Origin of the sequence: Streptomyces sp. NBC_01445 (assembly GCF_035918235.1) — a bacterium.
GTDB lineage: Bacteria > Actinomycetota > Actinomycetes > Streptomycetales > Streptomycetaceae > Streptomyces.
The window spans coordinates 340,596-569,678 of record NZ_CP109485.1; the positions used below are offsets into that span (position 1 = coordinate 340,596).

Here is a 229,083-nt window from a genome sequence, read left to right on the forward strand (position 1 = left end):
ACAGCGTCTCCCCGGCGATGTCCGGCGGGGCGGGAATCAGCTGCGCGGGCAGGTCGTCAGTGAGGGTGACCAGCCCCTTCACGGCCAGTGCCGCGACCGCCTGTTCGAGCTGGGCCCCGGCCAGGCCGGCCCGCTGCTCCAGCCGGCCCACCGGGCAGCGCCCGGACCCCACCAGCAGTTGGTACACCTGCGACTCGGCCGTGCTCAGACCCAGCGCCTCAAGCATGAATGTCCTCTCCTCACGAGCTCCCCGTTCCCACCCCGCGCATGCGGACCGCCCCCGGACCTCGATCAGTCCGGGGGCGGTCAGTCGGCGTCACTGCAGGCGCGAGCGGCGGCTCAGAGCGCGGACCCGGCCGCGCCCAACCGGTTTGCACACTCTCGGTCGTTGCCGCGCGGAGCGCGTCGAGCTCTGGGACCGACCTGGAACCTCGGCCAGCATCTATCTAACCGCTGAAATGATTCACACTAAAGTTTCTGCTTGGCAAGAGGTTTGGCTCCAGCTGATCAGCCACCAGGTCGCGCTCGCCGCAACGTACCTGGAGCTGATGCGGGCCGACTGCACCATCCCGGTGTCGGCCTGGCAGCCGGGGCAGCGGGTCGGGGTGGCCGCCATCGGCACCGTCATCCGATCCGACAGCCCCGACCTCGAGGTCGGCGACCTGGTCCAGTCGATGACCGGCTGGAGCCAGTACTCCGCCGGCCCGGCCGGCTCGTACCTCAAGCTCGACCGTGACCTCTTCGCCGCCCCCGGCTACCACCTCGGCCAGGGACCGACCGCCTACTACGGGAAGGCCGATGTGGCGGCCGTCGGCGAAGGCGACGTGGTCTTCGTCTCCGGCGCCGCGGGCGGGGTCGGCTCGCTGGCCGGCCAGATCGCCAAGTGCCTCGGCGCGGCACGGGTGATCGGCAGCGCCGGCAGCCCGGCGAAGGCCGACTACCTGGTGAACGAGCTCGGCTACGACGCCGCGTTCGACTACCACGACGGCCCGGCAGCACAACGGCTCAAAGAGTTTGCACCCGAGGGGATCTCTGTGTTCTTCGACATCGTGGGCGGTGAGCAGTACGACGCTGCGCTGCAGGCGGCCCGGCCCGGGGCGCGCTTCGCCCTGTGCGGCTCCCTGTCGAGCCAGCTCGGCGACGCGTCGGAGCGCTTCCCGCAGCCCGACCGCACGGCGGCCGAGGCGAAAGGCATCGAGCTGCTGCCCTTCTCCTGCCATCACACGCCCGATCAGATCGCCGCCTGGCGCGAGCACTTCAGCACCTGGCTGAGCCAGGGCCGCTTCGTCTACCCGCAGACAGTCCTCGATGGCCGGATCGAGGACGTGCCGCAGGCGTTCCTCTCCCTGCTGCAAGGTTCCTACCGGGGCAATGTCTCGGTGCGGCTGCCGTGACCACACTCTCCCACCAGGTCCTGAACCGGGCGCTGATGCGCCGCCAGTTCCTGCTGAGGCGCACCGATCGCACCCGGCTGGAGGTGACCGGACGACTGGTTGCCCTGCAGGCGCAGGAACCCAACTGGGCCTATGTCGGCCTGTGGAGCAGAATCCACGGCTTCACACAGTCCGAGCTCACCGCACTGCTGGAGGACCGGCAGGTGGTCCGCTGCGGTCCGCTGCGCAGCACCCAGCACTTCGCCGCGGCCGACGACTTCCGTCGCCTGCGGTCACTGCTGCAGCCCGTGCTCGACCGCACGGCCGGCTCGCCCCACTTCACCCGCAACAGCACCGGCCTGGACGCGGCGTCCTTGGCGGCCGAGGGACTCGCCCTGCTCGCGGGAGGAACACTGCCGCGCAAGGAGCTCACTGGAGTGGCCGAGAAGCTCCTCGACGACGGCAAGCTGCCCGAAGAGCATCGCCAACGCATCATCGAGAACAGGGACTTCGCGCGCTCCAAGCTGCGCTGCCCACGGGAGCGAAGACACGGAAACTCGTCAGCACCTGACCCGCGACGACAGGCGCCGCGGCCAGCGACTCGTCCGTTCAATGTACCCCCTCGGTGCTACTGGCGGTCCGGCTGCGGCAGGTCCTGCTCGGTCCAGATGGTCTTGCCGGTGGACGTGTAGCGCGTGCCCCAGTGGTGGGTCATCTGGGCGATGATGAACAGGCCCCGGCCTCCCTCGTCGTCGCTCGCGGCGTGCCGCAGATTGGGCGCGGTGTGGCCGGTGTCGGACACCTCGCAGGTCAGGGTCCGGTCGCGGATCAGGCGCACCTGGATGGGGCCGCCACCTGCGTAGCGGATGGCGTTGGTGACCAGTTCGCTGACGATGAGCTCCGTGGTGAACGCCGCGTCGTCCAGTCCCCAGTCGCCGAGCTGCTTCCCGACGGCGGAGCGGATGGCGGCCACGGCCGCCGGGTCCGGGGCCAGTGCCCATTGGGCGAACCGATTCCGGGCGAGCAGGCGCGTGCGGACCAGGAGGATCGTCGCGTCCACGTCCACCGCCCCGGGCAGCATGGTGGCCACCGCCCGGTCGCACAGCTCTTCCAGGGATCTTCGGTCGTCGGAGAGGACCTGTGAGAGCTGCGCGAGCCCGGCTTCGCGGTCGTCGGCAGCCTGGAGGAGGCCGTCCGTGAAGAGGGCGACAACAGTGCCCGGCGCGAGCTCCAGTTCCGTGCTCTGGTAGGGCAGGCCGCCGATTCCCAGCGGCGGTCCTGGCGGCAGCTGGGGATAGTCGACGACACCCCTGTGGGGTTCGACGAGCGCCAGCACCGGCTCCCCGGCTCGCGCCATGCTGCACTCCCCCGAGATGGGGTCGTACACCGTGTACAGGCAGCTCACGCCCAGAGCCGCGTCGGCGTGCGCTTTCAGGTGGCCCGGGCCGCGGCCGGTTTCGCCCTCGTGCGTGGTCTGCTCGACCAGGTCGGCCAGGCGGGACAGCAGCTCGTCCGGGCTCAGGTCCAGCCGGGCCAGGACGCGCACCCCCGTGCGCAGGCGTCCCGCGGTGGCCGCGGCGTGCATGCCGTGACCGAGCACATCCCCGACGACCAGGCCGACGCGGGTACCGGAGAGAGGGATGAGGTCGTACCAGTCGCCGCCCACCCCGGAGCCGCTGTCGGCGGGCAGGTAGCGGCTCGCCGAGTCGACGGCGGCGTGCGGCGGCAGGCGGCGTGGAAGCAGGCTCCGCTGGAGTTTGAGGGCCACGCTGTGGCCACGGGTGACCACCGGCATCAGCAGGAAACCGATCAGCAGGGCGCCCAGGCCCAGGACGGTGACCCCGCCCGTCCTGCCGATCAGCGGCAGGTCGACGGCGGTCGTGCCGTACCGGGGATCCGCGTAGACGATGAAGGTGGCGTAGAGGAACAGCAAGAGCATGAACAGCGCGCCGAGCCCCGGTAGCACGCCCTTGAAGACCAGATCCTTGACGCTGCGGGTGAGGATCTTGCGGTGGTACCAGACGCAGGCGAAGCCGGTCAGTCCGTACTGGAACGCGATCGCGAGACCGACCGAGTCGATCGAGTCGGCCAGGACGTTCTGGCTGAGCGAGGTCAGCAGGACGAACAGGGCGATCGAGGCCGTTCCCATGCCGATGGTTCCCCAGGTGGGGGTGAGATACCTGCGGTGGACCCGGGCGAACCGGGAGGGGACGGCCTTGTGGACCGCCATGGAGAAGACGGTCCTGGCCAGGGGCAGGATGGTGGTCTGGGCGGAGGCCAACGCGGAGGTCAGCACCATGAGGATCAGCAGTCTCGACAGGAACAGCCCCGTGCCGTGGCTCCCGAACACGGCCTCACCCAGCCCGGAGAACACATCGTCCGCGTTGTCCGCGTTGCCGAGTCCGATGCCCGAGGTGCCGACTCCCGCGAACGCCTGAGCCGACGTGGACACCAGCCCGTACATGACCAGGAGCAGCACGGTGGACAAGACCGCGGCACGGCCCGGGATGCGCGTGCTGTCGGCGGTTTCCTCGTTGACCGAGAACGCGGTGTCCCAGCCCCAGTAGATGAAGACCCCCGCGAGGATGCCCGAGGTCATGGCCGTCACCGAGGGCACCGCGAAGGGGTTGAACCAGGTCGCGGACACGTGGATCGCCGTCGGCGGAGGGCTGGTGTACACCCTGACCAGCGCGGCGACGGCGAGCAGGATCAGCATCACCACTTCCAGGCACAGCAGCCAGCGCTGTACAGCCGCCGAGAACGAGATGCCGACGTAGCAGATCACTGTCAGCACGGCGATCCAGACGACGCCTGCCGCGGTTGTCCACAGCCGGTCTTCCGCCAGTGCGTCCAGGCCCATCAACCGGAAGCCGTAGGCAGCGGCGATCTGCGCGAGGCTAGCCATGACGATGATGTTGGCGACGATGAGACCCCAGCCGCCCATCCAGCCGGTGCGCGGTCCGAAGGCGCGGGTGGCCCAGGTGAAGGTGGTCCCGCAGTCGGCGTTGCTCGCGTTGAGCTCCCGGAAGGCGTACGCGACCAGCAGCATCGGGACGAAAGCCAGCATGGTGACGATCGGAGCCTGCAATCCGACTCCGGCCACGATGATGCCCAGCGTGGCGGCGAGGCTGTACGCCGGGCCGGTGGAGGCCAGGCCCATGACGACCGAGGAGAACATGCCCAGGGCATCGTTCTTGAGCCCCTTCCGGCCGGACCCTGTGCCCGGAGCGGGAAGACCAGCCGACACGGCACCGCCGAAGAGCCTCACACTTGATTCCAACGCAGGTCCGCTTCCCTTCGCAACAGCGCAGGGACAGCAGGAGTGGCTGCCACCGTGCACGACGGCGATGCGGCCATTGTGTGCCGCTCGCAGAGAAAGCCGCCGATGGCTCTGAGCTGCACTGGCGTCGCACCTCGGGTCTCGCTGCGTCACAGGCGAATGACGACCAGAGCGATGTCGTCGCGGGCCTCGCTGGTGACTCCCAGCCGGGCCGGCAATGCGTCCGCCGACTCGTCGAGGGGAGGGCGGTGTCCTGGGCGGGGGCTGAGATCAGGCGGGCCAGGCCGGCATCGATATCCTCGTCACGGCGTTCGATGAGCCCGTCGGTGCAGAGCACGAGGGTGTCGCCCGGTATGTAGGACAGACCGACCTGGGGCGGGGGACGTGGTACGGGCGGGGGGCTCGGTCATGTCACCGACCAGCCGCGTCCCGGGACGCGAAGCGGTGAAGTCCCGCCGGACGAGGTCCGCGGCGAACACCGCCCGCCGCGCCTGCCGCGTCGGCCCGCGCCGACGGCACCGGGTGGTCCCGCACACGCGGTGCTCGCGCATCAGCCGCTCGATCTCCTTCCGGTTCACCCTCCGTCCGGCCCGCGCCAGGGCCGCCTGGATACGCGGAGCCCCGTAAGCGCCACGCGAGGCGGCGTGCAACACCCGTATTTCCGCGACGAGTTCATCCTCCGCGCGCTCCGCGCCCGCCGTGCCGGCCGAGCGGCCAGCCACGCTTAGTACCCCGAGCGGGACACCTTCAGCACCCGGCACAAGAACGCCACCGGACGGCCGTCCGGCCTGGCCTCGGACGCCTTCTCCGCATCGATGAACGCGTAGCGCCCGGCTACTTCGTCTTCTGCTGCGCGAAGAAGGCGGTCGCTTTTCCCAGGACCTCGATCGTCGCCTCCTGCTCGCCGACGGATTCCTGACGCGGGTCACGGAGCGGCACGACGGAACGGATCAGCTGTTCGAGCTCGACCCGGTGGGGCGTCCGGTCGGCGTCACCGCGGGCGACTGGGCGGAGCGCTACGCCTACGACGACGCCGGGAACCAGACCGACGCCCACTGGCCCGCCGCCCGGTCCACCGGGAGCTGCGGTGAGCGCGCCTACGAGGGCACCCGGCTGCTGGGTGCGGACGGGCTGCGCTACGAGTACGACGACGCCGGACGGGTCGTCCTGCGCCAGAAGCGACGGCCGTCGCGCAAGCCCGACACCTGGCGTTACGTCTGGGACGCGGAGGACCGTCTCGTCTCGTGCACGACGCAGGACGGCACCGAGTGGCACTACACCTACGACGCCGTGGGCCGCCGCACGGCCAAGCACCGCATGGCGGCGGACGGAAGCGGCGTGGTGGCCACGGTCCGCTTCGCCTGGGAGGGCACCCAGCTGGCCGAGGAGACCGACTCGACCACCGGAGTGACCCTGACCTGGGAGTACGAGGGCCTGCAGCCGATGTCGCAGCTGGAGCGGCGGATTCCCGCAGACGCCGTACAGCACGAGGTGGACAGCCGGTTCTTCGCCATCGTCACCGATGTCATCGGTACCCCGACGGAACTCGTCGGCGAGCGGGGCTACATCGCCTGGTACAAGCGGTCCACGGTCTGGGGCATCACCACGCGCAACCGCGACGCCCAGGCACACACACCGTTGCGCTTCCCCGGCCAGTACGCGGACCCGGAGACGGGCCTGCACTACAACCTGAACCGGCACTACGACCCCGAGACGACCCGCTACGTGTCGGCCGACCCGCTCGGCCTGGTGCCCGCGCCCAACCCGGCCGCGTACGTCGTCAATCCCTTTACGTTCATGGACGCCGAGGGCCTGGTCGCGAAGGGCTGCACGCAGGAGAGCGGCTGGTACGGCGGCCTGCTGCCGGCCAACACGATGAAAGACGGGTCGAAGTACCCGCAGCCGATGGAGGTCAACCACATCCCGGCCAAGTCGGCGTACAAGGACGTCATCGAGCCCGGTTTCTACATCGCGAACAAGCCGCACAAGAAGCAGAAGGTCAACAACGGCCCGGCCATCCGCATGCAGCGCGACCACCACGAGCAGCTGTACAGCACCGGGTACTCACTGCAGTCGCAGGCATGGCAGCAGTACCAGCGCGAGCTGATCAACTCGGGGCGGATCACCGACGCCATGCGCATGGACATCGACGACATCAAGCGGCGCTTCCCCGGCACCTACGATCAGCACATCAAGGACATGGTCGCCAGCCTGGATGACAACAAGCCCCTCCAGGACATGCTCGCAAGACGCGAGGATGGGAAATCGACAAGGCCGCTCTTCTCGCATGAGGCCCGCGGCACGTCACTAGGGCATCGAGAAAGGCGAAGGACGGAACATGGAACTGGAACTACTGCCGCTGGTCGGTGTCGGGCCGCTGCGGCTCGGCATGTCGGCGCAGGAGGCGCGCGACGCGGTCCAGGCGTGGGGGCTGCTGCGGGTCGCCTCCAGTGATCCGGAGCCCGGGCAGATCCTGCTCAAGCATGACGCGTCCGGCCTGAACGTGATGCTCGGCTTCACCAAGGGCGCGCTGAGCGGCGTGGAGCTGTTCCGGTTCCTCGACGAGGACGCCGACGTACGAGTGCTCCTCGACGGTCTCGACGTCTTCCGCACCCCGAGTGTGGACCTCTTCGAGCTGTTCGCGGAGCGGGGCCACGAGATCACCGAGAACGACCTCGGTTTCGACGAGCTGCCGGAGCTGAAGATCGTCCTCGCCAACCAGAGCAGCTACGAGTACCCGGTGGACGAGGACGGGGACCCTCTCTACTACGACTACGTGCGCCTCGCGGAGCAGATCTGACGCACGGTGAACCCACGGCAGAGCCCCGCTCGGCGCAGGCTCCGCGAGCCCCGAGCGCGACGTCCGTGCGCCGGTGGTCTCCTGCGGCGGGTGCCGCAGAAGAACTCCGCCCGTACTGGGTGCCACTGACAACCCGGGGCACGATCGGTCTGCCAACGGCCCGACTTCGGTGCGGCAGGAGCGGCGGCGCAGCAGAGAGGCGATCGTGCGATTCCGCTCGACGACCTGCGGCGCCGGCCTCTGTAGGTGTTGCACCGGAGGCCTCGGCAATCTGTCGGGCCAACTGCAGTGCTCAGACGCACCCCCTCTCCGCTCGGTGACCGACGTGGCTGCCGCTGCGAAGGGGATCGACGAGGGAACATGATGAGTGCGGGTTGGCGCCGGCTGTGGCAGACGATGGCCGTGGGCGGGATCGGGTTGAGCCTGTACGCGGGCTTGTTGACCGTCTACGACGTCCGCGACCGGGCTTCCAGCGAGCACGACATCGCCGCGGCCTGCGACCACCCATACCGAGACCGACGGGTTCGCCGATTCCTGAAGGTCATTGAGTGCGAACCCGCAGGTGCGTCCCGCGTGTCAGGGGAAGCATACGACGGGTTCGGAGCATCGCAACGCTATTCAGCGCGACCGGTGCAGTTGTGCCAAGAGTCGTTCTTGTTCGAGCTTCAGCGACTCGAACGAGCTACGCAGGTAGGCGTCCAACCCAATGCGCGGGAAGTTTCCTGCGATCGACACGTGATCCTCGAAGTCGACAGAGTCGAACCCGTCTTCCTGCCATCGAGCGACGAGCGGCTCGTAGCAGGCCACGTGCGCGCACAACTCCTTCAGAGGCTCCGGGATGGTGGTTTCCCTCAGGAGGTCAGCATGGGAGATGACGGTCTCGACCATGCGCCGGTTGAGCGGCATGAAGACCGTCGACATCCACAGGCGCCAGGCGGCTGCTTGCTCCGACGTGACAGGGAATGGCCGGGCCCAGACGTTCCCGCTGACGGCGACGAACTTGTGCCAGGCTCGATCCACTGCCTCTGCCTGTGCATAGAGCGGACCGTAGAGCTCGCTGAGTTGACGATTGACCCTGTCCAGATGCTCCTTGCGGCGCTCCAGACGAAGATTCGTCAGGTAAGTAGCTGCGTAGCCAGTAGCTGCCACGAACACCGTGACCACCAAAGGAAGCACGACGCTTAACTGCATGAGCAAAACCGTACTCAGGGGCGAACTTGAGTGTCTACGAACCAACAGACCTGGTCCTTGGCTCAGTTGTTCAGCGGATTCTTGCGAGGAACCCCGGGCGTTCACGACTCCGTTGGGAAATCCATAAATCGGCTCTCGGGGGCGGGTCATGCCGCGAGGGTGAGGCGTGCGAGGTGGGAGACGCGGGTGGTGCCGAGTGGGGTGCCCCGCAGCCAGGCGTCGATTCGGGTGAGGTTGAGGGCGGTGGCGGAGAGGACGTTGGCGAGGTGGGTCTTGTGCTGGCCTCGGTAGGGAGTGCGGCGCAGATGGGTGCGGCGGACGGCCTGGGAGATGGTGCCCTCCACCCCGGCTCGCACGTCGTAGCGGGCCTTCCACTCGTCGGTCTGCTGCTCGGCACGTCGTTCTTCGAGGATCTGTTGCTGCTCTCGGGGCAGCAGGGTCAGGCTGCGGCCCCATTTGCCGTTGGCTGCTTTGGTGCAGCGCGCTCTCAGCGGGCATGGATCGCAGTCGGCGAGTGCGAAGTGCACCCGGACGAGCACGGTCCCACTGGCCTTGCGCTGTTGGGACCAGCTGACACTGGACGCGCCCTGAGGGCAGATAACCTTCCTGGCGTTCCAGTTGGTGGTGAAGGCGGCCTGAGTCAGGTCCGGTGCCTGCGCGTCCCGTCCGTTGTGGTGGGTATCAGCGCCGACGGGACCGACCAGGTCGATGCCATGGTCTTCGTGGGCGGCCAGGATGTGGGCGGCGGTGACGTAACCGGCGTCCACCACATGCTCACGCGGCCTCAACCCCCGTTCATCCAGATGCTGGTGGATGGTTGCGGTGACCTCGGTGTCGTTGACGGTGGCGTTGGTGGTCTCCACATTCGTGATCAGGTGGGGTGCGTCCGGCTCGCAGGTCTCGCTCAGGTGGACTTTGAATCCGCACCAGCCCGTCCCGCGTTTGATGCCGTAGTGGGCGTCGGTGTCATAGGGCGAGGACAGCCGGTCTCTGGCCGGCGGGAGGTCCTTGCCCTCCCGCCAGCGCACCCCCTGCCCGTCCCGGTGATACTGCTCTGCCCAGGCCCGGCGCAGGATCCGCACTGCGGGCACCTCGCGCAGCCAGGCCACAGCGGCCGGCCCATCAATGGCGTCAAGCAGAGCGAACCCGTCCCGGCCGACCTGCTCGGCCCATTCCCGACGGACGTTCTCCCCTTTCGGGAAGCGGTAGTTGTCGACCTTGGCCCCGTAGCGCTCCACCCACCCGGGGCTGATCAATCCGCTCAGCCAGTCCGGAGCGGCCGCGGCCAGCGCCTCCAGCGCCGCCCGCAGCGTCTCACCGACGAACTCCATCCGGTTCAGCGTGCGCACCGCGGCCAGCACGTGCGTCGAGTCGGTGCGCTGCCGGCCGCCCGCCCGCAGCAGCCCGGCGTCCGAGAGCCGCGCCAGCACCACCTCCAAGACCCGCTCTTCCAGCCCGTGCGTGATCAGACGGGAGCGGAAATCCCCCAGGACGGTGAAGTCGAAGCCGGGATCATCCAGCTCCAGCCCCAACAGGAACTTCCAGTCCATGCGCGCTCGCACCTGGTCAGCGGCCTGCCGGTCGGAGAGTCCTTCGGCATATTGCAGCACCGACACCAGCGCCAGAGCCCCTGGCGAGATCGCGGGCCGGCCTCGATCAGCAAAGGCCCCGGCGAAATCCTCGTCCGTGAACACCGGACCGAGCACTTCCCTGATCCGGATGGCCAAAGTCCCCTTGGGGAACGAGGCCCGCACCACCCGAGCCGTCAGCTCAGGCACTCCGTCATCCGACCGCGACTCCAACGACATCCCGCTCTCCCCATCCCGCCAACGACCATAGCCATCAGCAAGACGAACGACACAGCACTGCCCGAATCACGACTTTCCCAACGGAGTCGTTCACGCCCGGGAGGAATCGCATCCACGGGGTGCGACGCGGAGCGTCGCCGTGACGTGCCGCAGGCCATGACGGCCGCGGAGCGGCCCGGGGCGTTCCGGCGGAGCCGGGCCACGGCGGTGTGCGCGGGCAGGGCCGGAGCGGGTATCGCTCCTTCGGGTGAGGCGGGGCGAACGTGTGGTGGGTCTTCGTCCAGGTGTATAGGTTCGCTGATCGTGAAGCTGGTGGTGAGGGTGAAGCTGCTGCCGACGCCCGTACAGGCGGCGGCACTTGAGGCGACCCTGCATGCTTGCAATCAAGCGGCGACCTGGGCGGCCGGGGTTGCATTCGAGGAAAACGCGCGACGTCCGCTGGAGTTGCGCAAGCACACCTATGCCGAGGTCCGGGTCAGGTGGGGGCTTGGCGCGCAGGCCGCCCAGCACGCCATCAAGAAGACCTGCGATGCCTACACCACCTTGAAGGCGAACCTGCGTAACGGCCGCTACGGGCGGCCCGGTTCCAGGCGGCACACTCGCGCCTCGGGCAAACCGGTGGTCTTCCGGCCCCAGGCGGCGCAGCCTTACGACGACCGGATGCTGTCCTGGCAGCACCAGGCACGCACGGTATCGATCTGGACCACCGCCGGCCGCCTGAAGGGCGTGCGGTTCACCGGGCAGGCCGGGCAGCTGGAGGTCCTGGCTGCGCACCGCAAGGGTGAGTCCGACCTGGTGTGCCAGGGCGGGAAGTGGTTCCTGATCGCGACCTGCGAGATCCCCGAAGCCGCCCCGAACACTCAGCCGGTCGGGTTCCTCGGGGTGGACCTGGGGATCGTGAACATCGCGGCCACTTCCGACGGGGCCCGACACTGCGGTCGCCGCGTCAACCGCAAGCGGGAACGGGATCGTAAGCTGCGGTCCAAGCTGCAGAAGAAGCAGACCAAGTCCGCCAAGCGGCGGGCGAAGAAGTACGCGGGCAAGGAAGCCCGGCGGAACAAGGACATCAACCACAAGATTTCGAAGCGGATCGTGGCGGAGGCTGAACGCACCGGTCGCGGGATCGCCCTGGAGACACTCACGGGCATCCGCGAGCGGGCACGGCTGAGAAAGCCCCAACGCACCACGCTCCACTCCTGGCCATTCGCGCAACTCGGCTCGTTCATCGTCTACAAGGCGAAGCGGGCCGGGGTGCCGGTCGTCTCTGTCGATCCGGCGTACACCAGCCAGGAATGCTCGCAGTGTCATCACATCGAACGCGGAAACCGGCCTGCCCAGGCTGTTTTCTCGTGCCGGGTCTGCGGCTTCGTTGAGCACGCGGACCACAACGCGTCCCACAACATCCGCCAACGCGGCTGGATGGTGTGGGTCTGCGGGGCTCAGTCAACGGCCCCTGAACTCAACCTCATCGCGTGAGAACTGGACGCAGCCGACCCCATCACAGCCAGTGATGACTCGAGCAGCAAGCCCGGTCGTTTCACGACCGGGTAGTTGACGGTTGGATCGGGTCGACCATTCTGTCCGGGTGGGCCGCGACCACGTATCTCGTGGCGGTCACGCTGCAAAGGCCGAAGACGTGCATGAGGCGGACGGGATCGGCGGTCTCGCGGGCCTCGTCGAAGATCCGGTCTTGGCGGAGCTTGCCGCGGGCGACGCCGGCCTTGTCGAACGCTGCCTTGACGACTTCCGGACTGATCTGCGGTTCAGCGTCATCGACGGCGGTCTGTCTGCTGTACGTCAGCGAGCCCGGCGTCCTGCCGGGGGCCGCCCCTGTTCGCCCGTCCCGTCCTTGCCGGTGATGAGCGAGAAGCGACGTGTCCCGGAATTCGCCACGAGCCAGTAAATTACGGGCCGAACTCCAGGAATCCGCCAGTAATCGGGAGAACCTCATACGATCGTGTGGACCCTGCTCATAGGTCCGTGGCCAGCACGAACAGCGGGTACGCACGCGCGGAGGCCGTACGGGAACCCGTCGGATCTCCAGTTGCGTAGGAGGCGGGAAGCGCCGAGGCGAGCCGGCGGGCGCGGGCGGGGCCGGAGTTCGCGCGGAACTGCGCGGCCGCGAAGTCGATGCGGCCCTCGTTGTCGATCACTGCCTCGCCGTCGAGGACCGTGCCGGGGCGCAGCGCGCGCATGCCGGCCACGGCGAGATCCATCCACGCTGAGGTGACCGTCCGGACGAACCGGGCCTGCAGCCGGACGGTTTCGGCGTCACGCCACAGGACGGTGCGGTGCCCGTCGAACTTGATCTCGTACCACCAGCCTGGTCCCTTGGGCAGCGTGGGGACGGCCTCGGCGAGCGCGACAGCCACGGGATACTCCACGCCGCCAGCCTGCGGCGGCCAGGCCGTGACCGCCCGCTGGCCTTCCCCAGAATGCCGAGCTCGGTGTCGGGACGGCAGTCGGGGCAGGCGTCGACGCCCTCGGTCACGGCGCGATACGCGAACTCGCGGCCGAGGTGCGGCAGATCGGCGGGCCAGGGCCCGGCGCATCACCACCGGCGAGAAGCCGCCCGTCCGGGCGCTAGCCGCAGCCGTTGGAGGGGCTGGTCCCGCGCTTAAGGCCCCAGGCGGCAACCAGCTCGTCCCCGTCGGCCCGGCGAGACTCCTTGTCGTCGATCTTGTTCAGGACCGCCCCCGGTTTCATCTGCCACCGACGCCCCGAGCCGTCCCGGAACTGGAGCACGACCATGGCGTCAGTGCGGACCTGTGACTGATGGTCACCAAACGAGAACCAATCCATCGTGCATGAATGCACCTCACCGAACTCAACCTGTTGGACGCTCGCGCCGCCCACCTCAAGCCGAACGGTCACATCCACTATGCGGACCGACTGTTGGTTCTCCACCATCACCCCGGTGGGCGCAGCCGCGGGACCATTCCAGTACACGGCGACCTTCATCGCCTCCCGTTCCTCGTCGCTGGCCCGCTGCGTCTGATCGCGATACAGAGCGAAGAGGGAAAGAGCGACCGCGCACAACACCCCCAACGAGTTGATCCACTCGTGCACAGAGCCCGAACTGCCGTCCTTGCCAGAGGAGTTCATAGCCAGAGGTGTAGCACGGGCCGCGCGGTGCAGCGAGGTGCCAGATCTGCCAAGTCGCCCTGCCCGTCCCGTGGTTCAGGGGCTGGCAGAGCTGTGGGTCGGCGCGGGCTGTCAGTGGTAGGCGGGCGGCGGAGCGAGAACGGCGTAGACGAAGACGCAGCCCAAGGCGACGCAGATCGCGGTCATTCGCCCTCCTTCTCCAGCAGCCAGCGGCGGTCGTCCGCGGCGCAGTCGGCTATCGACGAGCCGCCCTCCGAGCCGGGCTTGTTGGGGCGGCAGCGGTGTCCGCCTCGATGCATCTCTGCGCACTCGGGCCCGCAGGCCCGGTACAGCAACCGTGTGTGCTGGCGGATGCGGGCGGGCGTACTTGCCTTCGGTGCTGTCGCCGTCCCAGCGGGCGCGCGGATCGTCGGCCGGTACGTGTTCTACGGCCTCGAGCAGGTCCGAGTCACGCCGGCTGATGTGCCAGCTCGCTTGCCGGCCACCGATGTTGAGGTGCGCGATCTGCCAGCTGTCCTCGTCATCGATATCGGGCGCGGGCGGGCGCGATGACAGCGCCAGAGGTCATGGCGACGAGGTAGGCGTGCTCCCGGTAGGCGTTGTCCAACTGCTGCTCGAGGGTCGGCTCGTCGGTCAGGGGGCGGGGCTCGGTCATACGGCGTCCCTCTGTGGCTGGTTGGAGATGAGTCCGCGGCGACGGGCTTCGCCGACGGCCGCGGCCCGCCGTTGGCCGCGGGACAGGTCGGTGACGCCAAGTCGGCGGTTGCCTGGGAGGCCCTGGTCGCGCTTCTTGACGCGCCCTTCAAGGAGTCCGGCCTGGACGCCGAGGAGCACGGCGTGCGGGGCGTTGAGGGCGGCGAGACACATCATCATGCGGCTGCCTGTTCCCTTGGCTCCGCCGACATCAATGCCCAGGTGCTCGGCGATCTCCTCGTAGGCTTCTCGCGGTGTCTCACGCTGCTTCATCTGCGGTTGTCTCGGCTCTCGGTGCATCCCCGCCGGGTCTACTGAGGCCGCTCCGGACGGGCAGATCGCTGACCTGCGGTGTCTCACGGCCCGCTATCACCCGGGACGGCGGTGCGGTCGGCTGTGTGGGGGTGCCGAACGACGGGAAACGCGGGGGCCGTTCTGCCGCCGGATGTTCGACCGCAACATCGCGCCGCGCGGGGCATCGCCCCGGTCCGCGCCTGCATTCTCAAACTCCTGCTGGATGTGCTCTCTGGGGCCCGTCTTCGACCGTGCCGTCCCCTTGGCCGAGGTGCCGGACGAATATCGGGCGATGGACGACCGGTCGGCGCTGAAGGTGCGCATCACCTTCTGAGCGCGGGGGGGCCGGCGGCACGGTGTGGTTCTCCCGTTCCGCGCGGCGGCCTCGTGATGTCAGGCGGCGCCCTTCACGTGGCGGACCAGCCACATCAGCAGGGCGTCCAGGTCGGCGGCGGCCGAGAGGACCCGGTCAACCGCCTCGGAGGTGTGCAGCCACTCCTCGCAGCCGAGAGGGCGGGCGGCGATCAGCGAACGGTGGCGCAGCAGCTTCGTACGGGAGTGGTCCGTCGGATAGCCGCGCGGGGGGCGTTTCATCACGTCCCCGGAGATGTCGTAGCCCTTCTTCCGCACGTCCTCGACGATGGCGGACAGTTCGCGGCCGCTCCCCTCGGAGGCCACGGCTTTGCGGAACATGTCCACCTGGCCGGGATCGGGGTACCACCAGGCGCCCTGGATCCGCAGGCCGTCCAGGTCGAACCGGAGACCGATCTCGATCTTGCGGCCGAGCCGGATCACCGCGCCCTGGTGCTGCCACCACCAGGAGTCGGTGCGATAGTGCCAGACGGAGAAGTCCTCGTACTTGGGGTCGGTGTCCGCGACCTCGTTGAGCAGCGCGATCATCGGCTGCCGGATCAGACGTTCGCGGTCCGCGCGGTAGCGCTCGCGGGTCGCGTGGGTGGGTTCGCCCTGGAGCTGCCACAACACGTCCATGGCCTGCTCCGGCCAGCCGGTGAACTGTCCGCGCATGCGCGGAGGATAGCTCACCCATGATCCGCGCGCGGAGAGTGAGCCACACTGTTCCACGGCAGCGGCAAGGTCGGCCATCCAAACTCGACGCCTTCAAGCCCTACCTGGATGACCGCTGGACCCAAGGCTGCACCAACGCATGGACGGCATGGGAGGAGATCGTGCCGCTCGGCTATCAGGGCAACTGCCAGCGCGTTCGTGCCTACTTCCGGGAGAAGCGGTTCTCACCCGGCCTCGTCACAGCTCGCCCACCGTCACCCCGGGTCGTCGCCGGATGGATCCTCCGCCGGCCGGAGAGCCTCACCGAGACGGAGCACCTTCGGCTCAAGGCCGCTCTGGTCCGCTGCCCCGAACTCGATGCCCTCACCGGCCGCGTCCGCTCCTTCGGCTCAGATGCTCACCGAGCGCCAGGGCGAACAGCTGCCGCAGTGGCTCGACGCCGTCCGGCGCAGGCGGCGCAGACGACTTCGGTGCGTGCCTCGGCGACGAGGACGATGGTGTTCTCTGGGGCATTCTCGATCCGGGCGGCCAGGTCGCCGGCGAGCCAACTCCAGTCCTCGCCCCAGACAATGCTCTCCATAGCGGCGATGCGCTGGAGGTCTGATCTGGCGGTGACACGGCGGAGGGTCACGCCGTCGGGCAGGACGGGGTCTGCGGCAAGGTCTGCGGACTGCCCGATGAGCACGCGGATTGCGTACCGGACCCTTCTGTAAAACCGGCGGGGGCGGGGCCGGGTGAATCCCACCCCCGCCCCGCCCCCGCCGCTCTCGGCCTCATCACCCCCCAACCGAAACGGCGGGGCTAGACAGACAGTGATTCGTCACGGATGTTCCAGACAGCCTTCACTCCCAGCTGGTGCTCGCATCCGGCACCTTCCCAGGGCTGTGTGGAGTCCTCAACTCCTTGCACGGAAGTAGTCTGCTCTGTCTGCCTACGTAGGACAGTCGGCTCGATACTTCCGAGCCGTTGCTGAAAGTCGACCTGCAGTCGGTCCAATGTATTGAGAAAGTCCTTCAGATAAGGCAGTTCCTGATGCACCCTTTCTCGTTGCAAGCTGCTCTCCTGGGGAGCGTTCAGGTGGGTACGCGTTGAAGTGGAAGCGCTGGGGTGCGCTGGGGGCACGGTAGGACTGGTAGCGCAGGCACAGCTTCGATGGGTGCTGGACTCGGCGAAAGGAAACGACGTATCTGCTGTCACGCCCTCACAACGATCTTCCTCCGTGCCAGAAACGAGGCATTCGAGTGGATCGCCGCAAATGTCCGCCGCCCTGGCCGCAGCCAGGGCGGCTTCAAGTTCCCGGTAGGGGCGGGCTGCCGGTGATGCCCCAGATCCAGATGGCGTGTTCGGGTGCGTCCCGGATCGCTCCCCCGGTGGTGCGGCGCAGCGAGAACCGGTTCTCGGTGAACCTGATGTCGGTGATCAGCACCAACGGTCGGGTGCACTTCATGGTCTTCGCCGAGAGCTTCACCGCTGCGGTGATGTGCCGCTTCCTGGACCGGCTCGCCAGCCAATTCGACCACAAGGTCCACCTCGTGGTCGATGGGCACCCGGCCCACCGCTCCAGGAAGGTCCATGACTGGCTCGCCGCCCATCTGGATGACGTCGAGCTGCACTTCCTGCCGCCGTACTCGCCCGAGCCGAACCCCGACGAGCTTGTCAACGCGGACCTCGAGCACAGCCTGCCCAGACAGCACCGGGCCCGGAGCCAGGCCGAACTCACCACCGAGACCCGCCGCTTCTTCCGCAGGCGATAACGTCAACCGCCCATCGTCCGCGGCTACTTCGGTGGCCCACACGTCCGCTACGTCCTGGACGAGAACCCCATGAGTTTTTGATCAATACAACATGGTCAACATGTCAGGGGCGGCCAAGCGGGGCACGGTTGCCGTCACCGCGCCCTCAGCGGTGCACTGGTCCTGGCTATTGGGCGCGGTGAGCCGCCGAAGGAAGAGCGGTAAGGCAACCCACAGCATGTCGCCTCCTCAGCATGGAGTGAGTGCGGCACGGTCACCGTCTGGTCCCAGATCCCGGGATCGGGCGGTGGCCGTTTGCGTCACTCCGGCACCCCGAGCGCCGCGTCCGTGCGCCGGTGGTCTCCTGCGGCGGGCGCTGTGGAAGAACTCCCGCTCGGTGATCGAGGACGTTGCGATGAGTCCTGCCGCGGCGGCCTGGGCCCATCCGTACACACGCGCGGCGGTCATCGCCCGTTGGGGCGCGGCGCGCACTCATTCGGGCGCATCACTCGCGCCGTCACTGCCTCTCACTCTCCCAAATGGTTTGAGTGATCTTCCGCACGTCGTCATCCGTCCTGCCGGGGCTGGTCCGCACGGCCTCTTTTCCCGTGCCGCCCCGCCCGGTGACGGCGTCCCAGAGACGATCACCAGGAGTTGTAGTGACATCACCACGACGGTGTGCCGGGCTTGCCGGCGCGGCTGCCCTGCTGGGCTCGCTGTTTCTCGGCACTCCGGCCGCCCAGGCGGCGCCGGTCGCAACGGACGCCAATGACACGCACCGGCCAACCGTCTGCCGGGGCCTGGTACCGGACCCCGTTCCGTACCCCCTGCGCTCGGACTACTTCTGCACCGACTGGCGGCTCGGCCCGAAGAAGCTGCCGACCCACGGGCTGGTGGCGCACACCCTCCACCGCTACCAGCGCCTCGGCCACCTCACCGCGACCCAGTTCCTGAACCGGTGGTGGGACCCGGCTGCCGACACCGGCCAGGGCGACTGGCGCTACCCCGACGCCGACGGTTACGCGAAGAACTCCCAGGGACAGCCGATCGCCGCCGAACTCGAACTCCACAAAGGCCAGAAGGTCGACCGCTTCGGCAATGAGGCAGGCCGCTACTTGGCCCCCGCCGGCACCAAGTACGGGAAGCGGAGCATCCCACCGTCCAGCCTCAACACCGCCGATCCACGCCACCCGTACAACTACTACCTGTACAAGGTGACCCGGGACGTCAAGGTGTGTGCGGGGCCGATCGCCCCGGCGTTCGAGCAGCCCGGCCTGGGTGTCCAGTACGTGACGTCAAGCTCGTACTGCCCGAAGATTCCGCGCACCTCCGTGCTGGACCTGGTGCGCAACGGGACCTTGGTGCGGCTCGCGGCCTCGTAGCTTCCCGGCTGCGACGGCTGGCGCACCCCTCGTACTGATCGCCCCCGATGGGAGACTGGTCCGTGAACCGTTTCCAGCTGTGCGAGGCGCTGCGGGCAGCCGGGGTTCCCGATGCCCACTACGAGATCCCCGGCTGCCCGGGCGGCCACCCACCGCTTGAGGGCTACTACCTGGCTCAGCGCGAGGGCGAGTGGATCGTGGGAGTCCACGAGCGCGGCAGACGCGAGGCGCTGGAGACCTTCGCCGACGAAAGCCGGGCTTGTGCATGGCTCTACGAACGCCTCACCGACGAGAGTTCGCCGCCTGCCCGGCCCACAGCGACGGAGATGGACGAGATGCTGCACGACAGTGAGGGCATCGAACGTCGAGCACAGGAGCAGCTCGAACAGGCGCTCACGGAAAGCCGGCGCGGGACACGCGGCGACCCACCGAACGGTGGCCACTGAGCGGTGCCGACCCAAGGGGCACCCATGCCCCCGGCTCTTCCGGCCGCATCGGGATCGTCCTCCTTCCCAGACGACAATTCGGGTTGGGCGTCGAGCTGACAACCACGAACGTCGAAGGGCCCCGCTGCAAGCAGCGGGGCCCTTCGACAACGTGCCCGGTGAGGCACTGGCGGAGGATACGAGATCAGCGGCATGCTGGCCCCGTGGCCCGAAAGAGCATCGTGAAGGAAAGCGGGTGCACCCGGTCCCCTTGGACCCCGCTTCCCGGACGGCGTTGCAGGGGCGCCTAGCCCACCGTGAGGGGTGGCGGGCGGACAACGCACGTCAAACAAGGCCGGTCGGAGCCCGGCCTCAACTGTCCGTTCCTCCCATGTTCTTAACTCCTGCGGCTTCCCACCCCCCGCATGATCCGCGGCACCCGGCTCGTCGACCTCGTGAACACCATGTACCCCAAACTCGTCGCCGCGGCCTTCAACTTGGACCCGCAAGCCGCCCTTATCTACCTCGTCGGCCGGCATCAGAGAATCCGATGGTCAGCAATCTCGCCACCCCCAGACTCAGACGTGTGCGAGGGACCCTCCGTAATCAGCGGGGAAACCCGTGACGGGAGGAGGGAACGAGGATGGCCCATCTGCGACTCGTCTGGGTCCTGTCCGGACGCGGTTGCGTCGACTGCACCGTCAGCGGCCACAGACAGAAGCCGAAGCCACGGCTTCCTACATATTCGTTGCCCCCGAGGATCTCTTGACGGCTGCAATCCGGCTGATCGTCGGCGAGACCGACGGGGCAGGTCGGCGGGTTCCGCGTCGCCCGTTGCTCACGGCTGCCGGTCTGGGGTCGAAGACGGCGCGTAGGGCCTGGTCGACAGCGCACGGCCTTTTCGAACATCGACTCCGTGGCCGATGCGATCGGGCGCCCCGGGACCGGTCCATCACACAGCGGCTCGACTCGATCGAGGGTGAACTGGGCGACGTGAAGCGGCTGTTGCGGGCGCTCGCGCGGGTTCAGGGCATCGACCCCGACGCCGAATAGTTTCCGGCCGGCGCACGGCCGCTCAGAACAACGGCTCAGAACGACGACCAGGGCTGGCCCGGTCCCGCAAGACAACGTAGGGAACTTTGAAGCGCGTGCCACTGACGTTTGAGCGGTGCAAGAGGGGCCGGGTGATCAGGCCCGGGGCGTGGCGGTGCGCTCTATGACGATCATGGCGGCGTCGTCGTTCAGGTGTCCCCCGACGTGGTGCAGCAGGTCGCGCCGCAAGCGGACGAGGAAGGCGTCGGGGTCGTTCTCGGTCCAGCCTGTGATGCGCTGGGCGAGCGGGTAGAAGGTGCCGGTGGAGTCGCGGGCCTCGGTGACGCCGTAGCGGCCTGTCTCGCCCGGTTTCACGAATTTTGACAGCAGGGGGTGGGGTGTCGGTCTGGCTTACGTGCCGTCGTCGCCGGCGGCGAGGATGGTGTGGCTGGCCTCGAAGAGCCGGGTGCAGCGCTGGGACATGGCTTCGGGTGACTGGTCGGGGTGCTTGATCCACCAACGGACCAGAGCGGTGCACAGGCCGCGCCATGCGTGTTTGAGGGCGTCGGCGTCGAGTGGGTCCCTGGTTTCGGTGGCGTGCACGAGGTCGGCGGTGCCGATCGCGGCGAGGTCGTCGATGGCATCGCGGTAGTACGCCGCGCGGTGGGCGGCGTTGCTGCCGGGCGGCAGCGAGGGGTCGTAGAGGACGAACCACGTTTCGCGCTGCCCGTTCAGGGCGGTGAACAGGGCGTTCAGTACGCGAAGGGGCGTGGGCGGCGCGCCGGTCTCGTGTTTGGCCATCGCGGCGCGGATGGCGCCCAGCAGCCGGTCGCCGACCGGTTCGAGGCAGGCGAGGTAGAGGTCCTGCTTGCTGCCGAAGTATTGATGCACCAGCGGCTTGGTGACGCCCACGCGGGCGGCGACGGCGGCCACGGTGGTGGCCTCGTAGCCGTGGTGGCCAAATTCCTCGGTGGCCGCGGCCAGGACCTGTTGTTCGCGGTCGGCTCTCGGCACGCCCTTGGTGCCGGCCTTAGAGGAGGGCGTTGTCATGATCTCAATCTTACCCTAGGGTAATTTACTGTTGGGTAAATTACTTGGACCCGCTGGAGCGCACTCATGCCTGCCACCGCGACCGACCTTGGCAACTCCCGCACCCGCTCCTGGTGGGGCTGGGGCTATGCCGACGCCCATCCCGACGACGCCGAATGCGCCGCGATGGGAGCCCTGCTGTCGGGCACCCTGGACCGTCCGCTGCCGATACCCCGCATCGCCGACCTGCCCATCGCTCGCCCCGTCGTAATGCCCCCGCCCTCCCTGGCACACCTGGTCACCGCCGACCCGCGGGCGCGCGCCGCCCACGCCATGGGCAAGGCATACCGCGACGTCATCCGGGCCCTGCGCGGTCGGCCCGGCCGGATCCCCGACCTCGTCGCCCACCCGACCGACGACCAGGAGGTGGCCGACCTGCTGGACTGGGCCGGCGGGCACAATGTGGCCGTCATCCCCTTCGGCGGCGGCTCCTCGGTGGTCGGCGGCGTGGAGTACCGCGGCGACGCCCACCGCGCCGTGGTGTCGCTCGACCTGACCTCGATGGACCGCGTCCTGGAGATCGACACCGCCAGCCGCTCAGCCCGCATCCAGGCCGGGGCCCTCGGCCCCGTGCTGGAGGCCCAGTTGCGGCCCCACAGCCTGACCCTGCGCCACTTCCCGCAGAGCTTCGAGTTCTCCACCCTCGGCGGCTGGCTGGCCACCCGCGCCGGCGGCCACTACGCCACCGTCCACACCCACATCGACGACTTCGTGCAGTCCCTGCGCGTGATCACGCCCGCCGGAGCCGGCACGTCCTGGCGCCTGCCCGCATCCGGCGCCGGACCGTCGCCCGACCGGCTCTTCCTTGGATCCGAGGGCACGCTCGGCATCATCACTGAGGCATGGATGCGCCTGCAGGAGCGCCCCCGCCACAAAGCCTCCGCATCCGTGGCCTTCACCGACTTCCACCGCGCGCTGGACGCCGTGCGTGTCATCGCCCAGTCCGATCTCGCCCCGGCCAACTGCCGCCTGCTCGACCCCGGCGAGGCCCTGCTCTCCGGCGCCTCCCACAACGGCTCCACTGTCCTGGTCCTGGGTTTTGAATCCGCCACCAGCCCCGTCGACGACCGCCTCGCGAGCGCCGTGGACCTGGCCCGCACCCATGGCGGACACGGCCAGACGCATACGGCCGACCGCAACGCCCCGGCCGACTCCGCCGTGAGCGCCTGGCGCTCGGCGTTCCTGCGCATGCCCTACCTACGCGACGGCTTGGCCCGCATGGGAGCCGTCGTCGAGACCTTCGAAACCGCAGCCACCTGGGACAAGATCCCCGCTCTGATCGACGAGGTCCGCACCGAGGTCGGCGCCGCCGCCCTCAAGGCCACCGGACATCCGGCCACCATCAACTGCCGCCTGACCCACGTCTACCCGGACGGAGCCGCCCCCTACTTCACCGTGGCCGTCGCCGGCCGACCCAACGACGAGGTCAAGGTCTGGGACGACATCAAAGCCGTCGCCGGTGAAGTCCTGCACCGCCACCGCGCCACCATCACCCACCACCACGCCGTCGGCCGCGACCACCGCCCCGGCTACGACCTCCAGCGCCCGGAGCCCTTCGCGCTGGCCTTGCACGCCGCCAAGGACGCCCTGGATCCCCACCGCATCCTCAACCCCGGCGTCCTGCTCGACTGACAAGACCGGGCAGTCGGACGAGGGCAACTCGGACTGCCGCAGCGGCTTTCACACACCGTGACTCCTCCCCCTCATGAATGACTCCGTTGGGAAAGTCGTGATTCGGGCAGTGCTGTGTCGTTCGTCTTGCTGATGGCTATGGTCGTTGGCGGGATGGGGAGAGCGGGATGTCGTTGGAGTCGCGGTCGGATGACGGAGTGCCTGAGCTGACGGCTCGGGTGGTGCGGGCCTCGTTCCCCAAGGGGACTTTGGCCATCCGGATCAGGGAAGTGCTCGGTCCGGTGTTCACGGACGAGGATTTCGCCGGGGCCTTTGCTGATCGAGGCCGGCCCGCGATCTCGCCAGGGGCTCTGGCGCTGGTGTCGGTGCTGCAATATGCCGAAGGACTCTCCGACCGGCAGGCCGCTGACCAGGTGCGAGCGCGCATGGACTGGAAGTTCCTGTTGGGGCTGGAGCTGGATGATCCCGGCTTCGACTTCACCGTCCTGGGGGATTTCCGCTCCCGTCTGATCACGCACGGGCTGGAAGAGCGGGTCTTGGAGGTGGTGCTGGCGCGGCTCTCGGACGCCGGGCTGCTGCGGGCGGGCGGCCGGCAGCGCACCGACTCGACGCACGTGCTGGCCGCGGTGCGCACGCTGAACCGGATGGAGTTCGTCGGTGAGACGCTGCGGGCGGCGCTGGAGGCGCTGGCCGCGGCCGCTCCGGACTGGCTGAGCGGATTGATCAGCCCCGGGTGGGTGGAGCGCTACGGGGCCAAGGTCGACAACTACCGCTTCCCGAAAGGGGAGAACGTCCGTCGGGAATGGGCCGAGCAGGTCGGCCGGGACGGGTTCGCTCTGCTTGACGCCATTGATGGGCCGGCCGCTGTGGCCTGGCTGCGCGAGGTGCCCGCAGTGCGGATCCTGCGCCGGGCCTGGGCAGAGCAGTATCACCGGGACGGGCAGGGGTGCGCTGGCGGGAGGGCAAGGACCTCCCGCCGGCCAGAGACCGGCTGTCCTCGCCCTATGACACCGACGCCCACTACGGCATCAAACGCGGGACGGGCTGGTGCGGATTCAAAGTCCACCTGAGCGAGACCTGCGAGCCGGACGCACCCCACCTGATCACGAATGTGGAGACCACCAACGCCACCGTCAACGACACCGAGGTCACCGCAACCATCCACCAGCATCTGGATGAACGGGGGTTGAGGCCGCGTGAGCATGTGGTGGACGCCGGTTACGTCACCGCCGCCCACATCCTGGCCGCCCACGAAGACCATGGCATCGACCTGGTCGGTCCCGTCGGCGCTGATACCCACCACAACGGACGGGACGCGCAGGCACCGGACCTGACTCAGGCCGCCTTCACCACCAACTGGAACGCCAGGAAGGTTATCTGCCCTCAGGGCGCGTCCAGTGTCAGCTGGTCCCAACAGCGCAAGGCCAGTGGGACCGTGCTCGTCCGGGTGCACTTCGCACTCGCCGACTGCGATCCATGCCCGCTGAGAGCGCGCTGCACCAAAGCAGCCAACGGCAAATGGGGCCGCAGCCTGACCCTGCTGCCCCGAGAGCAGCAACAGATCCTCGAAGAACGACGTGCCGAGCAGCAGACCGACGAGTGGAAGGCCCGCTACGACGTGCGAGCCGGGGTGGAGGGCACCATCTCCCAGGCCGTCCGCCGCACCCATCTGCGCCGCACTCCCTACCGAGGCCAGCACAAGACCCACCTCGCCAACGTCCTCTCCGCCACCGCCCTCAACCTCACCCGAATCGACGCCTGGCTGCGGGGCACCCCACTCGGCACCACCCGCGTCTCCCACCTCGCACGCCTCACCCTCGCGGCATGACCCGCCCCCGAGAGCCGATTTATGGATTTCCCAACGGAGTCATGAATGAGGGGACTTCTCGCTGCGCCGGTACGGCTTCGCGACGGACCAGCCCGGCCCGTAGAACGTTGGTGGCGCCCACCGTGTCAGCGTGCGCTGTGTGGCCGCACGAGACGCAGTGGAACTTCTCCTGTGTGGGCCGGTTCTCCGCGCCGGTATGCCCGCATTCGGGGCACTGGCGGGAGGTGTTGCGGGGGTCCACGGCGATCACTTCCCGTCCGGCGCTTTCAGCCTTGGCGGCCAGGATCGTCAGGAACACCCCCCATCCGGCATCGGCAATCGAGCGGTTGAGTCCCGTTTTCGCACTGGCCCCGTTGTGCAGGAAGGCGCCCGACGTGTCAGGGTCGGGCTTCGGCGCGGCGCGCCGGACCATGTTGCGGATCTTGAGGTCTTCGTGCGGGATGAAATCGTGTTGGCGTACGAGGTCAAGGGCGGTTTTGTGTGCGTGGTCGAGGCGCTGGCGGCGGATCTTGCGGTGCAGCTTCGCGACCGTCTCGACCGCTCTCCGGTGGTTGGCTGTCCGCTTGTCGCGGCGCACACGCAAAAACCTCGACAGGGCCTGCTGTGCGGCTTCGAGCTTCGCGGCGCTCTTCGCCCCGTGGCGCGGGTTGGGGACGAATCCGCCGTTGGAATCGGCGAGGAAGTTGGCTATACCCAGGTCGATGCCGACGACCAGACCCGTCGCGGGCAGCGGTTCGGGCTGGACCTGTTCGGCACTCAGCACGACGAACCACTTCCGGCCCTCACGCTTGACACTGACCGTCTTGACCCTGCCGGCCACTGCCCGGTGCTGGTGCACCTTGATGTGCCCGACACCTTGCCGTCCCCGTCCTTCGGGAACTCCACCGTGTCGAACCAGTTCACCCCACGAAAGCGCGGATAGCCGGGCCTCTCACCGGACTTGACCCGGCGGAAGAACGCCGCGAACGCCTTGTCCAACCGCCGGAGCGTGGCCTGCTGTGAGCTGAACGACCAACGGCCCTGCCGCTCCGGGTCGAAGGACCGGATGTCCTTCAGCTGCACGGACTGCTGCCCGTACTTGATGCTCGCCTTCGAGGCGTGCAGGTAGGCGTCACGGCGCTCCTGCAACGCACCGTTGTAAAGCGAGCAGTGATCACGCAACATCTCGCCGAGCGCCTGAGTCTGCCGCACCGTGGGCCGCATGACGAACTTGTACACACGAATCACCCGGCCCACCCCCTTCGGCTCTTGTCAGCAACATATCCGAGGCCACTGACAACCCCTCCGCAGACAGAACACCCATGCACACATGACCCGTCACAGCAGCCCCGAGATGCGCTTCCCACCCCGGCTGAAGCCGGGGATACCCACGCAAGAGAAGGGATGGGGTCACACAGCGGTCATTCCCATGTGGTGGAGTCGACCGAGACGTCCCAGTCGATCTCACCCGCCGCATCCGCCGCGGCCTGGACCTGCTGGAGCAGACGCTCCCATGTCCCGTCGGCCGACCACAGCCAGTGCCGTTCATAGACGGTCTTCGACGGCCCGAACCGTTCGGGCAGGTCACGCCACTGAACCCCGGTCCGAACCCGGTCCAGAATCCGTCGATCACCTGTCCGTGATTCCGCCACCGACCGCAACGCCTGTTGCTGACCGGCAGGAACGGCCGAAGCCGTTCCCACTCGGCATCAGTCAGATCACCCCGCCTCATGCCCAGAACAACGTCCTGGCCCAAAGGCGAGTCACATGACTGAGCTCGATAGACCCCAGAAGTGCGCTTGACTGCCAGGATGAACATCAACTCGACGAAAGTAAGTCCGTCTGTGACCGTGCAGGTCAGGCGTTTCCGTAACGGCGATTCGGTCGAGCAGCTCACTCTCCTGCTCCACCGCGCCTACGCAGACCACGCCGCTGCCGGGCGGGTCTTCTTCGCCTCCTACCAAACTCCGCAGGACACACAGCACCGCCTGAGCAAAGGCGAGTGCTGGGTCGCGATGAACGGAAGCGTACTGGTCGGCACCGTCACCGTGTCGGCTCCACACACCACTCCGGCCGGATACCCAGCGCCAGCGGGAGGGGGCTCGTTCTGGCAACTGGCTGTCGAGCCATCGCAAAGAGGCACCGGCCTCGGACAACGACTGCTGGCTCTGGCAGAGTCACGCATTGCTGCCCTTGGATCGACACAGGTCGTCATCGATACCTCCTCGCAGGCAACAGACCTCGTCGACTGGTACCGCCGGCGAGGCTACGCGCCGATCGGCACTTGGCGGTGGGACGTCACCAATTACGACAGCATCGTCCTTATGAAGAACCTGCCGCCGACAACTTCGTGATCGCCCGGACAAGTCCTAGTGATCTGAGTCAGAGATTCGTCGGCAGTAGGTGGCGACGTTGTCAAAGATCTCGTCGGCAGTTTTCGTCCAGACGAAGGGGCGTGGGTGCTCGTTCCAGTCGGCGAGCCAGCTGCGGATGTCGCGTTCGAGGGCTTGGACGGAGCGGTGGACGCCACGCTTGAGTTTCTTCTGTGTGAGCTCGGCGAACCACCGCTCCACCAGGTTCAGCCAGGACGAGCTCGTCGGTGTGAAGTGCAGGTGGAACCGCGGGTGTGCCAGCAGCCACTGCTTGATGACGGGCGTCTTGTGGGTGACATAGTTGCCGAGGATGAGGTGCACTTCGAGGTCGGCGGGCACCTCTTTGTCAGCGGTCTGGAACCGGGCCGGGTCCGTCACATCCTGTCCCCGGCCCGGGGCATGGGTCAGCCGCGGTAGCAGCCTCAAGTCAGGGACACGCCGCGGCCGCCGAAGAACTCGGCGAACTCGGCCGCGGCCAGGCTCGCGGTACGGGCCTGCTCGTTGTGACCGGACGGGTTGCGGAAGTGCACCGTGTCGCCCTGGCGGCCGGTGACGAGTACGAGGTGCCCGCCCTTGCCGGGGGCGGGGTTCTCGGGCCGGCGGATCTCCTTGTGCACGGAGGCCATCACCAGCCGCCCGGCGTCGAGCAGGGCGAGGAGGCCGGGCACGGTCAGGTTCGGGTGCACCTCGGCGCCCAGTGGGTGGACGTCAGTTACGTACTGGACGAAGGGGGCGTAGATCAGGCCGCGGATCGCTCCGGTGTCCACGTCCTCGGTGTACGCCCCGTACTTCCGGGCGCCGTCGAGGAGCTCGAACATGGTGGGTGCGTCGCCGGTACGGGCCAGGAGCGCCATGCGCAGGCAGGCGATGCCGCACATGTGTCCGCACCACCGGCCGTAGGTTTCGAAGTCCGGGGCGCCGGACTCCTCCCAGCGAGGATCATCGTCGTGGGCGCGGCCCCCATAGGCGAAGGCGGCGATCAGGCCCGCGCTGGCGTACTGCGTGATCGTGGGGAACGGGTGGTCATCCGACACGGGCGGGTTCCTTCCGGTGGGCGGCCTGGCTGATCAGCCGGTGGAAGGTGGGCCAGTCCACGCCGCCGCCAGAGATCACCACCCCGATCATCCCCGACTCGTGGGGATAAGACCGGCAAGGACGGCGGCCAGGGCGCAGGCGCCGCTGGGTTCGGCGACGACCTTCAGGTGCCGGAACGCGAACGCCATGGCGGTGGTGATGTCCTGGTCAGTCACGGTCACGACGGCATCGAGAAGACGTGAGTTGACGGCCCAGGTGAGCGGCGAGGGGCTGGTGTGTCCCAGGCCGTCGGCGATGGCGGCGGGGGCCTCGGGCAGGGCGATGCGCTGGCCACAGCGCATCGACAGCAGCGTGTCGGCGCCCTCGTGCGGTTCCACGCCGATGACCTTGATGTCGGGATGGAGGTGCTTGGCGATCGTGGCGGTCCCGGCGGCGAGGCCGCCAGATCGCCCAGGCGTGCCAAGGCCGTGATGGCTTCCTGGTAGGCGCGGCGTAGCAGGGTTTTGGGCGTAGTCCAGACGTCGGGGCCGTGGGCGGTATGGAGGGCTGCGATGTAGGCGGCAAAGCTTCGCGGGCCGGCTCCGCGACGGAAGCCAGACTTCCCAGACTCTCGGCGGCTGACAGCACCGCCGGTTCTGTGAAGCAGAGGACCGTGAAATCCCGTACGAGGAGGTCGGGCGCGGCTGGGAGCTGCCGGACGGGCGACTGGTGCCGTTGACCGATCAGGACCTGGCGCGTCTGCCGCTGGCGACGAGGCACGTCGTGGAGGCACTCGGTTTCGTGCCCGGACAGGCCATCGACCCGATCTCGTACAGCAGGCCGTACTACGTCGGCCCCGGCGGCCCGCAGGCCGACCGGCCGTACGTGCTGCTCGTCGAAGCGCTCGCCCGCAGCTGACAGGTCGGCGTGTGCAAGGTCGCCGTCCGCTCCTGGGAACGGATCACACTGCTGCGGCCACGCAACGGGGTGGTCCCGCCACCGGTCACCGGCTTCGGCATCCGGTCCGGGAGCAACGGCTCAACCCGGGCCCACTGCACGTCAGATAACGGCACACCCGGACGAACGACCAGCTCTTCCAGACGGAACTGCCTAGCCTCGCCCGCCTTCTCGCGATGGCGGTCGTCCCGTGCTCTCCCGCACGACCAGCCGTGTCGGCACCAGCGTGGTACCGGGTTCCGCCTCGCCCTGCCGGACCTGACGCAGCGCGCTCTCCACGCAGCGGCGGCCGACCTCGGCGAAATCCTGGTGGACCGTGGTGAGCGGCGGCTGGAACGAGCCGGAGTCGGGGATGTCGTCGAAGCCGATGACCGAGACGTCGTCGGGGACCTTGCGGCCCCGCTCTTCCAGGGCCCGCAGTAGGCCGAGCGCCATCTGGTCGTTCGCCGCGAACACCGCGGTGCAGTCGTCCTGTTCGGCCAGGCGCAGGCCCGCGCGGTAGCCCGAATCGGCCGACCAGTCGCCGCGTACGAGCGGTGGGACTGCGCGGCCTGCTGCCTCAAGGGCCTTGCGCCACGCGTCTGTTCGGCGCTGTGCGGCGAACGACTTGGAGGGGCCTGCCAGATGCCAGACCGTGCGGTGGCCGAGGTCGAGGAGGTGGCGTACCGCGTCGCGGGTGCCGCCCGCCTGGTCCGTGTCCACCACCGCGTAACGGTCATCGGCGTCCGAGTCCGCGACCACGACCTTCACGTGGGGCGGCAGCGTGAGGCTCGCCGAGTCGAGCAGATGGACCTCCATGATGACGATGACCGCGTCCACCGCCAGTTCGCCGAGGCGTGAGAACGCGCCGCGCACCTCGTCCTGGGTGGGCACCGCGACTGGGAGGAGCGTGACCGCGTAGCCCTCCTGCGCGGCCGAGGTCGCGATGGCCTCCAGCGTGCGCATGTTGCCTGTCGTGGAGAGCGTGAACGTGATCACGCCGATGGTGCGGAAGTCGCCTCGTTTCAGCGCCCGCGCCGCGCTGTTGGGGCGGTAGCCGAGGTCCTTCATGGCGGTGAGGACCCGCTCGCGCGTCTCCTCGTTGACGCCGGGAAAGCCGTTCGAGACGCGGGAGACCGTCTGGGACGAGACACCAGCGACCCGGGCGACGTCGGCCATGGACGCGTTGTGTGTGCGGCGCCGGGCGTGGGTCCTGCCGCGCTCCGGGGCGCTGTCCGTTGCTCCCACCGTTGGCCTCACCAGTCGAGTTGATCGTTCACGGGCGACTCTTGACCGTCCTCTGCGAGGCAGTGTAGACATGCCGCCACCGAATGTTTACGCAAACATAATACCTGGCGGTCGCTTGTGCACCGGAATGTTTACGCAAACATCCGAGCACCATCCGCGAGACACGTACGAGCGAGGGACGCGAGATGACGACGCTTCAGCCGCCGGCCGCCGCAAGGCCGCGACCGGCCGGGCCACCGGTACGCAGGGCGCGCCGCTCCTGGACGGGGTGGGGGTTCATCGGCCCCTTCGTGCTCGTCTTCGCCCTGGTCTTCCTGGCGCCGCTCGCGTACTCCGTCTATCTGAGCCTGTTCCGCACACAACTCATCGGCGGCACCGCCTTCGTGGGCCTGGACAACTATCAACAGGCCTTGCAGGACGGCCAGTTCTGGGACGGAGTCGTCCGCGTCGGACTGTTTCTGCTGATCCAGGTGCCGATCATGCTCGGCATCGCCTTGCTCGTCGCCCTCGCGATCGACAGCGGCCGCCTCTACGGCAAGGACTTCTTCCGGATCACCGTCTTCCTGCCCTACGCGGTACCGGCCGTCGTCGCGACCCTCATGTGGGGCTTCATGTACGGCACCCGCTACGGCTTGGTCGGCGACGTCAACGACGCGTTCGGCGTGAAGCTGCCCGACCCACTGTCCGCCGACCTGGTCCTCGCGTCCATCGGCAATATCGTGACCTGGGAGTTCGTCGGCTACAACATGCTGATCTTCTTCGCCGCGCTGCGCGTCGTACCGCACTCGCTGTACGAGGCGGCCGAGATCGACGGCGCCGGACAGTGGCGCGTCATCACGGCCATCAAGCTTCCCGCGATCCGCGGCGCCCTCGTCATCGCCACGATCTTCTCGATCATCGGCAGCTTCCAGCTCTTCAACGAGCCCGCCATCCTCCAGAAGCTAGCGCCGAACGCGATCACCACCGACTACACCCCGAACTTCTACACGTACTCGCTGTCCTTCTCGGGCCAGCAGCAGAACTACTCCGCGACGGTCGCCATCGTCATGGGCGTGATCACGATGATCGTCGCCTACGTGGTCCAGCTGCGCGGCATGCGCAAGGGAGCGTGAGCGCGATGACCACCACCACCGGCTCCGTGCGGCCGACGGCGCCGCTCAAGTCCGACGCCCCGCGCCTGCGTTCGCCGCGCCGCCGGATACCCGGCCGCCCCCGTCGCAGCGTCCTGCTGACCGTGCTCACCGGAGTCGTCCTCGTCTACAGTCTGCTGCCGCTGGTGTGGCTCCTGATCAGTGCCACCAAGTCCCAGCAGGGCCTGGCCCGTTCGTTCGGCCTGTGGTTCGACGGGAACTTCGACCTCTGGCACAACATCGGCGAGACCTTCACGTACCAGGACGGTGTTTTCGGCCGCTGGCTCCTCAACACCCTCCTGTACGTGGTGGTGGGCGCGGGTGGCGCCACCTTCCTCGCGGTCCTCGGCGGATACGCGCTCGCCAAGTTCGCCTTCCCCGGCAAGCGCGCCGTGTTCGCCGTCGTCATCGGGGCGGTCGCGGTGCCGGGCACGGCCCTTGCCGTCCCCACGTTCCTGATGTTCAGCAAGATGGGGCTCACCGACACCCCGTGGGCCGTCATCATCCCGTCGCTGATCTCGCCGTTCGGCCTGTATCTGATGTGGGTGTTCGCCACCGAGGCGATCCCCACCGAGCTGATGGAGGCCGCCCGCATCGACGGCGCGAGCGAGCTGCGCACCTTCTTCCAGGTCGCTCTGCCGCTGCTCGCGCCCGGCACGGTCACCGTCCTGCTCTTCACCACGGTCGCGACCTGGAACAACTACTTCCTGCCGTTGATCATGCTGAAGGACCCCGACTGGTATCCGCTCACGCTCGGTCTGGACTCCTGGAACAAGCAGGCGCAGACGGCCGGCGGCGAGGCCATACCCCATCTGGTGCTCACCGGCTCACTGCTCACCATCGTGCCGCTGATCGCCGCCTTCCTGCTGCTCCAGAAGTACTGGCAGTCCGGGCTCTCCGCCGGAAGCGTCAAGGAGTAGGCGCAGCACCGCAGTTCACGCCCCGTACACCCTCTGTTGGACCACGAAGAAGTGGAAGCCATGCCCATGCCCAAGAACTCCCGCCGCCTGCTGCGCGGCATAGGTCTCCTCTGCGCCGTCGCCCTCGGGGCCACCGCCTGCGGCGGCTCCGACAACGACGCCTCGAGTGACAAGCAGGTCAGTTCGGCCGACATCCAGTCGGCGCTGAAGAAGGGCGGCACCGTCACGGTGTGGGCGTGGGAGCCCACACTGAAGCGGGTCGCCGCCGACTTCGAGAAGAAGTACCCGAAGGTCGACATCAAGCTGGTCAACGCGGGCACCAACAACGACCAGTACAAGGCTCTGTCGAACGCGATCTCGGCGAAGAAGGGCGTCCCGGACGTCGCGCAGATCGAGTACTACGCGCTCGGCCAGTACGCCCTGACGAAGCAGATCACCGACCTCAAGGCGTACGGTGCCGAGAAGCTGGCGGACTCGTACTCGCCCGGGCCGTGGAACTCGGTGAAGTCCGGCGCCGGCGTCTACGGCCTGCCCATGGACTCCGGCCCGATGGCGCTCTTCTACAACAAGAAGGTCTTCGACAAGTACAAGATCGCCGTCCCGACGACCTGGGACGAGTACGTCGAGGCCGCCCGCAAGCTGCACAAGGCCGACCCGAAGGCGTACATCACCAGCGACGCCGGCGACGCGGGCCTGACCACCAGCCTGCTGTGGCAGGCCGGTTCGCACCCGTACAAGGTCGACGGCACCAAGGTCGGCATCGACTTCACCGACGCGGGCGCGAAGAAGTACACCGACACCTGGCAGAAACTGATCGACGAGAAGCTCGTCGCGCCCGTCACCGGCTGGACTGATGACTGGTACAAGGGCCTCGGCGACGGAACCATCGCCACACTGCCCACCGGCGCCTGGATGCCCGCCAACTTCGCCTCCGGCGTGAAGGGCGCCTTCGGCGACTGGCGCGTCGCCCCCATGCCGCAGTGGGAGAAGGGCGCGCACACCAGCTCCGAGAACGGCGGCAGCTCACTCGCGCTGCCCGAGCTCGGCAAGAACAAGGAACTCGCCTACGCGTTCGTCGAGTACGCCAACTCCGGTGCGGGCGTGCAGACCCGCATCAAGAACGGCGCGTTCCCCGCGACGACGAAGGACCTGAACTCCTCGTCGTTCCAGAACACCGAGTTCCCGTACTTCGGCGGCCAGAAGGCCAACAAGGTCTTCGCCGAGTCCGCGAAGAGTGTGCCCACCGACTGGAAGTACCTGCCGTACCAGGTGTACTCCAACTCGATCTTCAACGACACCGTCGGCAAGGCGTACGTCTCCTCGACCAAGCTCACCGCCGGGCTGAAGTCCTGGCAGGACGCGTCCGTCAAGTACGGCACCGAGCAGGGCTTCACCGTCGAGAAGTAGCCCGCCGCCTCCCGCGACCGCACCTGTGGAAGACCGCTCCCCGAAAGGACGCGCATGACCGCCCCCCTCACCTCCCGTTTCCCGTACGCGAAGGGCTCGGACGGCGCCCGGCGCCTCGGCTACGGAGCCGACTACAACCCCGAGCAGTGGTCACGGGAGGTGTGGGCGGACGACATCCGGCTCATGCGTGAGGCCGGGGTGAACGTCGTCTCCCTCGCCATCTTCTCCTGGGCGCGGCTCCAACCCACCGCCGACACCTGGGACTTCGGCTGGCTCGACGAGATCATGGACCTGCTGCACGCGGGCGGCATCGGCGTCGACCTGGCCACCGCCACCGCGTCGCCGCCGCCGTGGCTCACCACCGCGCACCCGGAGATCCTGCCGGTGACCGCGAGGGGCGAGACACTGTGGCCGGGCGCCCGGCAGCACTGGCGGCCCACCTCGCCCGTCTTCCGCGAGCACGCCCTGAACCTCGTCCGCCGCCTCGCGTCCCGCTACGCCGACCACCCGGCCCTGGTCGCCTGGCACGTCAACAATGAGCTGGGCTGCCACAACGTCTACGACTACTCCGACGACGCCGCCCGCGCCTTCCGGTCCTGGCTGCGCCGCCGCTACACCACGCTCGACGCCCTCAACAACGCCTGGGGGACGGCCTTCTGGTCCCAGCGCTACAGCGACTGGGAGCAGCTACTGCCGCCGCGGCTCGCCGCCTCGCACCCGAACCCGACCCAGCAGCTCGACTTCAAGCGCTTCTCGTCGGACGCGCTCAAGGACCACCTGCTCGCCGAGCGAGGGATCCTGCGCGAGCTCACCCCGGACACGCCGGTCACCACCAACTTCATGGTGATGCCGGGCACCAAGGGCATGGACTACGCGGACTGGGCGGACGAGGTCGACTTCGTAGCCAACGACCACTACGTCACCCCCGGACCGCAGGACCGCGACGAACTCTCCTTCTCCGCCAACCTCAGCAGCGGTATCGCGGGACACCGCCCCTGGTTCCTGATGGAGCACTCCACCAGCGCCGTGAACTGGCAGCCCGTCAACCCACCGAAGACCCCGGGAGAGCTGGCCCGCGACTCGCTGCTGCACGTCGCGCACGGCGCCGACGCCGTCTGCTTCTTCCAGTGGCGCCAGTCGGCGGCCGGAGCCGAGAAATACCACTCGGCGATGGTCCCGCACGCCGGAGCCGACAGTGAACTCTTCCGCTCCGTCGTCGAGCTGGGCCGCACCCTCGACGCACTCGCCCCCGTCGCGGGCAGCGAGCGCGAACCCGCCCGTGTGGCGATCCTCTTCGACTGGGACTCCTGGTGGGCCGGCGAGCAGGACTCCCACCCCACCTCCCGCCTCGACTACCACCGCGAGGCCCTCGACTGGTACTCGGCACTGCTGCGTCTCGGCCACCGCGCCGACGTGGTGCCCGCGCACCGCACCGACCTGTCCGCGTACGACGTCGTCATCGCGCCCGTCCTGCACGTGGTGCCACAGCCGCTCGCCAAGGAACTCACCCGGTACGTCGAGGGCGGCGGCCACCTCGTCACCACGTACTTCTCCGCGATCGTCGACGAGAACGACCACGTCTGGCTCGGCGGCTATCCTGGCGCGCTGCGCGACGTCCTCGGCATCCGCATCGAGGAGTTCGGGCCGCTGCTCGACGGCGACACCGTCGACCTGGACAACGGCACCACCGGCAGCCTGTGGACCGACCGGATCTCCGTCACCGGCACGGACGTCGAGGTCCTGGCGGGCTACCACACCGGCACGTACGCGTCGCGCCCTGCCATCACCCGGCGCGGCACGGGCCGCGGCTCGGCCACGTATGTGTCTACCCGGCTCGGCGCCGACGGGCTGACCGTGCTGCTGCCCGAGCTGCTCGCGCCCGCCGGGGTGACCAGCGAACTCCCCGAACACGCACGGGGGTTGGTGGAGCACGCCGTGCGGCGCGACGCCGAGCACCGCTATCTGTTCCTGGTCAACCGGAGCGACGAGCAGGTGGCGCTGCCGGGTCTGACCGGTGACGTGCTCGTCGCGCCGCGTACCGAGGGCGACGGCCTCGTCCTGGCGCCCCGCCAGGTCGCCGTCCTGCGGCAGTCCGCCTCCTGAATCCACCCGCTCTCGCACCACCGACACTCCACCCACACCACGACATTAGGAGCACACGTTGGCGCGCTTGACCCGCAGACGGTTCATCGGCATCGCCGCGGCCACGGCCGCGGCCGCAGGAACCCAGCTCTCAGCCGCACCGCTCGCCGCCGCGGCCGCCGGCGCGACGGTCACGGTCACCCCCGACCCCTCGTACCGGCAGGAGCGGTTCGAGGGGTGGGGCACCAGCCTGGTCTGGTTCGCGAACGCGACCGGACACTACCCGGACGAGATCCGCGAGCGGATAGCCGACCTCGTCTTCGGCCGTGACGGCCTCGCCCTGAACATCGCCCGCTACAACATAGGCGGCGGCAACGCCCCCGACGTTCCGGCCTACTTGAGGCCGGGCGGCGCCGTCGAGGGCTGGTGGAAGGCGCCCGAGGGCACCACCCGCACCGACACCGACTGGTGGGACCCCGACAACGGGGACCACTGGAACGGGGACGCCGACGCCACCCAGCGCTGGTGGGTGGACCGGATCAAGAAGGACATCACCCACTGGGAGACGTTCTCCAACTCGCCGCCGTACTTCATGACGGTCAGCGGCTACGTCTCCGGCGGCTTCGACGCGTCGAAAGACCAGTTGAAGGAGGCGTCCGTCGACGACTTCGCCACCTATCTGGCCGGGGCGACGCGGCGCCTGGAGAAGGCGCACGGCATCAAGGTGAAGACCGTCGACCCGTGCAACGAGCCCAACACCAGCTACTGGGGTACGAAGTTGGGCGCCGACGGGAATCCGACCGGTGGCCGTCAGGAGGGCTGTCACATCGGCCCCGCCCTCCAGCAGAAGATCGTGCCCGCGCTGCACGCCGCGCTCAAGAAGGCGCGGACGACGGCAGTCGTCTCAGCAATGGACGAGACCAACCCGACGACCTTCACCACGAACTGGACCAGCTACCCGGCCGACGTGAAGGGCCACGTCGCCCAGATGAACGTCCACACGTACGGCACCGGCGGCCGGACCTCCGTCCGCGACCTCGCCAAGGCCGACGGCAAGCCGCTGTGGATGAGCGAGGTCGAGGGCGACTGGGGCGACGGCCAGTCCTTCACCGACATGCGGCCCGGACTCGGGCTCGCCCAGCACATCGTCGACGACCTGCGCGAACTGGAGCCCAGCGCCTGGGTGTTCTGGCAGCCCGTCGAGGACTGGGACAACATGAAGCCCGGCGGGGAATCCGCCAAGGGAGGCAACTGGGGCGAGATCCAGGTCTCCTTCAGCGCCGGCCCCGACGACACCCTGGAGACCTGCCCGGTCCACACGAACACGAAGTTCGACACCGCCCGCAACTTCACCCACTACATCCGCCCCGGCGACCACCTCATCAAGACCGACGACACGAGCAGCACCGCGGCCGTCACCCGTGGCGGCAACGGCGCCACCGTCGTCCACGTCAACAGCACCACGTCCTCCCGCACGGTGACGCTCGACCTGTCGAAGTTCGCGACCGTACGCCAGGGCGCGACCGTCACCCCGGTCGTGACCAGCACGGACGGCAAGCTGGCCGAGCAGACGCCGGTCGCGGTGACGGGCCGTACGGCCACCTTCACGGTACCCGCGCAGTCGGTGACCACGTTCGTGATCAAGGGCGTGTCCGGGGTCACGAAGGACGCCGCGACGCTGCGCAAGGGACGAACGTACGAGCTGACCGGCGTGCAGAGCGGCAAGGACCTCGCTGTCGCCGACGACGGCAGCACACTCGTCATCGAGTCGGAGACGGGCAAGGCCGGTCAGCGGTGGCGGCTCGCGCAGATCAGCGGTGAAGGACCGGCGAACCGCAGGCGGCACGTCTTCACCAGCGCCACCGACGGCAGGAGGCTGGCCGTCCGCGACGGTGCACCGGTCGTCGAACCCGACACTGACGAGCGGGACGCGGCCGCGCAGTGGATCCTGTCGACGACGGGTGACGGCACGTACACGCTCGTCAACGCCGGTACGGGCCGACTCCTCGAGGTCGGCGGACAGGCCACGCACGAGGGCGCGCCCGTCGGGACCTGGCAGCCCAACTCCGGTTCCAATCAACGGTGGAAGGTCACCGACGTGACGTCCTGAGGACCGCGGCGCGCCCCACGGCCTCGTGCCGTGGAGCGCGTCCCTCGCGGGGTCCGCTGTTACCGCCTGCTCCCGAGCGGCGAGTTGAGGCACGAGGCGGAACCGGGCGGTGTAGTACTGGAGCGTGACTGTGGGTAACCGGAGTTAGCAAATGGCCCACTGAAAGTGGATGCAAATGGCCCAGATGTTTGGGCTGCTTCCCTCCTAGGGTTGGAAGCGTGACTACAACGGCGCCTGTCAGCCGTCCTTCGTCCGCCGCTGTGTGCGGTGGCGGACAGGGGCGGACGGCGCTGGGATTGGTCACGGTGGGCGGGCGGCCTCCTGCGGGGCCGATGCCTGCGCCCACCAGGCGCGATGCCCGCTCCCTGAACGTCCCCCTACTCAGAGGAACCCCTCATGCAAGCCATCACCGTCCAGGACCGCGACGCCGGTGTCAGCGGCCTGAGCCTCTCCGAGCTGCCCCACCCGCACGCCGCTGAGAACGACGTGATCGTGGAGGTCCACGCCGCCGGGTTCACCCCGGGCGAGCTGGACTGGCCGGGCACCTGGACCGACCGGGCCGGTCGTGACCGGACCCCGAGCGTGCCCGGCCACGAGCTGTCCGGTGTGGTCACCGAGCTCGGCTACGGCACCACCGGCCTGACGGTCGGGCAGCGTGTGTTCGGTCTGACCGACTGGGCCCGCAACGGCTCGCTGGCCCAGTACACGGCAGTCGAGGCCCGCAACCTCGCCCCGCTTCCGGCCGATGTCGACCACGTCACCGCCGCCGCGCTGCCGATCTCCGGGCTCACCGCCTGGCAGGCCCTGTTCGACCACGCCCACCTGATCACCGGCCAGAGCGTACTCATCCACGGCGCCGCGGGCGGCGTCGGCTCCATCGCCGTGCAGCTGGCCCGCGAGGCCGGCGCCCGGGTGATCGGCACCGGCCGGGCCGGCGACCGGGACACCGCCCTCGGCCTGGGTGCGGACGCCTTCGTCGACCTCCAGGCCGAGAAACTGGAGGACATCGGCGAGGTCGACGTGGTGCTTGACGTGATCGGCGGTGAGATCCTCGAGCGCTCCACCGCACTGGTCCGCCCCGGCGGCACCCTGGTCACCATCGCCGAGCCGGTCACCGTCCACCCCCGCGACGGACGAGCCGTCTTCTTCGTCGTCGAACCCGACCGGGCTCGCCTGGCCCACCTCTCCCAGCGGCTGCGGGACGGCAGCCTCAAGCCGATCGTCGGCGCCGTCCGGCCGCTCGCCGAGGCAGCCTCCGCGTTCACGCCGGACAAGCGCACCCCCGGAAAGACAATCATCCGCGTCGCTGAAGACTGAGCGAGACCCCCCGTGGCCGAGGGGCGGCGGGCGTAACGCTGGTCGGCGCGGCCGGAGCTCAGGAGCCGACGGGGACAGCGTCTGGGGTGCCCTGTGACCGCGCCGTCTTCTGGCCGACTTTTCCGCGTGCGATGGTGCGGGGGTCGATGGCTTCGAGTGGTGAGTCGACCGACCGTGTGGGGGCACTCGGGGTCGTCGGGGCAGTGGGGTCGGTCGTGGGGCAGCAGGTAGAAGGTACGGCGTGCCCGCAGGCGACTGTCAGCGGTGCGCGTGGCCTTGGGGGTGAGGTTGGTGTAGCCGATGAGGCGGCCGTCGCGCTCGTAGCGGGGCTTGCCCTTGCGGGTGCTGACCTTGTCGAGGGCCTGGCGGACGTAGTCGAGATCGGTGGGGTCTTCGAGCCACACGACCTCGGCCTCCAGGGCGAGATCGCCTTCTTGCGGCATCGCGCTCATCGGGCCTCCTGTGTTCGGGCAGTCGGTGGACGGCCTGTCCTGGTCTTTGATCGGCTGTGGCGTGGGCAGCCGCTCCGCTGCTGCTCTTGCCAGCGGTCATTTTTCGTAGGTTCGGGCTGCCGGGCGTCCCAGTGTGCCTGGTGGTGTCACGAGTTCGTGCCTGCCTCGGTGTCGTCGGGCAGCAGGGCCAGGCCGGGTAGAGCTTGGCAGAACGGTGGTTGCCCAGCAGCCAGGGCTTGTGGGCGGGGGTGAAGGTGAAGAAGTCCTGCCGCATGCGGCGGGCTGTGATGGTGTCCCCACCGGTCAGCAGCTTGACGCGGTCCTCGTTGAACTTGTCGTTCGGCTTGAGCTCACTGCTACGACGATGCGCCGGCCGTGCAGCTCGGTGAGCTCTGTGGAGTGTTCGGTGAACTTGCCTTTCTCCATGAGGAATCCGGACGGGGCGGCGTTCGCGCAGTAGCCGTGAATCCGCATCGTCACTTCGAGCAGGACGGACTTGCCGTAGGCACCGGAGCCGTAGAGGAACGGCAGGATCTGTGCGCCGACGTCGCCGGTGATGAAATAGCCGAGCAGCAGGTGCAGGAAGCGGGTGGTCTCGCGTCCCTTGTCGTCGCTGCCGAAGGTGCCGCGCAGGAAGCTGTCCCAGCGCGGGATCGGCATCTTCTGTGGTGCGACGGTGGTGGCACGATGACCACATAGGACCCGGTCTAATACTCCAGTTAGATTTCGTGTCCTGAGCTGCTGTTTGTCGTTGGTCGGGTATGGACGTGATACCTGAAGTCGATTGCTGGAAGGCCGAGTTGGAGTCGGTTTTGGCTCGGGTGGCGGGCCGGTTCGGGCGGGCGGATCTGCGGTGGCGGATGCGTGACTACGTGCGGGGACTCATGGCGCCGGTCGGGCGGAAGAACGGCTGGCAGCTGGCCGAGTGGGCCGGCCACCGTGATCCGGCGGGCCTGCAGCACCTGCTGAACGGTGCCCGCTGGGACGCCGATGCCGTTCGCGACGACGTGCGGGACTACGTCGCCGAGCGGCTCGGCCCGGGCGGGGTACTGATCATCGATGACACCGGGTTCGTCAAGAAGGGCACCACCTCGGCCGGGGTGGGCCGGCAGTACACCGGCACCTCAGGGAAGATCGACAACTGCCAGATCGGCGTGTTCGCCGCCTACGCCACCGCCCGCGGCCGGGCCCTGGTGGACCGGGAGCTCTACCTACCGAAAGCCTGGACCTCCGACCGCGAGCGGTGCCGGGCAGCAAAAATCCCTGATGAACGCGGCTTCGCCACCAAGGGCGAGCTGGCCCGGGAGATCGTGCGCCGCTGCCTGGCCGCGGGCCTCCCGGCCGCCTGGGTGACCGCGGACGAGGCTTATGGGCAGGACTGGAACTTCCGCCGCCTGCTCGAGCAGCTCGGCCTCGGTTACGTGGTTGCAGTGCCCAAGTCCCAGCAGATCAAGTCCCTAGCCGGCTGCTGGCGCATCGACCAGCTCATCGACGAAGCCCCCGCCGATGCCTGGCAGCGGCTGTCCTGCGGTGACGGGGCGAAGGGCCCGCGCGTCTATGACTGGGCCGCGGCGAAACTGCCCGCCAACATCATTTTCGACCCAGATCCGCCGACCCATAATCGCTGGGTGCTGGCCCGTCGCAGCCTGTCCGACCCCACCGAGATTGCCTACTACCTTGCCCACGCACCCGTCGGCATCGAGATCGACGAACTCGCCCGGATCGCCGGTAGCCGGTGGGCAGTCGAGGAATGCTTCCAGGCCGCGAAGAACGAGTGCGGCCTGGACGAGTACGAGGTCCGCCGCTATCCGGGCTGGTATCGGCACATCACCCTGGCCATGCTCGCGCATGCCTTCCTGACCGCCCTGGCTGTCCAAGAGGCCCACCGGGAAACCGCAGAAACGAACCGACCAGCCTCGTCTCCCTCACCGTGGCAGAAATCCGACGGCTCCTGGACACTCTGCTGCCCCACCCCAGACCCGAACTCAACCAGCGTCAGCATGCCCTGAGATGGTCCCACTGGCGCAGACACCACCAAGCCATCGCCCAACGATGCCACTACCGGAAAAGACCCAGCTCAGGACACCAAATCTGACTGGAGTACTAAGGACGGGTTCTTATCCGAAGGACGCCAAGAGTTCACGCTCTCTGTCCGGGGCGAGGCCCGCGCGGCGTGGCCGATGCAGTCCCTGCTCGCGTTCCCATCGCAGTGTGTCGGCAAGGAGGTCGATGCGGGAGCGGTGGCGCAGGCCCGCGGAAGTGGCGGCAGATCCGTCGCGCGCCGCCCAACCCTCCCATCCTGGTTCGACCACCCACATGGGCAGTGAGTCGGGGCCCATGTACTGGCCCACTCCGTGCGCGAGGAGCTGCTGGGACGCCACCGTGATGACCGGTCCGGTGTGTCCGCCGACGCTGCGGGACAGCTCGATCCACTCGGCGAAGGGCATAGTCGGGCCAACCGCGTTGTACGTGCCTGTGACTCGGTGTTCTGCAGCGTCGAGGAGCCAGGCCGCCAGGTCGCGCGCGTCGATGGTCTGCGTCGGGGCTTTCGGGGTGTCGGGGACAAGTAGCGGCGCCTGGGGGGCACGGGCGGCACGGGCGACCCAGTAGCCGGAGCGGTCGCTGTGGTCTCCGGGCCCGCCGATGAGTCCGGCGCGTGCGATCAGGAGGCGGTCGGCCAGGGCCGTCTGGGTGAGCGTTTCGCAGGCGGACTTGGCCTCGCCGTACCGGTCACGGTCGACCTCTTCGTGGTCTGTGGCGGGCAGCAGGGCGGCGGACTCGCCCGCGCCGGGCTCGCCGTGGGAGGCGTATGCGCTGACCGAGGAGACGTAGATCCAGTGACGTGCCCGCGCGCCCAGGGCCGCAACTGCGTTCCGTACGAAGCCGGGCTGCCAGGACACCTCAAGCACAGCGTCCCATTTCCGGCTGGGCAGGGACGCGTACGCGGCGGGGTTGCGCCGATCCGCGGCCACCAGGCGCGCGCCTTCCGCCACGGGCCCGCTGTCGCCACGAGCCAGGCACGTCACGTGGTGGCCGCGGTCGAGGGCCTGCCGGGACACTTCACGCCCCAGCCAGGCCGTACCGCCGAGAACAAGGATCTCCATGCGCTCCATGGCGGAACTCAATCAGCGCGGCCCGATCACGCCAAGAGGCTTCTGCTGTGGGCAGAGCCCACATCTGCCCAAATCATCTTCCTTATACGTCAACCGCTCCACTGGCACCACGAGAGGGGTTCACGGACGGGCTTTCGGCGCTACCGAATAGCGCACGGTCAGAACAACACCTCTTCACCAGTACTGGCGATGGTGCATCACTCCTCGTCTTCGCAATCCGGGTCAACGGGCAGATCGGTGGCGGGCACAGGGCTCTTGCGAGGGCGGGCAGGAGGAGGGCGGCTCGCGGGGCGGAATCAGGTCTGGCAGCGCACGGGCTCGCAGATCGTCGTGTGCACGGTCGATCTCCGCCTGCACCTCCTCTGCGGTCGGCGTGCGCCGGCGGCCCGGAGTGGTGGGACCGGTGGTGGCGGAACAGCTGGTGCGGCGCAGCCGGTCCGCTGCCTTCAGATCAGCTTTCAGGGCCCGGGCCTTGTGCGTGCGGACCGCGGCCAGGGCGCGCTGCTGGCCGGGAGTGGCAGCCTCGGCGAGACAGGCGGTGCCCAGATGCCGCCCATCCCCCACGGCGGCGAACACCTCCACCGTGCCGTCGTAGTACGGCAGATAGCGAACCCGGACCCGCACACCGACATGACTGGCCAGGGCGGCGTTCAGCGGCCCCACCGAGGCGACTCCAACTGGCCCCAGCTTGAGTGGCGTTCGCGAAGATCAGGCGGCGTGAAGTGGCCACGCAGGGCGATTTGAGCTGGGACCACTTGGACGGTGAAAGTGGGAACGTGGTGACGGCTGCGAGGGGTCCCATCGGCGCGGATGAGGACGCCGACGAGATGACAGCGCAATGCGCGGGTGGACAACAACTTCACTATCCGTCCGGCCGAACCTGACGAACTGGACGTCGTTGCCGCGCTTCGACGGCAGTGGGTTCTTGAAACGAAGGTGTCCCCGTCACCGGACGCGAAGAGTTCGTGCGGCACTTCGCCACCTGGGCACGGGAGAACACGTCTTCGCATCGCTGCAAGGTGCTGGCCCGCGGCGAGGTGATCATCGGGATGGCGGGTCACTGCGCACTCCAGCCCCCGAGCGATCCCGGCCTACTCCCGCCACGGTTTTGAGGCTTCGCCGAGCCGGTCCAGCAGGCCACGACCAACGTGTCGCCGGAGCGCAGGTAGTCGAGCGCCTTCCACAGCTCTTCGCGCTCGATGTTCTTGCCGGACTTCCTGTCCGCGAACGCGCGAATGCACCCGGCCGCCGTCAGCGCAGCGATCCGACGGTCGAGCTTCGACAGCCAGGCTGGCCTGCACTTCATTCGCACGGAGGGACCGCCGCCGGTGTCCGCGAATCGTTCGAATCCCGCCGACGGTTGTCACCTCGGGTCGGCCGGTGCCGTCCGGCGATCGGTCGTCCTCAACTGACCTCGCCGAGATCCTCATTGAGCCGTGCCGCGGCTTCAACGTTCGACGGCCGACTCACAACCAGCCGGGCCAGGTGTGCTTCAAGGGCCTCGAGTTGCTCGGGCCCCATCTGCGCCGCCCAGCGCTCGCGCACATCGTCGAAGAGCGAGGCGCCGAGCGTCATCATGTCGTGGCCGCGGTCGGTGACCCGCAGCCGTTTGAGGCGGCCGTCGCCCGGGTCGGGCTCCCGCTCGACGTATCCGAGCTTCTCCAGTGCGGCGATCGTCCTAGCAGCGCCCTGTTTGGAGACCGAGAGCCGGCGGCCGAGCTCCGAGGCCGTGTCCGCTCCGTCGTCGACGGCGCGCAGGGCGAACTCATGCGATGCGCGCACGCCCGGGTGCCCGCGATGCGCCAGTTCGCCGTGCACGTCGTCCACCATCGACTGGAAGCCGCCGAGAAGCAGCAGCGCGAGTTCAGCGCCCGGTGAGCGTGCCATGCCACGAAGCATACGAGAAAAGAAAGTCGACAACCATGTTGTCGACCTGTAGATTGACAACTATGTTGTCGATCGAATCCAGGAGAACGATGGACCCCATTACCGGCGGCGCCACCATCCCGGGCGTCGAACACCACCATGTCAGCCTGAACGGGACCGAACTGCACTACATATCGGCCGGGACCACCGGCTCTCCCGTCATGCTGGTCCACGGCTTCCCTGAGACCTGGTGGGTCTTCCACAAGCTGATCCCCCTACTCAGCGAGCACCACCGCGTATTCGCCCCCGACCTTCGCGGCTTCGGCGACTCCGCCACCGCGACCACAGCGCACGACAGCGTGATCGCGGCCCAGGACCTGAGTGAACTGATCGAGCGGCTCGACGCGGGCCCCGTCCACCTCACGAGCCAGGACATCAGCGGCCCCACCGCGTTCCGCGTCACCGCCACACGCCCCGACCTCGTGCGAAGCCATGCGGCCATCGAGACCGGGCTGCCCGGATTCGGTGTCGAAACACTCGCGGACGTCGCCCACGGCGGCGCCTGGCACATCGGCGTGCTCGCCGCCCGGGGCATCCCCGAAATGCTGCTCACCGGACGAGAACGGGCATTCCTCGCGCAGTACGCGATCCCATCGCTCTGCGTGACCCCCGACGCGTTCACCGACGACGACATCGATGAACTCGCCCGCTCCTACGCACGACCCGACGCGTTCAACGGCGCGGCCGGACTGTACCGATCGATGCTCCGCGAAGGCGACGAAATCCGCCAACTGGCATCCCGGAAACTCACCACGCCCGTGCTCGCCGTCGGCGGCAGATCGGGAGAGTTCACCCCGACGACAATGCGCCAGGTCGCCGAGGACGTCAGCACCCTCTCCCTCGACGGGATCGGCCACTATGCGGCGATGGAAGCCCCCGGCAGGCTCGCAGACGGCCTCCTGTCCTTCTACAGGAAGCTCGACAACCTGGGGTAACGCGGGCCGGTCCACGATCACTGACACCCGACCGAGCAAGGCCCGGGAAACGATCACACAGAGCGCGGGAAGTACATGCCGCGGAAGGCGTCTCCGCCCAGTTCGCTCAACTTTCAACGGTGCACCTTCGCCGCGCTTGTCTCATGCCCACGTCGCCCGCACCACCTCCTATCCCTAACAGTCGGCAATCATCTGCTACTTGGTCGCGATGGTCTTGTTTGCTTTGGTGCGGGCCAGTCGGTAGGACTCGGTGCCGGTCTCGATGAGGGTGGCGTGGAAGGTGAGCTGGTCCACGATCGCTGCGCGGAGCCGCGGATCTGTGAACGTTTTGGACCAGCCGTTGAACGCCTCGTTGGAGGCGATGGCGATGCTGTTCTTCTCGTCCTGCTCGGTCAGCACCTGGAAGAGCACCGCGGCACCGCGGCAGTCGAGTTCGAGATAGCCGAGCTCATCGATTTCGAGAAGGTCGACACGCCCGTAGCGGCCGATGGGCAATGGTCTTGCCAAGCTGCTTGTCGTCGGCGGCTTCGACGAGCTCATTCACCAGGGCGACGGCGGTGGTGGTGCAGCGGACGCGGTAGCCAGCCATGGCGGCCGCAGTTCCCAAGCCGATGAGCAGGTGCGACATTCCGGTGCCAGAGTCCCCGATCAGACACAGCGGGTAGCCCTTGGCAATCCAGTCGCAGGTGGCGAGGTTGTGGATGACGGCCGGATCGACGTTGGGGTTCGCACGGTAGTCGAAGTCGCGCAGGGACTTCTCACGGGGAAAATGCGCGGCACGGATACGGCGTTCGGCCCGACGGCGGTCGCGGTCCTCGCACTCGGCCATCAGCAGCTCAGCGAGGAAATCCGCATCGCCACGCAGGGCCAAGCACCCCTGCCACAGAGTCTGTTGTGCCGGCACGCGCGCACGGTGATGACGGCAGTCTCCTTCCTGACGGCCACCGGCGCAGTCCTCTCCGTCGTGCGACAGACCTCGCGGCGCACCACCTTCGTCGGGGTCCTCAACCGCGCCCGCCTTCGAAATGCAGCCGGGTGGCCCATGCCCGGCCGCCGGTGACAAAGCTGTGACACGGGCGCGGACAACGGGTGGGCAGCGCCGCGGGTCGTATGCGGTGAGGGCGATCGCCCCGCAGACCAGCGAAGACGACGACACGGGGGAACTGACCATGATGATCCGTACACGCACCCGGATGCGCCGGGTACTGCCGGCCCTGGCCGCCCTGGTGGCTGCCGCGTCGGGCGCCGCCGCGCTGACGACACCGGCCGCCGCGGCCGGTACCCCGCGCTTTTTGGCACCGTCCGAGTTGCCGCCGCACCCGGCGTCCGCCTGGTTCGCCGGCCCGGTCACGGCCGGGCAGCCGGACCCGCTGCCCATGTGTGTGGGCGAGGCACTGCCGTCGACCTCGGTGCACCGCACGTACCGCACCGACTACGACACCGGCGCGCTGCAGGTGACGGTCGTCGAGCGCAGTGTCGTGCGTGCCAAGGCATTCGCAGCGCTGCTGCGCAAGGACCTCGCCGGGTGCGCGAAGAAGGTGATGGAGCAGGATCCCGAGACCAGCGCGAAGCAGAAGAACTACGGGCGCCTCGCCGTGGAGGAAGGCGCGTATGTGTACGGGGTGCACACGACGACGACGTGGGGCGCGTCCGACATCAATCTGTTCTCGGTCGGCCGTGACGGGAACGTCGTCACCGTCGTCCAGTGGGGGCAGATGGGCTCCTTCGCCGACGCCCGGGTGGCCGCCTTCAAGAAGACGACGGTCACCGCGGTGAACAAACTGCGCTGACGCAAGAACAGCCGTCCCCGCACCGCTTTGTTCGCGGTGCGGGGACGGCTGTTGTGCGTTGAGATGCTGCGTCCGGAGGAACGTCCGCAGCTGTGTACCTGCTTCTGATCCTGGAGCGCCATGCTCACTCCACGACGCGCAAGGGAGGTGTGGCAGTTGCCACCTGGAGCCTGATCGCCTTGCTGCCTATGGGGGCAACCGCCTGGTCCGGGGCTCAGGGTCTCGTGCGGCTGGGACTGGCCGGAGACGAAGTCCGGGTCCGTCTTTCACAGTGCCAGTCCGAAGGCGGAAGCCGAGGGGGAAGCTACGTCGAGTGCTCCGGCCGACCTGCGGGTGACGAGAGCACGGACACCGTGAAGGTGCGCTACGACAGCAGGTCGGGAGAGGTGGTGTCCGCCGGCACGACACCGTGGGGCAACCTTGAGGTGATCGACACGAGTTTCACGTCGCGGGGCACGGCAGTTCTCTCTTCGCTGCTGGCGCACATGACTGGCTGGCCACGCATGAACCTGGCTCCCCTCATCAGGCCCCTTGGAATCGATCATCTAGGCTGGCGCGGTGACTGATGAGCAGGAGCGGGTGCAGCCGTCAGGTGTGTGGGCCACGGCGGTGGGGGTGGCCAGGGTGCGGGCGCTGGAGAGCGAGCGGGAGAACGCGCTGTTCCGCGACCCACTGGCACAGGCCTTCGCCACCGCCGGCGGCCTGTGGCCCTCCTCGCCGCCGCCCGATGACGAGGCCGCGCGACGCCGCCGGCTGGCCGTGTCGTTCTCCATCGTCATCAGGACGAAGTTCCTCGACGACCTGTTGCAGCAGGCCTCCGCGTCCGGGGTCCGGCAGGTCGTGCTGCTCGGCGCCGGCATGGACAGCCGGGCCTTCCGGATGGACTGGCCCGAGGGCACCCGGCTGTTCGAGGTCGACACCGCCGCGCCACTGGACTTCAAGGCTTCGGTGCTGCGCCAGGAGCGGGCCGTCGCACGTTGCGAGCGGATCACCGTCGCGGTGGATCTGCGTGAGGACTGGCCAGGCGCGCTGGCTGCCGCAGGGCACGACCCGGCGGTGCCGACCGTGTGGATCGCCGAAGGACTACTGATCTATCTGCCCGAGGACGCGGTGGAGCTACTGTTGGCCCGGATCAGCACGCAGTCGGCGGCAGGCAGTCGGATGGGGCTGACATTGGGCTCGCGGGGCGTGATCGAGCGCTTCGGCGCGGACGCCGCGCCGGGATCGGCGGCGTCCATGTGGGTCTCGGAGATGCCCGACGACCCGGTGGGCTGGCTGGTCGGGCACGGCTGGGAGGCAGACAGCCACACCCTTCGCGAGCGCGCTGCCGTCTACGGCCGCCCGATCAGCACCCCGCCGCAGCGCGAGGAGCGGCCCGGCGGACTGATCTCGGCGGTTCGCCGGTAGAGCGCCTCCCGGATGGAAGCTGTGTAGTCGCGCCGCCGGAGGTCGTCCCGGTCTCGTAGCAAGTTAAGGGCGCAGGATCAGTTTCCCCTTCGTGCGGCGGCCGAGCAGGTCCTCGTGCGCGTCGCGGGCTCGCCCCAGGTCGTACTCCGCGCCGACCAGTGGCCGCAGGCGGTGGTGTGCTGTGAGGTCGAGCAGTTCGTTCAGCGCTGTGCCGGCGGCTCCGTGCCGGGCGATGAGGGGGACGAGCCAGAAGCCGGCGACGGTGATGGTGTCCACCGCAAGCCGGCTGGGCGCGATCGCGGTGGCGGGTTGTCCGGACGAGGTGCCGTAGGTCACCAGTCGGCAGAGATATCCGAGTGTGTCCAGTGCGGAGTCGAGGACGGGTCCGCCGATGGCATCCAGGACGATGTCGACCGGGCGTCCCTGATTGGCGTCGAGGACGCGCTCACGGTACCCCTCCGCGTCGCCGTCGATCGCAGCATCCGCCCCCAGTCCAAGGGCAAGGGCGCGCTTGTCCTTCGACGATGCGGTGGCGATGACTCGTCCTGCGCCGAATTGCCGGGCCAACTGGACGAGGAGACTGCCGGTGCCGCCCGCAGCGGCATGGACCACCACGGTCTCACCGGGCCTGATACGTGCGACAGATCGTAGGAGATGCCATGCCGTCACCCCCTGTACGAGGACGGCCAGCGCTTCGCCCGCGCTCACTGCATCGGGCAGGACGATCAGGTCGCGGTCGGCCACGACCGTCTTCGCGGCGTAACCACCCTGCGATACGTAGCCGAGGACTCGTCGGCCTGCTGTGGTCCGTCCGACAACTGCCATGCGCACCGTATCCGTGTCGGAGCACGGAGCACGGACCGGGCCAGGTCCACCAGACCGCCGCAGACAACGGGGCCCGCCAGGCGCTTGGCGAAGCCGGCGCCGGTGAAAGAGACGTCCTCGGTGAACCGGACTCCGAGGAAGAGCGCGTCGCCGCACAATGCCGCGTCCGGGAAAGTGGTCCTCTCTCCGGCCTCCACCGAGGCGTACTGAAAGAGCGCCTTTGGCGATCCGGCACATCAGCTACATGCCGCCGACGTTGCCGGTGATCGTGGAGATCGTGGACTTGGAGATCTCGGTGCCGTACACCCCGGCCTGATGCGTGGAGATCTCCCCCTGTGTGAGCCCATTCCGCCGACAGCGACAGGACCATCTCGTCCACCCCGCCCAGACGCAGCTGCCGCTTGTTGACCAGCTCCGGTTCGAACGTCCCGGCCCGGTCCCGCATCGCCTCAATCTCCACCGGCCCGGCCTCGGTGGTCACCGTCATGGACCGGTGGCCGTTGCGGTAGTTCTCCCGCCCGCCCTCGGCCCGCTCCCCGGGCGCATGGCCCGCGTGATCGGTGACCTCGCCCTCCAGAGCGGACTCCAACACCCGCCGGGTCACCTCGGCCAGCAGACCACCCTCCCCGGTCAGCTGCACCCCCAGCGGCCTGGGCCCGCGTCACCAGCTCGCCGACCACCCCGTCATCCGCAGGGTCCGACGCGTCCACGGCGGCCTCCACGGCCTTGATGTCACTCCCACGTCAGTCATCAACTGCCGCATACGGCTCAAGAGTCACACCACTCACCGCACAGGCCCTCTGCGAAGGAACAGTCTTCTCCCTGCTCGGACCGAACGGCGTCGGCGGACCCTGGTCGCCGTCCCCGCCACCAGTACGCCCTCTCCCTTCGCCGCTTCCACCGGGCGTCCGGCACACCTGCCCGGGTCGCAACGGCCCAACCCGAGCCCTCATTCCAAGCCGTCGCCCGCAACGCCCACGGGGCACCTGCCTGACCTGCACGGCACGGTCCGCGGTCAGCCTTCCCGCCGGGTGACCCGATCACGCTCGCCGGTCACCGGAAGCACCGACGGCGACGGGGAGAAGCTGCGGCGCTCCTGGAAGTAGGCGTATCCCATCAGACCGATCAGGACCGCCAGCAGCACCGCCGACGAACCCGCCGTACCGAGGTCGAGGCCGCCCTTGGTGACCGGCTTGGTGAGGAAGTCACCGGCGGTGGCGCCGAGCGGACGGGTCAGCACGAAGGCGATCCAGAAGAGCAGCACGTTCGGCACCGCGGGCACCCACATCAGGGCCACCAGCACCAGCAGAACACCGGTCACGAGCGCCGCGCCGCCGGCGTAGCCGAGGCCCGAGCTGTCGGAGAGGAAGTCGCCCATCGAGGTACCGAGGGTGTTCGAGACCAGGATCGCCGACCAGAACAGAGCCTCGCCGCGGAAGGTGACGATGTCGCGGATCTGGAAGGTCATGCCGGTCAGCTTCCAGATCGCGAAGATGACCACCAGGATCGAGATCAGGATCGCCGCACCGGTCGGATAGCCCAGGCCCAGGCCCTGCGGGCCCCAGCCCAGTGAAGTGGTGCCGCCCGAGAGGAACTTCGCGCTGGCATCACGGTTCATGAAGTCGGACATGGTGGTGCCGGCCATGCTGGTCGAAAGGATCACGGTCCAGTAGAAGAACGGGTTGTAGCGGCGGGAGCGCAGCTGAACGACCAGGGTCACCACGAAGAGCAGGAACAGGGCGAGCGTGGTGAGGAAGTAACCGATCTTCAAGGTCTGCGCGAAGAGGTCACCTGCCGTCTCGCCCAGAGTCGTCGCGGCCACCTTCATGATCCAGAAGGCCAGGGTGGCCTCGGGCAGCTTCTTCATCACCGACTTGGCCGTGGTCACGGCCGACTGATGCGTGCTCGCAACGTCGAGGTCGGGGATGACTTCCGAATTCTCCACGGACACTCCTGGTTCTGTGAGGGAAGGCAGCCGCTCGACGACGGCTGCCGCAGTGTCCGACGCTCGCAGTGATCGCCTGAACACATCCTGAAACGATGTGTAGCCGTTCAGTGACCTTACGTGTTCGGCTCCGTCGCGTCTTTTCAGGTCACGGCCAGGTAGACGACCAAGCCGAGACGTCAGGAGCTGCGCACTGGTGACGGCCGAGCCCAGGCTGATTCCGCCGTCACCGGTCGGCTGGGTGTGGTCACCTGCGCCGCGCTCACCTCGGTGGTGGCGCCCTGGCTCGCGGGCCTGCTGTAGCGGTGCTGAGGCGCGATCCAGATTTTTCGGAGTTCGGCGGTCTGTGGATGTCGAGAGCGTGCCACCGGCCGCACGAGGAAGAACCAGTGCACCGGACTCGACGGCGTCCGCTGTGACATCGCGATGGTCCGGACCCCGGACGGTCACAACCGGCTCGAGCTGGCGAAGTACCGCAGCCCCGCGGTGATCAGCACCGGGCTGCGCAACGGGCCGCACAACATTCTGGGCACGCACCGCGTCATGTTCGCCGTCGACGACATCAAGGACACCGTTGCCCGCCTGCGCCCTCACGGCTCCGAACTCGTCGGCGAGATCGCCCGGTTCGAGGACAGCTATCTGCTCCGCTACCTCCGCGGCCCGGAGGGCATCATCGTCGGACTGGCCGAGCAACTGCACTGAGAAGGAGAAACCGAACCACGCAGCCGAACGAGATCATCGAGGTTCTGAACCGCCCGATCAGCCAGGAGCTGCTGGCCCGTGACGTGACCCGCCTGGCCTACGTCACCAAGGACAGAACCCCGCGTAACGTACCGTGCGCCTTCACCTGGAGCGGGTCGCACACCGTCATGTGTACGACGAAGAACGCGCCCGAACTCCCGCGGCCACCCTCGCGAGCAAGCTCCTGAAACGACGGCACCAGTAGGTGAGACACATCTGAGTGTCTGGAGAACCGTAGAACTCGATCTCTTACCACCAGCCTGGTCCCTTGGGCCGCTTCGGGACGGCCTCGGCGAGCGCGACAGCCACGGGATACTCCACGCCGCCAGCCTGCGGTGGCCAGGCCACGCAGCCTGAAGGCTTCCGTTCCGGCTGCGACGTGCGCTGGGCCTCCGTGATCCTCATGCTTACGGTGCCACCAGTCGAACAGGCGACACCTCAACATGCGAGCCCACCAGTCCCGAGGGCTGTAGCGCCGGAGCTTTTGACCTGCTGCGATTTAATTTCGGATGCAGTGGTCCCGGCCCCGGCTGTCCGCCTGGCTCGAGGAACCGATACTCGGCGCCACGTCACGACATCGGACGCGTCCTCGCTACCGGCCAGACACACGCCCCCGCCACCCACCACAAGACGGAAACGAAACTGCGCCGAGCTGCATAGCTGACCAGCTCACCGCATCGACGCGGTCGGCGGGCGCTCGCGCAGGGCTCCGTAGGCGAGAAAGTACGCCGGCACCCGGTTCAGCCACCGCGAGGTGGTGAGCAGCTCGGTCACCCGCTGCGCCCGCCTGGGGTCGCCGAAGGGCGGGCGTCCCGCCAGCAGCGGTTCGATGACCCGCGCGTGGGCGATCCGTTGCAGCGCCTGCATCGCGGCCGCGGTCGGCCAACGGCGGCGCTGGACGCTGCGTACGTCCCGCAGGCCGACCACTCCCCTGCTCAGCGGTTCGACGAGATACCGCGCGGCGGCCACGGCGTCCTCGACGGCGAGGTTGATGCCAATGCCGAAGACCGGCGACATCGCGTGCGCCGCGTCGCCGATGCACAGCAGCCCCGGGCGGTGCCAGCGCCTGAGGCGGTCGAGCCGTACGTCGAGCAGCTTCACCTCATCCCACGACCGCAGCGTGCCCACCCGGTCGGCGAGCCACGGGACGGCCGCCGTGAAGTCGGCCATGAACCGCTCGAGACCGGCGGCGCGGCGCTGGGCGTCGGCTCCCTTGGGGATCAGCGCGCCGCACTGCCAGTAGTCTCCACGGTCGATCATGGGGGCGAGGAACCGGTCGCCGACGCCTCCCACGAGCCCGTGCGGGTCGCCTTCCCGCCGCGGCAGCCGGAACCACCAGGCGTCCATCGGGCAGGTGAAGCTCCGCAGTCCCAGTTCGGGCAGCGACCGGGCCAGCGAGCTCCGGCCGTCGCAGGCCACCGTCAGAGTGGCCCGCAGCTCACAGGTACGGCCGTCGGACGTGCGGTACCGCACCCCTGTGACCCTCCCGCGCTCCACCAGGAAGGACGTCACCTCGGTACTCATCCGCAGGGAGAAGGACGGCTCCCGCCGGGCCTCGTCCGCCAGGAGGTTGAGAAAGTCCCACTGCGGCACCATCGCAATGTAGTTGTACGTGCCCCGCAGCGCGCCGATGTCTCCGACGGTAACCAGCGAACGGCCCGGGCCGAACGGCAGTTGGACCGTCGTCACCCGCCGCTGCGGCAGCTGGGCGAACCGCTCGGCCAGGCCCAGGTCGTCCAGCAGCGCCAGGGTGGACGGATGCACGGTGTCGCCGCGGAAGTCGCGCAGGAAGTCGCCGTGCTTCTCCAGGACCGTGACCTCGACGCCGGCCCGGGCCAGCAGCAGGCCGAGGACCATTCCGGCGGGGCCGCCGCCCACCACACAGCACGTGGCCCGCTCCATCGCATCCGCTCCCTTCGGTGAACGCCCAGGATCGACCACACTGGGACATATAACCGCATGAGACGCACTTCGGGAGCATGATGAGCCGGCAGCCGGTCCTTTTGCCCTACGCTGACCCGGCGTTCGTGGCGGACCCCTGCCCGTTGTACCGGCAGCTGCGCGAGGAAGGACCGGTGCGGCGCACCGTCATCGCCGGCGGCCTGGAAGCCTGGCTGGTCACGCGGTACAAGAACGGCCTCTCGGCGAAGAAGGACGGAGAGAGCGTCACTACGATCGCCCACTCGCCGCGGGCCTGAATGTCGTGCAGTACCTCGCGCAGGCCGGTGATCCCTGGGTGTTCGGGGGGCCAGCTCTCAGGAGTAGACCACCAGGCGCCGTCTGGCTAACGACCTGACATCCACCGGCACTTGGGCCAAGGGGCCTCAACCACTCGCTCAGAAGCTGTCGGAAGCATCCTCATACCGAGGGTGTGCTGCCGGAGGCATCATGTCGCTGGATATCGCCCATCGCTCATGGTCCTGCCAGACCCCATCGATGGGCTGGAAGCCGGGAGAGTAGCCCTCACGCCGGAACCCCAGGCGCTCAACCAGCTTCAACGAGGCTGTGTTCGCGGGCTGGATGTTGGCTTCCAGCCGGTGCAACCCCAGTTCGGAGAAGGCAAACCGTACAACGAGATCCAGGCCCTCAGTCATGTAGCCGCGGCCCGTGGTGGAGGCGTAGGCGACGTAGCCCAAAGCGCCGCTCTGCAGCGACCCCTTGACGATGTTGTTGATGTTGACTCCGCCGACGATCTCCTCTGTCTGCCGCAGGCAGACGACGAACCCTTCGTGGGTGGGTTGGTCGAATCGGGCAATGTATGAGGCGAACTCTTGGCGGGTGCTCCCGCGGCTGGGCACCCAGGGATGGTGCAACTTGGTGCTGGCCCGGGTCAGAGCGGTGGTCTCCTCGTAGTCCTGGTCGCAGACGCGCCGAATCGCCACTCGTGGTCCGTGGGAAAGGAAGGACGTAGGCATCCGGCGATCATAGAGAGCCACCTCCGCAGACGCCCCACGACCAGTACGACAGGCCGGCGTCGACGCTGTACTCCTCACCGCCCCTCTCAGCGAAGCGGAGTGCCCCCGTGGGTGACCGCGCTACGCCTCACTCTGACGACGACCGCGGACGGCACCGTTAGGGACGGCCGGTGAGCCGCCTCCGCAACCGGCGCGACCGCGTGCGCGCACCCCGATCTGACCGGGCCCGGGTCGGAGACGGCTACCTGGCGGTCCCGTGTGGGCCGGTGCCGCCGAAGAAGGTGGTCAACGTCGCGGTCACGACCGGGTGCTCCTTCGCGTACGGGCAGGTGCAGGTCAGTGGCTGCTGCGGGTGCGGGTGGCGTGGTACTGGGTGTCGGTGACGTGCTCCAGCCAGGTGGTCTCCGGGCGGTCGTCGGCCGGTGCGGTGCCGTCCCACAGTGCGAGGTGCTGCATGAAGTTCTCCTCGGTGGCGCCGTGCCAGTGGTCTTCGCCGGGCGGGCAGGTGACGGTCTCGCCGGGGTGGGCGGCGTACACGGTGCCGTCGCGGGTGCCGATGAGGGCGATGCCGGCGACGACGTGCAGGGTCTGGCCGACGGCGTGGTGGTGCCAGGCGGTACGGGCGCCGGGGGCGAAGCGCACCATGTTGGCGCGGATGCGGGAGGGCTCGGTGCCGGCGTGGATGACGTCGAACCAGACGTCGCCGTTGAACCAGTCTGCCGGGCCCTTGCCGGTGGGCTGCGGCTTGACGAATTCCATGACGTACTCCTTGGTGCGTAGGGGGCCTGGATCAGGCGGTGTCGGTGTGGGCGAGGTTGCTACCCAGGGCGCGGGAGGCGGTGGCCTGCGTGGAGATCTCCTGGCCCTTGGCCTCGGCGGTGGGGATGGCGTCGTCGCCCGCGACGAACCGCAGCGGTGGCTCGTTGAGGTCGGTGACCTTCAGCAGGGCGTCGGCGAGCTTGGCCGGGTCGCCGGCCTGCTGACCGTTCATCGACTGCCACATCGCCTTGGTGGTCTTGGTGCGCTCGGCGTAGTCGTCGATGGACAGCTCCGCCCAGCTGGTGGAGGCGTTCACGAGCAGCTCGGTGCGGAAGAAGCCGGGCTCGACGATGGTGGTGCGGATGCCGTAGGGCTCGACGTCGTAGCGAAGAGACTCCATCCAGCCCTCGAGGCCGAACTTGGAGGCGGCGTAGGCGACGCAGAATTCCTGGCCGACCAGCCCTGCGATCGAGGAGATGGTGACGATGTGCCCGGAGCGCTGGGCGCGCATGACGGGCAGGACGGCGCGGGTGATGTTCATCGGGCCGAAGAGGTTCGTCTCGATCTGGGCCCGCATCTGGGCGTCGGAGATCTCCTCGAAGTAGCCGGCCTGGAACGTGGCGGCGTTGTTGATGAGTACGTCGATGCGGCCGAACCGGGTCACGGCGGCGTCGACGCCTGCCCGGGCGGCGTCTGTGCTGGTGATGTCCAGGGCGGTGACCAGCAGGTTGTCCTGCTCGCCTCCCAGCGCTTCAAGGACTGTCTCGGGGCGGCGGCCGGTGGCTACGACCTGGTGGCCGGTCGCCAGGGCTCGGCGGGCGATGTCGATGCCCAGGCCGCGGCCGGCACCGGTTACGAAGATGACCTTGCTCATGAGAAAGGGGTTGCTCCTGTGTGAGTAGAAGGTGGGTCAGTGATGCTGCGGGGCGTCGGCGGACGCCAGGACGGCTTTCAACTGGCCGACGGCGCCCATGGCGTTGGGCCAGCCGGCGTAGAACGCCAGGTGAGTGATGGTCTCGGTCAGCTCTTCCTTGCTCAGCCCGTTCTCCAGAGCGAGCTTGAGGTGGAAGCCGAGCTGGTCGGAGCGGTACAGGGCGATCAGCGCGGTGACGGTGACCAGGCTGCGATCCCGCGGGGAGAGCCCCTCGCGCTCCCAGACGTCGCCGAACAGCACCCGGTCGGTGAGGTCGGCGAGCTTGGGGGCGACGTCGCCGATGGCCTTCTGTGCTGCTGATTCCTTTTCCGACACGATGCTCTTTCCTTCCGTTGTCCTGTCCGGCGCAATTCCAGGTTTGCACCCATGCAGGCGGCCATGCAGAGGAGAATTTGTTCCTGGGAGAGAAACATCCTGGGAGGAATCCTTCCCCCTCACGGCGGGCGCTTCCGCTGTCACACTGGGGGCATGAGTCCGACACCGCACCTGAACGAGTTGGGCGAGTTCCTCAAGGCCCGCCGGGCCGAGCTGAGCCCTCGGGCCGTGGGCCTGCCCGACAGCGGCGGGCCGCGCCGGGTCGCCGGGCTGCGCAGGGAAGAAGTTGCCCAACTCGTGTCGATCTCCACGGACTACTACACCCGCCTGGAGCAGGGCCGGCTGCCCCCTTCGGCGCCGGTGCTTGAGGCGGTGGCACAGGCCCTGCATCTGGATGACGACCAGCGACGCTATCTGTTCGGCCTGGCCGGGAAAGAGACCGCGAGGCCGCGCCGCAGGGCCCGGCAGAAGGTCCAGCCGCAACTGCGCAGGGTCTTGGACGACCTCACCGCCACGCCCGCGATCGTGATGGGCCGCCGGATGGATGTCATCGCCTGGAACCCCCTGGCAGCGGCGCTCGTCACCGACTTCGCCGCCGTCCCGGAAAAGCACCGCAATTACGTACGCATTCTGTTCACCGACCCGACGATGCGCACCCTCTATGCCGATTGGAAAGGCGTCGCCCGCACCGCGGTTGCGCAATTGCGCATGGAGGCGGCGAAGTATCCCGACGATCCTCGTCTGACCGCTCTGGTCGGCGAGTTGTCCGTTCAGGACGAGGACTTCCGCCAGTGGTGGGCCGCGCATCATGTCGCCACCCTCAGCGTGGGCACGAAGGTCCTCAACCACCCGGTCGCAGGCGAGCTCTCCCTGGACTGGGACACCCTGACCGCCAGCACCGACCCCGACCAGCAGCTCGTCGTCTGGACGGCCGAAGTCGGTTCCCCCACCCACGACGGGCTGCGCATTCTCGCCTCCTGGGCGGCCGGCCAGCACCGGACCACCGCGGAGCCCGCCGGATGAACCTCGTGTAGTCAGTCCCGGCGGGTCTGCTGCCCGGTGGCTTCCGGAGCGGGCTCAGGGCGTGGCGCCGGCTGTGGTGCGGTCATGTCGAGCAGGAGCAGGGCGTCGTGATCGGGAGTGCCGGGTTCGGCGGTGTAGACGCCGATGCGCTGCCCAGGGGTTCCTTCCACCTGCAGGGACTGCGACGTGAGGGTGACTGTTCCGACCTGCGGGTGCTGGAACGTCTTGTGGGCGGGCTTGCGGCCCGTCACCTCGTAGCGCTCCCAGAGTCCCGCGAAGTCGGGGCTTTTGAGGAGGAGTTCGCCGACGAGGTGAGTGAGGTCGGGGGCGTCGGGGGCGGTGCCGGCGATGGCACGCAGGCGGGCGACGCACGCGGTGATCTGCCGGTCCCAGTCGGCAAACAAATCCCGGGCAACGGGGTGGAGGAAGAGGTAGCGGGCCAGGTTGCGTTGCTTGACGGGCCAGTCGTCCAGGCCCGCGTACAGGGCGAGTCCGCCGGGGTTCCACGCCAGCATGTCCATGCTCCGGCTGATGACGTACGCCGGGTTCGGGCGGAGCGATTCCAGCAGCAGCTTGAGGTGGGGGCGCACGGTACGGCTGGGCGCAGGCGGCGGTTCGGGGACGTAGCGAGCAGCGCGGGCGGCGAGCTCGCGCAGGTGCTGGTGTTCCTGGTCGTCCATGTGCAGGGCGCGGGCGAGCGAGTCGAGGACGGCGGGGCTGGGGCGGGTCTCCTTGCCGCGCTCCATGCGCACGTAATAGTCGATGCTGATGCCGGCGAGGGTGGCCAGCTCCTCGCGGCGCAGGCCCGGGGTGCGCCGGATGCCGGCGCCGACGGTGAGTCCGACGTGTTCGGGGCTGGTCTGGGTGCGGCGGGCACGCAGGTAGCGGCCCAGCTCGGCGCCCTCGCTGTGCGCGCTCTCGGATGCCATGACTCCAGTCTCACTCGCACATGACCTGGTCCGCAGGTGCGAGGGGGGCCCTGTCATTACCCCCGAAGAGCCCGCCCTGCCACACCGGCGCAATCCGGGCGAAGCTCAATGAGCAAGACGCGGACAGCCCGACTACGGCCGGCGCGGGCACGACCAGCCGGGCTGGGCGAGAGCGAAGAGGCCGGGTGGCGCCACGATGAGGAGAGGACGACATGCGTTACATCAACCTGCGTGACCTGGAGGTTTCCCGGATCGGTCTGGGGGCGATGGGGATGTCTCACGGCTACACCGGCTCCGGCACCGACGACGCTGAGTCGATCAGGACGGTGCACCGCGCGCTGGAGCTGGGCGTCACGCTCATCGACACCGCCGAGATCTACGGCCCCTATATCAACGAGGACCTGCTCGGGAAGGCGCTGAAGGGCCGCAGGGACCAGGTGGTGCTGGCCACGAAGTTCGGCCTGGTCTCACACAGTGGCGAGGGTGCCTGGAACCTGGACTCCAGCCCGGCCAACATCCGTACCGCCGTGGAGGGCTCTCTGAAGCGGCTGGGTACCGATCACATCGACCTGTACTACCAGCACCGCGTCGACCCGAACACCCCTATCGAGGAGACCGCGGGCGCCGTCGGTGAGCTGATCGCCGCGGGGAAGGTGCGTGCCTTCGGCCTCTCAGAGGCCGGGCCGGACACCATCCGCCGCGCGCACGCCGTGCAGCCGGTCACCGCGGTGCAGTCGGAATACTCCCTGTGGACGCGGGGCATCGAGGAGCGCGTGCTGCCGGTGCTGCGGGAGCTGAACATCGGCCTGGTGCCGTTCTCCCCGCTGGGCCGCGGCTTCCTGACCGGCACGGTCCGCTCCACCGACCAGTTCGACGAGGATGACTTCCGCCGCGACAACCCGCGCTTCACCGGCGAGAACTTCCGGCGCAACCTCGCCCTCGCCGACGAGGTCAAGGCCCTGGCCGCCGAGGTAGGCGCCACGCCCGCACAGGTGGCCCTGGCCTGGCTGCTCGCCCAGGGCGACGACATCTCCCCGATCCCCGGCACCAAGCGCGTCAGCCGCGTCGAGGAGAACACCGCCGCCGACGCCGTCACCCTGACCGCCGAGCAGCTCCACCAGCTCTCCAGCCTGCCGCCCGCCGCCGGTGACACCCACACCGAGGCCCAGGCGCAGATGCTCGAACGCTGATCACCCCCACCGCCCAGCACGACCCCCGTTTTGGAGCAGCCCCTCTTATGCGTGCAGCAGTGATGTACGGAGCCGGCGACGTGCGCGTCGAGGACCGGCCCGACCCGAAGATCCTTAAGCCCGCCGACGCCGTGGTCCGCGTCCTCGCGGCCTGCGTGTGCGGCAGCGACTTGTGGCCGTACCAGTCGATGCCCGCCACCGAGACGGGCCGGCCCATGGGGCACGAGTTTCTCGGCATCGTCGAGGAGACCGGCGCGGACGTGCCCGGCCTCAAGACCGGCGACCTGGTCGTCGCCCCGTTCACATACAGCGACAACACCTGCGACTACTGCGCCAAGGGCCTGCACATCTCGTGCCGCGACGGTGGCCGGTACGGATTCGACGGTGTCGACGGCGGTCAGGGCGAAGCCGTCCGCGTCCCGCACGCGGGCGGCACCCTGATCAAGCTGCCGGTCGCCGCCGACACCGCACTCCTCCCGTCCCTGCTGGCACTGTCGGACGTGATGACCACCGGCCACCACGGCGCGGTCACCGCCGGCGTCGGCCGAGGCGACGCGGTGCTGGTCGTCGGTGACGGCGCGGTCGGCCTGTGCGCCGTGATCGCCGCGAAGCGGCTCGGGGCCGAGCGGATCGTCCTCGCAGGCCGCCATGAAGCGCGTACCGGCCTGGGCCGGGAGTTCGGCGCCACCGACGTGGTCGCCGAGCGTGGGGAGGAGGGCATCGCCCGCATCCGCGAGCTCACCGGCGGCGTGGACAAGGTGATCGAGGCCGTCGGCACCCGCCAGGCCCTCGACACCGCCCTGGGCGCGGCCCTGGACGGCGGCACCATCAGCCGCCTGGGCGTCCCGCAGTACGAGCAGGGACCGATCGGCCCGGCCGAGTTCATGCGCAACATCACCCTCACAGGCGGCGCCAGCCCCGCCCGCGCCTACATCGAGCAGCTGCTGCCCGACGTCCTGGACGGCACGATCACCCCCGGCCGCGTCTTCGACCAGGAATTCCCCCTCCACCAGGTGCCGGACGCCTACCGGGCCATGGCCGACCGGCAGGTCCTCAAGGCCCTCATCCGCCCCTGACCCCCACCCGCTCCCGCATCGCAAGGGAATACCCCATGCAGTACGTGACCTTGAACAACGGCGTCGAGATGCCGCTCCTCGGCTTCGGCGTCTACCAGATCCCCGCCCAGGACACCGAACGCGCCGTCGCCGACGCCCTCGCCGCCGGCTACCGCCTTCTGGACACCGCCGCCGCCTACGCCAACGAAGAAGCCGTAGGCCGCGCCATCAAGTCCAGCGGCATCCCGCGCGAGGACCTGTTCATCACAACCAAGCTCTGGGTCCAGGACGCCCCCGCCGAGGACAACACCAAGCGCGCCTTCGAGACGTCGCTGACCAAGCTGGGCCTGGACCACCTCGACCTCTATCTGATGCACCAGCCCTTCGGCGACGTCTACGGCCAGTGGCGCGCCATGGAGACGGTGAACCGCGAGGGCCTGGTCAAAGCGATCGGCGTCGCCAACTTCTACCCCGACCGGCTCCTCGACCTGATCGTCAACAACGAGATCACCCCGGCGGTCAACCAGATCGAGACCCACCCCTTCTTCCAACGCGCCGACTACCAGGCACTGATGCGCGAACACGGCGTACAGATCCAGTCCTGGGGCGGCTTCGCCGAAGGCAAGAACGACCTCTTCACCAACCCGTTGCTGGCCGATATCGGCAAGGAGTACGGCAAGTCGGTCGCGCAGGTCGTTCTGCGCTGGCTCACCCAGCGCGGCGTCATCGCCATCCCCAAGTCCGTGCGCGCCGAGCGCATGGCAGAGAACATCGACGTCTTCGACTTCCAGCTCACCGACGAGCAGATGGCCCAGATCACCACCCTCGACACCGGTGCCTCTCTGTTCTTCGATCACCACGACCCCGAGATCGTCGCCTGGCTCGCCAAGCGCCGCCTGGACGCCTGACTCGAGTCTGTCCCGGGGCGAGCGACAAGGCCGCACCGTCGGCCGTCGCTCGCCCCTTCCCGATTCCGGATCCCTCTTGAAGGGCCCAACTGTCAACCAGCCAAACCGCAGTTCAGTCCGCCGCCGCACGTTCCTGCGCGCCGCGCTGCCGACCGGAGTTGCAACCATGACCGCACCCCACCTCACCGGCTGCTCGACAGCGAACAATCAGCCAGACCCCAACCGGCCCAAGACCGCGCCGAGCCCGGCGCCAAGCGATGCGACACGGGCACGGTGCTGCTCGCCTGCTTCTCCCGGCCTGAACGCGCCGCCCTTGACTCGGCCCAGCGGATTGGACGCGGCCGTGTGCATGTCGCTGCCATGACGGGAGACGAGGTTCCGTTCCGCGAGGTCGTAGAACTCCGCGCCAGGCTCCGTGCCGCGGGTGGGGAGCCGATGTGGTCCGCAGGCGTGTGCGGAGGGTCGCGCTTCAGGAGGCGGAGCAAAGGTGTATGCGGACGGTCTTGCCACCGTCCCGGATGAACCTGCCGATGAGGTCGCCGAGTTGGTGCACCAGGAGCAGCCCTCGGCCGCACTCGTTTCGGGGGCCGCTGCGCTACCCGGCGACGATTGCCTCACTGAATTCCCGGAACTCGGCGATCGGGTCGGACACGTCGATCACAGCGAGTCAGCAGCGGGGCAGCTACAGGCCACTTCATAGGGCTGCCACCTCAGTGAGCGAGGCTGAATCTTGTACCGCAATGATCGCGGAGCCGAGTACAGAGCTGCCTGATGGAGTGACGTGCTCAGCCGGTGGCTTGCGGGGTGTCCAGTGGCCGGGCGAAATCTGCGAGCATGTGGAATCTGGTCGGCTATCGGCAAGGTGACCGCGAAAGACGACCGGCCGCCCGGACATGCGGGCGGCCGGACCGGTGTCACACTCCGTCACACTCGGAGCGCCACCCCTGGGCCGCCGTGCCGAGTTGTTGCCATCGTCCATGGCGGGCCAGGGGTTCTTTGCCGCCTGAGAGGCGGGAGCGGGTCAGGAGAGCCAGTCGGTGTAGCGGGTGGGGGCGAGGTGGGCGTTCTTGTCGGTGAGGACGTCACCCTTGACGGCGGCGAACATACCCGCGGTGGGGTCGGTGACGACGGTGCGGTTGTCGCCCTTGTGGGACAGCGTGATGCGGCCCAGCTCGTCCAGGGTGAAGATCTCGGGGCCGCCGATGTTGCGGATGCCGTTCAGCGGGGTGCCGGCGGCGACCTGTGCCACCTCGTTGGCCACGTCCTTGGAGGCGATCGGCTGGATCGGTGTGGCAGGCAACCGTACGGTGTCGCCGTCGGCCGTCCACGACAGAGCAGCATCCATGAACTCCATGAACTGCGTCGCCCGGACGATCGAGTAGGGAACCGACGCGTCCACGAGGAGCTTCTCCTGGAGCACCTTGGCCCGGTAGTAGTCCAGCTCCGGCACCTGGTCCACGCCGACGATTGAGAGGATGACGAAGTGGCCGACGCTGCCCTTCCCGGCAGCGGCGAGAAGGTTGTCCATCGAGGTCTGGAAGAAGGCCGGGGAGGCTTCGTCGAAGGTCGGGGAATTCGTCAGGTTGACGACGACGTCGGCTCCCGCCACCGCCTCTTCCACTCCCTGGCCGCTGATGACGTCGACTCCACTGGACTTCGAGTGCGGTACCGCCTCATGCCCGGCAGCGTTCAGATTCTTGACGACCTGCGATCCGATCAGGCCGGTGCCGCCGATGACTGCGAACTTCATGACATGCCTTTCATGGGGATTACATGCGCAACGTGGCACATGAACAAATATGTGGACGCGGCAAGAAGCGGCGCCTTGACCAGTTGAGGAGGTGGAGGGCGTCACAGACCGTCGACGAATGTGACCGTCTCGTCGAGCGGCGCCCGGCCCGTACGGGCGTCACTCACCGTGACGTCCTCGAATCCGATCGACATGCCGCAGAAGAGCATGAGCTCGTCCGGGGGTGACAGGACCTCCGCGACGGTCCTGTGGAACTTCGCCCATGCCATCTGCGGGCAGCTGTTCAGCCCTTCGGCACGGAGCAGCAGCATGACGGTCTGCAGATACATGCCGACATCGGCCCATTGGGCGGGGCCCATGTCGCGGTCGATGTAGCAGAACAGCGCGGCGGGCGCACCGAAGCAATCCCAGTTCGCGGAAGCGGCCCGCTGGCGTGCCTCCAGGTCCGCGCGCGCAATGCCGAGTGCGCCGTAGCGCTGCTCACCGAAGGCGGACCGGCGCTCCCGGTACGGGGACTTCAGCACGAGGGGGTACTGCTCGTACTCCGGCTCGTCCCAGGGGTCGCCCGCGGCCAGGCGCTCGCCGGCGCGCTTTTTGACCTCGGCCAGCGGCCCGCCGGTCAGCACGTAGGCGTGCCATGGCTGAATGTTCGATCCGGACGGCGACCAGGCCGCGGCGGACAGCACACGGTCCAGCACCTCCCTCGGGACGTGCCGGTCGGTGAACCCGCGCACCGCCCGTCGGCTCGTGACTGCCTCGTAGACATCCATGATCGCCTGTCTCCCCGTCTGCTCGACGCATCAGCTTTCGTCACAACCGAGATAGTATCACTCACGACCATCTCGTGTTTGACTATAGCCGAGCACGAATACTCAGCCCCTGGCTCCCCGCCTCGGGCACTGCACATTGGAGAAGCCCATGGCTACGCTGCTGCACATCGACTCGTCCGTGTTGCCCGGGGAGGTGTCCTCGTCCCGTTCGGTCACGGCCGCCTTCCGTAAGACCTGGGAGGAGCAGCACCCGGAGGGCACGGTGATCTACCGCGATCTCGCGGCCAACCCTGTCCCGCACATCACCGCCGACGCCTGGTCCGCCGGCTACGTGGCCCCGTCCGCGCGCACCCCTGAGCAGTCGGCCGCGTTCGCCGCGCGCGTGAAGCTCATCGAGGAGCTGGAGGAGGCGGACGCCGTCCTGATCGGCGCCCCGATGTACAACTTCTCGATTCCCTCGACCCTCAAGGCGTGGCTGGACAGCGTGCTCCTGCTCGGCCGCACGGCGGGCGAGGCCCCCTCCGCCCAGGGCACCCCGGTTGTGGTCGTCGCCAGCCGCGGCGGCTCCTACGCGCCGGGCACCCCGCGCGAGGGCTTCGAGTTCGTACAGAACTATCTGGAGGCCGTCCTTAAGGGCACCCTCGGTCTGGACCTCGACTTCATCGTCCCGGAACTCACCATGGCCCCACGCAATGCGGCCATGGCAGACCTGATCCCCCTCTACGAGGCTTCCCGCAAGCGCGCCTTCGAGGACGCGACCATCAAGGCCAAGGAACTCGCGGAAAGCATCGCCGCGTAACCCGCCGGGCACCAGTCGCCGTGTGACGCCTCGCCCCAGGACGTCACACGGCGACCTCGGCGTCTGCGCCCTCTCCGATGGTGCCTATGGAGCTGTGCACCTCGGTGGCCCGACGCTGGGCGCGGCCAAGGGTTCGGCTTGTCGGCAGTGCACGCACCGGGACAACGGAGATGCGCAGGGTGAAGAACACGCCGACCAGACATGCGGCGCGGCGGCCGCCCGGACGACTCGACCCCGTCGGCGACGAAGCCCCGAGAACCGCCTCCAGGCAGGCCAATGCACGAAGGTCGCAGCCCTCAAGATCGGGGCCGCCCCACAGAAGCCCTTTGAAACGAAGAGGGCTGTCGTGGCAGGCGACCGGTACGCGCGGGCGCCCTTACACCTCGTCGTCTGCGGGATAGGCGAACCTGGTCAGCAGATCCCTCAGCTGCGCGGACTCGCCGGGCCCCAGTTCGGCAACCAGATGCTCAGACAGCGGCTCCGCTGCCACGTGTGCCGCATCGAAGAGCTCGACGCCCTGAGGGGTGATCTCCACTGCCCGCACCCGCCGGTCCCCCGGAACGGTCTTGCGTACGGCCAGCCCCATGCGCTCCAGATCGTCCACGACCCGCATGATTCCCGCCTTGTCCGACCCCGTCGCCGTCGCCAGGTCCCGCTGCACTGTGGGCCCGTCGTTGACCAGGGCGATCAGCACGGCGAAATGCCGCAACTCGATACCGAGCGGCCGGAGCGCCTCCCCCATTACAGCGGCCGCACGCCAGTGCGCCCGGCGTAGCAGCAAGCCGAGAGCGAAAGGCGATTCATCCCCAGGGCGGTCGGTCGCGCGCGAGGCGGTGGCTTGGTGAGGAACGTCGGCGGCCATAAGGGAACTTTACCAGCCGTCCACTCATTCGATACGGTATCGTTTGAAACTAAATATGGGGTGCCGGGACTGCCCGCGCGAGGGGGTGCCCGAGCCAATCCCGATGGGGCATCGGCCGGCCTTGCCGCATACGAGGGTTCCAGCACCAAAACTGGGATCACCCGGTCAGTCTTTTCCTGACATGCGGCGTACAGCGCATACGCTGCGACCGCGCGCTCCCACCACCCGGCCCTCTCGTCCGCGGTGAAGTCACGGCGCACGAGGTCGTCGTGGACCGGCGGACCGGCCTTCCTAACCCTGCCGCGCTTCTTCTCCAAGACGCTCCACCAGCGATTGTTCCGGCAGATTCGCCATACGGTCCGGTCGGCTATTGCAGTCCTCGAACTGCGGGCTTCATCGGCCAGGAAGCGATAGCCGAACTCCGGAGGCTCACGATGGGCATCGAACAACGCGTTTGCGCGATGAGCCTCCTCGAGCACCGCATCGGCCAACGGCCGGTCGAGCCAGCAGTAGTAGGGCTGTCCGGCGAGTTGGAGGACCCGGCACTGACCGTGACGGGAATCCCGTCCGTGGCCAGCTCATTCACGAGCGGGCAGATCCCTTTCCTGGCAGATTCGCCTGCGGCAGGTAGACCGTGACCTGTCCCCTTCCGGGTGCTGCTCCTGCACCCATAACTACGGGACGCCGTCATCCCCAGTACGCCTCAACTGCGGTGCAGAGAACACCCGCCGCTCGGCCCGAGCCCGAATGCCCAGGGCAGCGCCCAACCCATCTGGCGGGCCAACCGCGACCGCTCAGCCGGGCCAAGTAGGGGGCTCAGTCACAACAGCTGTGACTGAGCCCCCTAAAGCTCGTTCAGCCCGGCGCCGACTGAAGGACGGAGGCCAGATCCGGGAACTCCGGGTGTTCGTTCTCGCTCAGCTCAGCCCAGACCGTCTTGCCGTGCCGGGCGTGGCGGGTTCCCCAGTGCTCGGCGAGCTGGGCGACGAGGAGCAGGCCGCGCCCTCCCTCGTCGAAGTCGCGGGCCCGGCGCAGGTGGGGGGTGGTGCTGCTGTCGTCGGACACCTCGCACAGGAGGGCGCGGTCGCGGATGAGGCGCAACCGGGGGGCCTGCCGTAGCGGATGGCGTTGGTGACCAGTTCGCTGACCACCAGTTCGGCGGTGAAGTCGAGTTCCTCCAGCCCCCAGGCGGTCAGCTGCCGGGCGACGCTCGAACGAGCCCCGGCGACGGCTGCCGGGTCGGCGTCCAGGTCCCAGGCGGCGACCTGGCGGTCCCCAAGGGTGCGCGTGCGAGCGAGCAGCAGGGCAACGTCGTCGTGGGGTCGCTCGGCGGACAGCAGGGCTTCAAGCACGGTGTCGCAGGCAGCCTCCAGGGAGTCGGAGGGTTGCGCGAGAGCGTGGCGCAAGAGCGTAAGGCCCGCCTCGACGTCGCGGTCGCGGGCTTCGATCAGGCCGTCGGTGAACAGGGCCAGCAAGCTGCCTTCGGGAAGGTCGACCTCCGCCGCCTCGAACGGCAGGCCGCCCAAGCCCAGCGGCGGGCCGGGCGGCAGATCGAGGAGGCCGACGGTTCCGTCGCGGGCCACCACGGCGGGCGGCACATGCCCCGCGCGTGCCAAGGAGCAGCGCCCGGCGACGGGGTCGTAGACGGCGTACAGGCACGTGGCACCGGCGTCCCCAGCCGCTTCCGTGTCCGATTCGGCCGAGGCTTCCGCGTACAGCCGCAGGACGACATCGTCCAGGTGTGTCAGCAGCTCGTCGGGAGGCAGGTCGATGTCGGCGAGGGTGCGGACCGCCGTCCGCATGCGACCCATCGTGGCGGCGGCCCGGATGCCGTGGCCGACCACATCGCCCACCACCAGGGCGACCCGGGCACCAGACAGCGGGATGACGTCGTACCAGTCGCCGCCCACGCCGGCCTGGGAACCGGCAGGCAGGTAACGGCAGGCAACCTCGACGGCGGACTGCTCCGGCATACGCCGTGGGAGCAGACTGCGCTGCAGAGTGAGGGCGGTGTCACGGGCGTGGGTATAGCAGCGGGCGTTGTCGACGGCCACCGCGGCCCTCGCCGCGACCTCCTGGGCGAGCAGCAGATCCTCGTTGTCGAAGAAGTCGGCGTTGCCATGACGGGAGAACTGCGCGACACCGAGGGTCGTGCCGCGCGCACTCAGCGGCACGACCAGCGTGGAGCGGATGCGAGGGGCCCCGGCGTCGTCGGTCGGATCCGTCGGCGCCGCCGTGTGCCGGGAGGGCTGCCCGGTGGCCAGGGCGCGCCCCGAAGGCGATCCCTCCGGGCAGATATGGACCTCCCCCGACCGAATCGTCGGCTCCGGCCCGCCTTCCACCACCGCCGCCTGGGCAAACCGGTGCAGCAGGAGCGGGCCCGGCGCCGGAGTGTCGTCCCCGTAGACCACGGAGTCGAGCAGGTCGACGGTGACAAGGTCGGCGAAGTGGTCGGTGGCGAGATCCGCCAGCTCCTGAGTGGTGCGCGCGATGTCCAGGGTGGTCCCGACGCGCATGCCGGCCTCGTTCACCACGGACAGCCGCCACTGCAGTCGACGGTCCCGCTCCTCCTGGAACACCATGACGTCCTGCTCGCAGGTGCGATCCAAGTATCCGGTGGCCGTTGCCAGCAGCTGGCGAGATGCCAAGCTGATCAGCTCGGCATCGTTAGCCAGCAGGGGCACTTCCGCGAGCAGCCTGTCGAGTAAGACGCCCTGCGCAAGCCGGTGCGCCCGCAGCATCGCGCTGGCTGGCGTGCCCCGCCGCGCCAGCCAACGTACCCGTTCCACATCGGAGGCTGGCGGTTCGATCTCGCCCGGCTCGATGCCGTACTCAAGGCCAGCCAGCACACCGATGACGTGTTCGCTGATGTTCTCATACGTCATACGGGCGAGATCCGGATCGTCCCAGAGTTCGGGAACCTCACCGCGCAGGCATCGCTCCACGTCGGCGACCAGCTCGTCCGTTCTCGGGCCGAGCTCACGCCCGACACGGGACACAAGGCTGTCCGCCGTCAAGTCCACACTGTCGACATTACGCCGAACGGGAGGCCCCGCGAGCTGTCAGGCCCGGCCCTGTCGTTCGGCCCCAGACGGGCGTAGTAGTCGATGAGATCCGGGACGTCCACGCGGTGGCGGGGGTTGACGACCTGCTCGACCGGGGCGCCCTGGAGCAAGCGCTTCACCGGCATCTCCAGCTTCTTGCCGGTACGGGTGTGCGGGATGGCCGGAACTTCGAGGTCTCGTCGGCCTCGAGCACCGCATCGGCCACCGGCCGGTCGAGCCAGCGGTAGCAGGGCTGTCTTGCGAGTTGGAGGACCCGGCACGTGACGCGTGACTGAAATCCCGTCCGTGGCCAGATCTTCCACGAGCAGGTAGACCCACGCCGACCGTGTGGTGGAGTCCCTCTGGCCACTGCTGAAGCCCGAAGCGGTAGTGCGGGCCCTGCTGACGGACGCCCGCACCATGGCCACACATCTGCCGTCGCTAACCGGTGGCGAACGGTCCCGGCTACTGCGCTCGCCTGACACCGCGTGGACCGATGCTGATGCAGCGCTGTTGGACGAGGCGGCACACTGGGTGCACGGGCCACCGGAGCGGACGTTTGGGCTGTCGTCGGCGAGGAGGCCCAGGAGCTGACCGCCATACAGTGGCGGTTGGTGATGCGCCGGCACCCGGCCGTCGATGACGCTGGTGGACAACTTCGCCGAGGCGGGCCCCGCGACGCCAGCGAGCGACTGGTCCCAGGCGCCGGGCCCGCATCTCGGCACCGGGTTAACCAAGTGGAGCCGCGAGGCGCAGCCGCCTCAGGGAAACGCTTTCCCTATACGGCGGGGACGACCTGCTATAACGAAGTCCACGAGGACGGCATTACCTCGCCTCTCGGTCCGGCCCCGCCCCTGAGGCCAACATGCGCAGGGCCCTTCCCGCCACCGTCCGCATGACCGTGCCGCGCGGCGGACCCTGGGCGCACCTCACTGTGTCGGGCTCCGCGTAGCGGGATGTGGCGCTCACCAAGGGCATGAGACGAGCGCGCGGTGCCTCATGCCTCACCAGCGGGTCAGGGAGCGCACGCGACATGCGGATTCACCGGCCCTCACGGGTTTCGGCCCCGTTTCGGCCTGGCCCCGTTTCGACCCGGCCGCCGTAGCGATGCCAGCCGCGAGGAGTCTTCCTCACCGGGACACCGTCGTGGGTCCGCCCGACGTCGCGATCTCGACGCTCAGCTCGCGCCTGCCCAACGTGAAGTCCGCGGTGACCATCTCGCCCGCCCGCAGCAGCTTGCGGTGGGCCCGCGGGTGCATCCCGGGTGCCGAGGCGACCACCGTGAGGTGGTCCTCCGGCAAACCCGTGACGGCGTAGCGCCCTTGTTGGTCAGTGACGGTGGAGACCAACTGCCGCCCCCGGCCGTCCAGTACGATCACCGCGGCCCCGCGCACCGGCTCCTGGTCGGGATCGCACACCACCCCGGCCAGGACGGGCACCGGTTCGCCGAAATGGTGCCGCTGGACCGGAAGTGCGGTGGGTACGGGGGTTTCGACGGCCGGATCGTCCACCGGCGGTTCGGCGACCGCGTCCCGTACGGCGGCGCGCCGGTGCCGCAGGAAGTCGAGACCGAGCAAGGCCGCGCCCGCGGCGATCCATGCACACAGGACGAGGACCGGCTCGAGGACCCCGGCGCCGCCGAAGTACAGGACGCCCCGCAGCGCGTCGACGGCGTTCGCCAGCGGCATGACGGCGTGCAGGCCCTGGAAAAACCGCGGCATCAGCGGGGCCGGTACCGCTCCGCCGCTCGTCGGGATCGAGATGACGATGAACAGTGTCATGCCGATGGCGGGCAGGAACTGGCGAGTGAAGGGCGCGAGCCCGGATGTGGCCGTGGCCACGGCGGTGGTGAGCAGGAAGGCGATGCCCATTACGGCGGGTTCGGCGTTCAGGTAGCCGAGCGCGGTTCCCACCGCGTAGCCGACGCTGCTGAAGACCGCGGCGACGACCGCGATGGCCATCAGTTTGCGTCGCCGGTCGAAAGCGACGGCGCGCAGCAGCATGGTGGCGAGGATGTAGGCGGGGATGTTCCAGGCGGTGGCGAAGTAGAGGACGGTCGAGCCCAGCAGGTCCTTGTCTGCGGTCGGCGCGACGTCGCGGATCGCGAGCCGGTCTGCCGACCCCGCGACCTCCCCGAACGCGGTGGTCAGGGTCTGTTCCAGGGACGCTCCGTTCGCCTTCGCGACGTAGAGCACCGGGTGCGCCCCGTCGGGGGCATAGCCCGCGAAGGCATCCCGGTCCAGGACCGCCTGCCGGGCCTGCTCCGGATCGGCGAGGGTGTGGACGTCGAATCCGCCGGGGTACCGCGCCGCCAGGTCCGCGTCGATCCGGGCCGCCGCGGCCTCGCCTCCCGCCACGACCACCTTCACGTGGTGTGGTCCGGGCGCGTGCAGGGCCGGAGCGAAGACAAAGATGATGCCCAGGAACAGGACCGCGGGGAACCAAGCCGCTTCGGCCAGGGCCTTCACCGTCCTTCCAAGTGACCGTTTGCTGCTCTCCACCGTGTCGCGCTCCGTTTCCCGCACCCATTGACGTACCGATCGGCACACAAATGACGGATGGACTATACGTGTACCGTCCGGTACGTTCAAAATGTGGCCCGTCCCGTAAACACCGAGAAACGCGCCGAACTCCTCGCCCAGGTGGTGGAGTACGTGCAGCGCCGGGGCCTCGCGAACCTCTCGCTGAGCCCACTCGCCGAGGACATCGGCACCACGAAGCGCATGCTGCTGTACTACTTCGGCAGCCGCGAGAACCTGCTGGCAATGACCCTCGCGGCAAACCGCCCCGACGCACACGCACTGTTCGACGGCGTCGCGGACAGCGCAGACCTGCGCCGATCGGCCCATACCCTGTGGAACGCGATCACCGTCGGGGAACAGGCTGGGCCGATCCGGATGCTGCTCCAGCTCCTGAGCCTGGCCGCAACCGACCCGGAGGACTACGGAGACCTCGCCGAGGAAACCGTCGAGGTCATGATCGGCCCGATCGCGGACGCCTTCACACGCCTCGGCCATCGGCGGGAACAGGCCCGGGAGCGTGCGACCCTGCTCGTTTCCGGCCTGCGGGGCCTGTGCCAGGACCGCCTGGTGACAGGGGACGCGGCCCGCACCGACGCAGCCGCCTCACACCTCATCGAAGCGGCAGTCGAGGAGTAATAACGATCCGGCCCGCGGGACACCGAGCACCACGCGCCGAGATCCGCAGCCCGCAGCGCAACCGCCAACCAACCCGTCTGGCAGAGAGCCCCTGCGCAGCCGGCCACCCCCAGACGGCCGATCAGAGGCAGCAGCAACCCCATCGGTGAAGCAGCGGTCACCCGCGACCGGAGCGCGACAACCGAGCGACAGGTTCCCCCAGCACCGAAGCGGGCGCACGACGACGCCTATTACCACCGGACAGCCAAGTAGGACGGCAACAACGCCATAGCGCCCGACAAAGACGCCCGGAACAGGCTCGCAGGTATGGCGCTACTCCTGCCGGATATCAGGGGCTGCCGTCGAACGGCCTTCGCCAGGACCAACCGGGTTTGATGCACGCGCGCCGTTTTTGCGCCCCGACCGCCAGCGTCGTTGGTCCTCCGGTCCCCCGGCCTGCCTGATCCCTGTCAACTGCCCGGTCGTGGAACGACCGGGTTTGCTGCTCGAGTCATCACTGGCTGTGATGGGTTCGGCTGCGTCCAGGACTCACGCGATGAGGGTGAGTTCAGGGGCCGTTGACTGAGCCCCGCAGACCCACACGTACCACCCGCGGTGGGCGATGTTGTGGGACGCGTTGTGGTCCGCGTGCTCAACGAAGCCGCAGACCCGGCACGAGAAAACAGCCTGGGCAGGCCGGTTTCCGCGTTCGGTGTGATGACACTTCGAGCATTCCTGGCTGGTGTACGCCGGATCGACATACACGACCGGCACTCCGGCCCGCTTCGCTTTGTAGGCGATGAAGGAGCCGAGTTGGGCGAAGGGCCAGGAGTGGAGCGTGGTGCGTTGGGGCTTTCTCAGCCGTGCCCGCTCGCGGATGCCCTTCAGGTCTTCCAGGGCGATCCCGCGATCGGTGCGTTCAGCCTCCGCCACGATCCGCTTGCTGATCTTGTGGTTGATGTCCTTGTTCCGCCGGGCTTCCTTGCCCGCGTACTTCTTCGCCCGCCGCTTGGCGGACTTGGTGTTCTTCTTCTGCAGCTTGGAACGCAGCTTGCGATCCCGTTCCCGCTTGCGGTTGATCCGGCGACCGCAGTGTCGTGCCCCGTCGGAGGTGGCCGCGATGTTCACGATCCCCAGGTCGACGCCGAGGAACCCGTCCGGATGCGTGTTCAGAACCCCCTCGGGGATCTCGCAGGTCGCGATCAAGAACCACTTCCCGCCCTGGCACACCAGGTCAGACTCACCCTGGCGGTGCGCAGCCAGGACCTCCACCTGCTCGGCCTGCCCGGTGAACCGCACGCCCTTCAGGCGGCCCGCGGTGGTCCAGATCGATACCGTGCGTGCCTGGTGCTGCCAGGACAGCATCCGGTCGTCGTAAGGCTGCGCCGCCTCGGGCCGGAAGACCACCGGCTTGCCCGAGGCGCGAGTGTGCCGCCTGGAACCGGGCCGCCCGTACCGGCCGTTACGCAGGTTCGCCTTCAGGGTGGTGTAGGCGTCGCAGGTCTTCTTGATCGCGTGCTGGGCGGCCTGGGCGCCCAGTTGCCACCTGGCCCGGATCTCGGCGTAGGTGTGCTTGCGGAGCTCCAGCGGACGTCGCGCCTCTTTCTCGAAGGCGACGGACGCGGCCCACGTGGCGGCCTCGTTGCAGGCGTGCAGGGTCGCCTCAAGTGCCGCCGCCTGTACGGGCGTCGGCAGCAGCTTCACCCGCACCACCAGCTTCACGATCAGCGAACCTATACACCTGAACGAAGACCCACCACATGTTCGGCCCCGCCCCACCCGAACGAGCGACACCCACCCCGCCCCTGACCACGCACACCGCCGTAGCCCGGCTCCGCCGGAACGCCCCGGGCCGCTCCGCGGTCGTCATGGACTGCGGCACGTCACGGCGACGCTCCGCGTCGCACCCCGTGGATGCGATTCCTCCCGGGCGCGAACGACCGGGGGTTCCTCGCAAGAATCCGCTGAAGACCGCGCTTACGAGCGTGGCTCGGGTGGACGTGTTCTCCCGGACAATCGTCGGCTGGTCCGCTGCCACCAGCAAGCTGACGAAGCTCGTCCTTGACGCACTGGACACGGCGCTATGGCGCCGCGACCGGTCCGCCCTGCGACCCGGCATCGGAGTGATGCATCAACTCGCCCTTCCGGTAGGAGTGTTGGTCGCGATCACGTTGCCACAGGGCCATCTCGAGAGCGTCCAGGACGAGCCGTGTCTCCTTCGAGGTGGCCGCGGACCAGCCGACGATACGGCGGGAGAAGGTGTCCACGACGAAAGCGACGTAGACGACGCCGGCGAATGTGGCGACGTGGGTGAAGTCGGCGACCCAGCAACGGTTCGGGGCCGGGGCGACGAAGTCGCGGTCCACGAGGTCCGGGGCCCGCTCCACGCTCACGTCGGGAATCGTGGTGATCACCCGCTTGCCGCGGACCGCGTCGGTGATCCCGAGGTCACGCATGAGGCGTTCGACGGTGCAGCGGGCCGCCGCGACATCCTGGCGGTTCAGGTGCCGCCAGATCTTCCGGGCACCGTAGACGCGGTAGTTGGCCTCGTACGCCTGGGTGATCAGGTCCTTCAGCTCGGCGTCGCGGAGGGTGCGGGCCGCAGGCTTGGCCTGGCGTTTGTGGTGGGCGTAGTAGGTGGACGGGGCGATCTTGCAGTCGTGGTCGGTGAGGACCCCAGCAGCACGCTTCTATCAGGCCACATCGCGAAGAACGCGGACGCCGACAGGGCGGCACATCGCCGAGAAGCCCTCAACTGGCGGGGCAGCAAAGAAAAGAGCCAACCCCATCGGCATCTGTCACTGTCGCACCGTCACCGGGTCGACGTCTCCAACGATGGCATTGACGCGAAGAAAGACGCCGCAGCCTTCAAGATCTCGTTCGCCCGCTTGAGTTCGGCGATCTCCTTCTTCATCGCTTTGACCTGCGCGGACTCCTCCGTCGTAGTGCCCGGACGGGCACCTGCATCGATCTGGTCCTGCCGCACCCACTTGCGCAGCGTCTCGGTCGTGCCGATGCCCAGTTTCTGGGCGACCGCTTTCATCGCGGCCCACTCGGTTTCGTACTCGGGCCGCACCTCGGCGACCATCCGCACCGCACGACGGCGCACGCGCACCGGAGCGCGAGGGAGCAGCGATCCTTCACAACGTGAGCGTGCCGTCGCGCTCAAGCCTTATGTCTACGCTTTCGCTGATCCGCGCGAGCGTCGTGCGTAGCCAGGCACGGTCCTGTTCCGGGGCGTATTCCAGCCGCATCCGCCGGGCCCGCAAGGGCACCATGCGCAGTCCCATCAGCTGGCCCGTGTCCGCGGCTACGGAGACGAAGTAGGCAACGCGGAGGTCGTCGCGATACTCCTCGTAGCCTGAGATGCCCTCGTAGTCGTCGATGAAGTCGCCGCAACCGTGCAGGATCAGCCGGTCGCGATATACCTCGATGGGGCGAGGGTGGTGCGAGGAGTGTCCGTGAACGACGTCCACTCCACCGTCCACCAGGGCATGCGCGAAATGCACCTGATCCTTGGGTACGTGGTAGCCCCAATTGGAGCCCCAGTGCACGGACACGACGGCGACGTCGCCCGGTCGTCTCACCTGCCGTACCCGCTGAGCCAGTGCCTCGGCCGCCGCGGCCGTCGGCCCTGGAACATAGGCGACTCCGGCCCGCGCTGCGGTCGCCGCCCAGGTCGGCGGAATGCCACTGGACGGCATACCGACGGCGAACACCAGGACCCGAGCGGCCCGGCCCACCGGGACCACGGCGGGCGCGTATGCCTGCGCGGCGTCACGCCCCGCACCGGCACACCGCAGGCCCGCCCCGGCCAGCGCATCGAGCGTCTCTGCCAGCCCTGGCCGGCCGAAGTCCAGGACATGGTTGTTCGACAGGACACACACATCAGGCTGGGCCACCGCCAGTGCTGCCACATTGGCCGGGTGCATCCGGTAGTGGATCGCCTTGCCGTGCGTGAATTCCCCGTCGCCGGTGATCGCCGTCTCCAGGTTCACGATCCGGGCGTCGGGGGCGGTCCGCTCCAGCAGGACGAGCGCGTCACCCCACGGCCACTCCGGGCCGACCGGCTCGGGGATCGGGCCGCTGGCCTCCTTCGCCAGATCCACGTAGGACCGCGCGTCCCGCACGTAGTCCTCCCGCAGCTCGGGGTCACCGGGGTGCGGGAGTATCTGGTCGACGCCGCGCCCGAGCATCACATCTCCGCACAGGAACAGCGTCACCACGCCGGTGCCCATGTGAACAGCGTAGACCGGTCCCGGGGCCGTCACTCAGTCGCGCGGTGCAGCAACGGGAGGTCTCATATCCCCGGTCCGCAGCGAGGAACCGGTCGAGCACGTCCAGGCGACGAGAGCTCTCCACCTCGCCTTGCCGAATAGGCAAAGTCAGGTCCAGACCCGCACCTCATGGGGGGAAGAGGTGGCTTGAAGTGGCCGGAACGGGGAACCGGATCTGTATGCGGTCCTAGAAGTGAAACCCTCGGCGACTGCTGGGTTGATGAACAGGGCGTTCCGTGCCGGGCGCGGGGACTGCGGCCCGACATCCAAGTCGATGCTGTCATCGCTGAGGGGTTCGGGTGGCTGCGGGCAGCGTACGACCACTCTTCGTGACGTACGGCTGCGTGCCACCTACAACCGCAAGCGGGCCGTGCTTTCCCTGGCCGTGGTCCGCCCGGTGCGCCACACGGTGGCTGTCCGCGTGGTCGCCCGTACTCCGAGGCCGTCGTCGGCCCGATGGGAGCGAAGGGCCTGAAGAGGGTCCAGCCGGGAGTCGGCGGGTCCCGCGGTTTCCGTCAACCGAGGAGGGAATGGAGATGGCACGCTCGGTCGGTATCGACCTCGGCACGACGAACTCGGTGGTCTCGGTCCTCGAGGGCGGTGAGCCCACCGTGATCACCAACACGGAGGGGGCCAGGACCACCCCGTCGGTCGTGGCCTTCACCAAGAGTGGCGAAGTACTCGTCGGCGAGGTCGCCAAAAGGCAGGCCGTGACGAACGTGGAGCGCACCGCGCGCTCGGTGAAACGGCACATGGGAGACCACAGCTGGCGGTTCCCGGAAGCCGGGGATATCGACGGCAAGCAGTACAGCGCACAGGAGATCTCCGCGCGCGTGCTGCAGAAGCTGAAGCGGGATGCGGAGGCGTACCTGGGTGAGGACGTCACCGACGCCGTGGTCACCGTCCCGGCGTACTTCGACGACTCCCAGAGGCAGGCGACGAAGGAAGCCGGCGAGATCGCCGGTCTGAACGTCCTGCGGATCGTGAACGAGCCCACGGCCGCGGCGCTGGCGTACGGATTGGACAAAGAGAACGAACAGACCGTGCTGGTCTTCGACCTGGGTGGTGGCACCTTCGACGTGTCGCTGCTGGAGATGGGCGAGGGCGTCATCGAGGTCAAGGCCACCAACGGCGACACCAACCTCGGTGGTGACGACTGGGACCAGCGCGTCGTCGACTACCTGGTCCAGCAGTTCAAGAATGGCTACGGAGTCGATCTCTCCAAGGACAAGATGGCGGTGCAGCGCCTGCGGGAGACCGCCGAGAAGGCGAAGATCGAGCTCTCGTCCTCGACCGAGACCACGATCAACCTGCCCTACATCACGGCGTCCGCCGAGGGCCCGCTGCACCTGGACGAGAAGCTCACGCGCGCCCAGTTCCAGCAGCTCACGTCCGACCTTCTGGAGCGCTGCAAGACGCCGTTCCACAACGCGATCAAAGACGCGGGCATCAAGGTGTCCGACATCCATCATGTGATCCTCGTGGGCGGCTCCACGCGGATGCCGGCCGTGACCGAACTGGTCCGCGAGCTCACGGGCAAAGATCCGAACAAGGGCGTGAACCCGGACGAGGTCGTCGCCATCGGCGCCGCCCTGCAGGCCGGTGTCCTCAAGGGTGAGGTCAAGGACGTCCTGCTCCTCGACGTGACCCCGCTGTCCCTCGGCATCGAGACCAAGGGAGGGATCATGACGAAGCTCATCGAGCGCAACACCACGATCCCGACCAAGCGTTCCGAGATCTTCACGACGGCCGAGGACAACCAGCCGTCCGTGCAGATCCAGGTCTACCAGGGCGAGCGCGAGATCGCGGCGTACAACAAGAAGCTCGGGATGTTCGAGCTCACCGGTCTGCCGCCGGCCCCGCGTGGTGTCCCGCAGATCGAGGTCGCCTTCGACATCGACGCCAACGGCATCATGCACGTGACCGCGAAGGACCTGGGCACGGGCAGGGAGCAGAAGATGACCGTCACCGGCGGCTCCGCCCTCCCCAAGGACGACATCAACCGCATGGTCCACGAGGCCGAGCAGTACGCCGAGGAAGACCACCGTCGCCGCGAGGCCGCCGAGACCCGTAACCAGGGCGAGCAGCTCGTCTACCAGACGGAGAAGTTCCTCAAGGACAACGAGGACAAGGTCCCCGGCGAGGTCAAGACCGAGGTCGAGGAGTCCATCGCCGAGCTGAAGGAGAAGCTCAAGGGCGAGTCCGCCGAGGGCGACAACACTGCCGAGATCCGCACCGCCACCGAGAAGGTCGCCGCCGTCTCGCAGAAGCTGGGCCAGGCCATGTACGCCCAGGCGCAGGGCGCGCAGGCTGCGGGCGGTCCCGAGGCCGGAGCCCCGGGCGACGAGCACAAGGCCGCTGATGACGACGTCGTCGACGCCGAGATCGTCGACGACGACAAGCCGGAGGCGGGGTGACCATGGAGAAGGAACAGTTGCAGCTCACCGACCCCGAGCTGCGGCGACTACTCGAGGAGCGCACCGCAGACCTGCAGCGAGTGAAGGCCGAGTACGACAACTACCGCAAGCAGGTACGGCGCGACCGCATGGCCGTGCGCGAGATAGCCGTTGCCAACGTACTGCGCACCCTACTGCCCGTGCTGGACACGATGGATCGCGCGTACGAGCACGAGCCGACGACACCGGGCCTCAAGGAAGTCACCGAAACCCTGTGCGCCCAACTCGGCTCACTGGGCCTGCAGTCGTTCGGAGAGGAGGGCGACGAGTTCGACCCCGCGTGCCACGAGGCCGTAGCCCATCACGTCTCCCCGGAGACCCACCGGCTCTGCTGTAGCCAGATCCTCTCCCCCGGATACCTGCTCGGCGGCCGCCTGCTGCGTGCGGCCCACGTGGAAGTCACCGGGCCTCGCCCCGAGCGGAACCATGACGGAGCGGAAGGCCGTGACATCGGCGAGCGGGACAGCGAGCCGCCCAGGCGTCCACGCGCAGGACCAGGCGATCACAGCCGACCGTGGGCGCTCGGGTGATGGTCGGACCTGCGTTGGAGACGCAGGAATTTCACAGGAGGAAGGTGTCGTCATGACCGGCAGGGGCGGCCTGGACAAGATCAAAGGCAAGGCCAAGGAGATGACGGGCAAGATCACTGGCGATCGCCGCAAGGAGGTCGAGGGTAAGGGCGACCAGGTCAAGGGCGAGGCCAAGAAGGTCATGCGCGAGGTCCACGACCGTGCGCGCGGCGCCCGGGACTCCCTAAGGCGCCGGCACAACTGACGCGGCCGTAGCGCGGACAGCCCCGGCGGGGGCTGTCCGCGCGGCCCCTCCATGCTGCTTGCCGATACCGAAACGCACGTCGGTTCAGCACCATCCGCTCTCGCGTGCCAACGGCGCGGGTTGCGCGCCCCGCCATGTCGCCGGGCGAGAGCCACCCTCCGAGCTCGAGCAACTCCGGGGCGGCATTGCTGTTGACCTTCGAATCAGTGAACGCCGCCGTGCTCAGGACGCGGCCGGCCGGAGGAGAGAGGTCTGGACGGCAACCAACGGACCTGCCCGCAACGGGGACCGGCCGAAGCGCACGAAGACGGCATTCATACGCATCGCCGGTGATCAATTGGCCGTCCGCCTGGCCTGGTGGGAACGAATCGCCGCCCGCCGGGGAAGTGTGCGTGTTCCTCTGTCGGCAGTGCACCGGGTCTCGCTCGAACCCGTTGGTGGCGGCCGCTGCGCGGCACCCTCGCCACGGCACTCGCATCCCGCATCCCTGGAACCGTCTGTATCGGCACGCGAAGCCATCACGGCGGGGAGGATTTCGTGGCCATGAGGCTTCCGCGGCACCACACCGAAGATCGACAAATCCATGCCTTGGCGCCAACCGCTCCCAGTGCCTGAGGAAACGGCACGGCACAAGGACAGGCCTACCGCCCACGCTGCAACCACGCCTTCGCAATCAGGAGCGGGTCCGATTCTTGGGCGATGCCAGGCCGACGCCGGCAGCACGACCTGACGCGACAGACGAAGTCCTCGATCATGGAGCGCCTGCCTCCCTGCGTTGCCTCTACCCGCACGACGAGGCCCCGCTCTTCCCGCGGCTCGGTCCGCGGTCGAGGTTGTGGACCGAAGGCCGTTCAGTAGCACTCCGTCGTGAGGGTCGGCGGACTCCCAGCAGGCCGACTGAGCTAAATCCTTCTCTACGGGTTCAAGGCCCGCGCATGGCGTCCCGGGTGGCCGTTGAACCGGACCCCGCAAGGCAGGGTTGCGGAATCCAGACCGCCACCCGCCTCGGGGCGTGCTGGCGGGCTCAGATGAGGCCGAGCTGCCGCATCATTCCGAGTTCGTCACTGCTACCCCAGCGCTCGACGAGCTTGCCGTCCTCGAAACGGCTGATCTGCATACCGCGGAAGCTCACCGACTTGCCGGTCGGTGCGTGCCCCGCGAGTTCGCCGCGGTGGGTGCCCGTGATGGTATACGCGAAGGCCAGCTCGTCCGCGGTCGCCAGCAGGTGCTCGACCTCGACGTGCAGATCGGGGAAGGCGCGCCTGAGGTCCCGGAACATGGCCTGATACCCCTCGGGACCCGGGCCCTGTCCGGGGGCGGCGTCGTGGTCGATCGAGCCGGGAGCGACGATGTCCGCGATGGCGGCGAGATTCCCGCTGTTGACGGCCTCGCCGAAGGCGGTCTGGGCGGCGATGTTGTCCTGCTGGGACATGGCACTCCTCGGTCTGTGAAGGCATCCGCCTGGCCTGCCACTCCGCTGGAACGGCCCACCCTGGCCACCGATCCTCTGCAGCCGGTCCGGAAGCGCCTCCCGACACGCCAGCAACCACCCCGTTACGGGCTGCCCCGTACGCCCGTCCGCCCCAACGCCAGCCCGTACGTGGGACGCTCCTCCCCCACTCGGCCGCCGGCCGCACACCCGCCCAACGCACTGTTGAGCAGCCCGAGAGCTCACCGGCGCGCCGGTGTTGCCGGTGCTGCCGGGCACCCCCGAGCGGCGCAGCTTCGCCTACGTGCGGCACGGCACCATCGACCCGTTCGCCGCGCTGAACACGGCAACCGGAAAGGTGATCAGCCGCCTGTCCGCACAGCATCAGGCGGTGGACTTCAGGGACTTCCTGGCCGAGATCGCCCGCCAGACTGAGCCCGGCCTGGCGGTCCATGTCATCTGCGACAACTCTCCGCCCACAAGGCACCGGTGGTGCACAAGTGGCTGCTCGCACACCCCGGGTTCACCCCACACTTCACCCCGACCTACTCGTCGTGGATCAACCAGGTCGAGCGGTGGTTCACCGAACTGCAACGACGCCGTCTGGAACGTGGCGTCTTCTGCTCACTCGACGATCTCAAGACCGCACTCAGCGAATGGATCAAGATCTGGAACGCGGCCGCCGGGCCTTTCAAGTGGACCAAGACCGCCGACCAGATCTGCCACTACTGCGACAGAATCTCCGGACCGACTCACTACGCGCTGTGCTGCGGCTTCCGTGCCGCCGCCTTCAGGGCGCGGCACCCGGATCCACCGTCGCCGGCCCCCTGCGCAGTCGCGCAGCCTTCGGCCGATGGCCTGACGTTCCCGTGACCGGCGCGGTGACGACTGCCGGACCGGGTAGGGGAATTCGTGCGTTCACCGTCGATGCAACTCGACTACCGGGCGGCCGCGGTTTCACGGGAAGTATGGAGATGATCAGCAGACGAACCTTCGGAAAGGTCGTCGGTACGGGAGTGGTTGCGTCCTCAACGGCTGGCCTTTCCGTGGCGTGCTCAACTGCCACGTCCGGCGAAAACAATCACTTTCCGCAGACGGACGAGCAAGTGGAGGAAAACTCAGGGTTCGGCTCATTGAAGCAGGTCGAGGCTGGCGTCCTGAATGTGGGATACGCAGAATTAGGCCCGGCCCATGGCCCGGTGGTCGTTCTTCTGCACGGCTGGCCTTACGACATTCACAGTTACGTCGCTGTCGCGCCGTTGCTGAGGGAAAAGGGATACCGGGTCATCGTTCCGTATCTGCGGGGCCATGGCACGACGCGCTTCCTTTCGAGCGAGACGTTCCGGAACGCGCAGCAGTCGGTATTTGCTCTCGACATCATCGCCTTGATGGATGCGCTGCGGATCGACAAGGCGATCCTCGCAGGCTACGACTGGGGATCGCGGACAGCGGACATCATTGCGGCGCTCTGGCCAGAACGGGTCAAGGGGCTGGTCTCCGTGACCGGCTATCTGATCACGAACCTGGAAGCCAACAAGAAGCCGTTGCCGCCGAAGCTCGAGTGGGCATGGTGGTATCAGTTCTACTTCGCCACGGAGAGAGGCCGGCTCGGCCTCGAACAGAACCGGCATGATCTGGCGAAGCAGGTCTGGAAGTTCAACTCCCCGACATGGGCTTTTGATGACGCCACGTTCGATCGCACCGCGGAGGCGTTCCGCAATCCGGATTACGTCAGCATCGTGATCGACAATTATCGCTGGCGGCTGAGCCTGGCCAAGGGCGACCCCCGTTACGACGACCTCGAAAAGCGGCTCGCCGCAGGTCCCGTCATCACCGTGCCCACGATCACCCTCGACGGCGAGGCCGATCCCTTCACGCCTGCGGGCGGCGGCTCTTCCTATCGCGACAAGTTCACCGGTCACTATGCGCATCGAACCCTGAAGGGTATCGGTCACAATCTGCCCCAGGAAGCGCCCCGCGAATTCGCGCAGGCCGTCGTGGACGTCGACAATTTTCCCGCAGCCGGGCGGACGTCATCCCCATGACGGCGGGGTCGCGGCCTCGCCGGACCCTCTGCCTCACGTCTCATCGCCACTCCTCGCTGCGGGGAGCGCAGACCACGTGCAGTCAAATGACCGTCCTGACCGGAAGACCGGCGCGACCGGGCACACACCACCAAGAAGCCGCCATGTCTAACCACTTCAGCGCCGAAAAACTCAAGTCTCCCGGACCGATTTGGACGGCGTCCAGACGCCAGCCGACCCTGGCAAGACCGTGCCGATCATGAATGTAAGCCCGTTCATGATCGAGTCGGAATTCCACCCCGCCGGGTTCTACCGGCTCAACATCGACACCGACGGCGACGCGCACGCCGACGCCGCTTTCGCCTTTATGTTCTCCCAGCCCGCCGATGCTACCCAGACCGGGACCGGCCTACTACGTCACCGGCCTTCAGTCTCGCCAGACCGAGCCCGCCGGCGACGTACTCATCCAGGTTCGACTCCTGCCGAGTGCACTCAGCGTCTGCTCCATCACGACGCCTGATCGGAGGCATCGGCACAACTGTCATGCTTCCTGGGCGAGTTCCACTCCTGCGCGACGGCCCCTTCGCACGCGTTGTTCGAGCTGACTGATGCCGTTCTGTGCGGCGATGGGCCCGTGAGCTCGCTGGCCGAGATGTCACTGGTGGGCGAACACTGTCGCGGCCATGGAGGCTCTACGCGGCGGCGGTCCGTGGGCGCATCGATGCCAGCCGACGAGGCGGGCACAGGCCGAAGTGGCCTGGTCTGGTGCTAGGTGTCTGCACGCGGGGCAGTTTCCCTCGCTCGGCCGGCGATGTTCCCGCGGCGCAGGCGAGAGGCCTTTCGCGGCTGCGAGCGAGAGCAGGCCCTGGATCATCACTGGCCAGTGTGGTTTGAGCAGACGCGCATGTGGTGTGGGGCAGACACGAGTGGGTCCTCCGACTGAGACTGAGCTTGCGGATGGCCAATCGAAGTCTGCTGCTCGGAAGCAGAGATGACGAGGCGCAATGTCACCGCGGTCAAGGAGCCAGCCCTGTCTGGCATTGTTCACGAGAACCGGTTCTGTCTCAACTTCTGTGGAGCTGCGCTGTGTGTGTTCGTGACCGCATCGAACCTACGCTCTGACCTGCCGGTTCCCTGCATGCGCCGACCTGATCTACCGAGCATCCGGGCGTCACCACAGACCTTGAGCCGAAACCCGAGAACCGACAGCACATGGACACGAGACCGGGCAGCACCAGAAGCACTGCAGAAATCGAACAGTTCATGTCTTCGGGCAGCGCGGGCCCCTGCCGAGTTGGCAGGGGCCCGCGGCACAGGCAGCAGAGGAGAGCCGGGACCTGCCCTCGACGAGGAGCATCCTGGCGGCCAACACGGCTTACCGTCTGCTGGTCGCCTGACGGCCTGGCCTCACCTCAGGTGCCGGGTGAAGAACTGGGCCGCGGCGTCCCCCGCGAACTGCGGGACGCCGGTGTGCCCGCCCATATTGGCGTTCAGCGTCTTCTCCTTGGAGCCGAAGGCGTCGAACAGGTCCAGGGCCGCCTGCCGGTCGTTCCCTTCATCGTCCCACTGCAGCAGGACATGCAGCGGAATGGTGACCTGGCGGGCCTCCTCGAAGATGGCGCGAGGCACGAAACTCCCGGCGAAGAGACCGGCGGCCACGATGCGCGGCTCGACCACCGCAAGCCGGATTCCGATGGAGATCACTCCCCCCGAGTACCCGACCGGGCCACCGATCTCGGGCAGCGACATGAGGGCGTCCAAGGCGGCCTGCCATTCCGGGACCGCCTTGTCGACCAGCGGGAGGATGAGGGCATCGACGATCTCGTCGCTGACCGGCTCGCCGGCCTCCATGGCCCGGCGCAGGTCAGCGCGGGCCTGCTCGGCGGCGGGCCAACGGGGCCGGTCGCCGCTTCCGGGGAGCTCGATGGTGGCCGTGGCGAAGCCCTCCGCCGCGGAGTGCCGGGCCCGGGCCACCAGTCGGGGGTACATCTTGCGCAGCCCGAGGGGAGGGTGGCCGAGCAGGATCAGCGGCGCCGGTGCGGATGCGGGCGTCCACAGGATGCCGGGGATCTCTCCGAGGGTGAATTCACGCTCGAGAACACCGTCGTCGAGACGCTGTTCAGAAGTGAAGTGCATGGTCGTACCTTTCGGGAGTGCTCAGAACGGCGCTCCCGGACGACCTATCGCCCGACCGTGACCCCGGAGGGGAGCACCCATGTCGATACTGCGTTCACGGGTACCACCTCCTCGTTCTCTAGCACGGCCTCCGGAAACGTAGCAGTGGTCGCGGTGGTCCGCCAAACGGATTCTCGCGAGGGTTCCGTGGCCGGATGCCAAGGAGTCGGAACACTACGCAGAGGTATTTCGGCCTCATCACGGCTTCCCGAGGCGAGGCCCTGCCACGGCGGGGCGCGTTGGGGGCGCTGTCGTTTCTCATGAACGTCGAACACGACGCGCCGCCGACGCCTCCCCATCTCATGTACTGGTGCTGTCGGTTCTCGGGCTCTGGCTCAGCTCTTACGGTGCTGTCGCGCTGAGCGATCCTTCATCGTCGTGGGAACCCCACGAACTGCGCATCATGAGGTGCCGGAACGCCAGACGCGCATCGGTCCCGGACGCGTAAGCGGCGACCGGCGGCAGCCCGTGCCACCGGGACGACTCCCGTACGTTCAGGTGACGCCTGATCACATCCTGTCCACGACGGTGTTCGTTGGTCGGCTGCGAGCTGGTCAGTGACGCCCGTCAATCGGACGGATCCCTGAAGGACGCATCGCGAACCAAGAGGCGTCGAGCACGAGCTCAGGCGGACGGCGTGACCGGGGACCGCAGGCCGAGCCACTGCTCGGCGTCCCAGGCCTGGAACCGCTCTACCTCGGTGAACCCCAGCCTTGCCGCGAGGCGCATCGAGCCGACGTTGGCGGTCTGGGTGGTGAGCACCGCCGGCTCGCCGGGAAGGGCGCCGTCGAACCAGTCGAGTGCCGCCGCGCACGCCTCGGCGGCGTACCCGAATCCCCACGCCCGCGGCAGGAACAGGTAGCCGAGATCGGCCTTCCCCGCAGCAGCCGGGCGACGGTGCTCCGTTGCTCTCCTGAGCAGGATCTGACCGATCATCGCCCCGTCGAGATCAACGACGAAACTCCCGGGCCACCGCGCGGGTACCTCGGGCATCTCGCGCTCAAGCTCGTCACGCGGCCGGGGGCCGCCGAGGTAGGTATGCACCTCTGGCGACGACAGCAGCTCGATGAACGCCGCACGGTCCCGGGCTTCGGGCTCACGGAGCACAAGTCGCTCGGTCTTGATCGGCTCAGGCGGCCAGGCGACGGGTCCAAGTTCAGTCATGCCGACCAACTAATCAGCAGACTAGGCAGCGATCAAGGCTCGCGGACCGATCAACCCAACGGCCCGGGCCCCACACTCACCGAGGGAGCCGTGCAAACCCGATCCGATCCATCCGTCAGTCAGTCAGTCAGTCACCAGGGCGTGGCCAAACCTACATTTTAGTGATCAAGCACCGCTCTCCGCTCCCCGTCTCCCCCAGACAGTTCAAAGACCAAGCATGTGGGGCGAAGAGCGGCCCCAACCGTTTTCAAAGATCCCCACCAATCGCCACCGAGCACCCGCTCGCCGGGGCGGCCTGGGCAAAGTCGAGCCTGGTTCGCGCGAAGGTGACGCTTCCCAACGGCTACTGCGGGCCCCGGTGCAGACTGACTGTGAGTACGCCAACCCAAGCCTGGACTGCCGGTACTTCATCACCACCGGCGACTTCCTCGAGGCAGCACCGCCAGCAGTGGCCGGAGACCAGTGAACTCATCGCCCAGGCCGAGGAAGCCGGGCTCGGCCGGGTCGCAGAGAAGAACCGCCGTACCCTCGGCAAGATCATCAGTTCTCTGGAGGGGCCGCCGAGAACCAGATCGTCGTCGGCGGCCAGGTGGAGGACGCCGATGCCGCCAGCTGACAACACCACCGCACTCGCCGAGGCCACTCGGCGTGGCAGCGAGCGCGCAGGCAGCGACACCGAGAAGGCCGTCTCGGCAGACAACGCATCGGTGGGAACCAGCCTCGCGTCGATCGCGAGGGCTGCCGGTGTTTCGAGGTCGTGGCGATACACGCAGCCCGACCTCGTGACCGCCATCCGGCAGCTACAGGACGGCGGCCCACCACCGAGCGGACCGACTTGCAGCCCGCATCGGTGGCTTCCACATCCGCTATCGATGACGAGGGCAGCCTGGTCGAACAGGGTTCCTGATCGGGTGATCGCGCGGGCGTCGGCGCATGGCACCAGGGCCTCCTGGTAGTTCGGGGCACCTCAGTCCGTATCTCACCGGTGCGCCCGAACAGTTCAAGGCGGTCGGCCAAGGTCCACGGATGGTCGTCGTCGTGGATCCGCACAGGCGCAAGTCAGCCGGAGGTCAGCACCATGCGGAAGCGTGCGGAGCCGGAGAGCATCTTCCGGTAGGCCGCGTCGGCCTCACTCAGTGGCATCGTCTCGACCATGGGACGGATACCGTGCAGGGCGCTGAAGGCCATGGTGTCCTGCACGTCCTGAGCGGTACCGGCCGGGTGTCCTCGAAGGATCCGGCCGCGCAGGATGAGCTGAAGCGGGCTGATGCCGATGGGGTCCGGGGAAACTCCTATGACTACGAGTTCACCGCGGTGCGTCAATCCGTCGACAGTTGCCGCGATGGCCTCAGAGCTGCCGGCGGTAGCCAGTACGACCTTCGCGCCTCCCAGGGACTGCAGGGCTTCCGCGACGGAGGTCGCCCCCGTGCTGTCGACATAGTGATGGGCCCCGAGGTCCTTGGCGGTGCCGGCCTTCTCGGACCCACGGGCGATAGCCACGGTTTCGAAACCCATGGCCACTGCGTACTGCACAGCGAGGTGACCGAGCCCACCAATGCCCAGGACCGCTACCAGGTCTCCGGCGCGGGCGGAGCTGCGTCGCAGCCCGTTGTAGGTCGTGACTCCCGCGCAAGCCATGGGGCCCGCGTCGGTCGCCGAAAGGGCGTCGGGTATGCGCGCCAGGGCATCAATCGGCGCGATCATGCTTTCAGCGTAGCCCCCGTCGTATGCCAAGCCGGGAATCTTGAGGTTGTCGCAGACCATGTAGTCGCCCTGCCTGCAAGGGACACAGTGTCCGCAACTGCCTCCGAACCACCCCACTGTCACGCGGTCCCCCACGTTCCAATTGTTGCTCTGGGCTCCTTCGCCGAGCTCTTCGATACGCCCGGCGACCTCGTGCCCTGGAACCAGCGGGAACCGCACTCCGGGCATGGCACCGCTTACGAACCCATCGTCGCTGTGGCAGATCCCGCATGCTTCGACGGCCAGCCGCACATGCATGGGACCTGGGCGTGGCACCTCGCGGTCGACGATCTCGAAGTGCCCGTTCGGGGTGATGACCTGCGCGGCTCGATAGGTGGTCATACCTGTCTCCGTACTCCGGAGCGGTCGACCCGCGGATCGACCGCAGTCTGCATGAGGGGATGGAGGGGGCCGGCCTCCCTGCCGAACCACTGACACCACCGTCGAGTCCTGACGATTGCGTGCGGGGCAGGCTGTCGCCCGGCAATCGACTCCTCACTCGGTCGACACGAGAGCACATCCATCCGACCACTGCCTGGTCACCCCGGCAACAGATGCCGCCGGTTCCTGGCCTTGCGCCGAAGGGTGAGCCCGCGGGGGCAAAGGATTCGTGGCGTTCGTCGTTTCGGGGCCGGCGGTTCTCCGGGTGTGCAGCGGATCCGGGTGGTTGCCGTCGGAACCGCGCCGTGCGGAATCATGCCGACGTCCCGGCAAGGGCGCACGCCCAGAGGTGAGTGCACTCCGGATGGTGGTGGACAGCCGTGCGAGGTACGTTCGGAAATGTTGGAAACGATGCAGTGGAGCATCGCGACCGAGCGGTCTGCAGCCTTTCAGACGCCCTGCAGGAAAGGTGTCCCATGAAGATTGACGGGTCCGTTGCATTTGTCACGGGCGCCAATCGAGGGCTGGGAGAGCAGTTTGTACGGGCTCTTTTCGAAGCTGGAGCAGCCAAGGTCTATGCCGGAGCCCGCGACCCCGCAAAGGTCACGGTGCCGGAAGCCGTCCCGGTGGCCGTCGACATTACGGACCACGAGTCGGTCCGGGCAGCCAGCGCCCAGGCGCAGGACGTGACACTCCTCATCAACAACGCCGGATCCACCACCCGTGCCGGCATCCTCACGTCCGACCTCGACGCATTCCGGACGGAGTTCGAAACTCATGTGCTCGGCACGCTGGCCATGAGCAGAGCTTTCGCCCCCGTACTCGACCGCAATGGCGGCGGCGCACTGGTCAACGTACTCTCCGTGCTGTCGTGGGTGTCGATCCCGGTCAGCGCCGGGTACGCCGCAGCCAAGTCCGCCGAATGGTCAGTGACCAACGCCCTGCGCGTCGCCCTTGCGGAACAGGGCACGCAGGTGACCGCACTGCATGTGAGTTACTTGGCGACCGACATGGCTGCGAATGTGCGCGGCCCGAAAGCCGATCCCGGCGAAGTTGCCCGGGCGGCGCTCGCCGGCGTGGAGGCCGGACGCCACGAGGTACTCGCCGACGAGGTCAGCAAGCAGGTTCAGGCCGCTCTGCCCGGGGGACCGCACGAACTGTATCCACAACTGCACGGTGGGCAACCGTTGGTCTGACGCACCAGGGGGAGGCACAGCCCTCCCGTACCGTCGTCTCGTTGCCGCCGTCAGATCATCGGAGGCACTGATGAGCGGAAGTGAGCCGAACCAACACCAGGACTTGGTCGACCAGACCGTCATTGTGATAGGCGCAAGCTCGGGAATCGGACTCGAAACCGCGCGTCGAGTCCGCGCTGCCGGTGGCCAGGTGGTCATGGTCGCACGAGATCCGCAGCGGCTGGAGCGAGCCGCTGCGGAAGTCCGGCCGCGGAGCACTACAGCCCTCGACGCCACTGACACGGACCAACTCCAGCAGTTCTTCGGTGACCTGCCCTACCCGGTCGACCACGTCATATCGACAGCCGGCGGCCCGCTGTACGCGCCCCTGGCCGACATGGACCTGGCGGAGACCAGTCGGCACTTCGGCGAGCGCCTCTCCATGACCCTCGCCATAGCCAAGTACAGCCAGGGCAAAGTCCGGGACGCAGGAACGCTGTTGTTCATCGGTGGCACAGGCGGTCGCCGCCCCGGCGTCGGCAGGGCCGTCACCTCAGCGCTCACCGCGGCACTTCCCGCCCTCACCGCGAACCTGGCACTCGAACTCGCGCCGATCCGGGTGAACCTCATCGCTGCCGGATTCGTCGACACGGCGTTGTCGGCCTCACTCCTGGGCAATCAGATCGATGCACGGCGTGAAGAGCTCCGCTCCTCGCTCCCCATCCGACGGGTCGTCGGCCCGGAGGACGTCGCTGCTCTGGCCGTACACATCATGTGCAACGAAGCATTGACGGGCGCAACGTACGACATCGACGGCGGTCAGCAGCTGTTGCCTCAAGGATGAGCAGAACCACCGCTGTACCTCGCACAACTTCTTCGCCACCAGTAGTGGCAGCGTTTGGGGATCCGGTCCACTGCCCTATTTCCCTATTGCCCTCGGGTAGCTTGTCAAATCCGTTCACAAGTGGCGTTTTTGTAGCCGATCAGTATCGTGGAGGGGCATTTCGAGGCTACGACGTGGCCGCCGGACCTTGTCGGTCCGGCACGGTGCGCCCGCGGGGACGGCACAGGCGGACGCGCGAACTGAATGACACGGTCAGACGCACCGTTGCAGAATTAGATCTGCGCTCTGCCACCATCAACGAACAGTTCGATCCCGGTGACGAAGCTGGAGTCATCCGAGGCCAGGAAGAGCGCCGCCTTGGCAACTTCGTCGGGCTCCCCCATGCGGCCCATCGGGATGGTGGATGCAATCTTCGCGATGGCATCTTGAGGTTGCGCCGCCACAAGCGGCGTCTCGATCGGGCCAGGGCTGAGGACGTTGCACCGGATACGACGATCCTTCAGCTCCACCGTCCATCCTCGGACGAAATTTCGGACGGCAGCCTTGCTCGCACCGTAGACCGAGAACGCGGGTGTTCCCTTGACGCTCGCAACGGAGCCCGTGAGAATGACAGAGGCGCCATCATTCAATAGCGGCAGGGCCTTTTGTACCGTGAAGAGCGCCCCCTTCACGTTGATGTTGAAGATTTTGTCGAAATGCTCTTCCGTGACATCTTCCAGTGAAGCGAACTCGCCCATCCCGGCGTTGGCGAAAACGATATCGATTCGCCCCTTCGCCTTGACGGTCTCGTAGAGGCGGTCAAGGTCGGCCAGTTCAGCGACGTCACCCTGAACGCCGGATACGTTGCCGCCGATTTCCTTCACACTTTCATCAAGTTCTTTCTGACGGCGACCCGTGATGAAAACATAGGCACCTTCTCTGACGAAGAGTCTTGCTGTGGCCAGTCCGATCCCCGCGGTGCCGCCGGTGATGACCGCCACCTTTCCCTGCAACTTGCCCATAGTCGCTACTCCCGACATTCTCAATCATGACTGGCGGATGGTTCGAGTTCATCCCGGATTCCCCGCGAAAATCTTAGTTCGGGGAGATCGGATCGAGCAGATATGCCCACACTCAAGGGCGGGATCAAAGCACCATGCGGCGGTCCTGTGTCTAGGCCATGAGAACGCTTCAGGTGGGTCCATGCTCGCGGATCGCGATGGCCGCTGACGCAAAGCTGAAGGAGAACCGATCCATTGCGTGAATTACTGCCGAGGTGAACGGAATTCGGCCAATGGCGCGGTTCTGTGACGCAAAGCCAGTCGAGCCAATGCTCTGCGCACGGCGCTGGACGGTCGTCGGATCACAACCAGTTCACGATGTGGGTTCGGGAAATCTATTGACTCCGGCATTCATCCCCATGGCTTTGGTCGCCGTCGTGAGCGGAAATCATGCGACGGAACCGGTCAGCGGTCGGGCGGGAACCGGTCACCGAACATCGGCAGGCCGCTGACGGACTCGGCCTGGGTCGCCTCATCCTGTAGGACGTCCCAGTGTTCGGCGAGCTTGCCGTTTTCGATGCGCACCACGTCGGCTGCCACCGAGGCGGCGGGGCTGCCATCGCCGCTGAAACGACCGTAGAGCATGACGTGATCGCCGTCGGCGACGACGAGCTGGTGCTCGTAGCGCAGTGCGTCCGGCAACGAGCGGATCAGGTCGAACAGACCCGCGCGTCCCGGTGCGATGTGAGCGCTGTGCTGGATGTAGCGCTCAGACCAGAATTCTTCGGCGGCGACGTAGTCACGCTTGTTGAACAGCGTGTCGAATGCTTCCAGCACCAGTGCCTTGTTCTGTTCCGGAGTAGTCATGGTCAGTCATGTGGTCCTCCACGAGGTAGCCACTGCATCCCTTCGCCCGTCACCATGTCGATTGACTGGCACCCACCCTGCCGCAAAGCGCATGTGGCTGGTCCACGCCTCGCCGACTCCTACTCGGAGTCGAGGAAGAGTTAGCCGTGCTTGCTACCCGCGCCTCGTGGTCCGGACCTGCTTCAACTTGCGGGTAAAGCGGTGCATGTGGGGGTCGAGGAGCTCGTCAGACTCCTCGAGTACCTGCTCATCAGTCAGCCAGCGGATTGCGTCGAACTTGCTCCGGTCGTAAGTGGTGATGGCGTCGGCGTTGAGGAGGTACCAGAGTGAGACGTCGGCGTGTAGGCCATCCCCCGGGTCCGGGTGACGGCGAGCAAGAGGGGGATGCTCGTCGGTGATCGGTGATGCCACAGCCTCGATTCCCAGCTCCTCACGGCACTTGCGGACCACCGTGGCCCACGGGTCCTCACCTGGCTCGACGTGTCCTCCGGCCCACAGCCACAAGCCCTCCCCAAGGGTCTTCAGGTTGGCGTGCTCCAGGTCGTTCCACGGTTCGATGGCACCGACCAACTCCATAAGTTGAGCACGCGGCTGATCGTCAGGAGCGGTGAGCAGGGGTCCCTTTAGGTCATCCGCATGTCCTGACAGAACGCACTGATACGTGGCGTCGGCACCGGCGAGCCTCCGACCAACTCGCCGACGACCCGAGGGCGCGGGAATCACGTGACGCGCCGGTCCCCATACCCGACGCGGGAACCACCCTGCGGACGCACGACGCACCGGAGCAGCTGGGACCACCCGCTAAAACAGCTCCCACACCCCGTCAGGAACCCGACGCTCGACCACCGCCATCACGGCAGTCAGCCCAGCGAGCAAGCCAGTTGAAACGACTCCTCAGCTCTCCGAGGGGATACGGGCAGCGATCTCCCGGGCGAACCACTCCGCCTCCTGCGACAGCTCGTCAAGCCCTTCGCCGACGATGAGCTGCAACAGTCGCAGAAGATCCTGCGCCTCCTCGAACGTGAGGATCTCCAGGCGGCGCGCGGCTGCGTCCTGGTCCGGGATGAGGCTGGTCACGTCTGAGGTCATACGTTCCTCAACGACGCCCGGGCCGTGGCCGCACGGCGGATGTGCAGACGTGTACCCGCATGGACGTACCGTTCGTTGTCCGTCAAAGGGCTGAAGGGCAGCAAAGGTCGAGCAGGCCGGACTGCGCCCGGTCGCCGAACTCCGGCTCCCCGCGGACGAGCAGACCGGGCCGGGTGTGGTCGTCATGGCCAGGTGCCCCGCCTGAGGACCGGGCGCCCAGACAGCACAAGATCCCGTGCTGGGGCGGCCCGCCACCCGGCGCCTGCAGCGGTTTCCCGTCCGGCTGCTCCTCAACGGGCCAAGCTCATCACAGGCCCGTGCGGCAGGCGTATGCCTGCGGACGGTCCGCTTGACCCGCTGCCGCATCGCGGTGGTCTCAGCGGCACCGATCAGCGCGGACAAGCCGCCGGTGACCACAGCCGGCCCGGCTGCGATGCCCACCGAGGCAGCGGTAGCAGGGCGCTCCAGCGAGGTGGTGGACCCGGCATGTGACCGCGCCGGGAAACCCGTCCGACCGTGACGGGAAATCCGTCCCGGCCAGGTCTTTTCACGAGCGGGGAGACCACTTTCTTGCCGGCAGATTCGCCTGGGACAGGCAGGCGCGGCCCGGCGCAGGACCTCACCCTCCTGCTCCACCAACCTGGTCCGCTCACGCGCGTGTCGGAGCGCCGGACGGCGATCCGCGGGGCGGCCGTGCGGGTGAGTCACCGTCAGAGGGTGGCGGCCGTGACCGGCTCCCAGCGGTCGTACTCCGCCATCAGCTCGGTGAAGCGCCCGCGCACCATTTCCAGGGCGGCCGGGGCGACCGCGAGGTGCAGCGGGGGCTTGTCGGTGCCGGCGATGTCGGCGACGGCCGCCATGGACTTGACGAGGTCGCCGCGCACTGCCTGCTTGTCGAACTCGGCCATGGTGGCGTAGGAATCGGCGTAGTCGGCGATGGACGTGGCGGGGAACTTCGAGCTGGCTGTGAAGTTGGTGTTGAAGCCCGCCGGTTCGACCAGGGTGACGTGGATGCCTAGCGGGCCGAGTTCCCAGGCCAGTCCCTCGGTCAGGTTCTGCAGGGCGCTCTTGGACGAGCAGTACACGGCCATGGTGGGCAGGCTGACGTGCCCGCCCATGGAGCCGACGTTGACGATGTGGCCGGTGCCGCGTTCACGCATGTGCGGGAGTACGGCCTGGATCACCTGGACGACGCCGACCACGTTGGTTTCGTACTGGTCGCGCAGCTGGTCGATGCTGACTTCCTCGACCGCGCCGAGCTGGCCGTAGCCGGCGGCGTTGACGACGGCGTCGATGGCGCCGAAGCGCTCGATCGTCGCGTGGACGGCCTTGTCTATGCCGGCGCGGTCGGTGACGTCGAGTGCGGTGACCAGGACGGTGTCGAGGTCGGCGAAGGCCGGGTTGGCCCTGGCGGTGTCGCGCATGGTGGCCGCGACGTTCCAGCCGCGCTCGACGTACTCGAAGGTGAGTGCCTCGCCCATGCCGGTCGAGGCGCCGGTGATCAGAACGGTCTTGCTCATGATGCTCTCTTCTCTCCACGACCCCCATCCACAACTTAACAAACTAGATAATCTCTGTCTAGTGAGAGCACTAGGTATGGTGTGCTTATGTCAACACCTCGAGGGGACGCCCAACGTCGCGAACAGGTGCTTGCGACAGCACTGACCGTGTTCGCCACCTTCGGCTACCGCAAGACGTCGATGGACGCCGTGGCCCAGGCCGCGGACATCTCCCGTCCCGGCCTGTACTTCCTCTTCTCCAGCAAGCAGGAACTGTTCCGCGCGACCATGCGGCAGGAGCTGGACAAGGCCTTGGAAGACGTCCGCGCGGCGCTGGCCGCGCCCGACGTAGACCTCGATGCGCGCCTGGTAGCCGCGCTTGACGCCCATCTGGGCCGTTACGTCGGTACCAACCTCGACGAGGGCGTCGACGCACTGCTGGAGCACGACGCAACAAAGCTCGACAGCATGTACGACGACTACCGGGCCGCCTTTCACGACGCACTCGCCGGCGCCATCAGCACCTCGGGCGGGACTACCGGCGACGTCACGCCGCGGCAGATCGCCGAGGTCCTGGCCGCGGCCGGCGAGGGGTGGAAGCACCGCGTCTCCGACCGCCCGCAATTCCGCGACAAGCTCACTCTGGCCGTGGCCGTCGCGATGCGGCCATAGGTCCCCGATGAACGGGGTCTCAGATGACTCCCCAGTCGGCGCTCACCATGCCACCCCATGAGCATGGGTCATCGACCACATAAGGACGCCGAGAGGATCGGCGTCTGCCGGTCAGCCCAGCAGGCTTGGGTGAGGTTCGGGCGGTCCCCCCAGGACATGACGCATGGACCGGGGTGTGCTGCCGTCGATGTCGGTGACTGAGAACAAAGAGCCCAACTCCGCGCCGATCAGGGCCCTGCCGGAAAGGGCCGCCAGTTCGTCCGAGGAATAGAGGGCTGCGATCACGCGTCCCGTGAACTGGGGTGATTCTCTTTTCTCGGTGGGCCGGTCCTGCGAAGGCAGGGAGGCGATGTAGGCCCGAGCGCGCTCGGTGTCGAGTCCGCCCATCCAGATGGAGACCGCCGCGACGTTGTACGGCCGCAGTTCCTTTGCCATGTCGGCGGCCATCTTGTCGGCGCCTGCCTTCTGCGCGCCGTACGCGGGGCCTTGGTGGTAGGACACGGCGCCGTAGTGGCCGGTGTTGACTATGAGGCCGCGGCCGTTGGCGATCAGCAGCGGCGCTGCGCAGTAGCTCGCCACGTAGTGCGAGCGCAGTCCGACGGTCAGAAGGTCGGCCCCTCTCCAGGGGCATCTCCCAGAAGCCGCCCGGCACGGGTGCGCCTGCGAAATTGGCGGCGTTGTTGACCAGGATGTCCAGCCGCCCGTGCTCCTGCCCGATGGCGGCGAAGAGGTTCTGGACCGCTTGGTCGTCGCCGTGGTCGACGACCACGGGGACGCCTGTCCCGCCGGCCGCGTCGACCAGGGCGGCTGTCTCGGTGACGGTTCCCCCGTACGGCGAGTCGGAGGCCGACCGGCTGCGGCCGGTCACGTAGACGGTCGCCCCTTGGCTGCCCAGTGCTTCAGCGATACCCCGGCCGGCTCCTCTGCTCGCGCCGGTGACGACGGCCACAATTGGGTCGCTGCCCGGTGATGCCATGGTGGTGCTCCCTTGCAGATTCGCGTGGGCAGAGCGGCGCCGGCGCTCGCCGCCACGCGCAGGCTCACCACCGGGGCGCGGCGGGGCTGGCCTCGAGCGATACACATGAAACCGCATCCGGACACTCTGTCCGTTTATTCGGTTCGACGATATGGACACTGTGTCCGGTTGCCAAATAGTCTGATCCCATGAGTGCCTCGATCCCCAGCGCGAAACCGGCGCGCGCGGATGCGCGCCGCAACTACGAAGCGCTCCTCGCCGCGGGCCGGAACGTCTTCATGCGCGACGGCACCGACGCACCCATGGACGACGTCGCAAAAGAGGCGGGTGTCGGGCGCGCCACCCTCTACCGGCACTTCCCCAGCAGGGAGCACCTCTTCGTCGCGATCATGCAGGACCGCGTCGACCTGCTGGACACCCAGGCTCGCGAGCTCCTCGGCGCACCGGACGTGTGGGAGGCGCTGGTGCAGTGGCTGCTCCGGTACGACCGGAGTGCGACCGAGTACCGCGGCATGAGCACGCGCGTCGGAGACGGACTGGCCGACGACGGGTCCCCGATGGCCTCGGCATGCGCCCCGATGAAGGCGAGCTTCGCGCGGCTCTTCGCCCGCGCGCAGGACGAAGGCGCCGTGCGGGGCGACGTCACAGCGGTTCTGCTCCTTGCCCTGATCTCTGCTCTCCCCAAGCACGCGGAACACGACGCATCCGCGGACGCCTACCTCGACATCGTGCTCCGCGGCCTGCGCCCGTAGCGCAGTGCCGTCGACAGCAGCGGCAGCGCCGGAGACGATGTTCCGCGAAACGCGCCCGGGACCGGCAGTACGTCTGGCGCGCGCGTGCAGCAAGCCCCGTGCCAGCCGCCCGAGGGGGCACACGCTGAGCTAGTTGCCGCTCTGCGCTGCCACAAGCGCTGACTCCGCGCACCCGAACCGGACCGTGACGGCGACGGCCGTGCCCCGCGTACCACCTGCGTCGGACCTCCACGCAAGGTTCGCCGATCATTCACCAGGCGGGCCAAGTTACCTGCGAGAAACATGGGATGTGCGATGACGAATACATCCCCCCGCGGCCCGACCTCACCGAGTCCCAGTGGCTGGACCTGGACACGACCATCACCACCACGGGCCGCCCGGCACCCACCGCCGGCGGCCCGTCCGGACTGGTCGGCCGGCGCACCGTGCTGGGCGGCGCCGTGGCCGGGGCCGCCGCCCTGGCCGTGCTGCCGCAGGCAGCCGCCGCCTCACCGAGATCGGCGACCGCCGCCGATGTCCCGGTGGCCAAGTTCCCCTTCCCCACCCGGCCCGGCCGCGGCGGACAGTACGCCGTACTGCTGACCGGAGACGCGGGCACGGGCGATGACGCCCAGTACGCCGTGGCGACGGCCGCCAAGGCGATATGCCGCACCGAAGGCGTCTCGCTCGCCGTCGGCCTTGGCGACAACCTCTACGAGAACGGCCCGGAGTCCGCGCACGACGACGAGTTCGCGACCAAGTTCGAGCAGCCCAACGACGGCATCGACGTCCCGTGGCTGATGGTTCTCGGCAACCACGACTGCTCGGGCCTCATCCCCGGCAGCGGCGGCGACCCCTCGCGAGGCGACCGCGAGGTCGCCTACGCCACGACGTCGCGGCGCTGGCACATGCCGGCCCGCTACTACTCCACCGCGCTGCCGTCGGCCGCGGACCCGGACGTCCCGCTCGTCGAGTTCTTCGCCATCGACACCAACCCCATCGCCTCGACCGTGATCCAACTGGACCCGTACTTCCAGTGGAACGGCCCCTACATGCGCGAACAGCGCCGCTGGCTGGACTCCGCACTCTCCGCCTCGCGCGCCACGTGGAAGATCGTGATCGGCCACCACCCGTACCTGAACAACGGCAAGCACGGCAGCGCCGGTTCCTACGACGGCTTCGTCATCGGGAACTACACCAGCGGCATCCACCTCAAGGAGCTGTACGAGGAAGTGGTCTGCGGACGAGCCGACCTCATCCTCTCCGGCCACGACCACACCCAGCAGATCCTCGAGCCGACCTCACGCAGCCGCGGCACCCGCCAGATCGTGTGCGGCACCGCAGGCAAGTCAGGCGACGGCAAGGCCCACGGCACCCACCCGGCACGCTGGCAGGACTTCTCGCACAACGGCTTCATGGTCCTCAAGGCATCGGCGAAGAGCCTCACCATCGACGCCTACACCGTGGACGCGGCAACGTCGACATCGAGCTTGGCCCACAGCTTCACCACCATGTCCGCCCTGACGGCAGCCCGCTGAGTCCCCCGGACCCGCTATGCCCAGGCGCCGCACCCCGGAAAGGCTTCCGGGGTGCGGCAGGTGCGGGGTACAACAGGCGGAGAATGTACGGCCGGTGGCGAGGGTCACGATTCCCACCGTTCGCTCACGTGCCTCCCGAAGTAGGGATCTGGCTCACTTCCCCGTGGAGGGCTGACTGAATGTGACGTCAGTGGTGTGTGGTGGAGGCCGGACTCTGCTGCCGTGACCTGCTGGGAGACCCCGCGGCACGAGCTGGAGGCCTTCCTGACCGTGGCCGAGGAGCTGCAATTCGGCCGGAACGCCGGCCGACCGCTGTCGGCAGCACAGAATTTCGGCAGTCTGCCGGTGCGATGTCGGCCGCCACGTACAAACTTGCGCGCATGGCTGAGCTTCTCGCATCATCTGATGACGCCCACCCCATCACCGCTCTCGACGACGGATCCGGGCCGAACCTGCTGGTGGTCCACCCGGGTGGCGGAGACGCGACCACCTGGGACAGCGTCACCCGCCACCTGACCGACAGCTTTCGCGTCGTCAGGATCCACCGACGGATCTACTCCCCCGGACCAGACACCGACATTGCGCTACCCCACTCCATGGGCGTCGAAGCGGCCGACATCGTCGCCGTCGCGAAACTCCTCGACTCCCCGGTGCTTCTCGTGGGGCATTCCTCGGGCGCCGTCGCCGCGCTGCAAGCCTCGTTGCTCAACCCCTCGGCGTTCGCCGGACTATGCCTCTACGAACCTCCCATGCCCACCCGGGAGTTGATCGCCGGCGCGGCGGGAGCACATGCGCGTGCCGCACTCGACGCGGGCGACCCGGTCGAGGCGATGCGCATCCACATGCGCGACATCGTCCGCATGCCCGCGAACATGGTCGACGCGATGTTCGCCGACCAGCAAGGACAAGCGGCGTTCGCCGCCTACGCGGCGGCCCAGATCGCAGACGACGAGGCAATCGACGCGCTCGGCGTCGGTGTTGATCGCTTCGCGAACCTCGAAACGCCGACCACCCTGATCGAAGGAGACCTCAGCCCCGCCCACTTGCACGAGCGCCTCGCCGATCTGGCGGCAACCCTGCCGAACGCACGGATCGTCACCCTCCCCGGCCAGGGACACATCGCCCACCTCACCGCTCCTGACACACTGGCCAACGCCATCCGGGACATGGCGGAACAAGTTCTCCACACATGAAGCATCCGAGACGCCCCACCAGCTGAAGGCACTGAGCCGTTTCCAACCTCACGTCGAGGCGTGGTGAAGTACGACGACGGCTCTGACGATGTCGGTGATCCGGTTCGTGCTGCAGCGGAGCTTCCGCAGCAGTCGCCAACCTTTGAGGGTGGCCATGACCTGTTCACCGACGCAGCAGCTTTTGGCGTGAGGAGGGTTGTGGCGTCACTTCCACCGCTTGAGCTTGCGGCCTCGGAACGACACCCGAACGTCGCGGCGCCGACGCCCTGATACGCCTTGTCCGCCCAGCAGTTCAGACCCGTGTCGGCAAGGGCGTCGAAGATCCTGTGGGTGCGTGCGGCGGCGGGCCGAGGGCGGCCAGGGACGTCCTCGCGTGTGTAACGGTAGACGGTCGCGATGCCGATGCGGAACCCGGCAGCGAGCTGACGGCAGGTGTCGCCGTATCGCAGATGGGCCAGGGCGAGCAGGGCCTGCCGGCCCGTTGGGAGCCGCCGCCGGCGTGTGCCGATCTCGCGATGCCTGGTACCAAGTTGCGCGGTCAGAAGCCGAAGGGTGTGGCTGGACAGGTCGATCGACGACGGGTGGACAAGCACGCGAAGCTCCTGGCGGACACGGGAATTCCTGGTCGAGAACCCCTCTACCAGGAGCTCCGTCGTTCCGTGCAGACGCGGGCCGCCAACGCCCCAACCCCGCCCTCAGGTTGGAACAGGCTCAGTACTTTCCCGGCGTGCACAGGGTATTTTCCTTGCCCACGTCCATGCCCCAGTCGGAGGCAGAGACGCCTCCGACGAAGTGCGTGGCCATGCCAGTTGAGCCGTCCTGTGACCGGCCGGCCTGTCGGGTCGTCGCCCGGCGCGCGCCGGTGGGTACGCGGTCGAGCCAGGACCCGAGTTCGGCGATGTCGCAGGAGTCGGATCTGACGTCGCAGGGGGCAGCGGCCAAGTCCACGCTCCGGACACCGCAGGCGACCCGGCTGAGCAGGGTCTGGAAGGTTTGGCGCTCATCCTCATCGAGCGCCTCAAGAAGCTGGTCTTCGGCTTCCCGCACCTGCCGTTGCAGGTCCTGGAGGGTGTTGACGCCCCGGGCCGTGGCGACGATCTTGCGCTGGCGCCGATCGGCGGGGTCGAGCCGGCGCTCGACGAAGCCGGCCGTGACGAGGTCGTCGATCAGGTGGGTCATCAGCGTGCGGTCGATCGCCAGGTACGTGGCCAGGGCGAGCTGATTTTGCTGGTCACCTCGGGCGACGACGGCGAGCGTCTGGTAGGCGCGGGCACCCTTCGGGACGTCATCCAGGGCCGATGCGACGACGGTCCGGTACGCGCGCATCAGAACGAGGAGGGAGAGACAGAAGTCCCCTGCGACGTCGACACCGCCGACCGGCGTGGCCGGTGTCTCGGTGCTCATCACAGGAATGACACCGGCCTACTCATTGTTGGACAGATCATCTGCGCTGCATGCGATCTATCAGACAACGCACCTTCGCGACGAAGTGCCGCAGATGAGAAGGCAAACGTCATGCTCAAGATCGGCATCATCCTCGGCAGCACCCGCCCGAACCGCAACGGCGAACAGGTGGCGAAGTGGGTGCTCGACATCGCCTCGCGCCGCGACGACGCCACCTTTGAGCTCATCGACCTCCGCGACCACCCCTTGCCGCACTTCGACGAGCCTCTGTCGCCGATGTTCGGTCAGTACCAGCACGAGCACACCAAGCAATGGGCGGCCAAGATCGCGTCGTTCGACGGGTTCGTCATCGTGACACCGGAGTACAACCACGGGATCCCCGGCGTGCTCAAGAACGCCATCGACTTCCTCTACGCCGAGTGGAACAACAAGGCGGTCGGCTTCGTGTCCTACGGCGGGGTCGGCGGGGTGCGGGCCGTCGAGCACCTGCGTCTCGTCGTCGCCGAGCTCCAGATGGCTGACGTACGCCAGCAGGTCGCACTGTCGATGATCACCGAATTCGAGAATTTCAGCGTCTTCAAGCCGGGCGCCCACAACCTGCCCGCCCTGAACACGATGCTCGACCAGGTCATCGCCTGGAGCACCGCGCTCGCACCGCTGCGCACGGCCGCGGCCGTCGCCGCCTGAGCTGCCCGCCTGGCCCTGTTGACCCATCCAGCTTCAGATCCCGCCGACCGGCGGTTGGCGGGATCTCGAAGGCGCCATTCGATCCCCGCCGCCCCCACACCACACCTTTGACCAGCTCAACCAACTGGGCCGAGAAGCAGCCCTGGGGATATTCGTCGCTGAATCTCATCAGGGCCACGGCTTCTCGGTCAGGCCGCCACGCTCCGGTGTCCAGACGCAGCCTCTGTCCCCCTACGGTCGGCAGCTGATCGTCGATGGAGACCTGCCGCTCCCCGCGTCCCGATTTCGGTACGCCTGTCAGCCGGCGAGGAAGGCCCTGAGGAAGGTCCTGTCTTAGCCATGGCCACGGGCGAGGCGGATGGCGACGTCGACGAAAACCCTGTGCGCCCCGACCTGGATGATCAAAGGCGTCAACTACCCCGAGCGCGTCCACCACCACCGAGCCGGTCGGCACCGCAGTCGACGAAGCCCTGAACCGTCAATGCGCACGCCTCCAAGGATCAGCAGCAAACTCCACAAAAGCCGCTTAGCATGAAAGATAAGGCTTTATCTCCAGGCCCGCGCCGCAGCGGCAGGGAGGCCGTCATGGCGTTCGACACGACTGGTTTCGAGCAGGCCGACAGCCGCTACATTCCGATCCCCGAACACGGTCTGATCGGCGATCTTCGAACGACCGCCCTGGTCGGCACGAACGGCACCATCGACTGGTACTGCTGCCCGCGCTTCGATGCGCCCAGCGTCTTCGGATCCATCCTCGATGCCGACCGCGGCGGGTCGTTCGAGTTGGCCGCCGAGGTCCCGACCCGCACCAGGCAGTTCTACTTCCCCGACACGAACGTGCTGATCACCCGGTTCTTCGCCGCGGACGGGGTGGCGGAGATACAGGACTTCATGCCCGTGATCGACGAGTCGCGCGAGGCAGCCCGACACCGGCTGATCCGGCGGGTGATCTGCGTCCGCGGAACTCTCCCCTTCAAGGCGCGGATCGCCCCCCGCTTCGGCTACGGCGCCGAAGCGCACACCACGCACCTCGAAGGCCACACGGCGGTGTTCCGCTCCCCGTCACTGACGCTGGCGCTGACCGCCACCGCACCCCTGGAAAGCGACGGCCTGGACGTGTGGTCGCACTTCAAACTCCTTGAGGGCGAGTCCAACGTGTTCGCCCTCGACCAGATCGGCGACGACGTCCCCGCCCGGTCGTGCCCGCGCGCCGAGGCGCAGGAGCAGGCGGAGGCAACCGTCCGGTTCTGGCGCCGCTGGCTGGCCGGTTCGCGCTACCACGGGCGGTGGCGGGAGACGGTGAACCGCTCCGCGCTGGTGCTGAAGCTGCTCACCTACGCACCGACCGGGGCGATCGTCGCCGCACCGACCACCAGCCTGCCCGAGCAGATCGGCGGCGAGCGCAACTGGGACTACCGCTATGTCTGGGTCCGCGACGCCGCCTTCTGCGTCTACGCGATGCTGCGCCTGGGGTTCACCTCGGAGGCCGAGGCGTTCATGGGGTTCATCTCCGAGCGGGGCATCCTGCGGGGCACGGGGGAGGGCGGTCCGTTGCAGATCATGTACGGCATCGACGGGCGCAGCGAGCTGCCCGAGTACGAGCTGCCGCACCTGGAGGGCTACCTCGGCTCCGCACCGGTCCGGGTGGGCAACGCCGCCACCGGCCAGCTCCAGCTGGACATCTACGGTGCGCTGATCGACTCGATCTATCTCTACGACAAGTGGGGACAGCCGATCAGCAGCGACCACTGGGACGAGGTCGGTGCCGTGGTGGACTGGCTCTGCGACCACTGGGACCAGCCCGACGAGGGAATCTGGGAGACCCGCGCGGGCCGGCGGAACTTCGTGTACTCGCGACTGATGTGCTGGGTGGCACTGGAGCGCGCGATACGCATGGCGAACCGCCGGGGACTGCCGGCGGACCTGACCCGCTGGCGGAAGTCCCGGGACGCGATCTACCGGCAGATCATGCAGCGCGGCTGGTCGGCCGAGCGAGAGGCGTTCGTCCAGGGGCTGGACGGCCACGTGCTGGACGCCTCGCTGCTGATGATGCCGATGGCGAAGTTCATCGCGCCCACCGACCCCAAGTGGCTCTCCACCCTGGACGCCCTCACGGCAGACCTGGTCTCCGACTCCCTGGTCCACCGCTACGACTCGGCCGCCAGCCCCGACGGCCTGCACGGCCCCGAGGGCACCTTCTCGATCTGCTCCTTCTGGTACGTCGAGGCACTGACCCGCGCAGGCCGGCTGGAGGAGGCCAGGCTTGCCTTCGAGAAGATGCTCACCTACGCCAACCACCTCGGTCTGTTCGCCGAGGAGATCGGCCCGACCGGAGAGCAACTCGGCAACTTCCCCCAGGCCTTCACCCACCTCTCGCTGATCAGCGCCGCCTTCAACCTCGACCGCGCACTCGGCTGACGCGGCACCGCCGCCGAACGCAGCGCCCGACGCGGGAGTTGTTCCGCCGTTACGGCCGTCTGCGCGTCATCTCGGCCGCCGCTGTGCACCCACCCGAGCCTGATCGGCAGAACCTGCCCCGTCCCCTGCACCCATCGGCGCCGTCAGCCAATGAGGAACTGGCTGCCGCACTGGCCACCGCGGAACTCTCGGCCTCAAGACCCGAACCAATGTGTCGCTCTCCCCCAGTCCTCACGTGGCGACGGGTCACCGACGGCCGGCTCTTGGCCAGAGTGAGTGAGAAGGCGCTCGCAGAATCTGGTGTTGAGCACTCCAGCTGGCCAACTGTGCCACCTGGAAGGCCGACGCCGGAGCACCCAGCCGCAACAACACCGCCCCCCCAGCAGCACGCGGTGGCCACAGCGTGCTGCCAGCCATGGGACCACCAACTCGCCGGCCACCGTGGCCAGTATCAGCGCACCGTTGCCCAGGCCCGCCTTGTCGCTGTCCCCGCCCGGCTGCCGCCGTTGCCGCTCCTCGGAGTGTGGATGCCCGGGAGCGCGGAACGACGACCGCTCACGGACCTTTCGCGATCCTGATGGAAGGTGCCTGGCTCGCAATGCTGAGGGGGCGGGCCCACCGGCGGAATCTGTCTACCTGCGGGTCGCAGCTTCGCGCCTGCGAGGATCCCGCGTTGATGGCGTCGGCCTTCCGTGGAACCCGTCATGGGCGCGAGCGTCAGTGATCATCCGCGGCTGGGCTACAGGTCCTTGCAGATCCGGCGGGCCTCGTCCAGCTCCTTCTTCACCTTCGCGTCAAAGTCGAAGACTCGTGCGTGGCGGTCCTGGGAGCGGCGGATGGCCTGCGCAAGCGGCTTGTATTTGGCGTCCCCCGCGGCGGCGGAGGCGGAGAGGGCTCCCGCTGCGGCATAGCGGTTGACAGCGATGTCGCCGTCCGGTCCCTTCGCCACGTACTTCGACTCGTCGAATCCGTCGAGTGCCTGGCAGGCCGCGCGGACGTCGCCTGCCGGGGCGGATCCCGCGGCCGTGGCGCTGCTGCTGTCGTCGCCGAGTGACCAAGCCACTCCTACTCCCCCGCCGCCGAGCACGAGCCCCAGCAGCAGCGAGACACCCACAGTTGTCGTACGGCTTCGGGACGCCGAGGATGCTATGGGAGTGGTTGCCTGGGCAGGCACGGCGTGAGGCTGCTGTGATTCCATCCGGCCAAAGGTAGTGCGAAGGCCCGTCGGGATCGTCAGCGGGCCGGTGTGCTTGTTCCGCTGCAGGCTGACTCGGTCCTAGGCGGTGCTGGCGTGCACCGGCTGGTGATGGGTTCGATGAGTTCACAAGTTTCGATGCGTTCACACGTACTGCCGTATCAGGGTGACCTGGATGAGCGCCTCGCAGCGGCAGGCGAGCTTGGCGTCCATGTCGCGCCGCCCTGGTCTGCTTCAACAGCCAGATCCGGCACCCGACGCGGCGGCGGGCGCCTTGTAACGCTCCCGGCCGAAGCCCGATGGGCGTCCGCCGGTGGAACTGCGTGCAGCCGGTCCCCGGTCTGGTCGCCCTCTTCCAGATGGTGCGGATCCGGCGGCGCCGCGGGCGTAAAGGACATGTTCGGGGATGAATCCCAACAGACGGGAATCCGGGGCGAGTCGGGAATGAAGGCGCAGCGGCTGCGTGTTGACCAGCGCCCTCCCACTCTCGCACCCCTGGAAGAAGGCAGGCCCATGGTCTCCTCGCCGGCCACGATGCGCGCCGTCCGGCTCTCCGCCCCCGGCACCGTGGACAACCTGCGGCTGACAACGATCCCGCTTCCGCCCGAAAGGGATGGCTGGGTGCTGTACCGCCAACCACACCGGCCCACCACGATCTTCAATCAGCTGAACGTGCGCCGGTAGGCGTGAGGGCTGACTCCGGTGGTGCGCTTGAAGCGGTCGCGGAAGGCGGTGGGTGAGCCGAAGCCGACCTGGGTGCCGATGCGTTCGACGGAGTGGCGTGTGGTCTCGAGGAGGTGCTGGGCCTGACGGATGCGGGCGCGGTGGAGCCACTGGAGCGGCGTGGTGCCGGTCTGTTCCCGGAAGCGGCGGATCAGGGTCCGGGTGCTCGTTCCGGCATGGGCTGCGATGTCGGCGAGCGTGAGGTCGGCGCCCAGATTGTCCTGCAGCCAGTTGAGCAGGGGTTCGAGGACGGAGCCCTGGGGGGTGGGCGCGCGGTCGTGGACGATGAACTGTGCTTGTCCGCCCTCGCGTTCCAGAGGCATGACGGACAGCCGGGCGGCGTCGGCGGCGACGGCCGAGCCGTAGTCCTTGCGGATCATGTGCAGGCATAGGTCCAGGCCGGCGGCAGCGCCGGCGGAGGTGAGGATCTGGCCGTTGTCGACGTACAGGACATCCGGGTCGACCTCGATGTCCGGGTAGGTGGTAGCGAGGAGGTCGGCCGCGATCCAGTGGGTAGTGGCGTGAAGGCCGTCCAGGAGCCCGGTCGCGGCCAGCGGGAAGGTGCCCGAGCAGATGGAGGCGATACGCGTTCCGTCCTCGGCCGCCGCTCGCAACGCGTCGCGAACGGCGGGGGCGAGCGGCGCCGCGGGGGCGTCGGTGCCAGGCACGATGATCGTGTCCGCGCCCTTGAGCCCCTCCAGCCCCCAAGGCGCGCGCAGAGTGAAAGCACCCGCATCGATCTCCGGCGTCTCCGCGCACACACGGATCTGGTAGCCGGGACGGCCGTCCGGGAGACGGGTGCGGGTGAAGACCTCGATCGGGGTGGACAGGTCGAACGGGATCACCCGGTCCAGTGCCAGGACAGCGACAGTGTGCATGGCCAGAAGATACCGCTCCTCCAGGTGCACGGCCTTGGCCCGGGCACCCTGCTATTCATTCTTTCACCAGCTCAGCGGCCTCTTCACCGGTGTTGGCGTTATTCCGTTGAAAGGTGTCACTAATGCCACTGGGGCAGGAATCGGCAGCCGAATAGCGTCGGGAGCGAGCCCGGTGCCGACCGGGCCTGTCGCACTCCGAAGGAACCCTTCATGCACGCCCAGATCGTCCTGTTCGACGGCTTCGATCCACTCGATGCCGTCGGCCCCTATGAAGTGCTGTACGCCGGCGGCACCGCCTCCGGCGGTGCGGTGAGCGTGGAGCTGGTTTCCGCCGAAGGCCCGCGTGAGGTGGTCAGCGGCACCGGGGGCCTGGTGCTGCGTGCCACCGCCGCCCTCGACCCCACACGCGCGGGCCTGATTCTCGTCCCCGGCGCCTCGGGCCGCGTGGGGGAACCCGGCGAAGTCCCTGACCATGACGCGGGGGCCGGGGAGTGGCAGCAGGACGAATTCATCCCCGTGCTACTGGGCCGCACCCTGACCACCGAGCTGCCTGCGCTGCTGAAGGCGGCGATGGACAATCCGGAGGTGACGGTCGGCGCGGTGTGCGGCGGCTCGCTCGTCCTGGCCATGGCAGACCTGCTGGAGGGCCGCCATGCGACCACCCACGACTTGGGCCTGGACATGCTCGATGCCACCGGCGCCCACGCGGTGAGCGCCCGCGTCGTCGATGACGGCGACCTCGTCACCGGCGCCGGTGTCACCTCCGGCCTCGACCTGGGCCTGTACCTGCTGGAGCGCGAGGTGGGACCCCAGATCGCCCACGCCGTCGAGGAGTTGTTCGCTCATGAACGCCGCGGCACCGTCTGGCGTCATCACGGCCCGGCGCCCGCCGGCCTCTGACCACACACCGCACCTGCACTCGTATCACCTCTGCTCACATCGCACCGTGAGGAAGCAACAAGAGCATGTCCGTTGAAGGCACGTGGGACCTGTCCGTCTCCACCCCCATCGGCAAGATCAAGGCCGTCGTCGAACTACTGCGCCAGGACGGTGTCCTGTCCGGGGCCGCCCATGGGACGGGAGAGGAAGTCCCACTCAGCGATATCGCCCTCGACGGCGACCGGCTCACCTGGAAACAGACCGTCACCAAGCCCCTGCGCCTGAACCTTGCCTTCGCCGTGACGATCAGTGGCGACACGTTGACCGGCACCTCCAAGGCCGGACGCCTCCCGGCATCGAAGGTCACCGGCCGGCGCCGTGCCGTCCGAGCGGCGACGGAACACTGACCATGACGAAACTCCTCCTCTCCCTGCACGTCCTGGCCGCCGTGCTGGCCATCGGTCCAGTCACCGTCGCCGCGAGCATGTTCCCCAGAGCACTGCGCCGCATCGACGCCGACCCGGGTGACCACGAGGCGATCCTGACCCTGCGGATGCTGCACCGGATCTGCCGCGCCTACGCGGCCGTCGGCATCGCGGTTCCCGTCTTCGGGTTCGCCACGGCCGGCAGCCTCGGCGTCCTCGGCAGTGGGTGGCTGATCGCCTCGATCCTGCTGACCGCCGCGGCCGCCGCCACCCTGGCGCTGCTGATCCTTCCCGCCCAGGACAACGCTCTCGCTGTCGCGCAGACGCCCGGTCCCGGCTCCCGATCCGCCGGCCGCCTCGCCATGCTCACCGGCGTCTTCAACCTGCTGTGGGCAGCGGTCACCGTCCTGATGATCGTCCGTCCCGGCTCCACCACAGGAGCATGACCGTGCGCTATCGCCCCTTGCGCATCGCCGCACATGTCGAACTCATCTCACTGGTCATCATGTTGGCCAACCTCGCCACCGCGCACCTCAAACCCATCTCCTCCTTGATGGGCCCCACCCACGGCTGCGCCTACCTGTTCGTCGTGATCGCGACCTGGCGCCTCAACCCGGCCACAGCCACGGCCACCACCAAGGCCACTGCCGCCATTCCCGGCATCGGCGGTCTCCTCGCGCTGCGTCAGCTCTCACCCGGCACCATGGATCAACACAGCCGGGACGCCGTTCAGACCTGACGTGCTTGACCTCGGCTCCTATCTCGTACCTAGAGCTCCGTGCCGGCCGGCGACGGCACCGAGAGGCAACAAGGGAGACAAGAAGGGGGCTGTGGTCAGGTCACGAGGGCACGGCGGTGTGCGCTTCGCGGACGATGCGACCAGCAGTTTGGTCGGGGGCGGGGGCCGCGATGTCGAACCACCGGCCGAATCGCCGAAATGGAATGGCGCGCGACCCCTGCTCCCCTTCCCCGTCCGCTGTGCCCACCGAGGTCAGAGCCTCACCCCGCGCACCGCGCGCTCGTTCACCGCCCGACGGTCAGCCGGTACGTCCGGGAAGCGTCCGCGAGGCCCGCCGTGCTGCGTGCCGTGATCGTGAAGCGGTCTGTGCCCGGGGCGGTGGGCGTGCCCGTGATGCCTCCGGTGTCCTGGTTGAGGTGCAGGCCGTCGGGCAGGGCGCCCGCAGATATCTCGTAGCGGACCGTCGCAGGGGTGTTGGTGGTGACGCGAGCCCCGTAGAGACGGTTGTGCTTTGCGGTGGGCAGGGCGTCGGCGGACAGGGCGGGGGTGGGGGTGAGGACGCTTTCGGGCGTGCCGATCGGGGTGCCGTCCGCATCGGTCTGCTGGAGGGACCACTCCTTGCCGGGTGTGACGAGGTCGAGGTGCCAGTTCGTCGTCAGGTCCCGCAGCCGGGCCCGCTGTGCGTCGGTGAACGCGCCGAGGTTGCGGGCCGCTTCCCACTGCTTGATGGCGTCGAGGATGCGCAGGGCCTGGTCGCCGCCCGCGCCCAGGTCGGCGATGCTGCCCTGGAAGCCGACGCCTGCGTTCAGGCCCGCGGCGCGCGCCAGCTTGCCCTCGATGCTGACGAGCGTCTCGGACGACTTGAGGCTGATCCAGCCCAGCATCCCGGGAAGGAAGTTGGCGCGGTAGAAGTCGTTGTTGACGAGGACCTGGTTCCAGGAGGTGACGCCTACCTCGCCCCAGCTGGCCCGGGTCAGCGCGTCCCAGGTGTTGGACGACATCCGGCTGGTCTCGGTGATGAATCCGTCCTTGCGCTGGTTCTTCCTGTAGGTGCCGTTGATGAGGCGCGCCATACCGTAGGTGCCCCAGCCCGACTCTCCCGCCGACTCCACGCCGTCGTAGGAGTTGGCGCGGATGCCCGTGGTGTTCCAGGCGGTGGCGAGGCGGTCGGCGATCTCGTCGATGATGCCGATGCCGCCGATGGGGCTGTTGTAGCTGTTGAGCAGGACGCGCGCGGCGGTGGCGCCGTCGGCGTGGGCGACGGCGGTCGAGCCCCACTGGGCGCGCTTGATGCCCGTCAGCTCCCACGCGTCACCGGCCTGGGTGGCGGACGTGTACTGCACGAACTCGTCGCCGATGCGCAGCATTTGGCCGTACGGGCCGCTGCCGAGGAGCGCGCCGGCGTCGAGGGTGAGGGTGGTGTCCGTCGCGGTGAGCGGGCGGGTGAGCCGGGCGCGGCCGCCGAGCGCGAGGCGTGGGTCGGCGGGGGCGTTGACGTAGGCGTCGTTGGTGGAGATGAAGTCGGAGATGGTGTGCACGCCCAGGTGGACGCCGTCGGCCTCGGCGGCGCGCACGGCGGCCGCGGCGCCGCTGTCGTCGCCGCCGAGCGAGGAGTCGAACTGGTAGTGGCCGGTGGTCTGCCAGGGGCCGACGGCGTTGGGCAGGGAGTAGACGCAGCCGACGCCCGCGGCCTGCGCGAGACGGGCCGCGTCCGGGACGTTCGCGCTCTTGAGGTCGTGGAACACGAGGAAGGACTCGCTGCTGGCCTGGGCCGTCTTCTGCCACTGGCCGTTCTGCGTGGGGTACGGCAGTCCTTCGCCGGCGGCGACGGCCGACAGCACGGTCGGGGTGAGGTCGGGTGCGGCGCCGAACAGGGCGATGCGCGAGCCGGTCACGCGCCCCTGGCCGCCGGGCAGCGGGCCGACGGGGATGCGGTATCCGGCGCGGGTCCCGCGCGGGCGCTCCTTGGTGTAATCGAAGGTGAACGCGCGCAGCACGGAGCCCCATGGGGTGCGCCCGGCCACGCTCCACTCCTCGTGCGGGGCGACCTGGAGGTCGGAGGGGTTGTCGGCGACCTCGCTCTCCCAGCCGAGGTCCTGGTACTCCTGCGGCCAGGCGCCCTCGGTGCGGTCGGTGAGCGGACGCAGCCCGAGCGCGAACGTGTCGTCGCGTACGACGCCGACGCACTCGCCGACCGTCTGCGTCACGTTCGTCGCGAACGGGCCCCACAGCAGCGTCTGTACGTCCGCACCGCGGGGGCCCTGGACCCGTACGGCTTCGAGCGTGGTGTAGGTGCTCTTCGCCCGCACCTCCACGTCGACGGTCACTCCCGCGGTGTCGTGGGTGAACCGAAGCAGTGAGTGGCTGACGCGGGCGACGCGGGTCGGCCGAACCTGCTTCCCGTCGACGACGAGGCTGACGAGCGAGGCCGATCTCCCGTCGGCGGCGTACTCGTGGCCGGTGCGGGTGTCGAGCAGGGACACGACGGTGCCTGCCGCGTCGAGGCCGACAGCGAGGTGTCCTGCGGTGAGGGTGAGCGTGCCCTTGGTGTGCTGCGGCACGGCCTCAGCGGACTGTCCGGCGGCGCCGGCGGGTGCGGTCGTGGTGACGCCGATACCCAGCGCCAGTGCGCCGACGCCGAGGATCGATCTGCGGGACGGGTACGTGCTCATGGCTCTCTCCTTCTTCCACGGTGGTCACAGGTCGGGGTGGCACGGGCTACAGGTGCACGACCTGTCCCGTGCGCCGCGCGTGTTCCGCGGCGAAGACGATGCGGTGGGTGTCGCGGCTCTCCTGGGCCCCGGTCAGGAGCAGTTCGGGGCGCCCTTCGTGCAGGGCCCGCAGGAACGCGGACATCAGCCCTTCGTCGCCGCCGCCGTGGCCCTCGGCGGCCGATGAGGCGCCGTTGTCCGTGTCGACTACGGTGCGTTCGTCGGTGGCGAAGTCGTAGATCTCGATGGTCCGGCCGTCACCGGTGAGCTGGCCGCGCGTACCGAAGATCTTGGTGTGGCGGTTCTCCTGCGGGGTGAACGCGGTCAGCGTGAACGCGGCGGTGATCCCGCCCTCGTACTCCAGGTTCACCACCTGGTGGTCGACGACGTCGTTGTCGCTGCGGTACACGCAGCGTCCGTACGGTCCGGTGCGCAGGGCCTGGTCGACCGCTTCCTCGGTCAGTTCCTCGGCGGCGATCCGGGTGAAGTACTGCTTGACGCCGCCCTCGCGCAGCCCCACCTGGTACAGCCTCTGTGCCGCATAGGGGCAACTGCGCTGTGCCAGTGGGCAGTCGAGGCAGCGCTCGGTCGAGCCGGCGGGCGCGTTCTCCGGCCGGAAGTGGCGCAGCGAACCGAATGAGGAGACGGCGCGCACAGGCCGTCCGACGATGTGGCTGAGCCAGTCGATGTCGTGGCAGGACTTGGACAGCAGCGCGAACGTCGACTCATCCGTGCGGCGCCAGTTGCCGCGGACGAAGGAGTGGGCGTAGTGCCAGTAGCCGATGGGTTCCAGGTGCTGGACGGAGACGATGTCGCCGATGCGTCCCGCGTCCAGGAACTCCTTGAGGCGGCGCGTGTACGGCGCGTACCGCATCACGTGGCAGACGGTCAGCGAGACCCCGCCCTGTTGCGCTGCGGCGGCGATCGCGTCGACGTCCTCGGCGCTGAGCGCCATCGGCTTCTCGAGCAGCAGGTCGTAGCCGAGCGCCGCGAACGCCTGGGCGGCTTCAAGGTGTTGGGCGTCCTGTACGGCGACGACTACGGCGTCGGCGAGCCGTGGCCGGGCGGCCAGTTCGCGCCAGTCGGCGAACCGGGCGTCGTCCGGGACGCCGTGACGCAGGGCCAGTGCGGTACGGCGCGCGGTTCGCGGTTCCGCGATCGCCGTGATGCGCACGGGTGTCTCCGCGCGCTCGGCGAGCTCCAGATATCCGGCGCCGCGTGCCCCGGCCCCGGCGACGGCGAGGGTCAGCGGGCGGTCGAGGGTGCGGCCGTGATGGGCGTGCAGATTGACGAACGGGGTGGTGTGGGTGCGCAGTTGGGTCACGTAGGTCATCCCTTGACGGCTCCTCCGGTGAGGCCCTTGACGAAGTGCCTCTGGAGAGCGAGGTAGAAGATCAGGACGGGCAGCGCGGCAAGGAACATCAGGCCGAAGACCTGGCCGTAGTCGGCCTGGTGCTCGCCGATGGCGCGGTAGACGCCGACGGTGACGGTGGTGCCGCCGGCCGGGCCGAGGATGATCAGCGGGTTGAGGAAGTCGTTCCAGATCCACACGCCGAGGAAGATCAGCACGCTGGCGGTGGCCGGCCGCAGCAGCGGGAAGACGACCTGCCAGAACGTGCGCCACCGGCCGGCGCCGTCGAGCTGCGCGGACTCCTCCAGTTCGAGCGGTACGGTGCGGATGAAGCCGGAGAAGACGAAGACGCCGAAGGGCACGTAGTAGCCGACGTTGAACGCGACGATCCCCTGAAGGGTCGTCATCATCCCGGTCAGGCGGAGTACTTCGGTGACCGGGACGAGGATCACCTGCGGCGGGATCATCAGGCCCGCGAGCAGCACGAGCAGGGTCAGGCGCGCGAGGCGGCTGCGTGAGCGGCAGAGGTAGTGGCCGAGCAGCGCGGACACGACGGTGAGGACGACGATCGAGAAGAGAGTGATCGTCACGGAGTTGATCAGGCCGTTCCAGAACAGCCGGTCGGGCCGGTCCAGGGCGGCACGGAGGTTGTCGAGGGTGGGAGGCCATGGCAGGGACGCCGGATGCCCGGCGATGTCCTTGCCCGGTTTGAAGACATTGGTGAGGACCAGATAGAGGGGCAGGAAGAACGCGGCGGTGACGACGAGGGCGGCCACGGGTCGGACCCACGGTGCCTTTGTTGTACGGGAGTTGACTGCGGGCATCACAAGTCGACCTCTCGGCGCTGCAGGAATCGCAGGGCGACACTGGAGACGGCGGCGACGATCACCAGCATCAGCAGGGCCATGGCGGACGCCTCGCCCGTGCGGTTGGCGGTGAACCCGGTCCGGACCACGCTGAAGGCGAGCGTGGCGGTGGTGCCGGTGCCCGGCCCGCCGGCGGTGAGGACCTGGATGTGGTCGTACGCCTTGAAGCCGGTGATCAGCAGCATGACGGTGTTGATGGTCAGCGCGGGCGCCAGCATCGGCCACGTGACCTTGCGGAACCGCAGCCACGGCCCCGCGCCGTCGAGCTGCGCCGCCTCGCGCAGTTCGGCGGGCACGCCCTGCAGTCCGGCCAGATAGACGACGGCGCAGAAGCCGAGCATCTGCCAGCTGATGATGAACCCGACGGAGTACAGGGCGAGATCGGGGTCGGACAGCCAGCCCGGCGGCGAGGAGACCCCCGCCGAGCGCAGCAGGGTGTTGACGAGCCCGTCGTCGGTGAGCATCGCCTGCCACACAACGGAGACGACCACCGACGACAGGACGACCGGGACGAAGAACACACCGCGCAGCGCGTGGTAGAGGCGGCCGCGCCGGTCGAGCAGGACGGCGACCGCGAGGCCCGCGACATTGGGCACGATCACGATGACCAGCGAGAGGATCGTCGTGACCTTGAGAGCCGTCAGAAAGGTCTCGTCGGTGAGGAGTTCGGTGTAGTTGTCGAGGCCGACGAAGCGGGTGTGCGGGGCGAACTGGTTGGCGTTGGTGAAGCTGTAGCCCACGCTGAGCGCGATCGGGGCGACCACGAAGCAGGCGTAGAAGAGCAGCCCCGGAGCGCCGAAGCCGAGGAAGTGCCGCACCGCGGGCCACGGACTGCGGCGCGCGGGCGAGGCGGCGCGGTCCGCGCGGCGGGACCCCACCGCGGTGGCACGGTCGTCGGTGAGCGTGCTCATTCGGTGTCGGCCTTCGCCCACGCCTCGTCCAGGGCCTTGGTGACCTGGTCGGCATTCTTGCGGCCCGCGATGATGTCCTGCGCGAAGGCGTACGACTGGTCGACGGTGCCGGGCAGCATCGCGTCGTCGCCCGTCTCCACGAGGAAGGCGTTGACGACGCCGTCCGCCGCGACCGCGCTGTCGTAGACCTCGGCCGTGGCCCGGTAGACGGGGCCCATGCCCCGCGGCGGCGTATAGCCCTTCTCAGCGATGATGGCGCCGTCGGACTTCACCACCGCGTCGAGGTTCTGGCGGTCCTCGTTGAAGGCGAGCGCGAACTTCTTGGCCAGGTCGACGTGCGCGGACTTCGCACTGACCGACATGCCGCCGCCGGTGTAGGAGGGGAGCACGGTCGAACCGTCCTCGGTCGGGAACGGGAAGACACCGATGTCGTCCTTGACCGGGCTCTTGTCGGCGGCGGTGGCGAACCAGCCGCCCATCGGGTACATCGCACCCTTGCCGGCCAGGAACGCCTTCTCGGTCGCCGCGTAGTCGCGGGAGAGGCCGGACTTGTCGACGTACTCCTTGTCGACCAGACCGACGAACTTCCCAGTGGCGTTCTTGAACAGCGGATCGGTGAACTTGACCTTGCCCGCCCGGCGTTGGGCCAGCCAGTCCGGTCTCTTCCCGTACACGTCGGTGCCGACGAGCGCGGTCCACAGGTACGAGGCCGCGAAGGAGTCCTTGCCGCCCCCGCCCACGACGAACGGATCGACGCCCGCCTTCTTCAGCGTGGCGGAGTCCTCCAGCAGCTCCCGGTACGTCTTCGGAGGCGCATCGATACCGGCTGTGCGGAATATGGACTTGCGGTAGTAGACGAGCGGCGTCGGCTGGGTGTTGTACGGGAGCTGGTAGATCTTGCCGCCGATGGGGTTGGAGCGCGGGAAGGTGAACGACTTCAACTCCGCGTCGGTGAACGGCGCGAGCTGCCCCGACTCGGCGAACCCCGACGGCGACACCGCGATCATCACGTCCGGGAACTGACCCGAGCCAAGCAGCTGCTTGGCGTACCCGGTGCGGTCGGCGCTGGGCGCGACGAGCTTCTTGATCCGCACCCCCGGCACCTTCTTCTCCGCGCGGGCGATGGCCGCGTCCCAGTACTTCGCGTCCAGGTTCGGCGTCTCGAAGGTCAGAAAGGTCAAGGTGGCCTTGCCGTCCCCGTCGTCGGCGGACGTCGTGCCGGCCGGGCTGCACGCACCGGCGACAAGGCCAAGAAGCAGCAGGGGCATGGTGGTTCGGGCGATACGGTGCACGGATCACGCTCGTTTCAGGCGGAGGTCGATGGCCGCGGCGGACGGGAACGCGCTGCCGCCCGTGCGGTTTTATTTCTGCTACCTTCTGAAATAAAGCGGCTCGATAGTCCACCCGGGCCGCCACCACGTCAAGGGGGTCGATTCACATCGCTGCCACATCGGGGGCCGATTCCTCACTGCTGCGCCGGTTCAACCAGGCCGCAGTGCTGCGTGCCCTGCACGCCGCCGCGGACACCGGGCTGACCCTCACCGAGCTGGTCAAGGCCACCGAAGTCGCCCGCGCCACCGTCGAGAACGCGCTTGCCGGTCTCGTCGAGCAGGGCCTGGCCGCGGAAGTCAACCCCGACCCCGACGCGCCCCGACGCCTGGGCCGCCCCGCCAAGCGCTACCGCTTCCGCGCCGAGTCCGGCTGCGTCCTCGGCCTCGACATAGGCGTCCACAAGGCGCTCGCGATCGTCTGCGACCTGGCCGGCACCGTGCTCGGGGTGCGCCGCACCGCCATGGGGCCCGAGCTGACCCCGGACCAACGCATCGCCACGGCACGGGCGTTGGGCCACCGGGCGCTGCGCGGCGCCGGGCAGCAGACCGACGCCGTACGGGCCGTGGGCGTCGGCACCACCGGGATCGTCGACACCGACCACACCGTCACGATCAGTGCCGTGCTGCCCGAGTGGCAGGGCACGAATCTCGCGTCCGCGTTCGAGACGACCTTCGGCGCGCCCGTCGTCGCCGGAAACGACTCCAAGCTGGCCGCGCTCGGCGAGCGCTGGCGCGGCGGCGCCACCGACGCCCGCGACGTCGTCTACATCCATGTGGGGCGCCGCATCTCGGCCGGCATCCTGCTCGACGGCACCGTCCTGCACGGCCGGCACGGCGCGGCCGGAGAGATCGGCGTCCTGCCCGGCTCCGGCTGGCACAACGCACACCGGCGGCTCCTGGACCGATGGGGCACGCCCGAGCGGCTCTTCGACGCGGCCCGCTGCGACGACCCCGCAGCGATCAAGGCCCTCGACGACTTCGCCGCCGACCTCGTCCAGGGCGTCGCCGCCGTGGTCCTCACCGTCGACCCGGAGGCGGTCGTCATCGGCGGCGGCCTCTCCCGTGCCGGCGAACTCCTCCTCGCTCCCCTGCGCGGCCGCCTCGCCGAGCTCTGCCTCTTCCCCGTGACCGTGGTCGCCTCCCAACTCAGCGACCAGGCAGTGGCCCACGGAGCGCTCCGGCTCGCCCTCGACGGAGTGGAGAACCGTCTGTTCAGCATCGAGCAGTCAACTTGACCCGGCCCTGAAGGGCCGGGCTTGGAGGTAGCGCCCAACTGGCTGCTGGGTGGGCTCCTCCGTCCAGACACCCTTATGGGGTGGCAGGGACGCGTGACTCACGCCCCGCAGTCCACACAGCCTCGCCCTTGCGGGCGATGTTGTAGGAAGCGTTCCGGTCTGCGTGGGCAACGACCCCGCAGTTGAGGCAGGTGAACAGGGCCTGGCTTGCCCGGTTCTTCTTGTCGATGTGGCCGCACTCGCAACACTGCTGCGACGTGTAGGCGGGATCGACGAAGACCACGGGGACGCCGGCCCTGCGGGCCTTGTAGACGATGAAGTCTGCGAGCTGGGCAAAGGCCCAGGAGTGGAGCGCGACCCGTTGGGGCTTGCGGAGCCGTACCCTCTGCCGGATTCCCCTGAGTTCTTCCAGGGAGATCCCGGCCGAGGTGCGTTCAGCCTCGGTCACGATCGTCTTGGCGATGATGTGGTTCTGGTTCTTCGCGTGGCGCTGTTCGCGCCGGTTGCGCTTCTTCAACAGCCGCTTGGCGGACTTGGTGGACTTGGCCTGGAGTTTCCTGCGCAGGTCGAGTTGCCGCTTGCGGTGGCGGTTCAGGCCGCGCCCGGCGGTCTTGTGGCCGGTGGATGTGGTGGCGATGTTGGCGATTCCCAGGTCCACGCCGATGAAGTGGTCGGGCTCGTACTGCTCAGCCTCGGGAACGTCACAGGTCGCGAGCAGGTAGAACACGCCGTCGCGTTCGATCAGGTCCGACTCGCCCTGCCGGTGGTCCCGGAGCGTCTTGAGTGCGTCAGGCGAGCAGGCAAAGCGGACGTTCTTGATGCGCCCAGCGGTTGTCCAGATGGACACGGTCTGCGCGTCGTACTGCCAGCTCAAACACCGGTCGTCATACGATTGCGCGGCCTCGGGCCGAAACGTGATCGGCTTGGACTCCGCCTTGCCGCGACGCTGAGAGCCTTCCTTGCCGAGATTCCCGGCACGGATGTTGGCCCTGAGCGTCGTGTAGGCGTCGCGGGTCTTCTTGATGATGTGCTGGGCGGCCTGCGCCCCCAGTCCCCGCGACCGCAGTTCACCGTAGGTGTGCTTGCGCAGCTCGTACTCACGCGGGACACCGTGCTAGAACGCCACCGCCGACACCCAGTTCGCGGCCTCGTTGACCGTGTGCAGCGTCACCGACAGCGCGGCGGCCTGCTCGGCCTCCGGCATCAACTTCACTTGCACGACGATCTTCACGCGGGCGATCGTATCGACCTATGTCACCACACTGGGAGCCAAACCCCAATATTCGTAAGGGTCCCACGGTCGCTACACCCTCCACGCCCACTTGGTCTTCACACCCAAGTACCGGCGCGGACCGTTCACCGACGAGATCCTTCGACGCTGCGAGGAAGTCATGCGCGCCGTCTGCGCGGACTTCGAAACAGAGTTGGTCGAGTTCAACGGCGAGACCGATCACGTGCACCTGCTGGTGCACTACCCGCCGAAGGTCTCCCTGTCCCGGCTGGTCGGCTCCCTCAAGGGCGTCTCCGGCCGCAGGCTCCGTCAGGAGTTTCCCGGGCATATCCGCACGTACCTGTGGGGTGGCCACTTCTGGTCGCCCTCGTACTTTGCCGCCTCGTGCGGGGACGCCACGCCCCGCTGTCGATCATCAAGGAGTACATCGAGAACCGGAAACGTCCCGGCTGAGGCCAACCGTGCGGACCCGTGGGAACCTGCAGGTCACAGCAGTCCAGAGAAGCGCTTCCTCCCGGGCGTGAACGCCGGGGTTCCGCGCTAGATCCTGCTGAAGCCACCTTCGGCAGCACGCACGGGGACGGTCCCTCAGGCCCGCCCGCGCGCCGCGTGATCGCGGCTGCGCTCGGAGAACAGCAGGTCGGCCGGGGCCGGTGGAAGAGCACTGCAGTTGGCCCGCCTGGCCAAGTGGCGCTCGGTTGCCTCAAGAAGGGACAAGGCCACAGGCGAGAACAGCATTGCGGGACGGCGGCTGCACGAGATGCAGGACTTCTACGACTTCATGCACTGGCTCGGAGCAGTGCTTCTACGCGTCTGCGCCTAGCACCCAAAAGCCCCAACCAGATTTCCCCGGTTGGGGATTTTCGGTGCTAGGCGCAGACAGGTGAGGCATTGGTCTAGGCCAGCCGCTCCTGTCCCAGTATCCTCGCCCGTAGCCAGTGGCACACAATCCCCCCACCCACGTTGCGTGCTGGCGCGGGCGACGCCCGCTCAACTCCGCCCAAAGCAGCCGGGTGAACTCCCCCCACTCGCCGCCTCTAGGAGTCACGGTGAAATTTCGCACCAGAAGCTCGGCGATCATCGGCACCATCTGCCTTGCCACTTCCCTCGCTTTCGCCACGGCGTACGCCGACGAGCCGGCCGCCCCGCCCCGGGCAGCGGCAGGTGTCGCGCTCACGGAAGTGGCCACGGCCCAGAATCCGACCGCAGGTGTCGCCGGGCCCGGCGGCACTGTCTGGATAGCCGAACGCGCGGGCACCGTACGGGTCTTGGACGACCGAGGGCTCGGTGAGCCCGTTCTCGACATATCCAGTGAGACGACCACCGACGGCGAACGCGGCCTGCTGGGCGTGGCGTTCGACAACGAGTTCGAGCACTTCTACATCTCGTACACGGATCTCAAGGGCACTAGCACCATCGACGAGTTCGCCGTGCAGTACGGCGCGATCCAGGCGGACTCCCGGCGTACGGTCCTCACCCAGACGCAGCCGTACGAGAACCACAACGGTGGCGACATCAAGTTCGGCCCCGACGGCTACCTCTACATCGCGTTCGGCGACGGCGGCTCGGGCGGTGACCCGCAAGGCAACGGGCAGAGGCTCGACACGCTGCTCGGCAAGCTCCTGCGGATCGACCCGAGCGGCGGCGAACCGTACGCGATCCCGGCGGACAACCCGTTCGTGGACGACCCGGCCGCGAAGGACGAGATCTGGTCGTACGGGCTGCGCAACCCGTGGCGGTTCTCCTTCGACTCGGGGACCGGCGACCTGCTGATCGGTGACGTCGGCCAGAGCGACTGGGAAGAGATCGACTGGGCCCCGGCGGACAGCGAGGGCGGCGAAAACTACGGCTGGGCCTCGATGGAGGGTACTCATCCCTTCCGGGGTGGCACGGAGCCCGCGAACCACGTGCCGCCGGTCCATGAGTACGACCGCAACGGGCTGGGCTGCTCGGTGACCGGTGGATACGTCTACCGCGGCGACGCGATCCCGGACCTTCAGGGGCAGTACCTGTACAGCGACTACTGCGACGGCACCGTGCGCGGTCTGACGATCGAGAACGGCGAGGTGACCGGCCAGAGCGACCTCGGAGTCAACGGCGGTGAGGTCGTCTCGTTCGTGGAGGACGGCGACGGGGAGCTGTACGTGCTCGCCCTTGGCGGCAGCATCTCCCGCATCGACCCGGCGTAACAGCTTCAGTCGGCTCGTAGGAGCGTAAGCCGCTCGCGACATCCCGTCCGATCGTCTCGATCGGGCGGGATGTCGTCGTTCCCGGGCTCACCGCGCCCCCGTCGCCGCCGACCTGCCGGACCACACACGCCAGGAGACGGCCACCACCAGTGACCACACGGCCTCAAAGACTTCGTCTGTGGCTTCTGCTACGGGATCCTGCTGCCGCTGTGGAACGTGGACGAAACTGGGCGCCAGGCACCCTCGCCCCGGCCCCGGCTGAGACACCGTGACCGCGGGTTGTCGCTGAGGTGCTGGAGCACCGTGATGTCGGCAATCTTGCTTCCCACGACGGTGGTCTTCACTGGGGAGGGGCCGAAGCAGGTCCGCTCTGCCACCCATGCCTCTCCAGCGACCGGGATCGCCTCCGTCCCATGTCTTGTGCCGACGGCGCGCAGCGATCAAGATACTGACCGCATGTGACCGCCGGTAACCGTCGCCCATCAGGGCTAGGACGTGAAGAAGGTCCTGCTGTGACCGTAGTTCGCCACACGCCGAACGCTCTCGGCGCCCTGTCCACAAACGTCCGCCTCACCGTCTTCGGCGCAGTGGTGGCGGCAGCCGCCGCCCTGCTCCCCGTCGCTTCCGCCTCGGCTGCAGAACCAGGCGTCGGCGGTTACACCGACCCCTCGTACGCCTCCGCGTGCACCTTCCACCGCTACGGCGAGGGCGAGACGCCGCCGCTCTCCCTGTTCGCCGCCGACCCGCTGTGCGTCGAGTACGCCAAGCGGGACATCACCGTGGCCAACGGCGGCGCGGCGCGCTTCCTGCTGGCCGAGCCGGCGCGCTTCGCGATCGCCGTACCGGCCTGCCGTTACTGGCAGTTGGACCATTGGAGCGTGCAGGCCGCCGCCGGCGGAACCGAACTGGTCGGCTGGGACGGCAGTTACTGGTTCGACAAGGCGGAAGGCAGCGCCGCAGCGAGGGTACGCAACATCACCGTCGCCGGGCAGCCCGCGCGGGCCGAGGACGCCGCGAAAGTGATACGGCCGTACGACGCCCGGCTCGCCGACGCGCTCGTGCGCGACGCCGCGGGTGTGACGGTGCGGCTGCCAGTGAGCGGGCTGTGTTGAGCGAACCGCCCGCACGTCCCGATCGGCGCCGGCTGCTCGTCGGGCTGACCGCTGCCGTCGCCGCCCTGCGGGCAGGGGAGCTGACCGCCGAGGCCGCGCCGTCGGCGCGGCCTGTGTCCGAGTCGGTCCCGGTGGCTCGGGCCGGGCTGCAGCCGGCTTCCCTCGCGCTGCCCGACCCGACGACCGCCACGCTGGAGGCGTTTGCGGACACCATGGTCCCGGGCGAGAAGCGGTACGGCGGTGACGTGGCGATCGCCGGGGCGGCCCCCGGTCCCGGCGCCGTACAGGCGGGGGCCATCGAGCTGCTCAACCTTCCCGATCTCGGCATCGGCGTACTGCTGCCCGAGCTGGCACTGCTCGTCAACACCCGCGCCCTCGCCTATGCGGCCACCCACGGCCGGTTCCTGCTGCCCACTCAACCTCCCTTCGTCGCCCTGCGGTTCACCGACCGCACCGCGCTCGCCGGAGAGCTGCTCACACCCGGCGCCCCGGACCGGCAGCTGTACGTGCTGCTCGCACTCTTCGCCGCGGCGGCCTTCGACACCGCAGCCCACCTGCACACCGCCGCAGCCATCCGGCAACGCCACCCGGGCCTGGCCTGGATCGGCTTCCCGGCGCCCGACGCCGACGGACTGTGGCGCTTCCCCGACTACTCGTACGGCAGAAGGCTCGCCTCCGAGCACCCGCTCACCACCCCCGGAGGGCACCCCGCATGAGCGTCACCGAACGCACCGACGTGCTGGTCATCGGCAGCGGCTTCGGGGGCGCCATCCCCGCCTACCATCTGGCCGCGGGTGGCGCCAAGGTGGTGATCCTCGAACGCGGACCGCACCTCACCGCCCCCGACTTCACCCATGACCTGCGCCTGGGCAGCTATACCCGGATCGTCGACCTCGTGCAGGGCGACGGCATCACCGTCGTCGCCGGGAACTGCGTCGGCGGGTCCAGCGTGGTCTACTTCGCCGCTTCGCTGCGGGCTCCGGGCTTCGTCTTCGACCGCCGCGGCAGTCTGGGCCACCGCCTGTGGCCTTCGACCCTGACGCGCGCGGCACTCGACCCGTGGTACGACCGGGTCGAGGAGGCTCTGCCCGTCGCCGAGCAGAGCTGGGACCAAGTCCCCTACCCTGGAGGCTTGTTCGCTGCAGCGTGTGCCCGTGCGGGCCGCACCTGCAACCCTGTGCCCGTCGCCGTCGACCTGGCCCGCTGCACCAACTGCAACTGGATGCTGAACGGCTGCCACTTCGACGCCAAGCGCTCCATGCTGCTGAACTACCTCCCCGCAGCGACCGCGCACGGCGCCGAGATCCGCCCACTCCACGAGGCACAGACGATCGCGCCCGCCACCACACCCGGTTACCGCTACCGCGTCTCGTACACGCAGCTCGACGCCGGCGACTACCGGCTGCCGGCCGGCGTGGGGGCGATCGAGGCCAAGACCGTGGTGCTGGCCGCGGGCGCTCTGGCCACCCCCGTGCTGCTGCAGCGCTCGGCTCCCCTGCTCGGCGGTATCCCGCAGGCCGTCGGGCGCTACTTCTCGGGCAACGGCGACCGCGTGTCCATCGCCGACGTCGACGAAGGCAAGGTGCGCGACCTGCTCGGTCTCGAGCGCGCCCAGGGCATCCCGTACCAGGGCTTCCCCATCGGGAAGCCCATCGGCTCCATGTCGTACGACCGGCTCGACCCGGCAACGGCGGAGTTCACCCGTTTCTCCCTTCAGCAGATCTACTTCCCCGGCATCACCGACCTGCTGGCCCAGGCCACCGACACCCCGGCGACGAGCTGGTTCGGCGTCCGGAAGAAGGAGATGCGGGCACGCTGGCCCTCGTGGCTCTCCGTGCTCGCCATGACCGAGGACGACAACGAGGGCGTCTTCGGCCCGCCGCCGCCCACCGGAAGCTCGACGCGCGTGGCCACATCGCTCTGCCTGTCCACCCTCTCGTACCGGCCGACAGCGAACACCCTGCGTGGCTGGGCCGCCGCGGATGCCGAGGCCCGCGCGGTGCTGGAGCGCGACGGTCTAGCGCGGGTGCGGCCCTGGAGCGAGAACGCCGCCGGGTCCGTGAGCGCGCACCCCCTCGCCTCCTGCCGGATGGGTGACGATCCGGCCACCTCGGCGCTCGACGAACGCGGCGAACTGCGAGGCCATCCCGGCCTGTTCGTCACCGACGGCTCGGCAGTACCGACCTCGCTCTGTGTCAACCCCTCACTGACGATCGCGGCACTGGCCGAACGGGCCTGTCCCGGCATCGTGGAGAGCACCGCCGAGGCGGGCGTCCGCGCACGATACGGGGCCCCCGCGCCCCGGTGAAAGGAATCCCTCGTGAGCTCGCTCTACCCGCCGCGGATGACCGGTCGTCCAGGGCGGCTCGAAGTCTGGTACGCGACGCTGACCGATCCCCGGACCGGGACCGGCGTGTGGATCCACCACGAAGTGGTGACGCCCAAGCACGGCGGCCCGGCCCGGGCGCATGGCTGGATATCCGTTTTCCCGCCGGACGGGCCGCCGGTCACCGAGCAGTTCGGGGTCCCGGACTCCCCGCCGCCCCAGGGCGAGGCGTACTTCGAGGTGCCGGGGGTACGGGCAACGCCCCGGCTGCTGGAGGGCACCGCGGGCGCGATCACCTGGCGCCTGTCGGTCACCGGGGGCGGCGATCCCCTCTACACCTTTCCGCGCTGGTCCTGGGAGCGTGAACTGCTGCCCGCCGCCCAGATCCTGCCTGCCCCCGATGCCATCTTCGAGGGGGAACTCGTCGTCGGGGAGCGGCGGTTCACCCTCTCCGGCGCCGTGGGAGGCATCGCCCGGATCGCCGGTCACGGCAATGCCCAGCGATGGGCGTGGCTCCATGCGGGCCTGGGCGGCGGGGACGTACTGGAAGTGGTGGCCGCTGTCGCCCGCCGTCCTACGATGCGGTGGCTGCCACCTCTGCCCATGCTTCAACTGCGGATCGGTGGCACCGACTGGCCGCGCGACCCGTTGCTGACCGCGCCACTGCTGCGCGCACGGATCGGGCTGCCCGACTGGTCGGTCGCAGGCGGCACCGCGCGGCGCAGGGTACGGATCGATGTGACCCAGGACCCGGCCGACTGTGTGTCGCTCTCCTACACCGACCCCGACGGAGCGACCGCCACGTGCACCAACACGGAGCGCGCCACCGTCGACGTGATCGTCGAACGCCGCACCGGGCTGCACCGCTTCGAGGTGGAACACCGCTGGCATCTGGATCGCACGGGTCACGCGGAGGTGGGAACGCGCCCGTGAGGGGTGTACTCACGGCCTGCGGCGGTCCTGCTGCGCTCCTGGGAAGGGGAATACCGGTGAATGCCGGCGTGGGGCACCCGTCCAAGGGCGGCAAGGCCTGTTGCTACTGGCGCTCGGACGCCGACGGCATCGCCACCTGGGACCCGACCAGCAAGGAAGGGAGGATGCCCCCGTCGCCGGCCTGCGGCGACGGGGGCATCCTCCTACGGCCTCCGATCTGACCGGTCAGGACTGTGCCGTCAGCATGAAGCTCTGCGCAGGTGAGCCGTCGCAGGTGCGTTGGGTGAGCTGTGTGCTGTTCGTCGCGGCGCTCGCCGCCGTCAGGCACTTGGCGCTGTGTCGGGCGGTGAAGTGGTAACGCCCAGCACCTTCCTTGACGGGCAGCCATTGCTGGTTCTGCCCTCCGGCGTAACTCCAAAGTTGCAACGGCGCCTTGTCGGCGGCCGAGGCGCCGGTGACGTCGATGACCTGTTGCGGGTTGGCGCGTATGCCGATCTGACGGTATCCGCCCTCGGTCGAGCGGAGCCGGAACTGCTGCGCCTGCGTGCTGTTGCAGGCGTACTGCTGGATCACTGTCCCGTTCGCCGTGGCAGCCGAACGGGCGTCCACGCAGGTGCCGTTGCCACTGTTCTCCAGCGTGTACCAGGAAGTCTCGGAGATCGAATCCTCCGGCGGGGTCGTGGGGTCTGCGCCGCCCAGCCACTTCAGCCCGTCCAGCAGGAACCGGTTCTGGGTCTCACTCGCGAACGTCGACGACAGGCGGGTGTTGGTGTCGTAGTTCATCGCGTTGTGGCCGAAGTTCGCGTACAGCATCTTGTACTTCGTGTTGGTCCACAGGATCGGGTAATAGCCGCTGTACCAGGACTGGTTGGGATCCGTGCCCAGCGGAAAGCTGCTGGGGTCGACGGAGGCCAGGATCTTGATGTCCGGGTTCTGCCGAAGGTCGTTGGACCAGCTGTACCACTCGCTGACCGACGAGGTGAACGTGGCCGGCAGGTTCCTGGTGGACGGGTGGGTGCGGTCCTCGGCCTTCAGAACCGCGGTCGTCGGGCCCCAGGTGTTGGACTTGAAATTGCCGCTGCCGAGGAACTGGTTGTGGTACCACGGCCAGCTCGCCGCGTCGGTGGTGAAGGCCGAGACGTGGAAACCCATCCAGGCGCCACCACCGCGCATGTACTGCTCGAATCCAGTCCGTTGGGCGGAGGTCTGCGGCAAGTCGTCGAGGAACAGCACGACTTGATAGGCATTTACGCCACCGTTGCTGAGCAGGTCCCAGTTGTTGCTGGCGGTGTAGGTGAATCCGTTCGCCGCGGCCTGCTTGGGGAACCAGTCGTTCGCTTCCTTCTCGAAGTCGATATGCGCCGCGTCCCAGGTGCCGCTGTACAGCCCGAGCACCTTGAACGGCGCGGCCGCCGTGCTCGCCCGGGCGGCGGGCGGTGCCGCCAGGGTGAGCAGCGTCGCCAGCAGGAGGAGGACTCGCAGGGTCACGCGCGCCGAGCCGGATCTGAAGGTGTGCATCGTTGGATCGGTCCTTTCCAGGCTGGTCACGCGCTCACGGGTAGCTGACGAGGTTGGCGACGTTGGTGGAGGAGTTGGAGGGGCCGCCCCGGTCGTTGACGACGTGGCGGATCGTGCCGGTGCCGCCCAGTGAGACCGTCACCATGTCCTTGAAGCGCACATTCGCGTTGTTGGGCGCCTCGATGGCGTGCTCGGCGGCGACGCCGGGGTTGACGTTGAAGTAGCAGTAGCTGCCGAAGCCGTACACCTGGTGGCTGGTCACCGAGTTCGCCACCTTGTAGGCGGCGTAGCCCTGCGTGGAGCCGTTCATCCAGGCTGCCTGGCTGGGCGGGTCGTACGGCATCTCGTTCTGGTAGAAGTACGTGCGTCCGCCGTTGCCGTTCCAGATGGTCTGGTGCTTCTGGTAGTGCTCGACGAACAGGCCGTACATCGTCGCGTCATCGCCGTTGACGACGAGCCCGGTGTCGGCGGTGTTGCTGGTCCAGCCCACCCCGCTGCCGTGGTCGGCTCGCCAGAGCCACAGGTGGTCGCCGATGACGTCGTCGCTGTTGATCGTCAGGCTGGTGGTGGCCTTGCCGACTCCCGCCCCGCCGATGCGGAAGAACACGTCGTGCAGCGCGCTGGGGTCGGCGCTGTGGTCGGCGGAGGAGCCGCTGGGGCCCATTTCCATGAGTTGGGCGGAGTTGGTGGTCCCGGCGTCGATCAGCAGACCGGCGAGCTGGACGCCGTCCACGTCGGCGACCGTCATCGCGGTGATGCCGTTGTCGGGGATGAGTGTGGCGAGGCCGAGGCCCAGGACGACGGTGTCGGGTCGGGTCACCTTCAGAGTCTGGCCGAGGTGGTAGACCCCGGGCGTGACGAGAAGGTTCTTACCTGCGGCAAGCGCGTCGTTCATCTGCGCGGCCGTGGCGCCCGGCTTGACGATGAAGAAGTCGTCGAGGGGCAGTGACGCACCCGCAGGTGTGCCTGAACTCCACGTCGTGCCACTCGTGTTGGCGCGCGCGGAGGGGACGAACACCTTCCAGGAACCTGCCGAGTCGACGTACAGGAACGGCTTCTCGCGAGTGACCGGCGCCTGGGCGACGGTGGTGTACGGCGGGCTGGGGAAGCTGTTCGCGGGAGCGTTCTTGGCGCCGACGAAGACCATGTTCCAGTTGGATCCGGTCCAGCTGCCCCACTCGGTGTTCCGCGACAGCCACTGCTGTTGGGAACCCGAGTTGACCTGCCCGTCGATCTTCGTGTCGGCCATGTAGCCGCCGCTGGACCAGCCGCCGTCGTCCAGGGCGAGGTTGCCGCGCAGGTGCATGCGCCGGTACGGGGCGGCCTGCGACACCGCCCAGCGGTCCGTGCCGCCCGTCGGGGTCACCGACAGGTTCTCGGCCGACCGCCAGAAGTTCTGGGTGGCGTTGCCCTGGAACCAGTCGGCCTCGGCGTGCACCGCACCACGGATGGTGACGTCGTCCGGGGACAGACCCAGGCCCGCGACCTGTGTGTAGAAGCCGACGTTGGCGTTGGCGTCGTACGTGCCCGGCTTGAAGAGGAAGGCCTTGCGGGCGGTGCCGAACTGGTTGGTCTCCTGCTGCGCGAAGGCCGCGTTCAGGCTGCTCTGGATCGTGGCGGCGGGCGTCGACGGGTCGAAGACGGTGACGTTCGGGCCGAGATCCGGGGTCCCGGGCGGCGGCGTGACATCGACGGGATTGACATAGAAGGACTGGGCCGCGGTGCCGTTGCACGTGTACTGCGTCAGCTGCACGCTGTCCGAGGTGGAGGCGCTCGGCACGTCGAGGCACTTGCCGCTGTTGCGGTTCACGAAGTGGTACGCGCCGCTCGACTCGGCGACGGCCTGCCACTGCTGGTTGGCGCCGCCGCTGTACGTCCACAGCTGCACCGGCGCGCTGTCCGCCGTCGAGACGTCGGTGACGTCCCATACCTTGCTGGCGTCGGCCCGGTTGTCGACCCGGGAGTACCCACCGGAGGTGGCCTCGATCCGCCACTGCTGGACCTGGGTGCCATTGCAGGTGTACTGCTGGACGGCGGTCCCGTCGGTCGTCCCAGCGGCCCGCGCGTCGACGCACTTGCTGCTGCCCGCGTTGACGACGGTGGCCCAGCCGGTCGGCGGGGCGGCCGCCTGGGCGGTGACCGGCTCCCGGGCGGTCGCGTTGCCCTGTGCGGCGACTGCCACGCCGGACATGCTGCTCGCCATGAGGGCGAGCACGGTGAGCACCTTCGGAATCCGGTGGCGACCGGAGTCTCTTCTCGATCTGGTTGGGGCGACTGTGGATCTGAGCATGGTGGCCCTCCTGCGCTGATGGGGGGTGGGGAAGGTCAGCCGGTGTACTTCGCGAAGACGCGCGTGTAGTCCCAGTTCTGCTGGCTCACGCCGGAGCAGCTGTCGGCGACGCCGCCCGTGCAGGGGCGGTCCCGGTTGACCGACCAGAACGTCAGCCGCGCCAGGTGGTGCTGCTGCGCGTACGTGAGGATGGTCTGGAAGTCGGCGACGGTGACCGTCTCGTTCTGGTCGGTGATCCCGTTCATCGAGGAGATGCCCATGTCCCGGTACGCCTGGTCGTCGCTGTAGCCGTAGGCGTTCTTGAGGGCCGTCTTGAGTCCCTCGGCGGCGCGCTGGGTGAGCGTGCCCATGTTCTGCCCCGCGCCACCGAAGTCGAACGGCATGATCGTCCAACTGTCCACGGTCAGACCCGAGTTGGCGGCACGGTTGATGAGGCTGGCGTCGGGGCCTGACTGGCCGGTGCCGATGGTGACGTACACCTTGATGCCGGGGTTGTCGGCCTTGATGGTCTTGAGTGCGTCCACGGTGCGCTGCTGGACCGTGGGATTGCTGTAGGCGTCGGCCTCGATGTCGATGTCGATCGCCTTGAGCCCGTAGGCGTTGATGACCTTCTGGTACGCGCCTGCCAGCGCGCCGGCGCTGGTGCAGGAACTCTCCAGCTTGTTGCCGCTGTAGCCGCCGAACGAGGGGATGACGTCACCGCCGTTCGTCCGCACGGTGTTCACGGTCTGCTGGTCGACGCCACCGGTCAGCGGGCGGCTGCCGTCCCACTGCGGATTGCAGGTGCCGTTGCTGAGCACGAAGGCGAGGGTGAACCATTTGACGCCGGTGGCGTTCATGACCGTGGTCGGGTTCGGCGGGCTGCCCCAGCCGTTGTAGAGGTACGGGGCGACCGCCATCGGCGCGGTGGGGGTGGTGCCGCCGCCGGTGGGCGCAGTCCACTTCTGGTTGGCGGCGCCGGTGCAGCTCCAGATCTGGATCGGGGTGCCGTTCGTCGAGGTGTTGCCCGTGGCGTCGGCGCACTTGTCGGCCTGCTGGTTGACGATGTCGCCGGCCGCGGAGACCGACCACTTCTGGTTCGAGCCGCCCGTGCAGTCCCACAGCTGGAGCTTGGCCCCGTTGGCGGTCGAATTGCCGGTGACGTCAAGGCACTTGCCGAGGGCTCGTATCGTTCCGTCGGAACCGACCGTCCACTGCTGGGCGGCGGTGCCGTTGCAGTCGTAGAGCTGAACGGCCGCGCCGTTCGCCGAGCTCGCCCCGGCCACGTCGAGGCACTTGCCGGCGAGACCCGTGATCGTGCCGGTAGCGGCAGAAGCGGGTGCAGCACCGAAGGCGCCGGCGGAGAGCGCAAGCAGCGTGGTGGTGAGCGCGCCGCGGATCACGGTGGAGCGCGCGAGGGGTGGTCTGGTCATCGGGGATCACAGCCCTTCATGGGAGGCCGGCGGTGGGGGTCCCCCTGTCCATGTTGATGAACAGGGAGTGCATTCATGAAGCTGTGGCGATCCGGAACCTAAAGGTCTGCACCAAAGACGTCAAGAGGTGAAGCAAGAAGGGCCTGAACCGAGCTGCGCTCGCAAGGAGTTGAACGCGCGAAGGGTCCCCGGAAGATGTCCCAATGGCCTCAACCTCTTCTGACCCAAGGCGCGTTACCTACTCGGCGAACAACTCCGCGCCAGATGTCCGTTTCCGGAGCCCGCACGTCGGGGGCTATGAGAACTTGCTGCTCAACTCGTCCTGCTGATCGCACACGTCGACTGCACGACGCCAGGCCGGTCCCGGCAAGCAGGCCTTGCCGCACACGCCTCTCGAGCTGATCCATCCCGCCTCATCACCGTGCGGGCTGCGGTCACCCCCGTTCTCAGGACTCTCGGCACCAACGGGCCGTCGGCGGGCCCCCCTCCCCGACGGCTCCACGAAGGACGGCAGTTCGCGCATCCGGCGTAGCGGCGACAGGAAGACGGGCAGGAATGTGAGCGACTGGCCGACTGCCCCGGCCAGCAGCTTGCCGCGGACGCCGGTCGTCGAGCCCAACAGGCCGCCAAGCAGCGCCCCGAAGATGATCGCTCCCCCGATCAGGAACCGCATCGTCGCGTTCATCCGGCTGAACAGCCCGGAGGGACACAGCGCCTGGCGGAAGCTGACCTGGTTGACGTTGTGGACCACCAAACCCATCCACAACGCGATCTGCGCGACTGCGAGGAGCCCCAACGCCCAGTCGCGCTGCACGAACACTCAGCCACAGCATGCCGAGTCCGGCAAGGCGGGCGAGGCGAACGGCCGCGTACCGGTCAGCGTGTTGACCATGACGGCGACGCGGGCATGCCGTCGGCGTAGGCCCGTAGGAATGGAGACCGCCGCACGGACGCCGGCGTGCGTCAACTGCGAGTCATGCCATCCACCTACGACCCCCTCGACGTGGTGCGTCGCCTCCGAATCGGTGACGACGAAAAGAGTGCGCATGGGTGCGTGCCCTCCAAGTAACCGATTCTCTCGGCCATCCGGGACGCATTCGTTGACTGACGTTGACCATGGAAAATCTTGCATGGACGTGAGCGTCGGCGTGTTGGCTTCATTCAGCTTGTTCTTTATCTACGGACTCAGGTCGATGTCTTGAGAGCCAAGATGCCTGGGTGGTCGTTAATGATTTGCTGCGTTGTTCGGCGATCGGGAGACTTCCGCTCATGCCTACGACTGCACGTGACCTGACGCTTGAACACTTCCAGTGGATCGGTGGTCACGCGGATGTGTGGGCGATCTTTCGGGATGCCAAGGCACTGGCCGCGGTAGTCGCCGGTCTCGTTGAACCGTTCCGGGATGAGCAGATCACAGCAGTCTGCGGGATCGAGTCGCGGGGCTTCCTTCTTGGCGGTGCCGCGGCCGTCGAGCTCGGCGTCGGTTTCGTTCCCATCCGGAAGGGCGAGGGCCTCTTCCCAGGCGACAAAATCGTGCGTCAGTCGTCTCCCGACTACCGACGCCTTCGTCATACGCTGCGACTCCAGCGATCCTCGCTGGGGCCGGGAGACCGGGTTCTGCTGGTTGATGACTGGATTGAGACCGGAAGCCAGGCTGCGGCCGTCAAGAACATGGTCGAGGAGTGCGGGTCCACTTGGGTGGGCTGCAGCGTCATCGTTGATCAGCTCACCGATGCGCCGAAGAACGCTCTTGGCGCCATGCGAGGGTTGTTGACTGCGCAAGAACTCCCTCCGTGCGAGTCCTGAGTTCAGCCTCCCAACTTCGAACCGATCTCGAACTTGAGGCAGGTTTGCGCAGTTCGCCGGACGTGGGGGCGGCCCTCGTCTGATCATGTGCTCCGACCAAGGTGCATATGACCGAGACGAAGGCCGTGAGGGTGAGTCTGCTGCCAGATGCTGTCCGAGGGGAGGCGTTCGCGGAAGCGTCACGCCTCCGGGGAGAGTTCTACGAGTGTCTGACCGCTCGGCGTGACGAGTTGTTCGAGCTGGTGGACGCGGTGCTGTGTGCGGATGGTGCGGTGATGTCGCCCGTGGACTTGACGCTGTTGCCCGAGCATCGCCGTGGGCACGGGGCGATGGACGGCGGGCTGAACCACGGCCGGATCGACGTCGATCGGCTGCGGACGGTGCTGGCCGGGCTGTCGCTGCCGCGTTTCGACGGCGGCCGCCTGGACTTGGCGGTAGATGTGTCGCCGTGGTTGCGCTCGGACGCGCCGTGCTCAGCGGAGCGGTTGTTCTGCCACGTCTACGGCCGTGCGAAGACGGCATCGCAGTTCATTCCGGGCTGGCCCTATTCCTTCGTTGCCGTGCTGGAGCCGGGCGCCACGTCATGGACCGCGATCCTGGACGTGGTCCGGCTGGGACCGGTGGACGACGCGACCGCAATCACCGCCGGCCAGCTCCGAGGAGTCGTTGATCGGCTTATCACCGCGGGCCAGTGGCAGGCCGGGGACCCGGATATCGTGATCGTCAGCGACGCTGGCTACGACGTCACCCGCCTGGCCTGGGTCCTGCGTGACCTGCCCGTCGAGCTGGTCGGCCGGGTCCGCTCCGACCGCGTGATGCGTCTGCCGAAACCACCCAGGCTGCACGGCGTCAACGGCCGGCCGCCCAAGCACGGACCGGAATTCCACTTGACGAAGCCGGAGACCTGGCCCGAGCCCGCGATCACCACAGCCACCGACACCACCAACTACGGCAAGGCCGAAACCCAGGCATGGGACCGGGTCCATCCCCGACGCCTACACCACCTTGAAGGCGAACCTCCGGGCGGGACGTTACGGGCAGCCCGGCACGAAGCGGCACGCCCGCGCCTCGGGCAAGCCGGTCGTCTTCCGGCCCCAGGCGGCTCAGCCGTATGACGACCGGATGCTGTCCTGGCAGCACCAGGCACGCACGGTATCGATCTGGACCACCGCGGGCCGGCTCAAGGGCGTGGCGTTCACCGGGCAGGCCGGGCAGCTGGAGGTCCTGGCTGCGCACCGCCAGGGTGAGTCCGACCTGGTGTGCCAGGGCGGGAAGTGGTTCCTGATCGCGACCTGCGAGGTCCCCGAGGGGGATCTGAACACTCATCCGGACGGGTTCCTCGGCGTCGACCTGGGGATCGTGAACATCGCGGTCACCTCCGATGGCGAGCGCCACTGCGGCAGGCGGATCAACCGCAAGCGGGAACAGGATCGCAAGCTGCGTTCCAAGCTACAGAAGAAGCACACCAAGTCCGCCAAGCGGCGGGCGAAGAAGTACGCGGGCAAGGAAGCCCGGCGGAACAAGGACATCAACCACAAGATCAGCAAGCGGATCGTGGCGGAGGCTGAACGCACCGGTCGCGGGATCTCCCTGGAGACACTCACGGGCATTCGCGAGCGGGCACGGCTGAGAAAGCCCCAACGCACCACGCTCCACTCCTGGCCCTTCGCCCAGCTCGGCTCGTTCATCGCCTACAAAGCGAAGCGGGCCGGGGTGCCGGTCGTGCACGTCGACCCGGCCTACACCAGCCAGGAATGCTCGCAGTGTCATCACACCGAACGCGGCAACCGGCCCGCCCAGGCCGTCTTCTCGTGCCGGGTCTGCGGCTTCGTTGAGCACGCAGACCACAACGCGTCCCACAACATCCGCCAACGCGGGTGGTACGTGTGGGTCTGCGGGGCCCAGTCAACGGCCCCCGAACTCACCCTCATCGCGTGAGAACTGGACGCAGCCGACCCCATCACATCCAGTGATGACTCGAGCAGCAAGCCCGGTCGTCCACGACCGGGCAGTTGACTGACGGCTGTCGACGCAGTACCCGAAGTGTCGGCCCTCGTTCGTGGGCGCGCCGCATCCCCCACCGTGCAATTCCTTGAGGATGACGTTCAGTCAGTTTCTGGCCCAGGTGTCTGGAGGCCTTGATGGCCGAGAGAGTTCAGGTAACGCGCGCCGACGACGGCAGCGCCCGCCCCAGGATCCAGCCGCTGGCCGAAGAGCAGTGGGACACGAGGACGCGCGCGCTCCTCGCCACCGCGACTCGGGATCCCGGAGGCCAGGTACCCAACATTTTCACCACCCTGGTGCGACATCCCGACCTGTACGAGCGGTTCTTGCCGTTCGGCAGCCAGTTGCTCCATAGCGGCCGGCTGCCGGGCAGGATCCGCGAGCTGCTGATCCTGCGCACCTCGTACAACACTGGCGCCTCGTACGAGTGGGGACACCACGTCCCGCCGGCCAAGGAAGAAGGCGTCACGGACGCCGACATCGAGCGCATTCCGCAGGGTCCGGAAGCCGACGGATGGACGGACCTCGAGCGGCATCTGATCAGGGCGGCGGACGAGTTGCACTGCGCCGCACGGCTGCCCGATGCCACCTGGGACGCCCTCGCCGCACACTTCGACGATGCGGACCTGATCGAGATCACCATGCTCGTGGGCCTTTATCACATGGTGGCGTACTTCTTGAACACCATCGGTGTCCAACTGGACCCGGGCTTCTCGAACACCGGGTTTGTGGACGGAACACAGGAACATGGGTAAAGCGCGGGATGCCGAGCGTGCGGCCCGCCGCCTGACCGGACGCAAAGTACTGGTGATCGGTGCCGGGACCCGTACCGACGACTGCTCCGCCGGCCCGATGCACGGGCCGGCGGCAGCCGCGTCCCCGGCGTCGCGGTCGAGACGCATGGCCGTGATGAGAACGGCTCCGCGCCACCGTCACGCCCGGAGCCTGAAGTCCCGCCCACCCACAGCCGCCCTATCTGACGAAGGCGCCGACCGGGCGCTTTCCCGCCGGACCCCGGGCACGCGGGAGCTCTCTCAGCGCGTCTCCGTCTGCGGATATCCTGGTCGGCGTCGGCCGCCCGGCCGACCCGAGCCCACACCGCAGACCGAGCAGCGCCGCAGAAGGAGCGCCCGCCTTGCCCGAGCAGACCACGGGGTCCCGCCCCACGCTGGAAGCTGTCGCCGCGTATGCCGGCGTGTCCCGGGCCACGGCCTCCCGAGTCGTCAACGGCGGCGCGGGCGTGCGCGCCCCGCTGGTGGACAAGGTGCGCAGGGCGGTCGAGGAGCTCGGTTATGTTCCCAACCACGCGGCCCGCACACTGGTCACCCGGCGCAACGGTGCTGTCGCGGTGATCATCGCGGAGCCCGAACTCCGGATCTTCTCCGACCCGTTCTTCGAGCAACAGGTCCGCGGCATCAGCCGGGAGCTGACGGAGCATGACGCCCAGCTGGTGCTGCTGTGGGTCGAGGGGCCCGGCGACCACGACCGGATCGCCCGCTATCTCGGCGGCGGGCACGTGGACGGGGCACTGGCGTTCTCTCTGCACAACGACGACGAACTGCCCGCCCTCATCGGGCGGACGGGCATACCGACAGTGTTCGGCGGAAGGCCCGCCGCCGGCTCCGGCCTGAACGTGCCGTTCGTGGACTGCGACAACCGGGGTGGCGCCCGGGAGGCCGTCCGGCATCTGGTGTCGCTCGGCCGCCGGCACATCGCGCACATCGCGGGCCCGCGCGACCAGATGTCCGCGCTGGACCGGATCGACGGCTACCACGACGTGCTGCTCAAGGCCGATCCCGCGCTGCTGTGCCAGGGCGACTTCGCCGAGGAGAGCGGCGCCCGCGCCATGGCCGAACTGCTCGACCGGCGGCCGGACGTCGACGGCGTGTTCGTCTCCAACGACCTCATGGCCTCGGGCGCCCTGCGCACCCTCCGCGAACGGGGAGTGCAGGTACCCGAGGACGTGGCCGTGGTCGGCTTCGACGACATGACGTCCGTCGTGCGGACCACGGAGCCTGCGCTGACGACGGTCCGGCAGGACATCGAGGGAATGGGCCGGCTGATGGTCAAGCTTCTGATGCGGCAGCTCGACAACGCGGACGGCGAGGCCCCGGCGTCGGTGATCACCCCGACGACCCTGGTGCGGCGCGCCTCGGCCTGAGAGCTCCCAGGGAACGCGGCACAGGACGCCGCATGCCCCGGCGTGAGCTGCCCCCTGCGGCGGCCTGCCCAGTGATCAGTCCGTCGGAGACGGTGACTTGGAGACGGAATCGGCGTCGATCTCCTCCCTGGGGGTCAACTACTACGCCCACTGGGTAGCCGTCGGCACCTCCCGGGCCCGTCGCCGTCGGCGGGCGCCCAGCACGTCCGCTTCCTGCCGCCACCGGGTCCGCGGACAGCAATCGACGCGGCCAGCCTGTACGAGCTTCTGATCCGGCTGCGCGACGACCTACCGGGCGTGACGCTGGTGATCAACGGGAACGGCGCGGCACGCAACGACTACGCCGGCCCCGTGGGCGAGGTGAAGGAGCGCGGAAGCGGGTGGCCTACCTGCATGCCCACCTGTCAGCGGTGACCGCGTCTTTACGGACGGAGTCGACGTGCAGGGCTGTTTCTGACGCAGGAACGCAGGCTGCGCCGCCCGGGTCGTTCGAGCGAGCAGCCCAGGATTTCCTGGACGACTGTCCATGTATGCTGGACACCTGTCCATGAAATTCAAAGGAGTCGGAAGACCGATGGAGACGACGGCGAATGTCCTGGTCGGACTGGTGGCCGCCCTGCACGCGTACATCCTGGTTCTGGAGATGTTCCTGTGGGAGAGAGGGCCGGGTCGGAAGCTCTCCGGTTTCGACGCCGACATGGCCCGCGCCACCGCGCCACTGGCCGCGAACCAGGGCCTCTACAACGGCTTCCTGGCGGCCGGACTGATCTGGGGTCTGATCGGCGGTGACCCGACCGGATTCCGCGTCAAGGTCTTCTTCCTGGCCTGCGTGCTGGTCGCCGGCGTGTACGGCGGCGCCACCACGAACCGGCGCATCCTGACCGCCCAGGCACTGCCAGGCGCGCTGGCCCTCGCAGCCGTCCTGGTGGCCCGGTGACAGCCCCCAAGGCAGACCCCCGGGCCGCGCGGACCCGAGCCCGGCTGCGCCAGGCCCTGCTCGACGAGTGCGCGCAGCGCCCACTGGCGGACGTCAGCGTCGCCGCGCTGGCACGCAGGGCCGGGGTCGGCCGCGCCACGTTCTACGTCCACTACAGCGACCTGGAGGCGCTGGCCGTCGACGCCTGCGCCGACGTGGTCCGCGAAGCAGTGGACGCCCTCCACGCCTGGCGCGGCACCCCGGACCCCGCGAGCCCGCCGCCCGCGCTGAGCGACTTCTTCGCCGGCGTCGTCCCGCACTCCGGCCTCTATCGGACGCTGCTGTGCCCGGGCGGTGGCGGCCCTCTCGGCCGCGTACTCCATCAGGATCTGCGCGCCCGCAGTCGCACCGAGCGCACCCTGGCCGGGGCACCACAGCCCGACCTGATCGCCTCGGCCGTGTCAGCGACCTTCGCCGGCGTGCTCGCCGACTGGCTGCATGGGCTCATCGAAGCCACCCCCGACCAGATCACCCACCAGATCTGGCACCTGCTCGTCACCCTGCACAGCACCCGCATGCCTTGACACAGACCGACAGCGATCCGGCCTCCCGACCGTCTTCGCTCTCCTGCAGAGCGCCGCGATCAACGCACTGGCCGAGGTGTCGTGCCCGCCCCTTATGCGGGGCGGGCACGGTCATCACCAGCCGATACCGAGTGTGAGTGCGGTCGGCGGGTTGGCATTGCCGAGGATCTGCACGGATGACTGATCGTTGATGTCGTCGTAGGGGAAGCCGTAGGCGCGCTTGTTGAGGCCGACGTCGTGGAAGAAGCCGGCGTAGTCGTTCTTGACGCCCGCGGTGTAATAGGCGGAGGGGGCGTACCAGGTAGCGGTGTCCAGGGCCACGCCCCGGTTGAACGCGGCGCAGAATTCTGCGCCGAGTTGTTTCTCGGTGTCGCTGCCCGAGGCGAGTGCCCCGGCACAGGCCACGGCGTCCGCGGAGGTGGGCTTGTCCAGGCGGAAGGAGCCCGTGCCGTTCTTCGTGAAGGTGAGCGTGGTGCCGCTGACCTGGCCGCTGAATGTCTCGCCCAGCCGGGCCAGTTTGAAGGGATGGGTGGAGTAGTAGCTCCAGGCCTGGTCGATGTACGCCTGCAGATAGTTCGCCTGCGGGCCTCCTGCCAGGAAGAGGTTGGAGGAGCGCGGGGCGATGATGCGGTGGGTGCTCTGCAGCGGCTTGAAGGCCTCGCCTACCGAGGCCGCGTACCGGGACATGACCTGCGCGCGGGTCAGTGTGATGCCCTGGGTGTTGTCATAGCCGCTGGATGCCTGCGTCAGGTGCGCGGTCATGGGGAAGCCGAACTGGTCGACCTGGGTGGTGTTTCCGCCGAACGCCACCTGCCCGTGGACGTAGGTGTACTCGTACCAGTCGTAGTAGACGTCGGTGTTGGGGTCATTGGGGTTGCGCAGGTCAGGGCCGCCCCAGCCCTGGTCGTCGGGAGAGACCGGGATGTACATCGGGGATCCGAGCGAGACGTAGATCCGTCCCCCGCGGATGGATGTGGGTGAGGGGACGGAGCCGCCCGCCTGGGTCAGCGTGAACGACATGTTGGGGTAGTTCACGCCACTCTTGGTGAGATGACCTGGTGCTGTCGCGTCCAGGTGGCTGATGTGGGCCATCGTCCCGTCGGCCTTCATGTACGACCACTGGCCGGGCGTCACCTGCCCCAGCACGGTGATGTAGATCTGTGAACCGGCGTAGACGCCGCGGGTGTTGTTCTGGAAGGTGATCGGGAAGGTGCCCGCGCCACCTCCACCCCCGCCACCGCCTCCTCCGCTGCCCACTGTGTAGGCGAAGTGCGGGGTGTCGTAGAGCGGGCCGTTCTTCTCGTACGTGAACCAGTACTCGAGGGCGAAGCCGCTCGGCAGGCTGCTGACGTTCTGCCGCCACGTGCCCGCATTGTTCGTCATGCGGAAGCTCTGCAGGCCGGCGCCGGGTGAGAGGTAGTGCACGTCGACGAGGGCGGCGGGCGTGGTGGGCTTGAACGAGATCTCGGCTGCGCCGGAGCCGGTTGGGGCGACTCCTTGGGTGTAGTCGACGGCGGCCTGTGCGGGAGCGATGGTGGTGAGGGTGAGGCCTATGAGCGTGAGAAGGACGGTCAGGGCGGTGGCCAGGGGCCGTTTGCGTAATGGATGTCTGATCATGGGCGACGCTTCCTGCCTGTCAGTGGCCGAAGTTGAACCAGTTGATGTTCACGAAGTCGGCAGGCTGGCCGCTGGTGAAGGTGAGGTAGACGTCGTGCTTGCCGGTGACGGCGCTGATGTTGGCCGGGACGTCCTTCCAGGTCTGCCAGCCGCCGGTGTTGGCCACGGCGAAGCTGCCCACGGGTGCGCTGGTGCGGCTGTCGATACGCGCTTCGACCAGTCCGCTGACGCCGCCGGACGCACCGCTGGCGACGCGTGCAGTGAACTGCTTGGCCGGTGTGGTGCCGAAGTCGACGCCCTTGTACAGGGCCCAGTCGTCGTTGGCTGCAGTGGCGAGGTTCTGGCCTCCGCCGGTGTCAGTGGTCGCATCGGTGGTCAATCCGGATTGCTGGTCGGCGGACTCGGCCTGAATGGTGCTGTAGGCGTCGCGGTTCCCGGACGGCGGTGTGGTGGGAGGGTCGGTCGGAGTGCCACCGTCGCCGGTGGACTCCAAGACCTGGACGTAGTCGACGACGAGTGGGTGGCCGGGCTCGGTGCCGCCGTCGGGGCCGCCGCCGAAGGCCGCGGGGAATTCGCCGCCCATGGCGACGTTGAGGATGATGAAATAGCCGTGGTTGGTGGCGTTGGTCCAGGTGGCCGCGTCAACCTGGTTCTGGCGGACGGTGTGGTAGTTGACGCCGTCGAGGTAGAAGCGCATCTCCTGCACGCCGGTCGACTTGTCCCACTCGACCGCGTAGGTGTGAAAGCCTGCCTGGCAGGTGGCACCGGCGCACACCTTCTGGCCGCCGATGCCTGATTTCTCATTGCAGGGTCCGCCCGGGCTGGTGCCGCAGTGCATGGTGGCCCACACGTTGTTGATGCCCTGGACGTTTTCCATGATGTCCAGCTCGCCGATGCCCGGCCAGTTCCACCAGTTGCCGCGGTAGGGAGCCCCAAGCATCCAGAAGGCAGGCCAGTAGCCCTTGGCAGCCGCGCCCGTCACGTTCGGCATCTGCAGCCGCGCCTCGACGCGCAGCTTCCCGCCGGCGGGCGGCTGGAAGTCGGACCGGACGGACTCGACGCGGCCGGAGGTCCAGTTTCCGGCGGCGTCGCGTCGGGGAGTGACGCGGAGGTTGCCCGAGCCGTCGAGCGAGACGTTGTCGGTGCTGGAGGTCATCGTCTCGACCTCGCCGGTACCGAAGCCCGCGGGACCGCCCGGGTAGCTGGTGCCTGTCGTGTACTGCCAGTTGGCCGTGTTGACTCCGGAACCGGCCGGCCCGTTGAAGTCGTCGGCGAAGACTTGTGTCCAACCGGACGGTGGCGGAGGCGCGGAGGCCATCGCCGGCAGGGTGACGCTGACCGCGGCGGCTGCGAGACTCAACACGCTGAGGACTGCGATCAATGCTCGCCGCATGGGCGCGCTGACGTGCACGTTTCGTTTCACGGGCGGGTACCTCTTCCATCGGGACTTGCACGGTCACGACATCTTGAGAGCGCTCTCAACCCATCGCGGACACTGTGCTCTCCGCCACATCAAGCGTCAAGAGTTGAAACACGCAAACCCCAAACACGACCGCATAGTTCAAGTGCCGGAGAAACAAACGCCACCCAGATCACCGCTCCCCACAGAGCCCCCGGGCCGGAAGTCACTCGGCGCTGAGCCTGCGCTCTGGAGCGGATCCGGCGACCGTACGCGCCATCCCACCGAAGGGCTTCAACGCCCCACAGCACGTGGCTCACCGGCTACGCTGATGGCCGTCTTTCGCTGTGGACGACCGTGATGTGCTCTTCGGGGCCAGGGGCTTCGAGTTCGTCGACCACCGCGACGGCCAGGTCCTCGGCGCTGATCCACGATCGGCCCTCGGCGCTGGTGAGCAAGGTGTCGGTGCCCAGGCGATAGTGGCCGGTGCGTTCACCGGGTTCGAGCAGGGCGGGCGGACTCAGGTAGACCCAATCGGCACCGGTATGAGCCTGGCAGGTTCGCAACTGAGCGATCCCGGCAGCGGCGACGGTCTTCAATTCAGGGGACACATAGGCGGGATTGTCGGCGACCAGCAGTTCGTGACGGCCGGGACTGCGCAAGGCGCCGGCGCCGCCGACCACGAGGACACGAATCCCAAGCTGTGCCGCGATGTCCAGCACCGTACGGGTAGCGCCGACCAAGAACTCCTCGTCGACCGGGACGGTCCGCACGGTCAACACCACGGCGTCCACGGTGCCGTTCGGGACGGAGCACGTAAGCGCCTCGCGCACAGCGTGCGCGTGGCTCACCTCGACTGCGAGCGGCGTCACGTTCGGGTTCTTGCCTGCAAGCTTCCGGGACAGGGCAAGCACATGGTGCCCGCGTGCACTGGCCTCGGTGATTACCCGGCTGCCGACCATCCCGGTGGCACCCAGCACGGCGATCGTCATGCCTGCCCTCGTCGATTCTGTCTTCATCGAATCTGTCTTCATCGAATCCGTCCTTCTCGAACGTGGCCTTCTCGAATGTGATGTTCTGTCGACCCGTCGCGCGCGATGCGGCCGGACAGGCTCGGGGCGTTGAACTGCGCGGCGAGCAAGCCGGCCAGGGCAACAACGAAGCCAAGGGTCTGCAGCGGGCTCAGTGACTCGCCCAGCACGATTCCGATGACAGTCGCGACCAGCGGTGACAGCAGTACCAGCGGTGCGGACGCGCCGACCGGCAGCTCTGCGATCCCGCGGAACCAGAGGGCATACGCGATCAGCCCACCCATGCTGCCGAGCCATAGGTAGCCGCCGACAGCTCCGGCGTCGATCCGCTGCGGCACCCCCTCGATCGCGAGGGTGAGTGGGAGCAGCAGCAGGCCGCCGACCGTCAGTTGCCAGCCGGCCAGGGTCAACGGACCGACGCCCGCGGGGCGGCCCCAGCGCTTGGTGAGGACGACCCCGCCGGCCATGAGGGCCGTATGGCCGAGGCCGGCGAGCACCCCGACGGCGTCCAGCCGGGCCTTCGGACCGAGCACGACGAGTCCCACACCGACCACGCCGATCACACCCCAGGTCAGTCGCCAGAGCGTGGGTCGGTCGTGGAGCACCGCGATGGCCAAACCTGCGACCAGCAGCGGCTGGGCAGCACCGAGTGTGGCGGCGACGCCGCCGGGGAGTCGTTCGGCCGCCAAAAACAGCAGAGGCAGCCCTCCGATGTTGAGCACGCCAAGGATGACGGCTTTCCACCACCAGTCCCCGCGCGGGAGCACCCGGGTGATCGCCAGTGCGAGCAACCCGGCCGGCAACGCGCGCATCAGCCCAGCGAAGAGCGGATGCCCTGGCGGTAACAGTTCCGTGGTCACGACGTACGTGGTGCCCCAGGAAGCGGGAGCGAGTGCGGTCAGTGCGACGGTTGCCACCTGCTGCGCGTACGGGGTCCGCTGCAGGCCGGGTGACCGCTTGGTCAAGGAGTGCATGTGACGGAGTCTCAGCACAACGCGTCATGAATCCAACACATGCTTGCGATGGCAGCCATGAACCAGAACGATTGCGGTGTGGACCTCCAGCAGATGCGCTACGTCATCGCCGTCGCCGAAACCCGCAACTTCACCCGCGCCGCGGAACGCTGCTCCGTGGTGCAGTCGTCACTCAGTCACCGGATCGCCGGCCTGGAACGAGAGCTCGGGATCAAGCTGTTCGCCCGATCCAGCCGGCGGGTCGAACTGACCAGCGCCGGTGCGGCGTTCGTCGCCGGCGCGCGTGAGTGTCTGGCCGCTGCCGACCGCGCAGTCGCCGACGCTGCCGCCGCGACCGGCGTGATACGCGGCCGACTCGCCGTCGGCGTGATCGTGACCACGGCCGCCGTCGACGTACCCGATCTGCTGCAGCGGTACCGCGCCCAGCACCCGGACGTCCACGTCGCCCTCCGCTCCGGACGCAGTGACGAACTGGCGACGGCGATCCGGAACGGCGATCTGGACATCGCCTTCCTCGGCCTTCCGGAGGGTGATCGGCCGTCCGGTGTGGAAAGCGTTGTGCTCGATCACGACGAGCACGTACTGGCGGTACCGGCCGGGCACCGTCTTGCGGGCGTATCCCATGTCACCCTGCGGGAGATCGCCGACGAGACGTTCGTGGACTTCGTGGCCGGGACACCGGCCCGAGCCCAGTCCGATCAGGCGTTCGCCGCCGCAGGCCTGGTCCGCGACGTTGCGTACGAGTCCGGCGTCGTCGAGCTGATCACCCGGCTCATTGCGCGCGGGCTCGGCATTGCGCTGCTGCCATCAGCGTTCATCCGACCACTGGCCGCGGACACCCCCGAACTGGCACTGGTCCCAGTGGTCGACGGCCCTCATCGCATCGAGTATCTGGCGTGGAGCCGATTCAACCCCAGCCCCGCCACTCGAGCCATGCTCAGGGTGCTCGGGGTCGGACGACAGGCGCTGGAACAAGAGGTCCTGTAATGCGATGGCCGGTAGGGAGCCTCTCACCGCTCGTCCACTCGAGGGCCTCGTCTCACCAGGCCCGCCATCGCCCGTATCCGTACATGTCGCTCCACTCTTGCCACCCGATCGCGGCGGCACGGATGCGAGGTGGGGCCGCTGCGGGCATGTGGGGCTGCTCCTTCGGCTTTCGTCCAGAGCTGACTGCCGAACCCGGAGAAAGCGCTTTCTGGCTCATGACCTCAGAGCGCTGTACCATGCCGAAACAACCCCCGGCCGAACGGAAGTTGACCTTGTCCGCACCCCATCTCGCGACGCGAAACAAGGTGTTCGGGCGGTCGGACAACAACGAGACGAAGTGCCAAAAACCCGCGGGACAGGGTCCGGCCATGTGACCAACTACCGGGTCACGTCCGGAAGGCTGCGGCCTCAAGCCCCTCACGCCGGCCGTAGGCCCGTTCCACACCAGCCCACCGTCCAGGCCGGCCTGCTGGACGGCCCACTAGGAGACACATGAACGCGTTGGCGTCGGACTGCATCCGCGATCAAATCCCGTGTACCCGGACGGCGTCCGTCCGCCGCATCGCACGGTGACGGCGCAGCCCGTCGCCGTCGTCCTCGTCGGCGGCCGCGGCTTCGGCCGCATCCACCGTGCGAACCTGCGTCGGCTCACCGGACAAGGTCAGGTCCAGGTCGTCGGGGTCTGCGACCAAAGCCCCCTCGACGCGGAAGAGTTGGACGGGCTCGGGCCTTTCGCGTCCATCTCGCAGTCCGCGGATCTCAAGGCACTCCTGGAGCGCACCCGCCCCGCGGTGACCATCATCAGCACACCCCTCCATACGCACGTCCCACTCGCGCTGACCGCCGTCCGGGCCGGATCGCACGTACTGCTCGAGAAGCCGCCCGCGTCCTCCTTGGCCGGCTTCCAGCAGCTCGCCGAGGAACTGGACCGGTCCGGTCGCGTGTGTCAGGTCGGGTTCCAGTCCTTCGGTTCCGCGGCGGTGGCATCCGTACGGCAGTTGATGGCGGACGGCTCAATCGGGCGGCCTGTGGGCATCGGTGCCGCCGGAGCGTGGGTGCGAGAGGCCCGGTACTACGCCCGCTCGCCTTGGGCCGGACGCCGCCGCGTTGCCGTCGGCCCCGGGGCGCGGGACATGGTGGACGTCGTCGACGGCGTGCTGACCAATCCCCTCGCCCACGCCCTGGCCACCGCGTTGCGTGTGGACGGCAGCGATCGCCAGGACGACGTGGCCGGCGTGGAGTTGGAGCTCTACCGGGCCCATGACATCGAGGCCGACGACACCTCATGTGTCCGTGTGACGACTACACACGACACGACCATCACGCTCGCCGCGACCCTGTGCGCCGAGCGGAACGCCGCGCCCTACATCGTCGTGCACGGCGAGCAGGGCCGTATCACTCTGCACTACACCGAGGACCGTGTACTTCTGGAACGGCAGGGTCAGGCACCCCAGGAGTACGAGCACCCACGTACGGACCTCCTGGAGAACCTGATCGCCCATCTCCGTGACGGCGAGGAGCTGTTGAGCCCACTGGAACGCAGCGGCGCCTTCACCCGGGTGCTGGAGGCCGTGCGCATCGCGCCCGAGCCGGTTCGCCTGCCCCCGGGCGTCTGGCACGTGCTCGGCGAGGGTGCCGAGCAGCGTCGGGTGATCCCTGGTATCGACGCCCTGACCGCATCGAGCGCCGGTCGCCTCGCGCTGTTCTCCGAACTGGACGCGCCCTGGGCGAAGGCGACGGAGGGCTGACCTCCGGCCTCCGCCCCACGGCTGCTGCCCTCGGGGCGCAGCTTGTCGGCCGGGGCCGTCAGTGCTTCGTCGTGTGGCGCTCCCCGAACAGGTCCGTCGCGTCCACGGGCCGCCCCGTCGCAAGGGACTCGTTGCCGGCGATGCCCACCGCCAGTGCGAACGCGCCGTCGCGGGCCGTGGCCCCCTTGCCCGCTGCCGGAGCTGCTCCCTCGTCGGAGCCGTCGCCGAGCGGACCGAAGAGTTCCTTGAGCATGCGCAGATCCCCACCGCCGTGCGAGCCCGCCGCCACCTCGAAGGTCACCTCGCGCGGCTCCTCCCACAGGGGGCGCAGCAGGATGCGGGTACGGCCCGGGTTGGCCATCAGCACGCCGCCATGCGCAGCCTCTCCCCCGGGGGCCGCGGTACGCGGGGGCTGCCACGTGTTCTCCTCCACCTCGAGCTCCAGGCGGCCCGCGGTGCCGTTGAACATGACGCGGTAGCCCTCCCAGGGCGAGTACGCCGTCAGGTGGTACGTCATGGTGGCGCCGGTGTCGTAGCGGACAAGGACCGCCAGGTCGTCCTCGATGTCGATGCCGTCACCGAAGACGTTGCGGTCGCGCACATAGGTGTCGCCCGCGGCCTCTGCGTCGAGGTACAGAGCGGTGAGCCCGGGGTCGTCCGCCAGGTGGATCGCGTACGGGTCGTCGGCTGCCGCCGCGTCGCCGTGCGCGCGTTCGTAGTCGCGGCGCAGTCCGGTCGCCTCGCCGTTGCCCCGGCCGTAGAAGACGAGCCCGCCCTCGGCGTGGACGCGTGAGGGGGTGGCGTTCAACCACCAGTTGACGAGGTCGAAGTGGTGGCCCGACTTGTGCACGAGGAGGCCGCCGCTGCGCCGCTTCTCGCGGTGCCAGCGGCGGAAGTAGTCGGCGCCGTGACGGACGTCGAGGAGCCACTCGAAGTGCACCGACCGCACCTCGCCTATCGCGCCGTCGGCGAGCAGCTGCCAGACCTTTTCGTGGGCCGGGTTGTAGCGGTAGTTGAAGCCGACCGACAGGTCGCCGCCGGTGCGCTCCAACGTGTCGAGGATCGCACGGCACTTGGCGGCGTCGGTCGTCAGGGGCTTCTCCGTGACGACGCGGCAGCCCGCCTCCAGGGCGGTGATGATGTAGTGGTCGTGGGTGGCGTCGACGGTGGTGACGACGACCTCGTCGATCCGTTCGCGTCGCAGCAGGTCCGCGAAGTCGTCGGGCGCGGTGGCGGTTGCCTCCGGACGGCCGAGGCCGGTGAGCAGCCGGTTGTGGTGGGCGATTCGGGTCGGGCTGGGGTCGGCGAGCGCCACCACGTCGTAGTGGGCGCGGGCGCCGAGGGCCTGGGTGTACATCTGGGCACGGTGTCCGGTGCCGACGACGGCAGCGCGCCGGGTGGTGAGGGCGGTCATGGTCAGGGTTCCTTCCGTGGGGCGGGGCCGGTGGAACGGCGGACGATCAACTCGCTGTCGAGGACGACCTGCTGGGGATCGGCCGACTGCGGGCCGCCGGCCTCGATGCGGCGCAAAAGGAGATTCACGGACTGCTCCCCCAGCGCATCGAGCGGCAGGCGCACCGAGGTGAGCGCGGGGGTGGAGGTCGCGGCGAGGAGTATGTCGTCCACGCCGACGAGGCTGACGTCGTCGGGGACGCGCACACCGCGCTCGCTCAGCCGGGACAGGATCCCCAAGGCCAGCAGGTCGTTGTGCGCCACGACGGCAGTGGCTCCGGAGGCAAGGGCGAGGTCGGCGACCTGCGCTCCGGTATGGAACTTCGGCTCGTGCGGGCCGAACTCGCTGATCTTCAGGCCCAGTTCCTCGCACGCCGCGCGCACGGCGTGGCCGCGCTGCTCGCTCGACCAGGAGTCGCGGGCGCCCAGGACGAGGGCGAGGTGACGGTGCCCGAGGGCATGCAGATGCGCCACCGCCTGACGCAACCCGTCGGCTGTGGGCATGACGACCGTCGGCACTCCCCGCACGGGCCGGTTGGCAATGACGCTGGGTACCTGCTGGATGATCTCGTCGAGGCGCTCGGTGTCCATGCGTGGCGCGACGAGGAGCAGCCCGTCGACCTGGCGGGCGAGGGTGAGGGCCAACTCGTATTCGTCGTCGGGGTCTTCGTCCGTGTCGGCCAGGAACACCGCATAGTCCTTGCGGCGGGCGCGGGCCTGTACTGCCTTGGCGACCACCGCGAAGAAGGGGTTGGCGATGTCGGGCACGATCAGGCCGAGGGTCCGGGTGCGGCCGAGGGCGAGCGAGCGGGCGACGCGGCTGGGTGTGTAGCCGAGCCGGGCCGCCGCTGCGAGGACCCGCTCACGGGTCTCGGGTCTCACCTGTTCGGGCGACGCGAAGCAGCGGGAGACGGTGGAGGGAGACACTCCTGCCTCCGCTGCCACGTCCTCGGCGCTCGCAGTCATGAACTCGCCCCGTCGGAAGAGCGCGACGGTCCTGTGCGCAGGACCGTCCCACCGTGACGGCGACGCTCTGTCCGTACGGCCTTCTCCTCGCGGCCGCGTCGCTCCACCGCCACAGCCGCGAGGGCGAGGACGCCCGACACCAGCGGGAGGAGGAGCAGTAATTGCCAGGCGCAGACTGCCGTCGCGCATACGGCGGCCGCGAGTATCACCGAGCCCACGAGGTCGTCGCGGGAGCGCGCCAGGGCGACGCGCCGCCACCCGGCGAAGCCGCTGGCGAGGGTCGCAGGGCCGGCATCGCCCGGCTCGCTCCACGCGGCAGCCGCGCGCAGCTGCACGACGACCACGGCGACGCCGGCTGCCGCACACACCACGACGAGCAGGCCGTGGCCGGGCAGATCGCCGGCCACAGCGGCTATCCGCAGGTCGGCCGCGAGGAACGCGAGGGACGCGAGCCCCGCCGCACCGCGCAGGGTTCCACCGCGCAGTGCGCGGCGCCAGTCGGCGGCGAAGCGGCGGGCCGTGCCCACGCTCGGGCCGTCGGGCACGCAGCGGCGCACCGCCGCGCAGCCCGCTGCCATCGCTGCGGGCCAGGTCACCAGTGGCAGGGAAGCCAGCGTCACGAGCACGCCGATCCACAGGACTTCGGCGAAGAGCGTGAAGCGTTCACCGTACGGGGTATCGCGCACCCGGCCGTCTCGGTGACCGGGGTCGCGCCGGGTCGTCATCGCATACGTCATGACCGTGACCGCCCTTCAGCCCTTGAGCCCGGAGGTGGCTGCGCCCTCGATGAGCAGGCGCTGGAACGCGGTGAAGAAGGCGATCACCGGCAGCAGGGAGAGGACCGACATGCCCAGCATCGCTCCGTAGTCGGTGGCGCTTGAGGAGTCGACGAACAGACGCAGGGCCAGCGGCAGCGGATAGTTCTCCGGCGACTGGAGGTAGATCAGCGGGGCGAAGAAGTCGTTCCACGACCAGATGAACGTGAAGATGGCTGTGGTGATCAGTGCGGGTCGCAGCAGTGGCAGCACGATGTGCCAGAAGATCCGGAAGTGGCCGCAGCCGTCGATCAGGGCGGCCTCGTCGAGGCTCTGCGGCAGATTGCGGATGAACTGCACCATCAGGAACACGAAGAACGCGTCGGTGGCGAGGAACTTGCCGAGCAGCAGCGGCACGAAGGTGTCGACCAGGCCGGCCTGCTGGAACATCGTGTACTGCGGGATGAGCAGAAGGTGGTGCGGGAGCAGGATGGTGCCGATCATCGCGGTGAACATGACGCCGCGGCCGCGGAAGCGCAGCCGTGCGAACGCATACGCCGCGATCGAGCACGACAGCACGTTGCCGATCACCGAACCCACCGAGATGATCAGCGAGTTGGAGAAGAACCGCCAGGTCGGCACCTCCGCGATGCCTTCGAGAGCGGTACGGAACCCCTCCCACGTGGGCCGAGAGGGAAGCAGGTCGAAACTGGAGAGGATCTCCTGGGGCGGCTTGACCGATGAGGTGAACACCCACACCACGGGGTAGAGAAGGGCGAGCAGCAGCACGGCGGCGCCGCCGTGCCAGAGCAGGGCGCCCCGGTCGAACGGCCTGCGTCGGACCCCTTGGGTTCGAGGGATGGTCGGGGTCGTCATGGTCACTTCTCCTCGCCCGCGTAGTGGACCCAGCGGCCCGATGTCTTGAACAGGACCGCGGTCACGACACCGATGACGATCAGCAGCACCCAGGTCAGGGCGGCCGCGTAGCCCATCCGGAAGTCGTTGAAGCCGAGTTCGTACAGGTACATCGAGTAGACGTACGTGGAGCCCGCCGGGCCGCCGGTGCCGTTGGAGAGCACGAAGGCCGAATTGAACATCTGGAAGGCGTGCACCATCTCCAGGACCAGATTGAAGAAGATCACCGGAGAGAGCATCGGCACGGTCACGGAGACGAAGCGGCGGATCGGCCCGGCGCCGTCCACCTCGGCCGCCTCGTACAGGTCCCGCGGGATCTGTTGCAGCGCTGCCAGGAAGATGACCATGGGCGCGCCGAACTGCCAGACGGAGAGGGCGACCAGGGACATCATCGACCAGTCGGGGTTGGACACCCAGCCGCCGGTGTCCAGGCCGAAGATGCCGGCGGCGCGGTCGACGACGCTGCCGGTGGAGAAGAGCAACCTCCAGACGATGGCCGCGCCGACGCTGGCGCCGATGAGCGAGGGCAGATAGAAGGCGGCCCGGTAGAAGTTGCGGCCTCTGCGTTTGGTGTGCAGGAGCAGCGCCACGCCGAGGGCCACGGCAAGCTTGAGCGGGGTGGCGATCAGCACGTACTGGAGCGTGACCAGGACCGAGTCGCGCACCTGCGGATCGTCGAAGAGGATGCGCCGGTAGTTCTCGAGGCCGATCCAGTTCGGGGTGTCGAAGAGGTTGTAGTCCGTGAAGGACATGAACAGCGAATAGAACATCGGAGCGAGGGTCAGCAGACCCGCTCCGATCATCCAGGGAGTCAGGAAGACATACGCCGCACGATCGCCGGCCCGGCGGCGCCTGCCCGGGGCGACGCGGCGGGTGTGGGGGTCTCGGCGGGCCGCTGGTATCGCGGCCTCGGTCGTCGTCGTACCGGCCATGGGTTCTCCATAGGTCGTGGGGGTTCTCGGGCCGGCAGTCGTCAGGAGAGGACGACCTTCGCCTGATCGAAGTAGAGGTCGACGGCCTCGTCCACGGAGATGACGCCGTAGCCGAGCTTCTCGGCGATGCGCTCCAGGCGGACGTTCAGGGTGGAGCCGCCGACTCCGGGGGCGGGCGGTGTTGCCGCTGCCACGCCGGCGATCCGCTTCTCGTAGCCCTGGGTCAGGCGCACGAACGGGTCGTCGGTGCTGGCCGCGCCCTCCTGGCGGGTGGTGGGCGCCATGCCGATGTTGGTGCCGAGGATCTTCGCGACGCGCCGGTCGTTGATCATGAAGTTGATGAACTGCGCGGCCTCACTGCGGTACGGCGTCGCGCCCGAAGCGCTGAGCAGCATGCCCGGCTTGGCGTAGAGGCCGCTCGTGCCGGTGTCGGTGGGCGGGGTGGTCAGCTTCAGGCGGGTCCCGCGCGCCTCGCTCCGGCTGCCGACCTGGTTGTCCCACTCGAACATCGAGGCCGCACGGCGCGCGGTGACCGGAGCGCCCGGCTTCGCCTCCAGGATGACCCGGGCACCCGCGATCCCGCCGGCGTCGCGCCAGCGCTCGATGAACGACAGGTAGCCGTGCAAGTCGTCGGGTGTGAAGCCCAGTTGACCGGCCTCGGTCCACGCCGTCTTACCGTGCTGCATCATCCACATCTCGACGCCCATGTAGTTCTGGCCGGGGTTGTCGACACCGACCTGTGCGCCCTTGGTGAACTTGGAGATCCTGGCGGTCTGTTCGACGAACGTCTCCCAACCCGTCTTCAGATCCGGCGGAGTGGCCCCCGCCTCGGCATAGAGCCCGGCGTCGTACATGAGCGCGATGCTGTTGCGCGACAGCGGAACGCCGACGCGGCGACCTTCGATCAGGCCGGCGGTCCGCAGCGCGGGCACGACGGCGCTCGCGTCGATCTCCTTGCCGGCACCGGTGAGTTCGGCAAGGTCGGCGAGGAGGTCGTGACTGGCGAAGGTGCGCAGCCAGGCATAGTCGACGTGCAGCAGGTCGGGCGGATTGCCGCCGGCGAGCGCAGTGGTCACCTTCTGCCAGTACGCGTCGAAGCCTACGAAGCTGGTCTTGATCCGGATACGCCGATGATCGCGTTCGAATACCGCGATGCACTGGTTGATGAGTTCGGCCCGGCCGGCATCACCCCAGAAGAAGTAGCGCAGCGTGGCCGTGCCGCCGGAGGCGACCGAACGCGCGCCGCTGCTGCAGCCCGTGGCGAGTCCCGCGGACAGCAGGGCTGCCAGGGCGGTACGGCGGGAGGGGGCGTCATTGCCCATGCGGCTCCTCCGCGAGGTAGGTCAACTGCGTTGCGTCAATTTCTTGTTGAGGCGCGACTCTTGCAGGCGCTCGCAGAGCCGTCAATGCTTCCAGCAAGCGCTTTCTCACAAGGGTTGCAACGGGACGGGCAGCGGGCATGCAGCCGCGTCCGCTCTGCGGATCGGTACTCTCGACAACTCCTGCGAGCGCTCGCAGAGCAGGGTGGCCGCAAGGTCGCAGGCTTGACATCGCGGCCACCCCGGCACCCAACCCGGGGACAACGCGTTCGAGGGCGGCCGCCTGACCGGCGTCTTCGAACGCTGACCCTTGGCCCAGGCCCCGACACACCCAGCGAGCCCGGGGCTGTCCGTTCTCCGGCACACCCGGAGAACGGACAGCCCCGGGCACAAGCATCTACGGGAGGCGAGAAGGCCCACCGCCCCCAACGCCTGTGCAACGAGGTCTCCCCCGTGCCGCGCGAAGCGCATTCAGCCGGTTCGCCGACTCCCGCGAGAGGCTCAAGCGGCTGACCATGAATACCCCCCGCCGTCCCGGGACACCCGGGGAACGTGACATTCCGCGATCTGCCATGCGTACGTGGTCCCTACACCGGCCGTCGCCGGGCGAGCTGCCCGCGGTAGGAGCTGAGCAATCACGCAGAGGAGCAGCTGTAGCCATGACCCACAACAAGAGAGACAAGGAAGTCATGCGGGAACTGCTCCGCCATCACGGGCAGACCTATGCCGCCGAGGCCCACATCCAATTGAAGAACACCACGCAGCCGCTCTACCGGACGCTCGTCCTGGCGTACCTGCTCAGCGCGCGATCCGTGCTTCTGCGACTCGTCCTGTGCGCGGAGCCTGGGACACGGAGCCGCCAGCATCAGACATCCTTTCCATCCGCCGGGGTACCCGCGTGCCACACCAGCCCACCGAGGAAGGGAGAGATCCGTGAGTGACCGCCGACCCGAGGAGCCGGTACCGGGGCCCATCCCGAGGGACATGCCCGACCAGCAGGCAGGCACCGGCGCTGATCCCTGGGAAGCCGCAGGCGATGTGGCACAGCCGACCAATGGGGAGCGGCACGAGCCCGACCCGGAGATCCCCGACACGGACGAAGCGGGTACCGGCCGACGGGGCACCACCCCGCACTCCGGAAGCCCGAGCCCCGAGCACCCCGTGCCCGACGAACCGTCCGGCTGACGCTCCGCGCCAGGTGACAGCTCCGGCACAGGGGGCTGGACAGAACGGCCGCCACACTCGGTCGGTCGGCTGTCACCCACGGAGGGATGCGAGTCGGCGCACGGCCGGTCCCAGGGTCCGTCCGTGCGTCATCAGCCCCGCCCAGGGGCTGGTGCGACCCTGCTCGGCGGCATCAGCAATCGTCCAGCGCCGCGCGTCCAGCCGTGGATCGTCCAACTGGCTCCGGGAGAGGGGGACGGCGACCGGCGCACCGGGCTTGGCACGGACGGCGAAGGGAACCACAGCGGTCTGCGCGTAGGCGTTGCGCTGCACGTCGAGGTAGAGCCGGTCGCCGCGATCCCTCTTGCGGGGCTCGGTGGTGAGTTCGTCAGGGTGCTCGCCCGCGAGGGTGCCGACGACGTCCGTGGCGAAGTCGCGCACCTCGTCGAAGTCGTGGCACCTGGCGAGGGGGACAACAACATGCAGGCCCCGCGAGCCGGTGGTCATCAGCCCGGACGGGAGTTTCAGCTCGTCGAGCAACTCCCCCAGGAGTCTTGCCGCTTGACGCACGGAGGTGAAATCACCCCCGTCCGCCGGGTCGAGGTCGAGGACCAGGCGGTCGGGCCGGTCGATCCGGTCGGCTCTGGACAGCCAGCGGTGCAGCGTGAGGCATGCATGATCGGCGAGGTGGACGAGTGTCGCGGTGTCCTCGCACACGGGATGGACGACCGTGCCGCCCTCTTTGGGCACCTCGGCGCGTTCGATCCAGTCCGGGTAGTGGTCCGGGGTGTTCTTCTGGACGAACTGGGGCCTGTCGATCCCGTCCGGGTGCCGTTCCAGCATCAGCGGGCGGCCCCGCAGGTGCGGCATCATGAAGGGTGCGACCGCGCGGTAGTACTCGACGAGGTCGCTTTTCGTGTACGCCTCGCCGCGCCTGCTCCCGCTCGCGGGAAGCAGCACCTTGTCCGGGCGGTGGACGTCGACGGTCCGACGGCCCACACGGACCGTCTCGGAGCTGGTCATCTCGGAGTCCTTCGGTCAGCGCACGACGGCCGTCTCGACCAGCAGCCGCGCCGCCGCCGCGATCGACTCGGCATCGATACCGGCTGCGTGCAGTTGCTCCGCGGGACTCGCCGAGCCGGGCATCGTCCGGACAGCCAGGCGCACGAGGCGCGGTACGGGACGGCCGTCGGTAAAGGCGTCGAGCACCGAGTCCCCGATACCGCCCTCCGCGCGGTGGTCCTCCACTGTCAGGAGGCAGCCGGTGCTTTCGGCGGCCTCGCGCAGGGTGCTGCGGTCGACGGGCTTGACGGAGTAGAGGTCGATCACCCGGACCTGGATGCCCTCGCGGTCGAGCAACTCGGCGGCCTTCAGCGCCTCGTGGAGGGTGACGCCCGCCGAGACCACGGTCAGCCGGTCCTCGCCGGATGCGCGCAACACTTTGCTTCCGCCGATCGGGAACTCCTCGGTGGGGCTGTAGATGACGGGGGTGTCGCCGCGGGAGGTGCGCAGATAGCGGATGCCCTCGAGGTCGGCCATCTCCGCGACGAGCTTCGCCGTCTGGTTGCCATCGCACGGGTACAGCACCGTCGAGCCGTAGATCGCCCGGAACATCGCCAGGTCCTCGAGCCCCATCTGCGAGGGCCCGTCCTGACCGATGGCGACGCCCGCGTGCGACCCGACCAGGTTGATCCCGGCCCCGCTGATCGAGGCCATGCGCACGAAGTCGTACGCGCGGGTGAGGAACGCGGCGAAAGTGGAGGCGTACGGCACCCAACCGCGCGTCGCCATCCCGACCGACGTGGCGACCAGTTGCTGCTCGGCGATGTAGCACTCGAAGAAGCGGTCGGGGTGCTCCTTGGCGAAGAACTCGGAGCGCGTGGAGTCGCTCACCTCGCCGTCCAGGGCGACGACGTCGCCACGGGCGGTTCCGACAGCGGCGAGAGTCTTCCCGTAGGCGTCGCGGGTGGCGACCTCGTCACCCGTCTCGTAACGGGGAAGGTCCGCATGGCCCGAGCCCACGGGATGCAGCATCCGTGCGGCGGACGGATGCTGCACCTCTACCCGTAGGTCGCGTACGCCGCCGAGTTCGGCGATCGCTTCCTCGGCGTCCGGCAGCGGCTTGCCGTGCAGGCCCTCGCGGTCCTGGACGGATGCCACGCCCTTGCCCTTGAGGGTGCGGGCGAGGATCGCGGTCGGCTGCCCGATGGTGGACAGGGCCTCGCCGTAGGCGCGGTCGATGGCGTCGACGTCGTGCCCGTCGACCTCGACGGTGTGCCAGCCGAAGGCCTGGAAGCGGCGCGCGTAGGCGTGCAGGTCGTGTCCGTGCCGGGTCGGGCCGCGCTGGCCGAGGCGGTTGACGTCGACGATCGCCGTGAGATTGTCCAGGTGCTCGTAACCCGCGTGCTCGGTGGCCTCCCACACGGAGCCCTCGGCGAGCTCGCTGTCGCCGCACAAGACCCAGACGCGGTATCCGGTTCGGTCGAGCCGCTTGCCGGCCAGCGAGATGCCGACGGCGACGGGCAGCCCCTGTCCGAGCGAGCCTGTCGCCGTCTCGACCCATGGCAGCTGCCGTGGCGTCGGATGTCCTTCGAGCCGGCTGCCGAGCCTGCGGAACGTCAGCAGCTCGGTGTCGTTGATCGCGCCGGCCGCCTTGTACGCGGCGTACAACAGCGGGGAAGCGTGCCCCTTCGAGAGTACGAACCGGTCATTGCCGGGATGTGCGGGGCGGTCGAAGTCGTAGCGCATGTGGTTCGCCAGGAGAACGGCCATCAAGTCGGCAGCAGACATCGAGGAGGTGGGATGCCCGGAGCCCGCGGCGGCGGAGGCGCGGATGCTGTCGACGCGCAACTGCTGGGCGAGTTCTGAAAGTTGACGGGTATTCATGTCACTCCTTCCGAGGGGTTGTCGCACCGGACGGGGCTCCCGCTACGCACGCCGGCGGTTGCTTGCGCACCGGCGCGCAGCTGAACAGATGCCCGTACGCGGCGACCTCCGTCCCCGTGTCCGGCCCCGACAGCCACGAACGTGCAGCGCGAGAAGCAGCGCCCGGGGTCGTCGGCAACGGCGGGAGGGGCTCGACGTGTCTGATCCCGTGGTCGCACAGATGCGGCGCGTCGGGCAGCCCGTGTACGCGGCGACGCCTGGAAAAGGCAACAGTTTGTTGCCGTTCCGGGCGGCCTTGGGCAGGGACGCCCGGGGCGCAGTGCAGGCCGGCTGACACCCGGCGAAGTCGGCGCCGTCGATCACGAAGCGGGGTCGAACCACGGTTCGCCTCCGAGAAGGTCGCTCTTACGCGCTTATCGCGTCCCCCTGACATGAGCGTCCAAACGTGCAGCCGTGGTCCCGCGTGCGTACTTCCAGGGCCACGGACCCCCGGGTTGCGGGACACTCATTCCTGCGCACTGCCCGGCAGTGCCTGCGCGTCGCAGCGCACCCATACGCCCTGAAATCGTGTCCGAGGGGTCGCCGGCGGAGCTCCAAGACGTCATATTCGCTGGTCACAGCATTGGTGTCGTTGCTTACCGCGGATGATCCGAGGGCCGCGCGCTGACGGGGACACGGGCGCCCGTCCGTCACCCCTGACGCCTCACCGACAACGCTGAGGACCGAAGCACCCCGATTCCGTGGTACCGCGGACTGATCCGCGCCCGCCGGGTCGTACCGCGGTGCTACGTGACCGCTGCCGTGCGCACGTCCGTTCAGGTTGCGTACAGGCTCAAAGTGCCATCGTGCGGATCATGACCGCACAGCACGTCCTCGACGACCGCCCCCTCGTCCCCGTACGCCGGATGGCGAACAAGGTGCCAGAGGTGACCATCTATTTCTGGATCATCAAGGTGCTCACCACCGGCATGGGTGAGACGGCGTCGGACATCCTGGCCCGCACCCTCGGCCCGGTGCCGGCGGTCGCGCTCGGCGGCCTCGCTCTGGTGGCCTCCCTGGCCGTCCAGTTCATCCTCCGCCAGTACGTCGCCTGGGCCTACTGGACCGCCGTCGTCATGGTCAGCGTGTTCGGCACCATGGCCGCCGACGTCCTGCACATCGGGCTCGGAGTCCCGTACGCCCTGTCGACGCCGGCCTTCCTCGCCGTACTGGCCGCGGTCTTCATGCTCTGGTACGCGAGTGAGCGGACTCTGTCGATCCACTCCATCCAGACGCGCCGCCGCGAGGCGTTCTACTGGGCGGCCGTCCTCGCCACGTTCGCCCTCGGCACCGCCGCGGGTGACCTCACCGCCACCGTCGGCTTCGGCTACCTGGGGTCGGTCGTCCTCTTCTCGGTCGGCATCTGCGTGCCCGCCCTCGCCCACCGCTTCGGCGCCCTGAGCGCGGTGACCGCGTTCTGGACCGCGTACGTCATCACCCGCCCCCTCGGAGCTTCCCTCGCCGACTGGATGGCCCTCGGCCACGCCCGCGGCGGCCTCGGCCTCGGCCTGGCGCCGGTCACCCTCGCGTGGACCGTCGCGATCATCGGATTCGTCGGCTACATGGCCATGTCACAGCGCGACACGGGCGCCCACACCGCAGCCTGAGGATCAGGGCGCGCAACGCGCGGTGGAGTCTGGCTCCGAGGCTCGCGGCACCGTGCGCAACGGCGGCCGTCCGCCCCAGCACCGAGGTCCGGTACGATCCGCACTTCTTCGTACCGGGGAGGGATCATGGCCGAGAGCGGCGGTGCCGAAGGCACCGACAACAGCGCGGGAACCTATGACGATGTCGTGGACGAACAGACCGCGGTCCGGCTGGTGTACCGGCCCCAGTCTGCCGACGCACTGGTCGGCCTGCGGGTCCGCGAGCGGATCAAGCGGACCGGGCTACTGCTGCGAGGGGTGTTCCTCGCACTGTGGGTGGGGCAGTGGCTGCTCTCCACCGTGGGCCGCGGGAGTATCGACGTGGTCTCGACGGTCCTGTTCTTGTTCGTCGTACTGGTGGTGTGGGGGTATCCGCGGCTGCAAGCCGCACAAGTGCAGCGGGTCGTCGGATGGCAGGGCGAGTACCGCGCCACCGTGTCTCCGGCCGGGATCACCTGCCGCACCGACCACAGCACTTTGATCCAGAAGTGGTCCGTCTTCCGGGGCTACCGGGAGACGGCAGGTCACTTCGTCCTGCTCAGCCGGGACCCCAACATCTCGTGGCTCGGTGTCCTTCCCAAACGGGGCGTGCATGAAGGTGAGGGCCTCGACCGGCTGCGCGCCATTCTGGACGAGCACACCCGTCGCGTGTGACGGACTCGAAACAACGGGCTGGTGAATACGGCGTCGTCGGGGTCGCGGCGTCTGGTGTGTCCCCCGCCCGGCCGCCGGCACACCTCCGAGAACATGTGCTGTGAAAGGGCTGGCACTTGCCTCGGGAGCCCTGGATGATCGCCGGGGCAGTGGCCGCGCGAGACGAAGTGGCATCCGGGTGCTCAGGACGGAGCGGGAGGGGCCCATGGGATGGTTCATCGGAATCGGTGTGCTCGGAGGCTTGGCACTCATCACCGCAGGCGCGGCGTCGATGCGCACAGGCTGGACGCCGCCCCGGAGCCGAGTCACCCGGCCCTCGGTCTACGGACTCGGAGCACTGCTGGTGGGTGTGCCGTGCGTGGTGCAGGGGCTCTTCTACTTCCGAACCCTGCCAAGCCCACCTTGGGAGGTCCGCTTCTTCGGACTCAACGCCCTTGTATTCTCCGGGCTGATCCTCATCGGAGTGAGCCAGATGCAACGCAGAAGGTGAACTTCTCACCAACTTCGAACGACCCCCATGCGCCGGTCGCCTTGAGCTGACCAACTCCCGGTATCGCCACCCGACTTCACGCGAAGTGATCTCCGTCACCCCACTCAATGGCGAGGTGACGTTTGCCGGCTGGGCCGCGCTGTCTGAGTGAGCCATCCCGTGACGGATGTGCCTCACGTGACTTTGGTAAGTGGCCCTTCGCGGCCTTCTATTGGGGTGGATCGTCTTGAGTCGTACCTCGCGTGCATACAGACCGCTGAGCCTGAAACGACGGGCGTGGATCACGCTCGGCGCGGTAGTGCTGGGTGGAGGGGGCCTGGTGACCTACGCCGTGGCCACCCCTTCCCAGGATCCAGGAGCGGCGGGCCGGGCCAAACGGCCCGTGAAGGTCTACGACCTCGCGCTGAAGGGCACCACGAGCGGCAAGCGTGAACTGCCGGGCACGCAGACCAAACAATTCTCGATGCTCGGCGTCTCCTGGACCGGGGCGACCAAGCGGCTGCACGGCAGCGCCCAGGTGCGCACCCGCAGCCTCGAGACCGGAGCGTGGACCGCCTGGAAGTACCTCGAGGCGAACGTCGACCCGTTGGAGGGTCCCGAGGCCGGGGCCGAGATGCGCGGCGCGTCCGAGCCGCTGTGGGTCGGCCCCTCCGACGGCGTCCAGGTCCAGGTCGTCCACAAGAACGGCTCCACCGACTCGGGGCTGCCCAAGGGCCTCGAGGTCAACCTGGTCGACCCCGGCGTGGCGACCAACGCCGAGATGAAGGCCAAGCCCGCCGCCTACGTCGCGCCGGCCGTCAGCGACAGCGCTTCGCCCACCGACTCGGTCACGCCCACCGACTCCGCGTCCCCGAGCGACTCCGCCGTCCCGTCCGCGCCCGCGTCGGCTTCCTCCACCCCGAGCACGCCCGCGAGCCCGTCGGCCACCATCCCCACGGCTCCCCCGTCCACCGTGCCCGAGCCGCCGATCACCTCGCGGGCCGGCTGGGGCGCCGACGAGTCGCTCAGCCCCGACCCGTCGGAGTACAACCCCGATGTGAAGGCCGTCTTCGTCCACCACAGTGACGGGGCGAACGACTACTCCTGCGCCGACTCCGCGGCGATCGTGCGGGGCATCTACGCGTACCACACCCAGACCAACGGCTGGAACGACATCGGCTACAACTTCCTGGTCGACAAGTGCGGCACGATCTTCGAAGGCCGCAAGGGCGGCGTCGACCGACCGGTGCTCGGCGCGCACACCTACGGCTGGAACCGGGAGTCCACGGGCATCGCGGTGCTCGGCGACCACACCTCCACCGGCGCCACCAACGCCGCGCTGACCTCTGTCGCCCGTATCGCGGCCTGGAAGCTCGGCCAGTACAAGGCCGACCCGGTCTCCACCGTGAAACTCACCGCCGGCGCGACGCAGACGAACTACTTCGGCACCAGTTTCACGGCGGGCAGCCAGTACACGTTCAACCGGATCTCCACCCACCGCGACGGCTACAACACCCAGTGCCCCGGTAGCTCCCTCTACGGCCAGTTGCCGACGATCCGCGCCTGGGCGTCCGGCCCGGTGCAGGACCTGAAGGTGACCTCGCTGTCCGGCGCCGGTCAGTCCGGTTCGACGTACTACACCAAGGGCGCCATCACGGCGAAGTGGTCGACGACGACGCCCGGTTCGCTGATCTCCAAGTTCGAGCTGCTGGTGGACGGCAAGGCTGTCGCCACCGCTTCCGGTACCGCCACCTCCGTGGGCACCACCCTCGCCCTGGGCACCCACACCGTCGCCGTGCGGGCCGTGCACCAATCCGGCAGGACCACGACGACCACGGCGCTGAACGTCGTGGCGGAGACGACGGCACCGACCTTCACCACCGCACCGAAGCTCTCCCTGCGCACCGGCACGGTCAACACCAGCTCCGTGCCGGTCACCCTCGGCTGGAAGGCGACCGACAACACCGCGCTGAAGTCCGTGAGCCTGCTGACCCCGACGACGGCCACCTTCGGCCCGACGACGGCCAGCTCCAGCCGCACCGCCGCGTCCGGCACAGCGAGCACCTGGTCGATGAAGGCCGACGACTACGCGGGCAACACCCGTACCTCCTCCGCCTCCTTCACCCCGGTGATCCTTCAGGAGACCTCGGCCACCAAGTCCGGTACCTGGACATCCCGTTCCTCCACGAGCTACCTCGGCGGCAAGTCGTACTCCAGCGGTTCCAAGGCCGCGAGCCTCACCTGGACGTTCACGGGCCGCTCAGCCTCGTGGGTGGCATCGCGGGCGTCCAGCTCCGGGCAGGTGTACGTATACGTCGACGGCGTCAAGGTCAGTACCGTCGACCTGAAGTCGTCCAGCACCCTGTACCGCCAGGCCATGTGGACCAAGTCGTGGTCCAGCAGCGCCAAGCACACCGTGAAGGTCGTGGTGGTGGGCACGAGCGGTCGTCCGACGATCACGACGGACGGACTCGTCTACATCAAGTAGCTCCCCGCCCTGCGACACGGCAGCGGCCTTCACGATCCGACCAGGTCCCCTTGATCGTGAAGGCCGCTGTCGATTGCGCCCTGCGCTCTGATGCCCGCGACGAGCACGGTCGCTGGACAACGCAGAACTCGTTGCCTTCCGGGTCCTGCAGCACGACGGCGTAGTGCCCCATGTCCGGGTCATCCGTGGTCCGAAGCACGCCGGCGCCGGCTGCGATCAGTCTTGCCACTGTCGTGGTGACCCCCTGCGTGCGGACCGCCAGCCCTCCGTACAGGTCCGACTCGCCCACTGAGGCCCCCCTCACCGCGGCCGCCGACCACCTTCCAGATCTTCCTGGACGCTCGGCATCCCTCGGTCGAAGTCCTGGCGAACCCTCGGCAGTTGACCTCACCCCCAAGATCCCCGGCAGAGTCAAGCCAGGGTGTCCGGGTCAGCCGCCCTGGCCGGCGTTTCCGACCGGGCCGGCCTCTACCAGGGTGCCCGGCCGCCGCCCGCTGGGACAGACCCGTCACCCGACCGATCTCGACCCCGACCGGTGGCATGGCTTCCTCAACCCGCAACGCCCGCGCCCCGGGGCAGCCGCCTGGCCACACCGCGTAGTCCGTGAGCGCCCCCGGAATGCCACCCGGTGCACGGCCGCGCGGAGCGCCGCCACAGACGCGAGGTCACGTCGTCCACCGCGGCACCGGTCGCGTCCACGAGCGCCAGGTCCCAGCTGCCGTGCGAAGCCTCAGGTGCTCCGTCATAGCTGTGACGGAGCGCTGGTGGGCCACTCCGAGCATCGCAGTTGGCCGCAGAACAGTGAGGGCGCGCAAGTCCTCGGACGCAGATCTCGTGTGTTCCATACGTGAGCCGACTGCGGTTCCAACGGCCGTGCCGGTGCTCCGCTTCGCGTGGCCTGCTGGTCAACGTCGTAGCCGCGGATCGGGGTGCTTGGAGGCCACGGGTCGGAGGCATGGTTCCGTCATCTGCATCAGTCGACGGCCTTCAACTCGCCCAGCGCGTCACCGAGGTCGAGCTCGGTACGGCCACGGGTCTGGAAGCCCTGCTGGAAAAGCTCTGCCGTGCGCTGCTGTGCTGCCTCACCCCGAACGAGTTGCTGGAACAGGGCCGCATCTGCGCGTACATCGGCAGGAGTTGCCAGGCTGATGGCGTTGATGGCTGATTTGGCCGCAATCAGTGCATCACGCGGGAAGCCCCCCATTCGCGCGGCAATGCCGGCTACGAACTCGTCCAGCTCGGCGTCGGGTACCGCGCGGTTGATCCATCCGTAGCGTTCGGCGAGTTCGGCATCGAAGTCGGCCGACGTCAGCACGGCCTCGAGCGCTCGGCCCCGGCCCAGCAGACGGGTCAGGTGCTGGATCGCTCCCGCGCCGGGCGGGGTTCCGATGCCGACTTCGGGCTGGCACAGGACAGCGTTCTCCCGGGAGGCGAAGCGCATGTCGCAGGCGAGGAGGAACTCGCTTCCCGCCCCCCGTGCCCGGCCGCGCAGCTTGGCAATGGTGACGGCCGGGATCTCGCTGAGCCTGCGGAACAGCATCCCCAGGGAGGCGTCGCCCGGACCTCCGGCTTTAGCGGCTTCAGCGGTGTACTCGGGCACTTTGGTCAGGTCTACGTGCGGGAAGAAGAAGTCCGGGTCCGCGCTGTCGAAGACCACCACTCGTGCAGCCGCCGGCTGGGAAAGCTCCTCGAGCAGTCCGACGAGATCGCGCACGAGCTCGGGACCGATGAGGTTGATCGGCGGGGCGTTGAAGGTGGCGGACAGGACGTTGCCGTCCAACCTGGTGCTGATGGTTTCGTACGAGGCTGTCATGTCCCATTCCTCTCGGCGCTCATCACGGCCCGGTGGCGATCCCGGCCGTCAGGGCTCGTACTCCTCGAATCGCAGCACGGCCGATGCGGCAATCTCCTTCCCAGCCGCTGTACACGGTCAGGCAGTGGTCTCGACGACCCGACGCAGACACCCTTCCACTCTCTCCCCGATCACCCACTCGCACAGCCCTGGAGCGTGATTCCCGCACGCTGAACGCACTCCAGGCACGTGACTCACCCTGTTCGATTTTCGCTCGATACGTTGGGGGCGGAAACAGCCATCTGGCGTGGATAGCCTCTCGTGTGGTCGGAGGCGAGTCTGTGTGCTGCACACCTGGCCGCGGAGCGTGGCACCGGCACGCTTGCACCCCCGCCGATGCCCCCGACCGGCCCGGACAGCGGCGCCGACCGCACGCACGCGGCAGCGCGCACGCGGTGGAGGCCCGATGGCAGGCGACCTTGCTGGAGCATCGAACGGCACGCCAACCGGGCCACCGAAGCCTGAACGCCGCCTCAGGGACGACAAGAGTGCACAAGCAGCTGACACGCGCGGCACCCGCGGCCACACTGTTGACCAGTTCAGCGTGCCCGCCTGAGGAGACCGGATGACCGCGAAGGACGACGCACCACGCCGCCCGTTCCTGATACCCAAGGCGCGGCTCGCGATCGGCTCGGTCACAGCTGCGCTCGTAGTCTTCGCGGCCGGCTACGGCGTAGCCACAGCCACAGCGACCAGTGGTCACAGCAAGGGCACCCAGCGCGAGAGCCGGGCCGACGTCTACCGGGACGGATATTTGGCGGGGCAAAAGATTTCGGGCGCCGGTGAGGAGATCACTGCCGATGCCGCCCGGGAAACCTGCGGTGAACTCTTTTACCAAGCCCCGTACCTGGACGAATGGCAGAGTGGCTGCCTCGCAGGAGCACAGCACCTGGCACCGTATCCACCCTCGAAGTGAACTGCGCGACTGCCCCGCCCGACCTCGAACAGCCGGCCCAACGAGCCGCCCACACAAGGGTCCTGCGGACAGCAGGACGGCTCCCACACGATCGCGGCGCCTCACCTCGGACCTCGGAACAGGGCGGTCTGCACGCGGGGACAGCCTCTTGTTCTCGAGTTCGGGTTGCGAGGGGCGGTCACCGAGTTCGCCACGAACGTCGACCTCGCCACCGCACCGAACCGTGCAGTGACTTTACGTGAAGACGTATCGCCGGACAGTGCATCCACACTCATGACGATCCTGGGTCGATCCTGTGCATCTTTGCAGGCCGCGACAGAGATATCGGACGAGGCCACCCATCTCCCCGCCCACCCCCTCCCCACACCGTGATAACACGGAGTAACTAAAATCGAGGAGGGCTACGACCGCATGGGTATCTTCAGCCGTCGCCAGAGCACGACCATCGAGCCGACGCCTGCCGCCGGCCCCCGTACGCCCTTCCCCGACGACACCGCCGGCGCCACGCTCGACCCCGCCCTTCGCGCACTCACCGGGCAATGGACCATCGACCGCCCCCACAGCCGCATCGGCTTCTCCGTACGCCACGCCATGGTCACCACCGTCCGCGGCGCCTTCGCCGACTACGACAGCACCCTGTACTTCGACGGAGCCCGCCCCTCCCAGTCCCGGGCCGAGATCACCATCCGGGTCGCCAGCGTCGACACCGGCGTCGAACAACGCGACGCCCACCTCATCGGCACCGACTTCTTCGACGCCCGCCGCCACCCGGAGATGACCTTCCGCAGCACCTCCACCACCCACGAAGGCAAAGAGACCTTCCGCATGACGGGCGACCTGACCATCCGCGGCGTCACCCGGCCCGTCGAACTCCAACTCGACTACCTCGGCTCCGTCCTCGACCCCTTCGGCTACGAGCGGGCCGGCTTCGACGCCACCACCACCATCGACCGCACCCAATGGGGCCTCGTCTACAACCAACGCCTCGAAGCAGGCGGCACCATGGTCAGCGAAAAAGTCCGCCTGCAGTTCGACATCTCCGCCATCCGCTCCACACCCATCGCCTAGCCGCACCACCCCGCACAAAAACCCCCACTCCCCCACCACGACAGGTGGGAGCACCGGTCCCTTGTGACAGGCCAGGAAGAACCAGAGGCCGCCGCGTCCTCCGCGGCCGTCGCACCTCCACGGCCTTCACCTCGTCCACCATCCTGGCGAACTCGGCCCCGGCGAGGCGCTCGTAATCGGCTTCATCGAAGGTGGCCTGCACGGCCACGGGACCGCTGGCACGGGACCGCTGATCCGAGTCCGACGACGAGATCATCGACCGCACCTTGGCCGTTCCGGCAGTGGCGGGCAGGCGGGTGAAGTCCCTGAGCCACGACACCGGACAGCCGACGCGTGCTCGGCCGGCAGGCCTGCCCGTCATCAGGTTCCGCCACGTTTTCGAGAAGGAACCGGACTGGGCGGCTCAGGAACCGCGCCGGGACGACGGGATGCGGCTCATCGGCGCGAGTAGCTGTTCGCCCAACGGAGAGAGGCGCGGTAAGCGACCTGCCCCACCTCAAAGGCCGAGTCCGGGAGTGCCGACGCTCGAGGCTTTGGCGCTCGGCTCTGGCGCGTGATTCCAAGCGGCGTATGTACAGCCCGTCCTGCCCCGCGTACGCATCACGCAACGGGCGGCGTGCCAGTTCACAACGCGGCACAGTGGCTCGCCGCGAGCGCCTTCACGGTCAGCATCGGCAGCGAGCTCACCAAGGCGCCATTCGGGCGAAGATGGCACGGCTCCGGGGCTGAGTCGGCTGACGGGCGCGGCGGAGAGAACAACGGAGACACTCGGTCAGGCGCGGGTCAGGGTTCTTCCGGGCCCTCCTCGTCGAGTTCGAACCAGACCGTCTTCCCCTCCGGTTCGGGGCGGATGTTCCACCGGTGGGCCAGCAGGTCGAGGAGGACGAGGCCGCGTCCGGAGGAGGAGAGTTCGCCGGGGGCGCGCCGGTGCGGGACCTCGTCGCTGCGGTCGGTGACCTCCACGCGCAGTCGTCGCCGGCCTGGGGCAACGCCGCTGATTTCGGCCCGAAGGACAGCGGCATGATCGGTGTGGATCAGTACGTTCCCGAGGAGTTCGGAGACGAGCAGGAGGACCGTGTCAACCTGCTCCGGCCGTGCCCAGTCGTGGAGCAGGCCCTGGAATTCGATCCGCGCGTCGGCGAGTCCCTGGGCCTGATCCTGTTCGAGAGTGAAGCGCAGATGCCGCCCGGCCCGGTTCGCATGCACATCCGACGGGTCTCGGCGCAGGAGCAGCAGCGCGATGTCGTCCTCCGTGAAGGAGGCGCCGGGTTGGTCGCCCGCCTCTGCGGGGGACGGGGCCACGACCGCGTTCAGAAGCCGGTCCGCCAGGCCGTCGAGGTCTTCAGGACCGCCCGGGGTCAGCGCATCGCGCACACGGAGCCAACCGGAGTACATGTCGTGTCCGCCGGACTCGATCAGACCGTCGGTGCAGAGCATGAGGATCTCGTTCTCGCGCAGGGAGACGACGCTGACCGGGTAGTCGTCCTCCCCTAGGTCGAGCCCGAGGGGCAGCCCACCCCGCACGTGCTTGAGCAGACAGGTTCCGTCCGGCAGACGCAGCACGGGATGCGGGTGCCCGGCCCGGGCGATGCGCAGGACGCCGCTGGCGGGATCGGCCTCCAGGTAGATACAGGTGGCGAAGCGACCTTCGCCCAGTGACGTCAGGAAGCGGGACGCGCGCACCAGGACGGCGTCGGGGCCGTGGCCCTCGGCGGCGTAGGCGTGGATGGCGGTACGCAGTTGCGACATCAGCCCGGCGGCCTGCACATCGTGGCCCTGGACATCGCCGATCACCACGCCGAGGCGCCCGCCGGGCAGGAGGATGCTGTCGAACCAGTCACCGCCGACCATGAGGCCCCCGCCGGTGGGCACGTACCGGCCTGCGACGGTGAGGCCGTCGACACCGGGGGCGATCCGGCTCATGCTGCTGCGCAGGCCCTGGGAGAGTGCGCGGTCCGCCTGACCGTCGTACGACTGCTCGATGCTCTGGCCGAGCAAGCGGGCCACGGTCAACAGGAACGTGCCCAGACCGCCGGTCATCGGTACCGGGGCGTCGAAGGCCGCCATCCATACGCTGGTGAGCTGGCTGTACGTCGTCAGGGGCAGGAAGGCCCATGCCTCGTAGCCCTGCTTTCCTGCGGGTTCCCAGGCGGACGGGAAGCGGTCTCGATACTCCTGCGGGGAGGCCAGGAAGACGGGGCGCCCGGTCCGGGCCACCTGCGCCGCCGGATGAATCGTGCCGAGAGGCAGTCGAAGCGCGTCGACCTCGCCGTCGCGGAAGCCGACCTGACCCACGCACTTCAGGACTTCGCGGTCGGACCGGAACACCGCCTGACCGCACAACGGCAGGGTGGCGTCAGCCAGCTGGGAGATCAGGGTGAGCGCCTCCCCGAGCGATGCGGACCGCGCCAGGGCGTGCCCCGTCACGAGCAGGTCGGCTCCGCGGTGGCGCGTCCACTCGGACGCCTTGGCGGATCCGGCGGCGGTCGGGCCCGCCAACCGATTGAGTGTCGCGAGCTGGCGCACCTCGGCGTCGTACTCCTCCGAATCGCCGCTCTCGCGCCCGCCACCCACCTGCGGCACTCCCGTCTGCTCGGCGCACTCTGCCTTTCGCTCCTCCCATGTTCCGTCGATCCGCCCCACCTCGCCTGCTCACTCACGCCCCGGCGCCCTTCGACCTCCCGATCCGGATCGAACGCGTTGACGGATGCGGACCGGCGGGACGGAGATCGACAGGCGCCGCTTTGACGACGTTGTCGAGGTTCAGTCGCGGCTGAGGTGAGTCGGCCCTCGAATGCGATCCAAGACGCCGGGGAAGGCGAGGCGCCGGGGACACCGCCCTCTGCTGCCAGCCCACCGTTCATCGATGTCGTCTGCGCCTGCATCCCTAGCTCCCTCCGAAGCCCGCTCGCACGACAGCGTCACCGCACCGGTCCTGCGCACCGACGTCCTCACCGCGTTAGCCGTCCGGGGTGCCATAGGGATTTCCTATACCGCCTGCTGACATTTCGTCTTTGCCTCTCACTATTTTCCGTACGTACCGTGAAACAGCTCGACGAGGTGCTCACCGTGATTTCTCCGAGGAATCGCGGTCTGCGCAAGTCGATCCTTTTCCGTCGAGCGGACTGACACACGAATTGAGAGGACCGGTGGCATGACCACGATCGAGAACGGATCGGGAATGCGAGAACTCGCGGGAAAGCGGGCCCTGGTCACGGGTGGTTCTCGCGGAATCGGAGCGGCCGTCGTGCGCCAACTCCTGGACGCGGGTGCCGAGGTGCTCACGACTGCCAGGTCGGCGACAAGCACGGTGCCGGAAGGGGCCACCTTCGTGGCGGCCGATGTGCGGACAGTGGCTGGAGCACAGGCGCTCGCCGTAGCCGCACAGGAGGTGCTCGGCGGGGTGGACATCCTGGTCCACAACGCGGGTGGGGCGCGACCTCACGAGGGCAGCGCGGCCATCCCCGACGAGGAGTGGCAGAACGCGCTGGACCTGAACTTCCTGGCGTCGGTGCGGCTGGACTCGCTGCTGCTGCCGGGGATGCGGGAACGGCGTTCGGGGGTCATCGTGCACATCTCATCGGCCGCGGTCCTCACCCCAGTAGGACCGTTCCTGCACTACACGGCGGCGAAGGCGGCACTGGAGAACTACAGCCGGGGACTGGCCGTGGAACAGGCCCCGTTCGGAGTCCGGGTCAACTCTGTGTCTCCCGGCAGAGTCGCCACTCCCGGTGGCGAAGAGACGCGGGAGCAGTGGGCGCGCCTGGATCTGGCGCCGGGCCAGAACGACTCCACCACCGCGCCGCTGGGGCGCGATGGCCGGCCCGACGACATCGCCCAGGCGGTGCTGTTCCTCGCGTCCGGCCGGGCGAGCTGGCTGACCGGGAGCAGTCTCGTCGTGGACGGCGGCGAATTCCCCAGGGGCTGACGCCGGCATAATTCCGGAACGCCAGTTTCGACAAAAGAAATTCAGCGGCGCCCGCTTCCTTCTCGGCCGTCAGGACGCGGGCGAGAAAGAAGCGGACTCGGACCAGGTCTCATGACGCAGGAGTTCGAGGAGGGCCCTCTCCGCCGGGCCCGCGCCGGGCCGGACCACGGCGATGACGGGCTGGGACACGACCGGGAAAACCGGGCGCACGAGGTGCTCGTAACCGTGGGGCACCGCGGAGGCCGGGACGAGCGTCACCCCAAGGCCGTGGGCGGCCCAGCGCACGGCCGTCGCCGTCTGGGACACGCGGGCGGCCGTGGTCGGGGCCAGATCGTTGTCCCGCAGTACGTTCAGCAGTACGCCGTCGAGCGCGCTGTCGCGGTCGAACCTCACCCACGGCTCACTCTCCAGTTCGCGCAGCTCGACCCGGTCCGCGGCAAGTTGCCGGTGCCCGGCGGCAAGGGCCACGACGAACTCCTCGTCGCCGAGGTGGTGGGCGTCGGCGGGGCTCTGCTCGCACGCCGCCATCAGGGCCAGGTCAAGCACGCCCCGTCGCCCCAGCCGCTCCAGCTCGGCGGAGCTCGGCTCCTCGAAGACGGTGACCTCCAGCCGCGGGAAGCGGCGACGCAGCGAGCCCAGTGCACCCGGCAACTGCCGCGTGCCAAAGCCCATTTGCACCGCTACCACCAGCTCACCGACCAGCTCATCGGCACCGGCCCGCGCCGTGGCCCTCGCCCGTCGCGCCGCGCTCACCGCGGCCTCCGCCTCCCTCAGGAACGCGCGGCCGACCACGGTGGGCACCAGTCCGGTCGGCGTGCGGGCGAACAGTTCCACGCCGAGTTCCCGCTCCAGGCCGCGGATCTGCTGGGACACCGACGGTTGAGCGACGTGCAGCCGCTCCGCGGCCGCCGTCACCGAGCCCTCCTCGGCGATGGCCAGGGCGTACTCGAACTGACGAAGACTCATCGACTCCCGTTCCCTCGCTGCGGCGGACCGGGGCCCACCCGTTGTCATCGTTGTGACAGTGAGTAACTCCGTTCCGCCGGCGGGCATTCCCGTAGACACGGCCGGAGCCGATCAGCTCTTGGTAGCCGCTCTTGGTAGCAGGTGCCGGCAACTGGCGGGCGGCATGGAGACACCTGCCTCGTCCGAGGGCGCGCGGCCCCTGCTCCCCGCCCGCCGCGTCGGCTGATCGCTGTCCGACGGTCGGAGCACGGCGATAGACACTCAGCGTGGAAAAGACTCTGGAGTTCGCCGTCCTGCTGCGGCTGATCGACGAACGCTCAACCGCCTTCCGGGCCGCCGTCGCCTCCGCGCCAAGCCTCGACCTGCAGGTACCGCCCTGCCCCGAGTGGACGCTGCTCGATCTGGTGCAACACCTGGGCGAGAGGCGCCCCTTCTGGGCCGCCACCGTCGCCGCGGGGCCTGCCGACGCTCCCCCTGCCGAGACCGCTTCGGAGGGCGCCCCGGCCGCGCCTCAGGACCGCGAGGCCCTGCCGTCCTGGTTGACCACATCGACCCAGTAGCTTCTGGACGCACTGCAGCAGGCCGGCCCGGATCGCGGGTGCTGGACGTGGTGGAGTACGTCGCAGTCGCCGCAGACGTCCGGTGCCGTCGCTCGGCACCAGGTCCAGGAGATCGCGCTCCACACCTACGACGCCCAGATCACCGTGGGTGCCCCGCAGCCGCTGCCACCTCGCCCAGCCCGGCCGCACGTCCTCTCAATCCTCATGGACCCGCGACATAGACGCAGCGCCGAGGCGGGACGCCCTGGGAATCAGCCACATCGCAGGGTGGCCGTGCCGCCCACCCTGCTCACGGCTACGGGATGCGCCACAGGGCTCCGACGGCACGGGAGAAGGACCGATTCGTGCGCTCGGCGTCAGGTGAGGTCTTCGTGGTCGGCGATGATTTCGGTCTCGTACTGGTCGATGATCTGTTGAGGGGTACGGCCGGTGTGGTGGGCGAGGTCGTTGATGGCGGTGGTGGCCCAGTTCGCCACCGACAGCGCCAGGGCCATCAACTGGTCGTCGCCGAACGTACTTTTGACGCCCAGCAGGTACGCAAAGTTGAGATACGGAACCAGCTGGGGGTCGCCGGCCTGGCCGATGCCGGCGCGGAGCATCTCGATGGTGGTCCGGGTGGCTTCCTCGTGTTCCGGCAGCAGTCGCTGTCGCTCGACCTGCACATGGGCGATCATCTGGCGGCGTGCGAGCGGGTCCACCCTGCGCCCCTTTCCGCGGGAGATTCGCTGCTGTGGTCATGGGGGGTGCGCGCAGCAGGACAAGGGTTCCGTTGTAGGTCGGGCGGCTGAGCAGGTGGCCGAACCCTTCGTCCCAGGCGCCCGAGCCGAGGGCGCGGCGCAGGGATGTGTCGAAGTCCTGGCGGGCGCGGTCGTCGACGACGCTCCAGGCCGAGCAGGCTTGGCGGGCGGCGGGGTCGAGGAGGAGTTCGGGTCGTAGTACGCCTCATTGAAGCCGTCCGTGCAGTCCAGCGGGATGGGAACGGGCTGGATGGTGGTGGTGCCGCCGAGCGTGGCCGTGAGTCGGTCCATGGGTGGGTAGCGGCGCGCTTCGGTCTCCAGGACGTCGGGGGCGTGCTCGTAGAGCCAGAAGTCGCGAACGCGCGCGGGGTCGCAGGTCAGGACCACGACGGGGCCGTGGGTGACGCGTCGCATCTCACGCAGCCCAGCTTCGCCGTCGGACCACTGATGGACGGTCAACTTGACCAGGCCCTGAAGGACCGGGCTTGGAGGTAGCGTCCAACTGGCTGCTGGGTGGGCTCCTCCGTCCAGTCACCCTTATGGGGTGGCAGGGACGCGTGACTCACGCCCCGCAGTCCACACAGCCTCGCCTTTGCGGGCGATGTTGTGGGAAGCGTTCCGGTCTGCGTGGGCAACGACCCCGCAGTTCCGGCAGGTGAAGAGGGCCTGGCTTGCCCGGTTCTTCTTGTCGATGTGGCCGCACTCGCAGCACTGCTGCGAGGTGTAGGCGGGATCGACGAAGACCAAGGGGACGCCGGCCCTGCGGGCCTTGTAGACGATGAAGTCTGCCAGCTGGGCAAAGGCCCAGGAGTGGAGCGCGACCCGTTGGGGCTTGCGGAGCCGTACCCTCTGCCGGATTCCCCTGAGTTCTTCCAGGGAGATCCCGGCCGAGGTGCGTTCAGCCTCGGTCACGATCGTCTTGGCGATGATGTGGTTCTGGTTCTTCGCGTGGCGCTGTTCGCGCCGGTTGCGCTTCTTCAACAGCCGCTTGGCGGACTTGGTGCCCTTAGCCTGGAGTTTCCTGCGCAGGTCGAGTTGCCGCTTGCGGTGGCGGTTCAGGCCGCGCCCGGCGGTTTTGTGGCCGGTGGATGTGGTGGCGATGTTGGCGATTCCAAGGTCTACGCCGATGAAGTGACCGGGCTCGTACTGCTCAGCCTCGGGAACGTCACACGTCGCGAGCAGGTAGAACACGCCGTCGCGTTCAATCAGGTCCGACTCGCCCTGCCGGTGGTCCCGGAGCGTCTTGAGTGCGTCAGGCGAACAGGCGAAGCGGACGTTCTTGGCCCGGCCGTCCACCGTCCAGATGGACACGGTCTGCGCGTCGTACTGCCAGCTCAAACACCGGTCGTCATACGGTTGCGCGGCCTCGGGCCTAAAAGCGATGGGCTTGGACTCGGCCTTGGTACGGCGCTTCGATCCAGACTTGCCGAGGTTCCCGGCACGGATGTTGGCCCTGAGGGTCGTGTAGGCATCGCGGGTCTTCTTGATGATGTGCTGGGCGGCCTGCGCCCCCAGTCCCCGCGACCGCAGTTCACCGTAGGTGTGCTTGCGCAGCTCGTACTCACGCGGAACACCGTGCTCGAACGCCACCTCCGACACCCAGTTCGCGGCCTCGTTGACCGTGTGCAGCGTCACCGACAGCGCGGCGGCCTGCTCGGCCTCCGGCATCAACTTCACTTGCACGACGATCTTCACACGGGCGATCGTATCGACCCATGTCACCATGCTGGGAGCCAAACCCCAATATTCGTAAGGGTCCCACGGTCGTCTACACCCTCCACGCCCATTTGGTCTTCACACCCAAGTACCGGCGCGGACCGTTCACCGACGAGATCCTTCGACGCTGCGAGGAAGTCATGCGCGCCGTCTGCACCGACTTCGGCGCCCAGCTGCGGGAGTAGAAGTGCTTCCTCCCGGGCGTGAACGCCGGGGTTCCGCGCCAGATCCTGCTGAAGAGGGTCATCGCCGCGTCGAACTGCCCATCGGCGAAGGGGAGGGCTTCGGCGACCGCGTCGATCGCGGTGGCGAGTTGGGCCGGGCGCTGGACGCGCATGGCCAGGGAGGGCTCAACCGCCGTGATCGTGCGCGCCGCGGTCTCATATGACCCGGTTCCCGCCCCGACGTTGAGGACGGTGCGCGCATCGCCGAGGGCCTCAGCGATGACGCGGGCGATGCGCTCGTCAGGGCGGCGGTAGGCGGCGTATCCGGAGCCGATGGTGCTGTGGTCGACGTCGCCGGCGCTGCCGTGGTAGGTGCGCATGACCATGGAGGGACCTCGCGTTGTGGGCCGGGCCGGGGCCGTGACGTCCGCGCCCGGACAGCAATACCTATCTTGCATCTGCCGCAAGGAATCCCCTAGAGAACTTGCTCACGCTTGGCAGATCGGCCAATAAGCGTGGCATGTGCGCCACTCGACTTGGAGGTTGTGTCGGCGAATCGGCCCGTTACGGGCTGTCGTCCTCCTGGTACGAATGACGCTGGCCGGCCCAGGGGTCGGCGATGTTGTGGTAGCCGCGCTCCTCCCAGAAGCCTCGCCGGTCCTGCGTCATGTACTCGATGCCGCGCAGCCACTTGGGTCCCTTGTAGCCGAACAGGTGCGGGACCACCAGGCGCAGCGGGAAGCCGTGTTCGGCAGTGAGCAGCTCATCGTTGTGGTGGGTGGCCATGACGGTGGAGTCGGCGATGAAGTCCTCGAGGCGTAGGTTCGCGCTGTATCCGTATTCGGCCCAGGCCATCACATGGGACACGCCCTCGGCGGGTGGGACGAGTTCCAGCAGGACGCGTGCCGGGATCCCGAAGAAGGTGTGGCCGGTGGTGCTGGTGCCGGACGCGCAGTGCAGGTCCGCGACCACGGTGACTTTGGGCAGGGTGGTGAGTTCTTCGAAGGTCCAGGAGTGGGTCGCTTTGTTCGCGGTGGCGCCGAAGACCTGGAGGGTCCATCGCTCCGGGCGGAAGCGGGGTACCGGTCCGTAGTGCGATACGGGCCAGCCTTTGGCCAGGCGCTGCCCCGGCGGCAGCATGCCTTTCTCCATGCCACGGCCCCTTGCTTTCCTTGTCCGCAGATGCAAGGCGAAAGCCTAGTCCAGAGTCGGACAAGCGATTCAAAAGGGGGCTAGAGCCTCGCGTGTGCTGCTCGTGAAGGGATGTGTCGGCGGTGGTGCGTGGCGCACTCCACGAGCGCCACGCACCACCTCTCCGTATTCACCGGCCGGGTCCGCGAGAGCCGGTGCGGGCCGTCGGCGTGGATGGCACCAGTGCATCAGTGAGCGGTCGCAAGATCTACCGGGCGCTGACCCGAAGGATGCGGGGACGCTGAGTGCTGTCCTGGTCGATCACCCAGGTGGTGCGTACCGCGTCGGCGACGACCGGGGGTGGGAAATGGCGGGCTTTTCGCCGTCTCTCAGTGGCCGCGGAAGGCCTCCTCCAGCCACCAGGCCCCGTGCTCCGAGGTGACCTTGGCATCGATGAGCAGGGGTGTGGAGCGGGGCCCGGCGACCCAGTCCCGGACAGGTTCGAGGTCGGCGCGGGTGCGTACGGTGACCGCTTCGAAGCCGTAGCCCCGGGCGATGGCGGCGATGTCGGTGGGCGGGAACTCGACCGTGTCCAGGGGGAATTGGCCGGGGGCGAAGTGATGGACCTCTGCCCCATATGCGTCGTCGTTGTAGACGACGACCACCATCGGCAGACCCAGCCGGCGGACGGTGTCCAGTTCGACGGCGCTCATCAGCGCGCCGCCGTCGCCGAGGGCGGCGACGGGCAGCCGGTCGGGCCGGGCCAGCGCCGCACCGATCGCCGTCGAAAGGCCCAGCCCGATGGATTGGAAGGCCTGGGTGAAGCACAGGCTGTTGTGGTCGGGCACGGACAGGAACATGGAGGGGTAGCCCATGAAGTTCCCGGAGTCCACGCCGATCACGCGCTCGTCGGGCAGCAGGTCGTCCAGCGCGATGCTCAGCGTGCGCGGGTCGATGCGCTCGTGGCTGCTCTCGTCCTCGTAGGACACGTCGCGCCAGCGCACGCGCGCGGCAATGGACTCTGCGATGGTGGGGGTGCGGTAGCCGGTTCGTCGCCCTCCGCTCGCTTCGAGGGTACGCCGTGCGGTGCGTTCCACGTCGCCGATGATGCCGAGGTGGACAGTGCGGTGCCTGCCGAGAGCGGACGGGTCGTCGTCGACCTGAACGACGGTGGCCTCCGGGCCGATCAGCCGGCCTTGCCGCATCGTCCACATGTTCAGTGCGCAGCCCCAGCCCACGATCAGATCCGCGCCCTTCACGAGTTCCGCGGTCAGGGGCGAGGAGAATCCGCCGGACACGTCGAGCGACCACGGGTTGTCGTGGAACAGCCCGCGGGCGACGGCAGAGGTGGCCAGGAGCGCACCGTGCCGCTCGGCGAGCGCGGCCAGGGCGTCGCGGGCGTCGGGTGTCCGCGCTCCCCGGCCGGCGACGAAGACCGGGCGCTGCGCGCGTTCGAGGGTCTGCACCAGCTGGGCGACAGCGTCCGACTCGGGCTCGACCGGGGTCCGTTCAGGAGGCGGCGTGACCGATGTGCCCTCGGAAACGTCCAAGGCCTGGATCTCCAGCGGGAGATTGAGCACTACGGTACGGCGCTCATGCAGGGCTCGGCGCACGGCGGCGCATGCCTGCTCGACCGCGTCCTCCGCCGAGGTCACACGCGCGCTGACGGCGCCCACCGATCGCGCCAGCGCGTCCTGGTCGACGTAGAAGTTCGAGGTGGTCTCGGCGGTCTCCGCCGCCAGGACGAGCAGCGGGGTGCGACTCTTGGCCGCCTCGGCGATGCCGGTCAGCGCATTGGTCAGCCCGCACCCCTGGTGCACCGACAGCGCCGCCACCTTGCCGCTCATGCGGGCGTAGGCATCGGCCATGGTGGCCGCCCCGCCCTCATGGCGGGCCGCGACGTACCGGGAGCCGGCCGCGACCAAGGCGTTGGTCAGATGGAAGTTCCCCGAACCGACCACACCGAAGACGTGGTCGACGCCGGCCGCCGCCAGGGCCCGGCCGACCGCTTCTGCGACCTTCACGCGCGCTCCACCAGTGCGAGCACGCGGGCGGGCGCGCCGGATCCGGTGACGATGGGCAGCGGTCCGGCCAGGACGACGGCGCCGGTCGGCGGCAGCGCGGCGAGGTTCTGCAGCTGGGTCAGGCCGTACTTGCCGCTGCCCATCAGGAAGGAATGGCACGGGAAGGCCGGATCGAAGCCCGGGGCCTGGCCGGCGTCGGTGCCCACCGTCTCGACCCCGAGACCGATCACGGGCGCCTCTTCGGCGACCCAGCGGGCGCACTCCGCCGAAAGCCCTGGGGTGTGCGGGCCGTTCTCATCAGCGTTGAGGAACTCCTGCTGAGCGTGCGAGCGGTCGTCCCATCCTGTGCGCAGCAGCAGCCAGCCCCCGTCGGGCAGCGGCCCGTGCTGCGCTTCCCACGCCTTGATGTGCTCGACCTCGACCAGGAAGTCCGGGTTCGCGGCCGCCTCGACGGAGAAGTCCAACATGGCTGCCGGGGCAACCAGCTGCTGTGCCGGCACGGATGCCACGTCGGCGAGGCCCTTGCCGGTGATCCAGTGGTTGGGCGCGTCGAAGTGCGTGCCGGTGTGCTCGCCGCTGCGGAAGTTGTTCCAGTACCAGGCCGGCCCCCGGTCGTCGTAGCGGCTGATCTCCTCGAGTTCGAAGACCGCGGTCTGGCCGAACTGGGCGGGCAGTTGGAGCACCGGTGTGGACGACGACAACGGCGCCGTGAGGTCGACGACTTCGATGGAGCCACTGCGCAACGCGGACGTCAGCGCGGCGAGGACGGAGGGGTGGGACATGCAGGCCTCCTGCAGATGAGGGCTGATCCGCCGAGGATCATAGTGCTCGCGCGGGCGTTACAGAGGGCGGCACCAGTAGGTGGCCCGACCCGCTTCGGGGCCGCGAAGTTGCCGGCGGCAGTGGCAGAGGTGCACACATCACGGCGGAGCTTGGGCCATCCCCGGGGGCCGGGGCAATCGGAGAGCCCGGCGTTCGACCGGGCAGCCCTGGACTGGCAGCGCGACGGGACCTGGATGACGACGGGGGCGCCCGCGTCGCCTGGATCAGACAGCGCGATCCGGCGGGCGTCGACCGTGCGGGACGGCCGCCGACCTTCCTCGTCGATGACGTCGATGCCCTACGGGAACAGGTCGCCCACACTGTCTGCGGTGGCGCTTGGCCACCGCCCGGAAGGTCAACGCACACGCGGACTCTGTCGCCCGGCCCGCTGAGCGGTCTCGCATTCGGCCGCCTCCCGGACGGCAGGTACGCGGGTCCGCACGAACGGTTCCGTCTCGGCTGCCCCATGCGCCGATGTCGGCCTGGTCCCGGGCCGAGCACTACTCCTCATCGACCGCAGCCCGACCCGGGTGCCCGCCCGTCTTGAAAGCTGAGCCGGGTGGACGGCCTCTGCCTCACGAACCGACCCGCGCAATACATCCGAGAGTTGATGCGTACGACGCTTCGTTCGGTGGCCGGCGACGCGTCACCGAGGCTCCGGTGACGGTCGCAGGCGTCGCAGCCACGCCTCGGTCTGTGAGAGATGGGCTGAGGCCGCGGCAGCCGCGGCCGTGGGGTCGCCGGCCGCAAGAGCGGTGATGAGCGCCTCGTGGCCGAGGTCGCTGGCCAGTCGCACGGTCGCCGCTTCCCGGGTGCCGTAGACGCTGTAGTGGGCACCGCGGGCACGCAGCAGGCCGGCGAGCGCGGCGAGCGTCTCGTTGCCCGCCGCCGCGCAGACCGTGGCGTGGAACTCGTGGTCCAGCAACTGGAGTTGCTCCTGGTCCTGTGTGCGGGACAGGCGCTCCTGAAGTTCGCGCAGGTGCGCCACGACCGTCTCGTCCGCGCGCGCCGCGGCGAGTGCGGCGGCATGTGACTCGATGGCGCGGCGCACGTCGAAGAGTTCGAGGAGACCGTCCAGCGGAAGGACGTCGACCGTCGCACTGAAACCGGCCAGCATCTGCGCCGGGCGCAGCGCCGAGACGAACGTGCCCGCGCCGTGCCGGGACTCCAGCATGCCGAGGGCCGCAAGCGACCGGACCGCCTCGCGCAGTGAACCGCGGGAGACGCCGAGGCGGGCGCACAGGTCGGGTTCGGGCGGGAGCCTGCTGCCCGGCCCCAGCTCGCCGCTCGCGATCATCGCACGCAAGCCCGCAGCCGCGGTCTCGGTGGCCGCCATCCTCGTACCCCCTTCGGTTGCCGCGGGACGCCCCCGCCGCCGTGTCCGCAACGATGCCACGGTACGGCCGTCCCTCGAGTCATCTAATGACTGCGCTTGTGGCTGGACGTGAAGATCTCTCCATCCCCCTGTTCAACGGGTAGGTTACCGCCTACGGTCCTCCGGGAGAGCGACAGTCATCGGATGACTCGGAAAGCTGATATGTCTTCGCACCCCCTGGACCACTGGGCACTCGACCCTGACATACGCCACCTCAACCACGGTTCGTTCGGTGCGGTGCCGCGCACCGTCATCGAGGAACTGCACGCCCTGCGCGCCGAGATGGAGGCGAACCCGGACCGCTGGTTCCGCGGGCTCCCCGAGCGGGTGGCGCAGGCCCGCACCGACATCGCCGCCTATCTGCACACCCCTGCGCAGACCCTCGCCCTCGTCCCGAACGCGAGCGCCGGCGTCAGCACCGTCCTCGCCTCGCTCGAACTCCCGCGCGGCAGCGAGGTGGTGATCACCGACCACGCCTACGGCGCCGTCGCCATGGGCGTGGCCCGCGCCGCCGCACGTGCGGGGGCGCGCGTGCGGACCCTGCACGTGCCGCTCGACGCGACGCCCGAGCAGATCACCGCCCGGTTCGCCGACGCCCTCGCCGACGCGCAGGCCCCGACCTCGCTCGTCGTCGTCGACCAGATCACCTCGGCGACGGCCCGTCTCCTCCCCGTCGCCGACATCACCCGCCACGCCCACGCGGCCGGCGCGCTCGTCCTCGTCGACGGCGCCCACGCACCGGGCATGCTCGCCGACCCTCTCGCGCAGACCGGCGATGCCGACTTCTGGGTCGGCAACCTGCACAAGTGGGCCTGCACACCACGGGGTACGGCCGCCCTGGTGGCGCGCGGAGATCTGGCGCAGGAGCTGTACCCGCTGACTGACTCGTGGGGCTCGCCCAACCCGTTCCCGCTGCGCTTCGACCAGCAGGGCACAGTGGACCTCACTTCCTGGCTCGCGGCGCCGCGTTCCCTGGAGTTCGTGGAGAAGCAGTTCGGCTGGGAGGCCGCGCGGGGCCGCATCACCGAACTGGCGGGCGAGGCACAGCGGATGCTCGCCGACGCACTCGGCACGGACACCGCCGCGGTCGGCGGCAGCGAGGCCCCGGCGATGCGCCTGGTGCCGCTGCCCGACGGCACGGTCACCGACCAGGCGGCCGCGCACGCCCTGCAACGCCACCTCTCCGTCACCATCGGCTGCGAGACCGCCGTGACCACCTGGCACGGGCGCGGCTACCTGAGGCTGTCCGCGCATCTCTACAACGACCGAGCCGACTACGCGCACTTGGCCGACCACCTTCCCGCAGCCCTGACCGAGACGGCCGCGTAGCGGGCACGGCTCGACGGCCTGCCATCCACCGCTCCCAGAAAGGGCAGTCAGCGTGCGCACCAAATCCATCGAGGCGACCCTGCGGGACGCCGAACGCCCCACGACCCGGCTCGCCCGCTCGCTGGGGCCGCTCCAGCTCACGATGATGGGCATCGGCGTCACCATCGGTGGCGGCATCTTCGTCCTCACCGGCACGGCCGCCGCGAATTACGCGGGACCCGCCATCGCGATCTCGTTCGCGCTGGGTGCCCTCGCCTCCGGCCTGGTGGCCCTGTGCTACATGGAGTTCGCGTCGACGGTGCCGGTCGCGGGCAGCGCGTACACCTTCGCGTACGTCTCGCTCGGCGAACTGGCGGCGTGGCTCATCGGCTGGGACCTGATCCTCGACATGACGATGGGCGCGGGGGCCGTGGCCAGCGGCTGGTCGCAGTACGTGGTCGACTTCCTCGCCACGTTCGGACTGCACCTGCCCTCCGCCGTCGCGGGCCCTGACGCCGTGGTGAACGTGCCCGCTGTGCTGGTCATCCTCGTCCTGACGGCCGTCCTGGCCGCCGGCGTCCGTACGACGGCACGCATCAACACGATCATGACGCTGGTGAAGCTCGCGGCCATCGTCCTCTTCCTGTGCGTCGGCGTCTTCCACATCGACCCTGCCAACTGGACCCCGTTCATCCCGGATTCGCGTCCGCCGGGCGGCGACGGCGACGTGTGGCAGCAGCCGCTTCTCGGCTGGGCGGGCATCAGCACGAACGCCACCTTCGGCCTCGCGGGCATCCTCACCGGCGGCGCCATCGTCTTCGGCGCGTTCTCCGGCTTCGACATCATGGCCAGCAACGCCGAGGAGGCCAAACGCCCCCAACGCACCCTGCCCATCGCCCTGATGGCGACCGTCGTCGTCTGCGCCGTTCTCTATGTCGGCGTGTCACTCGTCATCACCGGAATGCGTCCGTACACACAGCTGGACACCGCGGCGCCCGTGACCGGCGCGCTGGCCGCGGTCGGCTCGGACTGGGCCGTACGGATCGTCGGCCTCGGCGCGATCTGCGGGCTCACCACCGTCGTCATGATCATGCTGCTCGGGCAGAGTCGCGTCTTCCTCGCCATGAGCCGCGACCGCCTGCTGCCCGAGTGGTTCTCCCACGTCCACCCGATCACGCGCAGCCCACGTCGGATCACCTGGACCCTGGGCCTGGCGGTGGCGTTCATGACGGCCGTCCTGCCGATCCAGGACCTCGCCGAACTCGGCAACATCGGCATGCTGACATCATTTGTCGTCGTATGCGTCGGAGTGATGTACCTGCGCCGCACCCGCCCCGACCTGCCTCGCGGCTTCCGTACGCCGTGGGTGCCCTTCGTGCCCGTCGTGGCGCTGCTCCTGTGCCTGCTCCTGGTGGGCAGCCTGCCTCTGATCACCTGGGTCCGCTTCCTCATCTGGATGGCGGTCGGTCTGGTGATCTACGCACTGTGGGGGCGACGCAACAGCCGCGTCGCGACGGGCGAGCTGGCTGCCGAGGAGCTCGACGCGGACCCGGTACCGTCCGGTCGCCCGTGAGAGGTCGACCCGGAGACCCGGTCAGGTACGGATCGAACGGCGGCCTCGATCAGCGTTCCGGTGGCCACTCACACCGACAGTACTGTCCACCACACGGCCGCCTTCTCCGGCTGATCCCGTCAGTCTCCCCCATCGCGCATGGTCACGGCTTCCCCGGCGTGCCGTGGTGGACGAGGGTGGTGGGCACGACGACGCGACGGGCGGTGTCACGGGAACGCGCCTCACCGAGCCGGGCCACGAGCAACCGGCCTGCCTCCCTGCCGAGTTCGTCGCTGTCGTAGGCCGCGATGATCAGCGGCAGTCCGAGCGCGTCGGCCAGTTCGAAGTCGTCGAAGCCCGCGAGTGCGGTGGTGGTACCGGCGGCGCGGATCGCGCGGAAGGCTCCGATGGTGTTGCGGTTGTTGGAGCAGAACAGTGCCGTCGGCGGCTCAGGCAGTGCCAGCAGTTCGGCTGCGGCACGCGAAGCCTCAGCGGTCTGCTGCTGCCCGAGCCGTACGTAGTCGGGTTCGCGTTTGATGCCCGCGTCGACGAGTGCGTCGGTGAAGCCGCGCAATCGCTCGGCGCCCGTATAGACAGCCGGCGGGGAACCGAGAAAACCGATCCTGTGGTGTCCCGCGTCGAGCAGCTCTCGGGTCGCTGTGCGCGAGCCGCCGTAGTCGTCGACCAGGACGCAGTCGGCGGTGAAACCATTCGGCGGTCGGCTGGCCACCACGACGGGTACGCCGTTGTCCGCCGCGGCGGACAGGTGGCGCTGGTCGTCATCGGCGGGGACGACGATGATGCCGTCGACCCGCCGGGCGACCAGGTCCGCCACGAGGCCGCGCTCGCTGTCGAGGTCGTGTCCTGTGTTGCCGATGACGGTCTTCAGACCGTGCTCGGCGACGACGGCGTCGACGCCGAGAGCGAGCCGGGAGTAGAAGGGGTTGGCGAGGTTGGTGACCACGAGCCCGACGAGCCCTGTGCCACTGCCCAGGCGCAGGCTGCGGGCCATCTCGTTGCGGTGGTAGCCGAGTTCGGCGACGGCGGCTCGCACCCGTTCAGCCGTGTCGGGCAGCACCTTGGGGTCGTCGCGCAGGACACGCGAGACCGTCATGGCGCTCACGTGCGCCCGCTGCGCGACGTCGCGCAGTGTCGGTTGCGGGTCCTTCGCCCCGCGGGTGTCGGCCATGGTCGCGGTCTCCCCCGTCGTCAGTCGCGTACGGCAACGGCACGGGCCGCGCCGATCAGCGCGGCGTCCCCGGCGAGGCCGGCGGGTTGCACCGAACGAGTATGCCGCCTGGGGCATTCCGGACCGTCATCCGGGCCTATGGCGTCCGGCGTCCACCCTCCGTCCGCGAGTCCCCCGTGCAGCGCGGGGGCGACCAGGTCCCAGGAGCCGGCCATCGAACCGCCGACGATCAGAGCGGTCGCCCCGAAGGCGGTGAGTCGTGGTCCGAGGACGGCGCCGAGTGTCATGAAGGCGTCGTCCAGGACGCGTCGGGCCCGCCGCTGCCCCGCCCTGGCCAGGTCGGCGATGTCGCGCACGTCGGCGGACGGGTCGCCGAACCGGGCGAGGATGGCCCGGCGGGACACGGACTCCTCCAGTGGTGCGCCGTCGGCCTCCGTCAGGTCCATGCGCCCCTCGGGCGGCACCCCCGACCCGCGCGCGACGATCCCGCCGTCGACGAGGAAGGCCGAGCCGACACCGGTGCCGAGGGTGATGCCGACGGCACGGGAGTGTCCGCGCGCGGCACCTGCGGACCACTCGCCCATCATGAAGGCGTGGGCGTCGTTGAGGAAGACGACGTCATCCGGCCGTTGTCGCAGCTCGCGCAGCAGTGCCGTGCGGACGTCAACCCCGTACAGGGCCTCGAACTTGCCGACGCCGGCGAAGAGCGCGATGCCTTGCGCGTAGTCGAAGGGACCCGGCACCGCCATGCCCCATCGCGTGCCCGTGGGGACGTCGAGGTGGTCGGCGCAGCGCCGTATGGCGCCGAGGATGTCCTCGGCGCCGGCGTGCGGGTCGAGCGGCCGGTGGGTGCGCCGCCCGACCCGGCCGTCGGGCAGGTCGACGACGGCCGCCGTGACATGGGTGCCGCCGATTTCGAGGACCGGGATCAACGGACGAGGGCCTTCACGACCCGGACCGGTCCCCCGTTCGCCGCGCGCACGGAGTACCGGCCCACGGCAGCCGGAACGGTGAGCGTCTCCGCGTACGCCAGCTCGTGCCGGTCGCCCGCCGCGGTGTGCACGCTCACGCCCTCGCCCTCGACCACGTTCAGGATGTGGAACCGTCCCGCGGTGTCGTCATCGGCTTCGGCCCCGGCGTCGAGCACATACCTCCTGACCTCGTAGAACATCTCCTCCAGTGCGCCGATGACCTCTTCTCGCCAGCCCGCTCCGGTGCGCAGGGTGCGCGGCTGCTGGACCAGGTCGCGGGCGACCGCGTCGCCGCGTCGCCCGGTCTCCAGGTTGGCGAAGCCGTGCTCGTAGGGCAGCGGGCGCGGGTTGCCGTCGGCGTCGGGTCGCAGCCAGTCGTAGAACCGCAGGCTGTACAGGTAGGGCGTGGCGCTGATCTCCAGGACGAGGTTGCCGGCCCCGCTGGCGTGCGGGGTGCCGGCGGGGATCATGAACAGTTGGCCCTGTTCGGCGGGGAACGTCAGGACGTGGTCCTCCACCTCGAGGGGTGTGCCGTCCGTGGCGGCCTGCCGCACCTGCCCGCGGAAGGCCTCGACGTCGGCGTCCTCGCGCAGGCCGAGGAACACCTTGGTGTCGGGGCTGCCGAGCGTCATGTAGTACGTCTCGTGCTGGGTGTACGGCCAGCCGAACCGTTCGCGCATGTACGGCTCTTTGGGGTGACAGTGCAGCGAGAGGTTGCCGCCGCCGACGGTGTCGAGGTAGTCGAACCGCAGGGGGAACGATGTGCCGAAGCGGGCGTGGACCTCCTGGCCGAGGACGCGGTCCGGCTCCAGGGCGCACATGAGCTGGAACGGCACCTCGGCCTGGGCCAGCGGCCCGGTGCCGACGAGGATGCCCGCCTCGGGCGCGATCAGCTCGTAGCCGAGGGCTGTGTTGCGCGCGTCGAGGTTGATGCCGAGCGTGCGCTGGGCCCAATGCCCGCCCCATGGAGTGGAGTTGAAATAAGGTCGGGTTCGCACCGGCCTGCTCGCGAGAGCGGCGTACGTGGCCCGGAGACCGGCACCGTCGAGCGACACCGGGTGTTCGGGGTTCTGCACGTCGAGCCAGCCGTCGAGCCGGTGGGCCAGCGCGTCGCGCTGCCGGTCGAGCATCGGCCAGTCGCTGTAGAACAGCCGCTGGAGGTCGGGCTTCTCGCCCGGAAGGCCGAGGTTCACTCCACCGGCGCCCGCGACCGCGGCCGCCTCCGCGTACCGCTTGGGCACGTCGGCGTACCAGAGCAGGTCGTGGTCGACGAGTGCGGCGCCGGGCCCGTGGACGATGAGGAGTCCCTCGTCCGGCAGGGTCGGTGTGGGGAGTGTGTCGAAGAGATCGTCGAGAGGGTTGTCGGCGAGCTTGCGGAAGTAGGGGTCTTCCTCGTCCTCCGGCCGCTCGGTGCGCTTGCGGATCTCGGCGGGTGGTGCGTAGTGGGCGCGCACGTCGAGCAGGGCCACCGGAATGCCGCGGGCGGCGAGTTCACGGCGCAGCTGTTCACCGAGCGCGTCCCAGTCGACGGACGGCGATCCCTCCACGGCCAAGACCGCCGGGCCTGTGGGGAGTTGAGCGGCCACCGCCTGCCAGCCGGTGCTCAGAACGGCCTGCGGAGCGGGGGCGTATCGCGGGTCGAGCCGGTACACAAAGTCTCCTTCGGGCATGGGTGTCAGCGGCGGAAGAGCACCGCGGTCGTACCGAGGGCGGGCAGGTCGACGGTGACCTCGCCGTCCCGGACGGTCAGTTCGTCTGCGGCCCGGCCGTGGTAGTCGGCGCTTCGGGCCCCGGAGACCGGGAAGAGTGCGCGCACCGGGCACGCGACGGGTTCCTCGGCGAAGGACTGCAGGCGCAGCAGCACGGCTCCGTCCGCGTCGGGGGTGGTGGCTCCGACGAGACGTACACGCGGGTCGCCCACCGTCACGAAACCCAGCCGGTCCGCCGCCTCGTCGGACACCGGTCCACGGGCCCGTACGGCGTGCAGCGGACGCGAGAGGCCGGCCGCGGCGCGCGGGCCGAGCCCGGCGGCATCGGCACTGCGCGTGCTGGAGAGGCTGTAGCGGAAAGTGAACTCGAAGGCCTGCTCACTGGGGAAGTTGGTGTCCCAGAGGTTGTTGTGGATCCAGGAGTAGACGGTCGCCGGCTCGTCGTGGCCCATGGTCTTGGGGAACGGCGCGTACGGCAGGGCGATGTTGCCGAACTGCACGAGGGGCGCGTCCTGCGTGGCCCAGGCGACGGCGAGATCGCCCTCCTGCAGAGTGATCCAGCGGCGCACGGCCCGCATGTGCAGCGCCGAGCCGGGGATGACCGGCAGTCCGGTGCCGGTCGCGCCGCCGGAGGCCTCCATGCGCACCGTGGGCGTCTCGAAGGCGAAGGGAAAGGCGAAGTAGGCGCTCTCCTTGCCGAGGGTGGAGTCCTTGTCGACCTGGTTCTCGATGTCGAGGCGGCCGACACCGTGCGGCAGGGTGAGGGTGGTGCGCACCCGGTTGGCGCCCGGCGGGCGCGTCTCGTAGGTGAGTGTCTCGGCGGTGGCCGTGGAGTGGCGGGCGATGAGCGCGGCGGGCGGGGCGACGGAACGGCTGCCCAGGTGTTCGAGGCGGTCGGAGGCGGTGGTGCGGCTGGAGTTGTGGTTGAAGCCGCCCGCGGTGGTGTAGCTGTCGTGGATGTAGGCGTTGAAGCCGGTGATGGCGTCCGCGCGGACCAGTTCGCGCCCGCTCGCCTTGTCCACGACGGAGGCGATACACGCACCTGCCAGGTCGACCCGAACAGCCAGGTGTTCGTTCTCCAGGAGCAGCGGATCGGGATGCGCGTGGGCCGCGGCGGCGCTGCGGGCCGGGTCCTCACGCTCGGAACCACCGGTGGGGTTCCAGCCGGTGGCGGCCTTGACCGAACTGTCCTCCCCCCCGCTCGCACCCTCGTCGTCGACGGTGCGCACATCCAGGCGGACGGAACCGGCGGGCGGCACGTCGTCGACGCGGACCAGCAGGAAGCGGCCGGCGTCGCGGTGGGTGTCGTTGATCTGCGGGCGCTCCTCGTGCCGCAGGCGCTCGCCGGTACGGGCGTCGTGCACGGCCACGGACCGTTCCAGCGGGACACTGGATTCCGGGAGGAAGATCTGCGCGACGTCGGTGCGCGGCCAGGAGCAGGTGTTGACCACGTGGTACGAGGCCGGGGCGTCGGCGGGACGGGAGAGGCGCTGGCCCAGGCGGGCGCCCGCCCGGTTCAGGAGCGACTGTCCGTCGTCGTGGGCGCGCAGGGCCTGCCCGTACTTCCAGTGCCACTGCTGCTCTCCGGAGTGGCCGTGGTCGTGGCCGTGCGTCCAGGGGTCTCCGGCGCCCCAGGTGTGCTCGTCGAACAGCGACACGGCTTCGTACACGCCGGCCGCGTCGCGGGTGTCATCGGCTGCACCTGAGGCGTCGAGGACGCCCGCGAAGGTGCCGAGGGTCTGTGCGTCGGCGACGACGGCCTGTGCGGTACGGGCCAGGGACAACGGGTGGGCTCCGGAGCCCACGCCGTCCACCCACCAGTCGGTCCAGTCGCCCTCGAAGGTGCGGATCCGGTCGCCGAGCCGGGACTCGGCGTCGGTGAAGAAGTCCTCGTTGCGCGAGAGCCGCAGCTGCGGGTAGGCCCAGGTCTCGTTCCAGCGGCGTACCGTGTCGGCGATGATCCGTCGCGGCGGGGCGTTGTCACCGAACTTGCCCTGCACGCGCAGGTGCAGCACGTCCCACGGGTAGGGCTCGCGCTTGATCTCCTCCTGGTCCATGGTCCAGCCGAAGACCCCGCCGCGGTAGGGGTAGGGGTTCGTGGCGAGTGAGGTCAGGTAGGCCGGGAGCAGGTCGTCGACGCTGGAGTAGTCGGTGTCGAAGCCGAGCAGCGGGCCCTCCATGTAGGCCAGGCCGTGCGGCGTGTCGGTGACCCAGACGAGCAGGCTGTTCCCGCTGGGCGCACGCCAGCGGAAGAGGCGCGGCAGCTTCTCCCCGCCCACCAGGTGCGGTACCGACCGTCCGGCCCAATTGTGCGCCACGGACAGGTACTTGACGCCTGCCGAGCTGAGCGCGTCGACGAGACCCACGACGGAACCGGGCACATCGGTCTGCATGGCAGAGGTGAAGGGGATGCCGTACCGCTCGCGCACGTCGTGGGCCAGGCGCATCAGTTCGTGCAGCTCGTCGGTGGAACAGGTCTCGGTGTGGAGGTTGAACGGCATCGCGGTGAGTTCGATCCGGCCCTCGCGCACCCGCTGGACGAACTCCTCCACCTGTTCCGCCGGGCGTGCGTCCGCCCACTGCTTGAAGGACCACAGGGACTCGACGCACCAGCGGAACTGGGACTCAGGTGCCCAGTCGTCGGTGGCCTGGGTGAGCTCCAGGCACGAGTCGAGGAACGAGAGGTGTTCGGCGAGCACCCGGCCCTGCGGGTCGGTGTAGCCGATGTCCAGGTGCGAGTGGTGCACCAGGTGGATGGTCCACTGGCGCTGCGGAGTGAGCGTCACGTCGATCCCGTCGCCGCCCGCCCCTTCCGGCAGGGTCAGCGTGACCCGCTGCGCCGTGTCGACGGCGGGCAGCAGCAGCCGGACGGAGCCGCTCGGCCCGGGGATGCGCTCGGCGGGCAGCAGCGCCCCGGAGGTGGTGCGCACAGCGAGGTCGGCCGGTATCGAGGAGCCGTTCACCGCCTCCACCCGGAGGGACTGCAGCAGGCCACCCCCTTCCGCCCGGCGCATCAGCGGCTCGGTGGTCAGCCGCAGCGCGCTCCCGCCCAGGCTTCCTTCCGCGCTGACGACGGAGCCGCGCAGGCTCTCGCGAATCCGGTCGTTGTCCCAGTCGGTGGTACGGACGAGGGCCCGTGTGGTCATGCGGACATCTCCAAGTCAGGTGAGAGCAGGTCGGGTTGGGGGGCTTGGACTCAGCGTGCGCTCGCGGTGACACCGCGCAGGAACAGGCCCCGGAACGTCAGGAAGACGACGAGCGTGGGCAGCGAGACGATCAGCGCGCCGGCCAGGATGACGGGCGGGCCCGAGGAGGCGTAGGCGTTGTTGAGCGAGGTGAGGGCCGCCATCACCGGCTGGATGTCGGGGCTGCGGCTCAGCGTGATACCGAACAGCAGGTCGTTCCAGACGGCGGTGAACTGGAAGATGAACGCGGCCCCCAGGCTGGAGCCCATCAACGGCACGTGGATGCGCCAGAAGATGCGCCGGAACGAGGCACCGTCGATCATTGCTGCCTCGGTGATCTCCGGCGGCATCGTGGTCATCTGGTTGCGGACGAGGAAGAAGGCGAACGGAACGGCCCAGGCCGCGTACACGAGCATCAGGCCGAGCCGGGTGTCGTAGAGATTGCCGTCGGCGTACATGCCGAACAGCGGCGCGAGGAACATCTGCAGCGGGAAGAGAGTCCCGGAGTAGATGAGCCAGAACCAGAACGCGGGCTTGGGGATGGGCAGCACGACCACGGCGAAGGCGGCCATGGCGGCGACGATCACGGCGGCGGCGCCGCACACCACGGCGTACGCCAGTGAGTTGAGGAAGCTGTCGCCGATGCCCGCCTGACTCCAGGCGGTCGAGAGGTTGTCCCACAGGGCGAAGCCCTGCGGGGCCCAGTCGGGTTGGCCGGCGTACTCGGCGACCGGCGTCAGCGCGTTGACGACCAGCAGGTAGACGGGGATCAGCCAGAGCACCACGCAGCCGGCGACGAAGAGATTGCGGAAGGTCCTTCCCACGGGATGTCACTCCTTGTCGAGCGGCTCGGATCAGCGCGGGGACGTCTCGGGCATCTGCCGGCGCAGATACATCCATGAGGACGCGACGACGATGACGGACAGGACGAGGGCGACGGCGGAGCCGTAACCGACGTGGAAGAGCCGGAAGGACTCGCGGTACATGGTCAGGGCCAGGGTCTCGGAGGAGCGGGCGGGGCCGCCCTGGGTGAGAACCCAGATCATGTCGAAGGCCTTGAGGCTGTTGACGATGGCCATGCCGATCACCACCACGCTCACGGACCGCAGTTGAGGCAGCGTGATGTAGCGGAACATCCGCCATCCGGTCGCGCCGTCCAGCTCGGCCGCCTCGACGGTCTCCCGCGGGATGGCACTGAGACCGATGGCGAACAGGACGACGTTCAGTCCGGTGGCCTGCCAGGTGCCGGCAACGATCATCGAGAGGGTGTTCTGCGGCCATTCGAGCAGCCAGGGCCGCACGAGCGAGTCCAGGCCGAGGCCCTGCAGCACCTGATTGAGGGAACCCTCGGAGGTGAGGATGAACTTCCACAACACGGCGGTCGCGGCACCCGAGATCGCACACGGCAGCACGACGACCAGCTGCGCGATCCGTCCGAAGCGCATCCGGTGCGTCGCCACGGCGATGGCGAGACCGGCCGCGACGGGCAGCAGGAGCGTGCCCGCCACCCACATCACCGTGTTCAGCAGCGACCGGCCGAAGATCGGATCCTCGGCGAGCTGTACGTAGTTGTCGAGGCCCGTGTAGTGGCGGGTGAAGCCGTTGTCCTCGAAGAGGCTGCCGTAGACGCTGCGGAAGAACGGGTACACGAGCAGCACCCCGACGAGGAGCAGTGCGGGCATCGCCCAGGGAAGACCGGTGAGGGGTCCCCCCATCCGGCCCGCACCCCGCGCCCGGTCCGCCGCCTGATGGGGCGTCCGCGTGGGAATGCGGCGACGCACCTGAACGGTCGTGTCCGACTCGGTCGTGGTGACCGTGCTCATGGCGTCCGTCATGACTCCTCCGCCTCCTTCCACACCTTCCACGCCTCGTCGGCCCGGTCCTGCATGGTCCCCAGCACCTTCCGGTACGAGGACGGATTGATCAGGAATCCGGCCAGATCGTCGACCGTGGACTCGACCAGCTCGGGCGGGCCGAGCTCCCAGAAGCGGTTGAGCAGACGCGCCTTGTTCGCCCGCACCGTCGTGGCCACGCCGTCGATGATCGTGTTGGCGGGCGTCACCGTCGGGTTGGGGCAGCCGTCCTGCAGCGTGTGCGAGAACGCCTTCATCACCTGCGGGTGCGGCCAGGCTCCGGCCGCCCGGTAGGCCTCGTCGCGGTCGGGCCCCTTGACCGTGCAGACCAGGGCGCTGGTCTCGAAGACGGCGGCGGGGCGGACCCGGGTGTTCTGCATCGGCAGGACGAACGCGTCGACGTTCTTGCCGGGCTTGCCGCCGACTCCCACGAAGGTGCCGCCCAGCCAGCTCCCGCAGGGCAGCATCCCGACCTTGCCGTGCACAACGCCCGCGGCGGCCGCGGCGTGTTCCATGTCCATCGACGTGAACCAGTCCTTGTCGAAGAAGGACGCGATGGTGCGCAGAGCCCGTTCGGCGCGCGGATCGGTGTAGCGGGCCCGCCCGTTGAGGAGGTCCTCGTAGAACTGCGGGTCCTGGCGGCTGAGGATCTCCTGGAACCAGATGAACGCGGGCCACCGCCCTGCAGTGGTGCCGTGCAGCGGCGTGATGCCGGCACGCTTGAGCCGGCCGGCGACGTGCAGGAAGTCGTCCCATGTCTCGGGCTTCCTCAGGCCGTTGGCACGGAAGACCTCGGGGTTGTAGAAGAAGACGTAGTAGGCCAGGTTCATCGGAAGGCCGTAGACGCGGCCGCGGTAACTGACCGCAGAGCGCAGCGCCGGGTCGACCCAGCCCTTGCGGGCCGCGCTCGCCCAGTGGTCCGACAGGTCGACGATGCCGCCGGTGCGGGCCAGATCCTGCAGGCGGTACCCGGACCAGTACTTGAGCATGTCCGGTGTCTTGCTGGTGCGCAGCGAGGACTTGACGACCTGTTCGAAGGACTCGAGGGACGGGATGACCTCGGGAACGAGTTCGAGGCCGTCGACCGAGCGCATCGCCTCGCCCGCCGCCTTGAGGGGAGTGGCCCATGACGGGTTGTCCCCGTGCAGGGCCACCTTGCCGGGCGGCTGTCCGGCGGCGGTGCCGCACGCGGTGACCAGTGGGGCCGCAACGGCGGCGGAGGTGCCGGCCACGGCGGCTCGCAGGAGCGTGCGGCGGCTGGGGAAGGTACGTCCGGTGGACGTTCGAGCGGGTCCGATGGGCGGGTGACGGCCTGTCATGGGGCGGCTCCCTCAGGCTGCTGACCAAGATCGTGTTATCGTTAACACTCGTTGCGGGGAGCTTGGCCCCGGCCCGGGCCGATGTCAATGGCCGCGTCACATCGGATCTTTGAGGGGTTCGTCGGCACCGTCACGCCGACCGGCTCACACTCGACGGCATCGACGTCGGATATCGCCTGCTGGTGGCGGACTCCTGACCGGTGCAGGCACTCCGGAGTTCCAGCCCTAAATGGACTTCACCTCCTCGGCCGCGCCGGGCAGGATTCCCCTGTGCAGCAGAACCGAGGCCATCGTGAGCAAGCCCGATACGCACTGATCGATACGGCGAGCGGCCACAGCTGGGGCGTATGCCTCGGAGTTGACGGACTGTTCGGCGAACCCCCTCGGGAGACGTACGAGCTGTTTGGCTGGCAGCCGGAGGAGATCGGGCCAGAGGGCTGGATCGGTGACCGGGTCTGGCTGGTGCCGAGGGACGAGACCCTCGGGCCTTGGCTCCTGGAAGACGTCAACAGCCTTGAGCCGCCCGCTGGTTCGGGCAGCCTTGTCCTCACCGGCCTGGACGACTACGTGGGCCCGCCCGAGGGATACCGGGAAGCCGTTCGTGTACACAACGAGTACAGACCGCTGGGTGTCTGCCGGGAATTCGCCCGCATCCTCCCGGCCGAGCGGGCAGCGGCCCCGCTCATCCTTCGCGGACTCGCACCCAGCGACCGGCTGCGGCGGGCACTGGCGCAGGGCACACGCCGAGCGGCGTCCTTGGAGGAAGCCGCTCTCGAGATACGCGACGCCTCCGGAGAGCCCTTCGCCACACGGCTGTTGTGGACCAGCGTCAGCGCGTGGCGCTCCTCCTCGCACGGCACGGATCTGATCGACCTCGAACTCGACGGGCAACACTACACACCTGTTCCCGAACACGCCCGTCCCCTTTGGCAGCAATGGATGAACGGGCCGCCGCGGACCCCCGGCGCCTGGGCCGAACTGGGCACCCGTCAGCGTCTGGCCTGGTTCGACCTCGTCCGTGAGCGACCCCCGCGGGCACACCCTGACCGGCCTGCCGGCCACTCCTACGAACTCGACGGCCGACATGTCACCGACGCACCAGGCCTCTATCTCGCCCTGGGTGAGGCGATCAACGGTCCGGGAGGGTACTTCGGCACCTGCTTGGCCGCCATCGACGACTGCCTCCGCGGCGCCTTCGGCCACACCTCCCCCGCCACGTTGCTCTGGCACAACTCGACGACTGCCCGCGAGCACCTCTCGCGCATGCTCACACCCGGCGGTCAGCCGTACGACCTTTTCGCCGAGGCCCTCAGCACCCTCGCCGAGGGCGGCATGCACGTCACGTCGGCGTGACACGCGTCGCGCCGAAGCACCCGAGTTGGCAGTGCGCCAGGTCTGGGTACCGAGCGGGTACGCTGCCCGCTCGCCGGGGAATGCTGGGGAATCGCTCCGGGGAGGAGCGAGAAGGGGTGCGATCATGCGCAGAGCGGCAGGAATCAGGCACAGGTGCGGGGTGGCCGTCGCCGTGCTGGGCATGCTGCTCACGGCTGCGGGATGCGGCACCGGCGCCGAGCCGACCGATTCCGGCGCCTCGGGCTCCGCCGACACTGCGGGCTCCAGTGGCAAAGACGCCTCACCGAAGGCCTCTGCGGGCTCCCTCACTTGGGAGTTCGAGCACATCGCGGCCTTCAGCGGAAAGCTCGTCGATGTCGCCGCCCTGGCCAAGGACGACGTCTGGGCGGTCGCGACCGAGAACAACGGCGAGTCCAACGCCCACCTGCTGCACTACGACGGCACGCGGTGGAAGCGCGAGCCCCTGCCCGAAGCGCTCGGCGCCGGTGACTACCCGCCCTTCCTCGAAGAGGTCGGTGAGAAGACGCTGTGGCTCCGGCCGCAAACCGCTGAAGCGGCCCCCGCCGTGAACCGCTGGGCACAGTGGGACGGCACCCGATGGTCCGCGGTGCCGAGCCCCCCGCCAGGCACTGCCGGTGACTTCGAGGCCACGGGCCCGGACGACATCTGGACCCTCGACGCGAGCAAGCAGACCGCCCAGCACTGGAACGGAACCCACTGGGCCACGACCCGCCTGCCCTACGGAGCCTCCGACCTCGCGGTGGTGGGACCGGACGACGTCTGGGCGGTCGGCAGCCGCTCGACCGGGCCGGGCACCGAACTGGGCTCCGGCGAGGGATACAGCCAGCCCGCCTCGATGCACTGGGACGGTACGTCCTGGAAGTCGGTGGACACCCCACAGGCCCGATTCAAGGACCCCATCCCGCCGGAGCCTGGCGCCGACCTCGACCAGGTCTTCGCGCTCGCCAGCGGTGAGGTCCGCGCATATGGGATCAACACCTTCAACCACGGCGAGGTCGACGACGAGCCCGCAGACCAGTTCATCCGGCTGCGCTGGGACGGATCGCAGTGGGTCGATCAGGAGCCCGCGCCCGGTGGCTGCGCGCTGCGGAGACCGGTCGCTCAGGACGACAAGGGCCTGATCCTCGACGGCAATTGGTACCTCACCGACGACGGCAAGTGCGTGAAGGTCAAGCGCCACCGTCTCCCTCTGTCCACCGGCGCCCGCAAGGGATCGAACCAGTCGCTGTGGCTGGAGGAAATCCACCGGGTGCCCGGCACCGACGAATGGCTGGGTGCCGGGCACGTCCAGGTCAACCAGTCCGGCGACCCCTTCGGCGCCCCCGTCGTCGTACGCCTCAAACGCGGCAGCTGACTTCGCCAACCGCCCGGTAACAACCGACGTTTCGGGCTTCCTTCACTGCCGGTCCAAGTCGTGCTGCCTGCCGGGAGGACTCGGCCCAGATGCCGTCCGGGGCCCCTGAAACCGGCGGTTGCCCAGGGCAGCGTCTCGGCCAACTCCCTTTCAGTTCTTCCTTTCTGTGGACAAAGTGTGGACGCTCCGCGACCCCATCCCTACGCTGAGCGTCGCTCGGCCACAGAAGTCTGCGTTACCCACAGCGGAACCACGCAGGAGGAAGAGTGACGCCACGCCCCGTGCACATATCCCGCTCCAGACGTCGCGGCGCCCGAAGAGCCACCGGGCTGCTGCTCACCGCTCTCCTCGGTGCCGGCCTGGTCGCCCCGACGCCGGGCGCGGCCGATGACGGTCCGCGGCCGTTCGCGGATCTGCCCCCGCAGGAACCGGGGGTGACCCTGCGCGTCTTCGACATCCAGTCACCCCTGAGCAAACTCTGCGACCTCAAGCCCGCGCAGACCCCGAACGTCGACAAGCTGATCCCCACCGCCGACTGGACCTCCACCGACGGGTTCGGGTTCGAGAACAACTTCGTGTCGCAGATCCTCGGCAATCTGAACGTGCCGGAGGCCGGCTCGTACGGCTTCCGGCTGATCAGTGACGACGGTTCACGGCTCCTTCTCGGCGGACAGCAGGTCATCGATCACGACGGCCTGCACGGTGCTGAGCCCAAGGACGGCGAGATCACGCTGAACGCCGGCTATCAGTCGCTGCGGATCGACCACTTCGACGCGGGCGGCGGCCAGCAGGTCACCTTGCAGTGGAAGCCGCCGGGAGCAAGCGAGTTCGCCACCGTGCCGAACTCCGCGCTGAGCACGGACGCCGGTGTCGTACGAGTGACGGCGCCAGGTCGCAAGGAGTGCGAGGGGACGTACGACACCCCCGGTGACGGGCTGCCGCTGACCGAGGTCAACCCCGGGTACAAGCTGACCGATCTGCGGCCCAAGGGCTTCGAGCCGCAGGTCTCCGCGATGGACTGGCTGCCCGACGACCGCCTTGCGATCACCACCTGGGGCGGCAGCACCGAGACGAAGGGCGAGGTGTACCTCCTCGACCACGTCACCGGGGACACCGGGCCCGACAAGGTCACGTACAAGAAGATCGCCGACGGGCTCAAGGAGCCGATGGGGATCAAGTACGTGGACGGGAAACTGTATGTCTCCGAGAAGCATCAGCTGACCGAGCTGAACGACACCGACGGCGACGACGTCGTCGACGAGAAGCGGAAGATCGCCGAGTGGCCGTACGGCGGGAACTTCCACGAGTTCGCCTTCGGGCTGCTCTACGACAAGGGCGACTTCTATCTGAATCTTTCGGTCGCGATCAACTACGGTGGGGCGAGTACCGATCCGCAGCCCGCGCCGAACCGTGGTACGACCATCAAGGTCAACAAGGCGACGGGCAAGGTCAGTTACCTCGCCAGCGGCCTGCGGACCCCGAACGGGATCGGGCGCGGCCCGGGCAACGATCTGTTCGTTGCGGACAACCAGGGCGGCTGGTTGCCCGCGTCGAAGCTGGTGCACATCAAGCAGGACCGGTTCTTCAACCACTACATGAACCCGGACGGTCCGTTCGACGACAAGCCCGTCACCAAGCCGGTGCTCTGGCTGCCACAGCACGAGATCGCCAACTCCCCCAGTACGCCGATGCAGTTGAAGAAGGGGCCGTTCGCCGGGCAGATGGTGTTCGGTGACGTCACCTACGGAGGACTCCAGCGGGCCGACCTGGAGAAGGTCGGTGGCGAGTACCAGGGTGCGGTGTTCCGGCACACTCAGGGCCTCGAGTCCGGCATCACCCGGATCAGCACCGGGCCCGACGGCGCGATCTACACCGGCGGGCTCGGCGCAGACGGCAACTGGGGCCAGGAGGGCAAGCTCCGCTTCGGACTGCAGAAGCTGACGCCGACCGGGAAGACCGCGTTCGACATCCAGACGATGCGTGCCACCCGCGACGGCTTCGAACTCACCTACACCAAGCCCCTGTCCGAGGAGACGGCGACCAAGCTGACCACGGGCGCGTACTCCGTCGAGCAGTGGCGCTATGTGCCGACGCCCGCGTACGGCGGACCGAAGGTCGACGAGGAGTCGCTGCCGGTCTCGTCGGCGAAGCTCTCCGACGACCGCCGCAAGGTCCGGCTCACCATCCCTGGCCTGAAGCCGGACCGCGTGGTGCACGTGCGCTCGCCCCGCCCGTTCTCGTCGTCCGAGGGCGAGCAGCTGTGGTCGACCGAGGCTTGGTACACGCTCAACGCCAAGCCAGGTCCCGAGGAGGCGGTCACCACCTACGACGCCGAGTCCGCGAAGCTCTCCGGCAGTGCCGGCATCGACACCGAGCACGCCGGCTACACCGGCGGGGGCTTCGTCGACGGCTTCGGCGAGCAGGGGGCGAAGGCGAGCTTCGACGTCGTGGTCGACAAGAAGGGCGCGTACGACGTGGGCCTGCGGTACGCGAACGGTCCGCACCCCGCACCGGGCACCAAGACGATCAGCGTCACGGTCAACGGCGGCGAACCGAAACGGACGAGCCTGCCGTCCACGGGCGAGTGGAACCGCTGGTCCACCAGGACCGAGCGGCTCGAACTGCGCAAGGGCCGCAACACGATCACGTACGCCGTCGGGGCCGGTGACACCGGTCATGTGAATCTCGACGCGCTCGACGTGCGCCGGCCCGGCGCCCGGATCGATCTGTTCTCCGGCGGGAGCATCTCGACCGCCTGGCAGCACTCCGACGGCCGCAGCGCCGAATGGCCGCACACCTCCGATAAGTCCATGGAGGTCTGCTGCGGCGACCTGCGCACAAAGCAGCACTTCCAGGACTTCAAGCTGCACGTCGAGTTCCGGGTGCCGAAGCTGCCGGACGACGTGACCGGACAGAACCGGGGCAACAGCGGGGTCTATCTCCAGGAGCGTTACGAGGTGCAGATCCTCGACTCGTTCGGTGTGGAGAAGCTCGCGGACAACGAGGCGGGGGCGATCTACCAGAAGAAGGCCGCCGACCTCAACGCGTCTACTGCGCCGGAGACTTGGCAGACGTACGACATCACGTTCCGCGCGGCGCGCTTCGACGCGGACGGCAAGAAGACGTCAGACGCCAGGGTCACGGTGGTGTGGAACGGCAAGAAGGTCCATGACGACGTGGCGGTCGACGGCCCGACGGGCGCGGGCGACCCGGAGTCCGCGGCGGCCGGGGCGATCCGGCTCCAGGACCACGGGAACAAGGTGCGATTCCGGGACGTCTGGGTGGAGCCACTGTCCTGACACGGCTGTTTCCGCAGGGCACCCTGGCGACGGTTCGCTCACCGTCCGTCGGCAGGGTGCCGCGCACCGGCGCAGGGGACGGGCTCAGCCGATCAGAACGTTCACACCGTGGCCGCTCGCGCCCTGACCGCGTCCGCCGGGTCCCAGCCCGCGCTTGGCACCGAGGCGAGCAACAGCCTCGTGTACGGGTCCTGCGGACCGGCCAGGACAACGGCCGTCGGGCCCTGTTCGACCACGGTGCCCCTGCGCATGACCACGACCTCGTCCGTGATGTGCTGGACGACCGCCAGGTCGTGGCTGACGAAGACGAGAGCGACCGCGGTGTCGCGGCGGATCTCTTCGAGCAGGTGCAGGATCTGTGCCTGGATCGACACGTCGAGCGCGGCCACCGCCTCGTCGAGGACCAGCACCTTGGGGTCGACCGCCAGCGCCCGCGCGATGGCGAGCCGCTGGCGCTGGCCGCCGGACAGGCCGTGCGGCCGGGCCCCCGACTCACGTGCGCCGAGGCCTACTTGTTCCAGGAGTCCGTCGGCGAGGGCCTCCTCCCGGCCGTGCAGGCGCAGGGCCGTGGTCAGGCACTGGCGCGACGTGAGCCGGGGGTCCAGGGACACGTACGGGTCCTGGAAGACCATCTGGATCTCGCGGGCCCGCGCGAGGCGTGCCCGGCTGCCGCGTGGGGTGCGTGGTGTGCGGCTCCGGCCCGCGACGGAGACGGTGCCGGCGTCCGGCCGTACGAGGCCGACGAGCAGGCGCGCGACGGTCGTCTTGCCGGATCCGGACTCGCCGACGATGCCGAGCGAGCCGCCCGCCGGGACGGTGAAGGTGACGCTGTCGGCTGCGGTGAGGCGCCCTCCGCCGGGCAGGCCGTACGTCTTGTGCAGTCCTTCCACCGCCAACAGCGGTGCGTCCTGCGGTACTTCTGCGGTCATCGGACGCTCCTCTTCAGCGGGGCGGCCGGGCCCGGGCCGGTGAGTTCGGGCAGTCGGCGGCAGGTCGCGCTGCCCCCGCCGGACAGGGGCGACGGCTCGGGCGTCCACGTCGAACACGCCGGTTCCGCGTCGGCACAGCGGTCCGCGAACTCGCAGCCGCCGAACGTGTCCGCGAGGGACGGCGGGCGCCCGGGGATCGGGCGCAGCTCGCGCCGCCCCTCCCCCAGCGTCGACGAGCAGGCGAGCAGTCCCTTCGTGTAGGGGTGCTGTGGCCGGTCGAAGAGCTGGGTGGCGGGCTGCCGCTCGACAACGCGGCCCGCGTACATGACGTACACGCGGTCGCAGTACGCGGCGGCCAGGTGGAGGTCGTGGGTGATGAACAGCAGGCCCAGGCTCCGGTCGGCGCGCAGGGTGCGCAGGAGCGAGAGGATTTCCGCCTGGGTGGTGACGTCCAGGGCGCTGGTCGCCTCGTCGGCGAGCAGCAGCCGGGGTTCGGCGGCGAGGGCGCCGGCGATGACGACGCGCTGGAGCATGCCTCCGGACAGTTCGTGCGGGCGCTGGCGGGCCCGGCGTTCGGGGTCGGAGAGGCCGACGGTGTCGAGGAGTTCGACGGCGCGGGTGCGGGCCGTCTTCTTGTCGAGGCCGGTTCCCGTCAGCCGTTCGACGAGGAAGTCGCCGACGCGGCGGACCGGGTTGAGGGCGGAGCGCGGGTCCTGGTGGACCATGGCGACCGTACGGGACCGGTGACGGCGCAGGTCGTCGCCGGTCAGCGCGAGGACGTCCGTCCCGTCGACGCGCACGGATCCGGATATGGCTGTTCCGTCGGGAAGCGTGCGCAGGGCCGCCTTGGCGGTGGTCGACTTGCCTGATCCGGACTCGCCCACCAGGCCGACCACTTCGCCGCTCGCCACCTGGAGGGAGACGCCGCTGAGGACGGGCCGGGCGGTGCCGGGCAGTTGGAGGGTGAGGTTGTCGATGTCGAGGAGCATGGCTACTTCCTGTTGCCGAGTCGGTCGGCGGCCCAGACCCCGACGACGTTGAAGGACACCACGACGAGGGCGATGGCGAAGCCCGGGACGAGCGCGGGCAGGAGCGCGCCCTGGACGACGGCGGCCTGCCCTTCCTGGACCATCAGTCCCCAGTCGGAGCTGGGCGGCTGGGCGCCGAAGCCCAGGTAGGAGAGCGTGGCCAGGGACATCAGTGCCTCACCGAAGAGGACCACGAGATAGCCGACGACGGACCGGCCGAGGTTGGGGACGAGGAAGCGGGCGCAGATCCGTGCGCCGCCCATGCCCAGGACCCGGTAGGCGTCGATGTACGGCTTGCGGCGTTCGGCGAGCGCCACTGAGCGGGTGTACTTGGCGACGGTCGGGGTGTACGCGAGGCCGAGCGCCAGCACGGACGTCGTCATGCCGGAGCCGAAGACGGCGATGATGAGGACGGTGAACAGGAGCCCGGGGAAGGCGTACATGACGTCGGTGAGGCGGGAGACGAGGGTGTCCACCCAGCCGCCGCGCCAGGCGGCGAGCGTGCCGAGGGTGACGCCGAGGAGGGCCGCGATGGCCAGCAGCAGGATCGGGGCGATGAGGCTGGTGCGGGCTCCGTACAGCACTCGGGAGAGCAGGTCCTGCCCGGAGGAGTCGGTGCCGAGAAGGTGGTCGCCACTTGTGCCGACGAGGGAGGCCGAGAGGTCGATGGCGTCGGGGGCATACGGGGCGAGCAGGGGTGCGAGGACTGCGGCGAGTACGACGAGGGTCATCACGCCGCCCGCGACGACGACGCCGAAGGGGCGCCGGTTCTTCGTGAGGTGCAGGCCGCCGGGGGCGAGGGTCTGGGTGCTCATGCGGCGGCCTCCTTCACCCGCGGGTCGAGCAGCGGGTGGACCAGGTCGACGAGGGTGGTGACCACGATGTAGCCGGTGACCATGAGGAGGAGTACGGCCTGTGCGACCGGGAAGTCGTGGGTGTTGATCGCGCCGACGAGCAGTGATCCGACGCCGCTGATCCCGAACGCCGTCTCGACGACGACGGTGCCGGCGAGCATGCCCGCCATGACGAGGCCGCACATGGTGACGATCGGGCCGAGTGCGTTGCGCAGGATGTGCCGGCGGACGATCTCGCCCTCGGGGATGCCTGAGGCGCGGGCGGCCTCCACATGGTCGGCGGTGCCCGCGTCGACCATGGACTGCCGGGTCACGCGGCTGATCAGGGCGAGCGCGCCCAGCGCGAGCGAGAGGGCGGGCAGGGTCAGATGGTGCAGGCCGCCGGCGAGGCCCTCTCCGCTGCCGGACACCGGGAACCAGCCCAGTTGGACGCCGAACAGGGCGACCAGCGCGATGGCCGAGACGAACGAGGGCACCGACGCGGCGAGTGTCGTGCCGCCGACGACCGCCGAGTCGATCCATGTGCCGCGGCGTACGGCGGCGAGGATTCCCGCGCCGACGCCGAGGACGACGAAGAGCACGGTCGCGTAGGCGACGAGGGCGAGTGTCGTCGGGAAGCGGGCGGCGACCAGGTCGGCGACCTGGTCGCCGTACTTGAAGGAGCGGCCGAGGTCGAAGTGGAGACAGTCACCGAGCCAGCGCCCGTACTGCACGACGAGCGGCTCGTCGAGGTGGTACTGCGCGCGCACCAGATCGAGCTTTTCGGGGGTGAGTTTGTCGCGGCCGCCGGCCAGGAAGACGGCGGGGTCGCCGGGTGCCGCGTACACGGCGGCGAAGATGACGAAGGAGGCGGCGACGAGGGTGGCGAGCAGTCCGGCGAGGCGCCGGGAGATCCGGGCAAGCATCGGTGGTCAGCCCTTCTTCGCGCCGAGTTCGGCGGCCCACGGGTAGTAGAGGTACGCCATGGAGGCGGGCGGTCCGGTGAGCTTCGTGTTGAGGACGAGGACGGAGGGGACCTGGGCGACGGAGATCCACACGGCGGAGTCGGTGAACTTCTTCTGGACGTCGACCGCGAGCTTGGCCCGTTCGGCGTCGTCGAGAGTGGCGAGTGCCTTCTTCACCTCGGTGTCGTACGCGGCGTTCTTGAAGCCGACCCAGTTGTTCGAGGAGTCCGACAGGGCGTTGTCGTAGAAGCCCATCGGGTCGGCCTTGGAGATGTACCAGTCACCGACCAGGACGTCGATGTCGGCGCGGGCCTGCGGGTCACTGTAGAACTGCTCGAACTGCGAGGTCGCGACCGTCTTGATCTGCCCCTTGAGGCCGATCCGCTGGAGGGCCGCGCGCACTGCGTTGGCGATGACGGTGCGGCCCTGGCTGGCGTCCGTACCGATCACGATCGGGGTGGCGGCATCGGTCCCGGACTCCTTCACCAGCTGCTTGGCGGTGGCGAGATCGTCGGCCGAGGGGCTGGCGGGGGCGTAGTCGACGGCCTTCTGGGCGGCTTCGAACACGGGCTTCTCGTAGCCCCAGGCGCCGGAGCCGACCGGGGTGCCCCAGGGCTGGACCATGCCGCCGTAGCCGGACGCGGCGATGCCCTTGCGGTCGAGCGCGAGGGACAGCGCCCGGCGGACCTTGGCGTCCTTCAGTCCGCCGCGCTCGGTGGGGATGAGGACGAGCGACGCGGTGGAGGGGCCGTAGTGCTGCTCGATGCCCTTCTTGCCCTGGAGGGCAGCGGCGGTGTTGGGCGATTCGGCGTACGCGCCGTCGGCCGCGCCGGTCGTCAGGGCGTTGACCAGGGCGCTGTCGGCGGCCCAGCGGAAGGTGACCTGCTTCGTCAGCGGCTTCTTGCCCCAGTAGGAGTCGTAGCGGCGGATGGTGATGGAGTCGCCGGACTTCCAACTGCTCAGCTCGTACGGCCCGGTGCAGGCGTCGGGCTGTCCGGGTGTGCCGAAGTCCTTGCCGGCCTTCTCGACCTGCTCCTTGTTCCACACGATGCCCGCGTCGCCCGCGAGTGCCTTGAAGAACATGGCGTCCGGTGCCTTGAAGGTGATCGTGATCTGCCGGGCGCCGGTCTTCTTCATAGCCGCGATATTGCCGAACTCGTCGCCCTGTTCCATGTCGGGGTCGGCGTGCCGCTTCAGACTCCACAGCACGTCGTCGGCAGTCATCGAGGTGCCGTCGTGGAAGGTCACACCGGAGCGCAGGGTGAGGACGAGGGTCTTGTCGTCCGGCGTCCGGGCCTTCTCGGCGAGGAGGGGCTTCGTCGACATGTCCGGCTGAAGTTGGTAGAGGCGTTCGCAGACGTTGGTGAGGACGACGCGGCCCGCGCTGGCGCCCTGGGTGTCCAGGTCGAGCGAGTCCGGCTCGTCCTCCAGGAGCCAGTCGGCGTTGGCCAGTTCACCCTTGGCGGCGTCGGTCGTGGGGGTGAGGGTGAGCTTGGCGGCGTCGGCGGTCGCGGAGCCCCCCGCGGTGTTCCGGGTGGCTCCGCTACAGCCCGCGGCCGCGGCGATCGTCGCGACGACGAGGCCTGCGGCCACGGCCGCCCTTCTTCTGGAACTGGTGTGGGTCATCGGCGTCTTCCTGTCAGTTCTGGCCGTACGGGCCGTCGTGGAGGTTCCAGGGGAGGTGCTGGTACTCGCGGTCGCAGGGCGTTCCGGCGGTCACGTGGTAGTCGCCGGTGGTCAGGTCGGCCAGGGAGGAGACGAGCGTCGTCCAGTGCTTGACGGCCGGCTGCCGGGGGTCCGGATGGGTGCACAGGGACTCGGGGAGACCGAGGTGATCCGACATGGCGTGGCGGATGATCTTGCGGGATTCGTCGGGCCCCGTGGAGCCGCGCAACGCCCTGAGCCCCTGCTCGGCGCGCGGCACGCGGACCAAGGAGTCGGACGACATGGGCCGGTAGCCGGCTGCGGCCAACTGGGCGGGGACGCCAGCCTGGTAGTGGTTGCCGTGCACCAGCAGGCCGTCGGTCGGATACATCCAGCCGTGTCCCGCGGGTGTGGTCTCCAGGTCGATGGCGAAGCCCTCGCGGCAGGTCAGCAGGGCGTTGCTGGCGATGTGGGCGCGGGTGCGGCAGAGCACGTCGAGGGCGTCGGTGATGTTGCTCTGGTCCAGGACGCTGCGGCGCACGACGGTCTGGGGCAGGCCGATCGCGTCGTCGAAGCGGCCGCCGAGCCCGTTGGCATTGAAGGCGATCCCGGCGGAGTTGGCGCCCTGGCGGCCGATCTGGCCGGCCTCGACCTGCATGATCAGGGTCGGCTTTGGTGGCTGGACGATCCGGATCATGACGACGGTGTCCGCGACCCCGGCGCGCCAGTCCCAGTTCTGCCCGGCGTAGACGTGCCCGTCGCCGCTGGCCTCTCCGTAGGCGGCGAAGGAGGTGCAGCCCTCGGCGGGCTCCTCCTCGGGTGTCCTGCCGTCGGCCTCCATCTGCGCGAAGGACTTGTCGTAGATGACCTCGCCCCGCGCGTTCAGGGCGAGGACGTCGAGCAGGTCGACTCCCGCGCCGTCCGCGATGCCCCGCATCTCGTCGACGAGGTGGGGTGCGTAGTCGCGTACGGGGTCCAGCCAGCGGGCGGCGCGGGCGGTGACGCGGTCCCAGGTCAGTCCGGCTGACTGGCCGAAGGCCTCCTCGTAGTAGCCGAGGGCGGCGTGCAGTTGGGGCCGCACGGCCTCGCCGTACTGCCGGCCCCGGTCGAGCGGGCTGCCGGAGATCTCGATGACCGGAAGGACCCGGGTGGGGGCGGTTTCCGTGGGACGGGGTGTCATTGTTCTCCTCGCGACGGAGCGCTCCCGAACGACGGCGGAGGATCGCAGGATCCTGTAACGTCAATTTCAGAAAGAGCTCCACTTGGAACGTTCTGCCCAGGACAGTAACGTCGACCACACGGAAGTCAATGGTTGTAATGGAAATTTCAGAGGACGGGACCGGCGCGACGCGGCTCCGGGCAGCGATTCGCGACCAATGGGACGAACTGTCCACATCGGAACGGGCCGTGGCCCAGCACCTGGCCAGCGCGCCCGTCGAGCAGCTGCTCTTCGCCAGCGCGCAGGAGCTGGGCACGGCGAGCTCCACCAGTAACGCCACCGTCGTCCGGGCACTCCAGCGCCTCGGCTACGCGGGCCTGCCCGCCCTCAAGCGCGAACTGGCCAGCGACTTCACCTCTGCCGTCGCCCCCGAGGTCCGCCTCAAGCAGCGCATCGCGCACGTGGGCCGGGACCTCGCGTCCATCTGGACCGATGTCTTCGACGAGGCCCGCGAGCGCATCGACCACACCCGGCGCCTCACCGAACCGGACGCCCTCAAGCGCGCCGTGACCGCACTCGCCGAAGCCCACGAAGTGTTCTGCTACGGAATCGCCGCCTCGGAACCGGGCGCCCGCCACCTGGCCCTCGCACTCGGCCGCATCGGCCACCGGGCCCGATTCGTCTCCGAGACCGGCTTCGCCCTCGCCGACCAGCTCCTCGCCCTCGGGCAGGGCGACGCGGTGGTCATCTTCCAGCCCGGCCGCCAACTCGTCGAACTCACCGTGACGATGGAGCGGGCCCGCGCGGTCGGCGCCAAGGTCGTCCTGGTGACGGACGAACTGGGCGAGGCTTACGAGGACCAGGTCGAGGCGGTCCTGACCGCGCCGCACACCCCGACCGGCATCACGGCGGAGTCGCTGACCGGCCTCCTCGTCGCCGACGCACTCCTGCTCGCGCTCGCCACGCTCGACGAGTCCCGCGCGGTGGACTCCTCCCACCAGCTCACGGCACTACGGGAACAACTGCTGCGACCGAAACGGCGGGGCTGACCGACGGGGAACGGCCCGGGACCTCCCGGTTATTCGAGGCCTTCGTTGGTTCGGGCACCGACGAGCAGGTCGGACGCGGCGCTCCCCCGTCGCCTCCGGCCCGCTGACGAACATGTCCTTCCGATCTGGCGGCCGTCAATGCCCCCGTCGCGTACGCCGCAACGCAGGGCGGGCCGTTCGACCGCAGCGCCCTCATCCCGGTCGCAGATCAGGCGCGGTAACGGATTTCGAGCATGGTGCAGCCGGCCGGAGTGCGGTAGGGGCCGTGGCGCATGCCGGGCCGGCGACTCGCGTAGTGGCCTGGCCCGAACGTCTGTCCGAGTGTGAGGTCGACCAGCTCGCCTTCCAGCAGGTACACCTCCTCGACGTAGTCGTGGGTGATCACTCCGGCGGCACTGGTGTCCAGACCAGGCAGCCAGCGCACGAGCCGGGTCAGCACAGCGGGGTCATCCGGATCCCGCGACAGCACCTTCTCCTCAGTGCCCGGCTGCGCGGCTTCCCGCCACGGCGCAGCGTCTCCCGCAAAGAACTCGAGTTCCTGTTTCATGGCACCTCTTCCTGATCCCCGACGGCCGCCCGCCGCGGGGATGCGGTTGTTCCGGTTGAAGTTTCGACGGCGTTTGTGGCACCGGGGCGGATCAGGTCGCTTCCGTCAGCCCGGTCTCGCCGGCCAGGTCGGCGCCGACAGAGCGCGCGAGAAGATCCGGCAGTCCGCACAGCATGTGGGCATGCAGGCGCCACAACTCCTCTTGCTGCTCAGCGTCTTCCAGTTCCACCGCCACGGAGTCGCGCAGCGCCTCGAGCGGTGAGAGCCCGCGTGACGCGTCGGTCGCGGCACGCCGGACCCGGGCGCTCGACCCTGCACCGACCATGACGAGGACCTCGTAGCCGGAGAGATGGGGAACCACGTCTCTCTCTGCGTATGGGGATGGACAAGGACACTATTCATGATCATCGGCAGGATTGGGAACAGCCCCTGTCGGATGACTTCAAACCCGGGGCCGTATGGGGTGAGCGTGTGCGTGGTGCCGGGTGGCGGGGCCATGACCAGCAGGGCAGGCTTGGAGGAGGAAGCCCGCGTGGGCCACTTCGTCCGGCGCGGCGGGTCTCTGAAGCAGCCGGGCAGGAGAGGCATGGACACGGCCGCCTTCGAAGATGCCGGCCGGACTCTGCTCGATGAGCATCCCGGTGACGAACGGGGCCGCATGCTGCACTCGCCCGGCCTGAAGACCTAAGGCGCGTTCTATGCCTTCGCCACCAGCAGCGACCTTGTGGTCAAGCTGCCCGCCGGGCGGGTCGCCGAGCTGATCGAGGCCGGCACTGGTCGGCCGTGCGAGCCCCGCCCGGGGAGGCCGATGCGGGAGTGGGTCCGCCTCACCCCGGCCGACGCCGAGCTGTGCCCGGCCTGTCTGGCGGAAGCACGGGAATTCGTGACCGGCCTCGCCACCCCGTGACCACCGCCGGACGACCCGGTGACCACCGCCGGACGACATGGAAGGAATTCCGACGATGCCCCAGATGCCCAGCCCGGCCCTTCAGACCGCGCTCGCCTATCACCGGGCCTGGACCGGAGGCGACTTCGAGCAGGCCATGACTTACATCGCCGAGGACATCGTCTGCCAGGCACCGGCCGGGCGCTTGGAAGGCGCGGAAGCCTTCCGGGGCTTCATGGGCCCCTTCGTTCAGATCCTCACCGGCTCGGATCTGATCGCCTCCTTCGGTGATGAGACGACCGCGCTGCTGATGTACGACACCAGCACCAAGCCGGTCCCCAGCGCACCGGCCGCCGAGTGCCTGACGGTCCGGGACGGCACGATCACCCACCTGCGGATCATCTTCGACCGGACGCCGTTCGACGCCGCGAGGAAGGCTTCAACGGCACCCTGACCGTGACCGGGGAGAGGCAACGGCCACCGACGAGCCATTGATCAGCTGATCGTGTCCGCAGCACGAGCGATGCGGTGTCGGGCCGTTGGACGAGGTCGCCGGGCGCCACATACCCCTGCCGAACTCGGCCGGACGCCCGCCCGGACCGACACGCTCAGCAAGATCGGCGAAGCCCGCCTGCGCGAGTTCGCCAACTGATCCGGAACGAACAACGGCAGGCTGAACAGACCGATGCGGTGTGTGGTGCGGGCCCAGCGCGCCAGGCGCGCCCCGTGGCCCGCGGCGCCGGCCCAGCGGACCATCCGGGCGGGGCTCCGGTCCCGTTCATCATGACGCCCGGGGCGCGACGCCTCGCGGCGCATGCTGATGCCTCCCCCTGCGGTCTTCCTATCGGACCTCAGCGCCGGGCCAGCGCCAGCACACTCAGACCGAACATCAAGACCCCCAGGGGGAGATGGACCGACGGGACGTGTGCGATGCCGAGCACGACCTGGACCGAGGCGAGTACGAGGAAACCTGACGCATGCCAGACGGGCCGGAGCGAGCCGCCGCCCGGCTTCCACGCCAGCACCGCCGCGAGCACGTACAGCATCGACGCCCCGTACATCACACGGGCTCCGATGCTGTGCAGCGTCTCTCCGTAGGACGAGGTCAGCAGCAGTCCGGCGGAGACCGCCTGAAGGAAGATGGTCAGGGTCTGCAGCGCGATCGCGATCTGCAGGAACGAGGAGCTGCGCTGTGCTTTCGCGGTCGCTGTCGCCGTCACCTGAGTGGCCATGTCACAGTCCCCTTGTCCGCCCGTGGGCAGTAGATCGATAAGGTCTCACCAGCCCGACGACACAGGGCTGCGAAAGGTAAGGCGAGGAGGCGGCCGGAAGCATGGGGACTGTCGGGACCAGCACCGATGAGGTAGCCGGCGAGCGGCGCCAACTGATCAACGTCGCTTACCGGTTGCTCGGTTCGGTGACCGAGGCCGAGGACGCCGTACAGGATGCCTACGCACGCTGGTACGGGCTGACACGAAGCCGGCAGGAGGAGATCCTGTCCCCCGGCGCCTGGCTGACGACGGTGACCGGCCGCATCTGCCTGGACCTGCTCGGCTCGGCGCGGGCCCGCCGGGAACGCTATGTCGGCGCGTGGCTGCCCGAGCCGCTGCCCGACCGCACCGAGTGGGACCGCGGGGGTGGCGCCGACCCCACCGGCCCTCAAGACCCCGCCGACCAGATCGTCCTGGACGAGTCGGTGGCCATAGCCTTCCTCGTGGTCCTGGAGTCGATGACGCCCGCGGAGCGGGTGGCGTTCGTCCTGCACGACGTCTTCCGGTACCCGTTCGCCGAGATCGCCGGCGTTCTCGGCCGGACCCCTGCGGCGTGCAAGCAGCTGGCGGCCTCCGCCCGGCGTCGGGTGAGTGTCGCGCGCACTCCGGTGACGGCGACCGGCCAAGCCGACGTGGTGAGGCACGTCAAAGAGGCATGGGAGACCAAGGACATCGCAGCCCTCGTCGGCCTCCTCAACCCGGCGGCCGTGATGACCGCCGACGGCGGCGGCATGGTCGGCACCGTCCTGCGCCCGGTCGAGGGCGGCGCGCGCATCGCCCAGTACATGGTCGCCATTGCCGACAAGGCTCCAGGACTTGAACTCCTTGAGCGGTCGGTCAACGGTGTGCCGGGCCTGGTGGCCCAGCGTGCCGGCGTCGTGATGACCGTAGCCTCGTTCGACGTCTCTGACGGACGCGTCACCCGGATCTGGGTGGTCCGCAACCCGGAGAAGCTGCGGCCGTGGGTGTGGGAGGACTAGGGCCTGTCGTTTGGACCTACGTGCTGCGCAAGGTCTTCCCCCGCACCGTCACCGTCGCCGAGATCGGACTCCGGCTCCGCCCATCATCCGCCGGACAAGCCTGGGGCTTGAAGTAGTCGCCCATTGACTCCGAGACCCACTCGGGCCAAGACGTGGGGTCCATAACTGCACTGCAGCGGCGGCGGCATCGACCCTGGACATGAGCTGTCCGGGCGCCTGCCTGCGGCCAAGCCCAGCGCTGAGTCGCGGGCGGCGCCGCGAGTGGCGCTGTTCGCGGAACGGCCGGCGGCGTCCGAGGCGAGGAGTGCTTCCAAGGAGGCGACATCTCCGGTACGGGGCCTGCGACGAAGGCTTCGAGCAGTTGTCGGTGCTCCGCTGCGTCCACGGTCTCCCGCTGCTCGGCCGCGAGATGCTCGCGGGCCCGGCTTGCGATCTTGTGGACGTTGACCACGCTGAGTTGCAGCATGTCGCAGGTCCCAGAGTTGGCCGAGGGCAGAACTGCCCTGTGGCAGGTGCCCCGTCCGGCTGCGAGCCGGACGGGGCACCTGAACGGGACCTAAGGCGCCAGGAGTTGGCCCGCGGCCAGTGCCGATGCAACCGTGCCGCCGACCACCACTGCCGAGGCCGCGAAGACCGGAACCCTCAGGGTCCAGGTGCGCAGGGCCCGTGAGCGTGAGAGCCGGTCGAGCAGGGCGTCACGACTGCGCAGCACAAGCACTCCGACGCCGGTGAGCGTCACGGCCATACCGACACCGAACGCGGCCACCAATGCCAGGGCAACGGCCACCTTGCCGGTGAGAAGCCCGGCAAGCAGGACGAGGAACGCGGAGGGCGAGGGCAGGAGACCACCGGCCGCGCCGAGCAGGACCAGCCCCCGCCAGGTGAGCAGGGACGGTGGGTCGGGGATGCGGTGACGATGCCCGTGCTCATGACCACCTTCGTGCCGGTGCCCGTGCCCGTGATGCGTCTGTGTCCGCACGTCGACCTGCCTGCGGCGGCGTAGATGCGTGTGCAGCAGGCGCACGCCCACCCCCACCACCACCAGCGCCGCGATCAGTTGCAGCCATCCCGTGAGCGCCGCCATGTCCGGCGCGCTCTTGGCCAGCAGCCACCAGCCGACCGCCAGGACGCCGACCGAGAACGTGTGCATCACGGCGACGACACCGCCGAGCCACACCGCGTCGCGGGGTCGGCCCCGGCCGCCCACGAGATATCCGGCGGCCAGCGACTTGCCGTGCCCGGGCGCACAGGCATGGAGCGCGCCCACGGCCGCAGCCACCAGCAGGGCCGTAGAAAGCGCCGCACGATGGTCCAGCAGGGACACCAGGTTGGTGGTCCACATCCCGCCCGCAGCCGACGAGCCGGTGCCTGCACCGGATTCGCCCGATACGAGGGCAAGCTCCCGCGTGGGCTCCTTCGCCGTGTGCAGCGCGCCGCCACCCTGGTCTGTCACGGAGAGCGTGCGGTAGGCGGGGTTGACGTCCGTCAGCGCGGTGACCGTCAGGCTGATGCGGTCCACCGGATGGGGGCAGACGAAGCGGAGTTTCATACCGTCCGCCTTCGCGACGCGGCACGGGGCTCCGTCCTGACGTACGACGATGTGCGAGCGCAGATACCGAGCCACATCGCCACCGGAATGCTTCTTCACGACGGCGATGTCGTCCTTCTGCGCGGACCAGGCCGTGTCCACGACCGGGCCGTTCGCCTCGATCCTGACGACGGGCGGGGTGCCGAAGGGGTGCGCCTGCGCCGTCCCCGCGCTGCCGAAGAGCAGCACGGGGACGGCGGCCAGCAGGAGCAGCACCCCGGTGCGGAGTCATTGCACGCTGATGCTTCCTCTCAGTCCCGGCGCGCGGCCAGCGCGTGGACCGTACCGTCGTCGGTGAGGGCGAAGACCCAGTCACCGCTGACGGAGAGCGCCGAAGCCACTCCCCCGCCGAGGTTGTACGCGGCCTGCTGCCTGCCGGTGGCGCGGTCGAGCACCAGCAGACGGCCGTCCCATGTCCCCACGTACACCGACGACTTCGTCACCAAGGGGTGCATCGTGGGCGATCCTGCGCCGACCTCGCAGCCCATGGCGACCCGCCCGGGGTCGTCAAGAGGGCTCTTGCCCGGCAGATATCCTGCCTTGGTCTCCCACACGGGCTTCGACGGATCGGACGCACTCGCGTCGTAGGCGCGGACCACACCGTCGCGGCCCGCGACATAGACGATGTCGCCCCACACGGCGGGGCTGGTGAGTGGAGCCCGGCCCGGCTCGCAGACACTGCCGCCGCCGAGCTTGGACTCCCAGGTCACCGCGCCCGTCTGCGGGTCGTGCCCGCGAACGCCGTACGCCGTGAACGTCACCAGCTTCGCCGGACCCGACGCGGGCTGCGTCAGCACCGGCGAGGAGTGGCTGTCGATGTCGCCCGCGGTGTCCTTCGCCCACAGCTGGGTGCACTTCGCGAGGTCCATCGCGATGACGGTGTTGCTCGACATGGAGTGCAGATAGGCAGTGTTGGAGCCGGGCTCGCGAATGGCGGTGCTGTGCGCCTGGCCCCAGGAGAACGCGGCCCCGAAGCCGCCGGGCAACAACACGCCGGTCTTGGCGTCCCGGCAGCGGACCATGTTCGCGTCCTGGTAGACGGCGACCGTACGGTCCTGGCCGGTGAGCGCGAAGACGCTCACCGGTCCGCCCGCGCGTCCATAGCGGCGCACGGTGTCGCCGTGGGTCTCCTCACGGTCGATCGACTCCCAGGCGACATGCCCGTCCTCGGCGTCCAGGGCATAGACCCGTCCGACGCCGGTCGTCAGATAGACCTGTCCACCGTGGAGGGTCGGCGCCGATTCGGCGTCGCCGTCCAGGTAGGTACGCCAGAGTTCCCGGCCGGATGCGATGTCGTACGCGAGCATCATGCTGTACGGCGAGTCGAAGGCGCGGGAGGAGACGATCAGTCTTCCGTCCGCGATCACCGAGCCGTTCAGGTTGAACTGCTCGCCGGTGTGCCGGGTCCACTTGAGGTCGAGCCGGTCGCCAGGGTTGTCGCCGCTCGCGGAACGTCCTGCCTCGTCGCCGCCCTGCCGCAGCCAGTCCTGCCCGCTCTTCGGCTGGGTCAGCCTGGAGTCCGGTACGACGTCGAAGGTGCTCTTCTGCACCGGGAACGCCTTGCCCTTGGTGTCGTACGCCGTTGCCTCGGCGGTGTAGCTACCGGGCCGCAGGCCGCGCAGCGGCGTGCCGCTCGCACGCGTCCATGCCCCGCGTGCGTCGGGACAGGGCTCGGCCTTGCCGCCGGGCGGGGTGTAGCAATTCTGGATGCCTGGCTTGGCGGCTTCCGTGCCGAACCGCGCGTTCGTCCGCTTCACGACATGGCCTCGGCTGTCCCGCACGGTCAGTGTGGCCTTCGCGGGAGTACGGCCGTCGTCCTCCGCGTACACCTCGACGGGCACCCCGGCCCTCGTGCCGTGGACGCTGCCCTGCCCTGGGCCGACCAGGACGGAGTCGTCATCGATGTCGAACTGCCGGTGGATGCCCGTCACATGACCGGTGTCCTCGTTGCGGCTCGTACGCGGATCGTCGGTGATCCCGCTGAAATCGAGCACCTTGTAGTCGGGGTGGGCTCCGTCGATGCCGTACGTGCCCTGATTGTTGATCTCGACCGACCGTTTGAATGCCCCGCGCCGGAATTCCGCCTGCTGGTTGTGCCCGGCCGCGACCATCCGTACGTCGTACTTGGCCAGTTCGTCGATGGTCGGCTGCATGCCCGCGCCGGGGCCCCACTGGGTGAACAGCGAGCGGTGCGCGAAGACCAGCACCTGCTTGCCGATCGCGTGCTGGGCCAGGTCCCTGCGCAGCCACTCCAACTGCGGTCCGAGCCCGCTCGCGTCGTAGTTGTCCTCCAGCACCACGATGTGCCGGCCGTTGCGGTCGAAGCTGTACCACTCGGGAGCGAGGTTGCGGCGGTAGTACTCCATGCTGCCCGCATAGCCCTTGGAGGTGGCCGTGCCGCCGAAGTCGTGGTTGCCCATCACGGGGTAGAAGGGGTGGCCGAGCCGCCCCGTCTCGAGCCCCTTGCTGAACAGGTCGTACGCGCCCTGACGGCGCGGCTCTTCCGCGTAATCGGTGACGGTCAGGTCCCCGGTCGCGATCTGCATCGTCGCACCGTCGACCTCCGACATCGCCCGCACCTGGCCGGTCCACTGGGGCAGTGCCGTGCGGGCCTCGGCGTCAGTACGGTTGCCGACCTCGGGGTCGGAGTTCATCACCCACTTCTCGGTGGGCCGAGAGGCGTTCCGGTCCGCAACGAGCGCGAAGTCGACACCACTGCCACCGGTCTCGGGGACCTTGTGGAAGAACTGCGGGATGTAGTCCTCGCGCAGGGCCGGGGTGTAGCCGTCGGGCGAGACGATGCTGACGAGATCCGTCTCGCGGCGCGTCGGATCGATCTCCAGGGTGTACGAGCCGTCGGCACGCGTGGTCGTCCATGCGGCTCCGTCGGTGACATCGACGCCGGGCATGGCCCGCTCGCCCTTGTCCCGCCGGCCGTTGGCGTTGCCGTCCCTGAAAACGGTGCCCTTGACGGTGACGGTGTCCGGCGCCGCGTCGTCGGCGAACGCCGCCTGGGGCGCGAAGCAGGACAGGACGACGACTCCGGCGGTCGCGACGCGGAGCCGGCGGCCTGTGCGCAAGCCACGGAGCAGAGACGGCAATGATCTGGCGGCGAGGACGAGCACGACGCCGCCGGCCGCCACCAGTGAAACGGTGAGCCAGGGGAACTCCGGTGGCGCGTGTGCGCCCTTGGCGTCCACGAGGGGCGTGGCCGCGGAGGCGTCGACCGCGGTGCCGTCGAACTCGACGACGACCTGGCTCAGTCCGCCCTTCTTCAGCAGCGTGCTCAGGTCGAGCGCGTCGAGGTGGCAACTCCATGCAAGTTCGATCACGACGCCGCCGGGAACCCCGCCGTCGTCACCGGGCACACCCGAGCCGGTGGCCGGGCAGCCGGCCGCCAGCACCCTGGATGCCCAGGCACCGGCATCGACGGCGGACACCACGTCGCGGTGCACGATGAGACGACCACTGGTTACATCAGCACCGGTGGAAACGACGAGCTCGGCGTGCTCGCGCGAGACATGCGCCATGGCGGGCTGGGCACCGGCGCCCAGCGCGAGGAACAGCAGTACGAGACAGAGCCCGCCTGCTGCGCGTATATGTTTCATAGCAGCGGAGACTAGTCATCATCCGTCAGATCAGAGCCAAGATCGATCACGTTTAACCGGGCCGTCCGCAAGAGTTCAGCCGCGAAAAGGAGCGCTGCCACGATCGGCAGCCCGGCCTTGCGACGCGGGGGTTGTACCGACCGGTAGGTAACGTTGACCTCCCGCCTCGGCTCCTACGTCCCCGGCGGGCACCCACAGGCACCACGGCGTGCGCGGGACATACGCGACGCTCGCTCCGGCCAACCACGCAGCTCAAGCGGCAACTGGAGCGCTCAGTCACCCAAGTCGAAGGCACCCGGCGCGGCATGGGCGGGCGGCCCGACACGTGCGCCGGCCCATCACGTCGGCCCGGACGTGCCGGCCCGTCGGACGAAATCCGCACAGGCGGCGTACTGCCCCGCTTCGTCGATCGCCTGGCCACGGGCAAGCTACTGAAGTCGTTGCTTCCTGGAGGTGGGCTGGAGCGCTGACCGGGTGCAGTGTCAGGCGTCGGGGGTCGAGCGGCGTGCCGTGGGGTGGGGAACGCTCCGGCGGTGGATCGCCTTGAAGGTGTCGCTGAGCGCGGTCGAGCTGCGTTCGTAGGAGCGCTGGGCCACGCCGACGAAGAGACAGTCGATGAGGGCGAGTTGGGCGATTCGACTCACCGTCGCCCCTGAGCGCAAGGGCGTCTCCCGGACCGACGTCGTCAGTACGAGGTCGGAGCATTCGGCGAGTGGCGAGCGCGAGAAGTTGGTCAGAGCCACCGTCGTCGCGCCACGTTCAGCGGCCGCCTGCAGGGGGTCGATGGTGTCCGCCGTGGTGCCCGAGTGGGAGATGCCCAGGGCGACATCCCCCGGTCCGAGCAGGGCGGCGGCCGTGAGTGCGGCGTGGACGTCGGTCCAGATGAAGGCCATCAGGCCGATCCGGTGCAGTTTCTGGTGGAGGTCCGCCCCCACGAAGCCGCTCGCCCCGACGCCGAAGATGTCGATGCGCCGGGCTCCGCCGACCGCGTCGACGACTTGTCCGAGCGCACCGATGTCGAGCTGCGCTCGGGTGTCCTCGAGTGCGCGCGCCTCCTGAAAGACGATCTTGTCCGCGATCTCGTCGAGGGTGTCGGTCGCGCTGATGTCGGTGTGGCTGTGCGTCCGGGGGTGGCTGAGCGCGTGCTCCAGAGCCACGGCACCGGCAAGCGCCAGTCGCAACTGCGGATAGCTCTTGAGCCCGTTCGCCCGACAGAACCGCATCACGGTGGTGACCGAGGTCTCAGCCCGCTCGGCGAGGGTTCCGATGCTCCAACGCGAGGACTGTGCGGGGTCCTTGAGCACCACCTGGCCCACTCGCCGCTCGGCCGGAGCGAGCGAGGGAAGCGCCGAGCGGATGCGTATGAGGATGTCGGCGGACGGTTCACCGCTGGACTCACGAGAGTCGGTGCCATTGGTCGGACGAACCATGCGGAGCCTCCTCGGGGTGTGGAGGAACAGGCTATGCGGAGTCGATGACATGTCAAGAAGTAACCAAAACTGAAACGTTGACGGAATTCATTGACATGCCTCGGTGGCCGTTCGGATACTGGCGTGGCTCGCCGGGCTCCGCGTCGGCGGAGCGGGAGCGATCCTGCCCGGTCCGCCCTCCCCCAGCGGCTCGTTGGTCAGTCGCTGTCCGCCGTGGTCGACGGACGGTCTCTCCGCTGCGTTCCCACGCCCCGGCGCCCGAGCCTGTCGCCGCGTCCAATTCCTTTTCCTGTTCCGTGAGGTGAGCTTCCTTGGCTGCTGTGCTGGCCGTAGATGTGGGCAAGACCGGCTGCCGTGCCGCCGTGTGGACGGCCGGCTCCGTCGAACCGCATGAGACCTGTGAAGCCCATGGGGCTCCGGGACTGGCGCAGCCGGATGGCGTGCCGCTCGCCGAGAAGGCCGTTCTCACGGCGGGGCGAGCCGCCCTCGACCGGGCCGGAGTCCGCATACCCGACGCGGTGTGCGTCGGAGCCGCGGGGAGCGGCCACCTCGCCATCGGCGGCCCGTGAGCTGGCACAGCGGCTGCTGACCACGCTCGCCGCAGGTGAGGTCGCGGTCACCAGCGACGCCATCACTTCGCACGCCGGAGCCGTCGGTGGCTCACCAGGCATCGTGCTGGCGGCCGGGACGGGAACGGTGGCCGTGGGCCTGGGCCATGACGGAACGTTCGCCCGGGTGGACGGCTGGGGTCCGTGGCTGGGCGACGAGGGCAGTGGATCGTGGATCGGGCGTGCCGGACTGCGAGCTGTCTTGAGGGCACACGACGGCCGAGGGCCGGCGACTGTCCTGCAGGAATCCGCCGCGCAGCTGCACGGCCCGCTCGACGGGCTCCCCGGCGCGCTGGACCAGGGCGGCAACACCGCCAGAGCAACGGCGGCTTTCGCGCCGATCGTCGCGAAGGCGGCCTCCGCCGGTGACGAGGTGTCCATCGGCATCCTGCGCGAGGCCGCGACCGCCTGGGGAGAGACCGTCGTCGCCGTGGCCCGCCGGATCGGTGGCACGTCGCCCCTGCGCGTGGCCGTGACCGGAGGACTCGTCCACCTGGGAGACGCGCTGCTGTCCGAGTTCGACGCCTTCCTGGCCGGGTCCGGGTACGAACTGCCGCGCGTGCAGCCCTCCGGGGGATCTCTCGACGGTGCTCGGCTGCTCGCCTCCCGACGGGACGCGCCCCAGGAGCCCTTCGTAGTCAGGGCTGGGCCGACCCCCTCCTGACGCTTCGCGCCACCCGGGACCGCCGGAGCCCAACAGGCGGTGCTGCCAAGCAAGCAGGGCAGAAGCACCATCCGAATCACCTGCAACGTCCCGGACGACCTCGTCCGGTGTGCGCCCCACCGTCGCGGCGAAGCATGCCGCCGCGCACGCCCTCGCCCCCGCCTCTCCATGTGTTCCGTCAACCCCACAGGACAGAAAGGCACGTCGTGCGACTCTCTCTGCGCTCGTCCGAGCCAGGCTCACGCCCGAACAGAGCGTCCCGCATGATCGTCGGCAGCGCTGCTGCCGTCGGCGTCATCTACGGCTACGACGTCGGCGCCAGCGCAGGCGCGCTGTTGTTCCTCCCCGGCGATTTCGGTCTCACCACTGCACAGGCCGCGTCCTTCGTCACGATCCTTGGCATGGGCCAGCTGATCGGTGCCCTGCTCGCGGGGCGGCTGATCAACGCGATCGGCCGCCGGGGCGGAATGCTGGTGGTCACGGCCGCCTTCGGAATCTTCGCCCTCACCTGCGCGCTGGCACCGAACCTGCCCGTTCTCGACGCATCGAGACTGCTGCTGGGCGTCGCCATCGGGATATCCACCGTCGCCGCACCGGTCTACGTCGCGGAATGCTCGCCGAGCACGAACCGCGGCGGCCTGGTCGTGATCTACCAGCTCGCCAACTGCATCGGCATCATGCTGGCCTACGCCGCCGCATATCTCCTGGCTCCCACCGAGTCCTGGCGATGGATCCTGGGCGTGGCCGCGATTCCCGCCGTCGGCGTCTTCTGGGTGCTGTGCACCCGGATGGACACCCCGCGCTGGTACGTGATGAAGGGTCGGCACCAGCACGCGGAAGAAGCCCTGCGCAAGCTGGACCCGAGTGCCGACACCGCCCGCGCTCTCGCCGAACTCCAGGCGACCCTCGACACGCAGACGACAGGCCCCCGCCGCCGTGGCGAGTCGCTGCGCGTCCTCGTACGCCGGCCCTACCTGCGGGCCCTCGTCTTCCTGGTGGGTCTGGGCGCCATCATGAAGCTGACCGGCATCAACGCACTGGTCTACTACAAGCCCCTGATCCTGCAGTCCATGGGCTTCAGCGGATACACCTCACTGTTGCTGATTCCCGCGGGCATTCAGGTGGTCACGGCGATCGCCACCACCTTCTCGGCCCTCAAGGTCGACCGCATCGGGCGCCGGCCTCTGATGCTGACCGGACTCACAGTCATGGCGGTCGCCCACGGGCTCATCGCTCTCACGTACTTCACCGGTGTGCGGACCACCTCGATGCAGGTACTGGCGATTCTCGGATTCATGCTCTTCCAGGCCGGATTCGGGCTGGGACTGGGCGCGTTGATCTGGGTATACGCGTCGGAGAGCCTCCCCGGTCCCCTGCGCGCGGCGGGTGCGTCGATCACTCTGACCGTCGACTTCGGCATCAATCTCTTCATCGCGCAGTTCTTCCTCACGATTCTCGACGCGGTAGGCGGAGAATTCGTCTTCCTCGGATTCGTGGTCATCACCCTCGCCTCGTGGGTCTTCATGTGGAAGCTCGCTCCGGAGACCAAGGGACGGTCACTCGACCGCATCAAGGACTACTGGGAGAACGGCGGAAAGTGGCCGGAGACCACCGCCGTCAAGGACGCCACCACCAAGCAGCCCGAAACCATCTGACCCCCGCGACGAGCACCTGAAAGAGACAGCGAAGATGACCGAGAAGATGACTGAAAAGACGACCGAGAAGATGGCTGAGAAGCCCAATATCCTCTTCCTGATGACCGATCAGCATCGGATCGACACCCTCGGCTGCTACGGGAACGACATCGTTCGCACCCCGAATCTCGACCGGATCGCCGGCGACGGCGCGCGGCTCGACCGCTGTTACACCCCGACGGCCATCTGCACACCGGCCCGCGCCAGCCTGCTCACCGGCCTGCACCCGTTCCGGCACCAGCTGTTGGCCAACTACGAGTGGAACAGCGGTGGCCGCGAGGAACTTCCGGACGGTCTGCCCATCCTGTCGCGGGAACTCAGGTCGGCCGGCTACAACGTCGGGCATGTGGGCAAGTGGCACGTCGGACGCGACCGGGGGCCGGAATACTACGGGCACGACGCCGAACATCTTCCCGGCGCCGTCAACGGCACGAACCTTCCGGGCTACCTCAACTGGCTCGACCGCACGGGCCAGGTGAAGCCCCAGGTCCAGGACGCCGCCCACGGTGTCCTCCCCGACGGGTCACCGGGCCATCTCATCGCGGGCCGCCTCGACCAGCCGACCGAGGCGTCGTTCGAGCAGTTCCTGACCGATCGGGCGCTTGACACGTTGCGCGGCTATGTCTCCGACCACCAGGACAGCGGAAAACCGTTCTACCTCGCGTGCCAGTACTTCGGTCCACACCTTCCCTACCTGGTTCCGGACAAGTACTACGACATGTACGACCCCGCCGACGTCATCCTCCCCGCGTCGATGGCGGAGACCTTCGCCGGCAAACCCGAGGTTCAGGAGCGGTACAACGAGTACTGGTCCGCCGACCATTTCAGTGCCGACGAGTGGCGCAAGTTGATCGCCGTGTACTGGGGTTACGTCACGATGATCGACGACCAGATCGGCAGGCTGCTCGACGTCCTGGACGATGCCGGGCTCTATGCGAGCACGGCGATCATGTTCACAGCCGACCACGGCGAATTCACCGGTGCCCACCGTCTCAACGACAAGGGACCCGCGATGTACGAGGACATCTACCGGATTCCCGGCCTCATACGCATACCGGGGGCCCAACCGACCGCGGTCGGGCAGTTCACCTCACTCATCGACTTCACCGCCACGATCCGCGACCTCGCGGGCATCACACCCGACATACCGGGAGACGGCCAGAGCTTGCTCCCGCTGGTGCACGGCGAAGAGCCGACGGATTGGCGTCGGCACATCCTCGCCGAGTTCCACGGCCATCACTTCCCCTACCCGCAGCGGATGATCCGCACCGATCGCTACAAGCTGGTCTGGAACCCGGAGAGCGTCAACGAGCTGTACGACCTCGAAGAAGACCCTCACGAGTTGCTCAACGTCTACCCGTCCCCGAATTACCGTTCCGTGCGGCGGGAGCTGAGCCAATCGCTGTACACGGAACTCCGCGAACGCGGGGACATGTTCTACCGGTGGATGCACTTCATGGCTGATCTCGACCGGACCGACCGAGACCCCGCCGACACAGGCGCACAGCCCCAGCGCCGCCCCGTGGTGTCATAGCCGAGCACGTTGGCGGTCACTGCGTCCCGTCCGAGATCCGCTGAGCCCGGTCGCTGGTTCCGACAATGCCCGGCAAGGCCGCCGGAATGGCACTGCCGTTGTGTGGCTGCCCCGGCGAGTCGGCTTCCAGCGGCCGCACCCGCAGCACCCGAACATCGCTCAGCTGAAGGAAACCTCAGCGACCGCCCCGTCGGCAGTCCACAACGATCGAGTCAATTACCTGGAGAAAGGGACGTAGGCCTGCGCAGCAGCCACTGCCCGAACGTCCGACGCGGGGGCCGCACCACCACGCGGCCGTGGGCCTTCTGACCAGCCAACTCCACTCGCAGAGTGACCGGCGTATCAGGATTCGTCGGCGTGTGACGGTACTTGACCCTGCTGTGCACCAGCTGCAGAGCATCAATATCGACCACGATGCCCGGCCTCGTGACCAGCGTCAGGGTCTTCCCCGTCATACCCACGTCGATCCGCAAGGTGTCGTGCGTGATCACGGCGTCAGTGAAGTCGAGCATCACCTCGCAGTACGTCACCGCGAGCTCGAGCCTCCGCGGCACCACCCAGCGCCCCACGCGCTCGACGGCGCCGCTGTGGACCTGTTCGATCCGAACTACGTCCTTGACCTCTGCTCCAGTCCCGCCGGCCGTAGCCGATGCGGGCGGCAGGTCGGCGGTGACCGCGGCCAGTTCGCTCAAGGTCCGCGCCGACAGGGCGACTTCCAGGCGCTCGTCCAACTCGTCCGCGGTCAGCAGGCCGTCCCCCGCCGCGATACGCAGCACATCCACCACCCGGTCCCGGTCCGCGTGAGAGGCCCGCAGCTCGGGCGGCGAGCCGGGGCCGGAGCGCTTCCCGGTGGGCGAAATCTCTCCCGACATGCTTCCGTCCTGGTCCTGTCGAACGTCTCCGCGCGACGCGGGCTGCGGCGCAATCAGAAGACTAACGCTATATCGCGACAGGGTCTCGGCTAGGCCTCATCACGGGTGAGGATGGTCAGCGCCATTCCACGGCACGCGACACCCATCATGCCGAGGCCCGGTCGCGACAACAACCGTATCCCCGGGGCCAGTTCATACCGTTCCCCGGGGCCTCCGCTTCCTCCCGAAATCCATGAGCCCAGCGCAGGCTGATCGCTGGGCCGGCTCCCGCGGGGCGCCTGACCACACCGTTTTCCAGGCCACGGCACCCCCGGGCCGTAATCGGTTGGATGGGCACCTCTCGGCCTGGCTCAGGTCCACCACGCGGGAGCGCAGGCCAGGGCGGCGTCAACGAGGTCGCCCTTGGCGACAGCATCGTCGGCCATCCACGCCCGGATGGCGCCGGCGAAGCCATGGGCCACGAACTGGGCGATCACCTCGCGGTTCGCCCCCGGGAGCGCCGGATGCGCGCGGCGGTCCATGAAGGCCATGGCATCGTGCGCGAAGTGGCTCACCAGCGCCTTGTAGACGCCGCGGTCCGCCGGATCTCCGAGCGACTGCTCGCCCACCCCCGCGAAGCGCTCCACGTGGTCGACCACCTCATCGACAGCCGTCCGAACCCTCCGCTCGGCCGAGAGGCCACCCTGGGCGTGCCGGCGCTCTTCGAGTTCGCGCCCGCGGTCCAGATCGGCATCGAGCACCTGGATCAACAGCTCCAGAGGGCTGCTGGAGTGCTTGTAGAAGGTGGCCCTGGTCACGCCGGCCCGGTCGGCCAGCTCGGCGACCGCGACGCACCCGAGGGGACGCAGGCGCTCGACGGCTGGCAGCCGGCCGTCGGATTCCCCCCCACGGAGAGCACCCAGACCCCAGCCAAATATTCATGGGCAAGTCTATTTTTAGATGAGTCTACGTTTTGCGCTACAGTGGAATCGGCCCCGGAGGTCAGTTCCGGAAGGCCGGTCCCGAAGGAGACACCATGAGCAAGGTCTGGTTCATCACCGGTACGTCCCGCGGCCTCGGCCGCTCGTTCGCCGAGTCGGCCCTGGAGCGCGGGGACAGGGTTGCCGCGACCGCCAGGAACGTGGCGTCGCTGGACGATCTGGTCACCAAGTACGGCGACGACGCGGTTCTGCCCCTGGCTCTCGACGTGACAGACAAGGCAGGCGTCGCCACCGCGGTGGCCGTCGCGCACGAGAAGTTCGGCCGCCTCGACGTGGTCGTCAACAACGCCGGCTACGGCCTGTTCGGCATGATCGAGGAGGTCACCGAACAGCAGCTGCGCGACCAGATGGAGACGAACCTCTTCGGCGCGTTCTGGGTCACCCAGGCCGTACTGCCGATCATGCGCGCCCAGGGCAGCGGCCACATCGTGCAGATTTCGTCCGTCGGCGGCGTCGCCGCCTTCCCTTCTCTCGGCGGATACCATGCCTCCAAGTGGGCCCTCGAGGGATTCAGCGAAGCTCTCGCCCAGGAGGTCGCCGGCGCGGGGATCAAGGTCACCGTGGTCGAGCCGGGCGGCTTCAGCACCGACTGGGCCGGCTCCTCCGGCGTACACGCAGACCCGAACCCCGCCTATGACCAGGTCCGCGAGGCCATCGGGGCCCGCCTCGGCGACGCCCGGTACGCCGAGGCTTCCGACGCCGGGGCCGCATTGCTTCGGATCGTCGACGCGGAGAACCCGCCGCTGCGGGTGCTGTTCGGCACCGAGCCGATCGAGATCCTCGAGCCCATTTACGCCCAGCGTCTGCAGACGTGGGCCGACTGGCAAGACGTGTCCCGGATCGCGCAGGGCTGAGCGGGCGCGCCGCGCTGCGTCACGTACGACGCCCAGCCCGGCGCCGTTTCAGTTGGCTACGAACAACATCCACCACACGCACACCCGAGGCTCCGGCCACGCACCGCACGCCCCTCGGTTCCCTCACCTGCAGGAGACACCCCCCATGACCGCACCGCAGACGCCCCGCACCTTCGGGGCCACCACTACCGCCGCCGAGATCCTCGACGGCGTCGACCTGCACGGCCGCCGGGCCGTCGTGACCGGAGCCAGTTCCGGAATCGGCGTGGAGACGGTCCGGGCGCTCGCCGCGGCGGGTGCCGACGTCACGCTGGCCGTGCGGAACACCGACGCGGGCGCGCGCGTGACCGAGCGTCTGGAAGCCGAACTACCCTCCGGCTCGGGGAAGTTGACCGTGGGACGGCTCGACCTCGCCGACCGCTCGACGGTCACAAAGTTCGTATCGGCCTGGGACGGCCCGCTGCACATCCTCGTGAACAACGCCGGACTGATGGCCCCGCCGGAGCTCGCCCGCACCCCTGAAGGGCGCGAGATGCAGTTCGGCGTCAACCACCTGGGGCACTTCGCCCTCGCTGTCGGACTCCACCCGGCGCTGGCGGCGGCCGGCGGAGCCCGGGTCGTCTCGGTGAGTTCCATCGGCCATCTCTTCTCGCCGGTGGTCTTCGACGACCTGGACTACCGTTTCCGCCCTTACGACCCGTGGACCTCCTACGGGCAGTCGAAGACGGCCAACGCCCTGTTCGCCGCCGGCGCCGCCGAGCGCTGGGCCGACGACGGCATCACCGCCAACGCGCTGATGCCGGGCAACATCGCCGACACGTCACTGGCCCGGCACATGGACATGCAGCAGGTGGCCGACTTCATCGCCTCGGGCGAACTCGCCCTGCCGCCGGGCAAGACGGTGGAGCAGGGCGCCGCGACCTCGGTCCTGATGGCCGCCTCTCCGACAGTGGAGGGCATCACCGGCCGCTACTTCGAGGACTGCGCGGAGGCGAAGCCGGTAACTCAGCGGGCCGGCACCGTCGCGGGTGTCGCGCCGTACGCACTCGACCCCGACAACGCGGCTCGCCTGTGGGCGGTGTCCGAGGCTTTCGTCCGCTAGCGCTCCACGCTGCCCGCCACGACCACGCCACGAGCAATGGGCCGCCCTGCTGCGCCGTCACGCTTGCCTCCGCCCCCGTGCGGTCCCGGAGACCGAACAGAAAGAGTCAGAGAGCACGCCGCCACCCTGAAGCATGGATGCATCCAAACATATATTCGTCCACGAACAGCCATAGAATGGAGCCAGGAAGAGAAAGAGGATGCATGAACCTGCGGGAGCGCAAGAAACTGGCGACCTGGCGCGCCATCCGGACCGCTGCGTTGCAGCTGTTCGAAGAGCAGGGCTACGAGACCACGACCGTCGAGCAGATCGTGGCCGCGGCGAATGTCTCGCGCGCCACCTTCTTCAACTACTTCGCCGGCAAGGAAGCCGTGGTCTTCGACCAGGACTCCGAGGAGCGGGGCGCCTGGCAGACCCTCATGGACGACCGGCCCGCGGACGAGCCGCTGTGGGAATCGCTGACCGCAATCCTGACCGGGTTCCTCGAAAGCCTGCGCGACCGCATGCCCCTGCAGCGCCGCCTGAAGGCCCAGTCACCGGCCCTCGCTCAGTCGGGCCAGAACTTCGGCGAGGCGTTCTTCACCGAACTGAGGAAGTGGGTGTCATCCCGTGCCACCCCCGCCGACGAGCTCACCGCGACCCTGCAGGTGAACCTCGCACTGGCCGCCGCCATTACCGCCTACGACACCTGGCCCGATGACGAGCCCTTCGACGGGTTCCTGCAACGCCTCGAGCAGTGCCTCCGCGAGGGGCGGCCTGTCGTGGCCACCGGCTGAAGGTCCCGCCGGGGCCACGACGGCGTCCAGCGCGGTGGCTGCTTGCAGAACCGGCGCCAGCCTCAGCAGCGGGAACGCCGTCGCCGGGACTTGCGAGTGCTCGCGCATGTGGCAGCTGTAGCGGAACGCGCCGAGCGCGTGGAGAAGGCCCGGTGTACGAAGGCAGCCGGTCATGGTCATCGCGCTGACCGATGGAGCGCGATGGCAACCAGGCACAAACCCAAGTCCCCAAGTTGCGGAACGACTTCGGGCCCCGCACCACGCCGCCGTGGGCCGAATTGGCGGAAGGGCTGATTGCCCAGCACCGGGCGCCACTGGCCTACAGCGACGACCTGGCACCCGGCGACTGGGATGTGGCCGTGCACCACATGCTCAACCCATCCCGCGGCGACCTCGACGACAAGCACGGTGACGCCGCCTCTCCACCTTGCCCTCTCGGAGCATGCTCAGTCGAGGCAGAACTCGTTGCCCTCGATGTCCTGCATCCCGAGGCACGACTCGTTGTACTCATCGGCAAGCAGGAGTTGCCCGCGTACCGCGCCGAGCGGGACCAGACGTGCGCACTCGGCCTCCAGTGCGGCGAGGCGCTCTTCACCCACGAGCCCGGTGCCGACCCGCACGTCAAGATGCACCCGGTTCTTGACAACTTTGCCTTCGGGAACGCGCTGGAAGTACATTCGCGGGCCCACGCCTGAGGGATCCATGCAGACAAACCCTGAACCCTGACGCTCAGGCGGCAGCGAGCGATTGTAATCGTCCCAAGTAGCAAACCCCTCGGGCGCCGGCGGTACGACGTACCCCAACACCTCGCACCAAAAACGAGCGACGCGCTCAGGATCCGCGCAGTCGAAGGTGACTTGGAACTTCTTGATCGATGACATCGGCGCACCATAGCAGGGGGACGCTGTTGCTCATCTCCCGGTTGGCATAGGCACGTTGACGGGGATGGTCCTTGAGAGCCGCTGCCGTGCCGTGCGGTCACAGAGGGTGATCCGATGTCGATGCCTCCGAGGGGTTGCCCGTCGTTCGGGACCATACGGCGGCCACGGCCCTCACCGTGCTTTCCGGGGGCAGCCTGCCGACGCAGCGCAGCCCCAACACGACGGCCATGAGCGCCACGGCCCGCCTCCCCGGCCGCGCCCGGCGGGCAGCTCCGGCCCGGTGCCGGTCAGCTGGGCGGTCAGGACCTGACCGGGCTGCCGGACGGGGCGCTGAGAGAGCCGGGACTGGTGACGATCAACGGTGGGGCGGGGATGGGGAAGTCACAGTTGGCGCTCCGGGGCGTTCGCGGCGGTGATTGGCCAGGATTCAGCGCAATGTGCTGCGCCGATCTGTGGCCATTGCAGAGGGACTAGATGCTGACGCCGTCGGCGCGGACGCGCTGGACTTGTCGGACCACACATCGCTCACGTTGATCGAGGCGGTGTGCCACTGGATCGGGCGCCGGCGCGTTCTCCGCCGGGCGTGTGGTGCTGACTCGGGTCCGGCAGACGAGGGTGGCAGGCTGTCCATGCGGGGCAACCCGCGACACCTCGGGGTCGAGATCGGAGTGAATGATGAGGGCAGTCCGTTTCAGCAGGTTCGGTGGCCCGGAGGTTCTGGAGATCGTGGATCTGCCCGATCCGCATCCGGGTCCGGGCGAGGTCCGGATCGCGGTGCGCGCAGCCGGCATCAACGCGAGCGACTGGAAGAAGCGCAAGGGCCTGATGGATGAGGAACTCCCGCAGACTCTGGGCTACGAGGCGGCGGGCATCGTCGACGAGCTGGGCGACGGCGTTACGGACGTGGTCGTCGGCGACCGCGTGTTCGGCTTCTCCTCCGAGGGGGCGGCCCAGGCAGAGCTGGCGGTGCTGTCGTACTACGCGCCGATCCCGCCGTCGCTCGACTTCCCCGGCGCTGCCGCGCTGCCGGCCGCCAACGAGACGGCCATGCGCGCGCTCGACCAGCTCGGCGTAGTGAGCGGCAGTACGCTGCTGATCAATGGCGCTTCCGGAAGCGTCGGCAGCGCCGCGGTTCAGTTCGCCGTGGTGCGCGGTGCGCGCGTGATCGGGACCGCGAGTCCGTCGAACCATGAATATCTTCGCTCGCTAGGGGCCGAGCCCGTGGCCTACGGCGAGGGCCTCGTCGACCGGGTTCACGCACTCGCGCCCGAAGGCGTCGATCTCGCACTCGACGTGGCCGGGAGCGGCATCCTGCCCGAGCTCATCGGGCTCGCGGGCGGCCCGGAGCATGTCGTGACGATCGCCGACTTCACCGGCGCTCAGGAGCACGGGGTGACATTCAGCCGGGGGGACACCGGCCGTGCGGTCCATGTGCTCGGCGAGATCGGCGAGTTGATCGATTCCGGGAGCTTCTCACTCCCCGTCGTGCAGACCTTCCCGCTCGCCGAAATCGCCAAGGCACACCGGGTCAGCGAGGACGGCCACGTGCGCGGGAAGCTCGTGCTGGTGATCGACCCTCCAACGCGCGGCTCCAGGTGAAACCCAACTCCTGCGCCTCCGCGTAGACGGAGTCGACGTCGTTCGTGAGCACGGAGACGGCCGAGTCCGCGGATGAGGTGGCGTCACGCGTGGCGAGCTGGATGCTCGCCCCCGTCTCGGGAGACGTGTACCGGGCCACCCACCCCATGTTGAACTCCTCGGTGCGCAGCCCGAGGTAGTCGGCGTAGAAGCCCTTCGCCGTGTCGACGTCGGCTACATGGAGGTTGGCGATGATGCGGTTCGCGCGCATGTGTTTCTCCTGTCCCCGCCAGGCGGTGCCCTCGGCGGCACGGCTGCCATGTCCACCGCGACGGTGCGGCCCTGCGGCGGTGCTCAGCCGGGGCACCGCCGCCCACATCCAGGCTCCGTCGCACCGCCTGTCCGAACTGCTCCGATCGTCAGCAGATCCGGGGGAGTTGTTCGCCGATCGGCAGGTCGACGACGCGTGTGCCGCCCAGGCCTGTGCGGGCCACCACCATGCCCGGATGCTCCGCGACGGCCTCGCCGATCACTCGCGCGTTCGCACCCAGTGGATGTGCGCGCATCGCATCGAGGACGGCGTCCGCGTGTTCGCGCGGAACGAACGCCACGAGTTTGCCCTCATTGGCCACGTAGAGGGGGTCGAGACCCAGGATCGCGCACGCGTTGGCCACGGCAGGCGGGACAGGCACGTCACCTTCCCGGATGACGACGCCGGCGCCGGAGGCGACCGCGATCTCGTTGAGCGCGGCGGCCAGTCCGCCCCGGGTGGGGTCGCGCAGCACGTGGAGGTCCGGCGTTACGGCAAGCATGCAGTCCACCAGGCCGCCCAGCGCCGCACAGTCACTCTCGATCTCG

192 protein-coding genes and 27 pseudogenes (2 of these 219 running past the window's edge) are annotated in these 229,083 nt (G+C 68.6%); 97 read left to right on the forward strand and 122 right to left on the reverse strand.

What is annotated here, in order from left to right; translation table 11 throughout:
- Positions 1 to 226, reverse strand: partial view of a helix-turn-helix transcriptional regulator gene (locus OG574_RS01780; RefSeq protein WP_326771521.1) — the start only. The gene continues 788 nt to the left of window position 1, outside the view; 226 of the gene's 1,014 nt are visible here — the first part of the coding sequence; its start codon is at positions 224 to 226; its stop codon lies off the left edge, out of view.
- 232 nt (positions 227 to 458) lie between these two features.
- Here OG574_RS01780 and OG574_RS01785 point away from each other — a divergent pair, with 232 nt between their 5' ends.
- On the forward strand, positions 459 to 1,394 hold the full coding sequence (locus OG574_RS01785) for an MDR family NADP-dependent oxidoreductase (protein WP_326771522.1): 936 nt from the start codon (positions 459 to 461) through the stop codon (positions 1,392 to 1,394).
- The gene (locus OG574_RS01790; protein WP_326771523.1) at positions 1,391 to 2,065 is read left to right on the forward strand and encodes a DNA glycosylase AlkZ-like family protein; all 675 of its coding nucleotides are present in this window, start codon (positions 1,391 to 1,393) and stop codon (positions 2,063 to 2,065) included. The genes OG574_RS01785 and OG574_RS01790 overlap by 4 nt, the downstream gene beginning before the upstream one ends.
- On the opposite strand, the gene OG574_RS01795 is transcribed toward OG574_RS01790, so the two are convergent.
- Together OG574_RS01795 and OG574_RS52600 are read right to left on the reverse strand one after the other, a co-directional pair.
- Positions 2,002 to 4,551: an amino acid permease gene (locus tag OG574_RS01795; RefSeq protein WP_326771524.1), complete on the reverse strand. Its 2,550-nt coding sequence runs from the start codon at positions 4,549 to 4,551 to the stop codon at positions 2,002 to 2,004. The genes OG574_RS01790 and OG574_RS01795 overlap by 64 nt on opposite strands.
- A gap of 404 nt (positions 4,552 to 4,955) precedes the next feature.
- Positions 4,956 to 5,414 carry an IS3 family transposase gene (locus OG574_RS52600; RefSeq protein WP_442816786.1) on the reverse strand — a complete coding sequence of 153 codons (459 nt, stop codon included), beginning with the start codon at positions 5,412 to 5,414 and terminating at the stop codon, positions 4,956 to 4,958.
- Between the two features lie 211 nt (positions 5,415 to 5,625).
- Here OG574_RS52600 and OG574_RS52605 point away from each other — a divergent pair, with 211 nt between their 5' ends.
- Positions 5,626 to 7,107: an RHS repeat domain-containing protein gene (locus tag OG574_RS52605; RefSeq protein WP_442816787.1), complete on the forward strand. Its 1,482-nt coding sequence runs from the start codon at positions 5,626 to 5,628 to the stop codon at positions 7,105 to 7,107.
- Complete coding sequence (locus OG574_RS01810; protein ID WP_326771525.1) at positions 6,992 to 7,453, forward strand: hypothetical protein; 462 nt, start codon at positions 6,992 to 6,994, stop codon at positions 7,451 to 7,453. The genes OG574_RS52605 and OG574_RS01810 overlap by 116 nt, the downstream gene beginning before the upstream one ends.
- 618 nt (positions 7,454 to 8,071) lie before the next feature.
- Here the strand turns inward: OG574_RS01810 and OG574_RS01815 are convergent.
- Both OG574_RS01815 and OG574_RS01820 read right to left on the reverse strand, forming a co-directional pair.
- Positions 8,072 to 8,644: a hypothetical protein gene (locus tag OG574_RS01815; RefSeq protein WP_326771526.1), complete on the reverse strand. Its 573-nt coding sequence runs from the start codon at positions 8,642 to 8,644 to the stop codon at positions 8,072 to 8,074.
- 146 nt (positions 8,645 to 8,790) lie between these two features.
- Positions 8,791 to 10,452, reverse strand: coding sequence for an IS1182 family transposase (locus OG574_RS01820; protein WP_326771527.1), 1,662 nt, complete (start codon positions 10,450 to 10,452; stop codon positions 8,791 to 8,793).
- A gap of 303 nt (positions 10,453 to 10,755) precedes the next feature.
- Between OG574_RS01820 and OG574_RS01825 the strand changes: the two genes are divergently transcribed.
- A complete protein-coding gene (locus OG574_RS01825; RefSeq protein WP_326771528.1) occupies positions 10,756 to 11,928 on the forward strand; it encodes an RNA-guided endonuclease InsQ/TnpB family protein in 1,173 nt (390 codons plus the stop codon).
- Positions 11,929 to 11,989: 61 nt separating this feature from the next.
- On the opposite strand, the gene OG574_RS01830 is transcribed toward OG574_RS01825, so the two are convergent.
- The 8 genes and pseudogenes from OG574_RS01830 to OG574_RS01870 all read right to left on the reverse strand — a co-directional run.
- Positions 11,990 to 12,403, reverse strand: a complete 414-nt coding sequence (locus OG574_RS01830) for a hypothetical protein (protein WP_326771529.1) — start codon at positions 12,401 to 12,403, stop codon at positions 11,990 to 11,992.
- A 19-nt stretch (positions 12,404 to 12,422) separates the two neighbouring features.
- The gene (locus tag OG574_RS01835; protein WP_326771530.1) at positions 12,423 to 12,836 is read right to left on the reverse strand and encodes an ATP-dependent DNA ligase; all 414 of its coding nucleotides are present in this window, start codon (positions 12,834 to 12,836) and stop codon (positions 12,423 to 12,425) included.
- A 65-nt stretch (positions 12,837 to 12,901) separates the two neighbouring features.
- Positions 12,902 to 12,979 (reverse strand): annotated as a pseudogene (locus tag OG574_RS01840) (hypothetical protein); the annotation flags it as partial.
- Between the two features lie 56 nt (positions 12,980 to 13,035).
- Entirely contained in the window at positions 13,036 to 13,557 is a 522-nt protein-coding gene (locus tag OG574_RS01845) for a hypothetical protein (protein WP_326771531.1), read from the reverse strand.
- Positions 13,558 to 14,077: 520 nt separating this feature from the next.
- Positions 14,078 to 14,212 (reverse strand): hypothetical protein, encoded by a 135-nt coding sequence (locus tag OG574_RS01850; RefSeq protein ID WP_326771532.1) that lies wholly within the window; start codon positions 14,210 to 14,212, stop codon positions 14,078 to 14,080.
- Positions 14,209 to 14,523, reverse strand: coding sequence for a hypothetical protein (locus tag OG574_RS01855; RefSeq protein WP_326771533.1), 315 nt, complete (start codon positions 14,521 to 14,523; stop codon positions 14,209 to 14,211). The genes OG574_RS01850 and OG574_RS01855 overlap by 4 nt, the downstream gene beginning before the upstream one ends.
- Positions 14,524 to 14,937: 414 nt before the next feature.
- The gene (locus OG574_RS01865; RefSeq protein WP_326771534.1) at positions 14,938 to 15,570 is read right to left on the reverse strand and encodes a DUF2461 family protein; all 633 of its coding nucleotides are present in this window, start codon (positions 15,568 to 15,570) and stop codon (positions 14,938 to 14,940) included.
- A gap of 451 nt (positions 15,571 to 16,021) precedes the next feature.
- A pseudogene (locus OG574_RS01870) lies at positions 16,022 to 16,255 on the reverse strand (GNAT family N-acetyltransferase); the annotation flags it as partial.
- A gap of 634 nt (positions 16,256 to 16,889) precedes the next feature.
- Between OG574_RS01870 and OG574_RS01875 the strand changes: the two are divergent.
- The 3 genes from OG574_RS01875 to OG574_RS01890 all read left to right on the forward strand — a co-directional run bounded on the left by OG574_RS01875 (position 16,890) and on the right by OG574_RS01890 (position 19,131).
- Positions 16,890 to 17,324 carry an IS630 family transposase gene (locus OG574_RS01875; RefSeq protein WP_442816788.1) on the forward strand — a complete coding sequence of 145 codons (435 nt, stop codon included), beginning with the start codon at positions 16,890 to 16,892 and terminating at the stop codon, positions 17,322 to 17,324.
- A 638-nt stretch (positions 17,325 to 17,962) separates the two neighbouring features.
- Positions 17,963 to 18,685 (forward strand): TNT domain-containing protein, encoded by a 723-nt coding sequence (locus OG574_RS01885; protein WP_326771535.1) that lies wholly within the window; start codon positions 17,963 to 17,965, stop codon positions 18,683 to 18,685.
- Positions 18,686 to 18,747: 62 nt separating this feature from the next.
- The gene (locus OG574_RS01890; RefSeq protein ID WP_326771536.1) at positions 18,748 to 19,131 is read left to right on the forward strand and encodes a hypothetical protein; all 384 of its coding nucleotides are present in this window, start codon (positions 18,748 to 18,750) and stop codon (positions 19,129 to 19,131) included.
- A gap of 1,167 nt (positions 19,132 to 20,298) precedes the next feature.
- Here the strand turns inward: OG574_RS01890 and OG574_RS01895 are convergent.
- Positions 20,299 to 20,490: pseudogene (locus OG574_RS01895) on the reverse strand (SpoIIE family protein phosphatase); the annotation flags it as partial.
- A gap of 63 nt (positions 20,491 to 20,553) precedes the next feature.
- Positions 20,554 to 21,192 carry a TetR/AcrR family transcriptional regulator gene (locus OG574_RS01900; RefSeq protein WP_326771537.1) on the reverse strand — a complete coding sequence of 213 codons (639 nt, stop codon included), beginning with the start codon at positions 21,190 to 21,192 and terminating at the stop codon, positions 20,554 to 20,556.
- A gap of 66 nt (positions 21,193 to 21,258) precedes the next feature.
- Here OG574_RS01900 and OG574_RS01905 point away from each other — a divergent pair, with 66 nt between their 5' ends.
- Together OG574_RS01905 and OG574_RS01910 are read left to right on the forward strand one after the other, a co-directional pair.
- Positions 21,259 to 22,863, forward strand: a complete 1,605-nt coding sequence (locus OG574_RS01905; protein WP_326771538.1) for an FAD-binding oxidoreductase — start codon at positions 21,259 to 21,261, stop codon at positions 22,861 to 22,863.
- A 167-nt stretch (positions 22,864 to 23,030) separates the two neighbouring features.
- A pseudogene (locus OG574_RS01910) lies at positions 23,031 to 24,691 on the forward strand (IS1182 family transposase).
- A gap of 19 nt (positions 24,692 to 24,710) precedes the next feature.
- On the opposite strand, the pseudogene OG574_RS01915 reads toward OG574_RS01910, so the two are convergent.
- A pseudogene (locus tag OG574_RS01915) lies at positions 24,711 to 25,918 on the reverse strand (RNA-guided endonuclease InsQ/TnpB family protein).
- Between the two features lie 182 nt (positions 25,919 to 26,100).
- A pseudogene (locus OG574_RS01920) lies at positions 26,101 to 26,402 on the reverse strand (transposase); the annotation flags it as partial.
- A 79-nt stretch (positions 26,403 to 26,481) separates the two neighbouring features.
- Between OG574_RS01920 and OG574_RS01925 the strand changes: the two are divergent.
- Positions 26,482 to 27,024 carry a GNAT family N-acetyltransferase gene (locus OG574_RS01925; RefSeq protein WP_326771539.1) on the forward strand — a complete coding sequence of 181 codons (543 nt, stop codon included), beginning with the start codon at positions 26,482 to 26,484 and terminating at the stop codon, positions 27,022 to 27,024.
- Positions 27,025 to 27,039: 15 nt separating this feature from the next.
- Here OG574_RS01925 and OG574_RS01930 read toward each other — a convergent pair.
- The 3 genes and pseudogenes from OG574_RS01930 to OG574_RS01940 all read right to left on the reverse strand — a co-directional run.
- Positions 27,040 to 27,390: pseudogene (locus tag OG574_RS01930) on the reverse strand (transposase); the annotation flags it as partial.
- A 74-nt stretch (positions 27,391 to 27,464) separates the two neighbouring features.
- Entirely contained in the window at positions 27,465 to 28,076 is a 612-nt protein-coding gene (locus tag OG574_RS01935; RefSeq protein ID WP_326771540.1) for a peptidase, read from the reverse strand.
- Positions 28,077 to 28,163: 87 nt separating this feature from the next.
- Positions 28,164 to 28,736 (reverse strand): pyridoxal-phosphate dependent enzyme, encoded by a 573-nt coding sequence (locus OG574_RS01940; protein ID WP_326778326.1) that lies wholly within the window; start codon positions 28,734 to 28,736, stop codon positions 28,164 to 28,166.
- Here OG574_RS01940 and OG574_RS01945 point away from each other — a divergent pair.
- Positions 28,714 to 28,974 (forward strand): annotated as a pseudogene (locus OG574_RS01945) (Ku protein); the annotation flags it as partial. The gene OG574_RS01940 and the pseudogene OG574_RS01945 sit on opposite strands and share 23 nt — an antisense overlap.
- 192 nt (positions 28,975 to 29,166) lie before the next feature.
- On the opposite strand, the gene OG574_RS01950 reads toward OG574_RS01945, so the two are convergent.
- Entirely contained in the window at positions 29,167 to 30,171 is a 1,005-nt protein-coding gene (locus OG574_RS01950; protein WP_326771541.1) for a LacI family DNA-binding transcriptional regulator, read from the reverse strand.
- A gap of 254 nt (positions 30,172 to 30,425) precedes the next feature.
- Between OG574_RS01950 and OG574_RS01955 the strand changes: the two genes are divergently transcribed.
- From OG574_RS01955 to OG574_RS01980, 6 genes are all read left to right on the forward strand, one after another.
- The gene (locus OG574_RS01955) at positions 30,426 to 31,352 is read left to right on the forward strand and encodes a carbohydrate ABC transporter permease (RefSeq protein WP_326771542.1); all 927 of its coding nucleotides are present in this window, start codon (positions 30,426 to 30,428) and stop codon (positions 31,350 to 31,352) included.
- Positions 31,353 to 31,357: 5 nt separating this feature from the next.
- Positions 31,358 to 32,290, forward strand: coding sequence for a carbohydrate ABC transporter permease (locus OG574_RS01960; RefSeq protein ID WP_326715284.1), 933 nt, complete (start codon positions 31,358 to 31,360; stop codon positions 32,288 to 32,290).
- A gap of 66 nt (positions 32,291 to 32,356) precedes the next feature.
- Positions 32,357 to 33,697: an ABC transporter substrate-binding protein gene (locus OG574_RS01965; protein ID WP_326778327.1), complete on the forward strand. Its 1,341-nt coding sequence runs from the start codon at positions 32,357 to 32,359 to the stop codon at positions 33,695 to 33,697.
- A gap of 54 nt (positions 33,698 to 33,751) precedes the next feature.
- A complete protein-coding gene (locus tag OG574_RS01970; protein WP_326771543.1) occupies positions 33,752 to 35,800 on the forward strand; it encodes a beta-galactosidase in 2,049 nt (682 codons plus the stop codon).
- Positions 35,801 to 35,858: 58 nt separating this feature from the next.
- The gene (locus OG574_RS01975) at positions 35,859 to 37,889 is read left to right on the forward strand and encodes an RICIN domain-containing protein (protein ID WP_326771544.1); all 2,031 of its coding nucleotides are present in this window, start codon (positions 35,859 to 35,861) and stop codon (positions 37,887 to 37,889) included.
- A gap of 396 nt (positions 37,890 to 38,285) precedes the next feature.
- Entirely contained in the window at positions 38,286 to 39,206 is a 921-nt protein-coding gene (locus OG574_RS01980; RefSeq protein ID WP_326771545.1) for an NADP-dependent oxidoreductase, read from the forward strand.
- Between the two features lie 254 nt (positions 39,207 to 39,460).
- Here OG574_RS01980 and OG574_RS52610 read toward each other — a convergent pair.
- Together OG574_RS52610 and OG574_RS01990 are read right to left on the reverse strand one after the other, a co-directional pair.
- A pseudogene (locus OG574_RS52610) lies at positions 39,461 to 39,658 on the reverse strand (DUF6009 family protein); the annotation flags it as partial.
- Between the two features lie 211 nt (positions 39,659 to 39,869).
- Positions 39,870 to 40,345: pseudogene (locus tag OG574_RS01990) on the reverse strand (phage/plasmid primase, P4 family); the annotation flags it as partial.
- 74 nt (positions 40,346 to 40,419) lie between these two features.
- On the opposite strand from OG574_RS01990, the gene OG574_RS01995 reads away from it, so the two are divergent.
- On the forward strand, positions 40,420 to 41,667 hold the full coding sequence (locus OG574_RS01995) for an IS701 family transposase (protein ID WP_442816789.1): 1,248 nt from the start codon (positions 40,420 to 40,422) through the stop codon (positions 41,665 to 41,667).
- Between the two features lie 108 nt (positions 41,668 to 41,775).
- On the opposite strand, the gene OG574_RS02000 is transcribed toward OG574_RS01995, so the two are convergent.
- The 4 genes from OG574_RS02000 to OG574_RS02015 form a co-directional block, all read right to left on the reverse strand.
- Positions 41,776 to 42,762: an NAD-dependent epimerase/dehydratase family protein gene (locus OG574_RS02000; protein WP_326778328.1), complete on the reverse strand. Its 987-nt coding sequence runs from the start codon at positions 42,760 to 42,762 to the stop codon at positions 41,776 to 41,778.
- Positions 42,763 to 42,993: 231 nt separating this feature from the next.
- Complete coding sequence (locus OG574_RS02005; RefSeq protein WP_326771546.1) at positions 42,994 to 43,434, reverse strand: hypothetical protein; 441 nt, start codon at positions 43,432 to 43,434, stop codon at positions 42,994 to 42,996.
- 394 nt (positions 43,435 to 43,828) lie between these two features.
- Complete coding sequence (locus OG574_RS02010) at positions 43,829 to 44,077, reverse strand: recombinase family protein (RefSeq protein ID WP_326771547.1); 249 nt, start codon at positions 44,075 to 44,077, stop codon at positions 43,829 to 43,831.
- A gap of 98 nt (positions 44,078 to 44,175) precedes the next feature.
- Positions 44,176 to 44,658, reverse strand: coding sequence for a MarR family winged helix-turn-helix transcriptional regulator (locus OG574_RS02015; protein WP_326771548.1), 483 nt, complete (start codon positions 44,656 to 44,658; stop codon positions 44,176 to 44,178).
- Positions 44,659 to 44,747: 89 nt separating this feature from the next.
- On the opposite strand from OG574_RS02015, the gene OG574_RS02020 reads away from it, so the two are divergent.
- The gene (locus OG574_RS02020; protein WP_326771549.1) at positions 44,748 to 45,632 is read left to right on the forward strand and encodes an alpha/beta fold hydrolase; all 885 of its coding nucleotides are present in this window, start codon (positions 44,748 to 44,750) and stop codon (positions 45,630 to 45,632) included.
- 195 nt (positions 45,633 to 45,827) lie between these two features.
- Here OG574_RS02020 and istB read toward each other — a convergent pair.
- Positions 45,828 to 46,479, reverse strand: a pseudogene (istB, locus tag OG574_RS02025) (IS21-like element helper ATPase IstB); the annotation flags it as partial.
- 322 nt (positions 46,480 to 46,801) lie between these two features.
- On the opposite strand from istB, the gene OG574_RS02030 reads away from it, so the two are divergent.
- The 3 genes from OG574_RS02030 to OG574_RS02040 all read left to right on the forward strand — a co-directional run bounded on the left by OG574_RS02030 (position 46,802) and on the right by OG574_RS02040 (position 48,829).
- A complete protein-coding gene (locus tag OG574_RS02030; protein WP_326771550.1) occupies positions 46,802 to 47,422 on the forward strand; it encodes a hypothetical protein in 621 nt (206 codons plus the stop codon).
- Positions 47,423 to 47,514: 92 nt separating this feature from the next.
- Positions 47,515 to 47,988, forward strand: a complete 474-nt coding sequence (locus OG574_RS02035; protein ID WP_326771551.1) for a hypothetical protein — start codon at positions 47,515 to 47,517, stop codon at positions 47,986 to 47,988.
- Between the two features lie 28 nt (positions 47,989 to 48,016).
- Positions 48,017 to 48,829 (forward strand): class I SAM-dependent methyltransferase, encoded by an 813-nt coding sequence (locus OG574_RS02040; RefSeq protein ID WP_326778329.1) that lies wholly within the window; start codon positions 48,017 to 48,019, stop codon positions 48,827 to 48,829.
- A gap of 63 nt (positions 48,830 to 48,892) precedes the next feature.
- Here OG574_RS02040 and OG574_RS02045 read toward each other — a convergent pair whose 3' ends face one another.
- From OG574_RS02045 to OG574_RS02055, 3 genes and pseudogenes are all read right to left on the reverse strand, one after another.
- A complete protein-coding gene (locus OG574_RS02045; RefSeq protein WP_326771552.1) occupies positions 48,893 to 49,654 on the reverse strand; it encodes a quinone oxidoreductase family protein in 762 nt (253 codons plus the stop codon).
- 252 nt (positions 49,655 to 49,906) lie between these two features.
- Positions 49,907 to 50,405, reverse strand: a pseudogene (locus OG574_RS52615) (transposase); the annotation flags it as partial.
- Positions 50,406 to 50,669: 264 nt separating this feature from the next.
- Positions 50,670 to 51,599: a COG4705 family protein gene (locus OG574_RS02055; protein WP_326771553.1), complete on the reverse strand. Its 930-nt coding sequence runs from the start codon at positions 51,597 to 51,599 to the stop codon at positions 50,670 to 50,672.
- A 384-nt stretch (positions 51,600 to 51,983) separates the two neighbouring features.
- Here OG574_RS02055 and OG574_RS02060 point away from each other — a divergent pair.
- Positions 51,984 to 52,301: pseudogene (locus OG574_RS02060) on the forward strand (VOC family protein); the annotation flags it as partial.
- Between the two features lie 708 nt (positions 52,302 to 53,009).
- On the opposite strand, the gene OG574_RS02065 reads toward OG574_RS02060, so the two are convergent.
- Positions 53,010 to 54,242 (reverse strand): FAD-dependent oxidoreductase, encoded by a 1,233-nt coding sequence (locus OG574_RS02065; protein WP_326771554.1) that lies wholly within the window; start codon positions 54,240 to 54,242, stop codon positions 53,010 to 53,012.
- A gap of 125 nt (positions 54,243 to 54,367) precedes the next feature.
- On the opposite strand from OG574_RS02065, the gene OG574_RS02070 reads away from it, so the two are divergent.
- Positions 54,368 to 54,538 (forward strand): hypothetical protein, encoded by a 171-nt coding sequence (locus OG574_RS02070; protein WP_398380321.1) that lies wholly within the window; start codon positions 54,368 to 54,370, stop codon positions 54,536 to 54,538.
- Positions 54,539 to 54,676: 138 nt separating this feature from the next.
- On the opposite strand, the gene OG574_RS02075 is transcribed toward OG574_RS02070, so the two are convergent.
- The 4 genes from OG574_RS02075 to OG574_RS02090 form a co-directional block, all read right to left on the reverse strand.
- Positions 54,677 to 55,255: a GNAT family N-acetyltransferase gene (locus OG574_RS02075; protein WP_326771555.1), complete on the reverse strand. Its 579-nt coding sequence runs from the start codon at positions 55,253 to 55,255 to the stop codon at positions 54,677 to 54,679.
- 336 nt (positions 55,256 to 55,591) lie between these two features.
- Positions 55,592 to 56,014 carry a (R)-mandelonitrile lyase gene (locus OG574_RS02080; protein WP_100599166.1) on the reverse strand — a complete coding sequence of 141 codons (423 nt, stop codon included), beginning with the start codon at positions 56,012 to 56,014 and terminating at the stop codon, positions 55,592 to 55,594.
- Between the two features lie 31 nt (positions 56,015 to 56,045).
- The gene (locus OG574_RS02085) at positions 56,046 to 56,888 is read right to left on the reverse strand and encodes an SDR family oxidoreductase (protein WP_326771556.1); all 843 of its coding nucleotides are present in this window, start codon (positions 56,886 to 56,888) and stop codon (positions 56,046 to 56,048) included.
- Between the two features lie 36 nt (positions 56,889 to 56,924).
- Positions 56,925 to 57,263, reverse strand: coding sequence for a carboxymuconolactone decarboxylase family protein (locus OG574_RS02090; RefSeq protein ID WP_326771557.1), 339 nt, complete (start codon positions 57,261 to 57,263; stop codon positions 56,925 to 56,927).
- A gap of 153 nt (positions 57,264 to 57,416) precedes the next feature.
- Here OG574_RS02090 and OG574_RS02095 point away from each other — a divergent pair, with 153 nt between their 5' ends.
- A complete protein-coding gene (locus tag OG574_RS02095) occupies positions 57,417 to 58,286 on the forward strand; it encodes a helix-turn-helix domain-containing protein (protein ID WP_326771558.1) in 870 nt (289 codons plus the stop codon).
- An 11-nt stretch (positions 58,287 to 58,297) separates the two neighbouring features.
- Here the strand turns inward: OG574_RS02095 and OG574_RS02100 are convergent, their stop codons facing one another.
- Complete coding sequence (locus OG574_RS02100; RefSeq protein WP_326771559.1) at positions 58,298 to 59,215, reverse strand: helix-turn-helix transcriptional regulator; 918 nt, start codon at positions 59,213 to 59,215, stop codon at positions 58,298 to 58,300.
- Positions 59,216 to 59,427: 212 nt separating this feature from the next.
- Here OG574_RS02100 and OG574_RS02105 point away from each other — a divergent pair, with 212 nt between their 5' ends.
- From OG574_RS02105 to OG574_RS02115, 3 genes are read left to right on the forward strand one after another with little or no spacing between them, the layout of a single operon-like run.
- Positions 59,428 to 60,405, forward strand: a complete 978-nt coding sequence (locus OG574_RS02105) for an aldo/keto reductase (protein WP_326771560.1) — start codon at positions 59,428 to 59,430, stop codon at positions 60,403 to 60,405.
- A gap of 47 nt (positions 60,406 to 60,452) precedes the next feature.
- Entirely contained in the window at positions 60,453 to 61,481 is a 1,029-nt protein-coding gene (locus OG574_RS02110) for a zinc-binding dehydrogenase (RefSeq protein ID WP_326771561.1), read from the forward strand.
- Between the two features lie 35 nt (positions 61,482 to 61,516).
- On the forward strand, positions 61,517 to 62,368 hold the full coding sequence (locus OG574_RS02115) for an aldo/keto reductase (RefSeq protein ID WP_326771562.1): 852 nt from the start codon (positions 61,517 to 61,519) through the stop codon (positions 62,366 to 62,368).
- A 1,021-nt stretch (positions 62,369 to 63,389) separates the two neighbouring features.
- Here OG574_RS02115 and OG574_RS02120 read toward each other — a convergent pair.
- Together OG574_RS02120 and OG574_RS02125 are read right to left on the reverse strand one after the other, a co-directional pair.
- Positions 63,390 to 64,118, reverse strand: a complete 729-nt coding sequence (locus OG574_RS02120) for an SDR family oxidoreductase (RefSeq protein ID WP_326771563.1) — start codon at positions 64,116 to 64,118, stop codon at positions 63,390 to 63,392.
- Positions 64,119 to 64,219: 101 nt separating this feature from the next.
- Positions 64,220 to 64,888: a nitroreductase gene (locus tag OG574_RS02125; RefSeq protein WP_326771564.1), complete on the reverse strand. Its 669-nt coding sequence runs from the start codon at positions 64,886 to 64,888 to the stop codon at positions 64,220 to 64,222.
- Between the two features lie 148 nt (positions 64,889 to 65,036).
- Here OG574_RS02125 and OG574_RS02130 point away from each other — a divergent pair, with 148 nt between their 5' ends.
- A complete protein-coding gene (locus tag OG574_RS02130; RefSeq protein WP_326771565.1) occupies positions 65,037 to 65,687 on the forward strand; it encodes an FMN-dependent NADH-azoreductase in 651 nt (216 codons plus the stop codon).
- A gap of 376 nt (positions 65,688 to 66,063) precedes the next feature.
- Here the strand turns inward: OG574_RS02130 and OG574_RS02135 are convergent, their stop codons facing one another.
- The 4 genes and pseudogenes from OG574_RS02135 to OG574_RS02150 all read right to left on the reverse strand — a co-directional run.
- Positions 66,064 to 66,549, reverse strand: coding sequence for a MarR family winged helix-turn-helix transcriptional regulator (locus tag OG574_RS02135; protein WP_326771566.1), 486 nt, complete (start codon positions 66,547 to 66,549; stop codon positions 66,064 to 66,066).
- Positions 66,550 to 66,743: 194 nt separating this feature from the next.
- A pseudogene (locus tag OG574_RS52620) lies at positions 66,744 to 67,028 on the reverse strand (IS3-like element ISAar45 family transposase); the annotation flags it as partial.
- Between the two features lie 376 nt (positions 67,029 to 67,404).
- Positions 67,405 to 69,572 (reverse strand): annotated as a pseudogene (locus OG574_RS02145) (ATP-binding SpoIIE family protein phosphatase).
- Positions 69,563 to 69,787: pseudogene (locus OG574_RS02150) on the reverse strand (hypothetical protein); the annotation flags it as partial. The pseudogenes OG574_RS02145 and OG574_RS02150, both read right to left, overlap by 10 nt.
- A 148-nt stretch (positions 69,788 to 69,935) precedes the next feature.
- Between OG574_RS02150 and OG574_RS02155 the strand changes: the two are divergent.
- Positions 69,936 to 70,316: pseudogene (locus OG574_RS02155) on the forward strand (ATP-dependent DNA helicase); the annotation flags it as partial.
- 407 nt (positions 70,317 to 70,723) lie between these two features.
- Here the strand turns inward: OG574_RS02155 and OG574_RS02160 are convergent.
- Complete coding sequence (locus OG574_RS02160) at positions 70,724 to 72,094, reverse strand: carboxypeptidase regulatory-like domain-containing protein (protein WP_326771567.1); 1,371 nt, start codon at positions 72,092 to 72,094, stop codon at positions 70,724 to 70,726.
- Positions 72,095 to 72,187: 93 nt separating this feature from the next.
- Here OG574_RS02160 and OG574_RS02165 point away from each other — a divergent pair, with 93 nt between their 5' ends.
- Entirely contained in the window at positions 72,188 to 72,751 is a 564-nt protein-coding gene (locus tag OG574_RS02165) for a TetR family transcriptional regulator (protein ID WP_326771568.1), read from the forward strand.
- A gap of 528 nt (positions 72,752 to 73,279) precedes the next feature.
- Here OG574_RS02165 and OG574_RS02170 read toward each other — a convergent pair.
- The 4 genes from OG574_RS02170 to OG574_RS02185 all read right to left on the reverse strand — a co-directional run bounded on the left by OG574_RS02170 (position 73,280) and on the right by OG574_RS02185 (position 76,968).
- Positions 73,280 to 74,452 carry an RNA-guided endonuclease InsQ/TnpB family protein gene (locus OG574_RS02170; RefSeq protein ID WP_326771569.1) on the reverse strand — a complete coding sequence of 391 codons (1,173 nt, stop codon included), beginning with the start codon at positions 74,450 to 74,452 and terminating at the stop codon, positions 73,280 to 73,282.
- A 359-nt stretch (positions 74,453 to 74,811) separates the two neighbouring features.
- Entirely contained in the window at positions 74,812 to 75,381 is a 570-nt protein-coding gene (locus OG574_RS02175; RefSeq protein WP_326778330.1) for an IS3 family transposase, read from the reverse strand.
- A 161-nt stretch (positions 75,382 to 75,542) separates the two neighbouring features.
- On the reverse strand, positions 75,543 to 75,899 hold the full coding sequence (locus OG574_RS02180; RefSeq protein WP_398380314.1) for a transposase: 357 nt from the start codon (positions 75,897 to 75,899) through the stop codon (positions 75,543 to 75,545).
- On the reverse strand, positions 75,871 to 76,968 hold the full coding sequence (locus tag OG574_RS02185) for a CapA family protein (RefSeq protein ID WP_326771570.1): 1,098 nt from the start codon (positions 76,966 to 76,968) through the stop codon (positions 75,871 to 75,873). The genes OG574_RS02180 and OG574_RS02185 overlap by 29 nt, the downstream gene beginning before the upstream one ends.
- 575 nt (positions 76,969 to 77,543) lie before the next feature.
- Between OG574_RS02185 and dnaK the strand changes: the two genes are divergently transcribed.
- The 3 genes from dnaK to OG574_RS02200 are packed head-to-tail and all read left to right on the forward strand — an operon-like array spanning position 77,544 to position 80,237.
- Positions 77,544 to 79,424: a molecular chaperone DnaK gene (gene dnaK / locus OG574_RS02190; RefSeq protein WP_326771571.1), complete on the forward strand. Its 1,881-nt coding sequence runs from the start codon at positions 77,544 to 77,546 to the stop codon at positions 79,422 to 79,424.
- A 2-nt stretch (positions 79,425 to 79,426) separates the two neighbouring features.
- Complete coding sequence (gene grpE, locus OG574_RS02195) at positions 79,427 to 79,993, forward strand: nucleotide exchange factor GrpE (protein WP_326778331.1); 567 nt, start codon at positions 79,427 to 79,429, stop codon at positions 79,991 to 79,993.
- A 52-nt stretch (positions 79,994 to 80,045) separates the two neighbouring features.
- Complete coding sequence (locus tag OG574_RS02200; protein ID WP_326771572.1) at positions 80,046 to 80,237, forward strand: CsbD family protein; 192 nt, start codon at positions 80,046 to 80,048, stop codon at positions 80,235 to 80,237.
- 1,024 nt (positions 80,238 to 81,261) lie between these two features.
- On the opposite strand, the gene OG574_RS02205 is transcribed toward OG574_RS02200, so the two are convergent.
- Positions 81,262 to 81,669 carry an ester cyclase gene (locus OG574_RS02205; protein WP_326771573.1) on the reverse strand — a complete coding sequence of 136 codons (408 nt, stop codon included), beginning with the start codon at positions 81,667 to 81,669 and terminating at the stop codon, positions 81,262 to 81,264.
- Positions 81,670 to 82,155: 486 nt separating this feature from the next.
- On the opposite strand from OG574_RS02205, the gene OG574_RS02210 reads away from it, so the two are divergent.
- From OG574_RS02210 to OG574_RS02220, 4 genes and pseudogenes are all read left to right on the forward strand, one after another.
- Entirely contained in the window at positions 82,156 to 82,539 is a 384-nt protein-coding gene (locus OG574_RS02210; protein WP_326771574.1) for a hypothetical protein, read from the forward strand.
- Complete coding sequence (locus tag OG574_RS02215) at positions 82,536 to 83,711, forward strand: alpha/beta fold hydrolase (RefSeq protein ID WP_398380269.1); 1,176 nt, start codon at positions 82,536 to 82,538, stop codon at positions 83,709 to 83,711. Before OG574_RS02210 ends, OG574_RS02215 begins: the two co-directional genes overlap by 4 nt.
- Positions 83,712 to 83,874: 163 nt before the next feature.
- Positions 83,875 to 84,210: pseudogene (locus OG574_RS52625) on the forward strand (hypothetical protein); the annotation flags it as partial.
- A gap of 18 nt (positions 84,211 to 84,228) precedes the next feature.
- Positions 84,229 to 84,422 (forward strand): annotated as a pseudogene (locus tag OG574_RS02220) (NF041680 family putative transposase); the annotation flags it as partial.
- Positions 84,423 to 85,097: 675 nt separating this feature from the next.
- Here the strand turns inward: OG574_RS02220 and OG574_RS02225 are convergent.
- From OG574_RS02225 to OG574_RS02240, 4 genes are all read right to left on the reverse strand, one after another.
- Positions 85,098 to 85,826 (reverse strand): alpha/beta hydrolase, encoded by a 729-nt coding sequence (locus tag OG574_RS02225; RefSeq protein WP_326771575.1) that lies wholly within the window; start codon positions 85,824 to 85,826, stop codon positions 85,098 to 85,100.
- A 663-nt stretch (positions 85,827 to 86,489) separates the two neighbouring features.
- Positions 86,490 to 87,029: a GNAT family N-acetyltransferase gene (locus OG574_RS02230; protein ID WP_326771576.1), complete on the reverse strand. Its 540-nt coding sequence runs from the start codon at positions 87,027 to 87,029 to the stop codon at positions 86,490 to 86,492.
- A gap of 343 nt (positions 87,030 to 87,372) precedes the next feature.
- Positions 87,373 to 87,798, reverse strand: a complete 426-nt coding sequence (locus OG574_RS02235) for a hypothetical protein (protein WP_326771577.1) — start codon at positions 87,796 to 87,798, stop codon at positions 87,373 to 87,375.
- Positions 87,799 to 88,088: 290 nt separating this feature from the next.
- Positions 88,089 to 89,114, reverse strand: a complete 1,026-nt coding sequence (locus OG574_RS02240; RefSeq protein ID WP_326771578.1) for an alcohol dehydrogenase — start codon at positions 89,112 to 89,114, stop codon at positions 88,089 to 88,091.
- Between the two features lie 515 nt (positions 89,115 to 89,629).
- Here OG574_RS02240 and OG574_RS02245 point away from each other — a divergent pair.
- Both OG574_RS02245 and OG574_RS02250 read left to right on the forward strand, forming a co-directional pair.
- The gene (locus tag OG574_RS02245) at positions 89,630 to 90,349 is read left to right on the forward strand and encodes an SDR family oxidoreductase (RefSeq protein WP_326771579.1); all 720 of its coding nucleotides are present in this window, start codon (positions 89,630 to 89,632) and stop codon (positions 90,347 to 90,349) included.
- 70 nt (positions 90,350 to 90,419) lie between these two features.
- Positions 90,420 to 91,172 (forward strand): SDR family oxidoreductase, encoded by a 753-nt coding sequence (locus tag OG574_RS02250; protein WP_326771580.1) that lies wholly within the window; start codon positions 90,420 to 90,422, stop codon positions 91,170 to 91,172.
- 272 nt (positions 91,173 to 91,444) lie between these two features.
- Here the strand turns inward: OG574_RS02250 and OG574_RS02255 are convergent, their stop codons facing one another.
- The 5 genes from OG574_RS02255 to OG574_RS02275 all read right to left on the reverse strand — a co-directional run bounded on the left by OG574_RS02255 (position 91,445) and on the right by OG574_RS02275 (position 95,628).
- Complete coding sequence (locus tag OG574_RS02255; protein ID WP_326771581.1) at positions 91,445 to 92,173, reverse strand: glucose 1-dehydrogenase; 729 nt, start codon at positions 92,171 to 92,173, stop codon at positions 91,445 to 91,447.
- A gap of 444 nt (positions 92,174 to 92,617) precedes the next feature.
- A complete protein-coding gene (locus OG574_RS02260) occupies positions 92,618 to 93,019 on the reverse strand; it encodes a nuclear transport factor 2 family protein (protein ID WP_326771582.1) in 402 nt (133 codons plus the stop codon).
- 153 nt (positions 93,020 to 93,172) lie between these two features.
- The gene (locus OG574_RS02265; protein ID WP_326771583.1) at positions 93,173 to 93,595 is read right to left on the reverse strand and encodes an NUDIX domain-containing protein; all 423 of its coding nucleotides are present in this window, start codon (positions 93,593 to 93,595) and stop codon (positions 93,173 to 93,175) included.
- Between the two features lie 318 nt (positions 93,596 to 93,913).
- Positions 93,914 to 94,474 carry a DUF6417 family protein gene (locus tag OG574_RS02270; RefSeq protein ID WP_326778333.1) on the reverse strand — a complete coding sequence of 187 codons (561 nt, stop codon included), beginning with the start codon at positions 94,472 to 94,474 and terminating at the stop codon, positions 93,914 to 93,916.
- Positions 94,475 to 94,818: 344 nt separating this feature from the next.
- Positions 94,819 to 95,628, reverse strand: a complete 810-nt coding sequence (locus OG574_RS02275) for an SDR family NAD(P)-dependent oxidoreductase (protein ID WP_326771584.1) — start codon at positions 95,626 to 95,628, stop codon at positions 94,819 to 94,821.
- 87 nt (positions 95,629 to 95,715) lie between these two features.
- Here OG574_RS02275 and OG574_RS02280 point away from each other — a divergent pair, with 87 nt between their 5' ends.
- Complete coding sequence (locus OG574_RS02280; RefSeq protein WP_326771585.1) at positions 95,716 to 96,279, forward strand: TetR/AcrR family transcriptional regulator; 564 nt, start codon at positions 95,716 to 95,718, stop codon at positions 96,277 to 96,279.
- Between the two features lie 111 nt (positions 96,280 to 96,390).
- On the opposite strand, the gene OG574_RS02285 is transcribed toward OG574_RS02280, so the two are convergent.
- Together OG574_RS02285 and OG574_RS52630 are read right to left on the reverse strand one after the other, a co-directional pair.
- Entirely contained in the window at positions 96,391 to 96,948 is a 558-nt protein-coding gene (locus tag OG574_RS02285) for an SDR family NAD(P)-dependent oxidoreductase (protein ID WP_326778334.1), read from the reverse strand.
- A pseudogene (locus OG574_RS52630) lies at positions 96,929 to 97,372 on the reverse strand (SDR family NAD(P)-dependent oxidoreductase); the annotation flags it as partial. The pseudogene OG574_RS52630 and the gene OG574_RS02285, both read right to left, overlap by 20 nt.
- Before the next feature lie 71 nt (positions 97,373 to 97,443).
- Between OG574_RS52630 and OG574_RS02290 the strand changes: the two are divergent.
- From OG574_RS02290 to OG574_RS02300, 3 genes are all read left to right on the forward strand, one after another.
- Positions 97,444 to 98,007: a TetR/AcrR family transcriptional regulator gene (locus OG574_RS02290; protein ID WP_326771586.1), complete on the forward strand. Its 564-nt coding sequence runs from the start codon at positions 97,444 to 97,446 to the stop codon at positions 98,005 to 98,007.
- Between the two features lie 287 nt (positions 98,008 to 98,294).
- Positions 98,295 to 99,524 carry a metallophosphoesterase gene (locus OG574_RS02295; protein ID WP_326771587.1) on the forward strand — a complete coding sequence of 410 codons (1,230 nt, stop codon included), beginning with the start codon at positions 98,295 to 98,297 and terminating at the stop codon, positions 99,522 to 99,524.
- Between the two features lie 350 nt (positions 99,525 to 99,874).
- Complete coding sequence (locus tag OG574_RS02300; RefSeq protein ID WP_326771588.1) at positions 99,875 to 100,717, forward strand: alpha/beta fold hydrolase; 843 nt, start codon at positions 99,875 to 99,877, stop codon at positions 100,715 to 100,717.
- Between the two features lie 48 nt (positions 100,718 to 100,765).
- Here OG574_RS02300 and OG574_RS02305 read toward each other — a convergent pair.
- Together OG574_RS02305 and OG574_RS02310 are read right to left on the reverse strand one after the other, a co-directional pair.
- Positions 100,766 to 101,310, reverse strand: a pseudogene (locus OG574_RS02305) (transposase family protein).
- 118 nt (positions 101,311 to 101,428) lie between these two features.
- Entirely contained in the window at positions 101,429 to 102,121 is a 693-nt protein-coding gene (locus OG574_RS02310) for a MarR family winged helix-turn-helix transcriptional regulator (protein ID WP_326771589.1), read from the reverse strand.
- Positions 102,122 to 102,232: 111 nt separating this feature from the next.
- On the opposite strand from OG574_RS02310, the gene OG574_RS02315 reads away from it, so the two are divergent.
- Both OG574_RS02315 and OG574_RS02320 read left to right on the forward strand, forming a co-directional pair.
- Positions 102,233 to 102,808, forward strand: coding sequence for an NADPH-dependent FMN reductase (locus OG574_RS02315; protein ID WP_326771590.1), 576 nt, complete (start codon positions 102,233 to 102,235; stop codon positions 102,806 to 102,808).
- Between the two features lie 585 nt (positions 102,809 to 103,393).
- On the forward strand, positions 103,394 to 105,226 hold the full coding sequence (locus OG574_RS02320) for a glycoside hydrolase family 15 protein (protein WP_326771591.1): 1,833 nt from the start codon (positions 103,394 to 103,396) through the stop codon (positions 105,224 to 105,226).
- Between the two features lie 739 nt (positions 105,227 to 105,965).
- On the opposite strand, the gene OG574_RS02325 is transcribed toward OG574_RS02320, so the two are convergent.
- Positions 105,966 to 106,400: a hypothetical protein gene (locus OG574_RS02325; RefSeq protein ID WP_326771592.1), complete on the reverse strand. Its 435-nt coding sequence runs from the start codon at positions 106,398 to 106,400 to the stop codon at positions 105,966 to 105,968.
- Positions 106,401 to 106,934: 534 nt separating this feature from the next.
- On the opposite strand from OG574_RS02325, the gene OG574_RS02330 reads away from it, so the two are divergent.
- Positions 106,935 to 107,105, forward strand: coding sequence for a hypothetical protein (locus OG574_RS02330; protein ID WP_326771593.1), 171 nt, complete (start codon positions 106,935 to 106,937; stop codon positions 107,103 to 107,105).
- Here OG574_RS02330 and OG574_RS02335 read toward each other — a convergent pair.
- Positions 107,084 to 108,022: a GlxA family transcriptional regulator gene (locus tag OG574_RS02335; protein WP_326771594.1), complete on the reverse strand. Its 939-nt coding sequence runs from the start codon at positions 108,020 to 108,022 to the stop codon at positions 107,084 to 107,086. The genes OG574_RS02330 and OG574_RS02335 overlap by 22 nt on opposite strands.
- Positions 108,023 to 108,232: 210 nt before the next feature.
- Between OG574_RS02335 and OG574_RS02340 the strand changes: the two genes are divergently transcribed.
- From OG574_RS02340 to OG574_RS02355, 4 genes are all read left to right on the forward strand, one after another.
- Positions 108,233 to 108,922, forward strand: coding sequence for a DJ-1/PfpI family protein (locus OG574_RS02340; RefSeq protein WP_326771595.1), 690 nt, complete (start codon positions 108,233 to 108,235; stop codon positions 108,920 to 108,922).
- A 65-nt stretch (positions 108,923 to 108,987) separates the two neighbouring features.
- Positions 108,988 to 109,308 (forward strand): hypothetical protein, encoded by a 321-nt coding sequence (locus tag OG574_RS02345; protein ID WP_326771596.1) that lies wholly within the window; start codon positions 108,988 to 108,990, stop codon positions 109,306 to 109,308.
- Between the two features lie 2 nt (positions 109,309 to 109,310).
- Positions 109,311 to 109,772 (forward strand): hypothetical protein, encoded by a 462-nt coding sequence (locus OG574_RS02350; protein WP_326771597.1) that lies wholly within the window; start codon positions 109,311 to 109,313, stop codon positions 109,770 to 109,772.
- Entirely contained in the window at positions 109,769 to 110,065 is a 297-nt protein-coding gene (locus tag OG574_RS02355) for a DUF3817 domain-containing protein (RefSeq protein WP_326771598.1), read from the forward strand. Before OG574_RS02350 ends, OG574_RS02355 begins: the two co-directional genes overlap by 4 nt.
- 284 nt (positions 110,066 to 110,349) lie before the next feature.
- Here the strand turns inward: OG574_RS02355 and OG574_RS02360 are convergent, their stop codons facing one another.
- Genes OG574_RS02360 through OG574_RS02380 form a run of 5 tightly spaced genes read right to left on the reverse strand, consistent with a single transcriptional unit; the run spans position 110,350 to position 117,196 of the window.
- Positions 110,350 to 112,737, reverse strand: coding sequence for an Ig domain-containing protein (locus tag OG574_RS02360; RefSeq protein ID WP_326771599.1), 2,388 nt, complete (start codon positions 112,735 to 112,737; stop codon positions 110,350 to 110,352).
- 46 nt (positions 112,738 to 112,783) lie between these two features.
- Positions 112,784 to 114,109 carry a Gfo/Idh/MocA family protein gene (locus OG574_RS02365; RefSeq protein ID WP_326771600.1) on the reverse strand — a complete coding sequence of 442 codons (1,326 nt, stop codon included), beginning with the start codon at positions 114,107 to 114,109 and terminating at the stop codon, positions 112,784 to 112,786.
- Positions 114,106 to 114,951, reverse strand: coding sequence for a carbohydrate ABC transporter permease (locus OG574_RS02370; protein WP_326771601.1), 846 nt, complete (start codon positions 114,949 to 114,951; stop codon positions 114,106 to 114,108). Before OG574_RS02370 ends, OG574_RS02365 begins: the two co-directional genes overlap by 4 nt.
- Positions 114,951 to 115,904: a carbohydrate ABC transporter permease gene (locus OG574_RS02375; protein ID WP_326771602.1), complete on the reverse strand. Its 954-nt coding sequence runs from the start codon at positions 115,902 to 115,904 to the stop codon at positions 114,951 to 114,953. The genes OG574_RS02370 and OG574_RS02375 overlap by 1 nt, the downstream gene beginning before the upstream one ends.
- Complete coding sequence (locus tag OG574_RS02380) at positions 115,901 to 117,196, reverse strand: ABC transporter substrate-binding protein (RefSeq protein WP_326771603.1); 1,296 nt, start codon at positions 117,194 to 117,196, stop codon at positions 115,901 to 115,903. Before OG574_RS02380 ends, OG574_RS02375 begins: the two co-directional genes overlap by 4 nt.
- A gap of 203 nt (positions 117,197 to 117,399) precedes the next feature.
- Here OG574_RS02380 and OG574_RS02385 point away from each other — a divergent pair, with 203 nt between their 5' ends.
- Positions 117,400 to 118,470, forward strand: a complete 1,071-nt coding sequence (locus OG574_RS02385) for an ROK family transcriptional regulator (protein WP_326771604.1) — start codon at positions 117,400 to 117,402, stop codon at positions 118,468 to 118,470.
- A 73-nt stretch (positions 118,471 to 118,543) separates the two neighbouring features.
- Here the strand turns inward: OG574_RS02385 and OG574_RS02390 are convergent.
- A pseudogene (locus tag OG574_RS02390) lies at positions 118,544 to 119,674 on the reverse strand (RNA-guided endonuclease InsQ/TnpB family protein).
- Positions 119,675 to 119,721: 47 nt separating this feature from the next.
- Here OG574_RS02390 and tnpA point away from each other — a divergent pair.
- The 7 genes and pseudogenes from tnpA to OG574_RS02425 all read left to right on the forward strand — a co-directional run bounded on the left by tnpA (position 119,722) and on the right by OG574_RS02425 (position 126,482).
- Positions 119,722 to 120,154 (forward strand): annotated as a pseudogene (gene tnpA, locus OG574_RS02395) (IS200/IS605 family transposase).
- A 596-nt stretch (positions 120,155 to 120,750) separates the two neighbouring features.
- Entirely contained in the window at positions 120,751 to 121,890 is a 1,140-nt protein-coding gene (locus OG574_RS02400) for a PQQ-dependent sugar dehydrogenase (protein ID WP_326771605.1), read from the forward strand.
- Between the two features lie 512 nt (positions 121,891 to 122,402).
- Positions 122,403 to 123,002, forward strand: a complete 600-nt coding sequence (locus OG574_RS02405; protein WP_326771606.1) for a hypothetical protein — start codon at positions 122,403 to 122,405, stop codon at positions 123,000 to 123,002.
- Positions 123,003 to 123,148: 146 nt separating this feature from the next.
- Complete coding sequence (locus OG574_RS02410) at positions 123,149 to 123,718, forward strand: DUF5987 family protein (protein WP_398380889.1); 570 nt, start codon at positions 123,149 to 123,151, stop codon at positions 123,716 to 123,718.
- Positions 123,715 to 125,310, forward strand: a complete 1,596-nt coding sequence (locus OG574_RS02415; protein ID WP_326771608.1) for a GMC family oxidoreductase — start codon at positions 123,715 to 123,717, stop codon at positions 125,308 to 125,310. The genes OG574_RS02410 and OG574_RS02415 overlap by 4 nt, the downstream gene beginning before the upstream one ends.
- A 12-nt stretch (positions 125,311 to 125,322) precedes the next feature.
- Entirely contained in the window at positions 125,323 to 126,261 is a 939-nt protein-coding gene (locus tag OG574_RS02420) for a hypothetical protein (RefSeq protein WP_326771609.1), read from the forward strand.
- Between the two features lie 56 nt (positions 126,262 to 126,317).
- Positions 126,318 to 126,482 (forward strand): hypothetical protein, encoded by a 165-nt coding sequence (locus OG574_RS02425; RefSeq protein ID WP_326771610.1) that lies wholly within the window; start codon positions 126,318 to 126,320, stop codon positions 126,480 to 126,482.
- 4 nt (positions 126,483 to 126,486) lie between these two features.
- Here the strand turns inward: OG574_RS02425 and OG574_RS02430 are convergent, their stop codons facing one another.
- The 4 genes from OG574_RS02430 to OG574_RS02445 all read right to left on the reverse strand — a co-directional run bounded on the left by OG574_RS02430 (position 126,487) and on the right by OG574_RS02445 (position 132,301).
- A complete protein-coding gene (locus OG574_RS02430; RefSeq protein ID WP_326771611.1) occupies positions 126,487 to 127,779 on the reverse strand; it encodes a ThuA domain-containing protein in 1,293 nt (430 codons plus the stop codon).
- A gap of 34 nt (positions 127,780 to 127,813) precedes the next feature.
- Positions 127,814 to 129,982 (reverse strand): RICIN domain-containing protein, encoded by a 2,169-nt coding sequence (locus OG574_RS02435; RefSeq protein ID WP_442816917.1) that lies wholly within the window; start codon positions 129,980 to 129,982, stop codon positions 127,814 to 127,816.
- Between the two features lie 122 nt (positions 129,983 to 130,104).
- The gene (locus tag OG574_RS02440; RefSeq protein WP_326771612.1) at positions 130,105 to 131,481 is read right to left on the reverse strand and encodes a ricin-type beta-trefoil lectin domain protein; all 1,377 of its coding nucleotides are present in this window, start codon (positions 131,479 to 131,481) and stop codon (positions 130,105 to 130,107) included.
- A 295-nt stretch (positions 131,482 to 131,776) separates the two neighbouring features.
- Entirely contained in the window at positions 131,777 to 132,301 is a 525-nt protein-coding gene (locus tag OG574_RS02445) for a hypothetical protein (RefSeq protein ID WP_326771613.1), read from the reverse strand.
- Positions 132,302 to 132,750: 449 nt separating this feature from the next.
- On the opposite strand from OG574_RS02445, the gene OG574_RS02455 reads away from it, so the two are divergent.
- The 7 genes and pseudogenes from OG574_RS02455 (at position 132,751) to OG574_RS02485 (ending at position 138,952) form a co-directional block, all read left to right on the forward strand.
- The gene (locus tag OG574_RS02455) at positions 132,751 to 133,287 is read left to right on the forward strand and encodes a phosphoribosyltransferase family protein (RefSeq protein WP_326771614.1); all 537 of its coding nucleotides are present in this window, start codon (positions 132,751 to 132,753) and stop codon (positions 133,285 to 133,287) included.
- A 107-nt stretch (positions 133,288 to 133,394) separates the two neighbouring features.
- Positions 133,395 to 134,288, forward strand: a pseudogene (locus tag OG574_RS02460) (transposase); the annotation flags it as partial.
- A 121-nt stretch (positions 134,289 to 134,409) separates the two neighbouring features.
- Entirely contained in the window at positions 134,410 to 135,225 is an 816-nt protein-coding gene (locus tag OG574_RS02465) for an RNA-guided endonuclease InsQ/TnpB family protein (protein WP_326771615.1), read from the forward strand.
- A gap of 203 nt (positions 135,226 to 135,428) precedes the next feature.
- On the forward strand, positions 135,429 to 136,046 hold the full coding sequence (locus OG574_RS02470; RefSeq protein WP_326771616.1) for a carboxymuconolactone decarboxylase family protein: 618 nt from the start codon (positions 135,429 to 135,431) through the stop codon (positions 136,044 to 136,046).
- A 380-nt stretch (positions 136,047 to 136,426) separates the two neighbouring features.
- The gene (locus tag OG574_RS02475) at positions 136,427 to 137,452 is read left to right on the forward strand and encodes a LacI family DNA-binding transcriptional regulator (protein WP_326771617.1); all 1,026 of its coding nucleotides are present in this window, start codon (positions 136,427 to 136,429) and stop codon (positions 137,450 to 137,452) included.
- Positions 137,453 to 138,026: 574 nt separating this feature from the next.
- Complete coding sequence (locus tag OG574_RS02480) at positions 138,027 to 138,389, forward strand: DUF1304 domain-containing protein (RefSeq protein ID WP_326771618.1); 363 nt, start codon at positions 138,027 to 138,029, stop codon at positions 138,387 to 138,389.
- Positions 138,386 to 138,952: a TetR/AcrR family transcriptional regulator gene (locus OG574_RS02485; protein WP_326771619.1), complete on the forward strand. Its 567-nt coding sequence runs from the start codon at positions 138,386 to 138,388 to the stop codon at positions 138,950 to 138,952. Before OG574_RS02480 ends, OG574_RS02485 begins: the two co-directional genes overlap by 4 nt.
- Positions 138,953 to 139,066: 114 nt before the next feature.
- Here the strand turns inward: OG574_RS02485 and OG574_RS02490 are convergent, their stop codons facing one another.
- From OG574_RS02490 to OG574_RS02505, 4 genes are all read right to left on the reverse strand, one after another.
- Positions 139,067 to 140,569: a glycoside hydrolase family 64 protein gene (locus tag OG574_RS02490; RefSeq protein WP_326771620.1), complete on the reverse strand. Its 1,503-nt coding sequence runs from the start codon at positions 140,567 to 140,569 to the stop codon at positions 139,067 to 139,069.
- Positions 140,570 to 140,588: 19 nt separating this feature from the next.
- Positions 140,589 to 141,962 carry a glycoside hydrolase family 16 protein gene (locus OG574_RS02495; RefSeq protein WP_326778336.1) on the reverse strand — a complete coding sequence of 458 codons (1,374 nt, stop codon included), beginning with the start codon at positions 141,960 to 141,962 and terminating at the stop codon, positions 140,589 to 140,591.
- A gap of 329 nt (positions 141,963 to 142,291) precedes the next feature.
- Positions 142,292 to 142,960 (reverse strand): NAD(P)-dependent oxidoreductase, encoded by a 669-nt coding sequence (locus OG574_RS02500; RefSeq protein WP_326778337.1) that lies wholly within the window; start codon positions 142,958 to 142,960, stop codon positions 142,292 to 142,294.
- A gap of 38 nt (positions 142,961 to 142,998) precedes the next feature.
- Positions 142,999 to 143,973 (reverse strand): EamA family transporter, encoded by a 975-nt coding sequence (locus OG574_RS02505; RefSeq protein WP_326771621.1) that lies wholly within the window; start codon positions 143,971 to 143,973, stop codon positions 142,999 to 143,001.
- Positions 143,974 to 144,051: 78 nt separating this feature from the next.
- Between OG574_RS02505 and OG574_RS02510 the strand changes: the two genes are divergently transcribed.
- Positions 144,052 to 144,960 carry a LysR family transcriptional regulator gene (locus OG574_RS02510; protein ID WP_326778338.1) on the forward strand — a complete coding sequence of 303 codons (909 nt, stop codon included), beginning with the start codon at positions 144,052 to 144,054 and terminating at the stop codon, positions 144,958 to 144,960.
- A gap of 569 nt (positions 144,961 to 145,529) precedes the next feature.
- A complete protein-coding gene (locus tag OG574_RS02515) occupies positions 145,530 to 146,708 on the forward strand; it encodes a Gfo/Idh/MocA family protein (protein ID WP_326771622.1) in 1,179 nt (392 codons plus the stop codon).
- A gap of 58 nt (positions 146,709 to 146,766) precedes the next feature.
- Here the strand turns inward: OG574_RS02515 and OG574_RS02520 are convergent, their stop codons facing one another.
- From OG574_RS02520 to OG574_RS02545, 6 genes are read right to left on the reverse strand one after another with little or no spacing between them, the layout of a single operon-like run.
- Positions 146,767 to 148,122, reverse strand: a complete 1,356-nt coding sequence (locus OG574_RS02520) for a Gfo/Idh/MocA family protein (RefSeq protein ID WP_326771623.1) — start codon at positions 148,120 to 148,122, stop codon at positions 146,767 to 146,769.
- Between the two features lie 2 nt (positions 148,123 to 148,124).
- A complete protein-coding gene (locus OG574_RS02525; RefSeq protein ID WP_326771624.1) occupies positions 148,125 to 149,126 on the reverse strand; it encodes a LacI family DNA-binding transcriptional regulator in 1,002 nt (333 codons plus the stop codon).
- Positions 149,123 to 149,863: a hypothetical protein gene (locus tag OG574_RS02530; protein ID WP_326771625.1), complete on the reverse strand. Its 741-nt coding sequence runs from the start codon at positions 149,861 to 149,863 to the stop codon at positions 149,123 to 149,125. Before OG574_RS02530 ends, OG574_RS02525 begins: the two co-directional genes overlap by 4 nt.
- 15 nt (positions 149,864 to 149,878) lie before the next feature.
- Positions 149,879 to 150,757, reverse strand: coding sequence for a carbohydrate ABC transporter permease (locus OG574_RS02535; protein ID WP_326771626.1), 879 nt, complete (start codon positions 150,755 to 150,757; stop codon positions 149,879 to 149,881).
- A 2-nt stretch (positions 150,758 to 150,759) separates the two neighbouring features.
- Positions 150,760 to 151,728 carry a carbohydrate ABC transporter permease gene (locus OG574_RS02540; protein ID WP_326771627.1) on the reverse strand — a complete coding sequence of 323 codons (969 nt, stop codon included), beginning with the start codon at positions 151,726 to 151,728 and terminating at the stop codon, positions 150,760 to 150,762.
- A gap of 41 nt (positions 151,729 to 151,769) precedes the next feature.
- A complete protein-coding gene (locus OG574_RS02545) occupies positions 151,770 to 153,050 on the reverse strand; it encodes an ABC transporter substrate-binding protein (RefSeq protein ID WP_326771628.1) in 1,281 nt (426 codons plus the stop codon).
- A gap of 656 nt (positions 153,051 to 153,706) precedes the next feature.
- Here OG574_RS02545 and OG574_RS52635 point away from each other — a divergent pair.
- On the forward strand, positions 153,707 to 153,988 hold the full coding sequence (locus tag OG574_RS52635; RefSeq protein ID WP_398380440.1) for a hypothetical protein: 282 nt from the start codon (positions 153,707 to 153,709) through the stop codon (positions 153,986 to 153,988).
- Positions 153,981 to 154,232 carry a hypothetical protein gene (locus OG574_RS02555; protein WP_398380442.1) on the forward strand — a complete coding sequence of 84 codons (252 nt, stop codon included), beginning with the start codon at positions 153,981 to 153,983 and terminating at the stop codon, positions 154,230 to 154,232. The genes OG574_RS52635 and OG574_RS02555 overlap by 8 nt, the downstream gene beginning before the upstream one ends.
- Positions 154,233 to 154,304: 72 nt before the next feature.
- On the opposite strand, the gene ligD is transcribed toward OG574_RS02555, so the two are convergent.
- Together ligD and OG574_RS02565 are read right to left on the reverse strand one after the other, a co-directional pair.
- Entirely contained in the window at positions 154,305 to 155,234 is a 930-nt protein-coding gene (gene ligD, locus OG574_RS02560; RefSeq protein WP_326771629.1) for a non-homologous end-joining DNA ligase, read from the reverse strand.
- Positions 155,235 to 155,249: 15 nt separating this feature from the next.
- Entirely contained in the window at positions 155,250 to 157,097 is a 1,848-nt protein-coding gene (locus OG574_RS02565) for a transketolase (RefSeq protein WP_326771630.1), read from the reverse strand.
- An 854-nt stretch (positions 157,098 to 157,951) separates the two neighbouring features.
- Here OG574_RS02565 and OG574_RS02570 point away from each other — a divergent pair.
- From OG574_RS02570 to OG574_RS02580, 3 genes are all read left to right on the forward strand, one after another.
- Positions 157,952 to 158,743, forward strand: coding sequence for a COG4705 family protein (locus OG574_RS02570; protein ID WP_326771631.1), 792 nt, complete (start codon positions 157,952 to 157,954; stop codon positions 158,741 to 158,743).
- 126 nt (positions 158,744 to 158,869) lie between these two features.
- Positions 158,870 to 159,436 carry a YcxB family protein gene (locus OG574_RS02575; protein WP_326771632.1) on the forward strand — a complete coding sequence of 189 codons (567 nt, stop codon included), beginning with the start codon at positions 158,870 to 158,872 and terminating at the stop codon, positions 159,434 to 159,436.
- 752 nt (positions 159,437 to 160,188) lie between these two features.
- Positions 160,189 to 162,393 (forward strand): N-acetylmuramoyl-L-alanine amidase, encoded by a 2,205-nt coding sequence (locus OG574_RS02580; RefSeq protein ID WP_326778340.1) that lies wholly within the window; start codon positions 160,189 to 160,191, stop codon positions 162,391 to 162,393.
- On the opposite strand, the gene OG574_RS52640 is transcribed toward OG574_RS02580, so the two are convergent.
- Both OG574_RS52640 and OG574_RS02590 read right to left on the reverse strand, forming a co-directional pair.
- Entirely contained in the window at positions 162,386 to 162,784 is a 399-nt protein-coding gene (locus OG574_RS52640) for a VOC family protein (protein ID WP_398380445.1), read from the reverse strand. The two genes, OG574_RS02580 and OG574_RS52640, sit on opposite strands and share 8 nt — an antisense overlap.
- A gap of 582 nt (positions 162,785 to 163,366) precedes the next feature.
- Positions 163,367 to 164,206, reverse strand: a complete 840-nt coding sequence (locus OG574_RS02590; protein WP_326771633.1) for an enoyl-CoA hydratase/isomerase family protein — start codon at positions 164,204 to 164,206, stop codon at positions 163,367 to 163,369.
- A gap of 604 nt (positions 164,207 to 164,810) precedes the next feature.
- On the opposite strand from OG574_RS02590, the gene OG574_RS02595 reads away from it, so the two are divergent.
- Positions 164,811 to 165,161 carry a hypothetical protein gene (locus OG574_RS02595; RefSeq protein WP_326771634.1) on the forward strand — a complete coding sequence of 117 codons (351 nt, stop codon included), beginning with the start codon at positions 164,811 to 164,813 and terminating at the stop codon, positions 165,159 to 165,161.
- 411 nt (positions 165,162 to 165,572) lie between these two features.
- Complete coding sequence (locus OG574_RS02600) at positions 165,573 to 166,229, forward strand: YceI family protein (RefSeq protein ID WP_326771635.1); 657 nt, start codon at positions 165,573 to 165,575, stop codon at positions 166,227 to 166,229.
- A gap of 783 nt (positions 166,230 to 167,012) precedes the next feature.
- Here OG574_RS02600 and OG574_RS02605 read toward each other — a convergent pair.
- Positions 167,013 to 168,812, reverse strand: coding sequence for an ATP-binding SpoIIE family protein phosphatase (locus tag OG574_RS02605; RefSeq protein WP_326771636.1), 1,800 nt, complete (start codon positions 168,810 to 168,812; stop codon positions 167,013 to 167,015).
- A 571-nt stretch (positions 168,813 to 169,383) separates the two neighbouring features.
- Between OG574_RS02605 and OG574_RS02610 the strand changes: the two genes are divergently transcribed.
- The gene (locus OG574_RS02610) at positions 169,384 to 170,157 is read left to right on the forward strand and encodes an SDR family oxidoreductase (RefSeq protein ID WP_326771637.1); all 774 of its coding nucleotides are present in this window, start codon (positions 169,384 to 169,386) and stop codon (positions 170,155 to 170,157) included.
- A 69-nt stretch (positions 170,158 to 170,226) separates the two neighbouring features.
- Here OG574_RS02610 and OG574_RS02615 read toward each other — a convergent pair whose 3' ends face one another.
- Entirely contained in the window at positions 170,227 to 171,123 is an 897-nt protein-coding gene (locus tag OG574_RS02615; protein WP_326771638.1) for a LysR family transcriptional regulator, read from the reverse strand.
- Between the two features lie 266 nt (positions 171,124 to 171,389).
- Here OG574_RS02615 and OG574_RS02620 point away from each other — a divergent pair.
- Positions 171,390 to 171,863, forward strand: a pseudogene (locus tag OG574_RS02620) (maleylpyruvate isomerase N-terminal domain-containing protein); the annotation flags it as partial.
- Positions 171,864 to 172,039: 176 nt separating this feature from the next.
- On the opposite strand, the gene OG574_RS02625 reads toward OG574_RS02620, so the two are convergent.
- The 3 genes from OG574_RS02625 to OG574_RS02635 form a co-directional block, all read right to left on the reverse strand.
- Positions 172,040 to 172,381: a hypothetical protein gene (locus OG574_RS02625; protein ID WP_326771639.1), complete on the reverse strand. Its 342-nt coding sequence runs from the start codon at positions 172,379 to 172,381 to the stop codon at positions 172,040 to 172,042.
- A gap of 36 nt (positions 172,382 to 172,417) precedes the next feature.
- Positions 172,418 to 172,834: a hypothetical protein gene (locus OG574_RS02630; RefSeq protein WP_326771640.1), complete on the reverse strand. Its 417-nt coding sequence runs from the start codon at positions 172,832 to 172,834 to the stop codon at positions 172,418 to 172,420.
- A gap of 123 nt (positions 172,835 to 172,957) precedes the next feature.
- Complete coding sequence (locus tag OG574_RS02635) at positions 172,958 to 174,145, reverse strand: RNA-guided endonuclease InsQ/TnpB family protein (protein WP_326771641.1); 1,188 nt, start codon at positions 174,143 to 174,145, stop codon at positions 172,958 to 172,960.
- On the opposite strand from OG574_RS02635, the pseudogene OG574_RS02640 reads away from it, so the two are divergent.
- A pseudogene (locus OG574_RS02640) lies at positions 174,136 to 174,318 on the forward strand (transposase); the annotation flags it as partial. The gene OG574_RS02635 and the pseudogene OG574_RS02640 overlap by 10 nt on opposite strands.
- Before the next feature lie 56 nt (positions 174,319 to 174,374).
- Here OG574_RS02640 and OG574_RS02645 read toward each other — a convergent pair.
- The 5 genes and pseudogenes from OG574_RS02645 to OG574_RS02665 form a co-directional block, all read right to left on the reverse strand.
- Positions 174,375 to 174,686, reverse strand: a pseudogene (locus OG574_RS02645) (class I SAM-dependent methyltransferase); the annotation flags it as partial.
- Between the two features lie 178 nt (positions 174,687 to 174,864).
- Positions 174,865 to 175,452 (reverse strand): molybdopterin-dependent oxidoreductase, encoded by a 588-nt coding sequence (locus tag OG574_RS02650; RefSeq protein ID WP_326771643.1) that lies wholly within the window; start codon positions 175,450 to 175,452, stop codon positions 174,865 to 174,867.
- A 368-nt stretch (positions 175,453 to 175,820) separates the two neighbouring features.
- Complete coding sequence (locus OG574_RS02655) at positions 175,821 to 177,455, reverse strand: thiamine pyrophosphate-binding protein (protein ID WP_326771644.1); 1,635 nt, start codon at positions 177,453 to 177,455, stop codon at positions 175,821 to 175,823.
- Entirely contained in the window at positions 177,452 to 178,237 is a 786-nt protein-coding gene (locus OG574_RS02660; protein ID WP_326771645.1) for a cyclase family protein, read from the reverse strand. The genes OG574_RS02655 and OG574_RS02660 overlap by 4 nt, the downstream gene beginning before the upstream one ends.
- Positions 178,238 to 178,923: 686 nt before the next feature.
- The gene (locus OG574_RS02665; RefSeq protein ID WP_326771646.1) at positions 178,924 to 179,613 is read right to left on the reverse strand and encodes a FadR/GntR family transcriptional regulator; all 690 of its coding nucleotides are present in this window, start codon (positions 179,611 to 179,613) and stop codon (positions 178,924 to 178,926) included.
- A gap of 201 nt (positions 179,614 to 179,814) precedes the next feature.
- Here OG574_RS02665 and OG574_RS02670 point away from each other — a divergent pair, with 201 nt between their 5' ends.
- Both OG574_RS02670 and OG574_RS02675 read left to right on the forward strand, forming a co-directional pair.
- On the forward strand, positions 179,815 to 180,981 hold the full coding sequence (locus OG574_RS02670) for an aminotransferase class V-fold PLP-dependent enzyme (RefSeq protein WP_326771647.1): 1,167 nt from the start codon (positions 179,815 to 179,817) through the stop codon (positions 180,979 to 180,981).
- A 52-nt stretch (positions 180,982 to 181,033) separates the two neighbouring features.
- Entirely contained in the window at positions 181,034 to 182,533 is a 1,500-nt protein-coding gene (locus OG574_RS02675) for an APC family permease (RefSeq protein WP_326771648.1), read from the forward strand.
- Positions 182,534 to 182,675: 142 nt separating this feature from the next.
- Here OG574_RS02675 and OG574_RS02680 read toward each other — a convergent pair whose 3' ends face one another.
- Genes OG574_RS02680 through OG574_RS02710 form a run of 7 tightly spaced genes read right to left on the reverse strand, consistent with a single transcriptional unit; the run spans position 182,676 to position 192,738 of the window.
- The gene (locus tag OG574_RS02680; RefSeq protein ID WP_326771649.1) at positions 182,676 to 183,701 is read right to left on the reverse strand and encodes a LacI family DNA-binding transcriptional regulator; all 1,026 of its coding nucleotides are present in this window, start codon (positions 183,699 to 183,701) and stop codon (positions 182,676 to 182,678) included.
- 20 nt (positions 183,702 to 183,721) lie between these two features.
- Positions 183,722 to 184,633 (reverse strand): ROK family protein, encoded by a 912-nt coding sequence (locus OG574_RS02685; RefSeq protein WP_326771650.1) that lies wholly within the window; start codon positions 184,631 to 184,633, stop codon positions 183,722 to 183,724.
- Positions 184,630 to 186,324, reverse strand: coding sequence for a class I mannose-6-phosphate isomerase (locus OG574_RS02690; protein WP_326778341.1), 1,695 nt, complete (start codon positions 186,322 to 186,324; stop codon positions 184,630 to 184,632). The genes OG574_RS02685 and OG574_RS02690 overlap by 4 nt, the downstream gene beginning before the upstream one ends.
- Positions 186,325 to 186,347: 23 nt before the next feature.
- The gene (locus OG574_RS02695) at positions 186,348 to 189,527 is read right to left on the reverse strand and encodes an alpha-mannosidase (RefSeq protein WP_326771651.1); all 3,180 of its coding nucleotides are present in this window, start codon (positions 189,525 to 189,527) and stop codon (positions 186,348 to 186,350) included.
- A 50-nt stretch (positions 189,528 to 189,577) separates the two neighbouring features.
- Positions 189,578 to 190,390 carry a carbohydrate ABC transporter permease gene (locus OG574_RS02700; RefSeq protein WP_326771652.1) on the reverse strand — a complete coding sequence of 271 codons (813 nt, stop codon included), beginning with the start codon at positions 190,388 to 190,390 and terminating at the stop codon, positions 189,578 to 189,580.
- Between the two features lie 30 nt (positions 190,391 to 190,420).
- Positions 190,421 to 191,401 carry a carbohydrate ABC transporter permease gene (locus OG574_RS02705; RefSeq protein ID WP_326771653.1) on the reverse strand — a complete coding sequence of 327 codons (981 nt, stop codon included), beginning with the start codon at positions 191,399 to 191,401 and terminating at the stop codon, positions 190,421 to 190,423.
- The gene (locus OG574_RS02710; RefSeq protein WP_326771654.1) at positions 191,398 to 192,738 is read right to left on the reverse strand and encodes an ABC transporter substrate-binding protein; all 1,341 of its coding nucleotides are present in this window, start codon (positions 192,736 to 192,738) and stop codon (positions 191,398 to 191,400) included. Before OG574_RS02710 ends, OG574_RS02705 begins: the two co-directional genes overlap by 4 nt.
- Positions 192,739 to 193,008: 270 nt before the next feature.
- Between OG574_RS02710 and OG574_RS02715 the strand changes: the two genes are divergently transcribed.
- The 3 genes from OG574_RS02715 to OG574_RS02725 all read left to right on the forward strand — a co-directional run bounded on the left by OG574_RS02715 (position 193,009) and on the right by OG574_RS02725 (position 198,765).
- Positions 193,009 to 194,091 (forward strand): barstar family protein, encoded by a 1,083-nt coding sequence (locus OG574_RS02715; protein WP_326771655.1) that lies wholly within the window; start codon positions 193,009 to 193,011, stop codon positions 194,089 to 194,091.
- A 124-nt stretch (positions 194,092 to 194,215) separates the two neighbouring features.
- On the forward strand, positions 194,216 to 195,466 hold the full coding sequence (locus OG574_RS02720; RefSeq protein ID WP_326771656.1) for a hypothetical protein: 1,251 nt from the start codon (positions 194,216 to 194,218) through the stop codon (positions 195,464 to 195,466).
- 266 nt (positions 195,467 to 195,732) lie between these two features.
- Entirely contained in the window at positions 195,733 to 198,765 is a 3,033-nt protein-coding gene (locus OG574_RS02725) for a family 16 glycoside hydrolase (RefSeq protein WP_326771657.1), read from the forward strand.
- A 101-nt stretch (positions 198,766 to 198,866) separates the two neighbouring features.
- On the opposite strand, the gene OG574_RS02730 is transcribed toward OG574_RS02725, so the two are convergent.
- From OG574_RS02730 to OG574_RS02755, 6 genes are read right to left on the reverse strand one after another with little or no spacing between them, the layout of a single operon-like run.
- The gene (locus OG574_RS02730) at positions 198,867 to 199,694 is read right to left on the reverse strand and encodes an ABC transporter ATP-binding protein (protein ID WP_326771658.1); all 828 of its coding nucleotides are present in this window, start codon (positions 199,692 to 199,694) and stop codon (positions 198,867 to 198,869) included.
- Positions 199,691 to 200,683: an ABC transporter ATP-binding protein gene (locus OG574_RS02735; RefSeq protein ID WP_326771659.1), complete on the reverse strand. Its 993-nt coding sequence runs from the start codon at positions 200,681 to 200,683 to the stop codon at positions 199,691 to 199,693. The genes OG574_RS02730 and OG574_RS02735 overlap by 4 nt, the downstream gene beginning before the upstream one ends.
- A 2-nt stretch (positions 200,684 to 200,685) precedes the next feature.
- Positions 200,686 to 201,537 carry an ABC transporter permease gene (locus tag OG574_RS02740; protein ID WP_100593678.1) on the reverse strand — a complete coding sequence of 284 codons (852 nt, stop codon included), beginning with the start codon at positions 201,535 to 201,537 and terminating at the stop codon, positions 200,686 to 200,688.
- Positions 201,534 to 202,481, reverse strand: coding sequence for an ABC transporter permease (locus tag OG574_RS02745; protein WP_326771660.1), 948 nt, complete (start codon positions 202,479 to 202,481; stop codon positions 201,534 to 201,536). Before OG574_RS02745 ends, OG574_RS02740 begins: the two co-directional genes overlap by 4 nt.
- 6 nt (positions 202,482 to 202,487) lie before the next feature.
- A complete protein-coding gene (locus OG574_RS02750) occupies positions 202,488 to 204,146 on the reverse strand; it encodes an ABC transporter substrate-binding protein (RefSeq protein WP_326771661.1) in 1,659 nt (552 codons plus the stop codon).
- Between the two features lie 13 nt (positions 204,147 to 204,159).
- On the reverse strand, positions 204,160 to 205,344 hold the full coding sequence (locus OG574_RS02755) for a C45 family peptidase (protein WP_326771662.1): 1,185 nt from the start codon (positions 205,342 to 205,344) through the stop codon (positions 204,160 to 204,162).
- A 137-nt stretch (positions 205,345 to 205,481) separates the two neighbouring features.
- Between OG574_RS02755 and OG574_RS02760 the strand changes: the two genes are divergently transcribed.
- Complete coding sequence (locus tag OG574_RS02760) at positions 205,482 to 206,372, forward strand: MurR/RpiR family transcriptional regulator (RefSeq protein WP_326771663.1); 891 nt, start codon at positions 205,482 to 205,484, stop codon at positions 206,370 to 206,372.
- Between the two features lie 208 nt (positions 206,373 to 206,580).
- Here the strand turns inward: OG574_RS02760 and OG574_RS02765 are convergent, their stop codons facing one another.
- Together OG574_RS02765 and OG574_RS02770 are read right to left on the reverse strand one after the other, a co-directional pair.
- Entirely contained in the window at positions 206,581 to 206,919 is a 339-nt protein-coding gene (locus OG574_RS02765) for a cupin domain-containing protein (protein ID WP_100593673.1), read from the reverse strand.
- Between the two features lie 91 nt (positions 206,920 to 207,010).
- Complete coding sequence (locus OG574_RS02770) at positions 207,011 to 207,280, reverse strand: hypothetical protein (RefSeq protein WP_326771664.1); 270 nt, start codon at positions 207,278 to 207,280, stop codon at positions 207,011 to 207,013.
- Between the two features lie 135 nt (positions 207,281 to 207,415).
- On the opposite strand from OG574_RS02770, the gene OG574_RS02775 reads away from it, so the two are divergent.
- The 3 genes from OG574_RS02775 to OG574_RS02785 are packed head-to-tail and all read left to right on the forward strand — an operon-like array spanning position 207,416 to position 208,259.
- Positions 207,416 to 207,607 (forward strand): hypothetical protein, encoded by a 192-nt coding sequence (locus OG574_RS02775; RefSeq protein ID WP_326771665.1) that lies wholly within the window; start codon positions 207,416 to 207,418, stop codon positions 207,605 to 207,607.
- 36 nt (positions 207,608 to 207,643) lie between these two features.
- Positions 207,644 to 207,826 carry a hypothetical protein gene (locus tag OG574_RS02780; RefSeq protein ID WP_326771666.1) on the forward strand — a complete coding sequence of 61 codons (183 nt, stop codon included), beginning with the start codon at positions 207,644 to 207,646 and terminating at the stop codon, positions 207,824 to 207,826.
- 55 nt (positions 207,827 to 207,881) lie between these two features.
- Positions 207,882 to 208,259 (forward strand): nuclear transport factor 2 family protein, encoded by a 378-nt coding sequence (locus OG574_RS02785; protein ID WP_326771667.1) that lies wholly within the window; start codon positions 207,882 to 207,884, stop codon positions 208,257 to 208,259.
- Between the two features lie 397 nt (positions 208,260 to 208,656).
- On the opposite strand, the gene OG574_RS02790 is transcribed toward OG574_RS02785, so the two are convergent.
- On the reverse strand, positions 208,657 to 209,037 hold the full coding sequence (locus OG574_RS02790) for a hypothetical protein (protein ID WP_326771668.1): 381 nt from the start codon (positions 209,035 to 209,037) through the stop codon (positions 208,657 to 208,659).
- Between the two features lie 101 nt (positions 209,038 to 209,138).
- On the opposite strand from OG574_RS02790, the gene sigJ reads away from it, so the two are divergent.
- Complete coding sequence (gene sigJ, locus OG574_RS02795; protein WP_326771669.1) at positions 209,139 to 210,056, forward strand: RNA polymerase sigma factor SigJ; 918 nt, start codon at positions 209,139 to 209,141, stop codon at positions 210,054 to 210,056.
- A 556-nt stretch (positions 210,057 to 210,612) separates the two neighbouring features.
- Here sigJ and OG574_RS02800 read toward each other — a convergent pair.
- The 3 genes from OG574_RS02800 to OG574_RS02810 form a co-directional block, all read right to left on the reverse strand.
- Positions 210,613 to 211,860: a hypothetical protein gene (locus OG574_RS02800; protein WP_326771670.1), complete on the reverse strand. Its 1,248-nt coding sequence runs from the start codon at positions 211,858 to 211,860 to the stop codon at positions 210,613 to 210,615.
- Between the two features lie 35 nt (positions 211,861 to 211,895).
- Positions 211,896 to 215,252 (reverse strand): outer membrane protein assembly factor BamB family protein, encoded by a 3,357-nt coding sequence (locus tag OG574_RS02805; RefSeq protein ID WP_326771671.1) that lies wholly within the window; start codon positions 215,250 to 215,252, stop codon positions 211,896 to 211,898.
- 482 nt (positions 215,253 to 215,734) lie between these two features.
- Positions 215,735 to 216,682: a MurR/RpiR family transcriptional regulator gene (locus tag OG574_RS02810; protein ID WP_326771672.1), complete on the reverse strand. Its 948-nt coding sequence runs from the start codon at positions 216,680 to 216,682 to the stop codon at positions 215,735 to 215,737.
- 311 nt (positions 216,683 to 216,993) lie between these two features.
- Between OG574_RS02810 and OG574_RS02815 the strand changes: the two genes are divergently transcribed.
- The 4 genes from OG574_RS02815 to OG574_RS02830 all read left to right on the forward strand — a co-directional run bounded on the left by OG574_RS02815 (position 216,994) and on the right by OG574_RS02830 (position 221,182).
- The gene (locus OG574_RS02815; protein WP_326778846.1) at positions 216,994 to 217,251 is read left to right on the forward strand and encodes a hypothetical protein; all 258 of its coding nucleotides are present in this window, start codon (positions 216,994 to 216,996) and stop codon (positions 217,249 to 217,251) included.
- 61 nt (positions 217,252 to 217,312) lie between these two features.
- Positions 217,313 to 217,954, forward strand: a complete 642-nt coding sequence (locus tag OG574_RS02820; protein ID WP_326778342.1) for an N-acetylglucosamine kinase — start codon at positions 217,313 to 217,315, stop codon at positions 217,952 to 217,954.
- 263 nt (positions 217,955 to 218,217) lie between these two features.
- Complete coding sequence (locus OG574_RS02825; RefSeq protein WP_326771673.1) at positions 218,218 to 219,609, forward strand: sugar porter family MFS transporter; 1,392 nt, start codon at positions 218,218 to 218,220, stop codon at positions 219,607 to 219,609.
- Positions 219,610 to 219,643: 34 nt separating this feature from the next.
- Positions 219,644 to 221,182, forward strand: a complete 1,539-nt coding sequence (locus tag OG574_RS02830) for a sulfatase-like hydrolase/transferase (RefSeq protein WP_442816790.1) — start codon at positions 219,644 to 219,646, stop codon at positions 221,180 to 221,182.
- 212 nt (positions 221,183 to 221,394) lie between these two features.
- Here OG574_RS02830 and OG574_RS02835 read toward each other — a convergent pair whose 3' ends face one another.
- Together OG574_RS02835 and OG574_RS02840 are read right to left on the reverse strand one after the other, a co-directional pair.
- Positions 221,395 to 222,054, reverse strand: a complete 660-nt coding sequence (locus OG574_RS02835; protein ID WP_326771674.1) for a DUF1707 SHOCT-like domain-containing protein — start codon at positions 222,052 to 222,054, stop codon at positions 221,395 to 221,397.
- 350 nt (positions 222,055 to 222,404) lie between these two features.
- Positions 222,405 to 222,851 (reverse strand): TetR-like C-terminal domain-containing protein, encoded by a 447-nt coding sequence (locus tag OG574_RS02840; protein WP_326771675.1) that lies wholly within the window; start codon positions 222,849 to 222,851, stop codon positions 222,405 to 222,407.
- A gap of 218 nt (positions 222,852 to 223,069) precedes the next feature.
- On the opposite strand from OG574_RS02840, the gene OG574_RS02845 reads away from it, so the two are divergent.
- The 3 genes from OG574_RS02845 (at position 223,070) to OG574_RS02855 (ending at position 225,766) form a co-directional block, all read left to right on the forward strand.
- The gene (locus OG574_RS02845; RefSeq protein WP_326771676.1) at positions 223,070 to 223,888 is read left to right on the forward strand and encodes an SDR family NAD(P)-dependent oxidoreductase; all 819 of its coding nucleotides are present in this window, start codon (positions 223,070 to 223,072) and stop codon (positions 223,886 to 223,888) included.
- Between the two features lie 145 nt (positions 223,889 to 224,033).
- Entirely contained in the window at positions 224,034 to 224,990 is a 957-nt protein-coding gene (locus OG574_RS02850) for an SDR family NAD(P)-dependent oxidoreductase (RefSeq protein WP_326771677.1), read from the forward strand.
- Positions 224,991 to 225,193: 203 nt separating this feature from the next.
- Positions 225,194 to 225,766, forward strand: coding sequence for a TetR/AcrR family transcriptional regulator (locus OG574_RS02855; protein ID WP_326771678.1), 573 nt, complete (start codon positions 225,194 to 225,196; stop codon positions 225,764 to 225,766).
- Positions 225,767 to 226,212: 446 nt separating this feature from the next.
- Here OG574_RS02855 and OG574_RS02860 read toward each other — a convergent pair whose 3' ends face one another.
- The gene (locus tag OG574_RS02860; protein ID WP_100593892.1) at positions 226,213 to 226,647 is read right to left on the reverse strand and encodes a VOC family protein; all 435 of its coding nucleotides are present in this window, start codon (positions 226,645 to 226,647) and stop codon (positions 226,213 to 226,215) included.
- A gap of 675 nt (positions 226,648 to 227,322) precedes the next feature.
- Here OG574_RS02860 and OG574_RS02865 point away from each other — a divergent pair.
- A complete protein-coding gene (locus tag OG574_RS02865) occupies positions 227,323 to 228,246 on the forward strand; it encodes an NADP-dependent oxidoreductase (protein ID WP_326778344.1) in 924 nt (307 codons plus the stop codon).
- Here the strand turns inward: OG574_RS02865 and OG574_RS02870 are convergent.
- Positions 228,176 to 228,496: a VOC family protein gene (locus OG574_RS02870; protein WP_326771680.1), complete on the reverse strand. Its 321-nt coding sequence runs from the start codon at positions 228,494 to 228,496 to the stop codon at positions 228,176 to 228,178. The two genes, OG574_RS02865 and OG574_RS02870, sit on opposite strands and share 71 nt — an antisense overlap.
- A gap of 148 nt (positions 228,497 to 228,644) precedes the next feature.
- Positions 228,645 to 229,083: the final stretch of a hydrogenase expression/formation protein HypE gene (gene hypE, locus OG574_RS02875; RefSeq protein WP_398377435.1), read on the reverse strand. Its footprint extends 635 nt past the window's final position; the window shows 439 of its 1,074 coding nt (coding positions 636–1,074); its start codon lies off the right edge, out of view — the gene reads right to left on this strand; its stop codon occupies positions 228,645 to 228,647.

Excerpts from the sequence above, each read along its gene's own strand:
- OG574_RS02200 (WP_326771572.1), top strand. The coding sequence starts at position 80,046 with ATGACCGGCAGGGGCGGCCTGGACAAGATCAAAGGCAAGGCCAAGGAG.
- OG574_RS02660 (WP_326771645.1), bottom strand. The coding sequence starts at position 178,237 with ATGTCCCACCCCTCCGTCCTCGCCGCGCTGACGTCCGCGTTGCGCAGT.
- OG574_RS02810 (WP_326771672.1), bottom strand. The coding sequence starts at position 216,682 with ATGGTTCGTCCGACCAATGGCACCGACTCTCGTGAGTCCAGCGGTGAA.
- OG574_RS02730 (WP_326771658.1), bottom strand. The coding sequence starts at position 199,694 with ATGACCGCAGAAGTACCGCAGGACGCACCGCTGTTGGCGGTGGAAGGA.
- OG574_RS02350 (WP_326771597.1), top strand. The coding sequence starts at position 109,311 with ATGACGAAACTCCTCCTCTCCCTGCACGTCCTGGCCGCCGTGCTGGCC.
- OG574_RS02775 (WP_326771665.1), top strand. The coding sequence starts at position 207,416 with ATGACCAGCAGGGCAGGCTTGGAGGAGGAAGCCCGCGTGGGCCACTTC.
- OG574_RS02345 (WP_326771596.1), top strand. The coding sequence starts at position 108,988 with ATGTCCGTTGAAGGCACGTGGGACCTGTCCGTCTCCACCCCCATCGGC.
- OG574_RS02010 (WP_326771547.1), bottom strand. The coding sequence starts at position 44,077 with ATGAAGTGCAGGCCAGCCTGGCTGTCGAAGCTCGACCGTCGGATCGCT.
- OG574_RS01830 (WP_326771529.1), bottom strand. The coding sequence starts at position 12,403 with ATGAGGTTCTCCCGATTACTGGCGGATTCCTGGAGTTCGGCCCGTAAT.
- OG574_RS01970 (WP_326771543.1), top strand. The coding sequence starts at position 33,752 with ATGACCGCCCCCCTCACCTCCCGTTTCCCGTACGCGAAGGGCTCGGAC.
- OG574_RS02615 (WP_326771638.1), bottom strand. The coding sequence starts at position 171,123 with ATGAGTCTTCGTCAGTTCGAGTACGCCCTGGCCATCGCCGAGGAGGGC.
- OG574_RS02290 (WP_326771586.1), top strand. The coding sequence starts at position 97,444 with ATGAGTGCCTCGATCCCCAGCGCGAAACCGGCGCGCGCGGATGCGCGC.
- OG574_RS02740 (WP_100593678.1), bottom strand. The coding sequence starts at position 201,537 with ATGAGCACCCAGACCCTCGCCCCCGGCGGCCTGCACCTCACGAAGAAC.
- OG574_RS01815 (WP_326771526.1), bottom strand. The coding sequence starts at position 8,644 with ATGCAGTTAAGCGTCGTGCTTCCTTTGGTGGTCACGGTGTTCGTGGCA.
- OG574_RS02125 (WP_326771564.1), bottom strand. The coding sequence starts at position 64,888 with ATGGATGTCTACGAGGCAGTCACGAGCCGACGGGCGGTGCGCGGGTTC.
- OG574_RS02790 (WP_326771668.1), bottom strand. The coding sequence starts at position 209,037 with ATGGCCACTCAGGTGACGGCGACAGCGACCGCGAAAGCACAGCGCAGC.
- OG574_RS02080 (WP_100599166.1), bottom strand. The coding sequence starts at position 56,014 with ATGGAATTCGTCAAGCCGCAGCCCACCGGCAAGGGCCCGGCAGACTGG.
- OG574_RS02135 (WP_326771566.1), bottom strand. The coding sequence starts at position 66,549 with ATGGCCGCCGACGTTCCTCACCAAGCCACCGCCTCGCGCGCGACCGAC.
- OG574_RS02600 (WP_326771635.1), top strand. The coding sequence starts at position 165,573 with ATGGGTATCTTCAGCCGTCGCCAGAGCACGACCATCGAGCCGACGCCT.
- OG574_RS02865 (WP_326778344.1), top strand. The coding sequence starts at position 227,323 with ATGAGGGCAGTCCGTTTCAGCAGGTTCGGTGGCCCGGAGGTTCTGGAG.
- OG574_RS01785 (WP_326771522.1), top strand. The coding sequence starts at position 459 with ATGATTCACACTAAAGTTTCTGCTTGGCAAGAGGTTTGGCTCCAGCTG.
- OG574_RS02630 (WP_326771640.1), bottom strand. The coding sequence starts at position 172,834 with ATGCGACGCGTCACCCACGGCCCCGTCGTGGTCCTGACCTGCGACCCC.
- OG574_RS02490 (WP_326771620.1), bottom strand. The coding sequence starts at position 140,569 with ATGATCAGACATCCATTACGCAAACGGCCCCTGGCCACCGCCCTGACC.
- OG574_RS02335 (WP_326771594.1), bottom strand. The coding sequence starts at position 108,022 with ATGCACACTGTCGCTGTCCTGGCACTGGACCGGGTGATCCCGTTCGAC.
- OG574_RS02785 (WP_326771667.1), top strand. The coding sequence starts at position 207,882 with ATGCCCCAGATGCCCAGCCCGGCCCTTCAGACCGCGCTCGCCTATCAC.
- OG574_RS02870 (WP_326771680.1), bottom strand. The coding sequence starts at position 228,496 with ATGCGCGCGAACCGCATCATCGCCAACCTCCATGTAGCCGACGTCGAC.
- OG574_RS02205 (WP_326771573.1), bottom strand. The coding sequence starts at position 81,669 with ATGTCCCAGCAGGACAACATCGCCGCCCAGACCGCCTTCGGCGAGGCC.
- OG574_RS02015 (WP_326771548.1), bottom strand. The coding sequence starts at position 44,658 with ATGGCACGCTCACCGGGCGCTGAACTCGCGCTGCTGCTTCTCGGCGGC.
- OG574_RS02860 (WP_100593892.1), bottom strand. The coding sequence starts at position 226,647 with ATGTCATCGATCAAGAAGTTCCAAGTCACCTTCGACTGCGCGGATCCT.
- OG574_RS02295 (WP_326771587.1), top strand. The coding sequence starts at position 98,295 with ATGTGCGATGACGAATACATCCCCCCGCGGCCCGACCTCACCGAGTCC.
- OG574_RS52635 (WP_398380440.1), top strand. The coding sequence starts at position 153,707 with ATGACCCACAACAAGAGAGACAAGGAAGTCATGCGGGAACTGCTCCGC.
- OG574_RS02735 (WP_326771659.1), bottom strand. The coding sequence starts at position 200,683 with ATGCTCCTCGACATCGACAACCTCACCCTCCAACTGCCCGGCACCGCC.
- OG574_RS02855 (WP_326771678.1), top strand. The coding sequence starts at position 225,194 with ATGAACCTGCGGGAGCGCAAGAAACTGGCGACCTGGCGCGCCATCCGG.
- grpE (WP_326778331.1), top strand. The coding sequence starts at position 79,427 with ATGGAGAAGGAACAGTTGCAGCTCACCGACCCCGAGCTGCGGCGACTA.
- OG574_RS02650 (WP_326771643.1), bottom strand. The coding sequence starts at position 175,452 with ATGGAGAAAGGCATGCTGCCGCCGGGGCAGCGCCTGGCCAAAGGCTGG.
- OG574_RS02320 (WP_326771591.1), top strand. The coding sequence starts at position 103,394 with ATGGCGTTCGACACGACTGGTTTCGAGCAGGCCGACAGCCGCTACATT.
- OG574_RS01865 (WP_326771534.1), bottom strand. The coding sequence starts at position 15,570 with ATGCGCGGACAGTTCACCGGCTGGCCGGAGCAGGCCATGGACGTGTTG.
- OG574_RS02570 (WP_326771631.1), top strand. The coding sequence starts at position 157,952 with ATGACCGCACAGCACGTCCTCGACGACCGCCCCCTCGTCCCCGTACGC.
- OG574_RS01925 (WP_326771539.1), top strand. The coding sequence starts at position 26,482 with ATGAACATCAACTCGACGAAAGTAAGTCCGTCTGTGACCGTGCAGGTC.
- OG574_RS02565 (WP_326771630.1), bottom strand. The coding sequence starts at position 157,097 with ATGAATACCCGTCAACTTTCAGAACTCGCCCAGCAGTTGCGCGTCGAC.
- OG574_RS02535 (WP_326771626.1), bottom strand. The coding sequence starts at position 150,757 with ATGACGACCCCGACCATCCCTCGAACCCAAGGGGTCCGACGCAGGCCG.
- sigJ (WP_326771669.1), top strand. The coding sequence starts at position 209,139 with ATGGGGACTGTCGGGACCAGCACCGATGAGGTAGCCGGCGAGCGGCGC.
- OG574_RS02575 (WP_326771632.1), top strand. The coding sequence starts at position 158,870 with ATGGCCGAGAGCGGCGGTGCCGAAGGCACCGACAACAGCGCGGGAACC.
- OG574_RS02355 (WP_326771598.1), top strand. The coding sequence starts at position 109,769 with ATGACCGTGCGCTATCGCCCCTTGCGCATCGCCGCACATGTCGAACTC.
- OG574_RS02130 (WP_326771565.1), top strand. The coding sequence starts at position 65,037 with ATGGCTACGCTGCTGCACATCGACTCGTCCGTGTTGCCCGGGGAGGTG.
- OG574_RS01810 (WP_326771525.1), top strand. The coding sequence starts at position 6,992 with ATGGAACTGGAACTACTGCCGCTGGTCGGTGTCGGGCCGCTGCGGCTC.
- OG574_RS02105 (WP_326771560.1), top strand. The coding sequence starts at position 59,428 with ATGCGTTACATCAACCTGCGTGACCTGGAGGTTTCCCGGATCGGTCTG.
- OG574_RS02455 (WP_326771614.1), top strand. The coding sequence starts at position 132,751 with ATGCCTACGACTGCACGTGACCTGACGCTTGAACACTTCCAGTGGATC.
- OG574_RS02750 (WP_326771661.1), bottom strand. The coding sequence starts at position 204,146 with ATGACCCACACCAGTTCCAGAAGAAGGGCGGCCGTGGCCGCAGGCCTC.
- OG574_RS02095 (WP_326771558.1), top strand. The coding sequence starts at position 57,417 with ATGAGTCCGACACCGCACCTGAACGAGTTGGGCGAGTTCCTCAAGGCC.
- OG574_RS01960 (WP_326715284.1), top strand. The coding sequence starts at position 31,358 with ATGACCACCACCACCGGCTCCGTGCGGCCGACGGCGCCGCTCAAGTCC.
- OG574_RS02825 (WP_326771673.1), top strand. The coding sequence starts at position 218,218 with ATGATCGTCGGCAGCGCTGCTGCCGTCGGCGTCATCTACGGCTACGAC.
- OG574_RS02845 (WP_326771676.1), top strand. The coding sequence starts at position 223,070 with ATGAGCAAGGTCTGGTTCATCACCGGTACGTCCCGCGGCCTCGGCCGC.
- OG574_RS02000 (WP_326778328.1), bottom strand. The coding sequence starts at position 42,762 with ATGGAGATCCTTGTTCTCGGCGGTACGGCCTGGCTGGGGCGTGAAGTG.
- OG574_RS02185 (WP_326771570.1), bottom strand. The coding sequence starts at position 76,968 with ATGGGCACCGGCGTGGTGACGCTGTTCCTGTGCGGAGATGTGATGCTC.
- OG574_RS02850 (WP_326771677.1), top strand. The coding sequence starts at position 224,034 with ATGACCGCACCGCAGACGCCCCGCACCTTCGGGGCCACCACTACCGCC.
- OG574_RS02415 (WP_326771608.1), top strand. The coding sequence starts at position 123,715 with ATGAGCGTCACCGAACGCACCGACGTGCTGGTCATCGGCAGCGGCTTC.
- OG574_RS02275 (WP_326771584.1), bottom strand. The coding sequence starts at position 95,628 with ATGAGCAAGACCGTTCTGATCACCGGCGCCTCGACCGGCATGGGCGAG.
- OG574_RS02440 (WP_326771612.1), bottom strand. The coding sequence starts at position 131,481 with ATGACCAGACCACCCCTCGCGCGCTCCACCGTGATCCGCGGCGCGCTC.
- OG574_RS01850 (WP_326771532.1), bottom strand. The coding sequence starts at position 14,212 with ATGACCGAGCCCCGCCCCCTGACCGACGAGCCGACCCTCGAGCAGCAG.
- OG574_RS02665 (WP_326771646.1), bottom strand. The coding sequence starts at position 179,613 with ATGGCGGCCACCGAGACCGCGGCTGCGGGCTTGCGTGCGATGATCGCG.
- OG574_RS02255 (WP_326771581.1), bottom strand. The coding sequence starts at position 92,173 with ATGGGCAAGTTGCAGGGAAAGGTGGCGGTCATCACCGGCGGCACCGCG.
- OG574_RS02030 (WP_326771550.1), top strand. The coding sequence starts at position 46,802 with ATGATGATCCGTACACGCACCCGGATGCGCCGGGTACTGCCGGCCCTG.
- OG574_RS02540 (WP_326771627.1), bottom strand. The coding sequence starts at position 151,728 with ATGGCCGGTACGACGACGACCGAGGCCGCGATACCAGCGGCCCGCCGA.
- OG574_RS02530 (WP_326771625.1), bottom strand. The coding sequence starts at position 149,863 with ATGACGTATGCGATGACGACCCGGCGCGACCCCGGTCACCGAGACGGC.
- OG574_RS02315 (WP_326771590.1), top strand. The coding sequence starts at position 102,233 with ATGCTCAAGATCGGCATCATCCTCGGCAGCACCCGCCCGAACCGCAAC.
- OG574_RS01875 (WP_442816788.1), top strand. The coding sequence starts at position 16,890 with ATGCCCCAGATCCAGATGGCGTGTTCGGGTGCGTCCCGGATCGCTCCC.
- OG574_RS02835 (WP_326771674.1), bottom strand. The coding sequence starts at position 222,054 with ATGTCGGGAGAGATTTCGCCCACCGGGAAGCGCTCCGGCCCCGGCTCG.
- OG574_RS02100 (WP_326771559.1), bottom strand. The coding sequence starts at position 59,215 with ATGGCATCCGAGAGCGCGCACAGCGAGGGCGCCGAGCTGGGCCGCTAC.
- OG574_RS02805 (WP_326771671.1), bottom strand. The coding sequence starts at position 215,252 with ATGAAACATATACGCGCAGCAGGCGGGCTCTGTCTCGTACTGCTGTTC.
- OG574_RS01965 (WP_326778327.1), top strand. The coding sequence starts at position 32,357 with ATGCCCAAGAACTCCCGCCGCCTGCTGCGCGGCATAGGTCTCCTCTGC.
- OG574_RS02120 (WP_326771563.1), bottom strand. The coding sequence starts at position 64,118 with ATGAAGTTCGCAGTCATCGGCGGCACCGGCCTGATCGGATCGCAGGTC.
- OG574_RS02525 (WP_326771624.1), bottom strand. The coding sequence starts at position 149,126 with ATGACTGCGAGCGCCGAGGACGTGGCAGCGGAGGCAGGAGTGTCTCCC.
- OG574_RS02365 (WP_326771600.1), bottom strand. The coding sequence starts at position 114,109 with ATGACCTACGTGACCCAACTGCGCACCCACACCACCCCGTTCGTCAAT.
- OG574_RS02370 (WP_326771601.1), bottom strand. The coding sequence starts at position 114,951 with ATGCCCGCAGTCAACTCCCGTACAACAAAGGCACCGTGGGTCCGACCC.
- OG574_RS02360 (WP_326771599.1), bottom strand. The coding sequence starts at position 112,737 with ATGAGCACGTACCCGTCCCGCAGATCGATCCTCGGCGTCGGCGCACTG.
- OG574_RS02755 (WP_326771662.1), bottom strand. The coding sequence starts at position 205,344 with ATGACACCCCGTCCCACGGAAACCGCCCCCACCCGGGTCCTTCCGGTC.
- OG574_RS01950 (WP_326771541.1), bottom strand. The coding sequence starts at position 30,171 with ATGGCCGACGTCGCCCGGGTCGCTGGTGTCTCGTCCCAGACGGTCTCC.
- OG574_RS01855 (WP_326771533.1), bottom strand. The coding sequence starts at position 14,523 with ATGAAGCAGCGTGAGACACCGCGAGAAGCCTACGAGGAGATCGCCGAG.
- OG574_RS02330 (WP_326771593.1), top strand. The coding sequence starts at position 106,935 with ATGGTCTCCTCGCCGGCCACGATGCGCGCCGTCCGGCTCTCCGCCCCC.
- OG574_RS02595 (WP_326771634.1), top strand. The coding sequence starts at position 164,811 with ATGACCGCGAAGGACGACGCACCACGCCGCCCGTTCCTGATACCCAAG.
- OG574_RS02610 (WP_326771637.1), top strand. The coding sequence starts at position 169,384 with ATGACCACGATCGAGAACGGATCGGGAATGCGAGAACTCGCGGGAAAG.
- OG574_RS02465 (WP_326771615.1), top strand. The coding sequence starts at position 134,410 with ATGCTGTCCTGGCAGCACCAGGCACGCACGGTATCGATCTGGACCACC.
- OG574_RS02500 (WP_326778337.1), bottom strand. The coding sequence starts at position 142,960 with ATGACGATCGCCGTGCTGGGTGCCACCGGGATGGTCGGCAGCCGGGTA.
- OG574_RS02430 (WP_326771611.1), bottom strand. The coding sequence starts at position 127,779 with ATGCACACCTTCAGATCCGGCTCGGCGCGCGTGACCCTGCGAGTCCTC.
- OG574_RS02670 (WP_326771647.1), top strand. The coding sequence starts at position 179,815 with ATGTCTTCGCACCCCCTGGACCACTGGGCACTCGACCCTGACATACGC.
- OG574_RS02680 (WP_326771649.1), bottom strand. The coding sequence starts at position 183,701 with ATGGCCGACACCCGCGGGGCGAAGGACCCGCAACCGACACTGCGCGAC.
- OG574_RS01955 (WP_326771542.1), top strand. The coding sequence starts at position 30,426 with ATGACGACGCTTCAGCCGCCGGCCGCCGCAAGGCCGCGACCGGCCGGG.
- OG574_RS02590 (WP_326771633.1), bottom strand. The coding sequence starts at position 164,206 with ATGACAGCCTCGTACGAAACCATCAGCACCAGGTTGGACGGCAACGTC.
- OG574_RS02765 (WP_100593673.1), bottom strand. The coding sequence starts at position 206,919 with ATGAAACAGGAACTCGAGTTCTTTGCGGGAGACGCTGCGCCGTGGCGG.
- OG574_RS01995 (WP_442816789.1), top strand. The coding sequence starts at position 40,420 with ATGGACGTGATACCTGAAGTCGATTGCTGGAAGGCCGAGTTGGAGTCG.
- OG574_RS01980 (WP_326771545.1), top strand. The coding sequence starts at position 38,286 with ATGCAAGCCATCACCGTCCAGGACCGCGACGCCGGTGTCAGCGGCCTG.
- dnaK (WP_326771571.1), top strand. The coding sequence starts at position 77,544 with ATGGCACGCTCGGTCGGTATCGACCTCGGCACGACGAACTCGGTGGTC.
- OG574_RS02110 (WP_326771561.1), top strand. The coding sequence starts at position 60,453 with ATGCGTGCAGCAGTGATGTACGGAGCCGGCGACGTGCGCGTCGAGGAC.
- OG574_RS02225 (WP_326771575.1), bottom strand. The coding sequence starts at position 85,826 with ATGCACTTCACTTCTGAACAGCGTCTCGACGACGGTGTTCTCGAGCGT.
- OG574_RS02505 (WP_326771621.1), bottom strand. The coding sequence starts at position 143,973 with ATGCACTCCTTGACCAAGCGGTCACCCGGCCTGCAGCGGACCCCGTAC.
- OG574_RS02310 (WP_326771589.1), bottom strand. The coding sequence starts at position 102,121 with ATGAGCACCGAGACACCGGCCACGCCGGTCGGCGGTGTCGACGTCGCA.
- OG574_RS02270 (WP_326778333.1), bottom strand. The coding sequence starts at position 94,474 with ATGCGGCAGCGGGTCAAGCGGACCGTCCGCAGGCATACGCCTGCCGCA.
- OG574_RS02710 (WP_326771654.1), bottom strand. The coding sequence starts at position 192,738 with ATGACAGGCCGTCACCCGCCCATCGGACCCGCTCGAACGTCCACCGGA.
- OG574_RS02085 (WP_326771556.1), bottom strand. The coding sequence starts at position 56,888 with ATGAGCAAGGTCATCTTCGTAACCGGTGCCGGCCGCGGCCTGGGCATC.
- OG574_RS02020 (WP_326771549.1), top strand. The coding sequence starts at position 44,748 with ATGGACCCCATTACCGGCGGCGCCACCATCCCGGGCGTCGAACACCAC.
- OG574_RS02230 (WP_326771576.1), bottom strand. The coding sequence starts at position 87,029 with ATGACTGAACTTGGACCCGTCGCCTGGCCGCCTGAGCCGATCAAGACC.
- OG574_RS02245 (WP_326771579.1), top strand. The coding sequence starts at position 89,630 with ATGAAGATTGACGGGTCCGTTGCATTTGTCACGGGCGCCAATCGAGGG.
- OG574_RS02695 (WP_326771651.1), bottom strand. The coding sequence starts at position 189,527 with ATGACCACACGGGCCCTCGTCCGTACCACCGACTGGGACAACGACCGG.
- OG574_RS02240 (WP_326771578.1), bottom strand. The coding sequence starts at position 89,114 with ATGACCACCTATCGAGCCGCGCAGGTCATCACCCCGAACGGGCACTTC.
- OG574_RS02635 (WP_326771641.1), bottom strand. The coding sequence starts at position 174,145 with ATGGTGACATGGGTCGATACGATCGCCCGTGTGAAGATCGTCGTGCAA.
- OG574_RS02260 (WP_326771582.1), bottom strand. The coding sequence starts at position 93,019 with ATGACTACTCCGGAACAGAACAAGGCACTGGTGCTGGAAGCATTCGAC.
- OG574_RS02075 (WP_326771555.1), bottom strand. The coding sequence starts at position 55,255 with ATGCCTACGTCCTTCCTTTCCCACGGACCACGAGTGGCGATTCGGCGC.
- OG574_RS02745 (WP_326771660.1), bottom strand. The coding sequence starts at position 202,481 with ATGCTTGCCCGGATCTCCCGGCGCCTCGCCGGACTGCTCGCCACCCTC.
- OG574_RS02375 (WP_326771602.1), bottom strand. The coding sequence starts at position 115,904 with ATGAGCACGCTCACCGACGACCGTGCCACCGCGGTGGGGTCCCGCCGC.
- OG574_RS02720 (WP_326771656.1), top strand. The coding sequence starts at position 194,216 with ATGCGCAGAGCGGCAGGAATCAGGCACAGGTGCGGGGTGGCCGTCGCC.
- OG574_RS02480 (WP_326771618.1), top strand. The coding sequence starts at position 138,027 with ATGGAGACGACGGCGAATGTCCTGGTCGGACTGGTGGCCGCCCTGCAC.
- OG574_RS02280 (WP_326771585.1), top strand. The coding sequence starts at position 95,716 with ATGTCAACACCTCGAGGGGACGCCCAACGTCGCGAACAGGTGCTTGCG.
- OG574_RS02545 (WP_326771628.1), bottom strand. The coding sequence starts at position 153,050 with ATGGGCAATGACGCCCCCTCCCGCCGTACCGCCCTGGCAGCCCTGCTG.
- OG574_RS02520 (WP_326771623.1), bottom strand. The coding sequence starts at position 148,122 with ATGACCGCCCTCACCACCCGGCGCGCTGCCGTCGTCGGCACCGGACAC.
- ligD (WP_326771629.1), bottom strand. The coding sequence starts at position 155,234 with ATGACCAGCTCCGAGACGGTCCGTGTGGGCCGTCGGACCGTCGACGTC.
- OG574_RS02435 (WP_442816917.1), bottom strand. The coding sequence starts at position 129,982 with ATGGCGAGCAGCATGTCCGGCGTGGCAGTCGCCGCACAGGGCAACGCG.
- OG574_RS01795 (WP_326771524.1), bottom strand. The coding sequence starts at position 4,551 with ATGTTCTCCTCGGTCGTCATGGGCCTGGCCTCCACCGGCCCGGCGTAC.
- OG574_RS02045 (WP_326771552.1), bottom strand. The coding sequence starts at position 49,654 with ATGGCAGTTGTCGGACGGACCACAGCAGGCCGACGAGTCCTCGGCTAC.
- OG574_RS01900 (WP_326771537.1), bottom strand. The coding sequence starts at position 21,192 with ATGACAACGCCCTCCTCTAAGGCCGGCACCAAGGGCGTGCCGAGAGCC.
- OG574_RS02340 (WP_326771595.1), top strand. The coding sequence starts at position 108,233 with ATGCACGCCCAGATCGTCCTGTTCGACGGCTTCGATCCACTCGATGCC.
- OG574_RS02115 (WP_326771562.1), top strand. The coding sequence starts at position 61,517 with ATGCAGTACGTGACCTTGAACAACGGCGTCGAGATGCCGCTCCTCGGC.
- OG574_RS02265 (WP_326771583.1), bottom strand. The coding sequence starts at position 93,595 with ATGGAGTTGGTCGGTGCCATCGAACCGTGGAACGACCTGGAGCACGCC.
- OG574_RS01905 (WP_326771538.1), top strand. The coding sequence starts at position 21,259 with ATGCCTGCCACCGCGACCGACCTTGGCAACTCCCGCACCCGCTCCTGG.
- OG574_RS02830 (WP_442816790.1), top strand. The coding sequence starts at position 219,644 with ATGACCGAGAAGATGACTGAAAAGACGACCGAGAAGATGGCTGAGAAG.
- OG574_RS02760 (WP_326771663.1), top strand. The coding sequence starts at position 205,482 with ATGGAAATTTCAGAGGACGGGACCGGCGCGACGCGGCTCCGGGCAGCG.
- OG574_RS02300 (WP_326771588.1), top strand. The coding sequence starts at position 99,875 with ATGTCGGCCGCCACGTACAAACTTGCGCGCATGGCTGAGCTTCTCGCA.
- OG574_RS02495 (WP_326778336.1), bottom strand. The coding sequence starts at position 141,962 with ATGCGGCGAGCATTGATCGCAGTCCTCAGCGTGTTGAGTCTCGCAGCC.
- OG574_RS02705 (WP_326771653.1), bottom strand. The coding sequence starts at position 191,401 with ATGACGGACGCCATGAGCACGGTCACCACGACCGAGTCGGACACGACC.
- OG574_RS02470 (WP_326771616.1), top strand. The coding sequence starts at position 135,429 with ATGGCCGAGAGAGTTCAGGTAACGCGCGCCGACGACGGCAGCGCCCGC.
- OG574_RS02250 (WP_326771580.1), top strand. The coding sequence starts at position 90,420 with ATGAGCGGAAGTGAGCCGAACCAACACCAGGACTTGGTCGACCAGACC.
- OG574_RS01820 (WP_326771527.1), bottom strand. The coding sequence starts at position 10,452 with ATGTCGTTGGAGTCGCGGTCGGATGACGGAGTGCCTGAGCTGACGGCT.
- OG574_RS02065 (WP_326771554.1), bottom strand. The coding sequence starts at position 54,242 with ATGGAGCGGGCCACGTGCTGTGTGGTGGGCGGCGGCCCCGCCGGAATG.
- OG574_RS01845 (WP_326771531.1), bottom strand. The coding sequence starts at position 13,557 with ATGAACTCCTCTGGCAAGGACGGCAGTTCGGGCTCTGTGCACGAGTGG.